Raw genomic sequence first — 230,686 nt, 5'->3', positions numbered from 1 at the left:
AACTGGGCGGTTTCGATCGGTCTTTATGAGAATCGGCGGCCCGCGTTCGGTGCCATTTTCGCTCCAGTCCGGGATCTGATGCTTGTTGGAGGCAAATCGGTCGAACCGCTCCTTAATGGTAAACCGATCAAGCCGCTGCCGGCCCTCGACATGTCGCGAGCATCAACCGGATTTAGCTTCCATCCTTCGGTACCAACCGCCGACCGGCTGGAAGTGATCCGCTTTATTTCGGACGAGCTGCAGATCAGCTTCCGGTTCTGCGGATCCGCCACCCTCTCGCTCATAGAGGTGATGATGGGGGAGACTGATGGCTATGTGTCAGTGGGAGATTCAACCTGGGACGTCATGGCGGCTCTGCCTATCCTGGCAGGTCTTGGTGCTTCTCACACAATTGACTGGGATCGGATCGAACTGTCTCAAAAGCTCCGCTTCGTATGTGGCAGCAAAGAATTCCTGACCAGAGCCAGACCATTGCTGCAGAACCTTTCAGCCGCCGCTTAACCGCATAGTTGGCTGAAGGACCAATGCACAAATCTGCGCGCTTTTCAGCCAGTACAACAAACCCAAAGGCGTCGCGCACTTTCGCGGCGCCGCATCCAACCCGTATCCGATGGCGTGGTTCTATCGCGCTATGTGTTTTTGGAACACCAATTTGAAAGCCTTTGATACACCGCCCGGCCCAATTCTTTACCTAACGGGTTTCTGTGACACCCGTGTGAAAGCCAGGGGGGTCTGATGTCGAGTAAAGCGCCTAAGCCCGGACCTTTCGCACCCCTCCCGTTCGTTACGGATCTCGCGAAGGATGAGGTTAAAACTCAATGTGCCGCGATCTGCTACAGGCGGATTTTTAAAGGTAGCGACGAGATCGAAGTCCTCTTGATCACGAGCCGCGACAGCGGGCGTTGGGTAATCCCGAAGGGTTGGCCGATGCGAAAAAAGAAACTGCATCAGGTTGCCCGGCAAGAAGCCTGGGAAGAAGCGGGCGTGCGCGGCCATGTACAGAAGACGCCGTTCGGGCACTTCAGCTACCTGAAGAAGGTTTCGAAAGATGAAATCTTCCCGTGTCTGGTTCAAGCCCACCTCCTGACCGTATCCAAACTTGAGGAAGATTTCCCTGAGAGAGGACAACGTCAAATCAAGTGGTTTTCACCTGCCGAGGCAGCGCTGGCTGTACAAGAGCCTGGGTTGCGACGACTTTTCAACAACCTGCAGCACCACACCGAACCTGAACCGACGTCGTCCTGACCAACGTTGGTTTGGGAACAGTTGCCGTGCGTGACAAACTACAGAGGGCAATATGGATATCAATCTGCTTAGGAAAACCCCTGATCTAAGAGGCGTCGCGGACATACGACTTGCGACGCTGGACGATGGCCCCGGTCGCGGGCAACGCATTCTGATTGCCCGCAACGCGACTGGGGTGGCGTTCGAAGTGGCGGTCGATCGTGGTTTCGACGTTGCCAGTCTTTCTTTTAGAGGCATCAATATCGGGTGGCATTCGCCCACGCAGATGCGATTTCCCACAGTCGATCCCGGCTCGGAAGAGGGATGGGGCTTCATGCGCAACTTCGATGGCTTCATGGTGACCTGCGGCCTTGATCACATTAGTCGACCTCGCGAAATAGATATCTCCCACTACAATCATCCGCACCTGAAATCGAAGAAAGTGCCGCAGCACGGCCGGATATCGACTGAGAAGGCGCGATTGGTTGGTTATGGTGTCGAGCCGGAATCGGGCGAGATCTTCTGCGAAGGGATCGTTCGGCAAGCGAGTGTCTTCGGTGAAACGCTCGAATTGCGCCGGCGGATCACTCTTGGCGCGTTCGACTCCGAGCTTACTATCGACGATACGGTGACCAATCGAGGCTTCGTCCCGTCGCATCACGCCGTCATCTACCATCTGAACTACGGGTATCCCTTTCTTGACGAGAACACGGAATTCACAGGATTGCCTGAGCTTCTATCGACCAAAATGCTGGTGGACCCGCCTGTACCAAATGACAAATACGGCGAGCGGGTGGACTCTGTTGATAGTCGTGAGATCCCGGAAGCGGGCTCGATCATGCTTAGCAATCCCGCGCTCGACATATCCGTTGGTCTGACATTTAGCCGTACGCACTTAACCAAGCTCGCTATCTGGCGCGCATACCAGTCAGGCGTGTACGCGCTGGGGGTGGAGCCGAGGACCGAACTCGCCCAAGAGCGACCTCTGCTTCAGCCCGGGGAAAGCTGCGCGCATTCTCTGCAACTCGTGCTCGGCAATCACAAAGGCCAGTAAAGCCAGCGCGACGCGCCACATAATTGCAGCCATCGGTCAACTGCTGCGCAGGATAAGGAGCCAAGGCAATGTTCGGCATAACTATTCGCACTGAATCCGAAGCGCAGCCATTTTGGCAACTGGTTAAAAGGGCCTCCGTCTTTGAACGCAATTCGTCGATCGAAGCGTTAGGATACGCGCCACATATCACACTGGCGCGCTACTCTGACATAGACCCCGCTTTTCTACTCGAAGCGGCAAGAAGACTGCAGGAAGTAAAGGCCTTCTCGCTAACGTTCGATCGCATCGCATTTTTTGACACTGAACCAATTGTCTTGTGGCTGTCGCCACGTTCCAATCAGCGCCTTTTCGAACTGCAAGATGAAATCCATAGAACTATCGACCCGCGACTCTGCGACCCGCACTATCGACCGCTTCAGTGGACGCCGCATCTGACAATCGCAATGGCGATTGACATTACCCAACGTGACGGAGTGTTGGAATTTGCCAACCAGCCTCTTGATCCCGTGACCTTGAGCTTCGATGCTGTCGATTGCGTTTCCTGGCCACCGGTTCGCATCTTGAACACATTGTCGTTGCAGCCGCCGGAGTTCCGCTTGTGACTACGGTTCGCCCTTTTAGACCTGGCGATCAAGTAGGTATGAGCATCGCCCACGAGCGTGCCATTAAGGAAAACTGCCATCGAGACTACACATCTCAACAAGTAGCTGCTTCGACGGCGGCGCCCATGGCCTATTCAAACCTCGCTTGGCAAGGTCGCTGCTATGCTGCTGCTCGGAAAAGCAAGTTGAGATGGTTGCGTGCCCCCGCAACCAATCCCTACGCTACACTATCCCACAATGGCCGAGAACTACGATCCTGTACGCTAAACAGCTATGATCGTCGGCGCTAAATCCCCGACATATAACGCATAATTACAGAATCGACAGGTGCAAAGCGGGGCTGGCCGCAGGCGATGACAATGCCGCTTGTCCGATGGATGAGCTACTAGGCAGCCTCTCTCCGGTCTCGATTGTTGGCGGGAACTCAGACTCAGGTCAGAAGGCTTGATGTCCTCACAGCCAAAGCACTGTGTTGTTGCGAAAAGCTGGGGATAGAAAATCTCGGTTCAGGAAATAGCCGGTGTCTTGTTGGGCTGCATGAAGGCAGCTGGCCGCTGGTGTCGGCCATGCCGACCATATCGTGCGTGCCCGCGCTGCCTGCGATAAGGCCTAGGGTCAAAGCGGGCCTGCCCCCGTGCTTATCTAGCTTCCGGTTCCGAGCATAGCGCTTTCGTCCGCTTCTAGCGCGTCAGGGGTCTTTGGTGGTGACTGATGCGGCAAGCAAACGAGAACAGCAGGGCCCCACGAAGTTCCAGATCGCGTCCGTCACCTCGTCAAGCGCCAGTCCTGCAACTTGGATCGACCGGGTATAGTTTCGCCACTGGCTCTGCTTGCCGGTATCCTCGAAGAAGACACTGGTCAGACCCGGTGGTCGCGAAGAGGGGATCGCGGTTCGTCTGCGCTCGAACGTCGCACTGATCGCGGCATCAAGCTCGTCATCCGGAATGCTGACGACCTGGGGAATTGCCCAGAGGTCGAAGTAGTCCTTCATCCGCCCGTTGATTATGCCGAGCGCCACGATCGCTTGAAGTTTCTCGGCAATTACGACCGCTGGAGGGTAGCTGCGAATGCGTGGGGATTCCATGCCGAGGAGGGAAGGGTAGGAGGTCATCTCGGCTCCCGCAAGAGCATCGCCGAACCCGATGTCGATGGTAACCGGTATTCGTGTACGCTCCAGAAGAGCCACCGTGCGAAGCCGCACACCGTTGTATTCCATCTCCTCGCGGATGACCTCCGCCTGTAGTCCGTCGACATCGAAGACGAGCCCGTCATCGTATTGAACTGCCATGATGCCTGCGAAGATCGATTTCAGGGTATCTCCGTCCGCCTGACCGTATCCAAGGAAATCAACGTCGCGGGTTTCGCGGTTGTCTCCGTCCAGCCAGAGCGTGACGAGCATTCCGCCCTTGAGTATGAAGCGATCGGCCTTGTCGGATGCTGACAGCCGAAAGAGCAGTCGCTCGAGGGCATATCGGACCATGACAATTTCGAAAACCCGCCTTTCACGACGGGCAAGGTTGCTGAGCTGCTGCTTTATGGAAGCCGCCCTGTTTCTGATCTCCCTAGCCATTCGAGGTCAGAGCCTCCAGATAGGGTTTCATCTTCCTCCAAGCGCCGTTCACCATGGCGGTTTCGGTTATTGCCGCCGGACTCGCCTTTCGCTGCTGGAGTGTCGCCCGAAGTGCTTCTATCGCGACCGATCGGTCGACTACCTTGCTTCTGAAGACGTCTGCAATCGTCTTGGTCACCGAGAATATGGGGACCGATACACCGGAAATCCGGTGATGTTCGATGCCGTTGGTCATATAGGTGTCTCGGAATTCAATGATCCTGATAAGTGAATCGGCAGGAGCGACAGCCCAGTCCCTTTGACTTACGGCCACCCATATCTCGCGGGGGATCTGGTCTGTCAGTCCATGAAACGCCAATGCCGATACCAGTGCAACCACACCTCTGGGCGCAAGCTTGGCGGCTTCCGCCAAGGCCTGGGACGAGTCCATGTCACCAAGTACATGCTGATACAGGCCCCGGGATATCCGGACCAGTTCCCCGGATTCCACGGCTCTCGATATCGTCGACGGGGTTATTCCAGCAGCGCGCAATTCGTATGCGCGGGCAATGGGGTGTGAGGCAAGGAAGGTGAGCAGACGCTCCTGCTGAGATGTCTCCGGGGCCATTGTTGGTACATATCCTGGGTATAACTTCACTTTCTACCCAGGTTTTGTACCACATGTCACGGTACATATCCTGGGTAAAATTTCATTTTGTACCCAGGATATGTACCAGATTCTCCTGATTCATAGAGCGTGGCCGCACTAGAGTACTCTCAAAATTTTCCGTTCCTTCCCTGATCCAGCAGGTGACCTCTTCCAGCGTCAGCGCGAGCCATGGGGAGCGCAGGCCGCATTCCCAGACAGTGCCCACCCGCCAGCCGGATGAGTTCAAGGCATTGCGAACTTCCTGGTCCCGGGCGATGTTGCGTGCGAACTTTGCGGCCCAGAACTCGGGATTCGATGCTGGTGTGGTGCACCAGTGGCAGCCCTCGTGGCGGTGCCAGAAGCAGCCGTGGACAAACACGGCTGCCCGTCTCGACTTGAACACAAGGTCAGGCCGACCGGTTACATCCGGATCGTGGAGACGAAATCGAAGGCCGGCCGCGTGAAGATGACGTCGAAGTGTCAGCTCCGGCTTGGTATTCTTGCCGCGGATGCCAGACATCATCTGCGATCGTTTTTCCGGACTCACTACGTCGACCATGACGTTTTGCCTGTCATTTCCACACGAAGATGATATTCATTGCAAATACTGTCTACAACTCCGAAGTGCGTGATTCTTGCCATCATATTCTGTCGTCGACATCTTTGCAGGGCCGGGGGGGCTCGCGGAAGGCTTTTCGAGCGTTCCCGGCATTGGGGATGAGCATGCCTATCACATCGCCCTTTCTATCGAGAAGGAAAGAGCCGCGCATTCCACTCTGCGTCTAAGAAGCTTCCTGCGCCAGTTCAATGGCGCGCTGCCGGACCAGTACTACGACTTCCTGGCGCGGGGCGGTGATGAGCCGGACTGGGCGACGGAATATCCGCGGGAATGGGCGAAGGCGGGGGATGACGCCTGGCAGCTGGAACTGGGAGAGGAAGATCCCGAGAAGCGTCTCAACGGACGCATCGACGAGATCCGCGAGCAAAGCGGCGGCAACTCCATCCTGATCGGTGGTCCGCCGTGCCAGGCCTATTCGCTTGTCGGCAGAGCCCGCAATCAGGGGAAGAAGAACTACGTCGCCAGCGCGGACGAGAAACACTTCCTCTACAAGGAGTACATCCGGATCCTCGATCGTCTGCAGCCGGCCGCCTTCGTCATGGAGAACGTCAAGGGTATGCTGTCGTCATCCGTGGATGGCGAGAACCGGATCTTCGATCAGGTCCTTCGCGACCTTCGTGGAGAAAGGCCGGGGGCCACCGAATACCGGCTCGTCGCGCTTGACCCGAGATCCCGCCGCCAGCTGGATTTGTCGGCCTTCGAGCCACGCGCTGCCGATTTCATCGTGCGCGCCGAAGACTTCGGCGTTCCGCAGGCCCGTCATCGGGTCATCGTTGTAGGACTGCGCGCCGATGTCGCGAAAGGTCTGCCGACGGCGGCCCTGGCTGATCTCATGGTGCGGCATACTCTCAAGGCGACTGTTCAGCATGTCCTCGACGGCATGCCGAAGCTGAGAAGCGGGCTGAGCCGTGGTATCGACGGCGATGACGAATGGCGTGCCGTGGTTGAAGATGCCATGGCCCTCGTGGCAGATCTGGACATCGGTCTGACTGAGGACCTGCGGCTGTCCTTCACTGTCCAGGCACGAAAATGCCTCGCCGCCCTGAGGGGAATGAGTCGGCTTCCGGGCCGCGAAGCATGGGGAAACGGGATTTCCGCCGAATGCCCCGCCGAACTGCGGAACTGGCTTGTTGACGAAAGACTTTCCAACCTTCCGAACCACGCGACGCGAAGCCATATGCCGAGCGACCTTGCACGGTATTTCTTTGCGGCGGTATTTGCCCGGGTGGTCGGTCGATCACCCAAGGCAACCGATTTTCCCGAAGAGCTTTCCCCGAATCATGAGAACTGGAAGACTGGCAAGTTTGCAGATCGCTTTCGTGTTCAGATTTCCGGCGGGCCCTCGACGACGGTGACGAGCCATATCTCGAAGGACGGGCACTATTTCATCCATCCGGATCCGCTTCAGTGCCGCAGCCTTTCGGTACGAGAAGCAGCCAGACTTCAGACCTTCCCCGACAACTATTTCTTCAAGGGAAATCGGACGGAGCAGTACATCCAGGTCGGCAACGCGGTCCCCCCCTTGCTCGCCCGCTGGATCGGCGAGGCGCTGTTTTCCATCCTCACAGCGCATGCCGACGCTGCAGACGAACAAATCGGAAGGGCCAGACTGTCGAATGTCGCCTGATCAAGACGTTGCCAGTCCGGGAGCAGGGGAACTCTTCGAGTGCCCGCGAGCCCTGCTTCCAGACTCGGACCGAGCTGGAAAACACAATATGATACGATCGGGGCAGGCGGCGGCGTCGTGAAGAAAAAGGCGAGGACCTTTCCGGCTGCACCCATTGCTGCAACCCTCATCGAGAGTTTGCGGGACATTGGCTACTCTCTCGAAACAGCCCTCGCAGACATCATCGACAATTCGCTCGCAAGCGGCGCCAGTCTGATTGACATTCTCGCGGACACCGCTGGCGATGATCCGAAGATTGCCATTCTGGACAATGGGAGTGGCATGTCCCCGGACGAGCTGATCGCAGCGATGCGTCCAGGAAGCAGGAATCCTCTCGAAGAACGTACCGGCACGGATCTCGGAAGGTTTGGTCTGGGACTGAAGACCGCATCGTTTTCGCAATGCAGGCGTCTAACCGTGATCACTGCTAGGGACGGCGTGAGATCTGCAGCGATCTGGGACCTTGATTTCGTGGCGGAGCAGAATGAATGGCTCCTGCAGCTACCTGACCCGAGCGAAGCCCAGCCGTGGGGCGATCAGCTTGGGAGCCAGGGAACCCTGGTGATCTGGGAAGCTCTTGATCGGCTTGCCCCGAAGGGTGAGCGTGGGGATCTGGTCCGGTCACTCGACCTGGCACGCGAACACCTCGAGCTGGTATTCCATCGATACATTTCGGGAGAGCGCGGCCACGCCCGTGTGCGAATGCGGCTCAACAATCGCGAACTCAAAGGCTTTGATCCGTTCGATCAGAGCAATCCAGCGACAATAGTCGGCCCTACGGAGGAATTCCGCTCCGGCCGACACATTGTCACCATCCAGAGCTTCACGCTTCCCCACCACAAGAAGCTTCCTGCGGCGGACTGGGAGCGCAATGCAGGTCGCGCCGGCTACCTCAAGAACCAGGGCTTCTACGTCTACCGGGCACGTCGCCTCATCATTCACGGGACATGGTTCGGCCTCGCGCGGCAGACGGAGCTGACCAAGCTGGCTCGGGTGAAGATCGATATTCCCACGGGCCTGGACGCCGAGTGGAAAATCGACGTCAAGAAGGCATCGGCCCAGCCTCCGTTCAATGTTCGCGAAAGGCTTCGTCGCATCATTGAAACGATCGGCGCGACTTCGAAGCGAATATATACCGCACGCGGCAGGAAGCTGGTGTCTGATGCCCGCCTTCCCGTGTGGAACCGGCACCAGGACAAGAACGAGATTTTCTACAGGCTAAATCCGGAGCATCCGCTGATCTCGGGTTTTGTCGACACTCTCAGCGAGGAGCAGAAGGCAGCATTTGACCGCCTTACAGTCCTCATCGAATCGGCGATCCCGATGGAGAGCCTCTATGCAGACATGGGCAGTGAGCCGGAGAACGTGCGAAACACGGGCATCCCGGACGATACCCTGCGCAGGATCGTTGAATTCACAGCAGAGAATCTGGTCAATTCAGGCACGTCCGCCGAAGAGGTGAGGCTGATGATGCAGGTGACCGAGCCGTTCCGATCGCACTGGGCTGCAACGGAAGACATACTGAACGAAAGATTTGGGGGCAGGGGAGATGACTGAAAACTACGAGAATCTGCGGATGGCGGTCGAGCCGTTCATCGCGAAGGCGGTGCTGCCAACTCCGGAAACAATAAGATCCTGGATCACACAGTTCAGGCTGGTGCCGGACTGCCAGGTCGATGACGCAGACGCGGAAAGGCTGGCTCGCGAACTCGAAGCCCAGCACGGCGTATCGATGAAGATTGGCTCGGTGCTGGTCGACCGGGAATGGGCGCCGTGGCTCGAGAGCGAAAAGCCGACAATGGACCGCTACTACTGGATGAGATATCGGCGGCTCCTCGTCGAGAAGCGATTTTCAGGGCAGGTCCTGGCGACACTTGACGCGGTGACCGATCGTATCCTCGGCCTGATGGAGAATCCTCGGAAGGAAGGTGAATGGGATCGGCGGGGCATGGTAGTGGGCCACGTCCAGTCCGGGAAGACCGCCAACTACACGGGTCTCATCTGCAAGGCAGCCGATGCAGGTTACAAGCTTATCATTGTCATCGCTGGTATACACAATAACCTGCGCAACCAGACGCAGCTGCGAATTGACGAAGGTTTCGTCGGCAGGGACAGCGCCCGACTCGGGTCAACCAAGGGTGACCGCATCATCGGGGTCGGGCGCTATGACAGTTCACGCCATCCCTGGACATTCACCACATCCGTTCGCGACTTCAACTCGACTGGCGCCGGCCAGGGTGGTGGCAACCTGGACTCGCTTTCAGTACCTGCCGTGTTCGTCATCAAGAAGAACAGCAGTACGCTTGGTATTCTTCTCGAATGGCTGGGAAACTACAATCGCAAGCGTGGCGCCAAGACAATCTCGGCTCCCATGCTCGTCATCGACGACGAAGCCGATAATGCGTCCATCAACATCAAGCATGGGAAAGGCGCTGTCTCCAATATCAACGGGCAGATCCGTTCGCTTCTCAAGCTTTTTGACCGCAGCTGCTATATCGGCTATACCGCAACGCCATTTGCGAACATCTTCATCGATCCGGATACTGCCGACGAGATGAGGGGCGCGGACCTGTTCCCGAGAAACTTCATCGTCAGTCTTGATCCGCCCTCCAACTATTTCGGTGCGAACAGGGTGTTCCTCGACCAGCCCAGGCAGATCATCCGCCACATCGAGGATCACGACGAAATCCTTCCCCTCAAGCATCCCAGGGACACGGCGATCACCGCGCTGCCCGACAGTCTTCTCAAGGCGATAAGAACATTCATCGTCGCGAGGGCAATACGGCTCGTCCGGGGCCAGCAGTCGGCGCACAACTCGATGCTCGTGAATGCATCGCGCTTCACGGACGTTCAGCAGCAGCTTCGGAATGAGATCCACGACACTCTTGAGGCCATCAAGGCAAGTATCAGCGTGAACGGGGCCCAGTCCGAGCGGGACGCCTTGCGAGATCCGGAAATCCGCGCGCTTCACGAGGTCTGGCAGGAGGAGTATTCAATCACGTCGGAGACAGAGTGGAGCGAAGTGCAGGCGGCTCTTCATTCGTCCGCCGCGCCGATCAGTGTCGTCGAGGTCAACAGTCGTTCCGCGGGCAATCTCGCCTATGCCGATCATGAGAGCTCCGGCCTGAATGTCATCGCTGTCGGCGGGTTTTCCCTTTCGCGCGGGCTCACCCTCGAAGGCCTGATCGTCAGCTACTTCCTGCGCAATTCCATGATGTACGACACGCTCATGCAGATGGGCAGGTGGTTCGGCTATCGACCGGGTTATGATGATCTCTGCCGAGTCTGGATGCCTGAAGAGGCGGAAGGATGGTATGCCCATGTCGCGGAGTCAATCGACGAACTCAGAGACGAGCTGCGGCGAATGGAGGCGGCGAACGCTACCCCCGAACAGTTCGGTCTCAAGGTGCGCAGCCACCCCGACACATTGCTCGTCACGGCCAAGAACAAGATGGGCTCTGGAGAACGGCTGGTTGTATCGATCGGTCTTGCCAACAGCTTCGTCGAGACCGCAATTCTCCATCGGACGGCCGACAAGCTGAAACTCAACCTCAAGGCCGCGAAGAATCTCGCAGCGAGCCTCAAGGAACACGGCTATCCGTTGACAGGAGCCGCGACCGTCACAGGCGGTCGGCTGGTGACCGGAGCACCGGTTGCTCCCGTTCTTCAGTTTTTGAAGGAGTTCCAGAACCACGAAGGGGCATTGCTGACAGATGGAGATCCTCTCCAGCGCTATATCCTTGCTCGCGCTGATGACGAGCTCAAGAGCTGGGATATTCTGTTTGCAGGCGTCGAGCGCGGCAACGAGGACACGGTCGACGACAATCTCGGTATCACGCTGAACCGTCAACGCCGAACCGCCGGGAAGCAGAGCACTTCCAAGACTCTGCATATCACCAACAAGCAGCGTGTCGCCTCGAGAGGGGTCGAAGCGACAGGACTTGAGGCAGACGAAATTGCGTCGGCGCGCAGTGATTATCTCGCCACGCTTGAGCAGGACGGAAAGCTGCCCGCAGAGGGCGAGCCGGTAAACTTCCCGGACAAGATCTATCGCGCTGTTCGGCGACGCCCCCTCCTGATCGTTCATCTCCTGAGGATAGATCCGGAATCCGACAAGGTTGCCGACGATCCGCAGCCTGTGGTCGCATACAGCATCAGCTTCCCGAGGACGGCAAGGGAGGAGGACACGGTGGAGTACATCGTCAACACCACCTGGATCAGGGAGCACTTCCGTAACGAGGGCGACGAGGAGGAGATGGCCGGCGATGAGCAGTGATCCATGGAGGACCCTGAGCGTCCCCGTTGGTGCAGAAACAGCCAGCGCCCGGCGCGTCGATGCCGGGGGTCGATGGGATTTCTTCTGGGCGAAGGATGTGGCGGGGAGGTATCTGCTTCTCCTGGAGTATCAAAGCTCGCTTGAGGCTGTCCCGTCGCTACCTCGACTGCATGGGATCGAGGTGGCAATCCAGTCGCACGAGGAAGGGATTGGGGGGCGTCTCCTGATCCGCCTGCTCGACAACTCCCTCAGAGACATATTCCTCGAACTGTGCAACAGCATTCTCGCGTCCACGTCCCAGGCGACCAGCGAGACCGACGCCATCGGTCGGGCGGTGGCGAGAACATGGCGCTGGCATCACCTGCTCCGTGGAGGTTCGTCCGTACTTCTGTCTCCCGAGGAGCAGAAAGGTCTCATTGGCGAACTGATAACACTGGGCAGGCATTTTCTTCCCGTAATGAGCGCGAGCGACGCGCTGCTGGCCTGGATCGGTCCTACGGATGCACCGAAGGATTTCGAGATCGGCCTGACGGCGGTCGAGGTCAAGACGCGACGTGCCGGCGCCGTTTCCACCGTCACTATATCCTCGGAGCACCAGCTGGATGATGCCGGGCTTGAACGGTTGTTTCTTCACGTCGTGCATCTTTCCGAGGCCCAGGCTGCGCATCCGGAAGCCCGAAGCCTGAACGACTACGCCACCGCTATCCGTATCAGGATCGAGAGCCTGGATCAGGGCGCACTGCTTCTGCTCGACGAGCGGCTGCAGGCTGCAGGGTTCCGATGGGAAGACGACTATTCGACATCGCTCTGGGTCGAGGGACAGTTCGAAATCTTTCAGGTTCGTGATGGCTTTCCGCGCCTGACGACAAGTTCCTGTCTTCCGGGGGTTGCGCGCGTGAAATACACGGTAGCGTTGTCGGAATGTCAGGAATATGCTCTACCGGAAGAGTCGATAAGATCAGGTCTCAGCGGGGGGTGAGGGTGTCCGAGGAGCTGGCAGAGTTCAACCACGAGTTTTTCCAGGAAGTGCTAGCATCTGCCGATGCCGAGGGCCAGTTTACGGAAGATGCATTCTTCGACCTCTTCTGCAAGCAGCTGGTCGATGCGGGTGAACTCGACACTGCAGATCGCGCACTCTATCAGTCGTCGCGCGGCATACGTGTCGATGGCTACGCAGGCGATCCGAATTCGAATGAAGGCGAGCTCACGCTCATCATCGTGGACTTTTCTCAGGCTTCGGAGATCAGATCACTTTCGCGCGCGGAGATGGACGCGGCGTTCAAGAGACTGACGAACTTCATTTCCAAGGCGCTCGACCCGACGTTCAGGCAGGGTCTGGAAGAAACCTCGCCAGGCTTCGGTGTGGCCGACATGATCGCGAAGCGCTGGGATACCATTGAGAAGATCAAGCTTGTCCTCATTACCAATCGGCAGCTCAGTAGCAGGGTGGAAGGCAGGGAATCGAACGAACTTCGGGGCATTCCCGTCGCATACTCGGTGTGGGACATCGCACGACTGCACCGTTTCGTTTCTTCCGGACATGGGCGGGAAGAGATCGAGATCGACCTTCGCGAAGACTTCGGTGGCGCAATCCCAGCGCTGCCGGCGCACCTGTCGGAGGCAGGCTACGAGGCCTATCTCCTTGTCATTCCGGGGACGACCCTTGCTGCCATCTACGAGCGCTGGGGCGCCCAGCTTCTCGAGCAGAATGTCCGGGTATTCCTTCAAGCCAGAGGCAGTGTGAACAAGGGAATCAGGACGACAATCGAACGCGACCCGGAAATGTTCTTTGCCTTCAACAACGGGATAACGGCCACCGCCGAGAGCGTGAAGGTCACCCAGGGGGGCGGGACCCTGGCGATTGCCTCCATCAGCAACCTTCAGATCGTCAACGGCGGACAGACCACCGCGTCGATCCATGCTGCGAGCAGAAAGAAGGAGCCGGGCCTCGACAAGGTGTTCGTTCAGATGAAGCTGTCGATTGTCGAGCAGTCGATGGCATCCGACGTGGTCCCGAAAATATCAGAGTTTGCCAACAGTCAGAACAAGGTGAATGCGGCCGACTTCTTCGCAAATCACGCCTTTCATATCCGGTTCCAGGAGTTCTCGCGGCGCATCTTCGCGCCGTCACCGGACGGGACGTTCAGGGAATCGAAATGGTTCTACGAACGGGCCCGGGGCCAGTATCAGGACGCGAGGAACCTGCCGAAGACGGCGCAGAAACGAAAGTTCGATGTCGAGTTTCCGAAGAGCCAGATGATCGACAAGACGGATCTTGCAAAGTTCCTGAACCCCTGGCGAGGCTTTCCCGAAATCGTCAGCAGGGGCTCGCAGAAGAACTTCGTGCATTTTGCTGACAGCATCGGCAAGGAATGGGAAAAGAACTCGGACGCGTTCAACGAGGATTTTTTCCGCCACTCGATAGCCAAGGCGATTATATTCCGTGAAGCAGAGCGACTTGTGACGAAGCAGTCCTGGTATCAGGGCGGGGGCATAAGATCCCGCGTCGTGCCCTATGCCATCGCAAAACTGCAGTTCGATGCTGCCAGGATCGAGGGTGTTGTTGACCTCGACAAGGTCTGGCGACGACAGGGACTATCCGATGTTCTCGAGCGCACCCTCTGCAGCGGGCTGGAAGCCGTACATGGGGTGATCACCGGAGGCCCGGGAGAAATCGCCAACCCGCTTGAGTGGGCCAAGCAGCAGGCGTGCTGGGCGAGGGTCAAGACCCTGCAGGTCTCATGGCCGGAAGACTGGGAGGATACGCTCGTCGGGCGGGACGAACATCGTGCAAATAGACGGAGCGCAGTGCGCGACCAGCGAATGCTGAACGGCATCGAGGCGCAGACCGAGGTTCTCAGGCGTGGCGGCGGTTTCTGGTCCGAGGTCAAGGCGTGGGGTACCCGCCGGAAGGCCTTGTCGCCCGATGAAGCTTCGATCCTCGCTGTTGCCGCAGGAATACCAGGACGGCTTCCGACAGAGCGACAGTGTGCCCGGCTTCTGCAGATACTCCAGCGCCTCGAGGCCGACGGATTTCAAACGTCTGCGCATGCATGAGCGTTGACATGGCTGCAGCATGCCTTCGAATCGTGTCGATATGGACGGTCTGGGCAAGGCAGGAGCTCTCGAGCGGCCTCGCAGAATTCATCGCAACACCCGATGTTCACGCACGTCCTGACGACGTGGGTAAAGGAGACGCGGCCCTCCAGCCGTGGCAGCGGTCGCGTTCCTTCAGCCTGGGAAAATTGGCTGCGAGTGGAAAACCACCCGGCCGCAAGTAGGCGATGCACGGAGAGAAGATCATTGCCGAAGCGCGATCGCTTAGGTTCGGAGGATCAGGCATAGTTGATAGCGCTAGTGCGTCAGCCCGGCTCGTACAGAAATAAGGATGAACAAGATGGAGATCGGTGCCGAGGACAGTGCCAGAACGCTTGAGGTCGATTTCGGCGAAGAATTCGAAATGAATATTCGGACGCTTGATGCAAATGCCTACGACCGGATTGTCGTCTACGTCCCGCTCCCTTCGTTCGGGTCAACCCAGTCCTATCGCGACATCTGCGGAGACCTCCTCGATGCGTCGTGGGCCATCGAGCGCATGGCCACATATGCGAAATTCGTCAAAACAGAAGTCCCACCCGGAGATCACCGTTGCATCCGAACAGTTCTCACGGGGCCAGGGCCGGGGATATTCGAAGCCATCGCCGACTGCGCGCTTTTGATCAGCGATTTCGATGAAGATTTCACAGACGATACAAAGCTAGAGGAACTACAGAACCTTCGCGGTCAGGTGCATGACTACGAGGACAACCTGGAATCCTATATTCACCGAGCGCCGGATATCATCGACTGGTATTTCGTGAACCTCCACGTAGCGAACGAGGAGCTGCGATCCGAAGCACCGGAAGCATGGAGCAATCAGATGGCGCGTTTCCCAGAGCGTCGCCTTGGCTTGCATCGCAGCGGCTTCAGCGGTGCAATAGGCGGAAACTGCTATGCTTCGCGGGCTGGGTGGCTTGTCCCTCTCGCGGTAGGCCCTGACCAATTCTTTCTGGCGACGGATCAGAAATATCGTCTGAACGACTTCCTGCCTGCCGGTTTCCTAATCATTGACGGCGAGGCGTTCGTGCATCATGAGGGCCTCCTGATCCGCTTTCCATCAGATTGCTATTTCAAATCTCAGGTCTGCGCAGGGCTCGTGACTCAGGACGACGAGTATGTCGAACGCTGGTCGTCAGACCCATTTAGAGCACTTCGTTCACCGGCGGCTACAACAACCGCGCCCATAGGCATCTCGACTTCGGACGCTGTAGAGGGCGTTCCAGCGCTAGCAGAAGGCTGTTATCTACACCAGACTGGCACACTTGTTTTCGTCAATGATGGCCACTTCCTCCACTTTCTCTACGACATCCGGCCGGCGCAGTTGCAGACGGCAAAGGCGCTTCGCGAGGCTTCGGCCCAGGTGACAGAGGAGCTCTCCACCGCTACCGGCGCCGCGCCGTCTTTTTATTGTGATTGGAAGAGCTTGGACGACGAGGCCTTTGAAGAGCTTTCCTACCAGCTCATCTTCGACAACCCGAAGTTTAATTCCGACACAATCCGGAAGCTTGGTAAATCGCGGTCAAGGGATGGTGGCCGCGACATTGTCGTGCACGAGGCTACAGTAGGCCCTTGGGTGGAGCCGAGGAAGTGGATTTTTCAGTGCAAGCTTGTCACCAACGGTTCATCCCTTGGATCCACGCGACTCACGGATGTCGGCGACATGCTTGAGCAGTACGGCGCTCAGGGATTCGGCGTGATCACATCAGCCCAGATGGACGCCACACTCTACGACAAGCTCGACGCGATCTGCGGGAAGCGCCGGGTCGAGCAGTACCACCTGTCAGTCTTGGAACTTGAACGGGCGCTGGGGCGTAATCGCCGCGTCAGACAGAAGTTCTTCCCCGGTTCATAGAAGGCAGGCCCACGCGTCGGGGGCTGTCGGTCCCGGTTTCCGGCTTTTTGCCGGCACTATGTTAAACCTCTTGCGGCAACCCTCTTAACCGGTCTTGTGGGAGGCGAACGGCTTTTGCGGTTCCCGCTACAGCTGGTATGCCCGTTTTCTTTAAGGATAATTCGTCACAGACATTCCAAAGCCTATCACCGCATGAAACTGCGGAATTTTGATCACTGCTGGCGAGTTCGCTGCAATCGTACCGACAGGTTGATCTGCATAGGATGCCGTGTTTTGATTTGGGCAGATTGGTGAGAGAGCCAAAGGCCGTCATCTATAAAATTCGTGCACCCGCGCGCTTGGAGTCGAATGGATAATTCGAGGTTAATTGCGGAACAGAAGCTGTCCGCATTGCTTGCCAAAATCGAAGCAAGCGAAATGGCTCTTATGGAGCAAATTGCTGGGACTGAACGGCCGGTTCTGCTGGACGTCATCCGAGCTATTGATTCCATTGGCTATTTGAGAGCTTTCGCGCCGAACCATAGAGTGTCTGATCTCCCGGGCTACCTCGACATCTGCTGGCTGGGTGCCAATCGGGCGCTTTCGCTATTTCTCCCTGGCGGAATGGTCGGTCCAGGTGCGGCTTGGGCACCTACAAGTAACGACCGGTCGCGGTGGGCGAGTTCTTTGCTTTATCGTTCAGGTCTCGTTTCTCACCTAAAACGATTGGTCGATTTTCTGCGATATGGCTTGGCCAGGCTCGAACTTAGTAAAAGTGGGGCCATACGTTTTGTGATCACAGCAGCTGATTTTGAAGCTATCGATCGCAATGCCATCATCTGGTTTACTCAACACATCAAGAAAGCGGACCGTCCATTTCTGAACGCATTAGAGGCGGATCAAGGAGAATGGGTCACTAGGGAACTGGAAGCTCGCGTGCAGAGGGACGCCACCTTCGGCATCCGGTACTCCTCGTCTAGGGAACTCGAGGAATATTTCGAAACTTACGCCGAGCTCCGCGCTCGCGGCCTGCCGGGCAACGACAGCCTGCCCGATGATTGCAGGATTGGCCCCCTTTCATTCGGCCAATATCGCACTGCGATCGTGACAGGAATGGCGCGTTGTCTGAAACATACCGCATTTGTCGATACGCTTCTGGTGCGACATAATCCGCCCGCAGCTAGGGATATCCTTACAATCTTTGCGTTTGATCACGAACTGAGGGAGCAATGGGGCGGATTGCTTAACTTGAAAGACGACGAGGCAGATATCATGCTTGAAGTGCTGGGCATCTCACCGTCCGATTCCACCCACCTGAAATTGATCCCCGATTGTCCGCAAGCATTGCTAATCAGGGGAGGCGACCAATGCTGGCACAAACCGGTATTCGGCGGCCTCAATAATCCCTTCCCATGGGTGAATCGCAAACTTCAGAGGATGTTTCGCTCCGACTGGGACAGAGCCGTCAATCTGCGGGAGGCGGTGTTCCGTGACGATCTGCGGGCGCTTTTTCCGGAACCTCGCTTCTTTATGCCTTCAAAGCCGCGTCGCTTGCGGGAGGGAGGGCGTGTCTTGACCGATATTGACGCAGCGATCTTTGATCGGCAGACAGGAACTCTGGCTGTTTTTCAGATAAAATGGCAGGATTCGTTCGAGAACTCATTGACCGAACGGGCAAGCCGCCAGAGCAACCTGGTCAAGGAAGGCAATGCTTGGATTGAGGTCGTTTCCAACTATTGCGCGGGACTTGGCGGCGACGAACGCGCCCTGCAACTCGGTTTACCGAAAGATATGGCTGCGAGCGCGAAGGCGATGTGCCTCTTCGTGCTCACCCGCAATGGCGCAAAGTTTTCGGGCGGTGAACCTCAAGACAGTCGCGCAGCGTGGTTTTCTTGGTTTGATCTTCTCAAGCGCTGCCACAGCTTGAGCCCAGGCAAAGACCCGCTACTGGAGCTTTGGAAAAGCGGACGAAAGACCCGCCCTCCGCGCGGACGTCGGGAAGTTCAGCGTTTCGAACTAGACGGTGTGAGGATCGAGTCGGTTGTTGTGAATTAAGACGGGTGGCGCGCTGCTGATCCAGTTCGTGTTGTAGAACACGACCGCCATCTACAAGGACGGCTCGTCTAGGTGACATAGGAATTGCCCGGACCTGACCGGATCAATTTTGTCCGCTTCTCCGAGAGCCCATTGCTCCCAAGCTGCCAGCCTTGCCTCGCCAATCTCAGCGGAGCCTTTCGTGATTGCCACACGCACACTCTCGACGAGGGCGCGGATATCTTGTGCTCGACGCAGCAGGTCGCCGGATATCTTTAGATTATCTAGTCGTTGCTGGTTCAACTTTTGGAGCTGCTCTTGCCGCTGCCTCTCTTTTTCCTGACGAGCCAGTTCTGCCTTCTGTTCAGCTTCTTTCAGGCTTTCTCTAAATTTTGCTTCTCCCGCCACGATGAGTTCCGCCGCGATGATTGGGATCTTGTCCTCAAGTCGACCTTCGTCATCATCCTGCCAGCTTTTCGAAACTCGGCCATCAAAATCTGGGGCGAGGCTTAGCGCTAAGGTTGTCGACGCCGGCAGATCAGGGGACGGTCTTTCATACCCATTTCGGCGTATTTTCTTGTACTTCCCGACGATAGCCAGATTCAGACCAAGATAGGTGTCCCCGATGATTGCTCGGGCATGGAGTTCCTGGTTATTTTCTTGTGCGTCACCATCATGACCACGCTTGCTGAGCGCGAGAAACAGACCATTCAATATCCGAAGGCACCGTTTCGAGAGCGGTGAATCAAATATTGGCCGATCCCAGTCCCAGTTGCTTTTCGAAAACTTTTCTTGTCTGCGGGCTTCCTGCCTCAGAATATGTGCGATTCCTCTGTGGGGAACGCCAATGGTTTTCGGCGCCACAACGCGGCCGATAGCCTTCACTTCTTGGGCTAAGAGGTCATCCAGATTTTCAGGAACGGTAGCCGAGGCAAATGGACCCGCAGACGCCATAGCTTGGGCAATGGAGACAACCTTAGCATAGCGGGAGTCCACCTTCACACGTCCCATTTCGCCAGGGCGCCTGGGACGGGGACTTGGGCGAGGGGGGAGCGGTTTTCCGGCATGCACTTTGTTCCAGTAGCCTTGTGGTGGCACAGGAACACCATAGTTGGCCAGCTGCTTCCGCAGCCCAACATCCGAAATATCAAGCTTTCCGGCGAGATCGCGCATTGGGGCCGACCATGCAAATGCAATCAACTCTTCTGGCAGAACGAGAATATCGTTCCAGTTACCGTATCGCGTAGACATCCATAATCTCACTTCTTGAAATGTAGATGATCTCTCATGTTAGTGTAGCTCGCTGCGTGGCCTCAATGCGACTTGGACCTCAACCGTTGGCACGTCGAGCAGCGGGCGAGGCAGCGAACCAGGCGCCCCTCTCGCTCGTTTGACAAGCTCCGCATAGGGATCGCCAACGCGGAGTGCGAGCGCGTCGTAGGTAAGCCAATCTGCAAGTGAGCGGGAGGCTACGGCAACCACATCTCGAGAGAGTGTTGTCCCCGATCCTCTGTGTTCGGACAGATCGGCAACCAAATGGGTGGGGATCACCGGAACACCGCGACCGCCAGCCGGTGGCCCATGGAAGAAATACACGCTTGCGGGCGTCTGCTCTTGCAGGTGAACCCGCTGGTCGCGGTCAATCTTGAACGAGTCAGACCAAGCCGGCTGCTTACGGGCCTTCTTGTTTCGGTAGAGGCGTTTGGCTTGAACAAGCGTCACGCGCCGTCCGAGTGACGTGCCATCGATCATCGGGTCCACGATCAGGCACAAATCTGCTGAGAAGCTTTTCACCTTCCTGATGCCTTTTGCACCTTCTTCGGCACGATCAACGTTGCGGTACTCCATGGTAACCGAGGCGCGATGCGGTGCGGCGGCAGCGCGAGCCAAAGCCTCAAGTGCCTGATCAAGATCGGAGAAGCGGAGTGCAAGCTCTCGGAATAGCGAGGAAAGTAGTCGATCCTCACCCTCGTCGCCGTGGTTTGCATATTCCTCAGCATATTTTGCCTCCACGCGTGCGATCGTCTGCTCAATCAGACGTTCCACCGCGCGGTCGCCGAGCCAGGTGCGCGCAGGCTCGGCGGCAGATGCGACGCCGCTGTCAAGCGTGACCAGAGCTTGCAGGAGACTCCCGCCGGCCGGAAGGGCTCCCGTCCCAAGTTGCTCGCCAAATTTTGCCGCTCTTACCGCACGGGTCGCGTGCTGGACGACGCGGACAGGATGTCGTTCGAGTTCGAGAAGAGCGGAGCGATCTTCGGGCTGGGCAAGAGCGACAGCGGCAAACTGGGCAAGATCGGCTGCTCGACCGTCCGCGGACCATAGTAACGCCTCGATGACCGCCTGCCGCAGTTGCGGATTGTGCCCAATCGCCGCCCGCAGATTGTCGACGAATGCGGCTCGGGTTTCTGCTGGACGATTAAGCAGACCGCGGTCGTGCCATCCTACGCCTTGACCAAAAAGTTCAAGCAATAAACTGGCTACATCGCGCACTTTGGCCATCGCCTCGATTGCCTGCGCCATCTCTAGGCGATGGTGGATAGTCTCCTGAGAGTATTTCGAACGATCGCCCTCTCGCTCAAACGTCGCATGTGGACCAGCATAGTCCGGCCGCACATGCAGGATCGCTTGTAACGAAACCCAAGCGGTCCAACCCATACCGCGACCAAGCGCACAGAACAAAGATGTTGCCAGAGCGAGGTCGTCCCTGTCGCGGTTACCGCGTTCGACAAGTGCCGCAACTAGTGCTCGTGCCACCGAAATCGCGTTTGGTGCGAGTTCGTCTAGGACTCTCTCGAGTTGAAATGCGTAGTGTTGTCGCGTCGCAATGGAAGCCGCGAGCCGGTTGAAAAGGGCAGCTTCGGACCGGAGTTTGGGAAACGCGCTGAAAACAGATGAGGATTGATAACTCTCTAACGCCCAATCGACAAGCGACTCGACGAAATATGGCCAACGTCGCTCGACATGGGCCGTTACCCGGGTGCGGATAGTGTCGATATGCATTCCATTTCGGCAGAATGCCTCGATAAGATCGAGCAATTTCATGACGACCGTGGCATCCACGTGAGGATCGGCCGCCGAATTTGCTAATGCAGCCGTTGCCGCAATAACCTCGTCCACGCTCGGTCCTTGATCCTCATCGATTTCGATAGGTCGACGTGGCGTTGGACCCCCACGTTCAGGGACGAGGCGCGCGATCACTGCTCGAAGCATGTCGAGTTCTATGGATATGCTTTGGGCGTCATTACTCCTATCTGCAATCATATTTGGCCATCGTTCTCATAGGAATACTCGCGGAACTACAGGCGAAGGCTTGGCAACCGGTAACACGTTGGCCTTCATTTCTTTGTTCCTTCAGGATTGCACAATCCTCGCGAGCGAAACAGGTCCATCGCGCCCATCAGGACAATATTGGCATTGGTGAAGTTGCCAAGCTGGTCCTTCACGCGATAGCTCCATTTCTCGCCATGCAGGAGATTGTTGCGCAAGCGATAGATAATGATCAGGAGGGCAGCAAGTGCTTCAGCGTTTCCTGCGTCCGTTCCGCACAATACGTTCTCGACGTCGATACGGCCGCTATTCTTGCCTTGAAAACGCAGGCCATCGAAGTAATGGGTCGCCTTGCCATCCGCGAAGTAGCGGGCCTTGAAGTATTCGAGCGCGCCGTTGAACGGTTGCAATTCCAAGATCGATATGGTTGCCGCCTCGGCGACTTTCGCTTTAATCTCGCCCACGCTGGCGTTGTTTTCGAGGACCCATTCCTCGAAGAAGCTCCATAGCAGGCAAAACTCATTGATTGCCGCTACTTCTGGTAGCGTGAGATCAGAGTATCCGTGGGCGTTGGCCTTCAGCCATTGCTGGGCAACTGACATGTTCTCTACTCCAAACGCAATTCAAGGTCGCCTAGCACCTGCAGTATCTCAGGGAAGAACAGAACCCGTCAATGATGATCACATTACGCTGAAGATCAAGGCACGGAATTTTCAGTGAATTCCCATGAGCTGGCAGGAGACGACGGTTCGATATGGTTCAAGAGCAGTATTTATTTCATAGGCTGCGGATGGTCGATTGGCGGTGTCAGAGCGTGGACGTTGAGGCATCGGCCCCTTTCGCGTGGTGCAGTTAGTGCATCTTCTTCCTGCTTTCCTCTGGATAATATGACTCGCAGCTTCTCTCTCGCCTTGGTTGCTGGCAAGGGGCGTTCCCCTTTTGAAATGCCAGGAATGCCAATGCCGAACGTTGCCCTCTATGCCCGATACTCCTCCGATCTTCAGAGTCCGCAGTCGATTGACGATCAATTCAACCTTTGCCGCCAGTTCGCAGAACGTCAGGGTTGGAAGGTCGCCGGGTACTATCGCGACGATGCCATCTCGGGCGCCAGTATCCGCGGCCGGGAGGGAATTACCCGATTGCTGGATGATGCGCGGGCAGGGCGGTTCGACACCTTGTGTGCCGAGGCACTCGACCGAATTTCTCGTGATCAGGAGGACATGGCTCATATATACAAGGCGCTTCAATTTCGGGGAATTGCGCTGCATACGGTGGCCGAAGGACTAACCGACGAGATGCATATCGGCCTTAAGGGCACGATGAATGCGCTGTTCCTCAGGGATCTGGCCGAGAAGACCAGACGAGGCCAACGCGGACGGATCGAGAAAGGCCGTTCAGGCGGAGGTCTCGCCTACGGCTATGACGTATCCAGTGATGGTGAAGACGGTGCCGGAGGCCGCTGCATAAACGAGCGGCAGGCGATTATCATCCGTCGCATCTTTGCAGCTTTTGCCAGGGGAGAGACGCCCAATGCCATTGCGACGGCGCTGAACCGGGAGACTATTCAGGGGCCGGGCGGGCATTCCTGGGGCGCCACCACCATTCGTGGGCACCGGGCGAGGGGTACCGGTATCCTCAACAATGCCCTTTATCGCGGGGAGCTCGTCTGGAATCGCCAGCGTTTCATCAAGGATCCAATCACTGGAAAGCGTCAGGTACGCCTAAATCCGGAGACGGAATGGGTCATAAAGGATGTTCCCCATCTGCGGATTATCGACGAAGTCTTATGGCAGGCAGTCAAGGACCGGCAACAGGAGGCGGAACGACGTCATGGGGGTGTTCGTGACGGTGTCCGGAAATCGAGAGAGGCTCGGGTTCTTGGTCTCAGACCAGCTCCCTCGAACCTCTATCGTCTCCTGACCTGTGCGCAATGTAGTGGCGAGTTCTGTAACGTCGGGAGGGATCGTTACGGCTGTGCGGAGCATTACCGGCGAAAAAACTGTGGCAATGGCAAGACGGTCCAGTGAAGAGTAATGGAGGCAGCGGTCAGAGATATTCTTGCCGAGGCTGCCATGTTGATCACCCATCACGCGGACGCGTTGACCAACGACGAGCAGGTGAACGCCGATGAACAGAGCCGCCAGATGCAAAAGGATCGGTTCCAGCTTGAGAAGATAGATCGGCGGCTTCAAGGTCTCATATCCGCCATCGAGGATGGGCTATATACGCCAGCCTTGAAGACGCGCTTCCAGCAACTTGAAGACCAGGCTCAAAGCCTGCGAGCGAGATTACAGCTCAGCGCAAGGATGTTGGTGCCTGCAAAACGGGAAGCAGGACGGAAGTGGAACGAGCTGCAAACTTTGATTGCCAGATTGCAAGCAAGTGACACCGACTACGACGTTCTGCAGTTCAAGCGAATGGTCGGAACGATCAACGTCATTACCGGAACGGCTCGCAGCACTTCCAGGTTCTCGCCGGCGTGGCAGCCATTGAATAAAACCATGAAATAATAATAGCTGTCCGCCAACTTTTGTTTCGCAACTCAATTGTTTCCAGCATCTATTTCAATTTTCCCAGCTGCTCGTTCGTTCTCGTTAGTGAAACATACCGCCCATAGCCTGCGGCGTCGTGCGCATAGGGCCGCGACATTTCAGGAGAACGATCATGACGCAACAGCAATCAATACCGCTGGCCGGGGGCATTCGTACATGGCTTAACGACGGTTCTGCGATGCCGCCTTGGGTTTGCGATCGAATAACGGAAGACAAGTCACCCAACGGATCTTTCCTGATCCCGACACCTCTCGGCACAACTCGCGTTCACGCTGGCCATGTTGTTATCGAACATGGTGGCAAGTTGTGGTGCCGTGAACCGGAGGAAGTTCCTGAACTTCTGGCGGGTTTCACTGCCGAAGTCGTTCCGGAAATCACGGCTATCGGCCCAGGGAAATCCGCTCAGTTTGGCACGAAAAGTAAAACCGGTTCTGGGGGGAAGCGCGGAAGCGAACGGAAGATAGCCTTTGGTACGCCGCGTGACACCATGCCAAGTATCGAGTGGGTGCATGTTACCGAACTGACGGTCGACAGCTCTTATCAGCGATCTATCGACAACAACGGATCGCGCCGCCTTATCGCGAGCATCGCCGCAAACTTCGATTGGCGGCTTTGTGCGCCTCTGGTGGTATCGCGGCGGCCTGACGGTTCAAGGGTAATCATCGACGGACAGCATCGTTGGGCTGCAGCCGTGCGCCGGGGAGATTTGCTGCAGTTGCCTTGCTGCCTTTTCACCTATGGCAGTCCAGAAGGCGAGGCACGCATGTTCATTGTTGCGAACAGGGCGCGTAAGGCGATGAACCGTATGGATGACTTCCACGCGGCCCTTGCTGCCGGTGATGAGGATGCTCTGGATATTCGACGGCTGGTGTCTGAGGCAGGATTGGCTATCGCCCGAAGCACTTCGTCAACTGCATGGAAGCCAGGAGATGTCACTTTTACGTCTTCGATTGCCACCGCGCTTCGCAGACATGGTGACGCAGTCGTTTCGGCTGCTCTGACCTGCATGGCTGAAGCATATAACGGTGAAACACTTACACACGGTGCTTCGATCTTCGGTGCGCTCGTGCGTATCTATGCCAATCCCCCCGAGGGCTTTGATCCCGACGAATTCGTACCAACACTGAGGCGGTTCCCCATGGCGGAACTAGGCGAGATGGTCCGGGATCAAAAGGGAGGTGATGCCCGTGCGTTCGCATTGTCAAAAGCCATCCTCAAAGCATTGAACAGGGCAGATGCATGACCGTTTGATAATCATCTGCCGCGCTCAATGGGGAGCGCGGCAGACTGCACTTCAGGTATTCAGGTGATTGTGCTTTCTAGAAATCAGAATGGTAGTCAGGCCTTTCTGTCGTGCTGTAGAAGGGCGAACGTCATAATCGCAATCGGGTACATCGTGTGGAAGAGTCAAAAGACATTATAACGATACGGCTCTCGGAAGCGGACGCCGCAGTGGTTAAGCGTGCAGCCGACCAATGCGGTCAGTCGCCGGTGGAATTTGCGCATACCTCCATTTTAAGATTAGCAGCCGACGTGATAAATGGGCGCTTGATTGTCATGACCCCCGAAGGGTTTTTGGATTTTTGCTTGGGCTTGTCTGAACCGGCTGCCCCGGTTCCGGAAATGGTCGAACTGATAAATCGGCCAGCGCCTTGGGAACGAGGACAGACTGCCGATAAGTGATTGGACTTCACTGGTTGCTCGCCCCCTGGTTTGAAGGCGAGGTCGCTATGCCCATGTTGCAAAAAGTTCGCCTTGCGGGATGATGATATCCCTGGAGGCCATTGTTAAATAATCTGAAATTGCGCGATTTAAACCTGCAGCCATCTTTACTTGCTTGGAGCGCAAGTAAAGATGAAAGCTCGCCCCCGCAACCAAAGTTTACCGGAATATCAAGACTTTGTCGGCCTCCCAACGGGAGGCCGAAGTCGTTTCTACCCCTAGCACAAACCTAGCACAAAACCCCGGGGGTGATTTGACGCGCCCTTGAGTGCGTGATTCCTTGTTCTCATATCGAAACCAGAAAATGAACAGGGGGCGGGTATGGCGAGTCATGAAATCCTTGATGGAAAGGTCAATTTGAATAGCCCCTAGATTTGTAGATGCTTTCTTTCCTAATTTTGAGGCAAGAAGAAGCATCATGAGCAGATCGAATTTCAGCGATGAGTTTAAGCGTGACGCGGCGCGTCAGACCATCGAACGAGGCTCTTGGCTTTCCTTGGAAAGAAGCCGGGGCTTTGGTGATCGCTGAAGCTCGCGAAGATGAGTTCCGTCGCCAGATCCATGTCGGCGGAATTGATACCCATGGCTTCCGTTTTGCCGTGATAGCATCAGCGGATTCTATCGCTGGCGAACGCTCCATCCCCACCAGGTATAGTCATCGATTGCGCCGCTCCTCCAAATTTCGGTAGCGCCCGTCGAGGTGAGGAGACTGACGGAGCAAGGCGTGCGGTTCACGAATGCACAATCATCGCGATTTGAAGGGGCAGGAGAGCGGGCAGCGATGTCTGCCGCCAGCAAGGGATATCCGAGGTTGAACTTGGAGCGAAGAATGCGGAGGGTTTTATTGCGTTTAAAGCCATCTATTCCCGCCGTCTCCGGATACCTCACATGGTCCCGCAGTGCCTGGCGAGTGATACGATGTACGAGGAACTCATGCGGCGCGGCTTCTTCGTCGTGCGACTTGTGCTGTCAGGCTTGCGCGCCAGTCGGCAACAGAAGCTATTTTCTTTCCAGAGCCGCGGCGATCTCGCGCCGCATTGCTTCAAGGCTTGGGGCGCCGGTAATTTTCTTGCCGTTGATGAAGAATGTCGGTGTGCCCTCCACCTTGAAGTCGTTCTGCGCCTGATTGGTAAGCGCCTTGAGGTTGTTTAATACAGACTGGTCCGCCACCGCCCCGTTAAAAGCGTCGCGATCGATTCCCACAGAGGCTGCGATTTCGCGTAACGTCTGTTCCAGATTACCGGAGTTCGCGATGTCGTCCTGACGGGCGTAGAACCTGTCGAGAACGGGCTTTGGTTGCGGCTGCGTCTCTGCCAGCATGAAGATAACAAGGTCCACATTATTGCGAACCAAAGGCCGGAACAGAATTCTAATCTGCCCGCTTTCAACAAATTCCTCCTCGATCTTCGGCGCCGTCTCGTTTCTGTATGTCGCACAGTGAGAACAGGTGGGAGATGAGTATTCGATCACCGTGACCGGAGCGGTCGCGGAGCCCACCGGGCGGTCCGCGCGGCCGAGCGGCTGCAGGAGATCGGTCGCGCCGGCGGCAATGGGTAGAATGAGCACGATACCGAGCAGTATCGCGGCGCGGTGGATCGGTTTGAATAGCGGTGTCATCATTTTCAGCCCGTCAAAAATTCAATGTCCCAATATCTGACCGAGGAATGCCCGCGAGCGTTCGGATTGCGGAGCGCTGAAGAAGGCCTTCGGTTCGTTTTGCTCGACGATCTGACCCTGGTCCATGAAGATCACCCGGTCGGCCACAGCCTGCGCAAATCCCATCTCGTGGGTCACGCAAAGCATGGTCATACCGTCTTCGGCAAGCGCGATCATCGTATCGAGTACCTCCTTTATCATCTCCGGATCAAGTGCGGAGGTGGGCTCATCGAAGAGCATGATTTTCGGCTTCATGCACAATGATCGCGCGATCGCCACGCGCTGCTGCTGGCCGCCTGATAATTGGCCAGGATATTTGTGCGCCTGATCCGGTATCCTGACCTTCTCCAGAAAGTGCATGGCAAGCTCGCGGGCTTCTTTTTCCGGCAACTTGCGGACCCAGACAGGGGCAAGAATGCAGTTTTGAAGGATGGTCAGGTGCGGAAAGAGATTGAAGTGCTGGAATACCATGCCGACTTCACGACGGACTTCTTCGATTTTCTTCAGGTCGCTGGAGAGTTCGATGCCATCAACGGCGATTTTGCCGGACTGGTGCTCCTCGAGCCTGTTGATGCAGCGGATCATGGTCGATTTTCCAGAGCCGGACGGTCCGCAGATGACGATCCGTTCTCCCCGCCGCACCGTCAGATCGATATCGCGCAGGACATGGAAGTCGCCATACCACTTGTTCATGGACGTGATTTCGACGGCAATACCTGCAAATCCGACCCGGTCGTCGGGCAAAAGCGCGCGTTGCGTGGTTGTATTGATCATCCATATTCTCCTAATGATGATCCGTTTTCAGCCGGCGCTCGAGATACATCGAGTAGCGCGACATGCTGAAACAGAAGACAAAGAACACGGCACCGATGAAGATGTAGAGTTCCCAATATATGCCTTGCCAACTGGTGTTGGCGCGAATGGCGGCGGCGAGGGCGATGGGGTCGAGAAGGCCGATGAACATGACGAGCGTCGTGTCCTTGAAGAGCCCTATGAACGAGTTGACGATGCCGGGTATCGAGATTTTCAGCGCTTGCGGGAGAATGACCAGGCGTTGCGCTTTCCAATAGTCCAGTCCCAGCGCTTCGGCGGCCTCGTACTGACCGCGCGGCAGCGCCGCCAGCCCACCGCGAACGACCTCGGCCATATAGGCGCTGGCAAAGAGGGTCACCATGATCACGACACGCAGGATGAGGTCGAAATTTGTGCCCGGCGGCAGGAAATAATTGAGAAGGAGCGAGGCCGTGAATAGCAGCGTGATCAGTGGAACGCCGCGGATGAATTCGATGAAAACGACACTCAAAGCCCGAATGAGGGGCATGCCGGAACGCCTGCCGAGTGCGAGCAGGATGCCGAGCGGCAGCGACATCGCGATACCGGTGACACCGATAATCATCGACAGCAGAAACCCGCCGATTTGTCTCGATGCCACGCTTTCAAGTGAGACCGGGGCTGCTTTTTCGAGGAATGTCGCGAGTGGGCCGGCGAGATAGACCCACCAGAGCACGGTCGTGAAGATTGCCGTTGCGGTTGCCACCGCCGCGTTTTTCCGCGTCAGCAGGGCGATGGTGACCGCGCCAGCGGCGAAGGCAAGATAAAGCGTGACGGGAAACCAGAACGAGCCACCCCAGATCAGCCAGTAGACCAATCCCGGATAAACGGCGCTGAACCAGAGCATCTTTCGGGGCAGGGCTGCAAAAAGGGCAGGTGCCAATGCAGGCAGGAGGAGCACGAAGGCCGCGACCGGCCGCCAATAGGATTGCGGCGGATAAAAACCGAAAAAAAGCTGCGTCCATCGATCCCGAATGACACCCCAGCAGGCGCCGGATGCCCCGTCGAGAATCTGCCGGCACTCGGCAAGGGAATTGGCTTTCCAGATGGAATTGCCGAGCCATGGGGCGATAGCCGATACGAGCCAGAGAACCGCCGCCACCGAGGCGATGCTCAGAAGTGTGCTCGTCCAGCCGTTAAACAGGTTCTTCTTCATCCATTGGACGATACCGGTCTGGCCTGCCGGCCGCTCATAGGGGGGCAACATGTTTTCTCGGACCCAGGAGACACTATGGACGTTCATCTCAGCGCTCCTTCAGCATGATACGATTATTGTAGACATTCATGATGGCGGAGATGATCAGGCTGATGGAGACATAGATCAGCATCATCAGCAGCATTCCCTCGAGTTCACGGCCCGTCTGGTTGATGGTGATGCCGCCAAGCGTTGAGCGCAGATCCATATAACCCACGGCAAGGCCAAGCGATGTGTTCTTGGTGATATTCAGATATTGTGAGATGAGCGGCGGAACGATGATGCGCAGGGCCTGCGGAAGGACCACCAGACGCATCGTTTGTCCCGGCCGCAGGCCGAGCGCATGGGCCGCTTCCGTTTGTCCCCGCGAAACCGCAAGAATACCCGAGCGGACGATCTCGGCGATAAACGCCCCGGTATAGATGCTGAGCCCGATCCAAAGCGCGATCAGGGAATTTCGAAGCTGCAAGCCACCGGTGAAATTTAGTCCCTTCAATTCAGGACATTGCAGGTGGAAGCCGAGCGCGCACAGCAATGCCAGAACAGGTATTGCGAAAACGGCGATGCTTTTCCACCAGATATGGGGACGCTTGCCGGTGCGGCTTTGCTGCCGTTGCGCATTGTCGAGGAGGCGGCGGTGCATGGCGAACGAGCCGGCAAGCACGGCAATCATTGCCAGCAGATCGAGACTGATGGCCCCAAAGGGGAGGTCGAATTCTCCGAGACTGCTCGAAAAGCCTGGCAAAGGGACGTAGATTCCCCGGTTCGTTACCGCGACGCTGTTCCATAAAAACATAGAGGCGCGAGCGTTATCGCCGCGGAAATCGGTGGGTGCAGGCATTGCCTCGGACATGATGGCGGCGATGACGATAATCCACAGAAGTGCCGGCACATTGCGGAAGCTCTCCACGTAGAGCGTCATCAGGCGCCCAACGATCCAGTTGTTGGAAAGCCGCAGGACGCCTGCGAATATGCCCACCACAGTTGCGGTGATGCATGCCATAACGGCAACGATCAGGGTATTGAGCAATCCGACCAATGCGGCGCTGGCATGATTACTCGCGCTTGAGTAGTCGATCGGCCGTTGCGATATGTCATAGCCGGCGGTGCGCCACAGGAATTCAAAGGAGAAATCCTTGCCGAGCGCGGCGAGGTTCCGCACCGTGTTGTCGACAAGCCAGAAAAGACTGATTGCCAGAAGGGCGAAGGTTATGACCTGGATCGTTCCATTGCGATAACGGGTGTCGCGAAGGAGCATGCCGAGGCGAAACGGCCCGTTTCGAGCGGCGTTTCTCGTAGCCATGAGTTCTCACCATGTAGCGTGGAGGTTACCTTGGTTCGCGCTGGTCGCGCGAGGTTCTGTTCGTAAAATGCGATGCGGTGCGGGCTTGCCCGCACCGCGAAGACATCAACGAAACGGCAGCGCGTACATCAGGCCGCCCTGTTCCCACAATGCATTCTGCCCACGGGGCAATTTGATCGATGTGCGTTCGCCGAGGTTTTTGGCGAAGAGTTCGCCATAGTTTCCCCCGGCCGCGATCGCGCGTTCAGCCCAAGCGGCATCAAGACCAAGCTGTTTGCCGAAATCGCCTTCTTTCCCCAGAAGGCGCTTGATTTCCGGGTTGTCGGAACCGGCCGCGAGTTGTTTCACATTCTCAGCGGTGATGCCAAGCTCCTCAGCGGAGATGAGGGCGTTCAGCGTCCAGCGTGTCATGTCGGCCCATTGATCGTCTCCCTGGCGGACCAGCGGCCCGAGCGGTTCCTTTGACATGATATCGGCGAGGATGACGTGGTCATCGGGGTTTGCGAAACTGGAGCGGATCGAGGCCAGATCGGAACCGTCACTCGTCATGACGTCACATGCGCCGGCCAGATATTTCTGCTGGTTTTCAGCGCCGTTTTCGACGGGGACCGGCTCATAGGTGAGGTTGTTCTTTTTAAAGTATTCGGCGAGATTGAGTTCTGTCGTCGTTCCGCTGGTGATGCAGACAGTTGCGCCGTTGAGATCCTTTGCGGAACTTATCCCCAGAGACCGGGGAACCATGAATGTCTGTCCGTCATAAAACGACACGCCCGCGAATGTGAATTTCAGATCGACATCGCGTGAAAAGGTCCAGGTCGTCGTGCGGGACAGAATGTCGATTTCACCCGAAGCCAAGGCTGAAAACCGGGTCTGCGCCGTCGTCGGAACGAAATTTACCGCCTTGGGGTCTTTGAGGACGGCCGCCGCAACGGCGCGACAATAGGAGATGTCCAGGCCCTGCCAGGTGCCGGAGGCATCTGGCGCGGAGAAACCGGGCTGGCCGGTGGTCACGCCGCAATTCAGTTTGCCACGCGCCTGAACATCGGCCATGGTGCCGGCTGAAACGATACCGGCCGTCAGTGTCGCCGCCGCAAGCGTGGCAAGAGCAGTCGTCATTTTCATTGCTATTCTCCCAGTTGTGATCCGGCGGCGGGTGGCTTTTACCGATTTCTCCGCGGCCCGGTCGGTTGCGTTTCCCTGTTTCATTCGGTCCTGTTTGATCCCGCGTTCGGCGAGACGGTGTTCGATAGGCTATGATATAGGCTCCGCCCTCACAGCCCGGCGACGGCGGCGGTTATGCGCTCGATCGCTTCATCGACCGTGGAGCGTGGGCAGCCGAGATTGACGCGCATGAAGCCATGGCCTTCAATCCCGAATTTCTGGCCCTTATCGAGCCAGACCCGCGCCCTGGTCAGCATGAATTTATTGAGCGCTTCGGCATCCAGCCCAAGACCGCGGCAATCCATCCACGCCAGATAAAGGGAGTCGGTTGGGAGGACTTTCAGGCGCGGGTCCGCTGCGTTGATCGATGTGGCGAAATGTGCGTGATTTGCGCGCAGATAGGTCAGCATCTCCTCAAGCCACGGTTCGCCGTGGGCATAAGCCGCTTCTGCTGCGACCATTCCCATGATGTTCACCAGTTCGAAGACGTTGCGCTCATACTGACGGCGCAATTCTTCCCGCAGCCTTCTGTTCGGGACAAAGACATTGGCGCTTTGCAGGCCGGGCAGATTGAACGTCTTGCTTGGGGCGGTGCAGGTGATGCTATTCTGCGCGAATTTCTCGCCGAGCGAGGCGAAAGGAATGTGTTTCCTGTCCGGATTGAGGATGAGGTCCTCATGGATTTCGTCGGAAATGACCAGCACGCCATGGCGGGCGCAGATTTCGCCCATTGCGCGCAATTCGTCTTCCGACCAGACATTTCCGGTGGGATTATGGGGGTGACTCAGGATGAAAATTTTCGTGTTGCCGCGGATCGCCGCCTCGAAGCTCTTTTCATTGAACCGGTAGCCGTCGCCGGTGAAGTCGAGCGGCGCAAATGCCAGATGACGGCCGTTCAACAGAACGTCGTTATGGAAATGCGCGTAGACTGGCGGTTGGATCAGAACGGTGTCACCCGGGGCCGAAAAAGCCTGCACGGCCGTCTTCAGCGTGGTGATGATGCCGGAGGTCTGGAGCACCCATTCCCTCGGCACATCCCAGCCGAAACGTCGCTGCTGCCAACTGACCACGGCGTCCACATAGGATGACGTAGCGCCGCCGGGATAACCGAACACCCCGTGTTCGACAGCTTCATGGAGTGCGTCAATGACGGCTTGAGGTGCTTTGAAATCGGTATCGGCGACCCACATCGGCAGGGGATCGGCCGCAGCTTCGTCCGGTGTCAGCAGCTTGCCCGCATAGGCCCATTTCATCGAGTTGCTGTTCCTGCGATCAATGACCTCGTCGAAGATCGACGGAGAAAATCCATTGCTCATCGCGTGCTGGGCCGCAGTCGCCGGTTTTGTCACTGCTATGTCCTTTCGTCCATTAAGGCTGGGTCCACCTGTTGACGAAAAGGTTAGCCTCAATACATTATGAGCGGAAATGGTATTATTTCATTTAGCAATGAGGATAGTTCATAATGCTCGACCGGCAGCATTTAGCGATTTTGCGGGAAGTCAGCCGCCGTGGCAGTGTCACCGCGGCTGCCGAGAGGCTGAACGTCACGCAGTCGGCGCTCAGCCATACGGTCGCCAAGTTCGAGGAACGCCAAGGCATCAAGGTCTGGACAAAGACAGGCCGCGGATTGCGATTGACCCAAGCTGGAGAATATCTGTTGAGCGTCGCCGAACGGATATTGCCGCAGATGGAGCATGCGGAACGGGTCCTGACAGACTTTGCGTTGGGGCGAAGAGGAGCGTTGCGCGTTGGTATGGAATGTCATCCATGTCAGCGCTGGTTGTCGCGTATCGCCACTCCCTATCTCACACGCTGGCCCGATGTCGATTTCGATGTTCGCACGGCTTTTCGCTTTGATGGCGTCGAAGCGCTTCTCGGCTTCGAAGTCGATCTGCTCATTACCCCGGATCCGGTAGAGACGCCGGACCTGCTATTCACACCCGTTTTCGACTACGAACTCGTCCTGATGGTGCATGAGACACATCCGCTTGCCGCGCAGACCTTTGCGCGGCCCCAGGATCTGATCGATCAGGAGCTGATCACCGTGCCGGTAACCCTGGAACGACTGGACATATATACCCAGTTTCTGGTTCCTGCCCATTGTCGGCCCCGCCGGCACCGTACCGCCGAAACCATCGATTTGATGCTGCAACTCGTTTGCGCAGGCAGGGGAGTGACCGTGCTGCCGGATTGGCTCTTGCAGGAAGACGCGGCGGGATTGCCGATCCGGGCGCTCAGCCTTGGCGAAGCGGGTATCCGCAAGAGCATCAATCTCGGTGTGCGCCGTGGCGAGGAGACGACGTCCTATATCGAAGGTTTCCTCGAACTCGCACGGGAGATGGGGCGCTCACCTTTGCCATGATGCTGAATGTCAATCACGACGAGCGGCCGGGCTAGCGCCGGGATGTGAGCCGGCGCCCCTTTGCCTCGGCACACTAAGCCTGAACTTGCAGTTCCGTCATCATGCCGGTTTCCAGATGCCCCATGTGGTGGCAATGGAGCATCCACGGAGCGGCTTCGCCCGCATCGAATGCGATGGTTACCCTGTTCATCGGCGGAACATGGACAGTATCGCGCAACGCGCCTGCGATACGCCGTGTGCCGACACCGACGACCTGAAAGACATGGCCGTGCAGGTGCATGGGATGGGCCATCATCGACATGTTGTGGAAGGTTATTTCCACCCGCTCGCCGCTGCGGGCGGGGATAGGGGCGTGATCGCCCCAGCCTCGGCCGTTGATTGTCCACCGATAGGGCATCATCGAACCATCCAGCATGACATTATGGCGTCGGATAACCTCGCGCTGCATCAACGGCGTCATGGCCCGCAATGCCGTCTCCTGGTCGAGATTGCGAGAGAAGGCGGGATGTTGCGCGTCTGCCGTGCCGGCTATCCGGGCAATGGACGCGCGCGCGGGCGCGAGGATGATGCCTGTCCGCTGCGGCGCGCCTTCGCGAAGGCAGAGCACGGGCAACGCCGATCCGTCGGCCGGCATGTCGATCTCAATGTCCAGCCGCTGGCCAGGCGCAAAGCCGAAACGGGTTGCCTCGTGCGGAACACAGGCTTCGCCATCGGTGGCCACGAGCCGCCCACGCACGGCCCCGATATCTATCCAGAAGGCCGTCATCGACGAGGCATTCACCGCCCGCAGGAGAATCCGTCCGCCCCGTTCGACGCGCACCACGTCCGGGTCATCGAGCGTGCGATCATTCGCCAGATAGGCGTCAAACTCGAAATCGTTCAGATCCATCTTCATGGATGCCATGTCCGTCATACCCGACATTTCCGGCATCGCTTTCGGGTCCGCTGCACCGCCATGGCCCATCGCGGCGTGATCCATGCCCGTTCCGCCTGCCACTTCGCGGAGCACGGCCTCAGGCGGCTTGAAGGAGAAGTCGTGCAGAAACAGCACCACCTCCTGCCGGTCAGCGGCAAGATCGGCTTCAGAACGCACGATCAGCGGTGCGGCGAGAAGGCCGACCTCCTGTGCCGGAATGTGGCTATGCATCCAGAAGGTGCCTGGTCTCGCGGCATAATCGTAAGAACGCGTTTCGCCCGGGCGCAGCATCGGGCTGGTGTTGGGCACGCCGTCCTGGGCATTGGGCGGAATCTGGCCGTGCCAGTGGATGATTGTGTCTCCGTCGAGCCCATTGGTCAGATCCACGCGGAAGCGTTGTCCGGGATCAAGGGTAAGTCCGGGTTCCCCTTTCGCATTGACAAGTCCCATGACGGTGGCGGCGCGTCCTGCCACCTCGATCGTGCGTGTCGTGGCAGTGAGTGTGGTTGCACTGGGGGCGGCCCAGACGCGGGCGGGCAAGAGGAATGCTGCCGATGCCGCTGCGGAAGCCGCAAGAAAGCCGCGGCGTGAGATAGGATGTGTCATGTTCAATCTCGCAATTTTCATTGAAACGGACCGTCAATGAGTTCAGGTCCGGCGGTGGAGGAGGACCAAGGCTACGAAACGGGTAGCCAGCGACTGTCAGTCGGGCTTTGCCGGGGACCGGGTAAGCGCGGTGATCAACAAAACGGTCAGGGTGACAAAGCCGCCGAAGGTGAGGAGCATGGCGAGCGGTCCGAACAGCATCATCCAGCCCATTCCATTCCTCATTTCGGTCATGGGTGACATTCCGTTAAAGCTCGCCGGTGTCGGGAAGGGCGGAACCGGGCCGAAACCGTGATACAGGATCATTGTTGTCACGCCGGTGAGCAGCGAGAGGATGGAAATCGTGGCGAGTGTCGTTCTGCGGTTCATGGTTTTCTCCAGATGATTTTAGCCGTTTAGTGGCCACCATCTGGCGCGGTAAACGTCACCCAAGTTTTTCAGGACGCTGCGTTTTTGTGACAAGTTGTTACAGAGAGGCTTTCAGGCAAAACTTGTTTCATCTTTTCCCGGCAGTCTCTTCACGATTGGGATAAGTGGAAAGTCATGCAAAACAGTCCTCATATACTCATCGTCGACGATCACCGCGAAATCCGCGAACTGGTCTCGCGTGCGCTCGTCAAGGAGGGTTTTCGCACCAGTGTCGCCGCCGACGGGCGGGCGATGCGAAAGGTGATGGCGGATGCTCACATTGACCTCATCATTCTCGACCTGATGTTGCCGGGGGAGGATGGCCTCTCGCTCTGTCGCGGGTTGCGCGCGCAATCGACGGTCCCGATCATCATGCTGACGGCCAAGGGAGACGAGATAGACCGTGTTGTCGGCCTTGAACTCGGCGCTGACGACTATGTCTCGAAGCCTTTCGGCAGCCGTGAATTGGTCGCCCGGATAAGGGCGGTGCTGCGCCGGAGCGAGAATGACGGGGTGGCAGATCCGACCCGGCGCGCCAGGCAATATTGTTTCGACCGCTGGCGCCTCGACACCGGTGCAAGAGAACTCCAGCGTGACGACGGGATTACGGTGCCGCTCAGCACCGGCGAGTTCGATCTTCTGCTTGTTTTGATAGAAAGGCCGGGACGGGTGCTGAGCCGCGATCAACTGCTGGATCTGGCCCGAGGACGGGCCGCCGGCTCGTTCGACCGCAGCATCGACACGCAGGTGAGCCGGCTGCGTAAAAAACTCGAGGTCGATCCCACCACGCCGAAAATTATCAAGACCGTCTGGGGCGGCGGTTATGTGTTTGCGCCAGAGGTAACGTCCGAATGAGGCGCCTGCTTCCACAGAGCCTGTTCGGCCAGACCCTGCTCGTGCTCCTGGCCGGTCTTCTGGCCTCTCATCTGATCGGCACATGGATATACAGCGCCGACCGCGGGCAGATCGTGCGCGCGGTCGGCGGTTTGGCGATAGCGCAACGGATCACCAATCTGACGCGGCTCGTGCGTGATGCGCCCACCGAATGGCGGGTCCGTATCGCGAAGGATTCCAGCGATGAGACATTTCAAGTCGCGCTTTCGGCGGAGCCGCCCCGGCCAGCCTTAACCGACAACGACACGCCGGCGGCAGAGGCACTGAAACAGCTGCTTGTCGAGCAGCTTGCTCTCAGCGGTGCCTCCGAGCCGTTGGTCTCTGCCTCCCGGCCGCGTGGCATGATGGTGGACATGGCGGAGCGAATGATGTCGCAGCACGGCATGGGCGAGAGCCCGATGATGTCCGGCTTCGGTAGTTTGGGTCCGTTCGCGGGATTTCGCGAATTGCAGGTTGCCATTCCGGTTGAGCAAGGACAGTGGCTGACCTTTAAAACGGTCCTGCCGGAAAGCGGCACGGCCTTTTCCCTGCGCTTCCTTGTGTCGATGGGTATCATGGCGGCGATCACGGTGCTGGTGTCGATCTGGGTCGTCCGCCGGGTCTCGGCGCCGCTGACAGCGCTTTCAAAGGCGGCCCTGAGGCTGGGGGAAGACCTGAACGCGCCGCCGATGCCGGAGGTCGGAACGGTCGAGACCCGGCAGGCCGCACGCGCCTTCAATGCCATGCAGGCGCGCTTGCGTGGCATGATCAATGATCGCACCAGGATGCTGGCCGCCATCTCTCACGATTTCCGTACGCCGCTGACGCTATTGCGGCTCAGGGTCGAGAATGTCGAAGATGCGGCCGAGCGCGAGAAAATGCTCTCGACCATAGCCGACCTCAATAAAATGGTCACAACGACACTGGAATTCGCAAGCGGCGCGACACAACAGCCGGTCCGTCGTCCGACGGACCTTGCGGCCCTGCTCGAGAGCATGGCGGATGATCTTTCCGATGCCGGCCTGCCGGTGGTGTGTATGGATGCCGCTCAGCCGATCATTTACGCCTGCGACCCGGCAACGCTGAAACGCGCATTGACCAATCTGATCGACAATGCCGTGAAATATGGCGGCCGCGCCGAGCTTGCAATCCATGAGACGCCGCAGACGATTGAAATCACGATCGACGACGCAGGCCCCGGTATTCCCGAAGAGGAACTCACGCATGTTTTCGAGCCGCTTTACAGGCTGGAAAGCTCACGCAGCCGGGAAACAGGCGGGATGGGGTTGGGGCTTGCGATCGCCCTGTCCATCATTCGCGCCCATGGAGGGCAGCTCACACTGTCAAACCGGGCGGAAGGGGGGCTTCGGGCGTTGATCTGTTTTCCGCGAACCGAAGCAAGTTAGCCAGTTGAACCCGGACGCTCGTTTTCGCAACCGGGACGTTCAGTTGCCGAGTGCCGTCCGGAGTCCCCACATGAAACCCGGCCTTACGGCGCTGATATGGTCCGTGCCCTCTATGACCTTCGAGGACATATTCAATCCGCCGTAACCGCGTGAGCGGAGACGGGACTGGAACTTCTGCATGCCGGCGACCATGTCGTTCGTCTTTCCCTTCCGCGCAGGATCGTGGCGAGACGTCTCAAGACCCCCGACATAGAAGAGTACATGCGCGTTCAGTTGGTGGCGCCTTTTGGCGTAGTCGTCTTCGAGCCTGTAGATTGCTTCGTCGGCGAACCAAAAGGATGGGCTGCCGAGGATGTAGGTCTGGAAAAGCGAAGGTTCGGTCAGAAGGATATGGGCACCGAGCAACCCTCCATAGGAATGTCCCCAGAAAATGCGGCGACCGGATGCGAGCCGGTAGCGATCCTCGACATAATGCAGGACGACGTCGCGCAGGTAGTTTTGATAGGCGGCCGCGCCGCCATAAATCCTGCCGCTTCCCGGGAGCGTTACAGGCGTGTAGTCGCGACGGCGGCTGTCCTCAAGCGCCTCGCCGAGCGCATAGGAAAGGCCGACGACAACGGCCTCCTCGACTTGACTGTTTTCTGCAAGCAGGCGGGCGTCGCAGCTCAACTTTGGAAAGGCGCGGCCGCCATCGGCGATGACTAAGAGGGGATAGTTTCTTTCTGGACGCTCCGAATAGTCTGCGGGCAGACTGATATAGATTTCGTAGCGGCGGCCCGACGCGGGATCCGGTAGTTGCACGGTCAGGGCTTCACTTTTCGAACAGAGCGACTTCGCTTCGGATGGCGAGAAGAATGCGGGTGCTGCTGTCGTGACGAATGTCGCCATGAAAACCAACGCCAATCTCCAGATCGATATGGATGTCATCTCTCGTCGCTCTGTTTATCGGCTCTTCTTCAATCGGGCGGCCTGCCAGACCAAAGGTACAAGAATGATCGCAACGGCGGGCAGGACGAGCCTGTTGATGCTGCCCCATCCCGAATTATAGAGAAGCGAGCCGGCGAAGAACGAAGCGCAGGCAACCGTTCCGAAGACCAGAAAATCGTTTGCGCCCTGTGCCTTACCGCGCTCCGCCGGCGTATGGCAATCCGCGACCATGGCCGTGGCGCCGATGAAGCCGAAATTCCAGCCGATACCCAGCAGGATCAGCGAACCCCAGAAATGCGCGATGTCGAGACCGCCGAGCGCGATCAGGGCGGATATGCCGATCAATAGAAGGCCGACGGCCGCAACCCGCTCCTTGCCGAAACGGGCCATCAGACGACCGGTGAAGAAACTGGGCCCGAACATTGCCAGGACATGCCATTGGATGCCGAGGGCAGCGGAATCGACGGAATGACCATGGCCCACCATCGCCATCGGGGCGGCGGTCATGACAAAGGTCATGAGCCCGTAAGACACGACACCTGTGGCCACGGCCAGCATATAGCGCGGCGAAAGCAGGATAGCGGAGAGCGGGCGGACGCCTGTCGTATCGGCTCGTATCAATCCCGAAAGGGGCGGGCGGCGGAGGTATAGCAGGACTGGTATGGCAAGGCCGGCCAGCACCGCCTGACTGAGAAAACTGCCCGCGAAAGAATGACCCGGAAAGGCCTCGCGCGTCCAGATCACCAGTTGCGGTCCGATCACGGCCGCGATCAGGCCGCCGATCATCACACGGGAGATCGCCCTGTCGCGATCGGCACCCGTGAGGCCGTCCGTAGCCGCGAAGCGGTAGCTCTGCACGTAGGAACTATAAAAGCCGGCCAGGAAGGTGCCGATGCAAAAGAGCGCAAAACTGGACTGGATGATACCGGCCGTCGCCACCAGACCGGCTGCGATGCCAAGGATTGCTCCAAGGAGATAACCCGCCCTGCGGCCGAAGCGGAGCATCATGGCTGCCGCCGGAAGCGTTCCGACAGCAAGCCCGAGATTGAGCAGACTGACCGGCAGGGTGGCGGCAGCCGGGTTTGAGGCCAGTTGCTGACCGACCAGCCCTCCCAGTGAAATGACGATGGGAGAGTTGGCCCCGCCAAGGGATTGCGCCGCCGTCAATATCCAGACGTTTCCTGAGGCAATGGTTTTGTATTCCGATGAACCCGCGTCCTCGCAGAGTGTCGGTTTGACGATGTTCATTCGTCATATTCCTTCAGATCGAGCTATTCATATGTGGCGGCAGTCGATGCGCCTACTCCGGCATGCGCAACACGTCAGGATGCAGGAGAGGGCCTTGCTTCAGCCATATCCGCACGCCATCGGCACCGGTGGTGACGTCCATATCCGCTCCGGCCGGCAATCGCCCCCAGCATTCGCAGGACAGTATTTCTCCGTCCCGGATCATGCTCCCCGAAATGACGAGAAATTCCAGCCCGGAAGGGTTTTCGACGCGGACCTGTGTGTTCCGGCGCCATTGTTCGATGCAGACGCGCTCGTGACCGTCATCGAACAGTATCCGAGAGGATATGCCTTCGCTGCGCGCGGTGCCTTGAACACCATCTCCCGCTTGTTTGACGATCTGCACGTCATCGCCTTCACGAAATTGCCAGAGACGAACGAAAATCGTGCAGCCGTTGATGGATGCCGGCACATGGGACGTGCCCGGCGGGTTGCGGAAATAGGTGCCGGCCGGGTAATCGCCGTGCTCATCCTGAAAGACGCCTTCGAGAACCAGTATTTCCTCGCCGCCGGCGTGGACATGGCGCGGAAATGCGCTGCCCGGCGCATAACGTACAATCGACGTTGCTCGCGCCACCTCCGCTCCGACGCGATATAACATCCGTCGATCAACGCCGGCTGCCGGGCTCGAGGTCCAGTCGAGCCTCGATGCGTGGACGATGACGGGGACGCTCAGGTCTTCATTGATCAGCATCGGCCCGATCTCCCATGGTCAACACCATCCGGAACTGGACATCGCCGGATCTCATGCGTTCCACCGCCTCGGAGGCGCGCTCCAGCGGCATGGTTTCGATCATCGGCCGAATTCCGGTCAGGACGCTGAAATCCAGCGTCTTTTCGTTTTCGAAGGGAGAGCCGGTGATCGAGCCGATCACTCCGCGCTCGCCGCCGACGAGGAAGCCCGTGGAAACGGGAAGCGAGTCCTTGCCGATACCGAGCACGACAAGGCGCCCGCCGGGAGCCACCGAGAGCATGAGATCGGCGACCGCTGTAACATTGCCGATCGTTGTCAGGATCGCCTTTGCGCCGCCCATCCCGCGGAGGATGTCGACCGCGCTTTCGGCATTTGCATCGATGTATCGGTGGGCGCCAAGGCTGAGCGCGACCTCGGCTATATCCGCACCGCGGCCAATGGCGACGACACGAAATCCCATCTTCCGGGCATATTGCAACGCCATATGACCGAGGCCGCCAATGCCGAGGACGACCACCGTATCGCCTGCTTCCGCGCCGCTTTTCTTGAGCGCATTGAAGGTGGCGATGCCGGCGCAAAGGATGGGGGCCGCTTCCTCCGACGAAAGATCGTCGGGGATCGATACAAGCCCGGTTGCTCTGGCCGTCATCATTTCCGCATAGCCGCCATCCCTTGACGATCCCAATACGGGCTGGTTGCGGCAGAGATTGAAGCGGCCGCGCCGGCATTGGTCGCATTCGTTGCAATGGCCGCCGAGACGGCCGACACCCACGCGCTGGCCGATTTTCCAGATCGCCGGCGTATCGGCGCCGAGAGCGACGATCCGTCCGACGACTTCATGACCCGGCACCCGGGGCGGCTGAAGTGCCGGGTCGGCGCGATCGATGTCGCCGGCATCGGCGCCGCAGATGCCGCAGGCTTCCACGGCGATCAACACTTCGCCCGCCGGCGGTGAGGGCGTCGGCCGTTCGACGATTTCCAATTTTCCGGGGCTGGATATCTGCACGGCCTTATAGGTGGATTTCATGCGCTATTGCCCTTTCGGTGAGGCAGGTTCAATGACATCTGAATTGCAGCGAATAAGGTCTGCCGCGGCCCGCTCGCCTGCTTCAATGGCTCCCGCCAGATAGCCGGGCGAATTAGCTGCGGTTTCACTGCCGGAGAGGGTAATCCACCCGCTCCAGTCCGCATCGACCCAGTCATGTTGGCCGCCGGCGGGATGTCCTGCGGCCGTCAGGTCAAGCTCCGTCGCGGTCAGGGTGTCGATGGCCCAGTCCTTGTAAAGCGTGGCAACCGGATGGAGGGCTTCCGCACCGAATATCTGGCCGAGCTGGGCCACGGACGCGGCAAGCAGGGCATTTTCATTGAGTTGCATCCGGCTTCGGGCGGGAATGCCGACAAATCCGAAAAGCGCAGCCTTGCCGGACGCTGTCGTCGCATCGTGGATTTCAACCAATGGTCCGGCCATGCTTTGCGCAGCACCTGAGAAGCCGGCTTCGCGCCAGAACGGCCGCTCGTAAACGGCGAAAAACTTTGCATGCGGGGCCATCCAGGTCGGTGTGGCTCGCCACAGGGCGCGTGTCGCGTTCCGGGGCGGTGGCGAGAATTCCACCGTGGCCTCAAGGAGACGCGGCGGCAATGCGAAGACGACATGCGTGGCTTCGATTGTTTCGACACCTGATGCCGTCGAAACTGTCACGGCAAGGCCGGCCTGTGTGCGGGCGATATCGGTAACCCGGGATTCGAGGTGCAGGCAATCCTGCGGGAGACGGGCGGCCAGCGCCGAGACCATGGCGCCGGTGCCGCCCGCCAGCCGCATCGATGAAGGTTGATGGCGAAATGAAGGATAGCGCTCCGGCATTCCGCCTTGCAAGCGCTGGAAAAGCATCAAGCCATCGGTGTGTTGCGGAATGAATGTCAGCCCGAGTTCATCGACAAGAGGCAAAATCTCCGGCGTCATATCCGGCCAAAACCAGGACGGTCCAAGATCGAGGCCGTCATTCGACGGGCGGTTGTCCTCGCCCGCCGACAGGATGCGGCCGCCGAGACGGCTGCGGGCTTCTATCAGGCAAACGGGCAGGCCCGCCTGATGCAGCCTGTAGGCTGTCACCAGGCCGGAAAGTCCACCGCCGACAATGAGTATGCGTCTGGTGCCGATAGGGATCATCTGATTGCTGGAACCTGAAGTCAGCACTCCGCCGGCCCTCAGGCAACCTCGTAGATGCGGATTTCAGGTGCCGCCACAAGCAGGGGCTTCAATCCGGTCACGACATCGTCGTTGAACATTGCGCTTTCGAGATAGGCTTTCGCATGGTCGCTCGTGTCAAAGCCGTGCAGGACCTGAACGTCATCCGGACGGATCAACAACTCCTTGGATGTGGCTCCAGCGATCTCGGACAGGAACGATTGCTTGTATTTCTGATAGATGTTCGCCGCAGCGGCGCGGTCGCTTTCCTTGATTTGAAGCGTAATTTCGAGGTAGGCCATGATTTCCCTTTCGGTTCACGCACGGCCATCGGCCGTCAGCAGTTTGCATGCGCAAACTTCAACGGAAGTCGCCTCTTGGACAAATGAGACTTTCTTCGTCGCGGGAAAGAAAAACTATCTCACGACAGGAAGCGTGCCTGCGCTTCATCGAATAGCCAATCGCGGAAGGCTTTCAGTTTAGGCAGCGCGGCATATTCTGTTCGGTAGACAACATAATAGGCCAGTTTCGAGGCCACCCGGACATCGGGAAAAAGCCTTTTGAGCCGGCCGGCGGCGAGATCGTCATGGGCGAGAATGCTTCTCGCCAGGGCGATACCTCGTCCCTCTATCGCGGCCTGCAGTACAGCGGCCGAGTTGTTGATCCTCATACCCCGTTGTGGCGGTGGCCCGGTGACGTCCGCAGCCTCCAGCCAGGCCGGCCAGCCAATGAAACCCACCGAAGGGTCAACGGACAGATCGTGAATGAGAGGCGCGTTCTGGAGGTCCTGCGGTGACACCAGATGATGTGCGGTGTGAAAACCGGGCGAGCAGACGGGAAAGACATCCTCGTCCATCAGTTTCTCGGCGATAAGCTCCGGCCATGTCCCATCGCCGTAGCGCACGCCGATATCGAGGCCCTGTGCCTTGAAATCGGCAAGTTTCAGGCTCGTCTCGATCCGGATATCCGTGTCCGGGCATCTAGCCTGAAAATGGTCGATCCGAGGCATCAGCCATTTGGCCGCAAAGGCGGGACTGACGGTGACATTGAGGATGCCGCTCGTCGTCGATTCGTGCAGGCGCTGCAGCCCGATGCCCAGCCTGTCGAGACCGGCGCGAATATCCGGAAGCGCATTTTCCGCCGGCTCCGTCAGCTTCAATCGGGTTTTGCCCGAGGTGCTGCGATGGAAGAGCGGCATGCCGAGCCACTCTTCCAGTCCGCGCACAAGTTGGCCGACCGCCGCCGCGGTGACGTTGAGTTCCTCTGCCGCCGCGGAAAAACTGCCGTGCCGGGCGCTTGCCTCGAAGGCGCGCAGTGCATTGAGATAGACCGGCGCTTTCTTCTGCATGGCGGACTTTCCTCCCTGGCCGGCCATGCTCTCATACGAGGGCAGCGCTGCCATTCTCGAATATTGACGGGTTCTCCAGAACGTTTGCGATCAGCATCGCGCCTTCCAGCGTCGCAAGCGCATGAAACGCCTTGTCCCTGCCGAGGCCGGCGGCCTCCAGTTTTTCGATGCCCAGCAGGAAGAAACGTTTCACTTCCATCCGCACCTCTTCCGGCAGGTCGTGTGCGGTCGCCGCCAGCGTGCCGCACAGGCACATGCGCCCGTCACGTCGCAAAGCGGTGAAAAAGGTCCGTTTCCAGGCTTCGATGGCGCCCGTTCCCCGATCGATCTCGGCGTCCACGGCAGCCATGAAACGGTCCGTGTAACGTTTGGCCACAGCCGCGGCGAGCTTCTCCTTCGCCGGAAAATGGTAATGGACGGAAGAGGCTTTCACGCCGACATCTGCGGCCACGTCCCTGAAGCTGAAACCGCTGTAGCCGCCGCTTCGAATTCGTCTCTCCGCAGCATCCAGAATTGCAGCTGTCGTGTCGGTCATTTTCAGAATCCTCTCTATCTAGTGTTAGATAGGGCTTGCATCCGCGAAACGCAATCCATAAGTAGATTGCCTATCTAACGTTAGATAGACAACAAGGAGACAGAGAATGCGTTTTGAAAACAAGGTAATTGCGATCACCGGTGGCGGCTCAGGCATTGGCAAGGAAGCTGCGGCCCGATTCCTGGCGGAGGGCGCAAAGGTCGCCATCAATGGCCGCGATCTGGCAAAACTGGAGGCTGCCGCGAAGGAGATCGATCCGAGCGGGCAGAATGTCGTCGTGTCTGCAGGTGACATCGCAAAGCCGGAGACTGGTGCCGCGCTCGTTGATACCGCGGTTTCGACGTTCGGCAAGCTCGATATTCTGGTGAACAATGCGGGGGTCTTTAATCCGAAACCGTTCCTTGAACTGACCGAGACGGATTATGACTGGTATCTGGACACGATCCTGAAGGGCAAGTTCTTCACGGCACAGGCCGCCGCGAAGGCGATGAAGGACAAGGGTGGAGCGATCGTCCAGACCGGTTCCCTATGGGCGATCCAGGCTATCGGTGCGACGCCGTCGGCAGCCTATTCCGCAGCCAATGCCGGCGTCCACGCCATGGTTCGCAACCTTGCTATAGAGCTTGCGCCCTATAATATCCGCATCAATGCCGTCGCTCCGGCCGTTGTCGAAACGCCGGTCTACAACACCTTCCTGTCGGACGATCAGGTCAAACAGGTTCTGCCAACCTTTAATGCCTTCCATCCGCTCGGTCGTAATGGCCAGCCGCGCGACGTGGCCGAAGCGATCCTTTTCCTGGCGTCCGAACAGGCATCATGGATCACCGGCACGATCCTCCCCGTAGACGGCGGTGTCACCGCCGGCCGCCAGTAGGAGGCTTTCATGAGCAACATGCAGGACTGGAATTCATACCGCGACGCCCTGATCGGCCGCGTCGGCGATTTCGCAAAGCTCAGCCCCGATGTTCTTCGCGGGTTGAACATCATGGAAGCCAGCGGCAACAAGACCGGTAAGCTTGAGCCGAAGATGCACGAGATCATTGCTCTGGCTGTTGCGGTCACGACCCGCTGCGACGGATGCATTGCGGTTCATACGAAAAAGGCGATTGAGCTTGGCGCGACCGAGGAGGAAATCGCCGAAGCGCTCGGCGTCGCAATTGCCCTCAATGCCGGCGCCGCATTGACCTATTCGGCTCGCGTCTTCGACGCGATCAAAAACCTGCCGGGCAAGTGATGTAAGTCCCGATCAGCGCGAGACATGCGCTCGCGCTGATCGGGCATGTAGCTGGGATTATTTCTCGAATTCCCAATTGTTTCGGACCCGGGACCATTTCAAGTACTGAAGCCTGCGGCATGCCCGCAACGGTTTCTGAAAATGATTGCGGGCGTGCCTCCGAAACCAGACGCCGTCATGAGGTTCGCACCTTCGATGGCCATGATGCTGTCGTCGCCAGAAATGCTGCCTCACCTCGCTGGATCCCGACATCTGGATGATCATGAGGAACCTACAGACGACAGTCGCAACAGGGATGGCCGGCACACCTATTTATCCTGTCCACGGCACGAACAATCCAATCCTGGTCGGCAACACTGTCCCGACCGGCTACAGCCTTTTTTGGGATCAGGATATCAGTTGCCCACGGGTGATTTCGGTCGCTGCCTACGGAAGCCCTGGTTCCCGTGTTAGCCCACTTTTCCCATCGGCAGTCGCAGGTTCATACCGATCATGATCATCCTGACAGCATCCTCCGCTGCGCGGGCCAGAAGCTTGGGTGCCAGTGATATTGCATCCTCAAGGGAGCATGGTCGGGTCAATATCGAGGCGAAAGCATCGATCCCGCACTCGAAATTGAGCCTCACTCCCTTGCCGATCGTACCTGCGAGGGCAACGACGGGAACGCCGGCTTCCTTGGCCCGACGGGCGATTTCGGCAGGAACCTTGCCGAAGGGGGTCTGGCCATCAAGGCTTCCTTCTGCGGTGATCACGAGGTCGGCGTTGCGCAGATAGTCGTCGACATCGAGATATTGCATGACGATATCGTAGCGGGGATGAAGCTTGCCGCAGAGCAGGCCGAGGACCGCCGCACCCAGACCACCGGATGCGCCGGCACCTGGTGCAGAGCCGACATCAATATCTGTGGCGTCCTTGATGCGGGCGGCATAGATTTCCATCGCCGCAGCGAGCTCTTCCACCTGTTCCGGCGTCGCGCCTTTCTGCGGGCCAAAAATGCGGGCGACACCACGTTCTCCGAGAAGCTGGTTGTGCCAGTTCACAGCGGCATCAATGCGCACCCCGGACAGGCGCGGATCGCGGTTGCCGAGATCGATGCGGTCCAGTCTTGTCAATGCCGCGCCGCCGCGATCAAGATCGCGGCCGGCGGCGTCGAGCAGTCGAACGCCCAGCGCCTGGGCCATGCCGGCACCACCGTCATTGATGCCGCTGTCGCCGCAGCCGAGCAATATTCGTCTTGCGCCACGGTCGAGCGCGGCGCGCACGAGTTCGCCGACCCCATAGCTGGTGGTCAGGCAGGGATTGCGGCGATCGCGCGGAACAAGGCTGAGGCCGGCGGCCGCGGCCATTTCGATGACCGCCGTCGGCTCGGCGCATCCGCCGAGAAACCCGACAAAGGCCGGGACGGGTTGCCCAAGCGGGCCGGTCACCGTCACCGGGTGGATGGTGCCATTGGTGGCGCCGATCAATGCCCGGGTAAAACCTTCGCCGCCGTCGGCCATGGGCGCCTTGACCACAACAGAGCCGGGGAATGCGCGCAGAACACCTTTTTCAATGCAGTCGGCGGCCTGTTCGGCTGACAGGCTTTCCTTGAAACCAGAGGGGGCAACTACAACGCGGAAGGGCATGGGACGATCCTTTCATGACAGTTATGTGACGTTGGGGAAACGTGCTGGCCCGATGCTTATTCCGGCGATTGAAAAATTTAGTCGGATAAATAATAGAAGGCCGCATGTCGCGGCCTTCTATTTGTTGTAAATCGCTGTTTATGTTAGTTTTTCTGAAAAAATCCCTGCATCGGCCAAAGAAACGTGGCCGAGAGGATGAGTAGTAATATGAAGGGTGGCAGGAGGAAGTAACCAAGCTTGCGCAGGTCGGCTTGCGTGAATGCCGCGGGCTCCAGGCCACCGAACAGGACCACCGGTTTTGCCGATACCATTGTCATCTGGCAAAAGCCGCTTGCCAGTGTCACCGCCATCACAAGTACGGCCGGTTCCACGCCAAGGCCGGACAAGGGCAGCGCAAAGGCGGGAATGAGAACCGTCACCCGTGCTGTGCGCGAGGTGATCACCAGATGGGAAATGGCGGCGACAATCACGGCAAACGAGATGATGATGACCGGTGCGGTGATCATGCTCTGGCGGAAAACGGCCACCAGCCGGTCGGCCAGCATCTGCGCCGTTCCCGTCTCGATCAGCGCTTCGCCGATGACGAGGGTGCCCGCCATGAAAAGAAGCAGGTTCCACTCGACGGTTTTCAAGGCCGCCTTCAACGTCATGCCGGAGACGTTCGGTGTGCAGAGCACAAGGGCTGCCACCATGCCGGTCAGTGCCATCCCGATACCGTGAATGGATTGGGTGGAAAACATCAGGACGGTAAGGCAGACCACCCCCGCGACGACGACCTGTTCTCTGGAGAAGGGGAGGGTACGTGTCAGCCCCGCTTTGCTGTCCGGCGCCATGTCGCGTTCCTCTCTGGTGAGAAACACATGCAGCAGGATGGCGCAGGCGAACAGGCAGGTGATGAGCGAAAACGGGCCGGCCAGCATCAGCCAGGCAATGAAATCCGGTTGAGTTCCGGTGAGGCGGAACAAAAAACCGGCTGCGATCAGATGCGCTCCGGCCCCGATCAGGGATGCGCCGGCCGACAGGAGGATAATCGTTGGAAAGAGCAGGCCGAGGGCGCGCGAGATCCGGCTGTTGCCGATTGCGCTCGAGAGCCCGAGATAGACCGGCATGAGGATCGCGGCCCGGGCTGAGGTGGAGGGAATGACGAAGGCAGTCGCGAAGGTCAGAAATGTCAGCATCCAGAACATGGAGCGTATGCTGCGCATTTTCGGCATCAGACGCGCCGTCACCTGCTCGATGAGACCCACATTCCTCAATACGCCGGCAATCACGAATGCAGACAGAAGAAGCCAGATGATGTCATTGCCCAGCGACTGGTAAACCAAATCTTCCGGTATGGCGCCGACGACGGCAAGGGCGGTGGCTCCGGTCAGGGCAACCGGCGTTTCGGGCAGTTCCAGCACCGTCCATGCGGTGATGGCCGAGAAGAAGATGAACAGCGTTGCCCGCATCGGCATTGTCAGGCCGTCGATTGCAAGGAAGATCAGCACGGCAGCGAAGACAGTCAGCAGCGCTGCGACGATCTGCCTGAGGCGCCGGATGGAAACGGTTGTCTCGGTTATGGCGACTGTCGCCAGTTCTTTCTTTGGATTTGCCGTGGGCAAGGACATGAGGTGCGCCACCACTCGGCCTCCTTTGAATTGCGCCGTCATCTGAGGGCGGTTTCGGATCGGGAGGCCGCCAGGCGGCTCAAAACTCCCCGTGTGGGAATATGAACGTTCGATGACGGTGGTTATTCCCAGCCAAAGTGAGTTTTTAAATGCAGGGTGGTCCGGGGAAATTGTCATTCCACGGAATAAAGCCGCGGCAGTCGCGTTCATCGGCAGGTATCGACACCAGACATGGAAGGAGAAAAGTCATGAGTTCGATTTTTGCCGCAGGCGCGGCGGCGCTACTTGCCACGGTAACCCTCACAGTTGCGGCATCTCCGGCGCATACCACGCCGATGCCGCCGCAGCTTACCGTGCGCTCACACATCGTCCTGGTGGATGATGACAATGATGACGACGATGATCGTCGTTACAGTCGCCGCTATCGTGGTGACAATGATGGATGGCGGGGGGTCCGTGATGGTTCCTCCGATGACGACGATGATGACGATGATGACGATGACGACGACGACGATTGATATCCCGCATCAAAATCTAATGTTCATGCCCGGCCTTGTGCCGGGCATTTTCATTGCGGGCGCGTATGAACGAGGTCAGACGATAAACGACACCGGCGAACTCAGCTTTGGCACAAGGATCGTGCGTTCAGCAGGCCCCAGCCGAAAATCGCGTCCTTGCCCGGTGCACCCATGTCGCTTGCCGAGCGTGCCAGCGCATCCGCCAGATCGTTCGGCCGCATGTCCGGATTTGCGCCCAGCAGCAGCGAGGCCGCGGCCGTCACGAAAGGCGCGGCGAAAGATGTGCCACTCTTCTGTCTGCCGCCGGAGATGGAGGCGGCGGTCCACACGCCGACGCCAGGCGCGGCAATGTCGACATATTCACCGCGAACGGCGCGCCGATAGGGCTTCATGCTTCTGTCCACGGCCGTCACGGCGATGACATCCGCATAGGCTGCGGGATAGACCGGCTTGGCGTTCGGACCTTCATTGCCGGCTGCGGCGATCAGGATCGTGCCTTTGTCGATTGTCGCGCGCACCGCCTTTTCGAGCAGCGCGTTCGCCGGTCCGCTCAGGCTGAGGTTGACGATCCGGATTTTTCTCTCGGCCAGCACGTCAATTGCCCGGATGAGATCGTATGTTTCGGCAATATCGGCCGTTCTGCGATATCGCTGGAAGGCATCTATCGCCACAAGGCGGCCGGACGGGAGGAGGCCGGGCGCGCGGCTGCCCGCAGCCCCGACCAGAAGGGCGGCAACCGCGGTTCCATGCTGCTCGCCCGAGGGCGATCTTGCATCATCGCCCAGTTGCACGACCTCGATCGTGGCCTCGGCAAGCGATGTGTGCCCGGCGTTTATGGCGGTGTCGATGAGGCCGATCGGCAATGGTGCGGCACAGCTCGGCGTTTGATCCTGACTGCCATCGAGAGGCCAGCCGACCATATGCCTGACGAGCCTGCAGCCATCACCCGAACAGGAGGAGGCTTCCTTCTGTTCCGGCCGATAGAAATGATTGAAATCCACGGATGCGGCGGGAGCCGCGGCGATGACGGCCTGTCGTGCGGTCTCCAGCGTCATGCCCCGTGGTATCGTCAGCTTGACCAACTCGCTGCCGGTTAGCGCAACGTTTATTCGCTCATCGGCGGCAAACCCTTGCTGCGCCAGATTTGCAATCGATGTCTCGTCGAGACCGAGTGCCAGGATTTCGCTGGGCGCATGATCCGGAACGGTCACGGCCCTTCGGGGCGGCGGCCTGCGCTCCGCCCGCTGGAATGGCCAGCCGAAAAGCGAGCGCAGATCGCCGCGCGGACGCCGGTCGTCACTGCCGCGGTTTCCTCCGCCGGAAGAGCCGCCATACCCGCTACCACCACCATCGTCGTCATCGCTGCCGCCATCGTCATCATCGTCGGCGAGTGCTGCCGCAATACCAGGGGCCACGCCCGCCGATTGCAGCAGCGGTAGCCCGGTCACTGAACCGGCGGCGATGAGGATAATGGTGCAAAACCCGAAACGAAACGGTGCAATCTTCGACAAAAGACTATCTCCGGTAGAAAATACGCTCGAAAGATTCCGAACATGTATGGGAATGTTACCTCAGGTAGACGTTTGTCTCGACAGATTATTCCGTTCCGTGCCAAACAAATCGCATGACGAATGAAATGCCCACAGTGCCGCAGAGGCTGGTCGAGTTCCTGCCCAATCTGCGTCGATTTGCGATTTCGCTCTGCCATTCACGCGAATTGGCCGATGATCTCGTGCAGGCCGCTTGCGAGCGGGCAATCGTTGCTGCCGACAGTTTTGTGCCCGATACCCGTTTCGATGCCTGGATGTTTCGTATCCTGCGCAATCTCTGGATCGATCATCTTCGCCGCGCCCGGACCGCTGGTCCGCAGGAGGAGATCGAGAAGGCCTATGATGTATCGGTGCCTTCGGGAGAGGCGGCGGCGCATGCCCGCATGGAGCTGATGGAGGTGGCAACGGCCTTGCAGAAACTGCCGGAAGAACAGCGCGAAGTGCTGGTTCTCGTCTGTATCGAGGAGCTGAGTTACCGCGATACGGCCGATGTTCTCGCCATTCCCATCGGCACGGTCATGAGCCGGCTGGCGCGGGCGCGCAAACATCTGGCGGAACTGACAGGAATAAGTCTCGGGGAGAAACGTTCGTCCGATACGAAAGGCGGCGTGGCATGATTATGGAACATTTTGACGACGAGACATTGATGGCATTTGCCGATGGCGAACTCGACGAGGCCACCAGCCTGCGTCTGGAAAAGGCGCTCGAAAGCGATGAAGCGCTCGCCGAACGCCTCGCCGTTTTTCTCGACACGCGGACGGCGCTTGCCGCCACCATGAAACCGCTGATCGACGAACCGGTGCCGGACGCGCTTGCCGCATCGGTGCGCCGCATGGTCGAAAAGGCCGAAGTCGACGCTTCCCGTACGGAAGACGACAACGTCATCGCTTTCCATAAACGGGAAAAGCCGGAGATACCTCGTCGGGGACAGCGCTGGTTGATGCCTGTTGCGGCATCCATACTTGCTGTCATTACCGGCATCGGCGGCTTCATGGCGGGGCGTGGAAGTATCGAGCCCGGCCTGTCTCTCGAGCACACATTATCTGCCGCACTCGATCGCCAGCCGTCCGGCAGTGATACCGCACTCGGCCAGTCCGAAGCGCTCCGCATTGTCTCAAGCTTTGTCGATGGCCGGGGCGAACTCTGCCGGGAATACGAATTGAAACGGCAGCAAGACAGCACGACGGCCATTGCATGCAGATCGGGCAACATGTGGATAACGCGTCTCGCACTGTCATCCCCCCGGGCCGACGGTTATGTTCCGGCGTCCTCCCAGGAAACGATCGACGCCTATCTGGCATCGATTGAAGCCGGCGGGCCACTTTCGGCTGCGGAAGAACAACGCCTGCTCGCGCGCAAGGCCGAATGACTTTTGCCTCATGGCGGATCGGTTTCGATCCGTGTCATGATTTTCGGCGAGCAGCCGTTGCCGTTTCGATACCTGGAGCGAGGTGGCTGTCGAACCAGGTGATCATGTCGCGAACTTTGCCTTCGGCAGGCCTGATGTTACCCGCGTTCACCAGTTCAGCCGCCGCTTGGGACATCGCCAGCAGAATCCGTGCGGTTTCCGGTACATATGGCAGGTCAGCCCCTGCTTCGTGGCGTTCGCGTATAATCTGATAACGAAGGCTCTCGGGATAGGTCCATGCGCTCACGAGCATATCATGAACGCTAACCTGCTGGCCGCCGATATCGATCGTGGCATCGCGGTCGGTTTCAACATACCCTGATGCCTCAATGCGCTCGCAGGCATTGAGTGCTGCATTCATCATATTCCTGATTACATCCCAGTCCGTTTTCATGTCACTCTCCCTCGCGACTGCGCCGACTGTACGACAATATGTTGATGGTCCACCCAAACGCCACGGATGACGCTCGAAAAATGCGAGGCGATGCCGCAACCTTTGGTGATGGACCGCGCCAGGCGCGATCCATCGTCGCAATTATGCTTCACCGTTCCCGATAGAAGATCATCCCGCCATGGTGCAGGACATCGTCTATGAACTCTCCATCCGCGGTAAAGCCGGTGTCGTCCCAGTAGTTGATGTGATTGCCGGTCACAACGTAGCGACCCTGATAGGCACTTTTACGGTTGCCGCGGGCTTCATCATAGCGCCCATTGGCCAAAAGCTCCTGACGGATGTGGCCGTCACCCGTTACCCACATTCCGACATAGGGATGAGCTTGCGGCGAAGCGGAGTCGGCGCGGGTTTCTGTTCCTGTAAGGATGGCCAGGGCGGCGGCCATGGATATCGTCATGTGTTTCATCTGTCTTCTCCTCAGGCGGCAGCTGTCGGGCGAATGACGATTTCGTTCAGATCGACGTCATCCGGCTGTTCGATTGCGAAACGCACCGCGCGACCGATGGCATCGGGCTTCAGCGCGATGGCGCGATAGGTCTTCATGGCTTCCGCGGCTGCGGGATCGGTGATTGTTTCGGCCAGTTCGCTTTCCACCACGCCGGGGTGAATGCAGGTGACACGCAGATCCGGCCGTTCCTGCCGCAAACCCTCCGAAATTGCCCTCACGGCATACTTGGTGGCGCAGTAGACGGCGGCGGTTGGCACCACCGACAACGCGCCGATGGACGCGATATTGATGATGTGGCCGGAGCCGCGCGACGTCATTTCCGGCAGAACGGCGGCGATGCCGTGCAGCACGCCCTTGATGTTGACGTCCACCATGCGGTCCCATTCATCGACCTTCATCGAGGCCATCAGGGAAAGCGGCATCACGCCGGCATTGTTGATCATGACATCGACGCGGCCAAAGACTTCGCGGGCCTTATCGGCAAAGTGCGCCACGTCCGCGCGGTCAGTGACATCGAGCCGGGTGACTGCCACATGGCCGTTGCCCGCTTCCCGGATTTCCTGTGCCAGCTCCTCCAGCCGCTCCGTGCGGCGGGCGCCGAGCATGAGCTTCGCACCCGCCCTGCCGAGTTCGCGCGCAATACCCGCGCCAATGCCGCTGGATGCTCCTGTTATGAGAACAACCTTGTTCATGGGTCTTTCCTTCCTGTTTGAAACCGCTGCTCTATTGCGGTTACTCGAAAGATAGACAGGTGCTATTGTTGAGATAAGATACCTATTGGTTTCCATTATGGTAAGGGTTTCTAACCAATGACGCCTGATCTGAATGCTCTTTCGGTCTTTGCGCTGGTGGCGGAGCTGAAGAGTTTTCGTGCCGCTGCCGACCGCATGGGGGTGTCACGTTCCGCCGTCAGCCAGACAATTCGGCGACTGGAGGAAATGCTCGGCCTGGCGCTGGTGTTACGCACCACCCGCAGTGTCAGTCTCACGGAGGCGGGTGAGGGCCTTTATGCCAATATCGCTCCCGCCATAACCGAGATGCTGGCGGCGGTGGAACAGGCCGGCGAGTTGCGCGAGAGGCCGAACGGGCTGTTGCGGCTCGCCGTTTCCTCCATTGCCGAAGGCTTCCTGTCCGGCCCGCTTCTCGCGGGTTTCACGGCCAACTATCCGGACGTCCATATCGATGTCGTGGTAACCGATGAGGAGTTCGACATTGTTGCCGAAGGATATGACGCAGCAGTGCGGCTGGGCGAGGTGATCGATGAGGACATGATCATCGTGCCCATATCCGGGGATGTGCGGCAGCTGGCCGTCTGTTCGCCCGATTATCTCGGGCGAAACGGCAAGCCTTCCCATCCGAAGGAACTGGCCCGTCATCGCTGCATAGGCTGGCGACCGGCCCCACGCAGCGCACCCTATCGCTGGGAATTTGCGGAAGCAGGGCGCGAATTCAGCGTCGCCGTCGCACCTGAAATCACGACCAATGACATGGCGTTGATGATCCGGTTGTCCGTGGCGGGGGCAGGGATCACCTTCGGCATCGAAGATACATTCCGCAGCTGGATCGATCATGGAGAACTGGTGCCGCTGCTGGAAGATTACTCGCCTTACTTCCCCGGCTTCTATCTCTATTATCCCAGCAGGCGCAATCTGGCGCCCAAACTCCGGGCGCTGATCGACCACGTCAAGACATTCAGGCAATCCGCACGATCATCCTGATCCGGGCACCCTTGGGCCAGATGCGCGGTGTTTGGAGTGCGCCTTTACCGCAGAACCGAGGAAAGAAATTCGCGGGTTCGCTCTTCCTTCGGTTCGCCGAAAATTTCCTCCGGCGTTCCCTGTTCACAGATACGACCTTTGTCGAAAAAGCAGACGCGGTCGGACACCTCCCGGGCAAAGCGCATCTCATGGGTGACGAGGAGCATCGTCAGATCATGTTCGTGCGCCAGACCGCGGATGACGGAGAGCACTTCGCCGACCAGCTGCGGGTCGAGCGCCGAGGTCGGCTCATCGAAAAGCAGCACACGCGGGCGCATGGCAAGCGAGCGGGCAATGGCGACACGCTGCTGCTGGCCGCCGGAAAGCTGCACCGGATAATGATCCTTCTTGTCCGCCAGCCCCACCATTTTCAGCAATTCGATTGCACGCGCCTCAGCCTCTCCCCGGGCGATGCCCAGCACCCGCACCGGCGCTTCCACGATGTTGCGAAGCACGGTCATATGGGGAAAGAGATTGAAGCTCTGGAAAACCATGCCGACATGGTTCCTAATCTGGCGCAGATGTTTTTCAGAGGCTTTGAACGGGCCTTTGGCTCCTTCTTCATGGTAGGACATATCCGCCAGCGTCAATTTTCCCTCCTGGAACGGTTCCAGCGTCATGAGAATGCGCAGAACCGTCGACTTGCCGGAGCCGGAGGGACCGATGAGGGTGACTTTTTCGCCCTTTGAGACGCTGAAATTGAACTGATCGAGCACCGTCAGAATGCCGAAGCGTTTCGTGACATCGGAAAATTCGATCAGCGGCTGGTTGGTATTGTTGGTCATCGCAAGGGTATTCCTGCTTTTGGAAGCGCCCTTTGCAGGCGGCTGAGGCCTGCCGAGCAGATTATGGTCAGAAGGAGGAAGATCAGGCCGACAAGTGTCAGCGGCACCAGATATTCGAAGGTGCGCTCGCCGATCATGTTGGCAAGGCCCATCATTTCCAGAACCGTGACGACGGAAAGCACCGGCGTTTCCTTGATCATGGCGACGAGATAGTTGCCCATGGCCGGAACGATGCGCGGAATGGCCTGCGGGATGATGATATCCCTGTAGGTCTGCATGCGTGTGAGATTAAGCGCGGTCGCCGCTTCCCACTGGCCGTGATGCACCGCCTCGATACCGCCGCGATAGACCTCGGAGGTGTAAGCGGCATATTGCAGGCCGAGCGCCAGCGCGCCGGTGAGAAACGCCGGCAGGACAATGCCAAAATCCGGCAGCACGTAATAGAGAAAGAACAGCTGCACCAGAAGCGGCGTATCGCGCAGGAATTCGACAATCAGCGCGGTCGGCCAGGAGATCATCTTTGCGCGGCTGCGGCGCAGCAGCGCGAAGACGAGCCCCAGAACCAGCGCGATGGCAAAACCGGCGGCGGCGGCCTTCAGCGTTACCGTAAGCCCGATCAAGATGATCGGCAGGATGGAGGTCGTGTAGGTGAGCCAGGTGGTCGTGTCCCATTCGTAACCATACATCATGAGAAGATATCCTTACGAATGGCGGGTGCGCGGGAAGACGTTGCCGCGTCGCACGAAGCGTTCGATCACCCGGATGACGACCATCAGGATCAGCGACATCGCGAAATAACAAAGCAGCGTGACCGAATAGATGCTGGCGCTGTCCAGCGTCAGGTTGCGGATCGACTGCGCCGCGAAGGTGAGGTCGGCAATCGAGATCAGCGACACGAGCGAGGAAAGCTTCAGCGTTTCGATGGCGAGATTGCCGAAGGCCGGCATCATCTCGACAACGGCCTGCGGCAGCGAGATGCGAAACAGCGTCTGCATCCGCGTGAAGTTCAGCGCTCGTGCGGCCTCCAGTTGCTGCACCGAAACGGAAGACAGCGCGCCGCGCACGATCTCGGCGCCATAACCGCCGGCATGGGCGGCGAGCACCAGTACGCCGGTGGTGATCGGATCGAAACTCAGCCCGACCAGCGGCAGCGCGTAATAGAACCAGAAAAGCTGAACCAGCAGCGAGGTGCCGCGAAATACTTCCGTATAACAGAGCGCGACGGCCGACAGGATCGGTCCACCCTCGACGCGCAGAATGCCGAAGAAAAAGGCGAGCACCGTGCCGACGACAAGGGCTGCGAGCGTAATCGTCATGGTGACGACGGCACCTTGCCACAACATCGGCAGGTAAGCGGTCATGTCCATCTGGCGTTTTCCCGAGTTCCCGAGGAACGGCGCCCGGTTATGGCCGGGCGCCGGCTGGCATTATTTGCCGGCGCAGAGATCGGCGACCTTCTTTTCGGCCGCCGCCGCGATACTCTGTTCGGACAGGCCGTATTTTGCGAGGATTTTCTTGTAATCGTCGGTCTTGCGGAATTCGACGAGCGCGGCGTTGAAGGCGTCACGCAGCTCCTTGTCTTCCGGCCGGAAGGCGAAACCGCCGTAGTTGCGCACCGGCGCATCCTTCACGACAGGATCGGTGAAAGGCTCGACCTGCTCGACATTGGCCTGCCCCTTGGCGAGTTCCGAAACCGTCAGTTCCGTGGCGGCGTAGGCGTCGGCGCGGCTCTGGACGGTCGGAATGGCATCGGCGTTGGCGGGGATGAAGACGATCTGTTCTTCCTTGACGCCGACAGCACGCAGGAAGTCGACATTGTTGGCACCCGACACGACGGCCACCTTCAGCGAGGGGTCCTTGGCGATATCGGCATAGGTGGTGAGTTTTTTCGGGTTGCCCTTCTTCACCAGCAGGCCTTCGCCATAGGACGAGTTCGGTTCGGTGAAGGCCACCTGCTTGCAGCGCTCGGGCGAGATGTTCTGTTCGGCGGCCGCAAAATCGAAGCGACGGGCTTTGAGGCCGGGGATCAGCGTGCCGAAGGGCGTCACCGTCCAGTTGACCTCCTCGATGCCCATCGATTTCAGAACCGCATTGGCCACATCGGGGCCGATACCGGCGGAGGTGCCGTCGGGCTGCATGTAGGAATAGGGCACTTCATTGGCCGTGGCGGCGCGGATATAGCCCTGGCTTTTGACTTCCTCGACAGTCAGGGCGCTGGCTGACGTCACACCGATGGCAAGCGCGAGGGCGGAAAGCCCGGCAAGTCTGGTCATACGCATGTTCTTACTCCTCTGGTTGGGTTGCGCGGTCCGTTTTCGGATCTCACGATGATTTTTGGCTAGGTATTCTCCGTGACCGTGGCGATGACGGAAAGGCAGTCGCCGGCCTTGATGAGGCCGGGAACATGGCGCGCGGCAAGCACGCCATTGATGGAGGCGCGGTAATCGACCGGCGCGAGGCCGGTTTTGCCGACGGGATAAACCCGGGCTACAGTTTCACCCGCCGTGACCGCGTCTCCCAGATCGCGGACAAAGGCGACAAGCCCGTCGTCTTCGGCAAAGGTAAAGCAATCGCTGGATGGCATGTCCAGCCAGCGGCTTGGCGCAGGTGCCGGTGCGCCGGCGAGGATGCCGGCATGGCGCAGCAGATTGACGGTGCCTTTCCGGGCAATGTCGATCGATTTGGCGCTCGCCGTGCCGGCCCCGCCGAGTTCGGTGGTGACGAAGACCTTGCCCATCTCCTCGACTGTCGTGTCGAGCATACCGACGGCATCGATTTCCAGCATCTTCATCGAATAGGGGGCAGCAAAAGCCGCCACCGCTTCAAAACACCGGGCTTCCTGCGTCTTGTCGGGCAATTCGTGGGCTGCGGCATAGGGAAGGAAATCAAGCGTCCTGCCGCCGGAATGGAAATCGAGAACGATATCCGCAAGCGGTATCAGATGACGGGTCACGTAGTCGGCGATCTTCTCCGTCACCGTGCCGTCAGGGCGGCCGGGAAAGCTGCGGTTCAGGTTTCCCCGGTCGATGGGCGAGGTGCGTGTTCCCGCTCGAAAGGCCGGATAGTTGAGCGCCGGCACGATGATGACGCGCCCGTTCACGTCTGCCGGATCGAGCGTGTGGGCGAGTTCGAAAAGTGCTGCCGGTCCCTCATATTCGTCGCCATGATTGGCGCCGGTCAAAAGGGCTGTCGGCCCTTCGCCATTGGCGATGACGCAGATCGGGATCATCACCGAACCCCAGGCGCTGTCATCGCGGCTGTATGGCAGCCGCAGATGACCATGCTGCACACCCTTCGCGTCAAAATCGACGGAGGGCGTGATCGGCGAGGGGCGAAGCGCGGTCTTCAACATCGTCTCAGCCTTTCACGAAGAGTTGCCGCGGCACATTGGAGAGGCATTCGACACCGGTTTCTGTGATGGCGATGCTTTCGGTGATTTCGAGGCCCATGTCTTCCAGCCAGAGACCGGTCATGAAATGGAATGTCATGCCGGGCTTCAGCTCCGTGCGGTCGCCGGGGCGAAGGCTCATGGTGCGCTCGCCCCAGTCCGGCGGATAGGATAGGCCGATCGGATAGCCGGTGCGGTTGTCCTTGATGATCCCGTATTTTTTCAACACGGCGAAAAAGGCATTGGCGATGTCCTCGCAGGTGTTGCCCGGCTTCGCTGCGGAAAGACCGGCTTCCATGCCTTCAAGCGTTGCTTTTTCTGCGTCGAGAAATGCCTGTGTCGGCTTGCCGAGAAAGACGGTGCGCGACAGCGGGCAATGATAACGGCGGTAAGCACCGGCGATTTCGAAGAAAGTGCCTTCGCCTGAGCGCATCGGCTTGTCGTCCCATGTCAGATGCGGCGCGGACGCGTCTGCACCCGAAGGAAGCAGCGGCACGATGGCGGGATAGTCGCCGCCGAATTCGGCGGTGCCACGAATGCCGGCATCGTATATTTCGGCCACGAGATCGCATTTGCGCATGCCCGGCTCCACCACATCGACAATACGCTTGTGCATCAGCTCGACGATCTTGCCGGCCTTGCGCATATAGTCGAGTTCGGTCGGGCTTTTCACCGCGCGCTGCCAGTTCACGAGACCGGCGGCATCCTTGAAGCGCGCGTTCGGCAGATGTTTCTGCAGCGATGCGAAGGCGGCGGCCGAGAAATAATAATTATCCATCTCGACGCCGACCGTCAGGCCGGACCAGCCGCGCTCCTCGATGATCTCAGACAACAGATCCATCGGGTGCCGTTCGGTGGATTGAACGTAGTGATCCGGGTAGCCGATGATATTGTCATGGGCGAGATAGGCCGTGCGCCTGGCGCCGTTGGCATCCTGCTTGCGGCCGTACCAGATCGGCTCGCCCTCCGGCGGCACCAGCACGCATTGGTGGACGTAGAAGGACCAGCCGTCATAACCGGTCAGCCAATGCATGTTGGACGGGTCGGTGACGACCAGAAGATCGATCCCGGCCTTTTCCATGGCATTGCGGGTTTTGGACAGGCGCGTGGCATATTCCTCGCGCGTAAAGTTCAGCGTTACGCTCACGCTGCGTCTCCCATTTTTATGCTGTTTTCGATGGTTTGACCGCTCTTGGCTTCCTTTGCGCGGGCAAAGGCGAGATTGGCGATGGCCGTGTCCTGCACGCCGGTGCCGGTCAGATCGGCAAAGGTGATGTCCTTGCTCGACACGCGGCCCTGTACCTTGCCGGCAATGACGTCCCCAAGTTCGGCGAAGTGCTGATCCGACGCGGCGTGGCCTGCGGCGATGGCGTGATGCAACTCACCGAGAATGCGGGTCTGCGAGATGCGGTCCGCGACATAGTGCGCTCTGGCGAATACGGCTGGATCGATCTCGTTCTTGTGTTCGGCATCCGACCCCATGGCTGTCAGATGCTGGCCTTCTTCCAGCCAGTCGGCAAACAGGATCGGCTTTTCGGTGGGTGTCGTTGTCACGATGATATCGGCGCCCCGCGTGGCGGCCTGCGGATCGGCGATGGCGGTGACTTCGATGCCGTGTTCGCTGGCGAAATCGTTCGCAAGTCTTTCAGCCTTCTGGTGGTCCCGCGCCCAGATTCGCGCCGATCTGATCGGGCGCACCAGCATCAAGGCTTCAAGCTGCAAACGCGCCTGCATGCCCGCCCCGAAGATCGCGGCGACGGAAGCGTCCTTGCGGGCCAGTTGCCGCGCCGCGACAGCACCGGCCGCGGCGGTCCGCACATCGGTAAGATAGCCGTTATCGAGGAGAAGGGCCTGCACCTGTCCGGTCTTTGCGCTGAAGAGGATCATCAGGCCATTGAGACTGGGCAGACCGAGTTTCGGATTGTCGAAGAAACCGGGGCTGACCTTGATGGCGAAACCGTCAAAGCCCGGCACATAGGCCGTCTTCACATCCACTTCGCCGCGAAACTCGGGAATATCGAGGCGCATGATCGGCGGCATGGCGACAGCCTCGGTGGCGAGTGCCGCAAAGGCCCGCTCCACGCAATCGACGGCGGAGAGGTCGAGCTTCACGACAGCCCGCAGGTCTTTTTCGGTCAGGATGGTGATGCGGCTCATGCGGCTCCCCCGTCGATGATCGTCCTGTGCACCGCCGGATCGATATTTCCGCCCGACACGATGATGGCGGTCGGGCCGCTGATTGTGATCTTGCCGGAGAGGATTGCGGCGAAGCCAACGGCGCCCGCACCTTCAACCGTCAAGCCGTCCTCACGCGCCGCATGGCGGATGCCGTCTGCGATTTCATCTTCGGACACCAGCACGATCTCATCGAGAAGCGCCTGGCAAAGCGCGAATGTCACGCGGTTCGCCAGTCCAATTCCGCCGCCCAGCGAATCCGCCAGCGTTTCTTCCTCCCGGACCGAGACGGGCCTGCCGGCTTTAATCGACGCATGCATGGCCGCACCCCGCTCCATGGAAATGCCAATGACCCGTGCCCTTGGCTTCAGCGCCTTCACCGCAACGGCGATACCGCCCGCAAGGCCACCGCCCGATAGAGGAACGAGAATTGTTGCCAGTTCAGGCATGTCTTCGGCGACTTCGAGGCCAATGGTGCCCTGGCCGGTCACGACGTCGGCATGATCGAAAGGCGGGATAGCGGTCAGGCCACGGCTTTTGGTCAGGCGTTCCACTTCCTCCTGTGCGTCGTCCTGCGATCTGCCGACGATCCGGATTTCCGCACCGAGCGCACGGATTGCCTCAACCTTGTTTGCCGGCACCAGCGCCGACATGCAGATCGTGGCGGGAATGCCGAGTTTAGTCGCGGCAAAGGCCACGGCCCGGCCATGATTGCCGGTGGAAGCGGTGACGAGGCCACGTCTGCGCACCTCTTCGTCAAGTGACAGTATGGCGTTCATCGCGCCGCGCAGCTTGAAGGCGCCGATGGGCTGAAGGGTTTCAAGTTTGAGATGAACGGGATTGCCACAGCATTCGGAAAGAGCGTTCGAGCGAACCAGCGGGGTGCGTTCCACCTGTCCGGCAAGTCGCAATGCCGCCCGCTCTATCGCGGCCAGCGAGACCGGAAGCGGGTTTTTCTCGGCGGATATGGACAGGTTTTCGCTCTTCATGATTGTCATGTTGAGAGCGAAGTAAAATCATGTCAATTATTATATTGTAATGATTCAATGATTTTCGGCAGATAGCCTCAGCCGATTGAACCGATATCGTAGACCGGCGGCAGTTGCTCGAAGGCCTGCCGCACGGTGGTCAACGCCTTGACGAGACTGGGATGATTGAGGCGCCCGCCGAGGCATATGCGAATGCCGCCGCCATGGCCGGGGCCGGCGACGAAGGGCTCGGACGGGGTGACCGCGACGTTCTGGTTGGTCAGGGAACGGACCAGACCATCCTCCGTCCAGCGTGGCGGAACCTTGAGCCAGGCACAGAAGGAGAGGGGGTGGGTCGAGGCGATATGGTCGCCGAGTATATCAGTCGCAATCCTTTGCCTTGCCCGCGCTTCGGCGCGCTGAACATCCAGCAACCGCCGCGCGGTGCCGTTCTCCACCCAGCGGGTGGCGATTTCGGCCGTCAGATAGGTTCCGCTCCAGCTCGACACGCGCAGGATCGAGGCAGCGCGGATGGAGTAGGCTGGCGGCACGACGAGATAACCGACGCGCAGCCCGGTCAGAACCGTCTTGGTGAAGCTGGTAACGAAAAAGCCCAGATCGGGCAGCATTTCGGTAATGGACGGCAAGCCGTCCTCGATCATCGGGCGATAAACTTCGTCTTCAATCACGAAGACACCGTGCCGCTCCGCAATCGCGGCGATTTCACGCCTGCGCTCCGCGCCCGCGACATGGCCGGTGGGATTGTTGAGAGTGGGTATGAGGACGAGTGCACGCACGCCACCCGCCGCGCAGGCTGCTTCCAGCGCATCGGGCAGAATACCCTCGGCATCGGTGGGCAGCCCCTTGAGGCTGAAGCCCAGAATATTCGAAAGTCCGATGATGCCATGGTCGGTCAGGTTTTCACAGAGAACCACGTCGTTCGAACGGACGATGCAGCTCAGGGCGAGGAAAATGCCGTGCGCCGCGCCGTTGGTGACGAGGATGCGTTCCGCCCCGGCGGTCACGCCCATCATGCCAAGCCAGATGCGGGCGGTCTCGCGATGGCTGTCGAGGCCCGCGACCGGCCGACAGGGGCGCATGAAGCCTGAGTTGTCGCCATCCGCCAATTCGCGCAGGATAGTGCGCGAGGCGGTTTCATGTTCCTCGAGATAAACGCCGCGAATGATGGAGAGATCAAGCACCTCTGTCGGACTGTGATCCAGCATCATGCGGCCCGCGCGGTCTGTCACCCGCGCCTTGACGAAGGTGCCGCGACCGATTTCGCCGCTGAGATAACCCAGCCGTTCCGCCTCCTTGTAGGAGAGACTGACGGTCTGGACGGAAAGGCCGAGCTCGCGCGCCAGATCGCGGTGGGTCGGCATGCGGTCCATCGGCTTCAGGACGCCGGCATCGATATCGGCGATGATGCGCTCCGTGAGCGCGGAATGTTTGGTCTCGCCCTTCTGCTTGGTCAGGGTCGGTCGCCAGGCCACCGGTTTCGATGCGGGAACCGGATCGAGGCTGAGCGGATTGGCTTGACGGCGCATGAAATTGTCTCGTTTTTGGCGACCATAATTTCATGACATTATGCATGGTTCTTCGAAAAGATGAAGCCTTATGCATCACCGGCGACGATTGCACTGTGAATAAGCGCAATCGTCGTATGCATGCCGTTCAAAGAGGCATTGATGGCGGGAGCCGCTGCGGGGCGGATCGTCTCAGATTTTCTCGCCGGCCCGTACCAGATCATCCATGACGCTGCGAACGGCGGCTTCGGCAATGGCGATGATCTCGTCCACCTCCGCCCTCGTTGTGACGAGTGGCGGTGCAAAGCCCAGAATATCGCCATGCGGCATGGCGCGCGCAATAAGGCCGCCGTTGCGTGCCGCCTTTGAAACGCGCGCGCCGACCGTGAGATGGGGGGCAAAACGTGTCTTCTTTTCCCGGTCCGCCACGAACTCGATCGCGCCCATCAGGCCCACGCCGCGTACTTCGCCGACGATTGGAAGCTGCGCGAACTTCGCCTTCAACTGCTCCTGGAAATAGCTGCCGACGGCCCGTGCGTTGCCCGGCAGGCCTTCCTTTTCGACGATGTCGAGCACGGCGTTTGCTGCGGCCGCGCCGATCGGATGGCCGGAATAGGTGTAGCCGTGGGAGAAGGCGCCGACGCGATCGGCGCCTTCCTCCATCACCTTGTAGACTTTCTCACCGACGATGGCGCCGGAGAGCGGGAAATATGCGGATGTAAGGCCCTTGGCGACGGTAATCAGATCCGGCTCGATGCCGTAGTGCTGCGAACCGAACATGGAGCCGGTGCGGCCAAAGCCGGTGATGACCTCGTCGGCGATCAGCAGGACATCGTATTTCCTCAGAACATGCTGTATCGCCGGCCAGTAACCTTCCGGCGGCGGCGTGATGCCGCCGGTGCCGAGCACCGGTTCGGCAATGAAGGCGCCTATCGTGTCGGGACCTTCGCGCAGGATGAGGGCTTCGAGTTCATCGGCACGCCGTTTTGAGAATTCGAGTTCGGTTTCACCGGCTTCCGCGCCCCAATAATGGTGCGGAACGCCGGTGTGCAGCACACCTGCGCGCGGCAGGTCCATATGGTCGTGATAAAAACTCATGCCGGTCATCGAGCCGGAAACCACGCTGCAGCCGTGATATCCCCGCTCGCGGGAAATGATTTTCTTCTTTTGCGGCTTGCCGCGCAGGTTGTTGTAGTACCAGACGAGCTTTGCCTGGGTCTCGTTGGCATCCGAGCCGGACATGCCGTAGAAGACCTTGCTCATCTTGCCCGGCGCCATCTTCACCAGCCGGTCGGAGAGGATGGCCAGTTCGTCCGTCGTGTGGGCGGCGTAGGAGTGGTAATAGGCAAGCCTATAGGCCTGACGGGAAATGGCCTCCGCCACTTCGGTGCGGCCATAACCGACATTGACGCAATAAAGTCCGGCAAAGCCATCGATCAACTGCTTGCCGTGGGCGTCCTCAATGCGAATGCCCTTGCCGGTTTCAACAATGGTCGGTTCACCAAGTTTGCCACTGGCGAAATCCTTCAGCTGCGTGAAGGGATGCAGAACGGCGTTTCGATCCATTTCCGCGATATTTTTGATGTCGATGGTCATAATCGAGTTCCTTTCAGGCAGCCAGATTGCCGAAGCAGACATATTTGGGTTCGAGATATTCCATGAGGCCGTGGCGCGAACCCTCGCGGCCAAGGCCTGATTGTTTCCAGCCGCCGAATGGAATGGGCGCACCGGTGAATTTGGGTGTGTTGACAGCCACCATGCCGTATTCCAGCCGGTCGGTGAGGCGCATCGCCCGGCCGAGATCGTTGGTGTAGACATAGGCCGCGAGCCCCATCTCGGTCGCATTGGCGCGGCGGATCACGTCCTGTTCGTCATCAAAAGGCAGGATGGCGGCCACCGGTCCGAAGGTTTCCTCGCGGGCAATCAGCATGTCGTCGGTCACATCGGCCAGCACAGTCGGCGTTACGAAATTCCCCCCTAGCGGGCTGTCCTGCCCGCCGCAGACAAGATGTGCGCCGGAGGAGAGGGCTTGCGCAATCTGCTGACGGCACTTTTCGGAAACCGACGGGCGCGTCATGGGTCCGATGTCGATGCCGGGCTCGAGGCCGTGGCCAACGGTGAGTTCGGAGGCCGCGTCTGCGAACCGATCGATGAACCGTTCGTAAAGCGCGCGTTGAACGTAGATGCGGTTTGCCGCAAGGCAATCTTGTCCGGATGTGGCGAATTTGGCGCTGAGGCAGCCCTTCACGGCTTGAGATAGATCGGTATCCTCAAACACAATAAAGGGTGCGTGGCCGCCAAGCTCCAGTGATGCCTTTTTGATGGTGGCAGCCGATTGCGTGAGCAGGATTCGTCCGACTTCGGTGGAGCCGGTGAAGGAAAATGCGCGGATATCGGTATGTTCCAGAAGGCGGCGTGCAAGGGGTGCGGCTTCGCCGGGCAAAACCTGCAGGACACCGGCCGGCATACCTGCCTCATCCGCAAGTTTTGCCAGAGCCAGCGCCGAGAGCGGTGTTTCCGGCGCCGGCTTGACGATCATGGTGCAGCCCGCGGCAAGAGCTGCGCCTGCCTTGCGGGTTATCATGGCGGAAGGGAAGTTCCAGGGGGTGATTGCGACGGTCACGCCAATCGGCTGCATTTGTACGGACAGGCTGCCGCCCTTCAAATGGCTCGGAATAGTCTCCCCGTAGGATCGTTCGCCCTCGCTTGCGAACCAGTCGAGAAAATTGGCGCCGTAGGAAATCTCGCCGAGCGATTCAGCGAATGGTTTGCCCTGTTCGGCAGTGATGATCGTGGCGAGATCCTGCGCGTTTTCGCGCATCAGTCTGCTCCAGGCGCGGAGAATATCGCCACGTTCGACGGGCAGCCTCTCCCGCCAGTCGAGAAAGGCTCTGCCGGCGGCACCAATTGCGACGTCAACATCGTCAAGCGGGCAGGATGTTACATCGACGAGATGTTCACCCGTTGCCGGATCGATAACACTCAGCCAATTGTCGTGCGCCACCCATGCCCCGTCCAGAAAGGCACGATGCTCGATCAGATCGGGTCGATGCAGGTTTTTCAGCGCCGCGCTGGCGATACCTTTCATGAGCAGGCTCCCTTTTTATTTGCCAGGAGCTTAGCGGCGCGGCATGATCGATCGGCGGCGTTTATTTTCCTTCCGGTGCAGGATAAATGCTTAATTTTCCCCAATGACGCAGGAATTCCGCATGACCAGCATTGATCGAGCCGACAGGGCGTTGCTTGACGCCGTGCAAAAGAACAACCGCCTGACGTCAGAGGAACTGGCGCAGATCGTCAATCTGTCGCCGACGGCATGTCAGCGCCGCCTGAAGCGGTTGCGTGAGGAAGGGGTCATCGAAGCGGATGTCGCGATCATCTCGCCCAAAGCCGTCGGGCGCGGCATCACAATGATCGTTCTCGTATCGCTGGAACGTGAGCGGGCGGACATCGTCGATCGTTTCAAGGCAGCCATCCGCGCGACGCGGGAAGTCATGATCGGTTATTACGTGACGGGCGACGCCGACTTCATCCTGGTCATCACGGCAAAGGACATGGAGGACTATGAGGCCTTTACCCGCAGGTTCTTTTACGAAAATCACGATATCAAGGGGTTCAAGACGATGGTTGTCATGGATCGCGTGAAGGCCGGCTTCGCCTTTCCCATCGACAATTGACCGGCTGCAGATAAACGGTCGCGCAAGACCGACGCCGCAGCGGTGGATCGCCGCGCCGGCATGTCCTGATTGATCGGGCCGCGCCGGCCGCTCAGCGCAAGGATTTGCGCGGCCTGCCCGGCTTGACCATGGAATGGCGGCGATCTAGTCGACGGAAGGTTCGGAGTATGACCGTGTGCCGGTCATATTCCTGAGCCGTCGAGTTCGCGTTCATCCTCTCCCTCCCAGGGAAAGGGCATTGAGAGGCCATTGTCATTGGCCGAAGGTACCGGCATCCAACACTTCAATTCCGCTTCGGTATATTCAACAATCCGACCAGGAGAGGAATCCGAGGCGCGCCAGCCTTCCGGACCGAATTGATCGCCCTTCGACCAGTATGCAAGGTCCACTTCGGCTGGCCCCTGCTCTGACGAGCGGATGGTTACAAGAATCCGATTGCCGTTTTTAGGCGCACTTGTCATGTGACGCCAGCGGTTTAGTCCGTCCATCATTTTCCTCCCCGTCCGTGGCTGCCTTGCCATTAAAAACGGTCAATCCGGCTTTGTGCAACCTCCTTTATCGACTGCGAAGGCCATTGCGGATCGAAGGGACGTATTTCCCGTGTCTGGAGAACGGGACACGGACTTCCGCCGGAAAACGCCCCGTCTGTCGGACCATTTTCGGCATTTCAATCACGCCCGGCTCACCGCTCATGATCCCTGACCCGAGGTGGTCGCCCGCCCTGATATCTGCGGGTCCGGGGGGGCTGTCAGCGTGCGGTTTGCGATCCGCGACGGCCGATTTGGCGTTGATGCCGCCGCTGCTTGGCAAGGCTGCGGCGGCACGCGATCTCAACCCGTGAAGATGAAACGGGGCCAACCCGATCGCGGGATGTGGCGACAGGGCTGGCTCCGATGGGTATTATTCGGCGGGCTGCGCCACGGATTTTGTGCCGGAAAGTCTCTGCTCTCCAGAAAGGCTGCGTTGGCCGAAACCGATGATGGCTACCGTCGAAAGGCTTGCGGCGACGGACATCCAGAAGCCGTTGGTGGGACCGAAATTGTCGATCACCCAGCCGGAGACGAAGGCACCCAGCGCCATGCCGATACCGATGCCGGTCATCACCCAGGTCACACCTTCCGTCAGCATCGATTCCGGCACACGCCGCTCGATGAGGCCGAAAGCGGTGATGAAGATGGGAGAGATCGCAATGCCGCTGAGGAATACGGCGAAGGCGAGCAGGGCAACCGTTGTGGTGGCAAAGAGGAGCGGCAGAGCGGTAAGGGCAAGGACGCTGACGGCGATCAGCAATTGCCGCTGCAGCGGCATTTTCGGGTTGATTGCGCCCAGAAGCAGGCCGACGACGAAGGAACCGATGGCATAGACACCGATGACGAGGCTGGCGGCCTCCGGCTGACCGAGTTCCTTGGTGATCGCGACGGCGCTGACCTCGGCCGTGGCGAAGGTCGAGCCTACGAAGATCAGGGCGAGCGTGATGATCTGGACCGGCCGCAGCCGGATCGCCGAATGCTGCCGTCGGCCGCTTTCAACCGGGCGTACCTTGGGTTCGGTCGACCGTTGCAGCAGGAAGGCAAAGGTGCCGAGCGCGAGCGAGGCCGTGCTGATCATCATGCCGGCTTCCGGAAAGAGGGAGACCGCGAGGCCGACGGAAAGCGAGGCGCCGGCGATGTAAACAAGCTCGTCCGCAGCGGATTCAAAGGCAAAAGCCGTATTCAGCTCGGGCCGGTCACGGAAGATTTCCGTCCAGCGTGCGCGCATCATGGCGGGAATGCTCGGCATGGCGGCGGCAAGGAAGGCCGAGAGGAACAGGGTCCAGACCGGCCACTTCTGGTTCGTGGCCATGATCAAGACCATAAAGGCGAGGACCGATATGATGGTGGCCGGGATGAGCACCTTGCTCTGGCCCCTGCGGTCCACCAGGCGGGAAATCTGGGGTGCGGCGGCGGCGTTGGTCAGCGCGAAAGTGGCCGAGACGGCACCGGCAAGCCAATATTCGCCATGGGTCTGGGAAAGCATGGCAACGATGCCGATCGGCGCCATCGCAATCGGCAGGCGGGCGAAGAAGCCCGCGGCGGAAAAGCCCTTCGCGCCTGGAGCGCTGAAAATTTCTCTGTATGGATTAGACATCGGGATGCACCTTGTTCAGGGAGTATCCACCACACACATACGTGGCGTATGTGAATGAGATAATTGCATACGTGGCGTATGTCAACTAATATACGCAACGTATGTGGACGACGGAGAAAAAATGCGCAAACCCCGCAGTGAAATGATCGCCGAGACACGGGCGAAGCTTCTGGCCGCCGGCCGCAAGGCATTTGGCAGCATCGGTTATGCCGAAGCGTCGATGGACGATTTTACGGCCGAGGCGGGGCTGACCCGTGGTGCGCTCTATCACCATTTTGGTGATAAAAAGGGCCTGCTGCTGGCGGTCGTGGCCGAAATCGACGCGGAGATGACGAAAAGACTCTGTGAGATTTCCTCAAGGGCCGCAACCCGGTGGGACGGTTTCGTTGATGAAAATGTCGGTTATGTCCGCATGGCCCTCGAGCCGGAAATCCAGCGGATCATGTTCCGCGACGGACCGGCGGTGCTCGGCGATCCCTCCCGCTGGCCGAATGCCAATGGCTGCATCTCGGCCGTTGCGCGAAGCCTTGAGGCGCTCAGGCAGGAAGGCACGATCGCCGATATCGATCCGGAAGCATGCGCCCGTTTCATCAACGCGGCGAGCAGCAGCGCCGCCCAGTGGATCGCGAATTCCGACGACCCCGAGATGACCTCGAAACGGGCCGTCGGGAGTTTCCGCACCTTGCTGGAAGGGTTGCGCATCAAGAAAGGCTGACCCGGTTTCGCTGACGCCGGCATGTTTCGGCCGGTGGGGATCGGCGTCTCGCATGCGCCGTGGCGGGTTCCCGTTGCTGCCCGCTTTCAGGATATGGTCGTCTGCAAGTCATGCAACTGTCATGTGGCGGGTCTAGGAGAGGCTGTGGTTTTCACATGTCTTGCGAGGGGAATATGCGCAAAATTGTTGCTGCTTTGGTCGCTACGACCGTTCTTGCCGGCGCCGCTCAGGCTGCCGAGGTCTATCCGCTTGATCGTGCTACGATCCTGACCGGCTCACCGTTTGATTTCAAGGCTGAATTCGACACTGTCGTAAAGCCGGAAGACGTCAAGATCACCGTCAACGGCCAGGATTACAAGGCTCTGCTCGGCAAGGATGCCGAGTTCGTTGCCGAAGAAAAGAACAAGGACAAGGTTCTTGGCTCGGCCGTCATCCTGCGTGGCGTTTCGCTTGCCGATGCCGGTGACTACAAGGTTGAAGTTTCGGCCGGTTCCGAAACCAGGAGCGTGACCTGGACCGTCTATGGCACGCCTGACCAGGCGAAGGCCAAGAATGTCATCTTCCTGATTGCCGACGGTCTGTCGGTTGCCCATCGCACGGCCGCCCGCATCATGTCCAAGGGCATGACACAGGGCAAGGCCAATGGCCGTCTCAACATGGACGATGTGCCGCCGGTCGCCTTTATCGGCACGTCCGCCACCGATGCCGTCGCCACCGACAGCGCCAACACCATGTCGGCCTACATGACCGGTCACAAGACCGCCGTGAACGCCATCGGCGTTTATGCCGACCGTACCCCGGCCTCGCTGGACGATCCCAAGGTGGAAACGCTTGCCGAAGCCCTGCGCCGTCAGACCAAGAAGTCGATCGGCATCATCTCCACCGCCGAAGTGCAGGATGCGACGCCGGCTGCCGTCGTTGCCCACACCCGCAAGCGTGGCGACAAGGCTGAAATCAATGGCATGCTGTTCGACGTGAAGCCGGATGTGCTTCTCGGCGGCGGTTCCGCTTATTTCCTGCCGCAGGCCACCGCCGGTTCCAAGCGCAAGGACGACAAGGACTATATCGCCCTGTTCAAGGAAGCGGGCTATACGCTGGCGACCAGCAAGGCTGAACTCGCAACGGCTGCCGGCACCAATACCGGCAAGATCCTCGGCCTGTTCCACACCGGCAACATGGACACCACGCTGGACCGCGAGTTCCTGAAGAAGGGCACCACGGGCAAGTTCCCGGATCAGCCGGGTCTCGTCGAAATGACCAAGGTTGCGCTCGACAGCCTGTCGAAGAACCCGGACGGTTTCTTCCTGATGGTCGAAGCGGCCAACGTCGACAAGATGTCCCACCCGCTCGACTGGGACCGCGCCGTGGTCGACACGATCGAATTCGACAAGGCCATCGGTGTTGCCCGCGAATTTGCGGCCAAGAATCCCGATACGCTGATCATCGTCACCGGTGACCATACCCATGGTGTTTCCATCATCGGCACCGTTGATGATGACAAGCCCGGCACGGACATGCGCGAAAAGGTCGGCACCTATGCCGAAGCCGGCTTCCCGAACTATGAAGACAAGGACGGCGATGGCTATCCGGACAGGGTCGATGTCTCGCGTCGCCTGTTCCTGAACGCCAATAACGGCCCGGATCACTACGAAACCTTCCGTCCGAAGCTCGACGGCCCCTTCGCACCGGCCATCCAGAACGAAAAGAAGGAATATATCGCCAACGAACAGTACAAGGATGTTCCCGGTGCCGTTCTCGTCACCGGTATCATTCCGAAGAGCTCGGACAGTGGCGTCCATGCGGTCGATGATGTCGTGCTGCAGGCTGAAGGTCCGGGCGCCGAAGGTTTCCGCGGCTACATGGAACAGAGCGATGTCTATAAGGGTCTCGCAGAAGCCCTCGCGCTCGGCGCAAAGCAGACCAACTAATAACTGAACGGGGCAGGGGCGCACCGTTGCGGTGTGTCCCTGCCGGTTTCCGGCCTCGCATTTCCGGCCATGGCTGACGATGTGAAGCCTTTCAAAAAGGAGAATGGTCATGGGCAAGCCTGATCAGGCGTGGTTCAGCCGTCGCCAGACCCTGGGTCTCATTGCCGGTCTGCCGCTGCTGGCCGCCGGTACGCGCGCGCAGGCGAAAAGCGACCTCACCTTTGATGAACTTTATGGCAAGGTCAGCGTGCTCGGGCTGGAGTTTTCCGAGAAGGTCAAGCAGCTGAACGGCAAGGAGGTCGCCATGCGCGGCTTCATGGCGCCGCCGCTGAAGGCCGAAGCGCAGTTTTTCGTTCTGACCGAAATCCCGATGTCGATCTGCCCGTTCTGCTCCACCGATTCCGACTGGCCGGACAATATCGTCGTTGTCTATCTCGGTGAGAAACAGACCTTTACCCAGCCCAGCCAGACGATTGAAGTGCGCGGCACGCTGGAAACGGGTTCCTGGACAGATCCGGATACCGGCTTCGTCAGCCTGCTGCGCATCCGCCAGGCAGAATACGCGACGGTTTGAGACATGCTGCCTCTGAAGATAGAAAATCTTGCCGTGTCCTTTCCCGGTCTGGCGGCCCCGGTTCTCGTTCTCGACCGCCTGGAAATCGCTGCCGGAAGCCGTGTGGCGCTGACGGGCGGTTCCGGCTCGGGCAAGAGCACCCTCATCAATATTATCGCCGGCCTTGAGCGCGTCGCGGTCGGCCATGTCGTGTGGGGGAGCGAGAATATCGCCGATTTGTCCGAGAGCCGTCGCGATCGCTGGCGTGCCGCCAATATCGGCCTCGTCATGCAGGAGTTTCATCTTTTTCCCGGCCTTTCCGCGCTGGACAATATCCTGCTGCCGGCCCGCCTGTCGCGTGTAGCAAATGCAGACCTCATAAAACGTGCGCAATCCCTGTTTGCAACCGTCGGTCTCAAGCGTCCCGGTCAGCACGTCGAGACCATGTCACGCGGTGAAATGCAGCGGGTTGCCATCGCCCGCGCGCTGCTGCGCAGCCCCGGGGTGATCATTGCCGACGAACCGACCGCGAGCCTTGATCTCGAAAGCGGGGAAGCCGTCGGCGACCTGCTTCTATCCGTCGCCACCGACACCGGCAGCACCCTGATTGTCGCCAGCCATGACCAGCATCTTATCGACCGTCTCGACCGGCGTCTGACCCTGAGTGGCGGCCGTATCGTTGCCGATACCGAGCGGAAGGAGATCGCGGCATGATCGGTTTCATCCTTGCCGACCTGCGTCGCCTGTGGCTGGGCGGGGCCGTCGTGGTTCTGCTGGTTGCGCTGGCCACTGCGCTCGGCGTGGCGGTCACGCTGCAGGAACGGTCGCTGCGTCTTGGCAGCGCCCGCGCTGCCGATAAATTCGATCTCGTTGTCGGTGCGGCCGGCAGTGAAACCCAGCTGGTCCTTTCTTCCATCTTCCTGCAGGCGGCACCCCTGCCGCTCGTGGATGGCGCCGTCCTCACCAGACTTGCCGCTGATCCGCGCGTTGCCTGGGCAGCGCCGGTCGGTTTCGGCGATTCCTTTTCCGGCTATCCCATCGTCGGCACGACGACGAGCCTTGTCGGCAACACGACACCCGGTTTTACCGAGGGCAGGATGTTCGCGCTGGAAGGCGAAGCCGTCCTCGGTGCCGCCGTCAATCTGTCCCTTGGCGCCGAGATCAAGCCGATGCATGGCACCGCCGAAACCGGCGGTCATACCCACACCGAAATAGCCTATACGGTTGTCGGCAGGCTGCAGCCGACCGGCACCCCCTGGGATCGTGCCATTCTCGTGCCGATACAGGCCGTATGGCACGTCCATGGTCTCGGCCAGGACCATGGTCATGATCACGGTGAGGCGGAAGGCGTAAACCATGCGGATGCGGATGGCGGCGGTCATCAGGCGGATGGTCGCGATCACGCCCACGATCATGCCCATGAAGATGGGGAGCATCACGAGGATGGCGACACGCACTCCGAAGGGGAGGCGGGCCACGACCATGCCGTTGTCCAGACCGGGGCGCAGCAAGGACAAAAAGAGGTGCCTGCCTCCAATGCTTCTTCGGGCCATGCCGAGGCCGATCATCATGGCGGCATCGATCCCGATGCGCCGATCGTGGAGACTTTTGGTGAAGGCTTACCCGGTCTGCCGGCCATTCTCGTCAAGCCGAAGACGATTGCCGATGCCTATCGCCTGCGACAGGAATATCGCAGCGGCAATACGCTTGGTGTTTTCCCGGGAGAAGTGCTGACCGGTCTTTATGCCACGCTTGGAGACGCCAAGACGGTGCTGAGCGCGGTCGCGGCCGGCTCGCAAGGGTTGGTGGCGGCGGCGCTGATGCTGGTCACGGTGATCCATATCGGGCAACGGCGTCGGCAGATCGGCGCATTGCGGGCATTCGGGGCGCCCCGTGGCTCGGTTTTCGCGATCGTCTGGCTGGAGCTTTTCTTTCTGGTGGCGCTTGGTGTCGGCATCGGTTTTCTGGTTGGGTTGGGTGCAGCCCATATCGGCGCGCAGCTTTTTACCGCAAGAAGCGGCGTGATCCTGCCCGTCGGCTTCACCGGCGAGGATCTGCGTCTTGCGCTCTTCCTGCTGGGCTTTGCCGCCGTTCTTGCCGCGATACCGGCCCTCCTTGCCTATCGCCAGTCTCCCGCAGCCGCCTTGCGCGCCTGAAGCCGCGATAGGGCACTGTCGCCGCATTGTGGCTGGAATTGGCCTGCCAGCCATGGCGGGTCGGTACCGTCGTGTCTGCGCTTCAGTCGCCATGCGGAAATAGAGGGTCTTTCCGCAGATACTCCCCCCGGATATGCATCGCCGGGGGCGAAGCAAGGGCTGTGCATAAAATATAGTTTTTTTACTGTGGTCGCTTTTTATGGCAGCCTTGTACCGCGGCTCGGGAAAATGTCAGGAGGCCGCATGATACTGGGAGGAGACCGGCATGGCCGAAAAGAAGTCGGATAAAGCTGCAAAAATCGTGGACACCGAGCCGTCCGCCGCGGCACCGAAGCTCCTTTCGGGCGGCAATCCACAGATTGCCAAGGGGTATGGCGATGCCCCCGTGCAGGCCTATATTGCCGCCATGCCGGGCTGGAAAAGCCCAGTCGGCGCGCGGATCGACACGCTGGTTGAAAGCCTGGTGCCCGGTGTGCGCAAGGCGGTGAAGTGGAACTCGCCCCTTTACGGCATGGAGGATGACATCTGGTTCCTCAGTCTCCACTGCTTTACCAGATATATCAAAGTCACCTTCCTTAACGGCGCATCCTTGCTGCCTTTGCCACCCGGTACGTCGAAACATCCGAAGGTTCGCTACCTCGATATCCACGAGGGTATTTTCGATGAAGCGCAGTTTGCCGACTGGGTGAAGCAGGCGAGCCGGCTGCCGGGCGAGAAGCTCTAGCAGGGCTAGGCACGCCGGTCTTGTGGGGACAATAGGGTCCCGGCAATGGCAGACGAATCATGCCCTGTGTCCCTCTGCTGAAAGGCCGTGACCTCGCGCCAGTGATGAGAAATTGAAGGCCCCTCGATACAGTTTTTCCTTCGCAAAGAAAAACCGGCCGATCCGGCGGATTTCTGTTTACTTTTGCCGAAATTGCACGCCATCACGCTTGGAATGGCGGGAGACAAAGCGGAAACGGTCCCGCCGTTCCAAGTTTTTGCTTGAGCATCGGATTTTCTGAAAACCGCAATACACTTTTCGGTCCGATGCCCAGTGAATTCGCTGCCAGGCGTATCGCAAACCATGGAGGATGAGATGAAAGCACTGGTGCTGGAAGAAAAAGGCAAACTCTCGCTCAGGGATTTTGACATTCCCAACGAATTCGGGCCCGGTGAACTCGGACCGAAGGATGTGCGCATCCGCACCCATACGGTCGGCATCTGCGGCTCCGACGTCCATTATTATACCCATGGCAAGATCGGCCATTTTGTCGTCAACGCGCCGATGGTGCTGGGCCATGAGGCATCGGGAACCGTGATCGAAACCGGTGCCGAGGTGAGCCATCTGAAGGCTGGAGACCGCGTCTGCATGGAGCCGGGTATTCCTGACCCCACGTCGCGCGCTTCGAAGCTCGGTATCTATAACGTCGATCCGGCCGTTCGCTTCTGGGCGACGCCGCCGATCCATGGCTGCCTGACGCCGGAGGTCATCCACCCCGCCGCTTTCACCTACAGGCTGCCGGATAATGTGTCCTTCGCCGAAGGCGCCATGGTCGAGCCCTTCGCGATCGGCATGCAGGCGGCACTCAGAGCCCGCATCCAGCCCGGTGATATCGCCGTTGTCACGGGTGCTGGTCCGATCGGCATGATGGTGGCGCTGGCGGCTCTTGCCGGCGGTTGCGCGAAGGTCATCGTTGCCGATCTCGCCCAGCCGAAGCTCGATATTATCGCATCTTATGACGGTATCGAGACCGTCAACATTCGCGAGCGCAATCTTGCCGAGGCCGTGGCAGCCGCCACAGATGGCTGGGGCTGCGATGTCGTCTTCGAATGCTCGGGGGCTGCACCCGCCGTGCTCGGCATGGCGAAGCTGGCGCGGCCCGGCGGCGCGATCGTGCTTGTCGGCATGCCGGTCGATCCGGTTCCGGTCGATATTGTCGGCCTGCAGGCCAAGGAGCTTCGGGTGGAGACGGTTTTCCGTTACGCCAATGTCTATGATCGGGCCGTCGCCCTCATCGCATCCGGCAAGGTCGACCTTAAGCCACTGATTTCCGCGACAATTCCCTTCGAAGACAGCATCGCCGGTTTTGACCGTGCGGTGGAGGCGCGGGAAACGGACGTGAAGCTGCAGATCGTGATGCCGCAATAAGTGGCGGGTAAACCGGCCGCTGATGCATAAGCGACAGATATGCTGCGGAAAAGTATGAGTTCGGCCTGCCGGCACCAGGCAGGCCGAACTCCAAAAAATCATCAGATATTGCCTCTGGCTGAGCATTGTTTGAGCGCATCACGCCAAATTGAGCAAAAAAATCGGCGCAACCGCCGAGTTTATGGTCAGCCATGTTGGGCGACTATTCAATTATCGACAAAAAAGAGTCAAAAAAGTATCGGTAATTTCTCCGGCGTGATGTGGAAGCACAGCTGCCGCACGCCATATGCTCCTCATCAACGCCTTGGACGAGCCATAAAGAGGAATGGCCTTGCTCCGCAAATGCGGCGGACGTGTCGATGGGAGGAACTATGATGCAGCCCGATCTGGAACTGGTGCACATCCGCAAGGGCGAATCCTTCGCTGCCTGGCGGCATGGCTATCCGTTCCGCACCGTGCGCTGGCATTATCATCCCGAATACGAAATCCATCTTGTTGTCGCCACGTCAGGCACGTTCTATGTCGGTGATTTTGTTGGTCGTTTCGGCCCCGGTCAGCTCATCATGACCGGTCCCAATCTCCCCCAGAACTGGATCAGCGAGATCGAGCCGGACGAAATCGTGCCGACACGCTCTCTCGTGATCCAGTTTCCGGAGAGCTTTATCGAAGATGCCTGCACCTCCATGGCCGAGATGGATGTGGTGCGCGCGCTGCTGGATCGCAGCCGCCGCGGCATTCTGTTCGACGACGAGACGAGCGACCGGGTTCGCCCGCTGGTGCTTCGGCTGATCGAGGCGCAGGGGTTGACCCGTCTGGCACTGTTCTGGGAAATTCTCGATCTGCTGGTCAATGCGCCGTCTTCAGAAGTGCTGGCAAGCCTGAGTTATGAGCTTGATCTGACCGGCATTGGTGATAGCGGCATCAACCGCGCTCTGTCGCATCTGCGCCAGCATCTGACGGAGCAGGTCGAGGAAATCGATCTGGCCGACATGGTGGGCCAGAGCCCGAGCGCCTTTTCCCGCGCTTTCAAGCGTCATACGGGAACGACGCTGGTGCGCTATCGCAATCAGTTACGCATTGATCTCGCCTGCCAGATGCTCTTGGCGGATCAGGACGTGAAGGTGGCGGAGGTCTGCTACGATGTGGGCTTTTCCAACCTTTCGAATTTCAACCGGCATTTCCTGAAACTGAAGGGAATGTCGCCGTCGAGGTTCCGAACCATATTCGCAGCCCAGAAGGCAGCGGTCATGGCGGATTAAACCAGCGACACATCGCCGATTTTTACCAATTCGGGCAGAGGGCTGTCCGGAAACGGGCACTTGTTGCCCCAACTTTCCAAACGGGAGGAATAGTGAGATGAAAATGAAATCCAAGTTTCTGATGGCAACAGCCGCAATTGCAATGATGGCCGCTCCGGCGCTGGCGCAGGAAAAGCTGAAGATCGGCATGACCTTCCAGGAGCTGAACAACCCCTATTTCGTATCGATGCAGGAAGCCCTGAAGGAAGCCGCCGCAAGCATTGGCGCGGATGTCGTCGTCACCGATGCCGGCCACGATGTGGCAAAGCAGATTTCCGACGTTGAAGACATGCTTCAGCAGAAGATCGACATCCTGCTTCTGAACCCGACGGATAGCGCCGGCATCGAAGCCGCCGTGCACGCTGCCAAGGCTGCCGGCGTGACTGTCGTTGCGGTGGACGCCAATGCCAATGGCCCGGTCGACACCTTCGTCGGCTCGAAAAACCGTGACGCGGGTTACCAGTCGTGCAAATATCTCGGCGATGCGCTTGGCGGCAAGGGTGAAGTCGCGATCCTCGACGGTATTCCGGTCGTTCCGATCCTGCAGCGTGTAGAAGGCTGCAAGGCGGCTCTTGCCGAATTCCCCGAGATCAAGCTCGTTGACACGCAGAACGGCCGTCAGGACCGCTCCGTCGCTCTCGGCGTCGTTGAAAACATGATCCAGTCGCGTCCGAACCTCGCCGGTATTTTCTCGGTGAATGACGGCGGTGCAATGGGCGCTCTGGCTGCGATCCAGGGTTCCGGCAAGGACATTAAGCTGACCTCGGTGGACGGTGCTCCGGAAGCGGTGAAGGCGATTGCCGATGGTGGTCCTTTCATCGAAACCACCGCGCAGTTCCCGCGTGACCAGGTCCGTGTCGGCCTTGCCATGGCGCTTGCCCAGAAGTGGGGCGCACGCGTCGTGCCGAAGGAAGTCCCGATCGACGTTATGGTCGTCGACAGCAAAAACGCCGGCGAGTTCAGCTGGTAAGAACTCCTCCCAGGCCCCGTCCCCATCTCGTATGGGGGCGGGGTTAAATCCCGACCATTGAGGAGGGTGAAATGCTGGAACTGAATGGAATAAGAAAAAGCTTTGGCAAGATCGAAGTCCTGCGCGGCGTCGACCTTGAGGCGCGCGCCGGCGAGGTGCATGCGCTTCTGGGCGAAAACGGCGCGGGCAAGTCGACTTTGATGAAGATCCTGTGCGGCATTTTGCAGCCATCGGAGGGAACGATCCGCATTGACGGCAAGGATCGCCGCTTCGCCAATTATGACGAGGCGATTGCGGCCGGCGTCGGCATCGTGTTTCAGGAATTCAGCCTGATCCCCTATCTCAATGCCGTTGAAAACATGTTTCTTGCCCGCGAAATCCGCGGGCCGCTGCGCCTTTTGAACAAGGGCGCCATGCGCAAGCGCGCGGCCGAGATCATGAGCCGTCTGGCCGTGGATGTTCCGCTCGACGTGCCGGTGCATCGCCTTTCGGTTGCCCAGCAGCAATTTGTCGAAATTGCCAAGGCACTGTCGCTGGATGCCCGCATTCTCGTTCTCGACGAGCCGACCGCGACGCTCACCCCGTCCGAGACCGAACATCTGTTCAAGGTCATGCGTGAACTGCGGCGTCAGGGCGTGGCGATTATCTTCATTTCGCATCACCTCGAAGAAATATTCGAGATCTGCGACCGCATCACCGTTCTGCGCGATGGTGAGCTTATCGGCTCCTGCCTGACTTCGGAGGTCGATAATGACCGTCTGGTGGAGATGATGGTCGGCCGGCGCATTGAAGCCAGCTTCCCGCCGAAACCGCAGCTCGATCCTTCCGCCGCAAGCGTGATCGAAGTGGAAGAACTGCAATTGAAGAAGGGCGGCCCCGTCTCGCGGTTTGCGCTGCGGAAGGGCGAAATTCTCGGCTTTGCCGGACTTGTCGGCTCGGGCCGTACGGAAACGGTTCTCGCCATGCTGGGCGCGCATTCCGCCTCGCGCCGCAAGATCAAGGTCGATGGCGTGGACACGCGTTTTTCCGGGCCTGATGAAGCGCTGATGCGCGGCATCGGCTTGCTTCCGGAGAGCCGCAAGGAGGAGGGGCTGATCACCAGTTTCTCCATACTGCAGAATATTTCGCTGAATAATTACCGCAAATACCGCAAGGCCCACTGGTTCCTCGATCTCAAAAAGGAACTGGAGCACACGACAAAGGCCATGGCGCAGGTGCAGGTCAAGGCGCAGGGCCCCTATGCCCGCGTCGACACGCTATCGGGCGGCAACCAGCAGAAGATCGTCATTGCCCGCTGGCTGAACCATGACATGCGCGTGCTGATCTTCGACGAGCCGACACGCGGCATCGACGTTGGCGCGAAGGCGGAAATCTACTCGCTGATGCGCGAATTCGCCGCCAAAGGCTATTCGATCATCATGATCTCCTCGGAGCTGCCGGAAGTGATCGGCATGTCCGACAGGGTCTGCGTCTTCCGTTCCGGCGGCATCGTCGCCACGGTCGAGGGCGAAGACATCAATTCAGAAACAATAATGACAAACGCCACCACCGGGAGAGTTGAACATGTCGCTTGATGCAAACACCGGCGTTGCCGCGAAAACGGGCGGTTTCAGTCTCAGCGCCATGCTGCGTTCACCGCTCGCCCTGCCTCTGGCGGGCCTGATTGTCGTATCGATCCTGATGGGGCTTGCGAGCGACAATTTCTTCAGCGTCAACAATATCATGAACGTGCTGCGGCAGGTTTCCGTCGTCGGCATTCTCGCCGTCGGCATGACCTTCGTCATCCTCACCGGCGGCATCGATCTGTCGGTCGGTGCGGTCATGGCGCTTGTCGGCACACTGTCGGCCGGGCTTATGGTGAATACCGGCCTGTCTCCCGCGGTTGCTTTGCCGGCTGGCCTGTTCATCGGTCTCGGCATCGGCATCTTTAACGGCGCGCTCGTCGCCTGGGGTAAGATGCCGGCCATCATCGTCACGCTCGCCACCATGGGCATGGCACGTGGCCTCGGCCTCATCTATTCCGGCGGTTATCCGGTCAGCGGCATTCCGAGCTGGATTTCCTGGTTCGGCGTCGGCCGCGTCGGTGTCGTTCCCGTACCGGTCATCATCATGGTAGTGATTTATGCCATTGCCTGGGTGTTGTTGCAGCGCACGGCTTTTGGTCGCCACGTCTATGCACTCGGTGGCAACGAACTTGCCGCCCGCCTTTCGGGTGTGAAGACCCAGCGTGTCAAACTTGCCGTCTATGGCATTTCGGGTGTCACCGCAGCACTTGCCGCCCTCATTCTCACCGGCCGCCTGATGAGCGGTCAGCCCAATGCCGGCGTCGGCTTCGAACTGGATGCCATCGCAGCGGTCGTTCTCGGCGGCACGGCGATTGCCGGCGGCAGGGGTCTCATCCTCGGCACCCTCATCGGCGCGGTGCTGCTCGGCATTCTCAATAACGGCCTCAACCTGATGGGCATCAACCCCTATCTGCAGGATGTCATCAAGGGCGGCATCATTCTGCTGGCCATCTATATCGGGCGCGAATGGCGCTGAGCCGGCCCGGAAATATCTTCATAAACGCAGGAGAATTAAATGTCTGAATCGCTGCAAGGCAAGATCGCGGTCATCACCGGTGCCGCATCCGGCATCGGGCTTGCCACAACAGAAGCGCTCTTGGAACAGGGCGCAACCGTGGTCATGGTCGACTGGAACGAGAAAGCCTTGAAAGATCTGGCCGCCAAACTTGGTGACCGTGCCATCCCGCAGGTTACCAACCTTTTGGATGCCGACAGCTGCAACGCCATGATCCCGGAAATCCTTGGGAAGGTCGATCATATCGACATCCTCTATTGCAATGCCGGCACCTATATCGGCGGTGAGCTGACCGAAACGACGCCTGAAGCCATCGACAAGATGCTGAACCTCAACGTCAACGCCGTGATGAAGAATGTGCAGGCCGTCGTGCCGCACATGTCGGAGCGCAGGACGGGCGATATCATCGTCACCTGCTCGATCGCCGGTCATTTCCCGACCTATTGGGAGCCGGTCTATTCGGGCTCGAAATGGGCGATTACCAGCTTCGTGCAGGGCATGCGCCGCCAGATGATCCCGCACGGCGTGCGCGTCGCACAGGTCTCTCCCGGCCCGGTCGTCTCAGCACTTCTGGCGGACTGGCCGGAGGAAAACCTCCGCAAGGCCAAGGAATCGGGTAGCCTTATCGATGCGAGCGAAGTGGCCGATGCGGTCATCTACATGCTGACGCGCAAGCGCACCGTCACCATCCGCGACATGCTGGTTCTTCCGACCAACTTCGACCGCGTTTAAAAACTTCTGGAGCGGCTGGGGAAATCGGAACCGGTCCAGCCGCTCCATCTCGTTCAAGCACCGGATGATCCGCTCCGAGGAGTATCGCAAATGGCTTCCTACCTTGTTGGCGTCGATGTCGGGACAGGCTCGGCGCGGGCCGGTGTCTTCGATGTCGCAGGCAAGCTTCTCGCTACCGCCAAGCGCCCGATCAGCATGCACCGCGAGGATGGCGGCATTGCCGAACAGTCGAGCGGTGAGGTGTGGCAGGCGGTTTGCGACAGCGTGCGCGAAAGCGTTTCGCGCGCCGGCATTAATCCAGCCGAAGTTGCCGGCATCGGTTTTGACGCGACCTGCTCGCTCGTTGTTCGCGGGCCCGATGATGAGACCCTGCCGGTTGGCGCTGCCGATCATCCCGAACGCGATATCATCGTCTGGATGGATCACCGCGCCGTCGAACAGGCGGAGCGCATCAATGCTGGAGAGCATGCCGTCCTGAAATATGTCGGCGGCCGCATCTCTCCCGAAATGCAGACGCCGAAGCTTTTGTGGCTTCGTGAAAATCGACCCGATGTCTATGCCCGCGCCGAGCATTTCTTCGACCTGACGGATTTTCTGACATGGAAGGCTTCCGGCGCGCTTGATCGTTCCGCCTGCACGGTAACCTGTAAGTGGACCTATCTTGCTCATGAAAACCGCTGGGATGCGGAATATTTCAACCACATCGGGCTTGGCGATCTCGCCGAACAGGGCTTCCGTCGCATCGGTGAAAGCGTGGTCCATCCTGGCACGGCGCTGGGTAACGGCCTGACCGAAGAGGCGGCAAAAGCCATGGGGCTGGTTGCGGGCACGGCGGTTGCGGCGGGTCTTATCGATGCCCATGCCGGTGGCGTTGGCACGGTGGCTGCGGGCGGTGATGCCTTGCGATGCCTCGGTTATGTCTTCGGCACCTCGTCCTGCACCATGACGACCACCACCGAACCTGCCTTTGTGCCGGGTGTCTGGGGGCCCTATTATTCCGCCATGGTTCCCGGCGCCTGGTTGAATGAGGGCGGCCAGTCTGCCGCCGGTGCGGCCATCGATTATCTGGTGCAGTTGCACCCCGCCTTTGCCGAGGCGAAGGTGCTTGCCGAGAAGGAAGGCAAAGCCTTGCCGGTGTGGCTTGCCGACCGCGCGCTCAGCCTTGCCGCATCCGCTTCCGCCGCAGCTGAGATCGCCGAGGATTTTCATGTGGTGCCGGAGTTTCTCGGCAACCGTGCCCCGTTTGCCGATCCCCATGCCCGCGCGGTCATTGCCGGTTATGGCATGGAGACCGGCGTGGATTCGCTCGTCGCGCTCTACGTCGCGGGGCTTCTCGGCCTCGGTTACGGGCTTCGCCAGATCATCGAAACGCAGGCCCGCAACGGCGCGCCGGTGGAAACCATCAGTGTCAGCGGCGGGGCCGGCGCTCATCCGCTTGCCCGGCAATTGCTGGCCGATGCGACTGGCCTCCCGGTCGAACTCACCGAATGCGAAGAGCCGGTGCTTCTCGGATCTGCGATGCTTGGCGCGGTTGCCGCCGGAACCTATCCGGACCTGATGGCGGCGATGCCCGCCATGTCGCGGATCGCCAGCTGTGCTGCGCCTGATCCTGCTTTTCAGAAGGTTCATCAGTCGCGGTACGACGCGTTTCTGGCGCTCCAGAATGCGGCGCGCGCCATTCGATCCGCCAGCCATTCCTGAGCCGCGTCACAAGTTTAGATCATCCGGCCGTATTGGCCGCAAAATAACGAGGATTCCATGCAGTTTTCCGGAAAATCCGTCATCATCACCGGTGCAGGCAAAGGCATCGGCCGCGCCTGTGCGCAGCTGATGGCCGCACGCGGTGCAGAAGTGGTGGCGATCAGCCGCACGCAGTCCGATCTTGACAGCCTGAAAAGCGAAATCGGCGGCCGTTCAATCCGTGTCGATCTTGCCGATGTCGCCGCCACCCGTGCCGCCATGGCGGAAGCTGGCCCGTGCGATTTCCTGATCAACAGCGCCGGTATCAATGTGCTGGAAAGCGTGCTCGACATGAGCGATGCCGGCTATGAGGCCGTTCTCGGCATCAACCTGCGCGCCGCGCTCGTCACCTGCCAGGAATTCGCCCGCGCGCGCGTCGCCAAGGGTGGCGGTGGCGCCATCGTCAACATCACGTCCATTGCCGGCCATCGCGGTTTTCAGGATCACCTGTGTTACGCAGCGTCGAAGGCCGGGCTGGAAGGCGCAACCCGTGTTCTCGCCAAGGAGCTTGGCGCCCACGGTATCCGCGTTAACGCCGTTGCCCCGACGATCACGCTGACCGAACTGGCGGCGGAAGCCTGGAACGATCCGGTCAAGAGCCAGCCGATGATGGTTCGCCATCCGCTCAACCGTTTTGCCGAAGCTGAAGAGGTGGCGCAGAGCATCGCGCTGCTGCTTTCGGATGACAGCAAGATGATTTCCGGCGCCGTTTTGCCCGTGGATGGCGGTTTCCTTGCCGTTTGACGTTTGGCAGACAGGTTCGGGACTGAGGCATTGAGAGAGTAGGCGGATGCGCAGGTGCCGCCTGCAAGTCGAAAGAACGCCCGGCAAACCGCCGGGCGCTTTTTTGGATCAATGGCGATGTTCGGGCATGTCCTTCAGCTGATCCTTCGTCCATGACGTGACCGCGTGGACATCGCCGTCTTCGTCCCGCATGAAATCGAGGTCGCTGAGCGGCACTGCGACCGGCTTTGCGCCGATGCCGAGAAAACCGCCGACATCGATGATCGCGGTGCTGCCGGCTCCCACGCCATGGACGTGGTCGACCTTGCCAACCTTGTGATCGTCCGCACCATAAACAGTCGCCCCTTCAAGCACCGATGGCGTCAGTTCCGTTTCAACCAGGCGTACGTGATTGGTGTGGTCCATTGTTCTTCCTCCTGTCTTGGTTTGCAGAAATCAAACTCCCGCACTGCAGAACCGTTCCATCCGAATGTCGTGGCTGGCGGAGGCAGGTCATTTCTCATCGGTGCATTGTTGGGGTCGCCAGCGGCATGCCTGTAAAAAGGTTGCGGAATGGTCACACCTTTTCTCTGGAAAACGGGCTTTCTCTGAATTGCAACCGTTAAAGTTGTTGCGGTGACGTATCGTGATGTTATCTCTGCGTCAGGTTGAATCATCAAGGGGATGAGGGATGAAGAAGTTGGGGGCGGTTCTGCTGGTGGCTCTGCTGAGCGCATGTGCAAAACCATCTGACGGGCCGACTGCGGGCAATATCCGGTCTGCGACTTTCCCTCGGACCAACGAGAAAATCCCTGTCATCGAACTGGCGAACGCGCCGGCGGCCACGGTTTCCGCGGGTCCGCAGAGCGCCTCCGGTCCCGGGCTGACCGCACTTCGCAACACCGGCTACAACGCCCAGAGATTGCGGCGCGGCGACGTGATCGACATTACCGTGCTGGACACGGGCGAGGACGGGCTTTTCTCCCCGACGCAAAGCAAGACCCTTAACCTCGGCCGCTTCACCGTGGATCAGAGCGGGTCGGTCAATATTCCTTTCGTCGGCAAGCAGAGAGTGGTGGATTCAACGCCGGAGGGACTGCAATCCCAGGTCGTCGCCGGGCTCAAGGGCTCTGCCGTCAATCCGCAGGCGGTCGTTACCGTCGTCGACAAGCCGACGAGCGCCGTCATGCTCAGCGGTGCGGTCAAGACCCCCGGAAAGATCGTGCTCACCGCCCGTCAGGAGCGGGTGCTCGACGCGCTCAATCAGGCCGGTGGCCCGACGGTTGCCCCGGGTGCGGCCACGGTCACCGTCGTTCGCGGCTCGCAGAGAGCCAGCGCACCGCTTGACCGCGTCATGCGGGAAGATCGTCAGAATATCCGTCTTTCGCCCGATGATCAGGTCATGATCGATGGCGATGCCGCCAGCTACACGGCGCTTGGCGCCTTCAAGAGTGCGGGTGAGTTCCAGTTCGAATCCGGCAAGCTGACATTGGCGCAGGCCGTCGGCCGTGCCGGTGGTCTGCTGGATGATCGCGCCGATGCCCGCAATGTCTATGTCTTCCGCAACGAGATCACTCAGGTTCCGGCGGCGACTGCTTCTGGCGCCAAGGGCCCGGTTGCGACGGCAACGAGCATGCGGCCGGTCATCTATCACGTCAACATGCGGGATGCGTCCAGCATCGCGCTCATGCAGCTCTTCCAGATGCAGAAGGGCGATGTGCTTTATGCCAGCAACGCACCTCTGGTGGATTCGGCAAAGCTGCTGACCGTGTTCCAGAAGAGCGTGCCGACGGCTGCCGCTCCTCAACCCGGCAGTGGCAACTGACAGGCTGCGCTACAAAAGCTGTAGCGCATCCATTGCCGATTGTGGGCGCGAAGCGGGGTCATCAAGGCAACAGGCGCGGGCGAAATGCGAAAGCTTCTCCGTTGCGTGCGCCTCCATTGTTGCGATGAGCCGTAAGGCAAGCCGTCCGACTGAGAAAATATCCTGATTTGGGTTTGCGGCCGCACCCTGCATCTGCTCCGGTGCTGCAAAGCCGGCCGAGGCGGCAAATGCCATGCCCCGTTGCCTGTGCTTCTGGCCAATTTCCAGCGCAATGCCGAAATCGCCGAGCCTGCTGCTCGCGACGCCATCCTCCTGCAGCAGAATATTGGCAGGCGTCACATCGCAATGAACATATCCCTGCATATGCATGGCGTTCAGGCCTTCCAGCACCCGGCGAAGCACAACAACCGCATCCTGTAGGGTGATTGGCCGGGCGATGGTCTGCGACGCCAGCGATAACGGGAGCCATGGCTGCAAAAGCCCCGGTCGCCCATCGGGCAATCGCAACAGGGCGGATGTTTCCACCAGGCACGGGTGGCGCAGGGCAAGCCCGATCTGTGCCTCCTCCCGCAGTCTTTGCAGCAGCGCCGCATCGTCCGCCGATGCCGGCGGCACGGTTTTCAGGGCGTGCAGGGACCCGAGGTCACGGTGCCGCAGTTTCAAAAGCAGCGTCGTGTCGCTCTCATGGGCAATTCCCTCGACGGCAAAGCTGTCGGCAATCCATGTGGGTCTTATCGCGGAAAAATGCGAAACCTTTCGATCCAGCGCATTTCGCAGCTGATCGATCAGGTCGTTCTGTTCTTCGGCGGGCCTTTCCCGCGTGCCGTCATGGCGAATACTCCGCCACAGTTCGGAAAACTTCGCGCTTACCTGCGTAACAGCGGAATTTCGGTCTTGTCGTTCATCCTTGCTCACGCCCGTTTCCAATCACGATGGCGCTGATATTCTCGCGTGCGTTTTCGATCAGCGCTTCCTGTATCAGGGCGCCGGCGCATTCCTTGAGAAGCGTGCCGCTGACGACCTCGGCAATTGTCCGCTCTTTCAGGATCTGCACCAGCGGGGCGCTGCACAGAAGCAGCCTGTCCCGCGGACCCCAGTCCTCATGGAGAATATCCGGCCGGAACTGCTGGGAGAGACCGACGCATTGGGACAGCTGCTTTTTCATGCCGACAATGACGTGGTCGCGGGAAAGCTGATGCATCGTTCCGTTTTTCAGAAGGTAGGCGCGTGCGTCGCCGGACCAGACGATGCTCAGCCTGTCGCCGCTGATGTGGGCGATGACCACACTGGCGGCCGGCCTGTTTTCTGCGGCTGCGGCCTGCCGTGACAAAAGAAGGCTGTTGACGGTGCCGAGCTTTCCCCGAATGTTCTGCGTCATCATCTCCGGATTGTCGGCATCCGGGGTCTCGGACAGAATGTTGGTGACCAGTCGGGCAGCTTCAACGGCGCCGTGTGTATCTCCCTGTCCGTCGGCTATGGCGAAGAGGGCAGGGTCTCTTGAAACGAACAGCGAATCCGCATTCAGGGACAGCCGCGTTCCCGCGTGCGTCGCGTAGCTATAGATGACCGGCGACGGCGGCTCGGCAGAGCGCGCAGGCCGCGTTGGCGGAGGTGCCTGCGCAGGCGCGCTGTCTTGCGTCGGCGCATGGGCGCGGGCGGCACCCGCCCCGCCCTCATCGCTCTTGCCCGCCATTTCGCTGAACAGGCGCATGAAATCGGAAGCCTTCGGCTTGCCGTCGAATTTGAGCCCTCGCGGGCGGCGGCTGAGGGGATCGATATGCCACCAGAGGCTGGTCGGTGGCCGGCCGCGCGCCATTTCCGGTTCGTCGTCGTCGTCCCGGGGTTTGGGCAGCCGCAGTTTCCTGACCGCGGCGTTGAAGCGCGCAATCTCGAAATCGCCGGTCATGGAGGTCTCGGCCAGGGCCTCGGCCGCCATGAACCAGGTGTCGTCCAGATAGAGTGTTCTTGGATGTTTCCGGAAGCTGTTGAGCTGGGCGATGATGGCGAGCGGATATTTCCGCCCCACCCGGTCCGTGCTGGGCAGCAGCACGCCCACATAGGCGCAGTTTCCCCAGATGCCCCTTTCAATGATGAAGCGTATGGGTGGGGACGATGAGAATATGGCTGGCCAGCGGCCGGAGAACATATCCGCGCAGACATGCAGGCCGGATCGCATCCAGTCGTCAAAGATGCTGATCAATTCCCGTTCAAGGCCGTCGGAGATGAAATCGCCGTGGCTGGGTACCTTGCCGAAGAAACCGATGCGGTCGCTTTCCGCTGCGGTTTCCGCGGGTCTCGATGCCTGATTGACCATCAGACGGAAACGACCGCTGAGGTTGTCGTCATCGCTACCATTTTCAATCCCCTCCGTTAAAAATCCATATGCCGCCTGCCGTCAAAACTGCTGGGGGCAGGCAAAGCTCGACATCGCCTCCAGTCTGAATGGATTGAGAACCGACCCGAACTGAATATCGAATTCGGCCGTCTGGCCGCCATTATCAAACCGTACCCGCAAAAGATCACCGGACTGGCTTTCGATATTTGCGCCGTCGAACAGGCGGAATGGTGACCAGTCGCCGTTTTCGGTCTTCGCCTGCTGCCAGCCGCCCGGCTGGAAGGCGATGCGCGACAGGCTCGCCGTATTCTCACGGGAGGGCCAGGTGATCGACTTCGCCTGGATCGGGCCGTGATAATAGACCACCCGCTCACCCTCGATTTCCAGCATCACGGCGCTGGAGGCATTGGTGAGCGAAACGGGTTTGATATTGATCGAAACCGCCGGCGTCTCGCTGCCATTCGGGAAGAAGGCACGCGAAATCTTGTCGGCATTTTCGAACTGGGCGATGGCGCTGCTTGGAATGCCGGCCGCGCCGAAGGTGCCTTTCCAGCTCCAGGGGGTGGTCGTCTTGTCAACGAAAGGTTCCATGCGCTGTTTGAAGAAGCTCTGGAAAACTCCGGTCGGGCCGAACAGACGCGTAAAATCCGCAATGGCGACATCGCGGGAGGAGGACCGGTCGAAAGGATAACGCCCGGTCACGATCGAAGAGCACAGGGAGGCTGAATCGGCCGCCCAGAGGTCTGCAATACGGCTGCGTGCGGATTTGACCGCAAGCGAGCCGACATCGGCCGCCACCCCCGCCACCCAGACGTCGAGCGGCGCCGGCAGTTGGCGTGCCTGCTGCAGCAGATCCTGATTGGCCTTGGTCAGCTGGCTGTCCACATCGAACACCTTGGCGACCTCGTCGGACGTGGTTGCAGAGCGGGCGAGCTGCTCGTTCAGCATCTTGAAATTGGAAAGCAGCTGCTCCGCTGGAGAGCCCGCTGCCTTACCGCCATTGGTTTCCGCGCCTGCCGCCGGGGTGGCTCCCTTGGCCGCCAGCATATCCCGCAATCGCGCATAGGGGTCCGCCGCATTCACGGTGGCGGCAAGAACGGCCGCCGTCGCATCGCCTTCGGCGGCGGAAGCGAGGCTGGCCGGATTTGCGCCCACACTGGGGCGCAGATCGGTCGCTTCGGCGATGGATTTTGCCGCCTCCACCAGAATGTTGCGCTCATTGGCGAGGGCGCGGGTTGTTTCCACCGCGTCGCCCAGCGTCTGGGAGGGCTTGACCCTCAGATCGGCCAGCGTATCGGCCCATTTCTTCTCGAAACGGTCGAAATAGATTTGCAGCGCGGCCTGTGCCACCTGTTCGACCGTCGCGCCGCGGATCGCGTCGTCGGAACCACGCACCCATCCTTCCGAAAGCGCGATACGCGCCGCATGGGCGATCTGCGGAATGACGACGCTGCGATATCCTTGCGCCGTGAAGAGGCCTTCTATGCCCTCCGCCATCGGGGCCTTGCTGCGGCGTTCGAAAGCGCGTTCTCCAAGCGGGCCGAAGGCCGTGGCGGGCGTCCATTCCATCAGCTCCTGCGCCTGCGGAAGGCCGGCGAGAATATCATAGGCACGGGTGCCGATCGCCTGGTCGCGGATGGTTTCGCGGGCGGTGTCGATGAGGCGGGCATCAAGCTCGATCGGGGCGAGTACGCCATCCGCCAGGGCCCTTGCGTGCTGGTCCAGCGCCTCCCGGGCCGCCGCCCTTCCGTCGCCGGGATAAAGGGACGCGAACATCTGATGCGTCTGCATTGTCAGGAAATCCCGGTCCAATGCGCCCATGCCGCCGAGCATTCCATAGAGTTTCAGCGAATTGAACGTGCGGGTGACATCCTTTTCGTCCTTCAGCTGTTTCTGTAGCTGCACGATCATGCGCGGCAGCAGAAGGGCGTTCAGCGCGCGCTGATAGGCATCGCGCTGCCGCCCGGCGATCTTGTCTTCCTGATCGAGGCCGAAACTGACATTCCACACGCGCTCCCGGGCAAAGCCGGAGTTGACGTCACGCAGATTATCGAGTGCTGGAAGGATGCGCAGGAAATCGGCATCGGCGACATCGCGCACGGGAATGCCCTGCACCAGCTGCTCATAGGCGCCGAGCTTGCGGTCGGCTTCCGCCAGCGCCTGCGTATTGGCGAAATAGGTGAAAATCCAGCCCGTGAAAACGACGGCAACCGCGACCGCGCAGGCCGTATAGGCAATGCGCCGGACAAGCAGCTGCCGCCCCGAAAGGCGCTTGTCGCGCATCACCAGCGCGGCCTCGGGGAAGATGACATCCTTGAAGAGCCGCGCAAGGAAATAGCTGCGGCGAGCCCGTGGTGCACTGACAGGCCGTTCCGTTTCCGGCTGCGTTCCCGAAGCGAGGTAGACGCCGCGCAGAAGCGGCGCCTCGATCAGGGGGGAACTTGCGCAAAGCTCGCTCAGAGCTTCGTGAAGCCGGTCTTTCAGCCGCGCCAGTTCCGCCGGGAAACGGAAGATACGTCCGCGTATCTCCGCATTCTGTTCCTGCTGCAGGCGCTCGATCAGCATCGCGTCGACCCGCTGCTGCAGCAGTTCGAACTCTTCCGTCAGCCGTTGCGGCAGGTCCTTGGCGGAATAGCTCTCATCCAGCTTGAAGGTCGTGCCCCAGACCTGCTGGCGATCGGTCTTGTTGAAACCGTCGAAGAATTCCACGAAGCCATGCAGGAGGTCGGCCTTGGTCAGCACGATATAGACCGGCACGCGGGCGTGCAGATATTCATCCAGTTCCGAAAGGCGTTGACGGATGGAGCGCAACTCCTGTCGCTGCTCCTCGGGATCGCGGGTGAGAAGATCGGGGATGGACAATGTCACCAATGCGCCGTTGATCGGCTGCGAACGGCGATATCGTCTCAGAAGGCCGAGGAAACCTTCCCAGCCGGCTTTCGATGAGCCATCGAGATCATCCTGCGTGGTGTAACGCCCTGCCGTGTCGATCAGTATCGCCTCGTCGGCGAACCACCAGTTGCAGTTGCGCGTTCCGCCGATGCCTTTCACCGCGTTTTCGCCGAGCGCATCGCCAAGCGGAAACTGCAGGCCGGAATTGGTCAGCGCCGTCGTCTTGCCGGAGCCCGGTGCGCCGAAGATCACGTACCAGGGCAGATCGTATATATAACCGAACCGCTTTTTCGTGACGCGCCGCAACAGCGCCAGTGCTTCCTTCAGGCGTGTCTGGATTTCGCCGATCTCGGCCTGACGGTTGGCGAGAGCCTCGCGCTCGATGCTGTCGACGAGTTCCTTGTCCTGCTTGCGGCCGCGGTAAATCGTGACGACGATGTAGATCAGCCAGATGGCTAGAATAATGCCGATGGCGATGAGCCGGGCCTGCGTCGTTCCAAGCGGCTTGAAATCGCCGAGCGCAATCAGGTAGCCGTAAAACCAGATAACGACGCAAAGCGCGATCACCCACAGGAGCGACAGGAAGCGGCGTCCGACGAGGGCCGCATAGCTCTCGACATAAGAGCGGATCGTATAAAAATAACTCAATGGATTCATGGCTGCGCCTCTCCCGGCTGCTGTCCTGAACTGTTCTCTATGGTCGGCGAGAGAATGCCGGCGTCGCTCAGTTTTTCATCGGGGTTGGTCAGGACCATGATTTCCGTTCGGCGGTTTATCTCGCGGCCTTCATCCGTCTTGTTGTCGGCGATCGGGTCGCTGTCGGCGCGGCCTTCCGTCAGGATTGCTTCCGGGCCGGCGAATTGCGAAAGAATGTCTCCGACCGCCTTGGCGCGCGCTTCGGAAAGATGCCAGTTGGATGGGAATTCCACGGTCTTGATCGGCACGTTATCGGTATAGCCGATGACGACCGCGCGGAATTTTTCCGCCGCGAGCGCGCCGCCGATACGCTGGATCAGATCGCGGAACTGCGGGCTGACCTCGGCGCTGCCGGTGGCGAAAAGGCCTGAATTATTGATGCGTATGCGCAGTCGTCCGTTGACATCCGCCAGCGTGACCAGCTTCTTTTCGACCTCCGGCTGAAGGAAGGCCATCAGCTTTTCAAGCCGGGAAGGTTGCTTCGGTTCCACGATCTTGGGTGGTTCCACGACCCTGGGAATATCGACTTTGACCGGTGGTTGCGGCGGAGGGCTTGCAATCAGCACGCTCGGCGTCTCGTTTGGAGGCAGATGGGCCAGCCTCTCGAAAGTGACATCGGATGCGCTGTTGAGTGACAGTGTGAAGAAAAGATAGCCAAGCGCGAAGGCGAGCGCCATCAGGGACAGCAACGTCCAGAGCGCGGCCATCGTCCGCAATGGCGTATGCCGGGCCTCGACACCTTTCCAGTGCGGTGAAAGTTCCCGCTCGAAAGCGCCGTACTGGCCGATCAGCGTCTTGTAGAGACTGTCGCGGATGCGCGAAAGCTCCAGCGCGCCCTTCGGTGAAACGCGGGTGCGTCCTTCAAAGGCCAGTGACAGGCACAGATAGATCAGCAGCAGCAGATCCTTGTTGGCGCCGGGCGACTGGTGGAAATGGTCGAGAATGTCGAAAACCCGGTCGCCGCCGGTGACATCATTGTGGAAGGTGGACACAAGGCCGGAGCGCGCCCAGCCTGCCCGCACGCCCCAGGGCTTGCTGAGAATGACATCATCCACCGTTGCGCAGACGACATAATGCGCGGCCCGTGCCCGCTCGGCGCTGATGCGGGCGGAGGCAAGATCGCGCTCATAGCGGGTGATCGCTTCCAGGCAGGCACGGCGCAGATGATCCGGGTCCGGCTGGGCGTCGCTGAAGCGCAACAGATGCGCGAGATTGAGCAGCGGCGCTGCCGATTGTACCAGCGTCGGCACATCCTCGCCACCGAAGCGGAAGCCGGAAAGCAGCTGGTCGACCGGCATGGCGGTCGTGTTGCCTTTCGGCCGGGCGGCCGGCTCGTCGGTCTCGATGATGTCTTCGAGGATCGTCGCCATGTTGCGGGCGTTCTGGTTGCGGCGGCGGCTTTCCTCGGTGATTTCGACCACCGTCGGCAAATCCTGCCAGGAGGAGGGCTTTTCGTTGCTCATTCGCGTAACGCCCACATTTCCATCTCAAGCCCGGGAAATTCGCCCGCCAGATGCAGGGCGATGGCGCCCGATGTCTCGAGCTGTTTCCAAAGCGGTGATGTCGTGTCGATTTCGAAATAGACGGTGCCGGAACGATAGGGCAATTGCCGCGGCAGAACGGGTAGCGAGCGCACGGGAATGCCCGGCAGCGCGACATTGACCAGTTCCGAAATTCGCTCGACCGGCCCGACCTTGATCTGTGCCGGCAACCGGCGGCGAATGTCCTCGGCGGCCATATCAGCACGTACCGCAAGAACGAAACCGGCATCGCGCAGCAGGGTACGGTCGTGGATGGTGCCGACACGCACGCCATGGCGGCGCTCCACCAGTTCGATGGCAACGGCCGCCTGTTCCAGAACCGCCGAAAGCGACGTGCGCAGATCATCAAAAACCGCGCCGAAGGTGGCCTTCAGATCATCATGACGATAGGGCGGGAAATTCGTCGCCCGTTTTTTGTCCGTCGTGAAGGTGGCGAGTTCGCCGGCAAGCTGGATGCAGTCCTCGTAAAAACGGATGGGGTGAAAACGCGTGGCGTTGGCGCCGCGATGCGAAAGCAGCGGATCGGCCCGGTTGAGGATCTGCAGCAGGAAGTAATCGCCCACTTCCGCTGTTCCGCGGATCGTCGGATCGCCGATGCGCTCGGCGATCGCCTGGGCGCGGTGGCGCACGATCCCCAGAAGCTCCGTCAGCAACTCGTTGAGACGCGGTGCCGCGGCGCAGGTGAGACTGGGCGGAATGAAATCCGGATCGAGGATGACCGCACGGTCGGAGCGAACCTCGATCACCCGCGCCAGCCCGATAAGATCGTAGCCGGAAAGGTCGTCGCCGGTCTTGAGGAATTTCAGGCTGAGACGGCCGACATCGATGGGGGCGACAAAATCCGTCTCGATATTGGTGTCGGAGACCTCATAGCTGGAGGCGGTGAAGCGCACATTGTTGGTGTCGTTGCGGCCCGATGCGGACATGTCCGCCTTGCCGGGCTGGCGGGCGGGCAAGGCGAGATAGATGATGGCGTCCTTGACGCTGTCATCGAGATCGAGCGGCGGCGGCAGGTCGGAATCCTCCGGCGCCTCGAAAGGGGTGCCATCGGGAAGAACGCCGCGCAGGTTCGACAGGGCAAATTGCCCGATCGACAGCGCGCTGCGGTCCATGCCGATCTCGGCAATGCCCCAGGGATAGGGAGAAAGATTGCGCGTCGTGTTGCGCACGAGGCGCTCCGTCCAGCGGTCGGATTGCTGGAAATGCTGGACGCGAAGAAACATGCCTTCGCTCCAGGCAACACGGTTTTCATGTCTCATCGTGGTTGTTTACCCCCTTGGCATCGTTCGTCATCGCGTCAGGCTCTGCACTGGGCGCGGCGTCACCGCGCGCTGCCCGTTGCAGAAACTGCCTGACCGGCAATTGACGGCCGTTTTCTTCAAACTGCTTTTTGTAGGCGGACCAGTAATCGGTCCTGGTGATCAGCGACTGCCAGTCCCTGCGCTCGATTTTCGCGCGAATATCGTTTCCGGCATCGACCGAGGCTTCGAGAAGCCGCGGCTCGAGTTTCTGCGTGCATGTGTGCATGAGCGTTTCAAGAGAGGCGGTAAGCCGACGCTGCTGATGAATAAGGGTTTCCAGGCGTTCGCTTAGTGACGCATGTGGCGCGGCAGCGGCGTGATCGCTTTCGATGTCGAGAACGGCCATGCACTCGGCATTTTCCCTTTCGAGCGCGGTCAGAAGATCGCCGATCCCTGCCTCTGCGCCGGAGGTTTCTGCTGGCCATGTTGCTTCTGCGGCCGGGTCTTCGTTTTCATCCGGAAAGACGCTGTCGAAATCCTCGCCCTGCGACGGTGATGCCGGGCGTGCGATCATGACCGGCGTGTTCAGCGCGTCCGTGTGCTCGTGCCTGCTGCTTGCGGCCGGCTCTTCATCCCAGTCTTCCGGCAGTACCGCACCCATGCCGCCGGCCTTGGGCGGGGCGCTCCAGCCGATCTCGACATTGCGTGAAATGGATTTGGGTTTCGGGCCGGCGGCATTGCCGCCCGTTTCCATCCAGTCATCCTGCGGCAGCGTGCCGCCCAGCACCCCGCCGGCGGAGCGCCCGTTCGGGGCGATATCGGCAAGGATTGCGGAGATGGTCAGGGGTTCGTCGCTCATCCGCAGGGAGGCATCGGGATCGGAAAAATCCAGTTCGGCATCGCCGCTGATGACCACTTGGAAAATCTGGCCGCCGATGTTGATCTGCGAGCCATCCTGCAGCCGTGCGCTCTCCCCTTCGAGCAGCAGCCGGCCATCGACCAGCGTGCCGTTCGCACTCTGGTCCACGATCGTAAAACCTTCACCATCGCGGCTGAGCGTGCAATGCAGCTTGGAAACGCGCCGTTCATCGTCGTCGATCTGCCAGTCGCAATCCCGCGACCGGCCGATGACGCGGCGGCCGCGCTCGAAGCTCCATTGGCCGGGTTTTGCGGCCCCGATATTCTGTGTGTGCCTGAGCGCCAGTTTCATGTCATGCCTCACCCGGAGATTGCCGAGCCTTCCCGCTCGGTCACGATGGCGTCGGTGCTGTCTTTTTGTGCCGGTGCCACGCGGGCCCAGCTGTTCCAGCCAAGACGGGCGGGAGCATTGGGCTGGCCCAGCTGGCAGAAGGGAATATCCTCCTTTTTCAGGATCACCTGCACATCGAAATCGAGCGCGCTTCCGACGAAGAGCCGTGTCAGCGAGAATATCTCGGCGAGCCGTTTGGATCCGGGCGTCAGTGCCAGATAATCCGCATAGGCGACCGGGCCGATGACGACGCGGAAGCCGCCGCTCATATCCTCCACGGCGCTACCCGCCGTGGTATTCTGCCCCAGCCGCAGCCCTGATGCCTGCCCGAGCTGGCTCTGTTCGTGAAGCGGCAAGGGTACCCATCGCCGGCGGAACTGTTCGACGACGACCGGAAGCCCGGTAAATTCGCAAAGGGCCGAGGTGAGCGCCGAGACATTGCGGTTGCGGCTGGCGAAAAGCCCGCTGAAACGCAGAAGCGTATCTTCGCTCACCCCGGCTTTCTCGGTCAGGCCGGCCGTGCGGAAGCCGGTAAGCGCAAGCAGCGTCTTGCGGAAACCGTTGTTTTTTCCCTGATCGGACCAGCGTAGTCCCCTGGCGAGGCGATATTTTTCCGAAGCGGTTACAAACAGCTCGCTGAATCTGGCTGCGAACAGATTGAAGAAGCTCGCCAGTGCGCCGGAGCGGCTGCGCTCTTCCCGTTGCAGCAATTCGCCATAGGCTGGCGGCAGCGAACCGAGTGGTCCGACAATCGGGGCGAAGGCCGATTTCAGCTGGGAAACACCGTGTTTGCGGCCGAACCCGCTGATCGCCAGCGCCGTGGGCTGCACGCCACCATGCGCCGCAATCGTCAGCCCGTCATCCGAAACGTGCTGGGCAACGCGAAAGGCGGTGGCCGGATCAAAACGGCCGGGATCGGCGCTGAGAAGAGCGGCCTGCTGATCTTTCAGTGTCGGTATCTGCTGTTCCATCCCGGTCTCCTAGAGCAAAGGCCGGTCCGCCGCGCGGGCTGGCCAGCGGGCAATCGGTTTGGAATGGCCGCGCATCGTCGCCGTCAGCCGGGTGAAGCTGTTGATCGAGGTATAGAGGCCGAAGAAGTGGTTGAGCACACTGGCGAAAATGAAGGCGGCGGGGCGTGCGATGAGTGCCGGATCGAATTCCACGATGATGTCGGTTCCCGGCACCATCGCCGAGCCGATGCGGGCGTGGGAATTCTGGGCCTCGACATTGCTGATCGATTCAACCAGCTGCCGGGTTTCCGGGCTGTCTCTGAAGGAATAGAGCGACAGAATATCTTTGAGCGGAGCGCCGCCATTGTCTGAAAGCGAGAGATGATTGAGCAGCAGATGCGAGATGAGCCGCCATTCGCGCGCCGAGCGTTCGTTGACGCGAATGGCCGCCGTCGGCGGCATCAGGGCATGGATGGACTTCACGGCTTCGTTGCCGGCTGAAAGCTGGAGGAAGGGGTGTCCACCGCCAAAGGGAAGCTGGCTCGGCAATTCGCGGTTGATGCAGAGCGTATCGACACTCGCCACCATGTCGAGCGGCCCGAGCGGCCCGCGCTTTTGATCCACGAAGGCGATATCGGTATCGGAAGAGCCGTCGTCGTCAAAGCGGCGCTGGATCTGCCAGAACACATTCGAGCCGTTGTTGCGCTGGGTGCGCCCGAAAAACGGAGAAGTCTTTTCCGTCTGCCCGGAGCGGCTGGTCAGCTCGACATTTTCGACGGCGTAGATTTCACGGGTCCGCTGCCGCCTCGCGTCAGGCAGAAGACGATATTCCGTGCGTGTTCCATCCAGGCTCAGCGGTTCGCAGTTCTGCTTGAACAGGTTGATGACCGGTGAGGCGTTCAGCACGAAATCCTTGACGGAGACCATGCGCTCCAGCCGCGTATCCGCCGCATCCAGATAGATATAAAGCTCACAATTGCCGCCGCTCCACCTGTGCAGACCGTCAATATCGAGAAAGAGGAATTTCTGCGGCAGCGCGAAGAATTCGGTGAGAAGCCGGTATCCGTCAAAACTGTTGGCGGGATAGGGCAGCATGGCCTGATCGCGCGTATAACCGGATGGCTTCAGATTGGCGGCGGGCAGGAAAACTGCCTCCTTGTCCTCGGAGTGACGGGCTAGCGCCATGCCCACGCAGTGGTTGGTCAAGAGCTCGTAAAGCGCCGTCGCCTGCTGCCAGGCGGCAGACAGGAATATCTGCAGTTTCGTCAGCCCCATTTCCGGGAAGGTACTGCCGCGTGGCGCGGTGCTACGCAGGGAAAGTCGCAGGCAGCTTGCCGCACCGGCGAAGGACGCTGAAAAAGGCGCATCGATCGGCTGGCCGGAAAGCGTCGCCGCGGCGATCTGCAGCGGAACGATCTCCACCTCCTGCGTCGTGCGGAAACGGCAGCTCTCGCCGCCCACCGGTTCGGCGAGAATTTCGCTGTGACGCGGAAGCGGCTGCACGGTTGCCAGCGCGGGGCTCGGTGCAAACTGAACGACGCTCATCGAAGGGATCGGTGCAAGATAATGCGGATAGAGCGTTTCCAGCAGGCTGTCCGACAGTTCGGGGAACTCGTCGTCCAGCTTCTGGCGCACACGGGCGGCGGAATAGGCGAAGCTCTGGATCAGCCGCTCGACATGCGGATCGTCGGCGACATCCCCCGTCATGCGCAGCCTGCCGGCAATCTTGGGAAACGCCGCCGCGAAACGCGATGCGCGTTTTCGCAGCGCGAAGAGTTCGTCATTGTATTTTTCGAGGAAGCCGTCAGCCATTCGTCGCCTCCACCAGAAAACGCTGGGTGGACGGATCGATCCGGGATTCAAAACTGATCGGCGGCATGCCTTCCTGAAGGCGGAAGCTCGCCTGTATGCGCATGCGAAGCGCCCGGTCGCCATCCGTGCGGTTTTTCAGGATCGTCACATGCACATCGGCCAGACGGGTTTCGAACAGGGAAATCCGCCGTTCGATGCTGCGTGCGAGCCGTGCCTTGGAGGCGTCCGTCACCAGATTGGCCGAGAGAATGCCGTCCACGCCATAGTTCACCAGCGCGTCGGACAGTTCCTTCAGTGCTGCCGGCGGGCCGGCGGGGTTGCGACGGGTATTGAGCAATGCCTCCAGATCGCGGCGGATCACCTCGCGCATCTCGCGCGCCTGATCCTTCAGGCTGACGAGCGCGTCCGTTTCCGCATCCGGCGCATCATCGAGCAGCCGGTCCAGAACGGAGCGCGACAGCGTTCTCTGCCGCGCGCGATATTGCTCCAGCGGATCAACCACGGGCGATCTGCCTTTCATCGTCGGTGGCGGCGGAAAGGGAGCCGATTTCGTGGAACGGCACCACATCGTCGCCGATCAGCAGGCAGCGCTGCCCTTGCCCGGTCGCCAGCGGCTGGCCCTCATCGCTCCAGCGTGTTTCCCGGCCAAGCAGAAGGCCGATATCGTCCTTCGCGCCGTGATAGATGGCCGGAAGCAGCACGGATGCGACCGCGCCGTCGCGCAGGGTCAGCTCAGCCCCGCGGAAAGCAAGGTCGCGCGGGCGGCTCATGGGGTCGATGGTGAGGCTCTCGATGCGGCCGTAATCGATCCACAGGTAGCGGCCACCATTGGTCAGCACTTCCAGCGCATGCGGAATCCGGTCGTCCAGATCGCGAATATCGCTAGCGCTTTTGCCATTATGGCCGATCGGCACATTGCCGCGTTTTTCATCGAGTTCAGCAAGCGCGGCTCTGGCGGCATCCGCGTCACCGCTGCGTGCGGCGATATTCGCCCGGATGGCCAGCTGGTCGAGTTCGGATGGACCGCCGGGAAAATCCGGCACCGCGCCGTTCTCGAACCACGCATTGCGCGCGGCCATGGCGCGCAGTTGATGACGAAAGAGGGAAAAGCCGACACTGTCCTGCGGCGAGAATGTTGCGGCCAGATTGCATTGCGCATCGGCCTTCTCATAGTCGCCGGCAAGGACCAGCAGGTCGATATAGAAATGCCGGCCGTCCTTGTCGGTGGGCTTCGTCTTGACGTGTTCGCGCGCAAGCCCGATCGCGTCCTGCAGCCGGTCGTCATCGAGAAGGCGGGAAATGTCGTCGCGCAGCGTCATGCGGGTATCCTTTGTGGCTCGGCCGAAGGCCGGGATGCGGCGGCGGGCTGCACCATGGTTTCGGCAATGAGGTGAAAGCTCGTGGAGACGTCATCGAGCTGGAAATGCGGCTGGAGGCGCACGGTACAGGAGAATGTGCCGGGCTTGCCGGGAACTTCGAAGACGTTGATCCCGGCGGAGCGCAGCGGGTAGCGCGTGCGCAGCGCCGCTTCCGCATCGTCATTGCCGAGCGTGTAGGAGGAAAGCCAGCCTTCCAGCTTGCGCTCGATCGTCGAGGCGTCGCTCAGCTGGCCGATATCGTCGCGCATGATGACCTTGAGGTAATGCGAAAACCGGGAGGCGCACAGCACATATTGCAGCATGGCGGCAAGACGCGCGTTCTGTCTCGCCGCTTCGCTGGAATAATGGCCGGGCGCATGCAGGGACTGGTTGGCGTTGAAGATCGCCATGCCGGAGAGATAGGTGGTGGAGACGGGCACGATGCCGAGATCGGAAAATTGCTGTTCCTGCCCGGTCGTCAGCTGCACCTCGACGGGCGGCTGGGCGGAAAGGCCGTTGCTTTCGATACCGAGATCGAGCGGCGGCAATTGCCGGGAAGAGAGCATGCCGCCATCCACGGCATCCTGCGTCACACCGCGCAGATCCGCAAACCAGCCGGAATCGACGAAGTTGCGCACCACCACCGTTGCGAAGGCAAAGGCGGCATTGCCCCACAGCAGGGTTTCGCCGCTTTCCGCCACATGCTCGCGGAACGGAAATCCGTCATCGCGGCCGCGCGCATAGGGCTTGTAGGGAGAGCGCAGCAAAACGCGCGGTGCGACAAGGCCAACGAAGCGGGAATCGTCGCGTGCGCGCAGCGCATTCCACCGCAACCGCGATTTATCCTGCTTCAGCGAGGAAAAGTCGTGAACCCGGCTGAGTTCGGCGAAGTCCTGCAGACCGACGGCGGAAGGCGCTGCCGCCGCCACGAAGGGGCAGAAGGCCGCCGCAGCCACCATGCCGATTTGCGACAGCGTGGTGATGGAATCGGCACCCTGTAGATCGTCAGGGGAAAAGGCGTAGTCACCGATCAAGAGGCCGACCGGTTCGCCGCCCGGCATACCGAATTCGCGGTTATAGACGACCTCGAAAAGATGGCTCTGGTCGAAGTCGGTGGCGCGTTCCGTGTTGCGGGCAAGGTCACGCCAGCTGGCGTTCAGCAGCTTCACCTTGACATCGGTGCTCCGGCCCGCCTCACGAACGACCATGGCAAGCCCGCGCCATCTCGCTTCCATCGCCTGAAAATCAGGGTGGTGGAGAATGGCGTTCACCTGGCCGGTCAGCGCATCGTCGATGAGAGCGATGAGCTGGTCGGCGAAAATACGGGCGTCCGGAAAGGACTGATGCGCCATGAGCGGACTCCGGATGATGAACGGGGCCGGGGTGGCGGACCACCCCGGTCCGGGCTCAGTTCTTGGACGGAATACGGGCGACCATGCGCAGCGAGGTCGTCAGTTCTTCCATCTGCAACCAGGGCCGCATCCATGCGACCGCATTGTAGGCGCCGGGTTTGCCCGGCACTTCCTGCACGGTCACCTTGGCGTCGCGCAGCGGATATTTCGCGCGGCTTTCCTCACCCGCTTCGTCATTGGCGTTGACGTAGTTGGCGATCCAGCGATTGAGCCAGACTTCGCAGTCCGACGCTTCCATGAAGGAGCCGATCTTGTCGCGGCCCATCACCTTGAGATAATGCGCGAAGCGCGACGTGGCCATGATATAGGGCAGGCGGGCCGAAACGGCGGCGTTGGCAGTCGCCTCCGGCTTGTCGTAAAGCTTCGGCTTGTGCGCCGTCTGGGCGCCGAAGAACACCGCGTAATCCGTGTTCTTGTAGTGGCAGAGCGGCAGGAAGCCGAGCTTGCCGAGTTCGGCGTCGCGGCGGTCGGTGATGCCCACTTCCGTCGGGCATTTCAGGTCGAGATCGCCGTCATCGCTGGAGAAGACGTGCATGGGCAGATTTTCCACCCGGCCGCCATTTTCCGCACCACGGATCGCCGTGCACCAGCCGCTTTTCGCAAAAGCGTCGGTCAGCTTCGTTCCCATGACGTAGGCAGCGTTCATCCAGCAATATTCGTCATGCTGCAGATCGCCATTCACCGCACCCTTGGTTTCGTCATAGGCGAAATCGTCGATCGGGTTGGTTTTCGGGCCATAGGGCATACGCGCCAGCACTCGCGGCAAAGCGAGCGTCACGAAACGGGAATCGTCGCTTTCGCGGAAGCTGCGCCACTTGGCATATTCGACCGTGTCGAAGATCTTTTCCAGATCGCGCGGACGGGCGAGATCGCGATAGTCCTCGAAACCGAACATGCGCGGGCTGGCCGCGGAAATGAACGGTGCGAAGGCTGCCGCTGCGATCGACGAGACACCCTGAAGCAGCTGCACATCATCGAACGAATTGTCGAATTCGTAATCGCCGATGATGGCGCCGAGCGGTTCGCCGCCGGGGGTGCCGAATTCGTCTTCGTAGATCGCCTTGAAAAGCCGGGACTGGTCGAACTCGACGGCCTTTTCCAGATCCCTTGCGAGTTCCCGCTTGCCGGCGTTCATGACGCGGATCTTGAGGTTGACGCTCGTCTCGGAATTCTTGACGAGATAGTTCAGCCCGCGCCAGGTGCCTTCCAGCTTGGCGAATTCCGGCGCCTGCATGATAGCGGCGAGCTGCTCGGAAATCGTCCGGTCCAGTTCGGCGATCGCGTGGTTGAGGGTGACGGTGAGGTTGCGGTCGTATTTGACCGTTCCCTTCAGGGCCTGATCGGTCAGCGTGCGCAGCAGATTTTGCGCGCGGTCCGGTTCGGTCTGGCGGGTTGCGGCGACCACCTTGGACAGGAGTCCCTGGTCTTCGGCGGTCGTTGCCTGTGCTTCGTTTTTCAGCAGGCTTTCAGCGCTCATGTTTCAGTCCTTCCACATGCGGCTTTAAAATGCCGCTTGAACAGGTGAAGCCCCCTTTGCGGGGGCCGTTCGGGGAGGTTTTCCTCCGCACAGGCGATTATTCGCTTGCGCCGTTCTTTTCCTTCAGTTCGGAAACGAGCGTCGCGAGGTCCGTCTTGTTCTGGAGAATATCCTCGAGCATCCGCTCCAGATCTTCCGAGCGATCGGCCTTGGAAAGCAGGTCACGCAGCTCGTTGCGGGCATCCAGAAGCGCCTTGAGCGCCGGGACCTGCTGCACGACCGCGCCGGGTTCGAAATCGTCCATGCTTTCGAACTTCAGGTTGACCTGCATGTCCGTCCCGTCTTTCTGCAGCGTATTGGCAACGGAAATATTGAGGCCCGGCGTCATGCGGCGCATCACTTCGTCGAAATTGTCACGGTCGATCTGAACGAATTTGCGCTCACCGAACGGCTTCAGGGGCTGGGTCGGATTGCCGGAAAAATCACCCAGCACGCCAACGACGAAAGGCAGTTCCTTGACCACCATCGCGCCTTCTGTCTCGACTTCGTATTTGATGTGGACGCGGGGCTTGCGAACCCGCTCCAGCTTTTCATGTACACTTGCCATTTCAACCTCCTTGATGCCCCGTGGCATAGATGACTGTTATGGGGCGTCGTCTCGCCCCGAGTTTGTTATTTTCCGTTGTTTTCTCCGCCGGGTTTGATTCCGGCGGCCGTCAGAACGGCGTTGCGGACCTGCGCTTCAGGCAGAAGCTCCGCCAGCAGTTCCGAGAAATCCATGCGTCCCCTGCGAACCAGCGTTTCGATGGAGAGCGAGATCGGTGAATGCGGCTCGGTACGGCGAAAGTAACGCGCAACCGAAAGAAGAGTTTCAAATGCCTCGTCGCGTGAGGATATGCCCTCCGGCGAGACCACGGCGGCGCGTATGACGGGTTGCCCGCTTTCATCGGTGCCCGCAATCGCGGCCGGCGCCTGTTCGACCGGTGCCGGCTCCAGGTCCCGCCCGCCCAGCGTGCGAATGGCGGCAGCCGCCTCGATAAGCGTGTTGCGTATGTTGGAACTCGGCGGAGCGGACTGGCCGCAGCGCTCTGTCAGAACTGCCATGATTGCGTCAAACGAGGAGAGACAGGCATTCACCTCCGACAGATGCGAGGACATGGCGGCAACGCCCGCCTCGGAGGCTGCCCGATACAGTTCCTCGCGACGTTTGCCCTCGTTCGGCCGCTGCGCCAGCTGGAAATCCCAGAGACTGTGCTCGGCGAATTTCCCTCCCGGGATCAGGGGCGCGAGGCGAAGCGGCTGAACAAGCGTGCCTTCGCTGCCAATGCCGTTCAATCCCGCAAAAGGTGCAAATTTTTCTTCGTCATTATCGTCACTGATTGACCGCAATGAGTCCCAGTGGTTGTAAAAAAGATCGCTGCAAAGATCATAGATTTCACGTAGGCCGTGAAATCCACGCAGCCTCAGGCTTGCTTCCGCAAGCCATGCCAATATTTCGATATCCTTGCTTTCGGAATATATAATCTGCAATCCAAGATTGCTGACACTGTCCCAGCTACTGGAGATCTTCAAGTTATCTTGTGGGGATGCAGCGCGCTCTTCTGTCCGTGCCTGGTTTCTTTCATCCTTAATTCTATAGTATATTTCACGCGTTCTTGCGTCGATGCGGATATTTTCTCCGCAATCTCCCAAAAATTCTATATCTCTTTTAACATGCGGCGCGTTCAAGAGCAGTCTATCTCCAGAAAATAGTAATTGATTTTTTGTAGTTACTTCCCTTACGTGAGGCTATTCCTCAGACAGACTTATTCAAAATGTGTCTAAATTGTGGCGTCTACTGCCTAATCTCACCTGATAAAAAATAAACTTCGGGGTGGACAACGCGGTTTCATCGTCATAGTTATTCCACGTCACGTTGTGGAATGGACCGGGGCAGGAGGCTCATTGCATGTCGCATATCGATCTCAATCGCCTCATTGAAGCGCTTGAGCCTGACCTGCGCGTTACCCTTGAAGCCGCGGCTTCTATTGCGGTGCGCATGGGTCACAGGTACGTGGATATCCCGCATTGGCTGCTGGCGGTTGTAGATGCCGGTATGTATGCGGAAACATTCGAGGAATTAAAGATTCCACTTCCGGTATTGCAGGCTGAAATCGGCCGCAGTCTGGGGGAGGCTATTATTGGAGACGGCGAAGCGTTGTCGCTCTCCCAGAACGTCCTGACCGCCGGTCGGGAGGCATGGGTTCTTGCTTCCCTGGAGGCTGGACGCAACCGGGTAACGCTTTGCGACCTGCTGCTGGCGATGGATGAGGAAACCTCACTTCGCTCCTTCGTCCGCTCTGCATTTCCGTCGCTGAAGGCAATGGATCGGGCCGCGCTCGAGCGCCTTCGCAGTTCGGTTGAAGAGGGCGCAGGCGCGGATGTTTCTTCCGTGCCCGCGAGTTCCGGACCGGTCGCCGGCCAGAACGATTTTCTGCGCCTTTATACCCAGGATATGACCGCGGATGCCCGCAGCGGCAAGGTCGATCCGGTTATCGGCCGCGATGAAGAGCTGCGCCAACTCGTTGATATTCTGACGCGCCGCCGACAGAACAATCCCATTCTGGTGGGCGAGGCGGGCGTCGGCAAAACGGCGGTTGCGGAAGCGCTGGCGCTGGAGATCGCCTCTGGAAACGTTCCGGAAAAACTACGTAACGTTCGCCTGCTGAACCTCGATATTTCGCTGCTTCAGGCCGGTGCCGGCGTGAAGGGCGAGTTCGAGCGACGCCTTCATGGCGTGATCGATGCGGTAAAGCGCTCTGCCGAACCTGTCATCCTGTTCATTGACGAGGCGCATGGACTTGTCGGTGCGGGTGGCGCAGCCGGTCAGGGTGATGCGGCCAATATTCTTAAACCCGCGCTCGCAAGAGGCGAGGTGCGGACCGTCGCGGCGACGACGTGGAGCGAATACAAGAAATACTTCGAAAAGGATGCCGCGCTGACGCGTCGTTTCCAGCCCGTGCATGTGCGCGAGCCGGACGAGGCGACCGCGATACGGATGTTGCGCGGGGTGGCCGACACCTTCGTCAGCCATCATAACGTCACCGTTCGTGACGAGGCGATCGTGGCGGCGGTGCAGCTATCCGCGCGTTACATGCCCGCAAGGCAATTGCCCGACAAGGCCGTCAGCCTGCTCGACACGGCCGCCGCTGCCGTATCGCTGGCGCGGCAGACGCTGCCGGAACGGTTGCGCGCCATGGAAAGCGAACGGCGTCTTCTGTCCGATGAGTTGAACTGGCTTCTGCGTGAACCGCAGGACGAAGACATGCAGGGTCGCATCCAGTCGATACGCGACGAGCTTGAGAGGCTTGAAGGCGGGATCGATGATCTGCGTGGTCGTTACGATGCGGAAATGGCCGAACTGGCGGCGCTGGGCGAAGAGCAGCCGGCGCAGCAAACCGGCGCATCGAATGTCTCGCTTCTCCGGCCTGCCGGAGAGGCGCAGCCGACAAATACCGAAAAAAGAGAGGCGCAGCCGACAAACACCGAAAGACTTGTGCCGACGGTGGTCGACCGGGATGCAATCGCATCCGTGGTATCCCGATGGACGGGTATTCCGCTTGGCAAACTCCTGGCGGACCAGATCGAGAGCGCGCGTACGCTGGATGATCGCATGCGTCAGCGTGTCGTGGGACAGGATGCGGCGATTGCCCGGATTGCCGATGCCATGCGCACCGCCCGCGCCGGCTTGTCCGATCCGCGTCGCCCGCCCGCCGTGTTTTTCCTCGTCGGCATGTCCGGAACGGGCAAGACCGAAACCGCGCTGTCGCTGGCGGATCTGCTTTATGGCGGCAACAGCCATCTGACGACGATCAACATGTCGGAGTTCAAGGAGGAGCACAAGGTTTCGCTGCTTCTCGGCTCGCCACCCGGCTATGTCGGTTTCGGTGAGGGTGGTGTGCTGACCGAGGCGGTGCGCCGCAGGCCGTTCGGCGTTCTGCTCCTGGATGAAATCGACAAGGCCCATCCCGGCGTCCAGGATATTTTCTATCAGGTGTTCGACAAGGGTGTGCTTCGCGATGGCGAGGGCCGCGATGTCGATTTCAAGAACACCACGATCTTCATGACGGCCAATACCGGCTCGGAACTGCTTTCGGCGCTTTCCGCCGATCCCGAGACCATGCCGGAAGGTGAGGCGCTGGAAGCGCTTCTGATGCCGGAGCTGACGAAACAGTTCAAGCCCGCTTTCCTCGGGCGCACGATCATCCTGCCCTTCATGCCGCTGGGCACGGAGGAGCTGTCGAGGATCGTGGATATGCAGATTGGCAAGATCAGGGACCGCGTCCTGGCAACATATGGCGCCGACCTGACCTTGTCCGATGCGGCGCGTGATGCGCTGGTGGCGCGCGCCGGTGCGAGCGACATCGGCGCACGCGCCATTGAAATCATGATCGGCAAGGATCTCCTGCCGCCTCTTTCCAGCTTTTTCCTTGAAAAGGTCGTTGCCGGGGAGCGGGTCGGAGAGGTCACTGTCGATTTTGACGGAAACAGGTTCGGCATTCGTGCCGAAGCGGCTGGGGAAACGAATGAATTCGTCGCAACCGAACGGGTTGGGATGGATGAAGTTGCCGCGTCGGAAGGGTCTACCCGACGCATGCGGCATTAGACGAAGGGTAACTCGGCCTCGAAGCAAGAGGTCATTTCAGCTACAGGAGCTTACAGCATGCCAATTTATCTGCAGATTGACGGTATCCAGGGCGACGCCACGCACGAAGAACACCGCAAGTGGATGGACATTGAAGCCATTCACTGGAACGTGGCCCGCAACATGAACACCTCTGCTGGTTCTGCTGCAAACCGCGAAGCTTCCGAACCGACGATTTCGGAAGTCATTCTGACCAAGGTTAGCGATTCTTCTTCCACCAAGCTTTTCCAGGAAGCTTGCGCAGGCCGTACCGGCAAGCTCGCAACGATCCATCTGGTGACCACGGGCAACCCGGGCAACACCTATATCGAGTACCTGCTGACGAATACGCTTATCGCCAGCTACTCGGTGGATTCCAGCGGCGACCGCCCGGTTGAGACCATCAAGCTCAACTTCACCAAACTGGAAGTGAAGTACACGCCGTTCGACGACAACAACTCGCCGCAGTCTCCGATGATCGCCTCCTACGATCTGGCGACGACCAAGGCCGCCTGATAACGACGCGACCCGGTGTCGGCATTGGCCGGCACCGGGTCGTTTTCATCACAGTTTTGCAGCTCACGTCGTGATGTTTCTCATCCACGTTGGACGAGGCGGTTTTTCATGCGCTCCCAATTCGCGTTTCTTGTTTCCGTACCATTTGTCTTGGCCCTGTCCGGGTTTTCATCAGCCGGTGCGGCGGAACGGACCTGGATATACTCCGGTACCGAACTCAAGCAGGCAATCGAGGGAAAGCTTGCGCCGGAAGTGTCCGATCCGGAAATGCGCCGGCTGGTTTCCGTCGCGAAATCCAGCGCCTATATCGCCGGCGTCGCCGATCTGACAAGCGGATCGGACTGGTGCGGTGCCGGCACCGTGACGCCCCATGAGCTTACCGACCGGATCTACACCTATCTCGGCGATATCCCTGCGGAAAAACTGGATGAACAGGCAGCCATTCTCGTGCGGGAGGCGCTTGCGTCCTCCTTTCCCTGTGAGCCGAAAAGTAACTAGTGGGACAAGCCATGCGCGTTAACTTTGACACTCTGTACGCCAATTATCCGAGCAGCGAGCCGTCACATTCCAACTATATCAGCCAGCGTGATCTTTTCACGGAAATCGGCTGGGAAGATTATATCGGCAATCCGAACTATCATAATACCTGCGCGATCCGCGTCAGCATCGCCCTGGTGAAATCGGGCATCAACATCGTGCCTTCCTCTCACCGCATCCAGAAGGGCCCCTATGCCGGGAAAGGCATCGAGGTCAATATGCGTCGCCTTGCCACTCTTCTGAAAAGGACGAGCTATCTCGGCGAACCCGAACCCTTTACGCCCGCAACGGCCCGCAACGGCATCGGCGCGCGCAACGGCGTCGTGGCATTCAACAATATTCCGGGCTATAGCGGCGGCGGTCATATCGATCTCGTGCGCGGTGGTGCAGAAGCTGCCCAGTGCGCATCGGCCTGCTATTATAATTCGGAAACGATCTGGTTCTGGCCGCTTCAAGCCAGCCGCGTATCCTGATCCAGCCGCCCCCTGAAACGGAGCTGCTGTCGCGCGCTTCGTTCAGCCGGCCGCGTTCTTAAAAACCGTCTTCGCCACCCGGCGAGGACCGGTATCCGCCGGATCATATCCGGCTTTTCTGCGCGATGAAGGCACTCTTTCGATCGGAATTGGTCTACGGCACGGCGCGCCTGATGCGCCCTTCCGAGAGAAACTCATCGACATCCTGCTCCTGCAGCGGCGGCGCATAAATATAACCCTGCACCAGCGTGGCGCCGAGGCTTTCGAGGGCTGCGAGTTCCTGTCGCGTCTCGACGCCTTCCACAACGCATTCCAGTCCCATATCCCTGCTGAGGGTGAGAAGGGATTTCACGATCTTGTAGCTCGCTGGTTTTTCATGCAGATCCGTAACGAAGCTGCGGTCGATCTTGATCTTGGTGAGGGGAAGGGCGTGAAGCCGCGTCAGGCTGGAATAGCCGGTGCCGAAATCGTCCAGTGAAATGCCGCAGCCGAGCCGTCGCAACATTTCGACCGACTGCCTGACCTGCTCGAAATCATGTGCAAAGGCCGTCTCGGTGATTTCCAGATCCAGACGCCGCGCGTCGAAGCCGCTGTTTTCGATGATGCCGATCAATGACAGCACGCCTTCGCGGGAATTGAGGTCGTGGGCGGAGAGATTGAACGACAGCCTGAGGGGTGGGGCCCACCGCGATGCAGAAGCGAGAGCGTTTCTGAGAAGAGGCCGGGTCAGGGAGCTGACGATGCCGGCCCGCTCGGCAATGGAGAAAAATTGCGCAGGTGGAACCTGGCCGAGGACCGGGCTATGCCAGCGCGCCAGCGCCTCAAAACCGGCGGTCTTTCCATCGCGTATATCGACGATCGGCTGGAACACGACTGCCAGTTCGTTTTCCATGTCGCGCTGCTTGAGCAGATGTTCGATGCGGGCTTCGATATTGATCTGTTTTTCGTGTTCCGCGTCAAACAGGACAGCATCTCCGCGCCGGGTCTTCTTGGCGTGGTAGAGGGCATAATCCGCCCGGTCGAAAAGCTGTTCAAGCGTGGAGGCAAGATTTGGAAAGACGGCTATCCCCATCGAGGCGGACACATGTACCGTGCCTTCGGGCATGTGGTAGGGTGCCCGCAGCTGTTCCGAGATAGCATTTGCATTGGCAACGAGCTGTGCATCGTCGAGTATGACGGGTGCGACAATGGCAAATTCGTCGCCACCCAGCCGGAACGCCCTGCTGGCTTTCAAGGTGGCGGTAAGACGTTTGCTGACATTGACCAGCAGCCTGTCTCCCACGGAATGTCCATAGAGATCGTTGACCGGCTTGAAGCCGTCGAGATCAATGACACCAAGCGCCAGCCGGGTTCCGGTCGCCCTGGCTTTTTCCAGTTCGGTTTCCAGATGGGTGAAAAAGGCGCGGCGATTGGGCAGTTCCGTCAGGCTGTCCATATTGGCAAGCAGAAGATTCTCGTTGCTGAGTGCTTCCGTGCGCTGTTGCGAAACCACCATGCGCTCGAAATTGCGGTAATTGGTCAGGAGGATGGACATCATGCCGGCGCAGACCAGCAGCACATTGATGGCAATGGCGATGAATGTCGGCTGTCGTGACGCCAGAAAGAAGATGATGAACGCACCGTTGACGATGACGGTGACTATGAAGGCGGCGGAGCGCACATACATCAGACAGAAAATACAGGAAATAACGGTAATCGCCATGTAGAAGGCGACGTGCGATTGCGTATAGGCATCCCCATAGGGCACCAGCAGAAAAGACCAGAGCGTGAATACCATGGCTATGCCGACCGCCAGGCGGTTTGTGCGCTGCAGTGCCGCATGGGCAACCTTCGGCTGGGGATCGATGCCGCGGGTCCTCCACCAGAACGCGACCCTGAGCATGCAGCCAAGTGTGAAAAGGGCGGGAACTCCGATGGTCAGCCAAAACGGCGCCAGTCGCATATGTGTGATGGCGAGCGCCCATGTGCTTGAAAGCAATATGAAATACATCATCGGCATCTGCCGGGTAAAGGCGCGATATTGTGCTTTCAGCAGGTCCGGATTGTCAGACCGGACGGACATGAAATGCTGCAATTTCTGTTTGGCAGTTAGTATTTTCATCCACGGCTCATCAAGTACAGAGGAGCGTTTTTAGCATAATCCCAGTTACGTCATTGGAAATACACAGGGTTAACCGGGAGACAACTGGATCAACCCCAAGATGTACCTTGCCGCCTTGCGCAACATGTATCCATTTGTGTCCGCAAATGCGGGTTTACGTCTTTCTTGAGTAGCCCGGACCAGGCGCCTGGCCTCGTGCGATCAATTGCGATTGAGGTTCTGAACTGGCATGATCGGCCGTCTGGCCCGACTCGATAAATTCCCTTTAAAATCACGCTTGAAAATAATGAACACGTGTGCAATATGAACGCGCGTTCACTCTTGAGGAGATGGTTGTTGCGCATGGACTCGATGTCTTATCCGGATACATTGGCGGCTCGCGCCGAACTCTGCCGCAGCGTTATTCTTTCCGCCGGGGAACTGGTGCTGAAAGGTTTTCAGGGCGAAGCGACGCGCAGCTTCTCGATGAAGGGGCCGCAGGATTTCCTGACGGTGATGGATGCTGCCTCCGAGGCGCATATTCGCGGCGCGATCGCAGCCGGTTTTCCCGATGACAGTTTTTTCGGAGAAGAAGGCGGGGGAGAGATCGGCGACCGCGTCTGGGTGGTTGATCCCATCGACGGCACCGCGAATTTCGCCCGCGGCATTCCGCATTTCTGCATCTCCATCGCTTATGTCGAAAACGGACAAACCGAGATCGGCGCGATCTATAACCCCGCGCTCGATGAACTTTATTTTGCCCGTCGCGGCGAGGGCGCAACGCGCAACGGGCTGCCGATCCGGGTATCGGAGACGCAGCGCTTCGATGCGGCGTCGATCGAAATGGGCTGGTCGACCCGCGTGGCAAATGCCACCTATCTCGATGTCGTCAGGAACCTGCTCGACATGGGCACGAATGTCCGCCGTGCCGGCTCCGGCGCCATGGCGCTCGCCTATGTGGCGGATGGCCGTTCCGATGCCTATCTCGAATTGCATATGAATTCATGGGATTGTCTTGCGGGGCTGCTACTCGTCAGCGAAGCTGGCGGCGATGTCTGCCCTTTCCTGGAAATTGGCAGTATGAGGGAGGGCGGACCGGTGCTGGCCGCAGCCGGCGGTGTTGCCAGGGGCGTCAGCGAGGCGTCGAAGATACCTTTGGCCGAGCGGCAGCCGTCGGATCGGCAGCGGGCGGCGTCGGCCTGATTTCTTGACGGGCGCCCGTCCGTCAAGGGCCTGGCAAGGGTGCTTCGTGCATATGGAGGAATGAAATGGATGGACCCGTTTATGCCCGGCCTGCAATCAGCCTGATTGCGGAAGGGCTCGGCCCGCATAATGCTGCGCTTTATATCGGCGGCAGCGATGGTGCGAGTGATCTCGGGCTCCTGCGCCGGCACGGCATTACCACTGTCGTCAATTGCGCCGTCAATCTCGACATCAATCTCGTGCAGGCGGCGGCGGAAGAGGGCGACAGGCGCCCCGTGGGTTATGGCGATATCCGCTATTACAAGCTTGGCCTGATCGACGGGGAGGGCAGCCCCGACACGATGATGCTGGGGGCCTATTACATTCTTGACGGCGCGCTGCGTCAGACCATGCCGAAACGCGAAACCTATCCTTTTGCCGATGGTGGCAATGTGCTCGTCAACTGCCGCAGCGGTCGCAGCCGGTCCGTCTCGCTGGTGGCGCTTTTCCTGCACAAGCAGCAGCCGCACCTTTACCCCACCCTTGACGACGCGCTGGCCGTGATCCGCACCAGACGGGAATTGCGGCCTGATGAATGGTTCGAGACGCCGAAACCCATGCTTTATGCCGCCGCCCGCCGTGCTTCCGACTGGATCGACATGGTTGACGGCAGAAAGACCGCCCCATCATGCTGACACGTGCGCTTCCTTCCGTCGCCGTCATTGCCGATGCGCATTTCCACGACACCGCCGCTGATTTCGGGTTTCCGGGCATGGAGATCGATGGTGAGCGCATCACCATGCGCAGCTGGTCGGACACACGCGAATCCACCCGGGTTTTCAACGAGAGCGCCGATGCGCTACATGCCGCGCTCGATGAGGTGCGGCAGCGCGGCATTCGCCATGTGGTGCTGCTTGGCGATTATACCGATGACGGCCAGCGGGCGACCACCGAAACGCTGAAGGGCATTCTGGAGCGTCATCGCGATGCCCATGGCACCGCCTTTTATGCATTGCCCGGAAATCACGATATTTTCGGCCCGCGCGGCCGGCACCATACCAAGGAATTCCTGACGGAAAATGGCCGATGCCTTTCCGTTTCGAGCGATGCACGGCGGGCCGGGGAGCGGGTTGTCGTCAGCGACCGGATGTATTGCGAGGGTTACCCTGTGGGGCTTGGCCCCATGGCAGACTTCGGTTACTTCCGCCAACCGGATTATCTGCATTGGGAAACGCCTTTCGGGACATCTGATGCGTCGGAAGACCGTCTCTACGAGGTACGCTCGCCCGATGGGCGCAATGTCTACCAGCTGATGGATGCGTCCTATCTCGTCGAGCCGGAGCCGGGGCTCTGGCTCATGATGATCGACGCCAATATTTTCGAGCCGCTCGATGGCACCTTCGAGGCGGGCGAGGAAGCGGCCTTCACTGACAGCACTTCCGGCGGCTGGAACGCGCTTTTGCGCTGCAAGCCCTTCATCATCGACTGGATTGCCGATGTGCGTCATAGGGCAGAGGCGCTCGGCAAGACATTGCTCGGTTTCTCCCATTATCCGGCGCTTGATCCCTTTGATGGTGCAAGTGGCGCCGAAGGCGCGTTGTTCGGCGAAACCAATGTCGTGCGCCGTACGCCGCGCAAGGCGGTGGAGGATGCGTTGCGTCAGGCCGGGCTTGCCGTTCATTTCAGCGGGCACCTGCATGTGGAAGGCGTGACGAGACGTGGCGATGAGGAGAATTCTCTCACCAATATCGCCGTACCATCGCTGGTCGCCTTTCCGCCCGCCTTCAAGGTCATCCACCCCTCGCGGCAGGAGATCGCCGTCGAAACGGTGGAAATGGGCGCTCTTCCGGTCAACAGCCGTATTTGCCGGGGCTACGCGCAGGAAACTGCGCTGGCAGGCGAGGGTGAGGACAGGGCGTTTACGGCGGCCAGCTATGTTGATTTTCTGCTGGCCCACAAGCGGGCGCTGATCAGACATCGCTATTTCATCAAGGAATGGCCGACTGAGGTGGTCGCGGCCATTGCGGATAAAACTGCGCGCGAGGTTGTTGGCCTGCTCGGGCAAGAGGGGAACCTCTCGTTTGATGATATCGCAGCGTGTTCCGAACTGCCGATGTTCGAGCTGATTGCCGACTGGTATTGCCTGCGTCAGGGCGCGGGTCTGGCACTGCCGCACATCCAGCCGCAGAGACTTTCCCTCTATCGGGTGCTGGCGGCGCGTTTCGGTCGTGAGGCCGATCATCATGATGGGTCCGTCGAAAGCTTTATCGAAATCTTCTTCGGTGCGCTCGGCTTGTTTCTGGGTCGTGCTGAAGGCGGCTCAGGCGATTTCACGCTTCGCCTCGCGCCACGGCAAGAGCGTGTAGCGGTGTGATCTGAAGGTTTTGCAACGGGCGGAGCTGCGTCGCGGGCCTGTGCAGAACCGGCGACGGGAACGACAGGCGAGGTGATCCGATGGAATCGGTCGTTGTCAGCATCAATCTGTTCGGCGCGGTGGCGTTGCTGCTTTTCGGCCTCGCGCAGATCAGGGACGGAATGTCGCGCGCCTTCGGTGCCAGACTCCGCACCGGTCTTGCCGCAGGCACGCGGGGCGGATTTCGCTCCTTCATTGCCGGTCTCGTGGCGACGATCGCCCTGCAGAGCTCGACCGCGACCGCGCTGATGGTCGCCTCCTTCGTTGAAAAAGACCTTATCGCGCCGGCGATGGCGCAGATCGTGCTGCTCGGCGCCAATGTCGGCACCGCGATGACAGCGTGGATTGTCGCGCTCGGGCTTGGCTGGCTGTCGCCGATGCTCATCCTCGCGGGCGTCATCCTGCTGCGGGGAAAATCGGCGCAGCGGCAGGGAGCGGGTGCGGCTCTTGCCGGGGTCGGCCTGATGCTGCTTTCCCTGCATCTTCTGTCGGCCGCGACCGATCCCATCAGGCAATCACCGGCGCTCAGCCTCTTCATTACCATGCTTGGCGACGCCTGGCCGGTGGCGCTGGTTTTCTCCGCCATACTGGCGGTGCTGGCATCCTCCAGCCTTGCCATCGTGGTTCTCATCCTGTCGCTTGCCGCCAGCGGCGGCATCGAAACGAGTCTTGTCATCGTTTTGGTGCTGGGCGCCAATCTCGGTGGTGCGGTGCCGCCGGTGCTTGCGACCCTGAAAGCACCCGTGGCGGCGCGCCGGGTTGCGGTTGGTAATCTCATCGTCCGGGCAGTCGGCTGTCTTCTGGCGCTGCCCCTTGCCGGATATGGCGCGGCCTTTCTGGATATGTCACCCTTCTCGCACGCCAATCTTGCGGTCGATGCCCATCTTTTCTTCAATCTGGCTGTTGCCGCCATCGCATGGCCGCTCTCGCCGCTGCTTTTGCGGGTAACGAAGGCAATGTTGCCGGAAAAAGAGGGAAGCGAAAGCAGCCGCAGCTATCTCGACAGTCACGATCTCGATCAGCCGGTTGCAGCACTTGCCGGCGCGAGCCGCGAGGTGCTGCTGGTTGGCGACCTGATCGAGCGCATGCTGCGGCAGGCGAGTGAGGCGATGCGCGACAGCGATGTCGCGAAGCTCAACGACATCAGCACACTCGAAGGCCGGGTCGACCGTATTCAGCATGACATCAAGGTCTATGTCTCGAAGGTCGGGCAGGATGGGCTGTGCCGCAAAGACCAGCGCCGCGCGATGGATATCGTTGAATATGCTATCAATCTCGAACATATCGGCGATATCATCGAGAAGGGCATTCGGCCGGAAATCGCCAAGAAGATCGATCTCGGCCTCAGGTTTTCCGACGACGGCAAGAGTGAGCTGGAGCGTCTTTTCGCCGTCACGCTCGACAATATCCGCATGGCCCAATCCGTCTTCGCCACCCGCAATGCCGGTCTTGCCCGGCGGCTGGTGGAGGTGAAGGAAGATGTGCGCCGCCTCGAAAAGCAGTCATCGGAGCGCCATCTGCAACGCCTGCGCGACGGCCGGGCCGACAGCATCCAGACCAGCTCCGTGCATCTCGACATGCTGCGTGATCTGAAACGCATCAACGCCCATATTGCCGCCGTCGCTCATCCTATCCTCGATGAAAGCGGTCTCCTGATCGAAAGCCGTATCAGGCAGGCGGTTTAGCGCGCCGTGATGCGCTCCACCATGGAAACGGGCACGACCTGAAGCCGCGTTTCCGGCTCGTCACTGTTGAGCGCGGTCAGGACCTTCTCGGTCAGGGCATCAAAGGATTGGGCAACGGTCGTCAACTGATAACTCTTCCAGCCGGCCTGCGGAATATCATCGAAACCGACAATCGAGAGATCTTCCGGTACCCGGCGGCCCATTTCCAGCCGCGCGGCGTCCATGAAACCGAGCGCCAGCAGATCGGTCACGCAGAAAGCGCCATCGATCGACTTGTCCACCAGCAATTCACAACCGGCCTGATAACCGCTGTCATAGCTGGTCGGCCCGCCGGACCAGGGAACGACCTCGATCCCCTCGACCGTCATGCGCTGGGTGAAGGCGCCGGCGCGGCGCAGTTGCGCCGGGGTCTGGCTGCCACTGGAAATGACCGCGACCTTGCGGCATTTGGCCGCCACGAGCCGCATGGCCGCAAGGTCGGCGCCGTGGGAATCGTCGCTCAGCACCATATTGGTGTCGGTGCGGTCGAGACGCTGGTTGATGAGGATGAGGCGCACGCCGTTGGCGATGCATTCGTCGACGATCGAGGCCGGCGGTTCGCCGGAAAGAACGACAATCGCCTGGGCGCGGAACTCGAAAAGAAGCTCGATCAGCGGCGCGATGTCCTTGCGGGCATCCGCCGCATTCAGCAACAGGCATTGCAGGCCACGACGCAGGAGGCCGATGCTGAGCAGATCGAGCTGCTTTGAAATGAAGGGCGAACTCAGATTGGCGCCGACGACCCCGATGAGGTTGGAGCGATCATTATTGAGGCCCTGTGCCAGACGGTTGACGCGATAACCAAGTTCCTGCGCGGCTTTCAGCACCTTGCGCCGGACTGCTTTTGAAACGCTGCCGCCGGGAGTGAAGGTGCGTGAAACGGCGGAGCGTGAAACCCCGGCTTTTTTCGCCACCTCTTCGGCCGTCACGAACCCTCTCGCCATTCAACTCCCCCGTTGCGAAATCCTATGCCTGATACCACAGGCCATATGGCATCGGCTATTCCAATCGAAATTTTTCGGTTGCACGCCGTTCGCTCCCGGAGCGCCGATCGTACCTGTTCTGCGAAAACGTCTCATCCGTTCCATTCTCTTCGTGTGAGGTAAAACATTCCTCTCGACCGCCGTGTTTAAAAGTTACAGTTTTGTGACAAAAAAGCATTTTAAAACAAATAAATAAGTTAGTGATCACGTGTGCATTTTTTCGTTGACAAAACGCCTTTTAAGACTGATCATGCATTCCAAGGTCAAGCAGGATATGGAATTTTTATTCCACATCCGTTTTGCCGGCGATGTTTTCGGGAGGAGCTGGGATCATCGTTATTGGCGGGTTCGGCACCCGCTTCAGAAGCATTGATGCATTGCTGAAGGTCAACGCACGCGCCGCCTGTTTCGCAGGCTGCGCGAAGGCAGATGCTTGCCGGCGTGTCGGGGCAATGGCGTGGCCATACGGGGAGAGATAATGGCTCTTTTAAGTGAATCAACGAAGACGGAGGCACTGGGGAGACCCCCGGCGACCGCGCCTTCGGCATGGCAGGCATGGCGATATCGCCTCAAGGTCGCGCTCCGGGAGCCGACAACGCTGATTGGCGTTTTGACGGCTTTGCTTTTTACCTATCTGATCGTCGTTCCGATCATTTCGATTATTCTTGACGCCGTCCGCGTCCAGTTCGGCCACGAACGGCGTCTCGGCAAGGATGTCGGTGATCTCACGCTTTATTATCTCGACAGGGCGTTTTTCTCGCCTGTCGCGACGGATCTTTTCTGGCGGCCGCTCTTCAACACGCTGACAGTGGCTTTCGGGGCGATTGCGCTTTCGCTGGTCATCGGCACCGTGCTCGCCTGGCTTATCAGCCGGACGGACATGTTCGGCCGCCGCTGGTTCGCCACCGCGCTGATCGTGCCCTATATGTTGCCGGCCTGGACCTTTGCGCTGGCCTGGACGACCCTGTTCAAGAACCGCACCGTTGGTGGCCAGCCCGGCTGGTTCGAGGCTATCGGCCTCACACCACCGGACTGGGTTGCCTATGGGCGTTTCCCGATCACCATCATCCTTGCCCTGCATTATACGCCTTTCGTCATCCTGCTGTTCGGCTCGGCACTTCGCCGGTTCGATTCGCAGCTTGAAGATTCCGCGCGTATTCTCGGCGCTCATCGTTATCAGGTGGCCTTGCAGGTCATCATGCCGCTGATGCGCCCGGCGCTGCTGTCTTCCATGGTGCTGATCTTTGCGAAGTGCCTTGGTGAATTCGGCGTACCCTATGTTCTCGGGCTGCCCGTGAAATTCGAAGTCCTGTCGACCTCGCTGTTTCGCAGCATCGCCTCGCGCCAGACCGGTGTTGCCGGTGTCGTTGCGGCCTCGATCATGCTCATCGGCATCATCACGCTGATGATCGATGCCCGCCTCGTTCGCGAAGCGCGCCGGTTCGTGACCATCGGTTCGAAAGGGTCGATGAACCGGCAAAACCGCCTCGGCAGGATGCGGCTCCCGGCAACCGGCTTTGCGGCTGCCATCTTCATTCTCAGTGTCGGTCTGCCGCTTCTGACGCTGGCGCTCTCGACCATCATGAAAATGCCGGCCAAATTCACGCTCGACAACTTCACGCTCGATTACTGGATTGGCACCAACCTCAACACCGTGGCTTTGCAGACCGGCGTGCTCCTGAGCCCCGATCTCTGGGCGGCGGCGAAAAACACGATGATGATCGTCGGGCTTGCCTCGCTGACATCAGGCGTTCTCGGTCTCCTGGTCGGTTATGTCGTCATCCGCACGCCGGTGCGCGCCCTGTCGGTCTATCTGCGACAGGTAACGTTTCTGCCCTATCTCGTGCCCGGCATCGCTTTTGCCGCCGCCTATCTGTCGCTGTTTGCCGTTCCGCGCGGGCCGATGCCGGCGCTCTATGGCACGGTGACGATCCTCATACTGGCGCTGATTGCCGACCAGATGCCCTATGCCTCACGCGCCGGCATCTCGGCCATGACGCAGCTTGGAAAGGACCCGGAAGAGGCGGCGCAGATTGCAGGGGCCGGCTGGTTCCGCCGCATGATCTCCATCGTCATCCCGATCCAGAAGGGATCGCTGGTGACGGGGGTTCTCCTGCCCTTCATCTCGGGCATCAAGGGCTTGAGCCTCTTTGTCATCCTCGCCGTGCCGAGCACAGACGTGCTGACCACCTATTCGCTGCGGCTGGTCGATTACCACTACACGCAGGCCGCCAACGCCGTGGTGCTGATCATCGCCGGCATCGCCTATTTCGGCACGCTGTTGGCCCAGAAACTGACCCGCACAAATCTTGCAGAAGGACTTGGAAGCTGATGCCTACCATCAACCTGCGCGGTGCGCAGAAAAACTACGGTGTGAATTCCGCAAATGCGGTTTCCGATCTCGATCTTGAAATCCGTGACGGCGAATTCATGTGCCTGCTCGGCCCTTCCGGCTGCGGCAAGACCACGACGCTGCGGATGATCGCCGGCCTTGAAAACCTCTCCGGCGGGGAAATCCGCGTCGGCGACCGGGTGATCGATTCCGTTACCGATGGCATCTTCGTGCCGCCGGAAAAGCGTGAAATGGGCCTGGTCTTCCAGAGCTATGCGCTGTGGCCGCATTTGACGATCGAGCGCAACACGGATTTCGGCCTGCGCCTGCGCAAGCTGCCGAAGGCCGAACGTGAAGCCCGTGTCGAACGCGTCATGCAGACGCTCGACATTGCCAAATATCGCGACCGTTACCCGTCGCAGCTTTCCGGTGGCCAGCAGCAGCGCGTGGCGCTTGCCCGCATGCTTGCCGTCAATCCCGGCGTTCTGCTTCTGGACGAACCACTCTCCAATCTGGATGCCCGGCTGCGGCTGGAAATGCGCGCCGAACTGAAGCGGCTGCACAAGGAGTTCAAGACCACCATCGTCTTCGTGACGCACGACCAGTGGGAAGCCATGACGCTTGCCACCACCATCGCCGTCATGAACGAGGGCACGCTGCAGCAGATGGGCACGCCGAACGACATCTATGATCGTCCGGCCAACCGCTTCGTCGCCGAATTCGTCGGCAGCCCGCCGATCAATATCCTGACCTTCGGCCAGCCCGGCGTCTCTGATGTTGCCGACAAGGCGGAAGCTTATTTTGCAGCACGTTATCCGCAGCTGCGCGGCATTGCCTCTATCGGCATGCGGCCGGAGGCGATGGGTTATGCGATGAAGCCTGAGGATGTGCCGCAGGGCAGCTTCTCCGGCGAGATGACGGTAACGGGCGTATTGCCAACCGGCGGCAGCTGGATTCTCGAACTCAGAAGCGAAAACCACACGCTGTTCCTGACCACCCATTCCCTGCCGCGTATCGACAGTGGCGAACGCGTGTTCTTCCACGTGCCGCCCGAGGCCCTGCACGCCTTTGACGCCAAGGGGCAGCGGATCACCGAGGCGGACGCCGTTCTACGCAACAGCACCTACAACTGAAAACGCCGATACAGACGGCTGAAGGAGAAACAGTATGAAGCGGACAATGACGGGTTTGAGCCGGCTGTTATGTGCAACGGCAATTGTTGCGACGTTTGGCGGCGCGGTGAAGGCGGAAGAGCCGTTCGACCTCAATGCCCTGATCGAGGCGGCAAAAAAGGAAAAGCCGATCACCGTTTATGACAGCACCGGCAAGATCGTCGAAATGGCGAAGAACTTTGCCGCGAAATATGGTGTCGGTGCCGAGGGCGCGAAGGTCAAGGCCTCGGCTCAGCTGGAGATGATCATCCGCGAGGCGCGCGCCAACAATATTCAGGGCGATGTCTCGATCATCAGCGATGCGCCGGCGGCGATGGCGCAGCTTATTCCGATGGGTTTTGTCGAAAGCTGGCTGCCGCCGGATATGGCCGGCAACATTCCGCCGGAATATCAGGATCCGCTCACCGTCGTCACCAGCGCCAATGTCTGGGCCTATAATAGCGAGCTTTTCGACAAATGCCCCGTTTCCAATATCTGGGAACTGACCGACCCGAAGTGGAAGGGCAAGGTGGCGATGCAGGATCCGCTCGGCAAGGCCTCCTATGTCGACTGGTTCAACCAGATGGCCAGCCATGGCGACGGTGAAGTGAAGGCGGCCTATAAGGCGCTTTACGGCAAGGACCTCGAAACCGGGGAAAAGAGCGCAACCGCGGCATGGGTGAAGGCGCTTGCCGCCAACGCTCCGTTGCTGACCGATGCCGATGCGGCCGCCGCCGAAGCCGTTGGCGCTCCCGGCCAGAAGGAGCCCTTCATGGGCCTCATCAGCTCGGCGAAGTTCCGCGACAATGCCGAGAAGGGCATGAAACTTGGCCTCTGCAAGGAGCTGAAACCGTGGGTCGGCTGGCTCTATCCGGGTGTCGGCCTGATTACCAAGGGCACGAACAGCCCGAATGCGGCAAAGCTCTTCATCCATTACGTCATGACCGCCGAAGGCATCGCGCCGCAGGCAATCGACGGCAAGATGTCGACCAACAAGGAAGTGAGCCTGCCGGCCGACGAGCCTTCGGGTATCGGCGCCGTTCTCGATGACATTCTGCCCTACAGCATGGCGACCAGCCTCGACGACTGGGACGCGCGTGAAACCTGGCAGGACTTCTGGCGTGTGAACTACAAAAAATAACGGGGGACCAACTGGTGACGATCACTACTCAGAACAGGAACGGCAATGAGCGCAGGCGGCGGGGGGCCGTCTCCGCGCTTTGCCTCGGCTTTTCGCTGGCAGTCAGCGGGGCCGCCCATGCGCAGGATGCCTTTAATCTCGATGCGCTTATCGATGCCGCGAAGAAGGAAAAGCCGATCACCGTTTATGCGGTGACCGGCAAGATCGTTGATACCGCGCAGGCCTTCACCGCCAAATATGGCGTGCAGGCGAGCGGCAAGAAGGTGAACGAGGCGACGCAGGTTGAGCTGATGATCCGCGAGCATCGGGCAGGTAACGTTGTCGGCGATGTCAGCGTCGCAACCGATGTCGCCTCCGCCATGGGCGAGCTTCTGCCGGAGGGCATCGTCACCAGTTGGGCGCCGCCGGATATGGAAGGCGATATTCCGCAAAAGCTGCGCGATCCGCTGGTCGTCGTCTCGGACCCGCATGTCTGGACCTACAATACCGAGAAATACGACACATGCCCGGTCACCAATATCTGGCAGCTGACGGAGCCGAAGTGGAAGGGCAAGCTTGCCATGCTCGACCTCTTCGACAAGCCGCTTTATGCCGATTGGTTCAACCAGATCGAAACCCACCACGATGCCGATGTCGCCAGGGCTTATGAGGATCTTTATGGCAAGAAGCTGGAAACGGGCGAAAAAAGCGCAACGGCGGCCTGGGTGAAAGCCTTTGCCGAAAATGCGCCGCTGCTGACGGATTCGAGTTCGGTTGCGGATGCGGCCGGTGCGCCGGGGCAGGCCGATCCTTTCTTCGTCATCACTTCGGTGGCGAAATATCGCGACAATGAGGCCAAGGGGCTGAAGCTCGGTCTTTGCAGCGGTGTAAAGCCCTTTTCCGGCTTTCTCTACCCCGGTTTCGGCCTGATTGCCGGGCAGACGAAAAGCCCGAATGCGGCAAAGCTTTTCCTGCATTACCTGATGACGGAAGAGGGCATCGCACCCCAGACCGCCGACGGCAAACTCTCCGGCAATACGAAAATCGCCCTGCCGGCGGATGAACCCTCGAAGGTTGCCGATCATCTCGATGAGCTGATGGCGTTCGATGCCGCAACGGCGGCCGACGACCTCGACAAGCGTGAAGGCTGGCAGGATTTCTGGCGGGTAAATTACAAAAAATAAACGGAAGGCGGGCGCCAAGCCCGCCTGTCTTTTCCTTGGGAGGGGAAACGATGAAAAGAACAAATTTGAGAGCGGTGTCAGCCATTGCTGCGGCAATGATCGGATTGTCTGCCATGGCTGCTGCGGCCGAAGAGGCCTTCGATCTGGATAAGATCCTGGCGGCGGCAAAGCAGGAAAAGCCGATCAATATCTATGACAGCACCGGCAAGATCGTCGAGATGGCCGATAAGTTCAGCGCGAAATACGGGCTGAAGGCAACGGGTGTGAAGGTCTCGGCCAATAGCCAGCTGGAGATGATCATCCGTGAAAGCCAGTCCGGCAACGTGCAGGGCGATGTGGTGCTGATCACCGACGCGCCATCGGCGCTCGCCCAGCTTCTGCCGGCGGGTTTTGTCGAGAATTACCTGCCGGGCGACATGGCCTCGAAAATCCCGGCGCAGTTTCAGAACCCGCTGGCAATTTCCACCAACGCCAATGTCTGGGCCTATAATACCGAAGCCCATGACAAATGCCCGGTGACGAATATCTGGGAACTGACCGAGCCGAAGTGGAAAGGCAAGGTCGCCATGGTCGATCCGCTCAGCAAGAGCACCTATACGGACTGGTTCAATCAGCTCGAAGCCCACGGCAATAAAAAGGTGGCGGCAGCCTACAAGGCCCATTCCGGCAAGGAGATGGAGGAGAAGGGCGCGGCAGCCGCCTGGATCAGGGCGATGGCTGCAAACGGCCCGCTTGCCACCGAAGGTGACGACCCGGTGGCGGAGGCGGTCGGCGCTCCCGGCCAGAAACAGCCCTTCTTCGGCCTGCTCAGTTCGGCCAAGTTCCGCGACAATGCCGATAAGGGCTACAAGCTCGGCCTCTGCACCGATCTCGATCCCTGGGTCGGCTGGACCTATATCAAGCTCGGCCTGATGGCTTCCAAGACCAGAAGCCCGAACACGGCCAAGCTCTTCATTCACTACGTCCTGACGGAAGAGGGCATCGCCCCGCAGATGAAGGACGGCAAGCTGCCGACCAATACCGACATCCAGATGCCGGCTGACGAGCCTTCGGGGCTGATGAAGGTCGCCGACAGGCTGATGGGTTACGATTCCTCCACCGGTCTCGATGATTTCGACCGGCGCGAGGAGTGGCAGGATTTCTGGCGCGTCAATTACAGGAAATAATCCCGGCTGGCGCGGCATGAATCGCGCCGCCGCCTCTTTCTCATGGGAATGAACAGACTGGATATGCCGATGCAGACATCACGCTCCACCGAACGGAAATCTGAAAATGAGAAGGCGCTTGCCCACTCCGTGCGGCTGATGGAAATCGCCGAGACTGCCGCGCGTGCGGTGCGTGATCCGCTGCTGGCCGCGTTTCGCTCCGATATGGCCGTAGATTACAAGGTCGATCTCCACGATATCGTCACCATTCATGACAAACGGGCCGAAGCCGCCATCCGCGCCGTCATTCTCGAAAGGGAACCCAATTCGGCGATCATGGGTGAAGAAGGCGGACAGATCGGCAGCGGCGCGGTGCAATGGTATGTCGACCCCATTGACGGTACGGCGAATTTCGCCCGCGGCCTTGCCTTTTGGTGTGTCTCCATCGCCGCTGTCATCGACGGGAAAACCGTTGCCGGGGTGGTTTATGATCCCGTGACAGACCAGATGTTTTCCGCCGACCTCAAGGCTTCCTATCTGAACGGCGAAAGGCTGCAGTCCCGCAGCGTCGCAGATGAGACGCGCGCGACGCTGATCACCGGCTACCCCGTTTCGCGTGATTTCCGGCTGGATGGGCGGGAAGCGGCGCTCGCCAATTTCGGCGCTCTTGTCGAGACCTTCTCGACATTGCGCCGGCCTGGCAGCGCCGCGCTCAGCATCGCCCATGTTGCGGCGGGCTGGACGGATGCGGCCGCCGGTTTCGGCGTTAATGCATGGGATGTGGCCGCAGCCATCCTCATTCTCAAAAATGCCGGCGGAACCTATGAGCCGCTGACCCTCGGAAAAGTGGCGGAGGGTTCCGCCGATTTCCTCTGCCCCGGCTATATCGCCACGGGCGAGGGGGCGAGCTATCCAACATTGAACCGGGTGGCACGATCCATATCCGAAGGCCGCATCGCCAATGCCGCGATACGGCTGAACCAAACGACCGCGAAGTTCTGAAGACGTTATAAATGACGGCGGCCAAATAGGCGCCGATGGAGACATGACATGCCGCAACCGCAACAGACCCCAGCCCGAGAGCCGGAAAGCGGCGAATTGCCGAAGCTCAGCCGCATCTATGAGCGGCATCCGCTTTATGGCGTCGATCTGTTCATTTCGGGCAAGGAGGGCGCGAGCGACCTTAATCTCCTGCGCCAGAACGGCATCACCACCGTCGTCAATTGCGCCGTCAATCTGGACTTCAATTTCGTGGAGCAGTCACAGGTCGTTTCCGATCATGAAGGCAGTGTCTATGGGCCGGGCGAAATCCGCTATTACAAGATCGGCCTGATCGATGGCGCCGGAAACCCCGATACACAGATGGTGGCGGCCCACTATATCCTGCGCGCGGCGCTGGAGCAGATATTGCCCGACAAGCCGTCCTATCCTCGTCGGGAACGCGGCAACGTGCTCATCAATTGCCGGGGTGGCCGTTCGCGCTCCGTCGCCGTTGTCGCGCTTTTTCTGCATCTGACGCTGCCGGTGGAGTTTCCGACATTCGATGATGCCATCGGATTTGTGCGGGTGAAGCGCGAACTGCCGGAAAACGAATGGTTCAAGGCACCGAAGCCCGTGCTTGCGGATGCCGCCCGCCGTGCCGCCGGCTGGATCGCGATGATCGACGCCGCGCACTGAAGAGAGGTTACCGCGGCGTCACCTGATTTGGGGGATGCGGCGGACCTGCGGTGTGAGACCGCCAGATAGGCCGAGAGGTTGCCAGTCAGCATCCTCCCGGCTTTTCGGTCTTAGGCTTCGCTCACCGCGTTGTTCCATGCCCGGACCTTCTCGATGTTCCGTTCCGAGCGGGATACGATCTCGAAAGCGAAGCCGTCGCCGGAAACACGCTCGCCGACTTCGGGAAGGCGATTGAGACGCCACAGGATGTAGCCTGCCACGGTGGAGTAGCGGTCGGCCTCATCCACCAGATCGATGTCGAGAAGGTAGGATGCCCTTCTGACATCGACGGCGCCGTCGATAAGCCAGGAACCGTCTTCGGCCTTTTCCGAAATCAGCAGCTCCTCGCCCTCATCAGGGAATTCGCCGGCGATCGCCTCGAGAATATCCGTCGGCGTGGCGATACCCTGCAGCGTTCCGTATTCATCGATGATGACGGCCATCTGCAACGGAGACTTGCGCAGCTGTTCCATGACCTGCAGGGCGGTGGCGCTCTCATGCACCACAAGCGGCTGCCGCAGCGAGCTTTCGAGGTCCAGGCTGCCGTCACGCAGAAGATCGCGCAGCAGGTCCTTCGTGGCGGCAACGCCGACAAAGGAGTCCAGCTTGCCTTGCGCCAGCATCAACCGGGAATGATCGAGCTCCAGCAGGCGGTGGCGCAGCGTCTCCGGGTCGGCGTCGATATCCAGCCAGTCGATCTCGGTGCGTGGCGTCATGATCGAGACGACGGGGCGCTCGGCAAGTGTCAGCACGCCGCGGATCATGTCCTTTTCTTCGGATTTGAACAGGTCGCTGAGGGTGGCCTGTTCGGCGATAAGATCGGCCGTCTCGCCAAGCGGCTGCTCACCGACCCTGCCGCCGAGAAGCCGCAGGATGGCGTCGGAGGTGCGTTCACGCATATCACCGGCGGTGATGCGCTTTTCGCGGTTGCGCCTGCCAAGCTGGTTCGCCGCCTCAATGAGCACGGAAAAGCCGATGGCCGCATAGAGGTAACCCTTCGGAAGATGGAAACCGAAACCTTCGACGATCAGGCTGAAGCCGATCATCAACAGGAAGCCAAGGCACAGAATGACCACGGTCGGATGTTTCGACACGAATGTCATCAGCGGCCTGGAGGCCGCCATCATCACCGCCATGGCCACGCAGACGGCAGTGATCATCACCCAGAGATTATTGACCATGCCGACGGCGGTGATGACGCTGTCGAGCGAGAACACGGCATCGAGCACGACGATCTGCACGATGACCTGCCAGAAGACGGCATGGACCACCTTGCCTTCTTTCGGCTTATGCCCGCCCTCCAGCCGCTCGTGCAGTTCCAGGGTTCCCTTGGCAAGCAGGAACGCACCGCCGAGGATGAGGATGAGGTCGCGCCCCGAGAAGGAGAAGTCCGCGATGGTGAACAGCGGCCGCGTCAGGGTGACGATCCACGAGATCGAGAACAGCAGCAGGATGCGCATGACAAGCGCGAGCGACAGACCGATGATGCGCGCCCTGTGGCGTTGGTGTGGTGGCAGCTTGTCGGCAAGGATCGCGATGAAGACGAGATTGTCGATGCCGAGGACGACTTCGAGAACGATAAGGGTGACGAGGCCGATCCAGATGTTCGGATCTGCGAGGAATTCCATGTTCAGGAGCCTTTATGGGAATGGGTGCGAACGCGCAAAGCCCCGGATCGAACATCCGAGGCTGAAAGCTGTCGCGTTGAGGGAAACAAGAAAATCCGAGGCTGGCTTCGCGTCACGCGAGCCAGCCTCGTTCGGTGTCGACTACTGTCGGTACTGTCGCCTTCGTCAGGCATGGGGTGAATTTATCCCGCTATCCGTGAATTCTTGTGCTGGCCGAATTAGCAGATTTTCATCGGACAGAAAAGCGTTTTCATTCATCCCGACCGGATGCGGGCCGTCGATGCCGGATGTGGAATGTTTGCGAAGCGGCGGAATTTGCCTGCCTGGTAACATCACCGCGCGCGGCTTGGCCTCTTTCTGGCGGGGGTCATGCGTCGCGTGATCCAGGCGCCGGCGAAGGCGATCAGAATGGCGATTGCCGTCGCCAGAACCGCAAGGCCCAGCCAGTGGACCTCTGTGAGTTCGCCAAACTGTTCCGCGCCCTTTGCCGCGAGCCAGCCCGGGGCAAGCAGCACAGGCACCCAGAGAATGGCGGAGGTAATGTTCGCGGCCTGGAAGCGGCGCTGATCCATCCCGATCATGCCCGCGACCAGAGGAACCGTGCAGCGCAAAGGTCCGAAAAAACGGCCGAAGAACACGGCAAAGAAGCCGTATTTCCGGAAAAAGAGCCGCACCCGCGCGACCCGTTCGCGATAGTGCCGCAATGGCCATCGATGAACCACGCTCGGCCCCAGCCATTTGCCCATCATGTAGGATACGATATCGCCGAGTACCGCGCCGATGATTGCTCCTGTGACCACGGGAAAGGGGTCGATGACGCCGCTGCCGACCAGCCCGCCGATCAGGAGCATCAGCGCCGTGGCCGGAATTATGAGCCCGAGAATGACGATCGACTCCCCGAAGGCAATGAAGCCGACAATCGCGCCCGCCCATGCCTGATGCGTGCGAATGAAGGTTTCCGTTGCTTCGAGAAGACTGTCCAAATCGAACTCCGCAGATATTCACGATGACGAAATTGTTACCGCTGCCCGAACCGCCGCCAGTGGCACGGCCGGATCAGTCAATGCTTGACGAGACGGCGGTAAGACTTGCTGCTATCGCGTTTTCCCGCCAATGTCCGATGTCGTTCGCTGGTCTACGGCCTTGCCATCGAGAATGCTTTTGAGGACATCGAGGCGGTCGTTGATGAGCCATCCATAATAGTTTTCGACCGGCAGGCGGGTTTTTGCGCCCGCATCCACCGCCGCCCGCAGGCGTTCGGCGCGCCGCCTCGGCTGGCCGACATTGTAAAGCGTGGCGGTAATGCCGGGATTGCCCGAGATGTCGAAGCCTTTTTCCCTGTAGGCGTCGATGGAATCCCTGATGATGGCGGCGATGTAGATGATGCTGCGGTCGGGGTCCATGACGTCGCGGTAGATTTCCTTCGGCCTGTCCGCCGAAAGTTTCGGCAGGCCGCTCGTTCTGTTCACGAGGTCGGTGACCTGCAGGGCTGTCAGCGGGCTGATCTGGCCAAGCCCGAAGGTCTGTCCCGCATAGAAGGGCTGGAAGAAGGCACGCTGGAACGAGATGGCCTCGTAGCTGGCGCCATCCACCACCTTGCCGCGGAAATCCTCGTCCCAGACGGTATCGCGGCAGCTCCATTGTTCGGAGGTGGTGGCAAGCGGCTCGCAGGACCGGAATTCCGGCCGCTGGAGGAATGTTTTCAGGGAAACGCCATTATAGCTGAATTTGATATCGAGTTCGGCGTAGGAAATGGCCTTGACGTAATAGGTCTGCAGGCGATCCACGGCCGAGACGTTGAAGGTGTGCTCGCCGACGATGGCGCCGACAATGTGGATCGGGTCGATGCCATAGGCTGCCGCCGCCTTCTTGATCTTGCCGACGAGGGCGGGCTCGCTGTTCAGGAGATCGATCGTCTTGCGGAATTTTTCCTCGTAGGTCGTATAGAAAGCCTTGGTCCGGATCGCCGAGGCTCTCGGTATTTCCGGCTGCTCCGCCGAGCGGTTTCCGGGGGGAACGACAGTCATCTGCTGCGCCACCGCGTAATTGGGAAGGCAGGCCAATGTCAGAATGACGGTGGCTGCGCGGGTGATCTTCGCAAACAGGCTCATGCAGCGTTCTCTGTAATGTGGATTTATTGCGGTGACGGCTCCTTCATAGGCAGGCCCACCATGCATGGCAAGTTGCCGCCGCTCACATTACCGTTGCCGGCGCCACGAAGGGCGTGGACGGTGCGAGGGGAGGAAAACGCCGCTATTATCGGTATCGTTAAAAGTCGAGCGATTTGTTTCAAGTGAAGTCAAGCCGGTAGCGGTAGGTCATGTCATCAGGAGATGGACATGACCTATTTCAAAAAAATACTGCAAGCATGTTTTCTGCTGACCGCTGCGGGCCTGCTTTCGCCGGCAGAGGCTTCGCCCTCGATGTCGACGGGTGCGATCACCTCGCAGCCGGTGGGGCATTATGAATTCTGCCAGCGGCATTCGGCGGAGTGTCAGCCCGTGAAGGCCATGCCGCCGCTTCATCTCACGCCCGATAACTGGAAAACCATCGTTTCCGTCAACAGCACCGTCAATGTCGAAATCGACCAGCGTTCCGATATGGAGGTATGGGGTTACGAGGACTATTGGGAATATCCCTACAAGGGTGCCGGGGATTGCGATGACATCGTGCTGGAAAAGCGCAAGCGCCTGATGGATATCGGCCTGCCGGCCTCCAACCTGCTGATCACCGTTGTCCGTGACGAGCGGGGAGATGGTCATGCCGTCCTCACGGTAAGGACGGATCGCGGCGATTTCATTCTCGACAATATGAAGCCGAAAATCCTCCGCTGGGACGAGACGCCCTATAGCTATCTCAAGCGTCAATCCACCAACCATGCCGGTCGCTGGGTGGATATTGATGGCTCCGGTTCGCCGGCCATCGCCGCGCGGGAGGTCGATCGCGGCACCGCCGTGCCCGCAACCACCGCGCGCCGCAACATCATCGATCTGTTCAGAAACCGCTGAACCAGCGGTTTCCGGGAACCTGCTGCTATACCTAGTCCTGGTGTTTCAGGGCGTCGACTGCGGCTTCGGCGCGCGCGGCAGCCTCCCTTGCTTCACGCGCAGCGCTGGAGGCTGCTTCAGGGTCGGTGGAGGAACCATCATAGCCGCCCATGGCGCGCTCCCCTATGCCGATGTGAAAATCCTTCAGCTGGAAAGCCGCAAATGCCAGAAGGGCGGCAATGCCAATAAGAAACCATGTCTTCCTGTTCAGCTTCATTCGCGTTTCCCCGATCATCAGTCGGTGATGTGCAATTCGATCGCCTGTGACGAGAAGCAACCGATGAAGCAGGATATCGGGTCGCCGTCCGTCGTCTGGTCTATCGCGGTATAGGCGAGGACCGGCAGGGATTTCGACGATTTGAGGAAATGATGTTCGTGCGGAGCGGGCAGCCTTGCGACGACGATTGTTTTTGCACGGTGATAGTCATTCACGCCGAACCGTTTCAGCGTTTCGCTGATCGATCCAAGGTCCTCGAAAATCTCCGGAAAGCCGGAAAACCGTGTCGCGCAACAAAAGCGCGTGCCGATGCCGATGGGGTGGCCGTTGGCGTAGGCGCCGATTTCCAGGGCGATCAGCGGCGCTTTTGCGCCAAGACCAAGAGCCGCCGCGACGTCTTCCGTCGCCGGTTCAAGCCACCAGCGCAGCAGTTTGCGTTCCGGCCGCGCATTCACGGCTTCAAGATTGCGGTCGAAATGGACGCGGCGGCCAACGACGTAAGGGATCGGCGCTTCGCTGACAAAAGTGCCGCTGCCGTGCAGAATGCGCAGCAGGCCTTCTTCTTCCAGTGATGCCAGCGCGCGGCGCGCGGTCATCCGGTTGACGCTGAATTCCCGGGCGATGTCCTGGCTGGAGGGAATTTTTTCGCCGGGCTTCAACTGCCCCTGTTCGATCCGCCCGCGCAATGCGGTGGCGACCTGCCGCCAGAGCGATTGTGTTTCTGATGTTCCGTTGTCCATGTGCGGCGTCCGATTGTCTTGCAGATGTCACATGAATGAGTTTAAAGGTATATACCTCTTGAATTAGGTTTATTCCATTTATAACTCATCCGCCTCGGTTGTCCGCATGAATACCAGTATTTCGCCTGACCGCTACATTGTTTGGGATTTTGAGGGCACCCTTGCCGTTCGCAGGGGACGTTATACCGGCGCGCTGGAGGCCGCAGCGGGAATGGCCGATCCCGCCTTCCTCGGCATGGCTGACAATATCCGTCCGTTTTTGTCCGGCGCGTTTCCCTGGCATCGGGCGGAACTCGCACATGCCTTTGCGGGAGATGCGGAAGGGTGGTGGCGTGCCATTCTCACGGCAGCCGAAGCGGCGCTCGTGGCACTGGGCATGGACCGAGGCATGGTGGTGGAGGTCGCAGAACGTTCGCGGGATATCTATCTCGATCCCGTCGGCTGGGAAATCGATCCGCAGGCGATGCCCGTGCTGGCAAAATTATCTGCGGCCGGCTGGCGTCATGTGATCCTGTCCAATTTTGCGCCGGAACTGCCGTTACTGGTGAAAAGCATCGGGCTCTCCGGTTACATGGATCATGTTTTTTCCTCCGGGCAGATCGGCCTTGAGAAGCCCTCGGTCGCGCTTTTTCGTCATGTGGCCGGGGTTCTGGCACCGCATCGTGCTTGCTGGATGATTGGCGATAATCCCCATGCCGACATTGCCGGCGGCCGGGCCGCCGGTCTCTCGACCATCTTGCTGCGACCTGAAGGCCCGGGGCCCGGACTTTCGGTCACTGAGCTTTCCGCCATTCCCGCCATCATTTTAGAGGAGAACCGACCATGACATGTTCCGAGGCCATCGCCCTGTCGATGAAAGACAGGCTGCGCCAAATCCCGTCGCTGAAAGCGCCGCTTCCGGAGTGCGATCCGCTTGCGCTGCCCGATACGCCGCAGGACGCTTTCGCCCTGTGGCTGGACGATGCCCTCGATGCCGGTATCCGCGAGCCGCACGCCATGACCTTGTCCACGGTGGACGAGAATGGCTGGCCGGATGCTCGCATGCTGATCCTGAAAAACCTCGATGAGCGCGGCTGGCATTTTGCCGTTAAGGCCGAGAGCCCCAAGGGGCGGCAGATCGAAAACAGGTCGCATGTCGCTTTGACCTTCTACTGGTCTGCGCTCGGACGACAGGTCCGCCTGCGTGGCCCCGCAATCATGCTTTCCGATGGCGAATGTGCGGAAGATTTTCTCGACCGACCCGCCAGCTCGCGGGCCAGCGCCATCGCCTCGCGGCAAAGCGAAATTCTGGAAGCGGGCGAGGGCCTCGAAAGCCGTATGGCCGAGGCGCAGGCGCTCATCGCGGCCAATCCGGATTACGTTTCCCCGGGATGGCGTGTCTATGCCGTTGCGCCTGTTGTCGCGGAGTTCTGGCAGGGGGCATCCGACCGCAATCACAAGCGGCTGCGATATGTTCTCTCTGGGGACGGCACGACCTGGGACAGGTCTCTTCTCTGGCCGTGAAGCCGACCCGGACCGTTGGAAACCGCTTTGGTTTGCCGACGGTCCGGTGTCTTGCTTGTCTTCGGCTTATCGGCTTGTGAGACCGACGCCCGTTTCTTCATCGAAGAGATGCATATCCGACGGGTTGATATCGAGGCCTATGACCTCGCCGGCTTTGACTTCGCTGCGTCCCTGCACCGCGATGATCAGTTCTGTGGATGTGCCCGTTGTGAGGAATGTGGCCGAGCCGGTGGTTTCCACGGCGGAAACGGGCAGCGTCAATGCCGCGCCATTTGCCGCTGTGGGCCTTATGTGCTCCGGCCTGATGCCGACGATCACTTGTTGGCCCGGCGGCAAGGCGGCCGGATTGCTGATCGGCTGCTGCGGCTCGCCTTCACCGAACCGCAACAGAAGCGAAGCGCCATCCGCGCTGACGGTAGCCGGAATGAAATTCATCGCCGGCGAGCCGATGAAACCCGCCACGAAACGATTGACCGGGCGGTCGTATAATTCCAGCGGCGTGCCCTGCTGTTCGATGATGCCATCGCGCATGACGACGACATGATCGGCCATGGTCATCGCCTCGATCTGGTCATGGGTGACATAGACAGAGGTTGCGTGCAAGCGGTCGTGCAGCGCGCGGATTTCCTTGCGCATATGGACGCGCAGCGCCGCATCGAGATTGGAAAGTGGCTCGTCGAACAGGAAGGCCTGCGGATTGCGGATGATCGCCCGGCTCATGGCCACACGCTGGCGCTGGCCGCCGGAAAGTTCACGCGGATAACGCTTCATCAGCTTTGAAAGACCCGTGGTGGCCGCAACCTCTTCCGCCGCCTTGCGGGCCTCGGCCTTGGCCACGCCACGCATACGCAGCGAATAGGTGAGGTTTTCCTCCACCGTCATATGCGGGTAGAGCGCATAGGACTGGAACACCATGGCCACATCGCGCTTGCGCGGCGGCACGCCATTCATGAGCGTTCCGGCAATGCGCATGTCGCCGGTCGATATGGTTTCCAGCCCGGCGAGTGAACGCAAAAGGGTGGATTTGCCGCAGCCAGAGGGGCCGACAAGTGCGACGAAGGTGCCCTTCCTGATGGAAAGGTTGATGTTCTTCAGCGCATGGAAGGCGCCGTAATATTTGTTGACGCCGGAAAGTTCGATCTGAAGGGTCATTTGAGCGCTCCTGAGGTCAGGCCGGAAACGATGCGGCGCTGCAAGAGAATGAAGAGGGCGAGAATGGGCGTCACATACATGGTCGCATAGGCCATGATGTTGTTCCATTCGCTGGTGTTGGGGCCCATGAAGGAATTGAGGCCGACGCTGGCCGGCTGCAATTCGGCCGCCTGTATCATCGATTTCGAATAGACGAATTCGCCGAAGGCCTGCATGAAGATGAGGATGGCGCTGACGAGGATGCCGTTTCTGGCAAGCGGCAGCACGATATTGAAAAATGCGCCGACCCGGGAGTTGCCATCCACCAGCGCCGCCTCTTCCAGCTCCTGCGGCACGGCCATGAAGGTGGCGCGCACGAGCACGACGAAGAAGGGCATGCTTTTCGCCGCAATCGCGAGGATGACCGAAAGGCGCGGATAATCCAGAAGCCCGAATTGCGAGAAGCCGACGAAGATCGGTGTGATCATCAGCGATGCCGGCAGAACCTGCAGCATGAGGATGAGGAACAGGCCGATATCCACCCAGACATTGCGATAGCGCGCCAGCACATAAGCGCAACCGACACCGAGAATCGTAATCAACAGCACGGCGCCGGAGGCGATCAACACTGAGTTCCACAGATATCGGCCCATGTTGCGGCTTTGCCAGACATAGGCATAGGTTTGCCATTGCGGGTCTGTCGGCCAGAAACCGGGCGGGTTGGCGAACATCTCCGAGCCGCTTTTAAGCGATGTCAGATACATCCAGTAAAGCGGGAAGAGGTAGATGATGGCGAGCACGATGGCGATTGCCAGCATCAGGCGATTGCGGTTGGTGGTGCTCATCCGCGCACCTCATGCCGTGTGGAACGCACATAAACGATGGAAGCCAGCATGACGAAGACGATCATGATGACGGAGATCGTTGCGCCCTTGCCGAAATCATATTGCCGGAACGACAGGTCCCAGGCCCAATATTGCGCCACGTTGGAGCTGTTGTTCGGTCCGCCATCGGTAATGGCGGCGAAAAGATCGAATTGCTGCAACGTGAAGATCAACCCGAGCGAGACGATCGCGCCGATGGTGGAGCGCATCATCGGCAGGGTAATGGTGTAGAAGCGTTGCCAGGCGTTCGCCCCGTCCAGTTCCGCCGCCTCGTAAAGATCGCCGGGGATTGAGGCGAGGCCGACGGAAAGCAGGATCATGTTGAAGGAGGTGCCGAGCCAGACATTGGCGATGACGACGGCCCACAGCGAAAAATTCGCATCCGAACGCCAGAAGATATTGCCCGATATCAGGCCGCTTTCCCGCAGGAAGAAATTCAGCACACCGAAATCGCCGGACAGGATCCAGTTCCAGATGGCGCCGACGACGAGGCCGGGCATGACCCAGGACACGAGGAACAGGCCGCGCAGCCAGGTGGCGCCGGGAAAATTCACCCAGAAGAACAGCGCCAGTCCGAAGCCGATGGCGAACTGTCCGGCAATCGAGGCGACCACGAAGGTGACGGTGTTCATCAGGATCGGCAGGGTTTCCGGCTGCCGGAACAGATCGACGTAATTCTTGAAACCGACAAAAGGGCGCACGAAGGTGCCCAGGCTGAACATGTCAACTTCCTGAAAGCTCATGACAATGTTGTAGATGAGCGGCAGACCCGCCATGACGAACAGGAAACTTAAGGGCAGGGCGACAAGGACGATGTCGAAACCGCGACCGTCACTGACGCTGGAAAACAGTTTTTTCATGAAACATCCTCGCAAGCTCCGCTTGGGGCCGCCGCCGCATTTTGCGACAGGCGACCCCACCGGGAGGAACCCTGCGGATGGGCGCCGGACATTCCGCTCGCCCGTCCATCCAATCAGCCTTCGACCAGCTTTATCTTTTCAGCGGCCTGATCGAGCGCGGCTTTCGGCGTCATCTGTCCCGACAGGGCGCCCTGGATGGCGTCCTGAATGGCCTTGGAAATCTTCGGCCATTCGGGCGAGGGGCCGCGTGGTTGCGCATATTTCAGCTGCTCGACAAAGGTCTTCAGCGCCTCATCCTTTAGCGCATTGCCGGTTGGCGGTACGGGAACATCCGAGCGCGCCGGCAATTGACCGAAGTTCTTGAACATGTCCTTGTCTTGAGACGCGAAGAATTCGATGGCCTTGAAGGCCTCTTCCGGGTGCTTGGTCTTGGAGAAGATCGCCCAGTTATAATCGCCCATGGCCGAAGATCGGGGGGCGTCCGGTGTAGGCACCGGCAGCAGGGCAACACCCCAGTCGAACTTGGCGTCCTTCAGCATGCGGTCGATTTCCCATGGGCCGGAAATGACCATGGCGGCATTGCCGGCGTTGAAGGTGGCGGTGGAATCCCACTGGCTGCGCGTCAGCGTGTCCGGTGATGCCAGCTTTTCATCCAGCATCAGTTTCCACGTTTCGAGCGCTTTGACGGCCCCCTCGGTATTGATGTTCTTGTAGGTCGCGCCCGCCATCTGCGCCCAGGGCAGGAACTGGAAGGTGCCTTCCTCATTGGCCTTGGCGCTGAAGCTGATGCCATAGATGTTCTTTGAAGGGTTGGTCAGCTTGCGGGCCGCTTCCACCAGCTCGTCCCAGGTCTGCGGCGGTTTTGCCGCATCGAGCCCGGCGGCCTTGAACAGGTCCTTGTTGTAATAAAGCGCAATCGTATTCGTCGCCTTCGGCACGCCGAAATATTTGCCGTCCCACATCACCGATTTCAGCGGCCCGGGAAAATAGTTTTCCGTCTTGATGATATCCGACTTGGCGATCATGTCGGTCACGTCAAGAAAGGCGCCGCGGGCGGCGAACATGGCGTGGTTGGGGTTGTCGATGGCGATGATGTCCGGCGCATTGCCGGTCGAATAGGCGCGCATCGCTTCGCTCACCACATCATCGAACTGCAATTGCCGATATTCGATCTTGATGCCGTTATTGAGCTTGTTGAATTCATTTATGAGGTTCGGTGCCGGCTGGATATCACGATCCAGCGACCACAAGGTCAATGTCACGTCCTCCGCGTGGGCGGCAATCGCGCCGGCGGATACGCCCGCCAGCACAAATGCGCCGGCCATCATGCATTTCGCGATACCCATAATCTCCTCCTTTTGGTTATCGTCGCTGCAGTTTTCGCAAACCTTCTCCCCAAAGGTTTGCGTTATGTCGGATCGACGACGAAATCGCCGCCGCGGCATTTTTTCAGATAGTTCAGGCCATGCACCTGGCCCGTCATTTCCAGCGCATCGCGATAGACGGGGTCATGCCAGCCTTCGATGTCGATGGAGCCGGACCAGCCGGCAAGACGCAGTTCGGAAATAATGTCCGTCCAGTTGCTGTCGCCAAAGCCCGGCGTGCGCATGAAGACGAACTTCTCCTTGCCGAAAATGCCGTGCTCGCGGATGACGTCCCAGCGAATGGTCGCGTCCTTGCCATGCACGTGGAAAATCTTGTCCGCCCATTTGCGGATCTGCGGCAGCGGATCGATGAGGTAAACCATCTGGTGGCAGGGTTCCCATTCGATGCCGATGTTGTCCTCAGGCGTTTCGTTGAACATCAGTTCCCAGGCATCAGGATTATGGGCAATGTTCCAGTCGCCGGTCTGCCAGTTGCCGTCCATGGCGCAGTTTTCGAAGGCGATCTTCACGCCCTTGTCGGCGGCGCGTTTTGCAAGCTCGCTCCAGATTTGCCTGTATCGTGGCAGGCTCTCGGGTAGGGGCTTGCCACGCAACCGGCCGGTGAAACCCGCAACGCAGGTGGCACCGAAATGATGGGCATTGTCGATGCAGTCTTTCCAGCCCTGCAATGTCTGCAGGTCGATCTCGGTTTCTTCCAGCGGATTGCCGAACATGCCGAGCGTGCTGATGGTGATGTCGCGTTCGCCGATCGCCTCGCGGCAGCGCTTGCCGAGTTCAGCGATGTTCTGACCGTTGGTCGTCTGCCAGAAGAACGGCTCGAAGCTTTCAAAGCCGAGATCGGCTATCTGGCCGATGCGCTCAGCCGCCTGTCCTTTGCTGGCGCTGACCATGGTGCCGATACGGATGGATTTTGCCGGATTGCTCACGTCTTTCAGTCCTTATGCTGCAATGGAAACACGCTGACCAAGGCGGGCGCTTTCAATCGCGCCGATCACCATGGCAAGGCTGTTGATATTGTCGAAAGAGGCCGTCTCCGGCATTCGGCCGGTGCGGATGGATTCCAGGAACGAGAGAATGACGCTGGCGTGGCCGCGTGTATCCCGTTCAGAAACGCTATCGGAAACGTTTACGGTCGTGAAGCCTCGCAAGAGGCCCTGTTCATCACCCGCCACGGAGGCGGAGAAACCGTCTTCACCATCCCAGAGGATCATTCCCTTCGAGCCGATCAGCCGCCAGCGGGCTTCCCAGCTGGTTCTTTCACCTTCGGCGCACCATGAGCCACGATAGGTGAAGACCACATCGTTGGAGAACTCAAAAATGGCATTGGCGCTTGCCCCGTGGGCATACCAGGAACCGGCCGGGTTCTTTTCCACGCAAAAGACGGAGAGGGGCTTTTCATTGGCGACAAAACGGGCTGCGTCAAAGGTATGGATCGCCATGTCGAGAAGCAGGACGTTCTTCATCTCTTCACGGAAGCCGCCGAAATGAGGACCAAGGAAAAAATCACAATGAATGGCCGTCAGATCGCCAATGATGCCGTCTTCCACGGCGCGTCGTAGCCGCCGGATACCCGCCACGAACCGCCGATTTTGCACCACCGCGTGGACTTTTCCGGCGTTTTTGGCCAGTTCCACCAGGCTCGCCGCCTCTTCCATCGATGCCGCAAGCGGCTTTTCGCTGAGCACATGGCATCCGGCCTCAAGGCCTGCCGCGACCACGGCAAAGCGTGCCTGCGGAATGACGACGTCAAATAATATGTCTGCTTTTGTTTGCGCCAGCACCTCACGAAGATCGGTGCCGATGACCGCGTCCACCAGCCCGAATTCTTCGGCAAGTGCGCGGGCCGTGCCCTCGTTCAGATCAACCAGCCCGGCGATCCTGATCGCGCCGGCGATTTCCGGCGTGGATTGAATGGCGCGCAGCCAGCCTTTGGCCATGGCTCCGCACCCGCATAAAACGGCGTTGAATGTCATCTCATCTCCCCGGACTCTTTCGCAAACTCCTCTTTGCGCAAAGCGTCGTAAACGTTTACGAGACTATGACGATGATGTTAGATATGTCAAGACCGTAAAGGGGCGCGTTGATTGCGCATCCGGTTTGGGAGGGGAATGCATGAAAGGAATCCGTCAGCTTGCCGATTATCTGGAGATATCGATAGGCACCGTTTCCCGTGCCCTGAACGGCAAGCCCGATGTGAACGAGGAAACGCGCCGTCGCGTTCTGGAAGCGGCGGAAAAGCTTGGTTATGTCGCCAATCAATCGGGGCGCAGCCTGCGGCAAGGCACCACCAATGTCATCGGCCTGATGACCGGCAGCGACGCGCAGACGGTGGAGAATTCCGACAACTTCTTCATGGGTGTGACGGATGGCCTGCAAAGCGTGTTTTCCGGCCACAATCTCGATCTGATCGTTCTTCCCTGTCCGGGGGAGGAAGATCCGGACGAATATCTGAAGCGCATGGTGGCGCGCCGCATGGTTGACGCGATGATCATTTCCTCGACCCGTCGGATCGACAAGCGTGTTGATTTCCTGAAACAGACCCGTCTGCCTTTTGTGGCGCTCGGCCGCACCTCGTCCAGCACGGACCATACCTGGATCGATCTCGATTTCGAAGGCGTGGCGAAAAGCGCCGTCAACCGGCTGGTGGCCGCAGGTCATCGTACCATTGCGGTGGCGGCCGCCGATAACGACATCAATCTCGGTTATGTCTTTCTGGAAGCCTATAAACGCGCCCTCGAGGAAAACGGCATAACATACGATCCGTCTCTGGTTATCCGCACAAAATCGAGCGAGCAGGGCGGATATCATGCCGCCAGCGAGTGGCTGCAGATGCGCCCGCGACCGACGGCCATCGTGCTGATCTATGAGCTGATGGCGGTCGGTCTTTACCGGCGGCTTGCCGAAGTCGGTCTCAAACCGGGGCGCGATCTCGCCGTCATCGGTTTTCGCGACGGCCCACGCGGCCAGTTTCTCGAACCGCGCCTGACCAGTTTTCGCATGTCGCTGCATGATCTTGGCGTGACGGTCGCCCAGACGCTTTTATCGACCATGCCGGCCTTTGCGCCTTTCTATCCCGATCAGGCCCGCCGTTGCATCTGGCCGATGCAGCTTGTGGCGGGAGAGAGTGATCTTGCGCCTTAGGCGCTTGCGCCCGCGCGTCAGGGCGATAGCATCGGTAGCGGTGGCTCGCCTATGTCAGAGTTTGTAGTCTTGAATGCTCACGACGCCGAACGGATTGAATTTATAACTATCGTCCTCATACCGCATGTCATTGGACAGGGTGGCATGATGAGCCGTTACTGTCGTTTCCACACCATCGCGCGCCATTTGATCAGCAATATCGTCCATCAGCGCGGCGATCTTCAATTGTTCCGGATTGGTTGACGGCAGGTTTTCGTCTTTCCGGATGAAGCTTACTTCAACATCAGGCAGCCCGACCAGATGGAATCCGACGCTTGCCATGCCGTTGGCATCGTCGCCGATCGGTCGGCGTGCGAAAGCGAGACGGCAGGTTCTGGCAAGCGCTAGCAGATCACCTGACGCGGCGTTGCTGCGCGACTGCTCGAAAAGCTCTTTCCAGCGCCGTGCTCCATGCGCAACGCCTGCGCTTTCGCCTTTGACGGCGATGGCGCCGTGGTCAATCATATGTTGCACGAACTGCAAGGCCGTGGCGGATATCATGACCGCATTTTCCGCGTCCATCGACGGGCCAAGCACATAAAGAACCGAGCCGTGTCCAGCGACAGCCTCTTCGTCAACCTCCTGATAGGTGTCCGGGTCAACACGGTCCCAGCAGACATTGAAGGATCGCTCCATCCGGTCGTCCGGTTCATCCTGCGAATATTCCTCATCGATACTGAAATCGGCAGCAAATGTGTCGACTGCGGTGCGAGCGCTTTGTTGGAGCGCTGTCAGACCTTTTTCTGTTCCGAGGAAACACAGAACATGCCGGGGTTTGTATTCGGACCGGGATTCGGCAAAGGCCGATGATTTGCTTGCTGCTTTACCGAGGGATGGCGCGCCCAGAACAAGGCTGCCCAAAAAAGCGAGAACACCGCGACGCCCCGAATTCATCCGCTACCCCCAAATGGCTTCGTCAACAGGATGGGGGAGTTTTATATCGGTATATTCATGCAAGCCATATGACAGGCGTCTTTTTATGGTCTCGGGTATCGTGGATAAAACCGTGCGAGATGTTGTCACCCTGTTTGGAGGAAAAGGCCGTCTCCTGTTGGATGATGCCGCGCGGTCTTCCAGATTGCCGATGTGTGAACTGATTGTCGACTGGTACTCGGCTGATCCAGGCTCAATCCCTGTATTGGCTCTTGTATCGGCGAATGACGGCGGCGCATTCTTCTGTCAGCTCTTTTTCGCGTGCAGCAAGGCATTGGAGGATGCGGCCGCCGCCCGGCGCAATTGCGCTGCACAGCCTGTGGTAATCGGCTTCGCAGGTCTTGCGTAGGTCCGGGTTTGACTGTGCCAGTGCGGGTTGTGCCGGAAGGGACATATAGACCATCAGAAAGCCGGTCGCGGCCATGCGGACAGCTGCTGGAAGGATGGAGCCTGTCATATGGTTTCTCTCTGTGTGGATTGCGCAAACACGCGTTGTTGCTCTGGATGCCGGTCCAGTTTCCCATTTTGTCTGAATCCCGGTTCGGCGCGGAAAAGCCGTGTCACGGCCGCACGATCTTTCCGTGCCGGATGGTGGTGCCGTCGTGATTGTGGCGGACGCTGCCATAACGGCACGCATTCGGGCCGCATGCGACGACGCCTGCCCCGTGTGCATGCCGGGGGGAGCCGTGATAGTTGTCCCAGTGGCCGTACCAGTGCCTGCCGGCATAATGCGCCTGCCAATAGCTGTAATTGAAGCTGACGACGGTGATGTTGAGCTGGGATGTGGTCGACGGCGTGATGACGATCGTATTGCCGTTATACTCCACCCGGATATAGCTGGCGGCCACCCAGCCGCGGTTGCCCGCCCAGCCAATGTCGCACCAGCTCAGATTTGCCATGCAGCCGTGAAGCGTGACGGCCGAACCGGCGAACAGGGTGGTGACGACCGGATAGGCCGTGCCCGGGCCGGCCCTTAGATTGACGTTGGCGACGGCAAAAGCCGCGCTCGCGGCGTTTGCCGCGGATGGGACAGTGATGGCCAGCATCAGAGCCAGAGTTGTAAGATTTCGATTCATTTCATCACCTTTCTTGAATTCGGCGCAACGTTCCGACGAAGGGCCAGCTGCCGCCAGCGGGGTTGCATTGGCGAATTTTATGAGCAAAGCTCGGTTTTGATACTCGCATTCCAGAACGTCGGGAGCATCATGGCGGCGGATAATCAGGGTCTTGTTTCTGTTCGGAAAAAGCCGTCTCAGGCGCGCGCGCGGCACACGGTCGGCATCATCCTCGAAGCCTCCGCTCAGATTTTGCGGAAGGAGGGTGAGACGGCACTGACCACCAATCGCATCGCGGAAAAAGCCGGGTTTTCGATCGGCACGCTCTATCAATATTTCCCGAACCGGGACGCCATTCTGCAAAACCTGGTGGAGCGCGAGCGGGAGAGCAGCGAAATGCGGATTCGTGCGGCGCTCGGCAGGGTCGCGCCCGGCGCGCCTGCGGAAACGGTGCGGCAGGTGGTGCGTATACTGATCGAATCCTTTACCCGCCACAGCCGGATGCGCAAGAGCTTCACGCTGATAATCATGCGCCTTGCAACCGCGCGCGGGGTCCCAACCCGTCTCGATTCCGTTGCGGGCCTGATTGTGGAGACGTGGCGCAATTCGGGCGACAACGATGCCGTGCTTACGGAAACCGAGGTTTTTATCCTGACGCGGGCCGTGCTGGGCGCTTTGCGCGCCGCCATTCTGGAGGAGACGAATCTGCTCGGGACCGCCGCGTTCGAAGATGCCCTCGTCCGGCTGATCATGGGTTTTCTGGGCAACGGTGGGGCATCGCGCCGCGATGGTGTCCATGCGGGCTGAAACAACACCGGGGCGACAGACGGTTTAGGTCTGTCGCCCCGGTCATGACAGGTGAGCGGGTGACAGAATATCTGCGCCTCGCGTCACCTCGTCCGCCGCATCTTATTTCGTGGTGTAACCGCCATTGACCAGAATGGTCTGCCCCGTCATCCACCAGCCGTCGGTAACGAGGAAGCGGATATAGGGAACGATGTCCTCGATATCGGTAAGGCCAGTCTTCGAGAAGCCGGAGAGGGCCGCTGCGCTCTTGTGATAGGCCTGTGCTTCTGGCGTCTCCTGCCCGTAGAAAAACGGCGTGTCCATTGGTCCGGGGCCGATCGCCGTCACCGAGATGCCACGTTCGCCGAATTCCTTGGCGGCGGCGCGGGTGAAGTGTTCCACCGGCGCCTTGGTGCCGGCATAGCTGGCGTAAAACGGTGTGAATGCTCCAAGAAGGGAGGTAACGAGGGTGCAGATCTTGCCATTGTCATTGACGTGGCGGCCGGCCTGCTGGAGGAAAAAGAAGGCGGACTTGGCGTTGACGGCGGTCATCTCGTCATATTCGGCTTCCGATGTTTCGAGGATCGGTTTCTTCAGCACCTTGCCGACCGTGTTGATGGCGATATCCGGCCGGCCGATGGCGGCGACGGTATCGGCAAACAGTTTTTCGACCGCACCTGCCGTCGTGAGATCGGCCTGGAGGGCAACGGCCTCCGCGCCGGCTGCCTTCACGGCCGCCACGGTTGCGTCGGCATCGGCCTTTGTGGCGGGGCTGTTATAGTGGATGGCGATTGCGCCTGCGCCCTGGCTGGCAAAATCGCGTGCGATCAGCCCGCCGAGGTTTTTCGCGCCGCCGGCGATGATGACTGTTTTACCTTTGATGGAATGATCGGTCATGGGGTTGGCCTCCTTTGCCGATGCGCAGCGACGTTTGCCGCGCTTTCATGTCGCAAGGATATCGTCTAGAATTGCGCGATAAAGACCGCCATTCTGACATGACTTGTCAGAAAATCCGCACAGTGAAGGATGTCCGTTGGATCGCATCGACCTGTTCCGTATCTTCGCGCGCGTCGTAGACTGCGCGAGTTTCACGCGGGCCGCCGATACGCTTGGCATTCCGCGCTCCTCGGTTTCGGCGGCGGTGCAGGAGCTGGAGGCACGCGTCGGCGCCCGCCTGCTCAACCGCACCACGCGCAAGGTCTCTCCGACCGAGGATGGATCGGCTTTTTACGAGCGGTGCCAGCGGCTGATCGCCGATGTCGAAGATGCGGAAAACCTGTTCCGGCAGAGCGCGGCGCAACCCTCGGGGCGGCTGCGGATCGATGTGCCGGGCCGGATCGGCCGCCTTGTCATCGCACCCGCCCTGCCGGAATTCCTCGATCTTTACCGGCAGATCGACATCAGCCTCGGCGTGACGGACCGGGCCGTCGATCTGGTGGAGGACAATATCGATTGTGTGCTGCGCGTTGGTCCGCTCAGCGATTCCGGTCTCATCGCAAGGCCGATCGGCAAGCTGCCGCTGATCAATGTCGCCAGCCCCGCCTATCTGGAGCGTCACGGCACGCCGCAGCTTCCCCATGATCTTTCCCGCCACTGGGCCGTCAATTATGCGTCGCCCTCCAGCGGGCGCCTGGAAAACTGGGAATGGCTCGAAGGCGAGGCGCTGCATTCGGTTTCCATGCGCGGCCGCGTCACCGTCAACAGTGCCGAGGCCTATATCGCCTGCTGTCTGGCTGGTCTCGGTTTGATCCAGATACCCGCTTATGATGTCAGGCCGCATATCGAGAGCGGTGAACTGGTCGAGGTCATGCCCGCCTATCGGGCTGAACCGATGCCGATGACGCTGCTTTATGCGCATCGCCGGCATCTGTCGCGGCGATTGCAGGTCTTTGCCGACTGGCTGGAAGCTCTGTTGCGGCGGCAGCTGCTCTAACCTGTCGGCGCATGTTGTTCGAGCCAGATTGCGCTGGAATGGTTGATTGATTTCCATCAGGAAGACGATAGTCGTTGTAGCCGTGCGGGCGAAAGTATTGAACGTACGGGCAGGCGATGCGGAGGAGCTTGGGGATGGCGTCGAAACGGCAGGGCAGGCGTGTCACGATCACGGATGTTGCCGAACGGGCAGGGGTCGGCACGGCAAGCGTCGACCGGGTCCTCAATGATCGCGGCAATGTCAGCGAGGCGGTCAGCAAACGGGTCTTGCAGGCGGCAAAGGAACTTGGCCTGCGCCGCATGTTGCCGCAGGCGCATCGCAGGCTGATCCGGATCGATGTCATCCTTGCCCGGCCGGAACTGCCGCTCATCGCCCGCATGGGTTTCGAGTTCCGGCGGATCGCAACCTCACTCGACAGGTCGATCGTCATTCACCGGACGGTGCTGGAGGATGAGCGGCCGGAAACCCTGGCAAAGGCGCTGGCGAAGACCGGCTGCGATGCGGTCGTCTCCTATATGCAGGATCATCCGCTCGTCCATGCAGCGGTGGAGGAGCTGAGCGCCCGGGGCATTCCCGTCGTCACCGTCATCTCCGATGTTCCCGGCTCGGCGCGGATCGGTTATGCTGGCACGGATCACTATCGCGCCGGCCGCTCGGCCGGTTATTTCATCAGCAGGATGGCGCGCAAACCGGGGCCAGTCATCCTGCTGTGCAATCATCTCGGTTTCCAGTCACATGCCGACCGTGTGCGTGGAGTCACGCAGTTTCTGGCGGAAAAGGCGCCGGGCTGGCATGTGGCGCGCATCGTGGAAGGAGGCGACGACCGCACCCGTTCGGAGCTTCAGCTGCGCGAGGCCTTTCATGCTGAGCCCGATACCGTTGCCGTCTACAATGTGGGAGCGGCCAATATCGGTGTGGCGCGTGCCATCCGCGCCGATATTTTACCGGATCGCCCCCTCTTTGTCGGGCATGAACTGACGCGCAACACCGCTGCGTTTCTGCGGGAAGGACTGATGTCGCTCACCATCGACCAGAGCCCGGAACTGCAGGTGCGGCTGGCGGTGAACATCCTGCTTCGCCATTTCGAATTCTTCGATGCCGGGCAGGGGTCCTTTCCACCTGAAACGGAGGTGCCCATCGTCCTTTACGGGCCGGAAAACCTCCCGAACCCGCTGCCTTTCTGAGAAGCCGAACGGCTGATGGTTTTCCATCAGTGTGGCATTTGCCGGGCGCGATGCGCCGGGGCATGTTTGCCGCGTCCGAGGGCGTTCTTGGCCGGTCAAAGGCGGGCGTCTCTCCAGGGAGGAAACATCATGAACGACATCATCGCCCCCGTCCGGTGGGGCATACTCGGCGCCGCGCGCATCGCGGACGGTGCCATCATTCCTGGCCTCGTCAAAAGCGCCGTCTGCGAGCCGCTCGCCATCGGTGCGCGCAGCGCGGAACGGGCGAGAATCATGGCCGACCGGCACGGCATTCAGCGCGCCTATGGCAGCTATGAAGAGGTGCTTGCAGATCCGGATGTCGAGGCGGTCTATATCGCCCTGCCGAACCATCTGCATGTGGAGTGGACCCGCAAGGCGGCGAAGGCCGGCAAACATGTCCTGTGCGAAAAACCGGCAGCCATGACGGCGGCGGAACTCGATCAACTCGGGGATATCGATCCGGCGTTGAAGATTTCCGAGGCCTTCATGGTTCGCCAGCAGCCGCGCTGGATCAGGCTGCGGCAAATCCTTCAGGCGGAAGACTATGGCCGGCCGCTTTCCTTCTCCTCGCTCCTGTCCTTCATGATGACCAATGAAGCGGATTTCCGCCAGAAGCCGGAATTCGGCGGTGGCGCCTATTATGATCTCGGCTGCTATACCGCCATGGCGGCGCGTTATGTTTTTGGTTCCGAACCGAAGCGCGCTTTCGCAGCCGCCGCCCATAATGCCGGCGGCATCGACATGTTCACCTCGGTCATCCTCGATTTCGGCGACGGCAGACACGCGACCTTCATGGTTTCGATGGCGCAGGCCTCCTCGCAATCGATCCAGATCGTCTGCGAAAGGGCCTTCATCTCGCTGCCGCAGGCCTATGTGCCCTCGCGCGTCAGCCCCAACATCATCGCCATCGACACCTCGGCCGACCACGCGAATTCGGACATCCATACGCTCGAATTTCCGCCGCTCGACCAATACGAGGAAGAGGTGACGAATTTCTCCCGGGCGGTCCGCGGCGAGGCGGTGCCCTATTTCGACATGCGGGACGCGCGGGCCAATGCGGCCGTGGCTGACGCGGTTTTCGCCTCGGCAAAAAGCGGCGCTTGGGTTGATGTGAAAGGATATTGAAATGACGATCAAACTTGCCCTCATCGGCGCAGGACGTATCGCAAAGGTACATGCCCGGGCGATTGCCGGCAGTGACGATGCCGAACTTGTGGCCGTTACGGACGCCCTGCCGGCCGCAGCGGAAGCTCTGGCGCAGGCCTCGGGAGCGAGGGCGGCGGATGTGGATGTCATCGCGGCGGATCAATCCATTGACGCGGTGCTGATCTGCACGCCGACCGATACCCATGCCGTCCTCATCGAAAAATTCGCGAGAGCCGGCAAGCACGTCTTCTGCGAAAAGCCTGTCGATCTCGATCTTGCCCGGGCCGAAGAGGTGGTCTCGATTGCCAGGGCGGCGGGCGTGACGCTGATGCTCGGTTTCAACCGCCGTTACGACCCGAATTTTGCCGGCGTGCGCGCCGCGATCGATGCCGGGCGCATTGGCGATGTCGAAATGGTGACGATCACTTCGCGCGATCCGGGGGCGCCGGACTTGTCCTATGCCGCGCGTTCGGGCGGCATTTTCCGTGACATGACGATCCATGATCTCGATATGGCGCGTTTCCTGCTCGGGGAAGAGCCGGTTGTGGTGTCTGCCCATGCTTCGGTTCTCGTCAAACCGGAGCTGAAGGACATAGGCGATTTCGACAGTGCCACCGTCATTCTCGAAACGGCGTCGGGGCGGCAGGCGGTCATCACCAATTCACGCCGCGCCACCTATGGTTATGACCAGCGGGTGGAAGTGCATGGTTCGCTCGGCGTCGCCCGTGCGGAAAACCACCATGAGAACACGGTCGTCATCGGCAATGCGGACGGTTATCGCAGCGCGCCGCTGCAGAACTTCTTCATGACGCGTTACACCGCGTCTTATGCCTGCGAGATCGCTGAGTTCATTGCTGCCCTCAAGGGAGGCAGGCAACCGGCTACCACCGGTGAGGACGGCGTGGTGGCCCTCAAACTTGCCAATGCCTGCGTGCAATCGGTGGAAACCGGAAAGCGCGTCGCGGTTTAAGACAAACCGCAGCAATTGCGTGGCGCGTCACAATCTGGCGCGCCGTGCTTCATATTTGCAAGCCGGAGGAGCGCCTGACAATCAGTTCCGGCGCGATCACGAGGTTGCGGATCGGTGCCGACGGTTCGTTAAGCCGCGTTGTCAGCGTTTCAACGGCGGCGGCAACCATGTCCGGCACCTTCTGGCGGATGGTGGTGAGCGAAATCGGTTCGGAAGCCGCCATGGGTATGTCGTCGAAGCCGACGACCGCCACCTCATCCGGCACCCGGAAGCCATGCCCGGCAAGCCGGCTGATGACGCCGAGCGCAATGAGGTCGTTGGCCGCGAAGATTGCGGTCGGGCGGTCCTTGCGGGCCATTAGCGCATCGGTTGCCGCGCTACCGGCGTCGACGTCGTACCGGCCTTCGGCGATGATGGGTTTCAGGCCATGCCGCTGCATCGTGTCGCGATAGGCGTTTGCGCGGCTGTTGGCGCCGGCGCCGGTGCCGCCGGTAATATGGGCGATGGCGCGATGGCCGAGCCCCAGCAGAAACTCCGTTGCCAGCCGGGCGCCGAGCGCATCATCCGAGCTTACGCTTTCCACCATCTCCTCCGCCAGGTTGCGGCCGATATAAACCGTCGGCAGCAGCTTGGAAACGGCGGCGATCTCTTCCCGCTCTCCCGGTGCGCCGATGAGGACGAGGCCGGCAATGCGCTGGTCGATGAAGGCGCGCAGCGTTGCGGCCGTGCCGGAGACGGCCAGCATGGCGAAATAACCGGCATCCCGCAGAGCTTTATCGCATTCGCGCGCCAGCATTGCTTCGTAAGGGTTGAGCACGTCACCGACAACAAGGCCTATCGAACGGCTCTGGCGGCTGGCCAGTGTCTGGGCGGCAAGGTTTGGCGTATAATTGAGGCTGGCGGCAGTAGTGAGGATATGGGCCTTCGTGTCGCTACGAACTCCGGGGTCGTTTCGCAGTGCGCGCGACGCCTGCGAGCGCGAAACACCGGCCGCCTTGGCGACATCTTCAAGCGTTACTCCGGGGCGGGCGGGAAAGTTGCTCATGCTTTCCTATAAAGAAGGCTGGTGGAAACTGGCAAGCGCCGGCGCTTTAATTTCGCGGCGCGGCCCCGGCAGGTGTCATTTGACGCCTGCGGACTGTTCGATGCAGAAGCGCAGGGTGGTTGCCGATGTGGCGACGGCTTCTAGCGGCGGCATGGAATAGTCCTCGTTCTCGATGCTGATGACGTCGTCATAACCGGCCTTGCGCAACGCCCTGATAATATCGAGCCAGCCATGCACGGCGGTGCCGTGGCCGAGCGAGACGAAATTCCAGGACCGGCCTTCGACCGGCATCACATGTTTGGTGTCGAGCAGGCCGTCGATCCGGGCGCGCAGTTCGATGCGCGAATCCTTGCCGTGGACGTGGTAGATGCACTCACCCAGCGCCTCGATGGCGGAAATCGGATCGCCGCCCATCCAGATCAGGTGGCTGGGGTCGAAATTGACGCCGACCGTTGGCCCGACCGCGTCGCGCAGGCGGAAGAAACTCTCGCTATTATAGACGCACTGGCGGCCGTGCTGCTCGACGCAGATCTTCAGGCCCTTTTGCCCGGCTGCTGCTGCGTATTTTCTCCAGAAGGGCAGAAGCCTTTCGCTCCATTGCCATTCCAGCATCTCCATGGCCTCGAGCGGCCAGGAGGAGGTGATCCAGTTCGGGTTCCGGTCCTCCGGCCCGCCGGCGGGAAGGCCGGACATCATGACGATCCGTTCGACGCCGAGCAGGACGGCAAGTTCCAGCGTGTCATAGGCAAGTTTGCTGTCGTCTACCCCGATCTTTCCCGGATGCAGCGGATTGCCCGAGCAATTGAGCGCCGATATTTCGAGGTTTCGCTCCTTCAGCATGCCCTTCAGGCGATCACGCGAAGCCGTATGGGCAAGCAGATCGGCGATATCCACATGCGGTGCGCTCGACCAGCCGCCAAGTCCGAATTCGACATGGGTGAGGCCAAGTTCTGCGATCTGGTCGAGGCAGGCGGGAAGCGGCAGCGCGCCGAAGCCGTCGGTATTGAGACCAATTTTCATCATTTGCTCCTTTGGCATCAGGCGGCGGCGTGCCTGACCTTTACGGGCCGGTTAGTATCTGCGCTCTGCTGGATCGCATCGAGGATTTCGCTCGCGCGCAGGCCGTCGAGGATGGAGCCGTTCGTCATCGGCCCGCCCCTGGCGATGGCGTCGAGGAATTCATGGATCATGAAACCGAAGACCTCGGCATAACCGATGGCGACGCCGTCATGCGGCACCGGCAGCAGCGCGGCGAAAGGCAGAGCCGGATGGTTGGCGACGATGGTGAAGGGCGACTGGCCAGAACCGTCGAAACGGGCGATCTCGTAATGCGCCGGCGTGCGGGAACTGTAGCGAACCGTGCCTTTCGTGCCGGTGATCGCAACTGTCAGGCTGTTGCCCATGCCCACGGCAACGCGGCTGGCAAGGAAGGTGCCCTGGCAACCATTTTCGAAACGCAGCAGGGCGGACATGACATCGTCATTGTCGACCGGCCGGCTTTCCGTGCTCAGCGCCACGTGATTATGACCGATACTGGCGCCGGCTGGGAGGAAGCGTTGCTTGATGGAAATGGTCGCTATTGCACCGGCGATCTCCTCGACTTCACCGCACAGGAAGCGGGCTATATCGACGGCATGGGTGCCGATATCGAGTAGCGCGCCCGGTCCGGCCCGGTCCCGTTCATAACGCCAGCTATGGGGCAGCTGCGTGTCGGCGGCATATTCGCTTTCATACTGGACAAGCGCATTGACCGGTTCGCCGATCTCGCCGTTCTGGATCAATTGCCGGATTGCCGCGATGGCGGGGATGCGGCGGTAGTTGAAGACGGTTGCGGAAACGGTGGAAGTCGTTTTCGACGCCTCATAGATACGGGCTGCCGTTTCCGCATCAAGCGCCAGCGGCTTTTCGCAGATGACGTGTTTGCCGGCCGCGAGTGCGGCCAGCGTGACCTCCGCATGCAGGAAATTCGGCAGGCAGATGCTGACGATGCCGATTTCCGGATCCGCAAGTGCGTCCTTCCAGTCTGAAGCGATGGTTTCGAAACCCCAGCTTGTCGCCATCTCGGCGGCAAGCTCGCCATTGGCGTCACAGATGGTCTTCAGGCGCAGGCCGGGGAGCCGGTCAGAGAGCCGGTCGATATTGACCCTGTAGCCGAAGGCGTGCGCAGCGCCGATCATGCCGGCGCCAATGACCGCAATTGCCGATCCTGTCATATGTTCCTCCCAGAGACGGATATGTGATCTGTCATTTTGATATGAGAGCGCTCCCATATTGTCAATATCGCTATGGTCTCCATCGGGGATGGGCTGGTTGTCGTTGGATTTCCCGTATTTTGCAGGGTTTTGTCTTTCTGCGCCAAGGCTAACGGCTTGGCCAGAAATTCTGGCGCGTGGGAAATAATTGTGATGGGATTCAATCAAGCCCTGCGGTGCGGACCCTTCATCACCATTATCGAGGTTGACAGATTGAGAGCGCTCCCATTATTGGTGACAACAAGGGTTGAGGAGCCCTTGGTCAACGTGGCGCCGCACGCCGGCGTATTGAGGAGGAAACGATGAAATCCCTACTGTCCGCACTGCTTTTGTCGTCCGCGCTTTTTACGACGGCGAATGCCACCAATATCGGCGTCGCAATGTCGAGTTTCGATGACAACTTCCTGACGATCCTGCGGCTTGCGATGCAGAGTTCGGCCGAGGGCAAGCCGGATGTTCAGCTGCAATTCGAGGATGCCCAGACCGATATCGGCAGGCAGCTCGATCAGGTCAATAATTTCGTCGCCCAGGGACTGGATGCGATCATCGTCAACCCGGTGGATGCCTCGGCGACCCAGCCGATCACGGCTGCCGCCGCTGCCGCCGGCATTCCGCTGATCTATGTGAACCGTCAACCGGTCGAAAAACTGCCGGAGAGCGGTGTCAGCTTCGTCGGCAGCGATGAATATCAGGCCGGCACCCTGCAGATGACCGAAGTGTGCCGCCTGCTCGGTGGCAAGGGCAAGGTCAATATCATCATGGGCGATCTTGCCTATGAGGCTGCCCGTGTCCGCACCAAGGCGGCCGAGGATGTGCTGAAGAAACCGGAATGCGCCGGTATCACGGTTGCCGACAAGCAGGCCGGCAAGTGGACCCGCATTTCAGGCGCCGACCTCGTTACCAACTGGCTGAGCGCCGGCCTCGACGTCAACGCGATCATCGCCAATAATGACGAGATGGCGCTTGGCGCGATACAGGCGCTGAAGGGTGTGAAAAAGCCGCTTGGCGCCGGCGAAGGCAAGATCGTGGTTGGCGGCATAGATGCAACGCAGGATGCGATGAAGGCCATGAAGGCGGATGAGCTCGCCGTCACCGTGTTTCAGGATGCGGCAGGGCAGGGCAAGGGTGCATTGGAAACCGCGCTCAAGATGATTGCCAGGGAGCCGGTCGAACAGAATGTCTGGATTCCGTTCGAACTGGTAACCCCCGCAAACCTGGCCACCTATGACAGCCGCAACTGATGCTCTAGGAGAATAGATGCATGGCGGCGGGGGCGCCGCCATGCAATGCCGCTTTGGTCAGATGTAGTGCAGCTGACGCTCGGCGACGGTGAGGGTGACGTGCTGGCCGGGCGGCGGGTAAAGCGCGTCCTGGGCGCTTGCATGTTCGACCTTGAGCGCCACGCCGGCCGCATCCAGCTGGTAACGGACCGTGGGGCCGACGATGCTGATGTCTTTCACCTCGGCGGTGAAGGCCACGCCAGTTCCGTCCGGCGCGTTGCCGATCGTGAAGGCGTGTGGCGGGATGATGCAGGTCCGCTCGAAGCGGTTGCCGGTGATGCGTGACATGTCTTCGGCGGTGATGATGTTGGCGTCACCAATGAAACCGGCGACGAATAGGTCGGCCGGCCGGTAATACAGCTCTTGCGGCGACGCGGTCTGGGCGATGCGGCCGGCATTCATCACCGATATGCGGTCGCCCAACGACAGGGCCTCGTCCTGATCATGGGTGACGAGGATGCTGGTGAGGCCGCTTTCACGCTGAATGCGTTTCAACTCGTCACGCAGGCGCTTGCGAATCTGGGCATCGAGTGCGGAAAGCGGTTCGTCCAGCAGAAGCAGCTTGGGTTCGAGCACCAGCGCACGGGCAAGCGCCACGCGCTGTTTCTGGCCGCCGGAAAGTTGATGCGGCCGCCGCTCGGCGCGATCGCTGAGGGAAACGGTTTCGAGCACGGCGCAGACCTTGTCGTCGATGGTCTTTTTTGCCAGCCGGCGCTGTTCCAGACCGAAAGCGAGGTTCTGCCGCACCGTCATATTGGGAAAAAGCGCATAGTGCTGGAACACCATGCCGATGCCGCGATCCTTCGGCGGCAGGGTATCGATGCGCCGGCCGTCCAGCGTGATCGATCCGGACGAGGGCGAAACGAGGCCGGCGATGGAGCGCAGCAATGTCGTCTTGCCGCAGCCGGACGGCCCCAGCAGCACATGCATTTCACCCGTGTCGATGCCAAGCTCGATAGCGTCGAGAACGGTAGCGTTGCCATAAATGGCGCTGATATTATGGATCGCGAGATGGGTCATGATGCACGCTCCGTTTCCCGGACCATCCGAAAGGCGATCAGGGTAAAGGCAAGGATGAGCAGGAAATAGAGAATGACAATGACGCTGGTGATGCGGCCGCTGAGGCTGCGCTGGGCGAACATGTACATTTGCAGCGTTTCGAAATTGCCGCCGACCAGCATCTTGGCGTAGACGAATTCGCTGAACAGCGTCGCGAAATTCAGCACGATGGCGACCGCGATGGACGGCAGGATGCTGGGCAGGACGACGCGTCGCAGAATGGCGAGGTCGCTCGCGCCGATCAGCCGGCCGGCATCCAGAAGCTCGTTGATGTCGAGGTTGCGCAGGCCGTTCTTCACGGCGATGTAAAACATCGAAAAGCAGAGCGGCACATAGGTCAGCACCAGCACCAGCGGTGAGCCGCCGATCTGCAGCGGCGGGGCGGAAAATATCCTGAGATAACCGACCACCAGAATGATGCCGGGTGCGGCATAGGGCAAGATCACCAGCCGGGCGAACCAGCGGTCAAGTGCGGGCCAGTAGATATGGGCGGAAACGACCGCCGGGACGATGATCAGGGTCGCGATCGTCAGGGCGGCTGCGGCAACCAGCGTGGAGCGCAGCAAAGCCGCATGGAAACGCGGGTCCGAGAGGATGGTGACGAAATTATCCGCCGTCAGCCCGGCCGGCAGCAGGGTTCCGGACCAGTCGGTCGCCACCGCATTCATCATCGTCGCCAGCAGTGGCGATATCATGATGAGCGCCATCAGCCACAGAAACAGGCTTGCGCCTTTGAAACCCTGCTGCGTCATCGGCGCTTTTCTCCCGCCAATATCTGGCTTGCGGTGATGGGCACGAGAAGCACGACCAGAAGGCATATGGCGATGGCATTGGCGAGATTGGGATCGGAGAAAATATCGCCGGATACCAGTTCGCTGATGCGGATGGTGACGACATTGATGCTCGTGCCGGTCAGAGCGAAGGTCGTCGCGAAAGTGCCCATGGCATTGGCAAAGAGCAGAATGGCGATTGCCAGCAACTGCCGTGCGACGGTGGGCAGGCCAACCCTCAGCCAGAACCGCAGCTTGCCGACGCCGATCAGCGCCGCCGCCTCTTCGATATCCTGACCCACGGCGGCGAGCGCCGGCGTGATCAGCAGTGTGGCCAGCGCCACCTGAAAATAACAATAGGCGATGATGAGCCCGGTAAAGGAATAGACGTTAAAATCGTCGATCAGCCCAAACTCCTTCAGCAAAAGCGTGAACATGCCGTTCAGCCCGAAGAGGAAAATCAGCGCCATGGCGAGCGGTACGCCGGCGAAGTTGGCGCCAATATTGGCGAAGGCCATGACGATGCGGCGGGTGCCGCCAGACCTTGCCCGCAGTGCCACCGCCACCAGAAAACCGAGAACGAGACCCGTTCCCGTGCTGATGAGCGAAATGATCGTCGTGGTCGCGAATGACTGAAGATAAAAGGCATCCGTGAGAATGGTGCGGTAATTGGCAAGTGACAGCGCACCGCCGGCGAAAAAGCTGTCAGTGATGACACTCGCCAGCGGCCAGAGGACAAGAATGGCGATAACGCCGAGAAACGGCGCTGCCAGCAGCCGCATTTTGCGGTTCTGCACGCTCATGCGGATAACAGCCCCTGCGGTACGGGCAGGCCATGATCGGCAATGGCGAGAAGCGTGCAGAGCAGTCCGGCAATATCCGTCTGTGCAAGCTTCGCATCCGCAGCCGGCGTAAAGGCCTCGCCGAATGTATAGAATGGCACCAGAGCCTCGGTCTCATGCGGCCCGCCGTGATTGCCGTCATCGCTCATGCCGTGATCGCTGGTGACGATGATGTTGTAACCCGCAGCGCGCCAGGCTGGCAGATACCGCGCCAGGAGATCGCCGGCGTTACGGGCGGCGTTGCGATATTCCCGCGAGCTGCCGCCGTGTTTGTGGCCTTCATTGTCGATATTCATCGGGTGGATCAGCAGGAAATCCGGGCCATGCCGGCGCAGCAGAACATCCGCATCGGCAAAGACATGGTCGTCCGGATAATGATCGGCCCAATAAAACGAGCCGTGATGAATGCCGCCATCGAAATTCTCGATATGGCGGAATTCCGGGGAGAAAGGCGCCTGATTATAAAGTTCGAAATACCAGTGATAGGCGGAGGCGGCGGTGGTGCGGCCGGCCGCACTTGCCAGCGAGAAGACATTGGGAAAGCGGGAGCGGCGAACCACGCCGTTGCTGGTGACACCATGAGCCACCGGCGGCAGTCCGGTCATCAGCGTTTCGTAAAGCGGCCGCGAAATCGACGGCAATTCGCTGCGTACGGCGTGGATACCGGCCTTTCCGGCCGTTACCAGACCTTCCATATATCCGAGGCAATCCCTTGCCGTCGCATATCTGAGGCCATCCAGCAGAATGAAGATCGTCTTGTGCATCGCTTTCGTCTCGCCTGTTTGTGGTTCGGTTTGCCCGAGCACTTTTTAGCACGTTCCGCGGACTCGTTGCCCGCGGAACAGTCGTTCGGTTTTCAGGCCGGTTGCCTGATTACATCTTCGGGGCGACGCTGGCGCGCCAGAGATTGACCAGCTTGCCGGCGGCCTGGGTCCAGACGGCGGCATTGATCGGGCGGGCCTTGGCATATTGTTCCGAAGGCAGCAGGCGTTCCTTCGCCTCGGCCGGCAGGGTGATGCGGTCGACGCGGATCGGACGGGCATAACCATTGGCCAGGTTGATCTGGCCGGCATCGCTGAGGATATATTCGCGCGCCAGCTTGGCGGCATTGGGCTGCTTGGAGAATTTGTTGATGATGGTGGCGTAACCGCTGGTGACCGAACCGTCAGAGGGGATGACGACCTTGAACTTCTCGCGGCCGACCACATCGCGGTAGTTGAGGGCGTTGAAGTCCCACATCGGCGCGACCTGGATTTCGCCCTTTTCCATCGTGGCGGGGTTTGCGCCATTGGCCAGCAGGCGGCCTTTTTCCGCAAGCTTGGCGAAGAGGTCGACGCCCGGCTGGAGGTTTTCCTCACCGCCGCCCATGGCGATGGCGGCAGCCAGCACGGCGGCATTGTCCTGTGCAGCGGAACCGACATTGCCGAGCGAGACCTTGTAGTCGCCCTTCAGCAGATCAGCCCAGGAAGCGGGCGGGTTCTTGACATCGGCGGAGATCAGGAAGGCGATGGTGCCGGTGTAACCGATGACCCAATGGCCGTCCTTGTCCTTGGCCCAGTCGGGGATCTGGTCCCAGGTCGTGGTCTTGTAGGGCTGGGTGACGCCGCGGGCGACAGCGATCGGGCCGAATTCGAGACCGACATCGCCGATATCAGCCGTCGCATTGGCGCCTTCATTGGCGAACTTGGCGATCTCCTCGCCGCTGCTCATGTCCGTATCGGCGTGTTTCAGGCCGTATTTTTCGGTCAGCTGGTTCCAGGTGTCCTTCCAGTTCGCCCACCCGTCCGGCATGCCGACGCTGTAGATGGCGCCTTCTTTGCGGGCGGCCGCTTCAAGGGCAGGAACGTCCTGTGCCTGGGCGGTGAGGGGAAGGGAAAAAACGGTGAGAAGGGAAAGGGAGAGGATGGAATTTTTCACGGGGCTTGCTCCTTGGTCTAGACCAGTTGCATGCTCATTATCGGTTCGCTATGACAGGCCAATGACGTTTTCGGCGCGGACATGACGCGCCCGTTATTTTTTAACGGCGATGGAATGAGGGCGGCGATGCCAGCCAGAGAAACGACAGGCGGCAACCGCGATATCGAAGCCGGCCGGCGCGGCGGGCTGGAACAGCAATTGCGCCGGGCCATTGCCGCAGGCGAGGTGGTGAAGCATGGCCGGCTTCTCTCCGAGAGACAATTGATCGCGAAATATGCCACCACGCGCATCACCCTGCGCGAGGCGCTTTTCCACCTCGAGATCGACGGCCTGATCTTTCGCGAAAGCCGGCGTGGCTGGTTCGTTTCCGGACCGCGCCTTATTTACAGCCCGCTGCACCGTTCCCACTTCCATCGCATGGCCGCGGAGCAGGGGCGCTCCGCCGAAACCCTGCTGGTGGAGGCCGAGGCCGCAGCGCTGCCCGAGGAGCTTGCGCCCCTCATGCGCTGTGCGCCGGGAACACCGTTCTGGCGCATCCGCAGAAAGCGCAGCATCGACGGCCGGCTGGTGCTTTTCGTCGAACACTATCTTTCGATGGAGATTTTCCCTGACATCGTGCAGCACGACCTCACCCGGTCACTCACGACGATCTATCAGGATACTTATGCCGTCACCTATGGTCCGGCCTATTTCGAAATCAATCCGGTGGCGTTGCAGGGATATCCGGCTCATCATCTTGGTTGTAGCGAAGGGGCTTACGGCCTGAAAATCACACGCGTCAATCAGGACCAGCATGGCCGCATCATCGATTGCGATCTCGAATATTGGCGCCATGACGCCATTTCGGTGCGAGTCGAAACCGGCCAGCCGGAGCAGCCGGCCGGCTGAAGCTCGAATATCTTCAGGATTGCGGCAGGAGCACGCCGACGGCGAATTCCTCGTCCGTCGCGACGTGGCCGATCTGCGTCTTGCGATATTCGCTGGGGCTGAAACCCCGCTCGGCCCGCAAGGTGCGCGAAAGATGCGGCGCGTCGCAAAAACCGGTGGCAAGCGCGATCTGGGTGATCGTGTCTTCCGTTTTGCGTAACAGGGAAAGCGCACGGTCCAGCCGCAGTTCGAGATAGACTTTCGATGGCGTCGCCTTCAGGTCACCGAGAAAACGCCTTTCGAGACTGCGACGGCCAAGACCGAGGTCGCGGGCAAGTTCGAGCACGGTTCTCGGCACTTCGATATTCTGCTGCATGCGCAGGATAGCCTTTTTGACCAGCGGGTCCGTGGCTCTGCGCGCGCTCTGCTGGCCGGGTTGGGGTTTTTCGCCGCTCAATGCGCTGTCGATCATCATGATGTTGAGGCTTTTGATGGCGGCGGACTGGCCGACATGGCGCTCCACCAGGAAGGCCGCCAGATGCGCGGAGCCGTGGCCGCCCGAACATGTCAGCCGGTCGCGATCGATAACGAAAATCTGGTCGGAGACCATCTGCACCGTGTCGAAACGGTCGAGAAAATCCTGATGGTGGAACCAGCTCACGCAGCAGCGATAACCATCGAGCAGGCCCGCTTCGTGCAGAATGAAAACGCCGGTGCAGAGCCCGATAATGGGAGTGCCGGCCGCCGCACGCTGTTTGAGGAACCGCAGCGCCTCCGGCGGCAGGGCGCTGTGATCGCTGATCAAGCCGCCGGCAACGACGATATAGTCGTAATGCCCGGCGTCGATCAGCCGCGTGTCGGGTTGCACCTTCACACCACAGCTCGATTGAACGCTGCCCATGGTTGCCGACAGCACCGACCATTCGCAGAGAATTGGGCGCGAGCGGTCGGCCTCGTCGGCGGCAAGGCGCAGCACATCGACGAAATTTGCGAAGGCCGACAATGTGAAACGGTCGGCAAGCAGAAAAGCGACGCTGAGGCGTTTCTTGGCACGGTGAGAGGTCATGGCGCAAATATTCATGCAAAGAGACGCGATTGTCCAGCCGCCGCAACGCAAATCTTCATAGCTTTTGCGACACGAGTTTTTTAACCATCGGGTCCGCTCATGACGCGTTTTAATGCTTTCAATCTTTTGAAGAACGCCCTGACCGGCCACAAGAACTGGGACGAGCAATGGCCCGACAGCCAGCCGAAGACAGAATATGACGTGGTCATCGTCGGCGCTGGCGGCCATGGTCTGGGTGCCGCCTATTATCTCGCCAGCCAGCACGGCATCACCAATGTCGCCGTCATCGACAAGGGCTGGCTCGGCGGCGGCAATACCGGCCGCAACACGACGATCATCCGCTCCAACTATCTCTATGACGAAAGCGCCCGGCTCTACGATCACGCTGTCGATCTGTGGGAGAATTTGAGCCAGGAGCTGAACTACAACGTCATGTATTCAAAGCGCGGCGTGCTGATGCTCGCCCATAACGTGCACGACGTGCAGAGCTTCAAGCGCCACATTCATTCCAACCGCTTGAACGGCGTCGACAATCGCTGGCTCACGACTGAGGAATGCAAGGAATATTGCCCGCCGCTCAGCATTTCCCCCAACGCCCGTTATCCGATCATGGGCGGCGCGTTGCAGGAGCGGGCCGGCACGGCGCGCCATGATGCGGTCGCCTGGGGTTATGCGCGCGGTGCCGCCGCCCGCGGTGTCGATATCATCCAGAACTGCCCCGTTACCGCCATTCGCCGCAATGCCGATGGCTCCGTCGCCGGTGTCGAAACGGCGCGTGGCTTCATCAAGGCAAAGAAGGTGGCAGTTTCCGCTGCCGGCCATACATCCGTCGTGATGGACACAGCCGGCGTGCGCCTGCCACTCGAAAGCTATCCGCTGCAGGCGCTGGTGTCGGAACCGATCAAGCCGATTTTCCCTTGCGTGGTCATGTCCAACGCGGTTCATGCCTATATCAGCCAGTCAGACAAGGGCGAGCTGGTGATTGGTTCGGGTACGGACCAGTATACCTCCTATTCGCAGCGCGGCGGCCTGCCGCTGATCGAGCATACGATTGCGGCCATCGTCGAAATCTTCCCGATCTTCAACCGCATGCGCATGCTGCGCAAATGGGGCGGCATTGTCGATGTGACACCGGATCGTTCGGCCATTCTCGGCAAGACCCCCGTGGCCGGTCTTTACGTCAATTGCGGTTGGGGCACGGGCGGTTTCAAGGCCACACCGGGCGCGGCGCACACCTTCGCCTGGACTATCGCCAAAAATGAACCGCACCCGATCAACGCGCCGTTCACGCTGGAACGTTTCCGTTCCGGCCGCCTGATCGACGAGGCCGCCGCCGCCGCCGTGGCGCATTAATTCACGCATTTTCCGGACGTAAAACCGCTTCGCACTTTTACTGGAAATGCTCTGAGGATACGACGATGCTTTTGATCCGCTGCCCCTATTGCAACGAAACATTGCCCGAAGCCGAATTCACCTATGCCGGGCAGGCCCATGTCGTCCGCGCCGCTGATCCGTCGTCGCAGAGTGATGAACAGTGGGAAGAATTCCTGTTCATCCGCGAAAACGTCAAAGGTCCGCATTTTGAGCGCTGGCGGCATCTGCATGGCTGCGGCCGCTTCTTTAATGCCGTGCGCGATACGGTGAGCGACCGGTTCCTTACGACCTATCGCGCGGGTGAGCCGCGTCCGGAGCTTTCTTCCCTGACCCGCGTGACCGCAAGTTCGGAGGTGTCGAAATGAATTCCTATCGCGTTTCCGGCCGTGGCCGTGTGGATGCCGCCCGCTCGGTAAGCTTTACCTTCGACGGCAAGACCTATCGCGGCGTGACGGGCGATACCGTCGCCTCGGCACTGTTGGCCAATGGCGTGCATCTTATGGGCCGCTCGTTCAAATACCACCGCCCGCGCGGCCCGGTTGCGGCGGGTTCCGAAGAGCCGAATGCGCTGATCGGCACCCGCCGTGGCGCCGGTCAGTTCGAGCCGAACACCCGCGCCACGGTGCAGGAAATATGGAACGGGCTGGAAACCACCTCGCAGAACAAATATCCGAGCCTGAAATTCGATATCGGCGCGGTCAACGACATGGCCTACATGCTGTTTTCGGCGGGCTTCTATTATAAGACCTTCATGTGGCCGAAGAGCTTTTGGAACAAGGTCTATGAACCCTTCATCCGTGCGGCGGCTGGTCTTGGCGTTTCGCCGACGGAGGAAGACCCCGACACCTATGCCTCGCGCAACCTGCATTGCGATGTACTGATCGTCGGCGCTGGTCCTGCCGGCCTTGCTGCGGCGCGTGCGGCGGCGGTCGATGGTCTGAAGGTCGTGCTGGTCGATGAAAATGCCGAGGCCGGCGGCACGCTGCTGTCCGAGCCGCAGGCGAAGATCGATGGCAAGCCCGCGTGGACCTGGCTTGCGGATGAGTTGAAGGCGCTGAAGGAGCGCGGCGTCAGGGTCATGACCCGCACGACGGCCATTGCCTATTACCACCAGAACATGATCGGCCTCTGCGAAAAGCTGACCGACCATCTGGAAACCGTACCGAAGGACATGCCCCGCGAACGCCTGTGGCGGGTCAGGGCACGTCAGGTGGTGCTGGCGCAGGGCGCGTTGGAAAAGCCGCTGGTCTTCCACGGCAACGACCGTCCGGGCGTGATGCTGGCAGGTGCTGCCCAGACCTATCTCAACCGCTATGGCGTGAAGGTCGGCAACAGCCCGGTGGTGGTGACGAGCCATGACAGCGCCTGGTACGCGGCTTTCGATCTTCACGGCGCGGGTGCACGCGTTCAGGCGATTATCGATACGCGCGCGACGGTGCGGGAAGAGCTGGTCAACGAGGCGCGTGCGCTCGGCATTCCGGTCAAGCTGTCGCATACGGTGACGGCGACCTCCGGGCGGCTGCGGGTCAAGTCGGTCCGCGTCAACCCGGTCAAGGGGGCAACGGTCGGCGCGGGACAGGAGATTGCCTGCGACGCGGTGCTGATGTCCGGCGGCTGGACGCCGTCGCTGCATCTCTTTTCCCATACGCAGGGCAAGCTCGCCTGGGATGACGAACGGACGACCTTCCTGCCTGCCCTCACCAATGAGGATTGCGTGATTGCCGGGGCCGGACGCGGGCTGTGGGGCATCGAGGCAGCGCTGAAGGACGGCGCGGAGCGCGGGCGTGAAGTCGCCACAGCACTCGGCAAGGCGGCCATTGCCGCCGGCCATGCGGTGGAACATGACCGCACCGGCAGCGGTGTGTCGCACACCGAACTGCCGAGCGACCGCGATGCCGGCAAGGCCAAGGCTTTCGTCGACTACCAGAACGATGTGACCGCCAAGGATTTGCGGCTTGCGGTGCGCGAGGGCATGCGCTCCATCGAGCACGTCAAGCGTTATACGACCAACGGCATGGCCACCGATCAGGGCAAGATGTCCAACATCAACGGCCTCAACATCGCGGCGGAAGCACTTGGCAAACCTCAGCCGCAGGTGGGCCTCACCACCTTCCGCCCGCCCTATACGCCGACGACCTTCGGAGCCTTCGCCGGTTATCATCGCGGCGCGCATTTCGAAGTGACACGCAAGACGCAGATCGATGGCTGGGCTGAGGAACATGGCGCGGTCTATGAACCTGTCGGCCAATGGCGTCGCGCCTGGTATTTCCCGAAGCCGGGCGAAGATATGGACGCAGCGGTCGGCCGTGAATGCCGGGCGGTGCGCCAGAGCGTGGGCATTTTCGATGCCTCGACGCTCGGCAAGATCGAGGTCGTCGGGCCGGATGCGGTCGAATTCATGAACCGCATGTATACCAATCCCTGGTCGAAGCTCGCGCCCGGCCGTTGCCGTTATGGCCTGCTGCTCGGCGATGACGGCTTCATCCGCGACGACGGCGTCATCGGCCGCATGACCGAAGACCGCTTCCACGTCACCACCACGACAGGCGGCGCGGCGAGGGTGCTGAACATGATGGAGGATTACCTCCAGACCGAATGGCCCGATCTCAATGTCTGGCTCACCTCCACCACCGAACAATGGTCCACAATCGCGCTGAACGGCCCGAATGCGGCCAAGCTGCTTGCGCCGCTGGTGGAAGGTGTGGAACTCACGGAAGAGGTCTTCCCGCATATGTCCTGCGTGGAATGCACCGTTGCCGGCATGCCGGCGCGCCTGTTCCGCGTGAGCTTCACCGGCGAGATCGGTTTCGAGGTCAATGTGCCGGCGCCGCTCGGCCGCAAGCTCTGGGAAATCCTGTGGGAGGCCGGCCAGCAATATGGCATCACCCCCTATGGCACCGAAACTATGCATGTTCTGCGCGCCGAAAAGGGTTACATCATCGTCGGGCAGGATACCGACGGCACGGTGACGCCCTATGATGCGGCGATGGGCTGGGCCGTGGGCAAGGCGAAGCCTGATTTCGTCGGCAAGCGCGGTCTTGCCCGCCCCGATCTCATCGCCAAGGGCCGCCGCCATCTCGTTGGCCTTCTGACGGAAGACCGCTCGAAGCTGGAGGAGGGGGCGCAGATCGTCTTTGATCCGAAACAGCCGATCCCGATGAAGATGGTGGGGCATGTGACCTCATCCTACCATTCGGATGCGGTCGGCCAGCCGATTGCGCTGGCGCTGGTCGAGGGTGGGCATGAGCGGATGGGCGAGACCGTCTATATCCCGATGCTGGACCGTACCATTGCTGCGAAAATCACCGGGATGGTGTTTGTCGATCCCGAAAACACCCGCCTGAAAATCTGATCCGGAGATGACAATGAACATGCGTGTTTCCTCCCCCATTTCCGGCACCTTGGCTGAAAGCAAGGCGGCGCGGGTCAGCATCCTGCCGGCGCAGGCGCGGCTGTCGCTGCGCGCCCGCGGTGATGTCGCGCCACTCGGCGCGGCACTTGGCCTGACCCTGCCCGAGCGGATAGGTGCCCGCGCCTCCGCTGGCGAAAGGCAGGCCGTGCGCCTTGGTCCCGATGAATGGACGATCATTGCCCCTGCCGGTGAAGTCGGCGAATTGATCGCGGCCTGCGCCGGCGTTTATGCCGGCCATCCGCACAGCCTCGTCGATATTTCCGGACGGGAAGTGACGTTGCTGATCGAGGGGCCGCGAGCCGCTGAACTTCTGACGCTTGGCTGCGCCCGCGATATCGACACAATTGCGGTGGGCGAGGCCCGCCGGACGATTTTCGACGGCGTGACCGTGGTGCTCTGGCGCGATGCGGAAGACCGTTTCCGAATGGATATATGGAACAGTTTCCTGCCGCATCTAGGCCATTTGCTTGAAACCGGCTGCAGGGAACTTGCCGCTGAAATCGCCTGAACTCGCCACGGTTTCAAAACTGTCCGAGTGCTGATCCATCAAGGGGGAGCAGGATTTTGACCATCTATGTCATGAAAGTCTCGTGCCCGGCGCGCAGCGGCATCGTTGCCGCCGTATCCGGATATCTCGCGCGGTCCGGCTGCAACATCAACGACAGTTCGCAATTCACCGATCAGGAGACCGGCCGTTTTTTCATGCGGCTAAGCTTCGTTTCGGAACAGGGGCTGGAGCGCGACGCCCTCTTTGAAGGCTTCGCACCGGTCGCCGCGGATTTCGACATGGATTACGATTTCCATGATCTCTCCCGCAAAACCAAGGTGGTGATCATGGTGTCGCGCTTTGGCCATTGCCTCAACGATCTGCTGTATCGCTCCCGCATTGGCGCCCTGCCGGTAAAGATCGTTGCGGTGATCTCCAACCATCTCGATTACCAGAAGCAGGTGGTGAACGAGGATATTCCCTTCCACCACATCCGTGTCACGCCACAGACGAAACCGGAGGCCGAAGCGGAAATCCTGCAGGTGGTGCAGGATACCGGTGCGGAACTCGTGGTTCTGGCGCGTTACATGCAGGTTCTGTCGGACCGGCTCTGTCAGGAAATGTCGGGGCGCATCATCAATATCCATCATTCCTTCCTGCCATCGTTCAAGGGCGCCAACCCTTACAAGCAGGCCTATGAGCGCGGAGTGCGGCTGATCGGCGCGACTGCCCATTACGTCACTGCCGATCTCGATGAGGGGCCGATCATCGAGCAGGATACAATCCGCGTGACCCATGCTCAGAGCGGCCTCGATTACGTCTCGCTTGGCCGCGATGTTGAAAGCCAGGTGCTTGCCCGCGCCATCCACGCCCATATTCACCACCGGGTCTTCCTCAACGGCAACAGAACCGTGGTGTTTCCCGCTTCGCCGGGGGAATATGTGTCCGAGCGCATGGGATAAGTGCAGCAGTGCGCGAGAGCGGGAGCTTTACTCTTCGGGCGGCGGCTCCATGTCGCCGCCCTGCTCCTCCTCCAGGCGCTTCGCGGACCGCGCGGCGGGATAGGCGCCTGTCATGCTGGCGAACTGAATGTCGTTTTCAGCAAATGCATCCTTCAACATCGAATAGGCCTTGCGCCGCACCACTGAGGATTGTCCGCCGGCGCGCAGCATCATGCCGAAGCCGAGCGTCATGCCATATTCGCCGAAGTGCTCGACACCCTTCAGCTTGACGGTCTCGATGAGGAACGGCCCGAATTCCGGATCCTCCTTCAGTGCCTTGCCGATCTCCTTGGTGATGGCTTTGACCTTGGCGATATCGGTATCGAAGGCAACGGTGACCATGAATTTGTCGATCGACCAGTCGCGGCTCATGTTTTCGACCGCGCCGAGCGACCCGAACGGCACGGTGAAGATCGGGCCGCGATGATGGCGCAGTTTGACCGAGCGGATGCTGAAGGATTCCACGGTGCCGCGATAGGAACCGCTCTGAATATATTCGCCGACACGGAAAGCGTCATCGATCATGTAAAACACGCCGCTGATGATATCTTTCACCAGCGTCTGTGAGCCGAAACCGATGGCGATGCCGAAAATGCCGGCGCTCGCCAGCAGCGGACCGATATTGACGCCGAGTTCCGAAAGCGCCGTCATGACGGCGACTGCGGCGATGATGATGCCGAGCATGTTGCGCAGGATCGGCAGAATGGTCAAAAGCCGGTCGTCCTGCGGCTGGCCGCCGGAGTGGCCGCTGATTGCGTCGCCGGCAGGGGCGCTCAATTCCAGCCGGCGGGCGATCATCGACTTGATGGCGATCCATATGAGATCGGCAAGCAGCAGGATGAGTGCGCCGTGCAGGACGCCGACGACGATGGAGGTGAGCAGGGCACCATCAGGCAGGGAATCCGGATGGGCGCGGACGAGGAAGATCAGCCAGACGATGGCCGTTCCGACGATGGCGAGCCGCATGCCGCGCTCGGCCAGAACGGGGCGAAGGTCGCTCTCACTGTAACCGCCAATATCGGTTGCGAGTTTCCGCGCGGCGATGCCGAGCGTCGAGGCAAGGCCCGGCAGGACAAGCGCATAAAGCCCGATCCAGAACAGCACGCCTGCGCCGGCAAGGCGCAATCCGAAGAGGATGATGAGGCAGAAGATCAGCGCGACATCGATCGCCCGCGTCCGTTCAGAACCCGGATCGCCGCCGGGCCGCCGCCATATCCAGAGGCCGGCGAGCAGAAACAGGAGGCCGACCAAGCCGGTGGACAACAGACCGAGCGTATCGCGCGGAACGCCGAGATTTTCGAGCGTCCTGAGCAACGCCCAGCAAAACCCGGCAAGCGTTGCAAGCCACGTCCAGCGGACGATCCAGAAATCACGCCGCGGGCTGGCTTCGCGGCCAACCACCTGCCGCAACAGGCCGGAAACGGCAAAAAGCACCGGCAGGAGAATACTCATCACAAGCCAGGGCAGCAGAACCGCGCTCAAAAGGGGCGGCCACTGGATGCTGAGGAACATGGCGGTTGCGACAAGGCCGTATCCGAAAAGGGGCAGGAGCCGCCTCGACACGACGGCCGAGGCATATTTGCCGATATCCCCGCTGTTTTTGCGGGATGCGTGCATGACGATGATGCGGTTGGTGATAACGCCGCCGGCAAGGCCCGCGCCGAACAGGACAAGCACATGCAGCAGGAAAATAACGGGACCATAGGCGCGGATCGCGTCGCCAAGCCTTCCTGATGCGGAGGCTATCTGCGAGGACATCGTCGGCAGGTCGGCCATGATGCGGGCAAGATGCTCGCGCCGCTTGCTCGCCCACTGGTCGAGATCGCTCAGCTGACTTGGTGATGCCGTTTGCGGAGGCGGCTCCGCGCCGGTTGTCGCAAGTTTCTGTGCCAGCAGGGCGCGAACGTCGTCCTGACCGAGAAGTTGCAGCAACTGGTCAACCTTTTCTTCCGTCGTCTGCCCGGGCGAGGCCGCCTTCACCGGTGGCTGTTCCTGCGCGGAAAGGCCGGTCGCTCCGAGCGCGACGAGCGCGATGGCGATAGCTGCAATCCGTCTGAAAAGGCAGTGAAGGGTGGTCATCCGGCTCTCCCGCACCAGCCGGGAAGATGCCGTGCTTCGTGCGAGCGCGCCAGTTCCACGGCTTTTTCTATCGTCTCTTCAAAGGAATGGCGCAGGTCTTTGCCGCTCACCCGGCGGCGGAAAAAATCCGCCCAGAGAAATTCGGTGAAAGGCGCTTCGATCTTGGCGAAACCGCCGGCATCGCGAACCGCGCCGGCCAGCGAGCGGAAAGGGTCGTCCTCGAGATCGACGATCCGTTTTGGCAACTCATCGATGGGACAACGCTTGCCGTCCGCGTTGAAGGGGTAAACAAGACTGCGATGATCCATCACCGACCAGAACTCCTGCCGGCCGAGATGGGAGAGATCGGCAACGATGCTGGTCAGGACATGTTTCACGCCCTCGTCATGCAAAGCCAGCGCAAGATGATGATGGTCGACCAGATAGAGGCGCTGCTTGTAGCCGATGACGACGGGCACCATGTGGTGGCCGAGAAAATCCGGTCCTTTTTCATCGCGGATGGCGGCCCATTGTTTGCGCTTGTTTTCCACCTCACGCAGGCCGACCGTCATCTGGGTCGGTCTGAGCGCGGTGATTTCAATCGGTCTGAGGTGGGGTTCAAGAGGCTGTGGCATGGCTGTTCTCCCGGCCCATGGCCGTGGTTACGGCATCATCGACGCTGAAACTGCTGTGCGCCACCAGATTGTCTCCGCCACCGGCGAGCAGCAGGTCCCGGACATGGTCGTGCATGCGGGCATAATAGACCGTGGTGCCGCCACGCTGCATCGCCGTATCGAATTCCAGCAGCGCATCGAGCGCGGTGGAATCCAGTTCGAAACTTTCCTCGAGACTGATGATCGCGACATGCAGTTCCGGCCTTGCGGCGATACGTTTGGTGACGGCGGCAAGGATCGGCTCGGCATTGCCGAAAAACAGCGGCTGCGCCGGGCGCAAAATGATCATGCCGGATATGTCCTTCGCATCCGGGTGGCGTTCCATGTCAACGAAATCGTGGCTGTCGCCCAGCCTTCCGAGATGCATCACGTGTGGCAGGGAAAGCCGGCGGACAAAGACCGCGAAGGACAGCGCCACGGCAACGAGCATGCCGTTCAGAACGCCGAATGCCAGCACGCTGGCGGCGGCGGCAAGCGCCAGCCAGGCGTCGTTGCCAAGCCGCCACAGGCGGATGATCGGCGTCGGATCGAGCGCGTGCAGAAGGGCTACGGCGATGACGGCTGCCAGCACCGCCTGTGGAATGTAGGCGAACCAGCCGGAGGCGAGCAGGCTGAAGATTGCAAGGCCGATTGCGGCGATGGCCGAGGCGAACCGGCTCTGCGGCCCGACCGCCTCGCTTGCCGCACCGGCGGAAAAACCGGCGCCGACCGGCATGCCCTGCACGGCGGCGCTGGCGATATTGGCAAACCCGAAGGCCCGCAATTCGCGATTGGAATCGACGCTCTCGCCATGGCGCAGCGAGAAGCTGCGGATCGTGCCCCAGGATTCCGCAAAGAGAATGAGGACCAACGGCGGCGCGAAGCGCGCGACATGCGCGACGTCATCGAGCGACACCGAAAGCGGGCCGGCCCATATTCCGGCGAGATCGATGGGGCCGACAATGGCGACGCCGCGGCTTTGAAGATCGAGCAAGATAGAGGCGGCAATACCTGCCACGATGACGACAAGGCTGCCGGGGATGGCCGGGCGCCTGCGCAGGAATAGGAGCAGCGCAAGCGCGGTAAGGCCGACGGCGATGCTTTCGGGGCTCCAGTCCCGCGGATGGGACAGGATCTGCAAAAGGATCGCCAGAGGTTCCCCGGTCGCTTCCTTTATTCCAAAAAGGCTCGGTAATTGCTTGATCGTGATCAGGATGGCAAGGCCGAACGCAAAACCCCGCAATACCGGGCGTGAGATTACGCTCGACAGCGCGCCGAGCCGCGTGGCGGCCGCCAGGAGAAACAGGATGCCCACCAGCGCGACAGAAATGGCAACAAGCAGCATCTTCTGCGCGGGGGTGACGGAGAGCGTGGCCAGCATGGCCGCCAGGATCGCGGCGGAGGACGATGTGGGTGACACCACCGCAAACCGGCTCTGGCCAAAAACGGCATAGACGACGCAGCCCATGATGGCCGCGAGAATGGCGTGCTGGGCCGGAACGCCGGCAATTCCCGAATAGGCGATGGCTTCCGGCAGCATCAGGCCGGCGATCGACAATCCAGCAATTACATCACGCCGGCTCAATGTCACGGACATGGGGTTTCGACCGCATCGGCGCCACTGGAGGCGATAGAAGTTTCACCCGGCAAGATCACGATTCTCCACCCTGTTACCGCGCTGGCATGAAGGTTTCACCCATTGCGGATACAAGTCAAAGTTTAAATTGCGTGACCGGAATATTTCAGTCGTTCCGCGTCCCGCCGTCGTTGGAGCATCCGCTTTCCGGCGAGCAAGGAAGCGGCCGGAAGGCCAATCTCAGCCGCCATATTGCTCGTCGGTAACATGTTCCAGCCAGTCCACCACCTTGCCGTCCTTGACCTCCTGAAGCGCGATATGGGTCATGGCGACATTGGGTGCCGCGCCATGCCAGTGTCTTTCGCCGGGTGCGAACCACACGACGTCTCCGGGGCGGATTTCCTCCACCGGGCCACCCTCGCGCTGCACGCGGCCGAAGCCGGAGACGACGATCAGTGTCTGGCCGAGCGGGTGGGTATGCCAGGCGGTGCGGGCGCCGGGCTCGAAGGTGACCTGGGCGCCCTGCACCCGCTCCGCATCAAAGGGGTTGAAGAGCGGGTCGATGCGGACTGTTCCCGTGAACCATGCCTCGGGGCCTTTGGCGGACGCTCGGGTTCCTGCGCGCAATATTTCCATGGTCATTCTCCTGTCTGATATCGTGTCACGATTGGATGTGGGAATTTGTCTGTTGTCCACCGGGGGGCGTAAAAATCTGATCGAGTGGCAGGCTCCGAAGCATTTTCCAAATGCCCGGCATTTTTCCTGTTTCTCTAGGTTATCTCATTCTTTTGCGAGCATTTTTCGACACTGAAGACATTTGTTCCACGGCCTTTCAGACGTGATGACAAAAATTATTCTCGGGATTGACTCATTTATGAAACCGGTTACATTCGCGGATGTAAACGGTTTCATCGTTGAAAACCGTGCTTGGAGGAGCAAATTTTCATGTTTAGACATTTGATGGCTGCTGCTGCGATGGTGCTGGCGGCCGGCACGTCCGTGCACGCGCAGGAACAGAGCTTCAAGATCGGTCTCTCCAATTCATTCGTTGGTAGCGAATGGCGCACGCAGATGATCGAAGAGGCTCAGGCTGCCGCGAAGGCTTGGGGCGAAAAGGGCGTCAAGGTCGAGGTTGTTGTCCAGAGCGGCAATGTTGATGTGCAGGGGCAGATTGGCCATATCCGCAATTTCATGAACCAGGGCGTTGATGCGATCCTTATCAACCCCGGCAGCCCGACGGCTTTCGATCCGATCTTCGCGCAGGCAAAGGCGCGCAACATTCTCGTTATCGCGACTGACGCCGAAGTGTCCTCGAAGGATGCGATCTATGTCGGCATCGACCAGAAGGCATGGGCGGCACAGTCCGCGCAGTGGCTTGCGGATGCGCTGAAGGGCAAGGGAAGTGTCGTCGCCATCAACGGCATCGCCGGCAACCCCGCCAATGAGGCCCGCGTCGCCGGTTACCGCGAAGTGTTCAAGAAATACCCCGATATCAAGGTGCTGAACGAAGCCAATGCAAGCTGGGATCAGGCGCAGGGCCAGCAGGCCATGCAGAACCTGCTTGCCACCTATCCCGACATCAGCGGCGTCTGGGTGCAGGACGGCATGGCGGACGGCGCATGGCGCGCCATCGAAGCCGCCGGCAAGACCAAGGACATTGCCGCGACCGGTGAAATCCGCAAGGACTTCATGACCCGCTGGGAAAAGGAAAAGTTCAATTCCGGCGCTTCGGTCAATCCTCCCGGTGTCATGGCCAGCGCGCTCAACGTTGCTGTCCTGAAGCTGCAGGGCAAGGAATTCAAGGACGGCGTCTTCGGTGGCACCTATGGCAACGCCATCTATATTCCGATCCCCTTCGTCAGCAACGACAACCTTGCCGACAATATCAAGGCCGCCGATGGCAAGCCGGGCTACTGGTCCGTCACGGCAACCGTGACGCCGGAGCAGGCTGGCGAGTTCTTCAAGTAAGACCGCTCTCGGGCTGGCGGCGAACGCCGGCCCGAACCACAATTTCGAGTGCGGAAAGGGCCTTGGCCATCCGCCTGTGACAAGCAATATTCGGGGACATGCGATGGCGAACGCTTTGGAAGCGGCCGGCATAACGAAGAATTTTGGCGCCGTGCGCGCGCTTTCCGCCGGCAGGCTGACCGTCGGTCGCGGTGAAATTCACGCGCTGCTGGGCGCCAATGGCTGCGGCAAGAGCACGCTTTGCAAGATCGTTGCGGGCGCGGTCGCGCCGACCAGCGGCACGATCCGGTTCAACGGTGCGGAAGTACGCTTCAAAAGCCCGCGGGACGCCGAAAATGCCGGTATTGCGCTGTTTTATCAGGAACTCAGCCTCGTTCCGCAGCTTTCGGTCGCCGATAATATCTTTCTCGGCCGCGAGCCGAAGCGCGGCATCTTCATTGATGGCAAGGCGCTGAAGGCCGAAGCAGCCAGACTGATTGCGCTGTTTGACGGCGTGGCAGGGGAAGGGCTGGAGCCGGACGCAATCGTTGGCAATCTGCCGCCGGATCAGCGCCAGCTCGTCGAAATCCTCAAGGTCTTCGCCCAGAATGCCAGCCTGATGATCATGGACGAGGCGACGGCGGCGCTCGATGGCCGCCAGTCCCAGCGCTTTTTCGAGATACTCCGGGCCAAGAAGGCCGACGGTATCTCGACCATCATGATTTCCCACCGTCTCGACGAGGTTTTTGCCGTCTGCGACCGCATCACCGTGATGCGTAACGGCGCGACGATTTCCGAACTCGATACGGCGGCCACCACCCGTGAAGCCGTCGTGCACGACATGGTCGGCGATGTCCGCGCAGCACCCGCCCGCCAGCAGGGACGCGCTGCTGCCGCACCCAGCCTTAAGGTGACTGGTGTTGCGGGTGATGGTGTTCGTGGCGTTACCCTGGAAGCCTATCCGGGTGAAATCGTCGGTCTGGCTGGTTTGCAGGGGCAGGGCCAATCGGCCTTGCTGAAGGGCCTTTTTGGTGCAACGCCCTTTGCGACAGGCCAAGTCCGCTTCGAGGGCCGTGAAATCACCATCGGCAAGCCTTCGCAGGCGGTTCACAACGGTTTTGCCTATGTCTCGGGCGATCGCGGCCGGGACGCCTCGCTTCAGGGCCGGTCGATCTTCGAAAATCTCGTCGCCGCGCTGATGGTGCGCGAAAAGATGCGGCTGGTTCGGCCCGCAACTTTGAAGCCGCGGGTACAAAAGGTCGCTGATGATATGAAGACGAAGTTCGCCGGCATGGACATGGCCATCGGTACGCTTTCCGGCGGCAACCAGCAGAAGATCTTCATTTCCCGCTGGCTCGCCACATCGCCGAAACTGCTTCTGCTTGATGATCCGACCAAGGGTATCGATCTCGGCGCCAAGGCCGATCTCTTCGCGCTGATGCGGCAACAGGCCGACGCCGGCGCGACCATTCTTCTCTATTCCTCGGAAGATGCGGAAATCCTCGAATATGCCGACCGCATTCTCGTCTTCAACGGCGGACGCATCTCTGCGGAACTGACCGGAGCCGACATGACATCCGTCAACATGACCCGCGCCGCCTATGGAGACGCCGCATGAATTCCCAAGGCTTTCTGCGCAGGCAACCCTGGATCATCACCCTCGTCGTTCTGGCCGTTCTCGTTGCCGTGAACACGTTTCTGCAGCCATCCTTCGTTCAGCCCTCCGTGCTGCAATCGAACCTGACGACGTTTCTGCCGCTGATCCTGGTCGCCATCGGCCAGACCTACGTCATTCTGGCCGGAGATATCGATCTTTCAGTCGGCAGCATCGTGGCGCTCGCCAATGTCGTCACCGTCAGCGTCATCGCCGCACTCGGCGGCACGACGGGTGCTGTCTTCGCCGGCATGGCGGCGGGTGCGGCTGTCGGGCTGCTCTGTGGACTGGTCAATGGTTTCTTCATTTCCGGCCTGCGCTTCCAGCCTATCGTCACCACTTTCGCGACCGGCATTATCTTCGCCGGTCTGGCGATCTGGGTCTTGCCGCAGGCAGGTCTTCCGGTGCCGGAAGCCTATTGGCAGACCTATTCCGGCAGCTTTATCGGCCTGCCATTCGTGCTGTGGGTACTGCTGGCGGGCATCGCTTTCACGCTGATCGTGTCGCGCATTCCTTTCCACACGCATCTGCTTGCCGTCGGCGGCAATCGCACCGGCGCCTTCCAGACGGGCCTGCGCCTTTCCGGCATCCGCATCGGCGCATATATGATCTCCGGCCTGTTCTCGGCGCTGGCAGCGCTCTGCCTGACGGGCGAAACCGCCTCGGGCGACCCGCTGCTTGGCGCAAGTCTGGCGTTGTCTTCCATCTCGGCCGTGGTTTTGGGCGGCACCGCACTTTCGGGCGGTTTCGGCAGCTCGACCGGGTCGATTGCCGGCGCGCTGGTGCTGGGCATGATCGGCAATGTGATTTTCTTTGCGGGCCTGCCTTTCGAGTACCAGACACTGGTGCAGGGTTTGATCGTACTGACGGCGCTGGCCGGCGGTGTTCTGGTGACGAGGCGTTGATATGACCAATCCCGGCTTACAAATCAAAACCCTCCTTACCGATCCCCTGACCATCGCCATTGGTGCATCGGCCTTCCTGCTGCTGGTCGGCGAATTGCTGTCGCCCGGCTTCGCCCAGGGCTCGCAGATCGTGCGGCTGCTGACGATTGCCGCCATTCTCGGCATCGTCGCGGCGGGCCAGAACCTCGTCATCCTCGGCGGCCGTGAAGGCATCGACCTTTCCGTCGGCGCGATGATCTCGCTTGGCGCCGTCCTTGCCGGCAATATGATGAACGGCCAGAATGTCGGCATTCCGCTTGCCATTCTCGTTGCCGGCGGCATTCCCTTCCTGATCGGCCTCATCAACGGCCTCGGCATCACCTTCGTGCGCATTCCGCCGCTGGTCATGACGCTTGGCATGACGGCCGTCATTCAGGGCGGGCTGGTCGTCTATTCGCAGGGCGTTCCATCAGGTGCGGCAGCGCCACTGCTGGCGGGCTTCATCAACCGTCCGCTCATTTTCGGTATTCCCGGCGTACTCTTCGTCTGGCTGGGCATCGCCGCAATCATGCTCTTCGTGCTGCGCCGTACCGCCTTTGGTTTCGCCATATATGCTATCGGTTCCAACGAGCGGGCGGCGACGCTTACCGGATTGCCCGTCTCTTTGATCCGCACGCTGCTTTATGGCCTTTCCGGCCTGTTTGCCGGGCTGACCGGGGTGTGCGTCATCGGTTACACCGGCACGTCCTTCATCTCCGTCGGCGACCAATATGTGCTTCCGTCGATCATCGCTGTTGTCATCGGCGGCACCTCGCTTGCCGGCGGTGCGGGCGGATATGTTGGAACCATGGCCGGGGCAGTTGCGCTCACCATTCTGCAAAGCGTACTGATAACGCTCAACCTCGATGTATGGGCACGGCAGATCATATTCGGTGTCACGTTGCTAGCGCTGATGCTGCTTTATGGCCGCCAAAAGCAGTTGCGTGTGTGACAGATGAGCAAAGACCAAGGTTCGAATATCAGGGAAGTTGCAGCTCTCGCGGGCGTTTCCATCGCGACCGTATCGCGGGCGCTGCAGCAACCCGACAAGGTTCGCCCGGAAACCAGGAAGAAGGTTTTCGACGCCGTGCGGCAGGCGAACTTCGTTCCCAATGCGCAGGCGGCCAGTTTCCGCCGCCAATCCAACAACACCGTCATCCTTCTCGTTCGCGATATCGGCAACCCGTTTTATCTCGAAATCTACAAGGGCGTTGAGGAAGCGGCGGGCGAAGCGGGCTTCAAGGTGCTGATGGGCGATGCCCGCAACGACGAGAACCGCGTGGCGACCCATATCGACATGGTGCGCCAGAAACATGCCGACGGGCTTATCCTGATGACCGGCCAGTTTCCCTCCGAGCTTCTCGATCAGGGCGACGCACTGCCGCCGATTGTCATCGCGTCGGAAACGGTGCCCGGCCTCGCGCTGCCGACCGTCAAGGTGGACAACCGTGCCGCCTCCATGAATGCCATGCGGCACCTCATCGAGGCGGGGCATAAAGAGATCGTGCATCTGGCCGGTCCCGTTCCGGAAAGTCTGGCGCAGGAGCGTTTCGATGGTTACCGCGCAGCACTTGCCGAGGCTGGCATAACCTACACCGACGAACTGGTGGTGACGGGCGACTACAGCATCGAGGCCGGCCGTCAGGCGATAACCGGCCTTCTCGAAGGCGGCATCACCTTTACCGCGATCTTCGCATCTAGCGACCAGATGGCGATTGGCGCGATCAGCGAGTTGCGGGCGCGTGGGGTTTCGGTTCCGGCCGACGTCTCCGTCATCGGCTTCGACGACATCATCTTCGCCAATGCGTTTGAGCCGCCGCTGACGACGGTGCGCCAGCCCCGCCAGGAAATGGGCCGCAGGGCCATGGCGCTGATGGTGGACAGATTGAACGGAAAACGCACGGCTGAAACCATCGTGCTGGATACGGAACTGGTGGTGCGCGGCTCGGTCGCGCCCTGCCGCCCGCCGCATCGGTAGCGGCCAGACTGTGAATGCAAGGAGTGTAAGGACATGAAGACGATCAGAGGCCCGGCAATTTTCCTCGCGCAATTTGCCGGAGACGAGGCCCCTTTCGACACGCTCGACAATCTCGGCCAATGGGCGGCTTCGCTCGGTTACAAGGGCATTCAGGTGCCGACCGATCCCAAACTCTTCGATCTGGAAAAGGCCGCCGCCTCCAGGACCTATTGCGACGATATCAAGGGCCGTCTGGCCGAGATCGGCGTCGAGATCACCGAGCTTTCGACGCATATTCAGGGCCAGCTTGTCGCCGTTCATCCCGTCTATGATGAAATGTTCGATGGTTTCGCGCCGCCTGAACTGCGCGGCAAACCGCAGGCGCGGCAGGAATGGGCCGTCAATCAGCTGAAGTATGCGGCGAAGGCGTCGCAGCACCTTGGCCTCAAGAGCCATGCGACTTTCTCCGGCGCGCTTGCCTGGCCGTTCGTTTACCCATGGCCGCAGCGTCCGGCCGGGCTTGTCGAAATGGCCTTTGCCGAACTCGGCAAGCGCTGGACACCCATTCTCGATGTCTTCGAAGAGAATGGCATCGATCTCTGCTACGAGCTGCATCCGGGTGAGGATTTGCATGATGGCGTTACCTTCGAGCGTTTCCTTGACGCCACCGGTAATCACCCGCGTGCCAACCTGCTCTACGATCCCTCGCATTTCGTCCTGCAGGCGATGGATTATCTCGGTTTCATCGACATTTACCACGAGCGTATCCGTGCCTTTCACGTCAAGGATGCCGAGTTCAATCCGACTGGCCGTTCCGGCGTTTATGGCGGTTATCAGAGCTGGGTCGACCGGCCTGGGCGGTTCCGTTCGCTGGGCGACGGGCATGTCGATTTCGGCGCGGTGTTTTCCAAGCTCACCCAATATGACTTCGAGGGCTGGGCGGTGCTGGAGTGGGAATGCGCGCTGAAACACCCGGAAGACGGCGCGCGTGAAGGCGCAAGCTTCATTGAAAATCACATCATCCGCGTGACGGAGCGGGCTTTCGACGATTTCGCCAAAAGCGGCATCGATGATGCCGCCAATCGTCGCCTTCTTGGACTTTGAAAGGGATAGCCATGTCCTCCGCTACAAAGAAATTCGATAGCCGCCGTATCCGCCTCGGCATGGTCGGTGGTGGTCAGGGTGCCTTTATCGGTGCCGTGCACCGCATCGCGGCCCGGCTGGATGACCGTTACGAGCTGGTGGCCGGCGCGCTTTCCTCCGATCCCGCGCGTGCTGGCGCTTCTGCAACCCTGCTCGGCATTGCGCCGGAGCGCTCCTATGCCTCGTTCGAGGAAATGGCGGCATTCGAGGCTGGTCGGGAAGATGGCATCGAGGCGGTCGCCATCGTCACCCCCAACCATCTGCATTTTGCTCCGTCCAAGGCATTTCTCGACGCCGGCATCCACGTCATCTGCGACAAGCCGGTGACCGCGACGCTGGAAGAGGCGAAGGAGCTTGCCGGGGTTGTCCGGGCATCCGACAGGTTGTTCATCCTGACGCATAACTACACCGGCTACGCGATGCTGCGGCAGATGCGCGAGATGATCGCCGATGGAGCCATCGGCAAGCTGCGCCATGTTCAGGCCGAATATGCGCAGGACTGGCTGACGGAAGCCGTTGAAAAGACGGGTGCGAAGGGTGCGGAATGGCGCACCGACCCCAGCCGCTCCGGCGCGGGCGGGGCAATCGGCGACATCGGCACCCATGCCTTCAACGCCGCTGCCTTCGTCACGGGCGAAATCCCGACAAGCCTTTATGCCGATCTGACGTCGTTCGTTCCGGGCCGGCAGCTGGATGACAGCGCCAATATTCTGCTGCGTTATGAAAGCGGCGCCAAGGGGATGCTCTGGGCGAGCCAGATCGCGGTCGGCAATGAAAATGCGCTGTCGCTGCGGGTCTATGGCGATAAAGGCGGGCTTGAATGGCACCACCGGGTGCCGGACGAGCTGTGGTTCACGCCTTATGGCGAACCTAAGCGGCTTATCACCCGCAACGGGGCAGGCGCAGGTGCTGCCGCCAACCGTGTCAGCCGCGTGCCGTCAGGGCACCCGGAGGGTTATCTCGAGGGTTTTGCGACGATTTACCGCGAAGCCGCAGATGCAATCATCGCAAAGAGGGAGGGAAAGACAGCCGCCGGGGAGGTGATTTACCCCGGCATAGAGGACGGCCTTGCGGGTCTCGCATTCATCGATGCGGCCGTGCGGTCCAGTCGGACCTCGTCCTGGGTAGGGATCGACATCTAGATCATCGCTTATCGAGGACGGACGACGCAGGGCACAGGAGGTGGTGCCCGGCATAACCTGGCTAGGAGGCCGGGAAAGGCGTGGGCACACGTGTCGTCACATTGATCAAACGGAAAGGGAGTTACGCGTTTGAAAACGTTCAAGTCAAAATTCGTGAAGATGGCAGCCGTCGTCGCATTGGCGGCCGGCATCACGAACCCGGTTCTGGCCGAAGACAGCAAGACGCTGCCGATCGCCGCGCAGATGTACACATTGCGCAATGCGGGGACGCTTGAGGAGCAGCTTGCCATTCTCAACCGCGCTGGTGTTTCGGCAGTTGAAACGGTGGATATGCAGAAGGTCAGCGCCAGCGAGCTGAACGCGCTCCTGGAAAAGCACAAGATCAAGGTCATTTCCTCGCATGTGCCGATCGATAAGCTGCGCGGCAACCTCGATGAGGTCATCACCGAGCAGAAGGCCGTCGGCAATCCTGTTGTCACCGTGCCTTTCCTGAAGCCGGAAGACCGCCCGAAGGACGCCGCAGGCTGGACCGCCTTCGGCAAGGAGCTTGGTGGTTACGCGGACAAGCTGTCTGCGGCGGGCCTCTCGATGGCCTACCACAATCATGACTTTGAAATGGTCAAGTTCGATGACAAGACGGCGCTTGAGCTGTTGCTGGATGCTGCCGGCCCGAAACTGCAGAGCGAGCTCGATGTCGCCTGGGTGGCGCGCAGCGGCAATGATCCGGCCGCGTTCCTCGGCACCTTGAAGGGCCGGGTATTTGCCATCCATGCCAAGGACAACGCGCCTGCGGGCACGGCGGAAAACGAGCGCGGCTTTGCCACACTCGGCACCGGCGTTCTTGACTGGAAGGCAATTCTGCCGGCGGCCAAGCAGGCCGGCGTCAAGTGGTTCATCCTTGAGCACGACCTTCCGCTCGATGCCGAAGCTGTCGTGACCAAGGGCAATGCGTTCCTCAATGAACGCCTGCCGACCCTTCAGTAATCACTGCCAGTAAAACCAGAACCGCTCCCCGGCGGCCGGTTTCGCCGGGGCGCATGAGGTTCGACAGACGCATGACCAGTTTCCGCCGCACCGCGACGGGAAGCGCTTCGTCTTGTCGTTTTTTCCACGTCACATCGGAGGAGTTATCATGGCAAACAATCATTATGATGCGATTGTTGTCGGCTCGGGCATCAGTGGAGGCTGGGCCGCGAAGGAACTCACGCAGAAGGGCCTGAAGGTTCTGATGCTGGAGCGCGGCCGGAACATCGAGCACATCACCGACTATCAGAATGCGGACAAGGAGGCCTGGGATTATCCCCACCGCAACCGCGCCACGCAGGAGATGAAGGCGAAATATCCCGTCCTCAGCCGCGATTACCTGCTGGAAGAGGCAACGCTCGGCATGTGGGCCGATGAGCAGGAAACGCCCTATGTCGAGGAAAAGCGCTTCGACTGGTTCCGCGGCTATCATGTCGGCGGCCGCTCGCTGCTCTGGGGCCGCCAGACCTATCGCTGGTCGCAGACGGATTTCGAAGCCAATGCAAAGGAAGGCATCGCCGTCGACTGGCCGATCCGCTATGAAGACGTCTCTCCATGGTATGATTATGTCGAGCGTTTTGCCGGCATTTCCGGCAGCCGCGAGGGGCTGGATATTCTCCCTGATGGCGAATTCCTGCCGCCCATTCCGCTCAATTTCGTCGAGCAGGATGTGGCGAGCCGGCTGAAGAAAGCCTTCAGGGGCACGCGCCATCTCATCAATTCGCGCTGCGCCAACATCACCCAGGAACTTCCCGATCAGGAGCGCACGCGCTGTCAGTTCCGCAACAAGTGTCGGCTGGGCTGTCCCTTCGGCGGCTATTTCAGCACGCAGGCATCGACCCTGCCTGCGGCGGTCGCCACCGGCAATCTGACGCTCAGGCCTTTCTCCATCGTCAAGGAAATCTTGTACGACAAGGACAAGAAGAAGGCGCGTGGCGTCGAGATCATCGATGCAGAAACCAACCTCACCTATGAATATACCGCCGACATCATCTTCCTGAATGCCTCGACGCTGAACTCGACATGGGTGCTGATGAACTCGGCCACAGACGTCTGGGAAGGCGGACTTGGAAGCAGCTCGGGCGAACTCGGCCATAACGTGATGGACCACCATTTCCGCATGGGCGCCACCGGCCAGGTGGAAGGTTTCGAGGACTTCTACTTCAAGGGCCGCCGCCCGGCGGGCTTCTACATTCCGCGCTTCCGCAATACCGGCGACGACAAGCGCAAATATCTGCGCGGTTTCGGGTATCAGGGTTCGGCCAGCCGTTCGCGCTGGGAGCGGGAAATCGCCGAACTCAATATCGGTGCCGATTACAAGGAGGCGCTGACAGAGCCCGGCGGCTGGACCATCGGCATGACCGCCTTCGGCGAAATGCTGCCCTATCATGAGAACCGCGTGAAACTGGATCATGAGAAGAAGGACAAATGGGGCCTGCCGGTCCTGTCAATGAATGTCGAGATGAAGCAGAACGAACTCGATATGCGCGAAGACATGGTCAATGACGCCGTCGAGATGTTCGAGGCGGTCGGCATCAAGAACGTCAAGCCGTCGCGGGGCAGTTACGCCCCCGGCATGGGTATTCATGAAATGGGAACGGCCCGCATGGGACGCGACCCGAAAACCTCCGTCCTCAACGGCAACAACCAGGTCTGGGATGCGCCCAATGTCTTCGTGACTGACGGTGCCTGCATGACTTCGGCCTCCTGCGTCAACCCGTCCCTGACCTATATGGCGCTGACGGCGCGTGCGGCCGATTTTGCCGTTTCCGAACGCAAGAAGGGGAACCTGTGATGAACAGACGCGAACTGCTGAAACTGATAGCCATTGCCACCGGCCTTCCATTGATCGGCGCGGATGTTCTGACGGCCGCCGAAAACGCTGCCAAGCCCGCCGGCGCTGCCCATGTCTTTACCCCGGAGGAAATCCGCTTTCTGGATGAGGTGGCGGAAACCATCATTCCCCGCACCTCCACGCCGGGGGCGAAGGATGCCGAAGTGGGTGCATTCATGGCCGTCTATGCGGCCGACTGCTACACCGACGAGCAACGTGCTCTCTTCCTCTCGGCAATTTCCGACATCGAGAAGCGCAGTCAGGCCGAACACAAGAAGGGCTTTCTGGATTTGACGGCAGAGCAACGGCAAGCGTTGCTTTCGGCGCTGGACAAGCAGGCCAAGGCGGAACAGACACCGGCAAAGCCGCATGCCTTCACGCTCGTCAAGCAATTGACGCTACTCGGCTTCTTCACCTCGAAGATCGGCGCCACGGAAGTGCTCGTCTACGACGAGATTCCCGGTGGTTTCGAAGACCGCGTTCCCTATAAGAAGGGCACGCCCGCCTGGGGCACGACCTGAGGAGAATTGTCGGCCCGTCCGCATTTGCGGGCGGGCCGCATTCATGCGGCAAGATAAGGATGACACGATGCGCAAGACAATAATCATCGCGGCGGCAATGCTGACCGCAAGCGCCATTCCCGCTCTCTCGGAGGGCGATGTTGCCAAGGGGGAGGCGGTCTTCAAGCGCTGTTCCGCCTGCCACGCCATCGGCGAGGGCGCGAAAAACCGGGTCGGCCCGCAGCTTAACGGCATCATCGGCCGTGCAGCGGGCGGCGCGCCTGACTATACTTACTCGGCTGCGATGAAAAAAGCGGGTGAGGACGGTCTTGTCTGGACACCCGAAGAATTGCGGGATTTCATCAGCGCGCCCAAAAAGAAAATACCCGGAAACAAGATGGCGCTGGCCGGCATCAGCAAGCCGGAAGATCTGGACAATCTCATCGCCTATATCGAAAGCGCGGCTTCCAAGCCCGCTGAATGAGAGCGGCGGGACAGACGGGTCGAGGCGCGGCCCTTGGCGAAGGCCGGCGGTATGGCGACAGGCACCTGCGCGCTACACCTGGCTTGCTTCGCCTTCCGCCAGCTGGGCAAGGCCCGGCAGGTTGCAGACCAGAAGCTTTTGTCGCCCACCCTGCACCAGTCCCTTGGACTCCCAGCTGGAAAGGATGCGCGAGACCGTGTGCAGCGTCGTGCCGGTCATCTCGGCAATATCCTGCCGCGAGATCGGGAAGTCGATACGGATGCCGTCTTCCTCCTTGCGGCCCGCCTGCTGCGAAAGGCGCAGCACGGCATGGGCCACCCGGCGCTCCACTTCCTGTGTCGACATCTCGCGGATGCGCGTATGGGCTTCCTCCAGACGCTGGCCGATCGTCTGCATGGCGGAAACGGCAAGATGCGGGTTCTGTTCGACGAATTGCGGCCAGAGGTCCGTCTGCCACGACAGGATGACGCTTTCGGCCGCCGTCGTGGCGGTGCCGGGATAATCGGACCGTTGCAGCGCTCTTGCGAAACCGAAGAGATCACCGGGATGCACCACGCGCACGATGATCTGCTGGCCGTCATGCGTCACCTGCGTCACCTTCAGGCGGCCATGGATAAGCAGGAAGAAATGCGTTGCCGACTGGCCCTGCTCGAAAATGGCTTCGCCCGGCGGCACCAGCCGGGATGTGGCGTGGGTCAGCAGTCCGTCCAGCTCATCGTCGGCCATCTTGGCAAACAAGGCCAGCGACCGGATGACGCTTCGGTCAATCTTCACTTGCACCCTCTCCGGTGATCGGACGATCCTCAAGGTGATTGCAGCGGCAATCGAGGACCGGCCTTTTCTGTATTGTCAGCATACAGCACTATCACCGGCGGCAGAAGATCAAATGATATGAATCAAGCACTTGTTTTAATTGACGATTGTCAAGAAAACAGGGTGGTGGCACGAAGCTTTTCGAGAAGCGGCGCGTACCAGCGCGTGTCTCTCACGAGCCTGAACCCGAGATTATCAGGCGGTACACCAACGGCGCAGCCGCCGCTTTTCGGGTTTTTGACGAAGGCGCTCATCGCCGCCCGGTGTTTTCCCGAAGCGACCGGAATACCGCAGGAGGCGACGCTATCGATTGCCTCACCATCCTTGCCGAGCGTCACGCGGTGGCTGCAGCTCGAGGTCCATTCCCAGACATTGCCGCCGAAATCGGCAAGGCCATATTCGTTTTCGCCGAAGCTGCCATAGGATTGCGGCACGGGGTTGCCCGAGGCCTTGCGGCTGGTCTGTCGCTCGTAATCCGCCAGCCAGCGCAAAGCCGGGTTTTCACTGTCCGCAGCGACACCGAGCGTCTCATCCGGAAAAAGCGAGCCGGCGGCGAAAGCCAGTTCAGCGTCGCTCGGCAGGCGCCAGACCTCGCCTGTCCGCTCGCTCAGCCACTTTGCATAGGCGCGGGCGTCGTCCTGGCTGATACCGGTTGCCGGTATCTCGCCGCCGACCGGAGCGGCAAAGCCGGGTTCCGGCTGCTGGCAACCGCCTTCCGCCACGCAGCGCGCATAATCCGCGCTCGATACCTGATATTTCATGATCGTCAGATTTTGTCGCATCGCCACGTCGACCATTGGACCATCGACGGCATAACCATTGCGGAAATATTCGCCCTCCGCCCGATAGGTGAAATGTCCGGCGGGCACTGTAACGACCTGTGGAGCCATCATGGCCGCGCGGTCATCAATACCGCTGCGGATGATCCCGGACTGGAAACCGATGGCCGTTGCCAGCAGCGTTGCAATCGAGAGCGGGAGAAGAAGCGAGACGGCATTTGGGAGGTGGCTGTTGCCGGGAATACCCATGGGAACCTGCCTGCGTCGAGAAGACGCCAAAGTTCGGGCCTGCTTTCAGGCCGCATAGCAGAAGGGGGAGCGCGCCGCGACCGCTGGCGGCAGCGCGCTCCCGTTTGTGTCAGATGCTCGATGGGGCGAGCACCGCCTGCATCAGGCTGTTGTTCCACTCACCCGTCACCTTGAAGTGGGCGGCTGCACCCAGCTCGAAAGCTTCGATGAGGTTGTGGTTGACATAAGCGTAGATGCCGGGCTGCTCGAAGGTATAGAAGGCTGCGCCCGCCGTGCCGCCGGGAATGAACCAGGTTTCCTGGTCGAGATCCGGCGGGTTGCGGAACTTGCCCGTCGCCCAGACATAATCGCCATGGCCGCCGATGAGGTGCGGACGGGTATCACGGTTAGCCTGCGAATGGACGATCAGCACCTTCTCGCCAACGGCGGCCTGAAGGGCATGTTCGCCGGTCAGGGCGCCGACAGCGCCGTTGAAGACGATGTGGCTCGGCGTCAGCTTGCGCATCACCTCCAGCGTGTCGGCCATGGCATCGCCGGCGCTTTCATATTTCTTGAAATTGCCGTTCTCGTCGCGCGGGATGTAGAAGTCCTGCTCGCCGACATAATAGATCTTGTCGTAAACAAGCTCCTTGCCGTGGCCGTCCGTCAGGCCCTCGCGCGGCAGCACCATGATCGCGCCATTCATGCCCGAGGTGACGTGCCATGGCACCATGCCGGGAGGTGCGCAGTGATAGACGAAGACGCCGGCCTTGGTGGCCTTGAAGCGCAGGATCGCCTTTTCACCGGGGTTGACGATGGTGAGCCCGCCGCCGCCGAGCGCGCCGGTGGCCGAGTGGAAATCGATATTGTGCTGCAGCTCATTCGTATCGGGGTTGATGAGGGTCAGTTCGACATAGTCGTCCTGGTGCACCACCATCAGAGGCCCGGGAACCGAACCGTTGAAGGTCATGGCGTGGACCTCGGTGCCCTTGTCGTCGAGGATCATCTTCTGCTCTTTGATCGTGAGCGTGAACTCGACGATCTTCGGTCCGCCTTCGGCTTTCTGCGTGTGGGCGTGCACGAAGGGCGGTTTGACGAGATCAACTTTTACGCGAGGCAGCGCTGCAATCTCAGCGCTCGTCAATGGCTTGGCTGCGGCTTTCTTTTCCTCTGCCGCGCTCGCTGCCGATGGGATGATCATGGGGGCTACAGCCCCTGCAAATGCTGCGCCTGCGAGAATATTACGCCGTGTGATGTGGAAGGTTTCCGTCATCATTCTTCTCCTATCCCTCTTGGGGCAGAGCATGTTTCGCTCTGTCACAGCGTTTGTAGCGGAGGGGCGGAAATACAATTTGAGATGGAGCAAACTTCGCTTTCGGCACCCTGCGACATTTTGGCAGGCGGCTGAAGGCCGGTGTGGAAGCGTCGCACCGCCTCTTTGCCTGTTCGCAAAGAAGCCGGACGGGCTTGCGTCTAGACATATGTCAAGACCAAGCAAGGAGCATCATAATGAGTGGCAGCGAAACCGTTCTCACCGAAGGGCGCAGCCGGCCAAAGGGCGGCATTCCAAGAGGGCTGGCGCGCACCGGCCCGGTTATCTTTTCTTACGGCTTCCGGCCGTTTTTCCTCGGCGGTGCCCTGTGGGCCATCGTGGCGATGGTGTTGTGGATCGCAGCCCTTTCGGGCTTCATCGACCTCGGCGGGGATTACGGCGCACCGAACTGGCATGCCCATGAGATGCTGTTCGGTTTCGCTTCGGCTGTGCTGGCGGGCTTTCTTTTGACGGCCGTGCCGAACTGGACGGGGCGGCTGCCGGTATCGGGCAAACCCTTGGTGTGGCTGTTTGCGCTCTGGTGCGCCGGCCGGCTTTTCCTGCTTGTGTCGGACCAGGTGGGCGTGGTCACCGCCGCAGCCGTCGATGGGCTTTTCCTGCCGGCACTTCTGGCGATCTGCGCGCGCGAGGTCATTGCCGGGCGCAAATGGAAGGACCTGAAGGTGCTGGGCGGGCTGCTGGCGCTTTCCGTCGCCAACATCATATTCCACGTTGCGGCGATTGGGGGCGATCATAGCCAGATCGCGACCCGCCTTGCGGTCTCGGCCTATACGGTTCTTGTCATCATCGTCGGCGGCCGCATCGTGCCGAGTTTCACCCGCAACTGGCTGAACCGTTTTGGCCGCACGGATTTCCCGGTTCCCTATAACGGCTTCGACACCGCCGCCATCCTCACCGGCATCGCGGCGCTGGCCGTCTGGACGATTGAACCCGAAAGCATCGTGGCGGTGCCAGCGGCGTTTCTGGCGGCTTTCATGCACGCCGTGCGTCTGATCCGCTGGCGCGGCTGGACGACATGGCCGGAGCAGGTGCTGGTGGTGCTGCATGTGGCCTATGCCTTCATTCCCGTCGGTTTCATCACCATAGCGCTTGCGGCTCTTGATGTCATGGATACACGCTCCGTCCTGCATGTCTTCACCGTCGGCGTTATCGGCTGCATGATGCTTGCGGTGATGACGAGAGCGAGCCTTGGCCATACCGGGCGCAAGCTTGCGGCCAGCGGGGTCACCATTGCCGCTTATGTGGCGCTGATCGCCTGCGCGCTGCTGAGACCGGCAGCCGAGTTCTTCCCCGGTGCGATGATGCATCTCTACGCTTGCTCGGCGCTCTTCTGGATCGTGGGTTTCGGTCTCTTCTGCATTGAATATGGGCCGATCCTGATGCGTGAGCGCAAACCGCTGAAAGCCTAGATTGCTTGCGACGCCGCCAAAACGAAACGCCCCGGAAGCAATTTCCGGGGCGTTTCGTTTTCTGGGATTTGATATCCGGCTTAATGCGCGCCGACGCCGGCGCGGATGAAGATGCGGAACGCCGTGCGCGCCTCGTCGAAATTGCCGGCCCATTGATGGCCCCGTGCCAGAAGTTCCGGGTAAAGGAAAGTCGGCTCCTGCGGCATCAGCACGAAGATCACGGCACCCGGCGGAAGACGGTCAAGTGCGGCAAGCGTGCGGCTCGCCTGGCCTTCGGCCGTCTCATCGCTCAGATCGAGATAGATGACCGGGTCCGGCCATATCTGCGGCTCCTCGGCATTGCCAGCAAGCGCCGGTGACACGGAAATCTGTTCGGTCTCAGTGGATTGCGGCGTAAACAGCACTTCCCAGTCGCCGCCGCCGATTTCCCTCACCTGATGGTCGAAACCGCGCTCCGCCATCACCTTGAACAGCGGAACGGGCCGGAAGGTGGCGTATAATCGCAGCGCCTCGCCGGGAGCAAGCCCGGCCACGGCTTCCATGATGGCCGGAAAGGGCTCGCCACCGCTCAGCAAAAGCGGCCGGACATCGAGTTCCCTGATCATTTCCGTCATTGCATCACCTCATCTGTCGGCTGGCGGCGGCAAGGGCCATCCGCCAGAGGTCTTTTCACCACACCGCCGGGGCAGGGGTCAATGTTCGGATCCGCAGCAGCATTCGCAGCCGGACATATCGTCCTCGGAACCTTCGGCCTGTTCTTCCAGCCGGCCGATATCGAGGCGCCAGACGTCCGGGCCCTGTTCGAGATATTCCCAGCCGAACTGGCCGGGGAAATTGGTGGCCAGCTGGTAAAGCAGTGGACGGGGATCGTGATCGCTGGTGATCTGCAAAGATTGCCCCTCATTCAACGCGCCAAGCGCACCGAAAATGCGCGGATGGCGTTCGCGATGCGGAATGATGCGCACGTCGATATTGGTTGCGGTTTGGGCTTCGGACATAGGCTGGCTCCACGGCCGCGGATGGAATGATGTCCGGCGGTGCGGCCGGCCGACGGACTGGAAAAACCTATCCGCCGGGCGGTCGGGAGACATTGTCGCCGCGCAAACAAACCTGAGATTCGTCAGGTTCGTTGCGTGCCATGCTTCAGCCGGCAAGGCTGCGATAGATTGCCGGCAGCGCCGATGGCAGCTTGGCGATCCTGCTGACGATGGCATAGCCGTTCTGGCCAAACATGGCCGGAATATAGGATTGCGCTTTGCTGTCGACAGTCACGCCGAAGACGCTGACGCCCGAGCGTCTGGCTTCGGAAACCGCGCGGCGGCTGTCTTCAATGGCGAAGCGGCCTTCGTAGTGATCGACATCGTTAGGCTTGCCGTCTGTCAGCAGCAGAAGGAGCTTTCGGCGCTCCGGCCTTTCACGCAGCTTGGCGCTGGCGTGGCGGATGGCTGGGCCGATGCGGGTGTAGAAGCCGGGCTTCAGCGCCGCGATGCGACGCTCGATAGTGTGGCCCATCGGCTCATCGAAATCCTTCACCGTTTCCACCCGCACCCAGGAACGGCGGCGGGAGGTGAAGGTCAGGATGGAGTGACTGTCGCCGCAGGCGGAAAGCCCGTGGGCAAGCACCAGCAGGGCTTCCTTCTCCACATCGAGCACCCGGCGATTGTCGAACCACGCATCGGTCGATAGCGACACGTCGACAAGAATAGTCACGGCAAGATCGTGCGCCTGCGGGCGGCTTGCCATATGAATGCGGTCGCTGCCCTGTCCGCCGGCGGCAATATCGCTTCTGGCGCGAACCACGGCGTCAAGATCGAGATCATTGCCGTCAAGCTGGGCGCGCAGCATCTCGTGGCGTGGCCGCAGCACCTCGAATTGCCGCCTGACCCGGCGGATGAGGCTTTTGGTGTCCGGGTCGGGTTCCGGTGCCGTCTCGGCGTCTTTCGCCGGACCGGCGATCACCCGGCAATGGTCGGCGAGATAGGCACCGCTGCGATAATCCCATTCGGGATAGGTCAGCTCCGCCGTCAGCGGGGTATGGTTCAGTGCTTCGGGCGGCAGGTCGAGATCGAAGCGGAAGCGGGCGGAAGGCCGCCCCTTTCTTTCACCCAGCGTCATATCGTCAAGCTCCTCCGCCGCGCTGCCGTCTGCATCGTCGCTATCGTCACCCGGACGGTCGACATTGACCATCTCGGCCATGGCGAGGATTTTTTCGAAACGGTTGAGGATGAAGGGGCTGCGTTCGGTCTGGCGGTTCTCGGCCTTTTCGCGCACGGCGATATGGCGGGCGGCCTCCGCCCCCTGCGGCGCGGCGCCCGCTGCCGGCTGGTCCTCGCTTTGCCGGACCTCGGATGTTTCGCGCAGCAACGTGTCCGGCCATAGCGGCACCGGCAGCATCGGCAGGTAGCGCGGCGGCGCCTTGGCCGGAAAGCCGGCGGGTGGCGCATGGCCCTCGGTCCCTGCCGCATCGGCCAGCATGGAAAGCACCCGTTGTTCCACCTGCTGCTCCGTCTGGGGCAGCGGCCGTTTCTGGCGCACCGCGAGCATGGCGGCGCAAAGCCGGCGATAACGGGTCTTCATTCCGGGGAAAGCATGGATGACGGCTTTTGCCAGTTCTGCGGCGCGGTCGAGCCGGGCAAGGTCGTTGCGAAGCGGGTCGGCCGCCGCCACCGGTTCAAGCGGCATCATCGCCATGGCGGCGGCGAGCCAGAGATAGAGATCGCGGTTGAGGCAACGGTCGGGAAATAGATCGAGCACCGGCGGCAGCATCAGCGTGGCATGATCGCGTCCTGGCTGGGCGAGCTTCTCTTCGCCAAGACCCATGCGCTGGCGCAGCCTCAGCCGGTGGCTGGAAGTGCGGGCGCGGGCCGGCGCGATCTGCACCGCATGTTCACCGCCAAAACCGCGGAAACATATGGCCAGTACGGCCTGCATATCCTCCAGCTTCACGGCATGATCCGGGAAGCGCAGCCATGTGCCGGTTTCGCCGATCAGCCTGTGCCAGGCGCGGCCGACGGTTTCTTCCAGTTCCAGAAAGTCCAGCATGGTTTATCCTCATGGCATCGGACCGGAACGCGCGGGGCCGCGCAATCCGGCGTGGATATCAAAGCGCCTATCGAATGATCGCATCCGCGACTTCATGCAGCGCGGCCTTCACATCCGGCTCGTCGGTCAGCGGTTCGATCATGGTCGCGCGCACGGCCTGACGGGCGGGAAGGCCGGTATCGATGAGGCTGGCGCAATAAACGAGCAGGCGGGTGGAGACGCCTTCTTCCAGATCGTGGCCTTTCAGGCCGCGCAGTCGGTGGGCAAGATCGACGAGCGGCTCGACATCGCGCGCATCCAGCCCGCTTTCGTGCGAGACGACGGCGATTTCCTGCTCCTTGGGCAGAAAATCGAATTCAATGGCGACGAAACGCTGGCGGGTGCTGGGTTTCAGGCTCTTTAAAAGGTTCTGGTATCCGGGATTATAGGAAACGACGAGCATGAAGCCCGAGGGTGCTTCCAGCACTTCGCCGGTGCGTTCCAGCGGCAGGATGCGGCGATCATCGGTGAGGGGATGCAATACGACAGCCACATCCTTGCGCGCCTCAACGATCTCGTCGAGGTAACATATGCCGCCCTGGCGCACGGACCTCGTCAGCGGGCCGTCCATCCACACGGTTTCGCCGCCTTTCAGCAGGTAACGGCCGGTCAGATCAGCGGCAGCAAGATCGTCGTGGCACGAAACGGTGGAAAGCGGCAGGCCGAGTTTCGCTGCCATATGGCTGACGAAACGGGTCTTGCCGCAACCGGTCGGGCCTTTCAGCAGCAGCGGCAATTGCCGCACCCAGGCGCTTTCGAACAGCGTGCATTCATTGCCGAGCGGTGCGTAGAACGGCGCATCCGGCAAAGGCTGCGGGGCGGGGCGAAATATCGTGTTCATGGTAATCTCCATGTTTGTTGATAAGGGACCGGCTCTCCGGGGGAAAAGGAGAGCCGGTCCGTTTCTCATTCGGCGGGCTGCACGAGGCGGGCAACGTCGCCCTGTTTCTGCTTGCCCGGCACCAGGATTGCCCAGATGAACATGACCGCCGAAATGAGAACCGCGAAACCAGAACCGAGACGGATCCAGTAGAAGATCGCCAGCTGGTCCTGCACATCCATGAAGCTTTCGCCCATGACCCGCTGAAGCTGGATCTGCACCACGCCGGCAAATGTCAGCGCGAAGGTCATCACCGACATGGCCGTGCACATGACCCAGAAGCTCGTCATCGAAAGCCACTGATTATAGGGCGCACGTTTCTTCATTTCGGGGATGGCGTAGGCCATCATCGCAAGGTTCAGCATCACATAGGCGCCGAAGAAGGCGAGGTGCCCGTGGGCGGCGGTAAGCTGCGTGCCGTGGGTGTAATAGTTCACCGAAGACAGCGTGTGCAGGAAGCCCCAGACGCCGGCGCCGAAGAAGGCCATGACCGAGCAGCCGATCGACCAGAGGAGGGCTGCGCGGTTCTCATGCTTGCGGCCAGCCTTCCAGGTCATCACGAAGGTGAAGATGACCATGGTGAAGAAAGGGGCCACTTCCAGCGTCGAGAACAGCGAGCCGATCCACTGCCAATAACCTGGTGCGCCGATCCAGTAATAATGGTGGCCGGTGCCGAGGATGCCCGAGAAGAGGGCAAGACCGACGATGACATAGAGCCATTTTTCCACCACTTCGCGGTCGATGCCGTTGAGCTTGATCATCAGGAAGGCGAGGATCGAGGCCATGATCAGTTCCCACACGCCTTCCACCCACAGATGGATGACGTACCACCAGTACATCTTGTCGAGCGCCAGGTTCATGGGGTTGTAAAAGGCGAAGAGGAAGAAGATCGCCAGACCCCAGAGGCCGAAGAGCAGGATGTTGATGACGGTGGTCTTGCGGCCCTTCAGCGCCGTCATGGTGATGTTGAACAGGAACATCAAAACGACAAGCACGATGCCGACCTTGATGGCGAAGGGCTGTTCGAGGAATTCGCGGCCTTCATGGATGCGGAACATATAACCGACCACGGCGACGGCGGCGGCCACCAGGAAGATCCAGAACTGCGCGATGGCGAGCTTGGGGCTGTAAAGCTCCGTTTCCGTTTCTTCCGGCAGAAGATAGAAGGTCGAGCCCATGAAACCCATCAGCAGCCACACGACCAGCGCATTGGTGTGGATCATGCGCACGATGTTGAAGGGCAGAAGCTCGGAAAGCGTGTTGGGCAGTACGTAGATCGTCGCGGCGATGACGCCGAACAGGATCTGCGCCACGAACAGCCCGATTGCGCCGTAAAAATACAGCATGGCGACTTTTTGCGTCTGGTATTTCATCTCGTCATCTCCTTGCCGTCAACCTCAACCCGCATCGTTCGGCGGCCAGTTCTGCGTCTTGATCCGGCTCGTCCATTCGAGGAAGTCGACGAGATCATCGAGCTCCTGTTCGGTGAGATTGAACTGCGGCATCTGGCGCCGGCCCTCGATGCCGGTGGGCTGGGCAGCCATCCAGGCCTTGATGGAATCGCGCGCCGTCTCCTTGTCTTCCACGCCGCCATAGCGCTTCCAGACATTGCCGAGTTCGGGCGCGAAATAGGCGCCTTCGCCGAGCAGCGTGTGACAGTTGATGCAGGAATTTTTCTCCCACACGTGTTTGCCGCGCGCGACGCTTTCCGTCAGCGTGCTTTCATCCGTCGAGGTGGTGCGCATGTAATAATGGCTATGGGCGGTCAGCCCGACGAATATGGCGAAGAAGAAGATGGAGCCGCCGTAAAAGACGTTTCGCGCTCCTGTTTTGGTCAGGCGTTCTGCCATGCCAATGGTCCTTTCCATCCGGAAGACCGCTTATGCGGACTGGCTTGATCGAACCCTCTTGCCGGAATTTGCCGGCAGGCTTCGGGTCTCGCACCTTTCTAGCTGCTGGCTGCCGGCGTTCTTTGCCATTTGGCAAACAAGTGGAGAGGTGGTGTGGTCCGCCTTTTCAGAGCGACAAAATGCCCTGCAGGAACGCTCGCAACAGGGCTGCGGCGGCAAAGATAGCCGGCCATGCCAGAAGTGCCGTGCGCAGCAGGCCACGCTCTTCGCGAAAGCCGAGAAAGTCGTCGATGACGCGTCTGGATTTCAGGAGCGCGAAAAGCAGCATCAGGCAGGCGGCGGCGACCGGCGGCAGAAGCGCTGCCTTCCACGATGTCACGACGGCCGTACCGGCAAGAACGAGAATGGCGAGTGCTGCAAAACTTCTTGCAAGCTGCCGGGAGGTGCGGTGGATCATGATTGTCAAACCAGATAGACGATGGGAAAAATGACGATCCAGACCAGATCGATGACATGCCACAGCGTCGTCACCAGCGTGACGTTCTCGTTTTTTGGGAAGACCGCGACGAGAAACAGCAGCACGGCCACGAAGACGACATGCAGCAGGTGGAAGCCGGTGAGCAGGAAATAAAGCTCGAAGAACGCGCCATAGGCGGGATCGGACGCGAAGGCGATTTCGGTGGAATATTCATGGAGCTTCACACCGACGAAAGCGAAACCCAGCAGGCCGGCAAGAACAAGCGCCCGCCTTTTGCCCGCCAGCGCCGTGTGGCGGCTGGCCGCGACGGCCGCCTGCCAGCCGCTTGCCAGCAAAATCAGTGTGTTGAGGCCGGCAAGTTGTGGCTGCAGATGCTGGCGCGCGGCGGCGAATGCATCGGGATTGAGAGCGAAGGCAATGATGAAGGCACCGGTCAGCGCGCCGAAAGCGGCAAGTTCGCTCCAGACCAGAATCCACAAAAGCAGGTTTCCGCTTTCCTCTTCCGTATTGATCGCCATGGCCTCGCCCGTAATTGTAAAACAGCAAGCCACGCTTAGGCGTCCTCAAACCCCGCTTCTTTGCGGTCGGTCAAAGAAGGGAGCGCACAAAGCCCTATTGTCATGACAAAGCGCAACTCTGGAAAATGGAGCTTCCCATGAACGACGCGCAGGTCGGGCTGATTGTCGCAACCCCTATTATCGTTGGCTTTGCCGTGCTGTTGTACCGTATGGGTGTGTTGCAGCGCATGGGCGCGGTTTCCGCCGTACTTGCCTCCGTGGCCATTGCTTCAGTGCTGTTCCTGAACCAGTGAGAAGACAGTCGCATGCTTGAACTTGTCGCCGCTCTTTCGCTTTTTGTGGCGCTGCATTCCATTCCCGCCGTACCTGCCGTGCGTGGCCGGTTGATTGCGGCCATTGGCCGGCCCGCCTATTTCGGGGCTTATTCCGTCGTCTCGCTTCTGGCGCTGGGCTGGGTGTTTTATGCCGCGCTGTCGGTGGACTATATTCCGCTCTGGGATGTCGCGCCCTGGCAGGCGCATGTCACCTTTCTGGCAGCGCCGATTGGTCTGTTTTTCGTGCTGGCCGGTCTTCTCAGCGTCAATCCGCTTTCCATTTCCGTGCGGCAGGGAGATAAACCGGGGGCAATCGTGCGCATCACGCGGCATCCGGTGCTTGTCGGTTTCCTGTTTTGGTCGCTCGGCCATGTCGTGCCGAATGGCGACCTGCGTTCCGTCATTCTCTTCGGCGGTTTTGCGCTGTTTTCGCTTGGCGGGATGGCGATGACCGAAAAACGCGCGCGGAAAAGACTGGGTAATGCGTGGAGCGCGGCGGCTGCTAAAACCGCAACGATCCCTTTCGCAGCAATCCTTTCCGGCAAAACGCGCCTCGCCGTGGACGGGCCGATGTTGCTAGCCGCGGTACTGACAGGCTTGACGGTCTGGTGGCTGCTGGCCGGCGGCCATGCCGCGCTCTTTGGCGCGGACCCCATGGCCTATTTCTGATCGCTCACGACGTCTTCACCACATGCGGCTGCCATATCGGCGCCTGCGGTGCGGAGCTGATGCCGAGTTGATCGACAGCGCGGGCGGCGAGCTGGTCGACAATATCGAAGACGCTTTGCGGCCTGTTATAAAAGGCCGGCACCGGCGGCATGACGATCGCACCGGCCTCCGTGACAGTGCACATATTGCGCAGATGGATGAGATGCAGCGGCGTCTCGCGGGTCATCAAAACCAGCTTCCGGCGTTCCTTCAAATGCACATCGGCGGCGCGAGTGACGAGATTGTCCGAAAACCCGGTTGCAATGGCCGCGAGCGTCCGCATGGAGCAGGGGGCGACGATCATGCCTGTTGTCGGGAAGGAGCCGCTGGCAATGGCCGCGCCGATATCGTCGACGGCATGATTGACACTGGCGAGCGACAACATCCGCCCCATTGCTTGCGCACCGTCCTCCTGCAGCACGGTGCGTCTGGCGGATTGCGACAGGACGAGATGGATTTCGACGCATTTCATCGCGGCGAGACGCTCGATGATGCGCAGCGTAATGCCGGCGCCCGAGGCACCGGTGACGCCGACCACGACGCGGCACGGGTTCATGGCCGTTCTCCAAGGCCAAGATCACGCCACATCAGATCCACCTTTGCGATGATGTCAGGTGTCATGGAGAGCACGCGGCCCCATTCGCGCTCCGTCTCCGGCGGCAGCTTGCGGGTGGCGTCCAGCCCCATCTTGCCGCCGAGGCCGGCTTTCGGCGAGGCGAAGTCGAGATAATCGATCGGCGTATCGTTGATGATCGTTGTATCGCGCGAGGCGTCGAAACGGGTGGAAAGCGCCCAGACGACATCCGCCCAGCTGCGGACATCAATATCGGGATCGACCAGAATGATGAGCTTCACATAGCTGAACTGCGGCAGCATCGACCACAGACCCATCATCACCCGCTTCGCCTGGCCGGGATAACGCTTGTCGATGGAGGCGACCATGACGCGGTAGGAACAAGCCTCCGGCGGCATCCACAGATCGACGATTTCCGCAAACTGCCTTTTGACGAGCGGCAGGAAAATCTCGAGCATGGCTTCGCCGAGAACCGAGGGTTCATCCGGCGGCCGGCCGGTATAGGTGGAAAGATAGATCGGGTCGCGGCGCATGGTGATGGCCGACAGCGTCATGATCGGAAAGGCTTCGACGGAATTATAATAGCCGGTGTGGTCGCCATAGGGGCCTTCGAGTGCCGTTTCCGTTGCTGAGGCGGTGCCTTCCAGCACGATCTCGGCATTGGCGGGCACCGGCATCGGCACCGTCAATGCCTTCGCGATGCGGCTTTTCGAGCCGCGCAGCAGGCCGGAAAAACCAAGCTCGCTGATATGTTCGGGAAGCGGCATGACGGCGGAAAGAATGGTGGCGGGATCAGTGCCGATGGCGACGGTTACGGGCATATCCAGCCCGCGCGCCTGCCACAGCCGGTGGTGCTGCGCGCCGCCGCGATGCGCCAGCCAGCGCATGATCACCCTGTCTGGCCCCAGCACCTGCATGCGATAGATGCCGACATTGATATCGTCGGGATCATCAGGCGAACGGGTGATGACCAGCGGCCAGGTGATAAGCGGGGCCGGTTCGCCCGGCCAGCACCATTGCACCGGCAGGCGGGCAAGATCGATGGCATCGCCCGTCAGTACCTTTTCCTGTACCGGCGCGCGCGCGACGTTGCGTGGCCGCATGGACAGTGCGGCCTTCAGCAAAGGCAGCTTACCCCATGCCTCGGCCATGGATTTCGGCGGCCGTGGCTCGCGCAATTCGGCGAGCTTTTGTCCAAGTGCTGGCAGGCCGCCCGTTTCCAGCCCCAGCCCCCATTCGATGCGCTGCCGCGTGCCGAAGAGATTGGCAAGCAGCGGCATGTCCCGCACCTTGCCCTCATGGTCGACGGGTTGTTCGAACAGCAGCGCCGGCCCGCCATCGGCGAGCACGCGGCGGTGGATTTCGGTGATCTCGTGCAACAGCGAAACCGGTTGGCGGATTCGCCGCAGCTGCCCGCGTTCTTCCAGCAGCCGGATGAAACCGCGCAGATCGGCTGCGTGGGCGGGTTTCGCTTCTGTCTCTTTATCTGTCGGTTCGTCTCTCATGCCGCCTGTTTGCAGGCGGCAAAGCGGCATGTCCTTGCGCTGCCGCAAATGCGGCTTCAGTGCGAGCGAAGATAGTCGGCGAGAACGAGGGCGTGGTTGTGTTCGGTATCATGGGCGGCATAAAGCAGCGTGACGCGGCCTTCCGCCATCAGCGCCTTCATGCGCGCCACGGCATCGGAATTGGCCGCCAGTTCTTCGTCATAATGCCGGGTGAATTCGGCAAAACGTGACGGCATATGGGAAAAGCTCTTGCGCAATTCATTGCTGGGCGCGATCTCCTTCAGCCACAGGGAAAGCTTTGCGTCTTCCTTGCGCATGCCGCGTGGCCACAGCCGGTCCACCAGAACGCGTGTGCCGTCGTCGTCGCTGGCGGGTTCGTAGATCCGTTTGATCCTTATATCGGGCATGGCGGCCTCCATTATTCTGCAAGCGAATGATTTATAGCGCCTTTTGCGAATTCGCGCGCGAAAATCACCCTGTCTTTGCGTTCGCTCAAACCGCCACCCGTGCGCCGCGGCTAGGTTGCCGCCCGCAACTGAGCCGACAGGACCCTTCATGAGACCTTTTCCCGCCGCCATCGCCCGCCCACTGAATTTTCTGCCCCTTGCCGTGGTGCAGCGAGCGACGGCGGCGATGCTGGCGCAGATCATGAAACGGCACCCGGATATGTTCGGTCGGCTCGGTGAGCATAACGGCAAGCGCTATGCCTTCCTGCCCGTCGATCTGCCCTTCGCCTTCACGGTTGAACCGGCGCGTCCGGCCATCACCGTCAGCCGAAAGGGTCGCCTGCCGAAGGTGGATGCGGCGGTGGAAGGGCCGCTTTTCATGCTGCTGGCGCTGATGGAGGGGCGGCAGGATGCCGATGCGCTGTTCTTTTCGCGGGATCTCAGCGTGACCGGCGACATGGAGGCGATGCTGGCGCTGCGCAATGCGCTTGATGACAGCGGCATTGATCTGCCGCGCGATCTCGGTGCATTTGCCGGGCCTTTCGCGCCTGTCGTAACGGGCCTTGCGAACCGCCTGCGCGGCCATGTTCTGTCCGAAACACGGGGAGGTGAGGCATGGAACTGATCTGTCCCGCGGGAACGCCCGCCGCCTTCCGCGAGGCCGTGGATGCCGGAGCGGATGCCGTTTATTGCGGCTTTCGCGATGAGACCAATGCCCGCAATTTTCCCGGCCTCAATTTTTCCCGCGAAGAGCTTGCCGAGGCCATTGCCTACGCGAAGAAACGCGGTGTGCAGACCTTCGTGGCGCTCAACACCTTCATGCGCGCTGGCAATGAGGATATCTGGTATCGCGGTGCGGCCGATGCCGTGAAGGCGGGGGCGGATGCGCTGATCCTCGCCGATTTCGGTCTGATGGCGCATGTGGCGGAACATCATCCGCAGCAGCGCATCCACGTTTCCGTGCAGGCCTCCGCCTCCAATGCGGACGCGGTGAATTTCCTCGTCGATGCCTTCGGCGCGAAACGTGTGGTGCTGCCGCGCACGCTGACGATTTCCGACATCGCCCGGCTGGCGCGGCAAATCCGCTGCGAGATCGAAATCTTTGTGTTCGGCGGTCTCTGCGTCATGGCGGAGGGGCGCTGCTCGCTGTCCTCCTACGCCACAGGCAAATCACCCAACATGAACGGCGTCTGCTCGCCGGCAAGCCATGTGCGTTATCGGCAGGATGGGCGGGAGCTGGTATCGGAACTCGGCGATTACACCATCAACCGCTTTCCGGAAGGAGAGGCGGCGGGTTACCCCACGCTGTGCAAGGGCCGTTTCGAGATTGCCGATGACAAGTCCTATGCCTTCGAGGACCCGGTATCGCTTGACGTGATGGACCAGATCGATGCCTTGCGCGAAGCGGGGGTCAGCGCGCTGAAGATCGAGGGCCGCCAGCGCGGCAAGGCCTATGTGGCGGAAGTGGTGTCCACCCTGCACCGGGCGCTGGCCGCCAGCGCCGAAGAGCGGGGACGGCTGCTCTCACGCCTGCGGCTTTTAAGCGAAGGCCAGCGCACCACCGTCGGTGCTTATGAGAAACGCTGGAGATGATGGCGATGGCACACACAGCAAAGGCCACATTGGCGCTTGGCCCGGTCCTCTATCTCTGGCAGGGCGAGAAATGGCGCGATTTCTATGTCCGCATCGCCGATGAGGCGCCAGTCAGCCATGTCTATCTTGGCGAAACCGTCTGCTCAAAACGGTTTCATTTTACCGAACCGCATCTGGCCGAGGTGATCGAGCGGCTGGAGAGTGCCGGAAAACAGGTGATCCTCTCGACGCTTTCGCTGGTGACGCTGGAGCGGGAAAGCCGCCAGCTGCGCGGCCTGATCACCGACAGCCCCTATCCCGTCGAGGCGAACGATCTTTCCGCGCTCGGCATGTTGCATGGCACGCCGCATGTCGTCGGGCCGATGGTGAATGTCTACAATGCCGCCACCGCGCGGCTGCTCGCCTCGCGTGGGGCAAGCGCCATCTGCCTGCCGCCGGAACTGCCGGTAACCTCGGTGGAGCGTATCGTGGCGGAGACACCGGATGTGGACTTCGAAGTCTTCTCCTTCGGCCGCCTGCCGCTCGCCATTTCCGCGCGCTGCGCCCACGCCCGCGCCAAGGGCAATATCAAGGATAATTGCCAGTTCGTCTGCGGTGACGACCCGGATGGATTGCCGGTGCGCACGCTTGACCGGCAGTCCTTTCTGGCGCTGAACGGCGTGCAGACGGTGTCGCACACCTGCCAGTCGCTGCTTGGCGAATTGCAGGATCTGGCCGCCACCGGCATCGCCCGCTTCCGGCTGTCGCCGCAGGACTGCGACATGGTGGCGGTGGCCAAGATCCATGACGATGTTCTGGCTGGTAGGCGGGATGCGGCAGATGGCCTTGCACGTCTCGGGCAAATCTATCCGGACGTGCCTTTTTCCAATGGTTTCCACCACGGGCAGGAAGGGGCGGCCTGGGTCGCCCGTGCCCGCAACACGGCGCATGGGGTGAATGCATGACGATGAACGGGCAAAGTGAGCAAATGCTGTCCGCGGTGGCACCGGGCGGAGCGGATATCGCGGCGGCAATCCATCTGGTGCGCGACATTGTCTTGCAGAGTGCGCTTGATTGCGGCTGCCGCGACAGGGTGCATGAGGCGCTGCGTGAACTCGAGGATTTCGAGCGCCAGCGCAATATCGTCAAGCTTCTGGCCGCCGCCCGCGAGGAGCGGCGCAAGATCGCGCTTTTGACTGAGATGCTCTGCGATTTCGCCGAAGACGACACGGTGGATGAAGGTGTGGTCGAAACCGCAAGCCTGATGTTTCTCGACATCGCCGCCGCCGCTCAGGAGGGCTCGCGCATCCTGCGCGAAGCCCTGTCGCTTAAGACAGGCGAATAGGCGTGGTTTCCGGCGCTGTTTGATCCTGCGCAAAGATCGGGCGCTTGCAAAATGTCATTTCCAGATGGGTGACGTGCCTGTGGCCGGAAGGTGGGCTTTCAGCGGGCGTCACGCGCATCATGGCGCTTCCGGCGCGAACAAGGATCAGGACCATGGCTCATCTCACCCGTCGTCAGGCGCTTTCGGCCCTTTCGGGATTGACGGTCGCGACACTTGCCGCACCGCATATTCTGAAGGCGGAAGCGCCGCTCACCCTTTATGGTCCTCCTGCCGCGCCGTCGGCCGTGCTGGCCCATGCGGTCAAGGGCGGGTTCCTGAAGGATGTCGCGCCGGAGGCCGTCTTCAAGGCCTGGAAAACGCCGGATGAAATGCGCGCCGCCGTCGCCTCCGGTTCCATGGGAGCGGTGGTGATGCCGAGCTACGGCGCCGCCAATCTGCATAATCGCGGCCTCGGTCTCGGGCTGTTGAACGTGTTGACAACGGGCCTGCTTTATATCGTGTCGAAAGACGAGGCGCTGAACTCCCTGCAAGGCCTTTCCGGCAAGACGCTCGCTTTGCCGTTCAAGAACGACATGCCCGATTTCGTGATGCGCCGGCTTGTTACCGAAAACGGCCTGAAGCCCGGCGACATCAAGCTGGAATATGCCGCCTCGCCGCCGGAAGCCGTGCAATTGCTGCTGACGGGCCGGGTGGACGCGGCGCTGCTCAGCGAACCGGCCGCGACCGCCGTGCTCATCAAGGCGAAGTCGTTTTTCATGACCGTTCACCGCACCATCGATATCCAGCAGGAATGGGCAAAGGTGGCGGGCAAGGCCGAAATCCCGCAGGCGGGTCTCGCCCTGACCTCGCAGGTTCAGGAAAAGCTCGGCAAGGCGGGCATTGAAGCTTTGCAGACAGGCATGGAAGCCGCGCTCGCAAGTGCCGTGGCCGATCCGCAGGCTGCGGCGGCGGCCGTTGCCGACGCGCTGGGTTTCCCGTCTGAGATCATTGCCGCTTCCTTCCCGACGAGCCATCTGTGCGCGCTGAAGGCGAGCGCTGCGCGCAGCGATCTCGAGGCTTTTTATGACGAACTCGCCAAGGCCGAGCCGGCCATCATCGGCGGGCGGCGGCCGGATGACGGATTTTATCTGGTGTAGCAGGCATGAACCGCATTCTCGAAAGCCTTGGCTGGACGGGCCGTTACCTCTGGGCGGGCTGGGCCGGGCTTTCCGGCATCTTCTGTTTTCTCGCCGCCTGGCAGGCCGGGCATGAGATTTACGGCTCCTTCATCCTGCCTTCGCCGGGGGAGACCTTTGCTGCGATCGGGATGCTTGCCAGGCGACCGGATTTCCTTGTCATCCTGTCGCAGAGCGCCGTCAGGGCCCTTGCCGGTTTTGCCATTGCCGCCGGCATCGGCACCGTTGCGGGCCTTCTGGCGGGCTATTCCTTTGCGGCCATGCGGCTGATGAAGCCTGTTGTCACCGTTCTGCTCGGCGTGCCGCCCATCGGCTGGATCGTGCTGGCGCTGATCTGGTTCGGCTCGTCGGGCGGCACGGCCGTCATGACCGTGGTTATCGCCTCGGCGCCGGTCTCCTTCGCCGGCGCGCTGGAAGGTGTCGCCAAGCGGGACCGTCAGCTGGAGGTGATGGCGCAGGCTTTCGGCGCTCGATGGTTTTACCGTCTGCGCACCGTCACCATGCCGCATGTTCTCTCCTACCTCTTCCCGGCCTGGACGACGACGGCCGGAAGCGCGTGGAAAGTGACCGTCATGGCCGAGCTTCTTTCGAATTCCGGCGGCATTGGCGGCGAACTGGCCACCGCACGTGCTCTGTTCGACATCGCGCAGGTCAGCGCCTGGCTTACCATCACGGTCGGCCTTGCGCTGCTGACCGATTACGGCCTGCTGCATCTGCTGCGCGAGGCGCTGGAACGCTGGCGTGCGGCCGGGCTGCCATGGGGTGTCAAACGATGAGCGACCATTCCGCCCTCCGTTTCGAGCAGGTCGGCCACGCCTTTCTCGGCCGCAGCCTGTTCGAGAATTTCGATCTCAGCATCGCGCCGGGGGAAACCGTGGCGTTGCTTGGCCCTTCCGGCAGCGGCAAGACGACGATTTTGCAGATCGCGGCCGGTATCATCGATCCCGTTCGCGGCCGGGTGCATCGCCGATATCGCCGGCAGGGTCTGGTGTTTCAGGAGCCGCGGCTGCTGCCATGGATGACATTGATCGACAATATCGCCTATGGCCTTGCGGCGGCCGGCATGCCGAAACGGCAACGGCGTGAGACTGCGGCACGCTTCGCCTTGGAAGTGGGCCTGGAAGAGACGGATTTCCGCAAATATCCGGTCGAACTTTCCGGCGGCATGCGCCAGCGCGCCGGGGTGGCGCGGGCGCTGGCGGTGGAGCCGGACATGCTGTTTCTGGATGAGCCCTTCAGCGCCGTCGATGTCGGCCTGCGCAGGCATCTGCAGGAGCTTCTGGTGGCCGCCGCCGGAAGGCGCGGTTTTTCCACGCTCCTTGTCACCCATGATCTTCACGAAGCGCTGCTGGTGGCCGACAGGCTGATCGTCTTGTCGGGCGTCGGCGGCCGGGTCATTGCTGCGCATAGGCCCGCCGGTTCGCCGGGCCATCGCATGGCGCGGGCGGTGTTCGATGAAGCGGAACGTCTGGCCGAAACTGCGGCTTTTGCCGAACTGTTTTCGGCAAAGGAGCGGGGCAGATGAAACCGCCGCCGATCCTCTCCGAAGCCCTGCGCCTGTTTTTCCCCCTTGCCGCCCTGCACGGTGCGGTCTGGCCGTTCCTGTGGATCGTCGTTGGTGGTTATGCCCTGCCTTTCACCGATGCCGTTCCGCCGTCGCAATGGCACGCCCATGAGATGATTTTCGGCACCTATGGCATGGCGCTCGCCGGGTTTCTCGGCTCGGCCGTGCCGGAATGGACAGATACCAAGCCGGCGCAGGGAAGAACGTTGCTATATCTGGCCGGCCTCTGGCTGCCGGGCCGCCTGATCGGTTTCGTGGGGGCCGATGCGTGGAGCCTGCCTGCCGGCTTTTTCGATGTGGCGTTTCTGCTCGCGCTTTCGCTCCTCATCGGCAGGGCCATGCTGGTGCGGCGCACCGGGAAGCATCTGGCATTCCTCGTCTGGCTTTTATTGTTTACGGCCTCGGAAGCGGGTGTGCGTTATGCATGGTGGGCTGGTGATCCGGAACTCGCCGCCCGCTGTCTGGAGGCGGCGTTGTGCATATTCACCGTGCTGTTTTCGCTTTCGGCGGCGCGCATCAATGTGGTCGTCATCAACCTGGCACTCGATCCGAGCGGTGAGACCACACCCTATCGGCCGCATCCCGGCCGCCAGCATATGGCCGGGGCCATGGTGACGCTTTACATGGCGGTCAGGCTTGTTCTTCCGGAAAGTGATATTTCCGCCTGGCTGGCGCTTGCGGCCGGTGCCGCGTTTTTCGACCGGCTGGCCGAATGGTTCATCGGCCGCGCCGCCTTCAGGACCGAGGTGCTGCTGCTCGGCGTCGGCAATGCCTTTGCCGGTGCGGGGTTTCTGGCGCTCGGGGCGACGCGGCTCGGTTTTTCCGTCACGCCCGCCGCAGGCCTGCACCTCTTGTCGGTGGGCGCGCTCGGCTGCGCCATCATGGCCGTATTCATCATCGCCGGTCTCAGGCATACGGGGCGTGATCTGACGCACCTGCCCTGGCAGGCGCACATCGCCGCCGCCCTGATGGTGACGGCCGGGCTGACCCGTATCCTGCCCGAATTCGATGTCGCCGCGATCCTGTCGCCCTATCATCACGGTCTCAGTGCAATAGTGTGGGCAGCGAGTTTTGGTGTCTGGCTGCAGGGCTTTCTGCCCTTCCTGCGGGCGCCGGGCACCGACGAGGCGGGAGCCTGCGGATGAGCACACAGTTTCCCGCAGCCGTGACGGCAGCGACCTTCGCCCGTTTTTACCCTGTTTGTTTATTTTTTCGGCAAAAGCCCAATAAGAAATCAGTGACTTAGGCTGGCGATATTGATGAATGTTAGTTCTGATAAATAATCAATAAAATCAAGTGGTTGAATATTTCTGCCTTTTGGCTGATGATGTCTCGAACCGAACAGGAAACGCGAATATGCCTAAAATAGTCGCGCCTCAACAAGTGGATGACAAGCCAAGCCGGACGAGGGAGCTCGTGACGTTTGCCGTTCTGGCCTTCGGCATATGGCCCGTTCTGGCGGTTGGATTTGTCGGGGCCTATGGCTTCATCGTCTGGATGTTCCAGATCATTTACGGGCCGCCGGGACCGCCCGGTCATTGAGGGTGAAATGACGATGGAAGTCTCTCTCAGCCGGCGCGATTTCCTGCGCGGCGGGCACAAACGGGAAACGCGTATCTGTCCCCCCGGGGTCGTGTTGAGCGACCTCGCCGCCTGCAGCGGTTGCGCAAAATGCGTGGAGGCCTGTCCGACCGGCATCATCGCCATGGCGGATGGTTTGCCTTCGGTGGATTTCTCCGCCGGTGAATGCACCTTTTGCGGCAAATGTGCGCAAGTCTGTCCAGAGCCGGTTTTTGCGACCCCTGCGGCGCAGCGCTTCGATCATGTCATGGCGATCGGTAAAGGGTGTCTCGCTTTCGGCAATATCGATTGTCAGGCGTGCCGCGATGCCTGCCCGACCGAGGCCATCCGGTTTCGGCCCCGCCGCGGCGGCCCCTTCGTGCCTCAGCTTGTCGAAGATGCCTGCACCGGCTGCGGGGCCTGTATATCCGTCTGCCCGGCCGGCGTGATCGAGATCAAGGCAATAGCCATGGAGATGCAATATGCCTGAAAATACAGGCCGATATCATGTCTCAAGCGCCGTGGTGGCGGTGATGCCGCAGATGCGGGACGCCGTTTTCGCGGCACTTTCAACGCTCGACAATGTCGAGGTTCATGGCGAGGGCAACGGCAAGATCGTCATCGTCATCGACGGCACGAGCACCGGCATGCTGGGCGATACGCTCACTTATATTTCGACACTCGACGGTGTGATTGCCGCCAACATGGTTTTCGAACACGTCGACACAGAGGAGACGAGCGGCGATGAGCAGCGAACTGACGCGGCGTGATCTATTGAAAGCCCATGCCGCCGGCATTGCGGCGGCAACGGCGGGCATTGCGCTGCCGGCCGCCGCCCAGCCGGTACCGGGTGGTGTTTCCGCCCTGCAGATCAAATGGTCCAAGGCACCCTGTCGTTTCTGCGGCACGGGCTGCGGCGTCATGGTCGGCGTCAAGGAAGGCAAGGTGGTTGCCACCCATGGTGACATGCAGGCGGAGGTCAACCGTGGCCTCAACTGCATCAAGGGCTATTTCCTGTCCAAGATCATGTATGGCAAGGACCGCCTGCAAACCCCGCTGCTGCGCAAGAAAAACGGCGTCTACGCCAAGGATGGCGAATTCGAGCCGGTAAGCTGGGACGAGGCCTTCGACGTGATGGCCGCGCAGTGCAAGCGGGTGCTGAAAGAAAAGGGGCCGACCGCCGTCGGCATGTTCGGCTCCGGGCAATGGACGATCTTCGAGGGCTACGCCGCGACCAAGCTGATGCGCGCCGGCTTCCGCTCCAACAATCTCGATCCCAATGCCCGCCACTGCATGGCGTCCGCCGCTTACGCCTTCATGCGCACCTTCGGCATGGATGAGCCGATGGGGTGCTATGACGATTTCGAACATGCCGATGCCTTCGTGCTCTGGGGCTCGAACATGGCGGAAATGCACCCCATCCTTTGGACCCGCATCGCCGACCGGCGTCTGGGTTTCGACCATGTGAAGGTGGCGGTGCTTTCGACCTTTACCCATCGCAGCATGGATCTTGCCGATATCCCGATGGTTTTCAAACCGGGCACGGATCTCGCGATCCTCAACTATATCGCCAACCACATCATCAAGACCGGGCGCGTCAACGAAGACTTCGTGAAGAACCATACGAAATTCGTGCGCGGCGTCACCGATATCGGTTATGGCCTGCGTCCCGACAATCCGGCGGAGGTGAATGCCGCCAACTCCGCCGATCCGACCAAGACCGAAGCGATCGATTTTGAGACCTTCAAGGCTTTCGTATCGGACTATACACTGGAAAAGACCGCCGCCATGACCGGCGTGGAGGCCGGCTTCCTTGAGGAACTGGCCGAGCTTTATGCCGACCCGAAACGCAAGGTCATGTCGCTGTGGACCATGGGGTTCAACCAGCATGTTCGCGGCGTCTGGGCCAACCAGATGGTCTACAATATCCACCTTCTGACCGGAAAGATTTCCGAGCCGGGCAACAGCCCGTTCTCGCTCACCGGCCAGCCTTCGGCCTGCGGCACGGCGCGCGAGGTGGGCACCTTCGCCCATCGCCTGCCGGCGGATATGACGGTGACAAACCCGGAACACCGCAAACATGCCGAGGAAATCTGGCGCATTCCGCACGGCATCATCCCGGAAAAGCCGGGTTACCACGCCGTGCAGCAGGACCGCATGCTGCATGACGGCAAGCTGAATTTCTATTGGGTGCAGGTCAACAACAACGTTCAGGCCGGTCCCAACACCAAGAACGAGACCTATCAGGGCTATCGCAACCCGGAAAACTTCATCGTTGTTTCGGACGCCTATCCGACCATCACGGCCATGAGCGCCGACCTCATCCTGCCCGCCGCCATGTGGGTGGAGAAGGAGGGAGCCTATGGCAATGCCGAGCGGCGTACCCATGTCTGGCACCAGCTGGTCGAGGCTTCGGGCGAGGCGCGCTCCGATCTCTGGCAGCTCGTGGAGTTCTCCAAGCGTTTCACCACCGACGAGGTATGGCCGGCGGAGATACTCGACGCCAACCCCGCCTATCGCGGCAAGACGCTTTACGAGGTGCTCTACAAGGACAGCGATGTCGGAAAGTTCCCGCTGAGCGAGATCAACGCGGATTACCAGAACCAGGAATCCAGGGATTTCGGTTTCTATCTGCAGAAGGGTCTGTTCGAGGAATATGCCGCCTTCGGGCGCGGCCACGGCCACGATCTGGCGCCTTACGATGCCTATCACGAGGTGCGTGGCATGCGCTGGCCGGTGGTGGACGGCAAGGAAACGCTGTGGCGTTACCGCGAGGGTTACGACCCCTACGTCAAGCCGGGTGAAGGCGTGAAGTTCTACGGCAACAAGGACGGCAAGGCGGTCATCATCGCCGTGCCTTACGAGCCGCCGGCGGAATCCCCGGATGCGGAATTCGATACATGGCTGGTGACAGGCCGCGTGCTGGAGCACTGGCATTCCGGCTCCATGACCATGCGTGTGCCGGAACTCTACAAGGCCTTTCCCGGCGCCCGCTGTTTCATGAATGCCGACGATGCGCGCAAGCGCGGGCTCAACCAGGGTGCGGAAATCCGCATCGTCTCGCGTCGTGGCGAAATCCGCTCCCGCGTGGAAACGCGCGGCCGTAACCGCATGCCGCCCGGCGTCATCTTCGTTCCCTGGTTCGACGCCAGCCAGCTCATCAACAAAGTCACGCTCGACGCAACCGATCCCATCTCCAAGCAGACGGATTTCAAGAAATGCGCAGTCAAGATAGAGCCAGTCGCATGATCAGGAAACACGGATGGATCGCCGCCACTCTTCTGGTCGTGGCTCTGGCGACGGGGGCCGTTGCACAGATGGTGCCGGAATTGTCAGGCCCGCGTGGCGACGCCATGCAGACCGAGCCGGCGAAACCCCTGCCGAAATGGGTGGTCGACGATTTCAGGCGCATGCGCGCCTATCCGGAGCAGCCGCCGGTCATCCCGCATTCGATCGACGGCTACCAGCTGTCGGTCAATACCAACCGCTGTCTGTCCTGTCACAAGCGCGAATTCACGCAGGATTCCGGCGCACCGATGATCAGCGTCACCCATTATATGACGCGGGAAGGCCAGATGCTGGCGGATGTTTCGCCGCGCCGTTATTTCTGCACCGCCTGCCATGTGCCGCAGGCCGATACGCGGCCGCTCGTGCCCAACACGTTTGAGGACATGAGCACGATGGGCGTGAAACCGGCGGGTAGCGAATGATGATCGCCCGTGTGAAAAAACTTCTCGCCTGGCTCTGGGCGGTCCTGACGACACCGGCGGGCACGCTCAGCCTCGCTTTCCTGACGCTTGGCGGTTTTGTCGGCGGGGTCATGTTCTGGGGCGCCTTCAACACCGCGCTTGAAATGACCAACAAGGAAGCCTTCTGCATTTCCTGCCACGAGATGCGGGCCAATGTTTATGAGGAACTGACCCGGACGGTGCATTTCTCCAACCGTTCCGGCGTGCGCGCCTCCTGTCCGGACTGCCATGTGCCGCATGAATGGACGGACAAGATTGCCCGCAAGATGCAGGCTTCCAAGGAGGTCTGGGGCAAGATTTTCGGCACCATCGACACCCGCAAGAAGTTCCTCGACAAGCGGCTGGAACTTGCCCAGCACGAATGGTCGCGCCTGAAGGCCAATGACAGCCTGGAATGCCGCAACTGCCATTCCTCCGCCGCCATGGACTTTACCAAACAGACGCAGCGCGCCGCCGATATCCACTCGAAATACCTGCTGACGGGCAAGGCCACCTGTATCGATTGCCACAAGGGCATCGCCCATGAACTGCCCAATATGGAAGGCATAGACCCGGGCTGGAAAATGCCGCCGGCGCTGGACGACCGGCCGGGGCAGACGGCGTCCGCTGTCGACGATCTGCGTCGCGCGATGACGGATGTGCACCGGAACGTGTTCTGAGTATCAGCCGCGGGTTGACCGTGGGAGGCAGGGTTCAGGCTCGCCCGGCCTCCTCGATGAACCTGCGCAAGAGCGGCAGATGCCGCCTTTCGGCGAGACAGACGGCATATTCGTCGATCAGTTCGCGGGCGTCGTCCAGAGGAATGAAGGAAAGGCGCGCATCATGGCCGAATTCCAGATCGGCCACCACACCGCATCCCACGCCATTGGCGATGGCTTCCCGAACGCCTTCTCTGGACGAGATTTCGATCACTGGCTGGATGGTTATGCCGTGATCGGCAAGGTTCTTCTCGAAAATTTCACGCGTGCGCGAGCCGCGCTCCCGCATAACGAAGGACAGCCCCTCCAGTTCGGCCATCAAAACGTTCTGACGCGCAGCCAGTGGATGCGACACGGGCACACATAGCCCAAGTCGCATGCTGAGGAACTTGACGCCGTAAAGGCGGGGGTCATCGGGCGCGCGGGCGGTGATGGCGACATCGGCCCGGTAGTCGATGATCTGCTCCACCACCCGCGCCGAATTGTCGACCGAAAGGGAAAAGGTCAGCTGCGGCCGTTCTGCCTTCAGCCGCGAAAGAATGGGAAGCGGCAGGATGGGGCCATCGGCTGCGACCCGCAGATGCCCGCCCGCGGTGCTCTTGCCGCCGCGCAGGAAGGCCTTGGCCTCGTTTTCCGCCTGGAACAGGCGGGCGGTGATCTCGAACAGGCGTTCTCCCTGCGGGCTGAGGCTCACCCCTCGGGGTTTTCTTTCCAGAAGGTTCACGCCGCTGATCGCTTCCAGTTCCCGCACATGGGCTGAAAGCGTGGACTGGCTTATCGCCATGTCCCGTGCGGCCTGGGAAAAACCGCCCGATTGCGCGACGATATGAAAGGCCTTCAGCTGCTTGGTCGACATGGGGTCCTGTTCTGCCGCCGGCCGACACGACTGGCGCCGGTGCAGGAGGATTATCGGCGAAAACGCTGACAACTCCATGACGCCCGCCGGATGACTTCATTAACCTCGCGGCGAAACCGATGGCAGGCATGGGAAATCGCTATGGCGCATTTACGATTTGTTAGGAATTCGTCATCGGCGCGTTAGTCCCGGCCTCTAATCGTCCCGGCATGGCCAAAGGGCCAACCCGTTTCACGCAAAAAGGCCAAAGAGATGACGACCTCCCAGAATTCGATCGCCAATCCCATTGAATCCTCTTCCGACTGGCTGCTGACCATTCCGGCTCTTGCACAACAGCAGGGCATTCTTGTTTCGCCTGGTGGCGCCGGCATGGCGACCTCCTACAGCCTTGTTTATGATGTTTATTTTCCCGCAAGTGGCTCAAGCGGCTGGATGCCGTTCCTGCAGACAGACTTCAACAACGGCAATGACGGCGATATTTTCGGCAAGGTGGGCGTTGGAAGCTACGGTGTCGGCATCAGCGGCGGTTATCACGGTTCGGCAAAGCTGGATGCCTGGAACCGCATCGGCCTGACCATTGAAACGGACGCGGCAGGCGCCGTTTCCATGAAGAAATACGTCAACGGCGAATTCGTCGCCGACCAGAAGATCAACGGCGGTGCCAGCCGTTTTGCGATCGATCTGTCCAAGGGTTTCCTGATCTTCTCTGACGAAGACGGCGAAACGTCGCCGGGTTATCTCAGCAATTTCCTCTTCCTCAAGGCGGTGCTTACGAAGGATGAAATGTCCTATCTCGGAGCGGCGAAAGCTGCCGGCATCCTGCCGGATGCCATGAAGTCAACGGCTGAACAAACCGTCGTTCTGGAAAGCCGTTTTTCCGGTGGGTCGGCCGCGCCGGTTATGGGGACAGGTACGATCACCGGCAAAGGTGTCCCGCTTGAATTCACGACGCCTGCCCAGGCGAAAATCCCGGGCATTGGCGAACAGCCCGCCGTCGATCCGGCAAGCGTCATCAGAACCGCGCTCATCAAGGACATGATGGTGACGCCCGATGCCGCGAACGTGACGATCGACCTTTCGCAGCACTTCTCCGGCGAAGACCTCGAATTTACCGTCCAGAACAGCAGAAACGAGACCGTGAAGGCCGTGCTGACGGACGGCAACAAGCTGACGCTCGATTTTTCCGCCCTTGGCCATTCCGATATCCGCGTCACGGCCACCGACAGCGCCGGAAAGAGCGCGACGGACGATTTCCGCGTGCGTGTGGCCGGTCCGAACGCCTACACCATCGCCGTGGTGCCGGACACACAGGACTATGTGTTCCCCGGCATGGGGCAGGCCACGCTGAATGGCATGTTCGACTGGCTTGCCGAGAATTCGAAATCCATGAACATCCGTTTCGTCACCCATGTCGGAGACGTCACGCAGGACAATACGCCGGACGAATGGGCGATCGCCAAGGAAGCCATCACCAGGCTGAATGGCAAGGTGCCTTACGCCATGGTGCCGGGCAACCATGATCAGGGCGGTGGCTCCAGAGACTATTCGTCCTTGCAGTCCACCTATTTCTCTCCGGAATACATGCGTGAACACTCCACGCTGGGCGGTGTCTACGATCAGGAAACGGGCGATTCCAAAAATGCCTGGTATCGTTTCACCGGTGCGGACGGCACGGAATGGATTGCTCTTTCGCTGGAATTCGGTGCCCGCGATGATGTGTTGCGCTGGGCGGGCGAGGTGCTGGCGGCAAATCAGGACCACCGCGCGATCATCACCACGCACAGCTACACCAACATGGGAACGCGTGCCGACAACTATTCCGGTCCGGTCTTCGCTGAAGGCACGGGCAAGGATTACGGGATCGGCAACAGCGCGCAAAACGCCAATGATGGCGAAGACATGTGGCAGAAGCTCGTCTCCAAGCATCCGAATGTCAGCTTCGTCTTTTCCGGCCATGTTTTCGGCGACGGTGCGGAAACCATCGTCAGCTATAACGACGCCGGCTTGCCGGTCTTCCAGATGCTCGTCAATTACCAGAACGGTGTGTCGACGGAAGTGACCGGCAACGGCGACGCGGGACGGGGCGGCAATGGTGGCAACGGCGCCATCCGTCTCCTCATCATCGACCCCGACAACAAGACGGTGCAGACGGAGACCTATCTTTCGGCCCGCGACGAATATCTGGTCGGCGCGCGCGGTGATGCGGAACCCTCGCGCGACGGCAAGGGCAGCACCACGGGCGCCAACGCCTCCCAGATTCAGCCGGTTGTTTTCGGACGGGAAACGATCGATGGCGGCGATACCGGCATCATCACCGCACCGCAGTTCAATCCTTCCAACGGATTGAAGGTCACCCCCGGTTTTTCACCTGCCGGCGGCGGCGATACATTCGAAAACTATACGCTGGTCTACGATGTGAAGCTGCCCGGCACGCCCGGCCGCCTTGCTTCCATATTCCAGAGCGACCTCAACAACATCACCGATGGCGACCTCTGGCTGAACTATCGTGACGGTTACGCGCTGATCGGTACCGATGGCCGCGATGACGGCCGGCTGCCGCTCGATCAGTGGACGCGTATCGTCATAACGCTGGAGCGCAGCGGCGCCGGTTATACGATGAAGAAATATGCCGATGGCGCTCTCCAGGGAACGCAGACCGTGCAGGGGGTCTACAATATCGGCAAGGCCGGTTTCCTGATCTTTGCCGATGACAGCACGGAAACGCCGGAATTCTCGCTCTCATCCTTCGCATTCCTCGAAAAGACGCTGAGCGAAGCGGAAGTCGCGGGGCTTGGCTCCGTTACCTCGACCGGACCTTACCAGACTGCGCTGCCGGGCGTGAACATGGTGCAGTTCGATTTCACCGACGGCACGTTCAGGCCCTCCCTCGGCAACGGTTCCCTGTCGCAGACCATCGGCAGCGGTGACAATCGCCTGCAATTGACCGGCGCGTTCCGTGAGCATCAGGAAACGATCAGCAATGTCGATCTCGGCACGCCTGTTGTTCAGTTCGTGGCGAAAGCCGGAAATGACCGTACGGTGAAAGCGGATGCAAGCGGCAAGGCGAAAGTGGATCTCGACGCCGGCCAGAGCGTGGACAAGCTCGGTCAGGTCGTGGTGACGCAATGGCTGAATGAGGATGGCGAGGTGATTGCCAAGGGCCGCGAGACCTCGGTGGATCTCGACGCCGGCGTTCATCGCCTCACACTTCGTCTTGTCGATGCACGCGGAGTGGAGAGCGTCGATCAGGTGAAGATCGCAGTTACCGACCGGAATACGCTGCTTCACGAGACCTTCGATGACGGCAATGCGGATGGCTGGTCTGCGCCCGGCGCCCGCTGGCAGGTCGCCGGTTCCGTCGCCTCACGCAATGACAACAGCCGGACGGCGGCGGCCCCCGAGGGCGCTCTGCGCGCCTATGATGGGGCGTCGGGCATCATGCGCTGGACGGGTGATGGCAGTGCTGCCTGGTCGAACTATACCGTTTCGGCCACGCTGCTAGCCGAGGACCAGCATGGTCTCGGGCTCGTCGCCTATTATCGGGATGAGAAGAACCACTACCGTCTGTCCTTCGATATTGCCGCGAATGAGCGCCAACTGGTGAAAGTGCGCGACGGCGTTGAAACGGTGCTGGCCCGTGAAGTTGCGACCACGCCGTTCGATCGGGATTTCACGGTCGAATTCGCCGTTACCGGCAACCGGCTTTTCGCCTCGCTCGATGGCAGGGCGCTGTTTGGTGGCGCGGTGACGGATGCGGCGAGCCCGCTTGCGGGCGGCACCGTCGGGGTCTGGTCCGAAGGACAGCGTCAGGTGTTTTTCGATGATATCATGGTGCGCAAGGGCGCGTTCCATGCGGATGCGGGTCGTTCCCTGCGGGTGATCGATGTCGATGGCGATGGTCGCGTCGAGGTCGAGCTTTCCGCCCTTGAGAGTTTTGGCAGCTCTTCTTCGTCCGGCTTTGTCTGGAGCGAGGAAGGCACCCGGCTCGCCAGCGGCGCTCAGGCCAGGGTTCAGCTCGAGGCCGGGACACACCTCGTTCGCCTCGATATGGCCGATGGCGCCCAGCGGTCGAGCGATACGGTGACGATCGAGGTCGTTGCGGCAAATGATGTGCTGATGCAGGAGGATTTCTCCGACGGCATCGCGCAGAACTTCCGCTTCGTCGATGAGGGCGAGCTTGGCGCGGCTGCGGCCTGGGCCGTCGCGAATGGCGGACTTGCGCAGACAGCCAACCGCTACAGCCGCGAACTCGGCGGTACGGGTCTGACTGCGCCGACCTCGCAATGGAGCCTCAACTGGAGCCCGCTCGGCGACGGCATCTATGCGCTTCGCAAGGGAACCTACGCGCTTTACGAGGCTCCCGGCTCGGACGAATGGATGGATTACAGCGTCGAAACGCGTTTCACCTCGGCCTCGCGCGGCGCGGTGGGGTTGCTGCTGCACTATCAGGACGAAAACAACTACATCAAGTTTGAACTCGACAACACGACCGGCTTCCCGCAGCTCTTCAGCCTCACGGACGGTATCGAGCAGACACTCTGGCAGGGGCCGATCCGCTACGATGCCGCCGGTTCCAACCTGCTGCGCGCCGACATTGAAGGCGGCAGGCTTCAGGTCTGGCTGAACGGCACGGCGCTGTTCTCGAAGCCCATCGCAGTTCACGGCGCGGAAAAGGGCACCTTCGGCCTCTATAACTGGCGTGCCGGTGAAGGGGTCAGCTACGACGATGTGCGTGTGGTGCGACTGGATGCTGCGAAGCAGGGCCAGACGCTCGAAGGCGGTGCCGGCAACGATGTCCTGCAGGCGGCAACTGCCGATGTGACAATCCTCGGCCATGACGGCAACGATACGCTCCTCGGCTCTACGGGCGATGATCGTCTCGACGGCGGCAATGGCGATGACGGGCTGATCGGTGGAGCGGGCCGCGATGCGCTCTCCGGCGGTGCCGGCAATGACAAGCTCTGGGGCGATGCCGGCGACGACCTGATTTCAGGTGGCGTGGGCGACGATTTCATCGAAGGCGGCCGTGGCGACGACCTGCTGATCGGCGGGGAAGGGTCGGATCTCTATCGTTACGGGCGCGGCGACGGTTCCGATGTCATCATCGAGCCTGCTGCTCCATCGAGCGCGACGGACATCCTGTACCTCCACGATATCGCCAGAAACGAGGCCGTTCTGCGCAAATATGGTCAATCCGTCGAGGTTGAACTGTCAGGCGGCGAAAAACTGTCGCTGCGCAATCAGCTGGCGGATGGCGGTATTGAAATGCTGCGTTTTGCCGATGGCACCAATCTCAGCCGCGAGGCCATCGCCAAGGGGCTCGTGAACCGTGGCCCGGTCGCTGTGGCCGACACACTTGCGGCGATCAATGAGGATGCGGCATCCTTCCTCATTCCCTTCAGCGCCCTGTTTGCAAATGACATGGACGCCGATCTGGACGTATTGACGGTGACCAGCGTTTTCCGTGTCGTTGGCGGAACGGCGGTCCTGGAAGAAACGGGCATCCGCTTTACTGCGGCCGCCGATTTCAACGGCAAGGCATCCTTCAGCTACAAGATCGCCGACGGTCGCGGCGGTTCCAGCGAAGCGGCCGCCGCCTTCACCGTCAAGCCGGTCAATGATGCGCCGGTCGCCGCCTCCATCGCCGTAAAGACCGACGAGGATGTCGCCCTTAAAGGCAGGGTCGCGGCCTCCGACATCGATGGTGACGCGCTTTCCTATGCCATCAAGGCGGATGCCGGTGCCTCGAAGGGCAACGCCAAGGTCGATGCCGCAACGGGTGAGTGGGTCTATACGCCGAACGCAGATGTCAACGGAACCGACAGCTTCACGGTTGTCGTTTCGGATGGCCGGGGCGGCAGCGTCGAGAGCCTGGTGACTGTGACGATCGCTCCCGTCAACGATGCGCCTGTTGCCGTTACGGACCGGATTGCGCTGGCGGAAAGGGATAGAACGTCCTTCGATCTCGTTGCCAATGACACGGATGTGGAAGGCGACCGTCTTGCACTCGTCAGCATCGCCGTGACGGCTGTTGCTGGCCTTGCCATAACCAGTCAGCAGGCGGCTGCCGCCTTCTCGGTGGTGGACGGCAAGCTGGTTGTCGATCCTTCCTCCGCCTTTGCGGCGCTGGAGGACGGGCAGCAGGCGACGGTGACGCTCGACTACACGGTTCGTGATGCAAATGGCGGCGAAGCCAAGGGCACCACCACCGTCACCGTGGACGGTTATACCGAATACAACATCGTTGAAGGCGGTAGTGGCGACGACATGCTGATCGGGACCAGCCGCAAGGACATGTTCGAAGCCGGCGAGGGTGATGACACCGTCGTTGCCGGCGAAGGCGACGACATGGTGGATGCCGGAGCCGGCAACGACCGCGTTCTGGCCGGAGACGGCAAAGATGTGGTCGATGGCGGTGCCGGCAATGACGTGCTGATGGGCGGATCGGGCAACGATGTCCTGAGCGGCGGAGCCGGAAACGACACGCTGAATGGCGGCGCAGGTGATGACACGCTGAGCGGTGGCACAGGCAATGACACCCTGACCGGCAGCAGCGGTGCTGACACCTTCGTCTTTGCCGCGGGCGATGGTCGCGACGTCGTGACCGACTTCGAGGCCGGTGCCGAGGGCAAGGATGTCGTTCAGCTTTCGAAGGATGTCTTCGCCGACTATCAGGCGCTTATTTCCTCCGGCGCCTTCACCAATGGCGAGAACGGCGCCGAGATTGCCTTCAACGACGGTTCTTCCATCACCTTCGTTGATGTCAAGACGGAACAGTTCGTCATCGACGACTTCCGCTTCGCCTGAACCGTGAAAGGCGCATCCGGCCGGATGCGCCTTTTTCCCGCGCGGGCGGCTGTCAACGGCACGTTACCGTCTGCCGCTATCGCCGCTGCGACCTCAACGGATAGTAAAAATGCGTTTTCACACTGCCAATAATAATGCTCGTCAGATCAAGGGTGTGTTTGCCGGCTGCGCCGGCGCTTTCATCGGCATCGGCCTGATGAGCGCTCTGGTCAATATTCTTTATCTCACCGGCTCGCTGTTCATGATGGAGGTCTATGACCGGGTGCTGCCGAGCCGCAGCCTGCCGACGCTTGTGGCCCTGTTTGCCATCGTCGCGGTGCTTTATGCATTTCAGGGCCTGTTCGATGCCTTGCGCGGCCGTCTGCTGGTGCGGCTTTCCGATCGCCTCGATCAGGCGCTTTCTTCCAGGATCTACGACGCGGTGATCGGCCTTCAGCTGCGCCTGCCCGTCAGCGGCCGTCAGGCACAGCCGCTCCGCGATCTCGATACGATCCGCTCCTTCCTGTCGGGAAGCGGGCCGATCGCGCTGTTCGATCTGCCCTGGCTGCCCTTTTACATCGCTATTTGTTTCGCGTTCCATTTCTGGCTTGGCGTCACCGCGCTGGCCGGCGCCTTCATTCTCACCGTCATCACGCTGATGACGGAACTTGTGTCGCGGCATCCGGTGGAGGCGGCGGCGGGTCATTCCGCCAAACGTAATCGACTGGCCGAAACCAGCCGCCGCAATGCCGATATTATCTCCGTCATGGGGATGGCGTCGCCGCTGCGCGCCCGCTGGCAGGCGGACAACCGCGCCTATGTGCGCGAGCAGAGGTCGGCAAGCGACATCGCTTCCGGTTTCGGCGTGGCCAGCAAGGTGCTGCGTATGCTGCTGCAATCCGGCATTCTGGCGGTTGGAGCCTGGCTTGTCATCAATGAGCAGGCAACGCCGGGCATCATCATTGCCGGTTCCATCCTGTCGGCAAGGGCACTCGCCCCGGTCGACCTCGCCATTGCCAACTGGAAGGGCTTCATCGCCGCGCGGCAAAGCCGCCGTCGCCTTGAAAAAACACTGGCGCTGTTGCCGGACGGAGCCGCGCGTATGGATTTGCCTGCGCCGCACGCCCTTCTGTCGGTTGAGCGGGTGGGCGCCATACCGCCCGAAGCGGCTGAGCCGGTTCTGCAGGAAATCGCCTTCACGCTCGCGGCCGGCAGTGCCCTCGGTGTGATCGGGGCGAGCGGCTCCGGCAAGAGTTCGCTGGCACGGCTTCTCGTCGGCCTCTGGCGGCCGCTCAAGGGCTCCATTCGACTGGACGGTGCGACGCTCGACCAATGGCCGGCCGAGGCGCTTGCCCGCCATATCGGCTATATGCCGCAATCGGTCGAACTTCTGGACGGCACGATTGCCGAGAATATCGCCTCCTTCGATCCGCAAGCGCGTTCCGAAGAAATCATCGCGGCGGCGCGTGCGGCCCGCATTCACGATCTGGTCGTCAGCCTGCCGGACGGTTACTTCACCGAGGTCGGCGAAACCGGGCGGCAATTGTCGGCGGGGCAGAAACAGCGGATCGCCCTTGCCAGAGCGCTTTATGGCGACCCGTTTCTGGTCGTGCTCGACGAGCCGAATTCCAATCTCGATTCAGAAGGCGAGGATGCGCTGACGGCCGCCATTCTCGGCATTCGCGAACGCGGCGGCGTGGCTGTCATCATCGCCCATCGTCCAAGCGCTCTTCTGGCGGTGGACAAGGTGCTGATGCTTGCCGATGGCCGCCAGCAGGCTTTTGGCCCCAAGGAGGAGGTGCTGGCCAAGGTGCTGCGCCCGGTTGGCGGTGCGGCAGGCGCCCTCAAGGTCGTGCAGGCTGCGGAAACAGGAAAGGCATGACGATGGATGAATGGCAGATACTTAAACGCTCGATCCGCAATCACCTTGTTGTCGGAGGTCTCGGGTTCCTGACACTCGTGGGCCTGCTCGGCGGTTGGGCGGTTGGCAAGGAGATTGTCGGCGCAGTGATCGCTCAGGGATCGCTGGTGGTGGAAACCAGCCTCAAGAAAGTCCAGCATCCGGCAGGTGGCGTCGTCAGTGAGTTGATGGTGCGTGATGGCGACCGGGTGAAGGCCGGTGACGTGGTCATGCGTATCGATGCGACAATGACGAGAGCCAATCTGGCCATCGTCGTCAAAAGCCTCGATCAATTCACCGCTCGCAAGGCGCGGCTTGAAAGCGAGCGAGACCGGGCCGCCAGCGTGGCTTTTCCGCAGGCGCTGCTTGGCCGGGCTGATGACGCCGAAATCGTCGCGATGATGAACGCGGAACAGCGTCTTTATGAGACCCGCAAGGCCGTCCGCGAGAGCAAAAAAAGCCAGCTCGAACAACGTGTGCGGCAGCTTCGCGATGAGATAATCGGCATGGAGGCCGAGCGGGCGGCGAATTTTCGCGAGCAGGAAATGGTCGGCAAGGAGTTGAGCCGTTTTCGTTCCCTGCATGAAAGGGGCCTGATGGAAAGAAGCCGGCTCAGCACATTGGAGCGTCAGGCGACGGATATCGAAGGGGACATCGGTCGGCTGATGGCCGGCATTGCCGGTGTCGAGGCAAAGATCAGCGAAACGGCACTGCAAATCCTTCAGATCGATGAGCAATGGTCGGAAGAGGTCGGTTCCGATCTGCGTGAGATGGACGCCCGGATTGGTGAATATGTCGAGCGTCGCGTGGCGGCCGAAGACCAGCTGAAGCGTGTCGATATTCTCGCGCCGCAGGATGGCGTGGTGCATCAGCTGTCGGTTCACACCGTCGGCGGTGTCGTGGCGCCCGGTGAACCGATCATGATGATTGTGCCGGAGGTCGACAAACTCGTGGTCGAGGCCAAGGTTGCGCCACAGGATATCGATCAGATTTATTACGGCCAGCCGACGAACCTGCGCTTCTCCGCCTTCAACCAGAAGACCACGCCGGAAATTATCGGAACGGTGGAACGTATTTCGGCGGACGTGACGGTGGATCAGCGAACCGGTGCCAGCCATTATCTGGTGCGCGTCGCCACATCCCCGGAGCAGATAAAGCGGCTGGGTGAATTCAGCCTGATGCCGGGCATGCCGGTGGAAGCTTTTATCACCACCGGGGAGAGAAGCGTTTTGTCCTATTTTCTCAAACCCTTGCTTGATCAGGCCAACCGCACCTTCCGCGAGGTATGAGAGGCCGCGGTGCCGAACCAGAAATGGAGACCGCCTGTAAAGGCCGCGTGTCCTTTGCATATGCGGTGCCGAATCGCCGACGAAGCCCCGGTAAAGCCGGGGCTTCAGGCTGATCCGTAATATCCGCATGCACCTCCGTCACCGCAAACCGGGTAAGGCGGCAGCGTGGTCAAGTCTTCGGTTGCAGGAGAAAATCGTCTCGTGGCGCAGGCGCGTCGCAGCTGGAGCCGGTTGGAGGCCGGGACGACGACCGGACTGTTCGGACTTTGCCATCAATTTCACGCCGTGCGCCCATCAGGCACACGGCGTCTTTAATTGCGGAACCGGATCGCGATCTTATCGTAGTCCGGTTCCGTTCATGCCGAAACGTCAGCCGATCTGGGCGTTGTCGTCACGCTTGATGGCGATGAGGGCCGAGCGCGGCAGTTTGCCTTCGCCATCCGGGAAGGGGGCGTCGGGGTGCTGGATGCCAACGAAGTGGGTGCGCTTGTCGCCGGACCAGGTCTGGCCGGTGACTTCGGAACCCTTCGGTGCGGTCAGGAAGCGTTCGATACGGCCGGTGGCCGGGTCGCCCGCCAGCATCTGGTTGTTGCCCTGGCCGGCGAAGTTGCCTTCGTTGCTGTCCTCACCGTCGGTCTGGATCCAGAGCAGGCCGGTGGAATCGAACATCATGCCGTCAGGCGAGTTGAACATGTTGCCTTCGTTGATGTTCGAGGAGCCGGCGAACGCGTCCTTGTGAACGGCGGGGTTGCCGGCCATGCAGAACAGGTCCCATTTGAACTTGCCGTCGGCATGGTCGTCATTTTCCGGATACCAGCGCACGATCTGGCCGTATTCGTTCTTCTCGCGCGGGTTGGCGGCATTGATGGCCATGGCGTCGCCGCCGGCATTGGAACGCAGCTTGCCGTCCTTCATTTCGCCGCGGCGGCTGTTGTTGGTCAGCGCGCAATAGGCTTCGATGGCGACCGGGTTGATGGCGACCCATTCCGGGCGATCCATCGTCGTCGCGCCCACCTTGGAGGCGGCCTGACGGGTGAAGACGCAGATTTCGTCGATCTTCATGCCGGTGCTTTCAGGCGTCAGAGCCACCCACTCGCCGGCGCCGTCATCGGCGAACTTGGCGACATAAAGCGTGCCTTCGTCGAGCAGCTTGGAGGTGTCGCCACCCGGCACGTAAATGCCGTTGGAGACGAATTTGTAGAGGAATTCGCCACGCTCGTCGTCACCCATGTAAACGACGACACGGCCGTCGCGGGCAATCACCACGGCGGCGTTTTCGTGCTTGATGCGGCCGAGCGCGGTGCGCTTGATCGGAGTGGAGGAGGCGTCCGAAGGATCGATCTCGACCACGTAGCCAGCGCGGCGCGGCTCGTTCGGGTTCTTGGCAACGTCGAAACGCTCGTCGAATTTTTCATAGGCGTAGCGGGTTTCGGCCACGATGCCATAACGCTTGTAGTCATCAGGCAGCTTGAAGGCGGCATCAGTGGTGCCGAAATAGCCGTTGAAGTTCTCTTCACAGGTAAGGTAGGTGCCCCATGGCGTGCGGCCGGCGCCGCAATTGTTGAATGTGCCGAGACAGTCGATACCGTCAGGATCGGCGGCGGTCTTGACGAGCTCGGAGCCTGCGGCCGGGCCGGAGAGCTTCATCGGCGTGTTGTGGTGGATACGGCGGTTGAACGGGCTGTCGAGAACGATTTCCCAGCCTTCGTTGCCTTCCGCGACTTCCATGACGGTGACGCCCTGCATGTTCTGCAGGATCTTCACGTCGTCGGCCGTCTTCGGGTTGCCCTTGTCAGTGTGCGGCAGGTTGATTTCAGGGTTCACATATTCATGGTTGACGGCGATCAGCTGATGGGCGCCGACCATGAAGAGTTCCATGCCGTCGGTATTTTCGCCGAAGACCTTGTCGGAATTCTCAACGCTGACGCCCTTGGCGGGGTCGAGATCGGGAACGTTGGAAAACAGCGGCTGGCCCCATTTGGCGACCGGCTTCCAGCTGTAGCCTTCCGGCACGTGGATGGTGTGGTCGGTTGCGGCGGCCACCGGCTTGAAGGGGAAACGGCCGGCGCCGGCTTCCTGCGCTTGCGCCGAAGTGCTGCTCATCAGGTTGCCGAGCGTGCCCATGGCGGCCGCAGCCGAACCGAAGGCAAGCACGCCGCCGAGAAAGCCACGGCGGGAAATCGCGCGTTCGACCACGCGGTCGAAATCGGTTTCGGCCGGCGGCGGGTTTTGCAGTTCATCCCATTCGTCCCAGGACAGCTTGCTCGTATCGATGTCGGTCATGTCGTATCTCCACCGTTGCATGTTTGGAATCATTCCAACAGGCTGCGTAGCGTCCCAGTGTTTCACACGGATGACGGGAAGGAGTGCTTTAAACATGAGATTCTAGCGGCAGATTTTACCTTTTTTCCCTCAATGCGGGAGAAGGATACGGGTGAGCAGGAAACCTTCGAAGTGGCCGAAGCGGAAGGCAATCTCCCTGCCGGCACACCATTCGCCGCCCATGTCGGCCGTCAGCCGCAGCGATGCGAAGCCGCTGGCATTAAAGCCGGACAATTCGGCTGCCTCGAAAAAGAAAAGCCGTTTGACCGTTGGATAAAGTGCCTTGAACAGGCTTTCCTTGGCCGAAAAAATCAGCCCGGTCATGAAGGGATCGATATCGTTGCCGAGGTTGTGGCGCTCATCCGCCGTCAGTGCCTGCGAAGCGATATCGCGGGCTTCCTCTTCGCTCAAAAGCTTCTCGATATCGATGCCGATGCCACAGAACCTGCTGCCGGGGCCGGCCAGCGCAATTGCCCGGTCACCGCTGTGGGAAATCGCGCCGACCACGCCTTCAGGCCAGGTCGGCGCGCGATCGTCTCCCATTCCGGGAAATATCGCCTGCCCGGTAAGACGGCGTATGGCTTCCGCAGCACATCTGCGTCCCGCCAGAAACTCCGCCTTACGTCTCGGCACCGCCCGCTGGAGCCGCGCCGGCAGGGCAGGGGCCATGCCGGTGCCGGTTTCGTCGTTCGGGCTATAACGAAGGGTGAGACAATGGCAATCGCCTCTGTCGTCCGGCCAGGGCCAAACGGCCTCCGGTGAAACACCGGAAGCGATTTCGCGATGAAATGCCGGCTCGGTCGCCATATGCTTTTCCCATTTCGCCGACCGGGTCAGGCCGCGAGCGTCGCGCCGCCGTCCACTACGATCTGCTGCATCGTCACATGGCCGGCCTGATCGGAGGCGAGAAACAGCACCGTATCGGCTATATCGTCCGGTCTCGCAATCTTGCCAAGCGGAATGCCGAGCTTGAACTGCTCCGGCAGGCCGGCGACGAGCCGTTCCTTGCCGGTGGGATCGTTCAGCATGCCGGCCAGCATGGGCGTATCGGTGGAGCCGGGTGAGACCACGTTGCAGCGCACGCCATAGGGCGCAAGCTCAAGGGCGGCGCAATGGCTGAGGCTGACCAGCGCCGCCTTGGAAGCGCAATAGGCCATCATGCCGATGCGCGGCACCACGGCGGCATTGGAGCCGACATTGACGATCGCGCCGCGCCGCTGCCGTTTAAAGATACCACTCCATTGCCGCAGCAGATGGAACGGGCCTGCGGCATTGACATCCATGCAGGCTTTCCAGTCTTCCGGCGTCAGGCTTTCGCTGTCGCCAAGCCGCAAAATGCCTGCGGCGTTGACGAGGATATCAAGACCGCCCCAGTCGCTTTCGATCGCCTTGCACACCCGCTCCACCGCGTCCGCGTCGGTGATATCGAGGGCAATCTGGCGAAACGGAGCCTCCGCTGTGCCGGCCAGAAGGTCGAGGCCGATGACCTCGGCCCCTTCCTCGATGAAACGTTCCGCGATGCGGCGGCCAATGCCCTGGGCCGTGCCTGTCACCAGTACACGCCGCCCGGTAAATCTCTGTTGCGTCATCTTGTCCGTCCGTTCAGGCCGCGAGCCGCTTTTCGTCGATCAGCGTCCACCAGGCGGAAAGTGTGGGCACACGCGCAAGTTCATCGAAGCCGACGGTGACGCCGCGTTCCTTCAGTTCGCCGGCGAGTTTCATGACCTGCAGCGAGTCCAGCCCGTAGAAGATCAGGTTCTCGTCGGGGTCGATATCGCTTTCGTCTTCCACAAGCTGCAGGACACGGGCTTTCAGCCATTCGCGGGTGTCGGCAGTTTCTCCGGCGCCGACAAGGCTTGCGGTGTCGATAACCACGCCGCAGCGCGTCGCCACATATTGCAGCGCCATGCGATGTTCGGCTTCCGAAAAATCGGCAACCCCGTCGCCGATCATGAAGGGCTGGATATCCTTCATGAAAGCTTCCACCGCCGTCATCATGCAGCCGATATGGGCGTAAACGCCGCCGACGATGATCTGGTCGCGGCCCCAGCCCTTCATGCGTTCGGCAAGATCGGACCGCTGGAAGGCGCTGTAGCGCCATTTGGTCAGCACCACGTCATCAGGTGTCGGGGCGAGCTTATCCACCACCTTCTGCAGTTCCGGATCGACGACGGTGAGGCCCGGTCCCCACATGTCGTTCAGGAGCGCCCGGTCGCCCGGCGGCTGGTCATGCGGCTGGGCGGTATAGATAACGGGGACGCCGTTCTGAACGGCCCATGCCTTCACCTTCGCGAGATTGTCGATGAGGGTCGTCATCAGCTTGCCGTCGGCTTCGTAGAACCGCAGGAAATAACGCTGCATGTCGTGGATGAGGAGCACGGCGCGTTTCGCGTCGGGCTGCCACTTTGTCTTGTTGGCCGGAAAGCTGGTAGCGACCGGCATCGGATAGTCGGAAATGCTGGGGATCGTCATGATGACCTCGGTGGTTTGCTGCGCCAGAGGGCGCTTGATCTCGGATTTCGGGACGCCCTTTCGAGCGTCCCCTTTCGCTCTGTGCTGTGCGTCAGGCGCTGATGGCGACGGGCGTTACCAGCAGGTCGCGCAGGCGCTTCTTGTCGATCTTGCCGACGGCGGTGAGCGGCATGGCATCGATGAAGCGCACACGATCCGGCAGCTTGTAATCCGCGACGCCGAGACCGGCGAGATGCTGGCGGATGGCGGGCGCCTTGAGTGCGGGATTGCGGGAAACGACGAAGACGCAGCTCTTTTCCCCGAGCAGCTCGTCCTGCATCGCCACCAGCGCGGCATGCGTGATATCGGGGTGCCGCAGGATCAGGTTCTCCACCTCCTCCGACGCCACTTTTTCACCGCCGCGATTGATCTGGTCCTTCACCCGGCCAACGACCCGGAGATAACCTTCGGGCGTGCGCTGCACGACGTCGCCGGAATAATAAAAGCCCTGTTTGTCGAAGACCCGGGCGCTGTGTTCGGGCGCGCGGTAATAGCCCCGGAACGTATAGGGGCCACGGGTCGCAAGCATGCCGGCTTCGCCCTCGGGCACATCGTTGCCATCCTCGTCGACAATGCGGATTTCGTCATCCGGGCTGATCGGCCGCCCTTGCGTGGTGAAGACGAGATGGTCGGGGTCACCGGCGCGGGTATAGTTCACCAGCCCTTCCGCCATGCCGAACACCTGCTGCAGGTCGCAGCCCAGCACTTCCGGCACCTGGCGGGCCAAGGCTTCGGCGAAGCTGGCGCCACCGACCTGCAGGAGCTTGAGCGACTTCAGCCGGTCGCGGTGGGCGGGCGCGGCCTGCAGCCACAGCGCCACGGCCGGTGGTACCAGCGGCACGATGTCGACGCCGTGTTTCTCGATGAGGTCGAAGCAGGCGAGCGGCTCCGGATTGGCGGCCATGACCACGGCGCCGCCGGCGTGGAACACGCCCAGCGCCCCGGGTGAACTCATCGGGTAATTATGCGCCACCGGAATGGCGCAGAGGAAACGTGTGCGTGGCGAGAGTTCGCAAATCTCCGCGCTGGCCCGGGCGCTATAGTCATAGTCGTTATGCGTCCGGGGGATCAGTTTCGGCGTGCCGGTGCTGCCGCCGGAAAGCTGGAACAGCGCCACCTCGTCTGCTGCCGAAGGGGCGTAAGCCGGCGGATTTTCGGCGGGTGTTGCCAGCAGCCGTTCGAGGCTGCGCCGCTGATCCTTGTCTCCCAGCAGCAGGGTAACGGCGAGCCGGGGAGAGGCGGTCTTCAATTCCTCCAGAAACGCGTCGTCGGCGAAAAGTTCGTGGCTGCGAGAGGCTATCACCAGTTTCGGCGCGATCTGTTCCGCATAGGAGGTCATTTCCAGTCGGCGATGGCTGAAAAGCGCGTTGATGGGTGCCGCGCCGATTTTGATCAGCGCGAAAAAGACGAGGTAGAACTCGGCGATGTTGGGCAATTGCACCAGCGCCGTGTCGCCCGTGCCGACGCCTGCGGCGGAGAGGTGGCCGGCGAGATTGGAGGATTGCCGGTCGAGATCGGCATAGGTGAAGCGGCGGTCGCCGCAGATCAGCGCCGTCGCATCCGGCTGGCGCTGTACCTGTTGCGCAAGCATGTGGCTCAACGGCCTGTCGATCCAATAGCCGCGTTCGCGGTATCGGCGCGCCAGATCGTCGGGCCAGCGTTCAAATTCGATTGTCATGGTGTGTCCCCGGGAAATTCGGTCGGGCTCAGGCGGAAACGCCGCAGGCGTTCAGCATGGTCTTGAGTTTGGTTTGCACTTCGGCCCATTCGGATTCGGGCTCCGAAGCCTCAACGATGCCGGCGCCCGCGAAAAGCCGCACGGTCTGGCGCTGCACGGTGCCGCAACGGATCGTCACCACCCATTCGCCATTGCCCTGCGCATCCGTCCAGCCCACCATGCCGGTGAACAGGCCACGCTCGAAGGGTTCGACGAAGCGGATGAGGCGATGGGCGCGCTCGGTGGGGAAACCGCAAACCGCCGGCGTCGGGTGCAGCAGGCACGCAAGCTGCAGCGCATTGGTCTCGGGATCGGCGAGGCGGCCTTCGATGCGTGTCGAAAGGTGCCAGAGCGCGGCCGTGTTGATGAGGGAGGGTTTTTCCGGAACGTCGAGTTCCGCGCAGCACGGCGAAAGCAGCGAACGGATATCCTCGATGACCAGACTATGCTCGTAATGGTCTTTCTCCGAGGCCGAAAGCCGTTCGGCATTGGCCTTGTCCGCCGCCGGGTCGGTCATGCGTTTCGCAGATCCGGCCAGGGGGTTGGAGATGATCTTCTCACCCTGCTTGCGGATGAGCAGTTCCGGGCTGACGCCGATCAGGTCACCGCCGTCAGGCAGGGGAATGCGGAACTGGTAACCCTCGCGATTCTGCTTTGCGAGGCTGGCCAGCAATCTCTCGACATTGACCTCGGAGGCGAAGGTCAGTTCACGCATGACGGAAAGCACCGCCTTGCGGACGTCGGAATGGCGAAAATTGAGAATGGCATGCTCGACCGCACGCTTGAAACCCGCCTCGTCCGGCAGGCTGTTCTGTCCGACAAGCGCCGGCATGGCCGAATCAGTGGCGGTCGGAATGGTGCCGCGTGGACTCCACTCATAGTTGTCTGGTATATAAAGGCATGAAGGTTCGCTGACATCGAAGGGGATAGCGCCAATCGCGATCGGATTATCCTGTCCGGCCCTGCGTGCCCGTTCAAAAGCGCCTTTTATCGCCTGCTGCAAAGGGCTTGCAACATCTTCACCACCTCTGGCGGGAAGCGTGATGCTTTCGCGAATACCTTTGGCCCGTAATTGTCCGGAACCGGAAGTAAACAAAAATTCTCTATTAAAATCAGTAATTTCGTCGGATTCGACGTCATTCGTCCTGAGTGCTCCCGTTTTCATGGGATGCCTCCTGTTCGAGTGGTTGACGATGGCTTATACTTGATTATGATAATCATGTTTTGTCAATCGGTG

210 protein-coding genes (1 of these 210 running past the window's edge) are annotated in these 230,686 nt (G+C 60.3%); 102 read left to right on the top strand and 108 right to left on the bottom strand.

The genetic code is table 11. The features are described from left to right. The 4 genes from JZX88_RS19875 to JZX88_RS19860 form a co-directional block, all read left to right on the top strand. A protein-coding gene (locus JZX88_RS19875) for an inositol monophosphatase family protein (protein ID WP_161974321.1) crosses the window boundary here: on the top strand, nt 1-501 show its 3' portion. It extends 318 nt beyond the left edge of the window; only the last 501 of its 819 coding nucleotides appear in the window; its start codon lies beyond the left edge, outside the window; the stop codon is at nt 499-501. A 234-nt stretch (nt 502-735) separates the two neighbouring features. Next, nucleotides 736-1,245, top strand: coding sequence for an NUDIX hydrolase (locus tag JZX88_RS19870; RefSeq protein ID WP_128287346.1), 510 nt, complete (start codon nt 736-738; stop codon nt 1,243-1,245). Nucleotides 1,246-1,297: 52 nt separating this feature from the next. Continuing rightward, complete coding sequence (locus JZX88_RS19865) at nt 1,298-2,278, top strand: aldose 1-epimerase family protein (RefSeq protein WP_128287347.1); 981 nt, start codon at nt 1,298-1,300, stop codon at nt 2,276-2,278. A gap of 68 nt (nt 2,279-2,346) precedes the next feature. After that, complete coding sequence (locus tag JZX88_RS19860; protein ID WP_128287348.1) at nt 2,347-2,880, top strand: 2'-5' RNA ligase family protein; 534 nt, start codon at nt 2,347-2,349, stop codon at nt 2,878-2,880. Between the two features lie 688 nt (nt 2,881-3,568). On the opposite strand, the gene JZX88_RS19855 is transcribed toward JZX88_RS19860, so the two are convergent. From JZX88_RS19855 to JZX88_RS19845, 3 genes are all read right to left on the bottom strand, one after another. Further along, complete coding sequence (locus JZX88_RS19855) at nt 3,569-4,450, bottom strand: nucleotidyl transferase AbiEii/AbiGii toxin family protein (protein WP_206914542.1); 882 nt, start codon at nt 4,448-4,450, stop codon at nt 3,569-3,571. Further along, nucleotides 4,443-5,057, bottom strand: coding sequence for a type IV toxin-antitoxin system AbiEi family antitoxin domain-containing protein (locus JZX88_RS19850; protein ID WP_007878164.1), 615 nt, complete (start codon nt 5,055-5,057; stop codon nt 4,443-4,445). Before JZX88_RS19850 ends, JZX88_RS19855 begins: the two co-directional genes overlap by 8 nt. An 82-nt stretch (nt 5,058-5,139) precedes the next feature. Continuing rightward, a complete protein-coding gene (locus JZX88_RS19845; RefSeq protein ID WP_039860526.1) occupies nt 5,140-5,637 on the bottom strand; it encodes a very short patch repair endonuclease in 498 nt (165 codons plus the stop codon). A 76-nt stretch (nt 5,638-5,713) separates the two neighbouring features. Between JZX88_RS19845 and JZX88_RS19840 the strand changes: the two genes are divergently transcribed. From JZX88_RS19840 to JZX88_RS19810, 7 genes are all read left to right on the top strand, one after another. Next, on the top strand, nt 5,714-7,324 hold the full coding sequence (locus JZX88_RS19840; RefSeq protein ID WP_206914541.1) for a DNA cytosine methyltransferase: 1,611 nt from the start codon (nt 5,714-5,716) through the stop codon (nt 7,322-7,324). Between the two features lie 117 nt (nt 7,325-7,441). Then, entirely contained in the window at nt 7,442-8,920 is a 1,479-nt protein-coding gene (locus JZX88_RS19835) for an ATP-binding protein (RefSeq protein WP_206914540.1), read from the top strand. Further along, complete coding sequence (locus JZX88_RS19830) at nt 8,913-11,639, top strand: Z1 domain-containing protein (RefSeq protein WP_007878180.1); 2,727 nt, start codon at nt 8,913-8,915, stop codon at nt 11,637-11,639. The genes JZX88_RS19835 and JZX88_RS19830 overlap by 8 nt, the downstream gene beginning before the upstream one ends. Beyond that, the gene (locus JZX88_RS19825) at nt 11,629-12,618 is read left to right on the top strand and encodes a PD-(D/E)XK motif protein (RefSeq protein ID WP_007878181.1); all 990 of its coding nucleotides are present in this window, start codon (nt 11,629-11,631) and stop codon (nt 12,616-12,618) included. Before JZX88_RS19830 ends, JZX88_RS19825 begins: the two co-directional genes overlap by 11 nt. Before the next feature lie 2 nt (nt 12,619-12,620). Continuing rightward, nucleotides 12,621-14,696: an AIPR family protein gene (locus tag JZX88_RS19820; protein WP_206914539.1), complete on the top strand. Its 2,076-nt coding sequence runs from the start codon at nt 12,621-12,623 to the stop codon at nt 14,694-14,696. Between the two features lie 331 nt (nt 14,697-15,027). Next, complete coding sequence (locus tag JZX88_RS19815; RefSeq protein WP_206914538.1) at nt 15,028-16,590, top strand: restriction endonuclease; 1,563 nt, start codon at nt 15,028-15,030, stop codon at nt 16,588-16,590. Between the two features lie 348 nt (nt 16,591-16,938). Further along, a complete protein-coding gene (locus JZX88_RS19810; protein ID WP_206914537.1) occupies nt 16,939-18,624 on the top strand; it encodes a hypothetical protein in 1,686 nt (561 codons plus the stop codon). 51 nt (nt 18,625-18,675) lie between these two features. Here JZX88_RS19810 and JZX88_RS19805 read toward each other — a convergent pair whose 3' ends face one another. The 3 genes from JZX88_RS19805 to JZX88_RS19795 all read right to left on the bottom strand — a co-directional run bounded on the left by JZX88_RS19805 (nt 18,676) and on the right by JZX88_RS19795 (nt 22,472). Then, on the bottom strand, nt 18,676-19,854 hold the full coding sequence (locus JZX88_RS19805) for a hypothetical protein (RefSeq protein WP_206914536.1): 1,179 nt from the start codon (nt 19,852-19,854) through the stop codon (nt 18,676-18,678). 39 nt (nt 19,855-19,893) lie between these two features. Continuing rightward, on the bottom strand, nt 19,894-21,720 hold the full coding sequence (locus JZX88_RS19800; RefSeq protein WP_206914535.1) for a hypothetical protein: 1,827 nt from the start codon (nt 21,718-21,720) through the stop codon (nt 19,894-19,896). Nucleotides 21,721-21,938: 218 nt separating this feature from the next. Beyond that, the gene (locus JZX88_RS19795; RefSeq protein ID WP_007878195.1) at nt 21,939-22,472 is read right to left on the bottom strand and encodes a hypothetical protein; all 534 of its coding nucleotides are present in this window, start codon (nt 22,470-22,472) and stop codon (nt 21,939-21,941) included. Nucleotides 22,473-22,829: 357 nt separating this feature from the next. Here JZX88_RS19795 and JZX88_RS19790 point away from each other — a divergent pair, with 357 nt between their 5' ends. The 4 genes from JZX88_RS19790 to JZX88_RS19775 all read left to right on the top strand — a co-directional run bounded on the left by JZX88_RS19790 (nt 22,830) and on the right by JZX88_RS19775 (nt 26,105). Beyond that, nucleotides 22,830-23,897, top strand: a complete 1,068-nt coding sequence (locus JZX88_RS19790; protein ID WP_206914534.1) for a recombinase family protein — start codon at nt 22,830-22,832, stop codon at nt 23,895-23,897. A gap of 6 nt (nt 23,898-23,903) precedes the next feature. After that, nucleotides 23,904-24,380, top strand: a complete 477-nt coding sequence (locus tag JZX88_RS19785; protein WP_206914533.1) for a hypothetical protein — start codon at nt 23,904-23,906, stop codon at nt 24,378-24,380. A gap of 154 nt (nt 24,381-24,534) precedes the next feature. After that, nucleotides 24,535-25,665 (top strand): DUF6551 family protein, encoded by a 1,131-nt coding sequence (locus JZX88_RS19780; protein ID WP_206914532.1) that lies wholly within the window; start codon nt 24,535-24,537, stop codon nt 25,663-25,665. Between the two features lie 155 nt (nt 25,666-25,820). Further along, nucleotides 25,821-26,105, top strand: coding sequence for a DUF1778 domain-containing protein (locus JZX88_RS19775; RefSeq protein ID WP_206914531.1), 285 nt, complete (start codon nt 25,821-25,823; stop codon nt 26,103-26,105). Between the two features lie 1,038 nt (nt 26,106-27,143). On the opposite strand, the gene JZX88_RS19770 is transcribed toward JZX88_RS19775, so the two are convergent. From JZX88_RS19770 to JZX88_RS19745, 6 genes are all read right to left on the bottom strand, one after another. After that, on the bottom strand, nt 27,144-27,764 hold the full coding sequence (locus JZX88_RS19770; protein ID WP_206914530.1) for a thioredoxin domain-containing protein: 621 nt from the start codon (nt 27,762-27,764) through the stop codon (nt 27,144-27,146). Nucleotides 27,765-27,782: 18 nt separating this feature from the next. Beyond that, nucleotides 27,783-28,493, bottom strand: coding sequence for an amino acid ABC transporter ATP-binding protein (locus tag JZX88_RS19765; protein WP_174064156.1), 711 nt, complete (start codon nt 28,491-28,493; stop codon nt 27,783-27,785). 91 nt (nt 28,494-28,584) lie between these two features. Then, a complete protein-coding gene (locus JZX88_RS19760) occupies nt 28,585-29,874 on the bottom strand; it encodes an amino acid ABC transporter permease (RefSeq protein ID WP_206914529.1) in 1,290 nt (429 codons plus the stop codon). Between the two features lies 1 nt (nt 29,875). Continuing rightward, a complete protein-coding gene (locus JZX88_RS19755; RefSeq protein WP_206914528.1) occupies nt 29,876-31,129 on the bottom strand; it encodes an amino acid ABC transporter permease in 1,254 nt (417 codons plus the stop codon). A gap of 105 nt (nt 31,130-31,234) precedes the next feature. Next, on the bottom strand, nt 31,235-32,251 hold the full coding sequence (locus tag JZX88_RS19750) for an amino acid ABC transporter substrate-binding protein (protein ID WP_206914527.1): 1,017 nt from the start codon (nt 32,249-32,251) through the stop codon (nt 31,235-31,237). Nucleotides 32,252-32,400: 149 nt separating this feature from the next. After that, nucleotides 32,401-33,639, bottom strand: a complete 1,239-nt coding sequence (locus JZX88_RS19745; protein ID WP_371741204.1) for a MalY/PatB family protein — start codon at nt 33,637-33,639, stop codon at nt 32,401-32,403. A gap of 113 nt (nt 33,640-33,752) precedes the next feature. On the opposite strand from JZX88_RS19745, the gene JZX88_RS19740 reads away from it, so the two are divergent. Continuing rightward, a complete protein-coding gene (locus JZX88_RS19740) occupies nt 33,753-34,652 on the top strand; it encodes a LysR family transcriptional regulator (protein WP_174032940.1) in 900 nt (299 codons plus the stop codon). Between the two features lie 73 nt (nt 34,653-34,725). Here the strand turns inward: JZX88_RS19740 and JZX88_RS19735 are convergent, their stop codons facing one another. Further along, nucleotides 34,726-36,174, bottom strand: coding sequence for a multicopper oxidase family protein (locus JZX88_RS19735; protein ID WP_206914526.1), 1,449 nt, complete (start codon nt 36,172-36,174; stop codon nt 34,726-34,728). Nucleotides 36,175-36,270: 96 nt separating this feature from the next. Beyond that, entirely contained in the window at nt 36,271-36,543 is a 273-nt protein-coding gene (locus JZX88_RS19730) for a hypothetical protein (RefSeq protein WP_206914525.1), read from the bottom strand. A gap of 174 nt (nt 36,544-36,717) precedes the next feature. On the opposite strand from JZX88_RS19730, the gene JZX88_RS19725 reads away from it, so the two are divergent. After that, a complete protein-coding gene (locus JZX88_RS19725; RefSeq protein ID WP_206914524.1) occupies nt 36,718-37,437 on the top strand; it encodes a response regulator in 720 nt (239 codons plus the stop codon). After that, nucleotides 37,434-38,861 carry an ATP-binding protein gene (locus tag JZX88_RS19720; RefSeq protein ID WP_206914523.1) on the top strand — a complete coding sequence of 476 codons (1,428 nt, stop codon included), beginning with the start codon at nt 37,434-37,436 and terminating at the stop codon, nt 38,859-38,861. The genes JZX88_RS19725 and JZX88_RS19720 overlap by 4 nt, the downstream gene beginning before the upstream one ends. Before the next feature lie 39 nt (nt 38,862-38,900). On the opposite strand, the gene JZX88_RS19715 is transcribed toward JZX88_RS19720, so the two are convergent. The 8 genes from JZX88_RS19715 to JZX88_RS19680 all read right to left on the bottom strand — a co-directional run bounded on the left by JZX88_RS19715 (nt 38,901) and on the right by JZX88_RS19680 (nt 45,837). Continuing rightward, on the bottom strand, nt 38,901-39,749 hold the full coding sequence (locus JZX88_RS19715) for an alpha/beta hydrolase (RefSeq protein WP_206914522.1): 849 nt from the start codon (nt 39,747-39,749) through the stop codon (nt 38,901-38,903). Between the two features lie 54 nt (nt 39,750-39,803). Further along, nucleotides 39,804-41,036: an MFS transporter gene (locus tag JZX88_RS19710; protein WP_206914521.1), complete on the bottom strand. Its 1,233-nt coding sequence runs from the start codon at nt 41,034-41,036 to the stop codon at nt 39,804-39,806. 52 nt (nt 41,037-41,088) lie between these two features. Continuing rightward, entirely contained in the window at nt 41,089-41,769 is a 681-nt protein-coding gene (locus tag JZX88_RS19705) for a cupin domain-containing protein (RefSeq protein WP_206914520.1), read from the bottom strand. After that, a complete protein-coding gene (locus JZX88_RS19700) occupies nt 41,756-42,796 on the bottom strand; it encodes an alcohol dehydrogenase (protein ID WP_206914519.1) in 1,041 nt (346 codons plus the stop codon). The genes JZX88_RS19705 and JZX88_RS19700 overlap by 14 nt, the downstream gene beginning before the upstream one ends. 3 nt (nt 42,797-42,799) lie before the next feature. Beyond that, nucleotides 42,800-43,936, bottom strand: a complete 1,137-nt coding sequence (locus JZX88_RS19695) for an FAD-dependent oxidoreductase (RefSeq protein WP_206914518.1) — start codon at nt 43,934-43,936, stop codon at nt 42,800-42,802. Between the two features lie 38 nt (nt 43,937-43,974). Then, nucleotides 43,975-44,256 (bottom strand): hypothetical protein, encoded by a 282-nt coding sequence (locus JZX88_RS19690; RefSeq protein WP_110758829.1) that lies wholly within the window; start codon nt 44,254-44,256, stop codon nt 43,975-43,977. Nucleotides 44,257-44,375: 119 nt separating this feature from the next. Then, entirely contained in the window at nt 44,376-45,302 is a 927-nt protein-coding gene (gcvA, locus tag JZX88_RS19685) for a transcriptional regulator GcvA (protein ID WP_206914517.1), read from the bottom strand. 31 nt (nt 45,303-45,333) lie between these two features. Beyond that, nucleotides 45,334-45,837, bottom strand: a complete 504-nt coding sequence (locus JZX88_RS19680; protein ID WP_065117895.1) for a TetR/AcrR family transcriptional regulator — start codon at nt 45,835-45,837, stop codon at nt 45,334-45,336. 106 nt (nt 45,838-45,943) lie between these two features. Between JZX88_RS19680 and JZX88_RS19675 the strand changes: the two genes are divergently transcribed. Continuing rightward, nucleotides 45,944-46,711, top strand: coding sequence for an SDR family NAD(P)-dependent oxidoreductase (locus JZX88_RS19675; protein ID WP_174032088.1), 768 nt, complete (start codon nt 45,944-45,946; stop codon nt 46,709-46,711). An 18-nt stretch (nt 46,712-46,729) separates the two neighbouring features. Further along, a complete protein-coding gene (locus tag JZX88_RS19670) occupies nt 46,730-47,071 on the top strand; it encodes a carboxymuconolactone decarboxylase family protein (RefSeq protein ID WP_206914553.1) in 342 nt (113 codons plus the stop codon). A gap of 449 nt (nt 47,072-47,520) precedes the next feature. On the opposite strand, the gene JZX88_RS19665 is transcribed toward JZX88_RS19670, so the two are convergent. Both JZX88_RS19665 and JZX88_RS19660 read right to left on the bottom strand, forming a co-directional pair. Next, on the bottom strand, nt 47,521-48,696 hold the full coding sequence (locus JZX88_RS19665; RefSeq protein ID WP_206914516.1) for a glycerate kinase: 1,176 nt from the start codon (nt 48,694-48,696) through the stop codon (nt 47,521-47,523). Nucleotides 48,697-48,839: 143 nt separating this feature from the next. Next, nucleotides 48,840-50,306, bottom strand: a complete 1,467-nt coding sequence (locus tag JZX88_RS19660; protein ID WP_206914515.1) for an SLC13 family permease — start codon at nt 50,304-50,306, stop codon at nt 48,840-48,842. Between the two features lie 248 nt (nt 50,307-50,554). Between JZX88_RS19660 and JZX88_RS19655 the strand changes: the two genes are divergently transcribed. Beyond that, nucleotides 50,555-50,824: a hypothetical protein gene (locus JZX88_RS19655; RefSeq protein WP_206914514.1), complete on the top strand. Its 270-nt coding sequence runs from the start codon at nt 50,555-50,557 to the stop codon at nt 50,822-50,824. Between the two features lie 101 nt (nt 50,825-50,925). On the opposite strand, the gene JZX88_RS19650 is transcribed toward JZX88_RS19655, so the two are convergent. Continuing rightward, nucleotides 50,926-52,335, bottom strand: coding sequence for a S8 family serine peptidase (locus JZX88_RS19650; protein ID WP_246753505.1), 1,410 nt, complete (start codon nt 52,333-52,335; stop codon nt 50,926-50,928). A gap of 113 nt (nt 52,336-52,448) precedes the next feature. Here JZX88_RS19650 and JZX88_RS19645 point away from each other — a divergent pair, with 113 nt between their 5' ends. Next, nucleotides 52,449-52,991 (top strand): RNA polymerase sigma factor, encoded by a 543-nt coding sequence (locus JZX88_RS19645; RefSeq protein WP_065117890.1) that lies wholly within the window; start codon nt 52,449-52,451, stop codon nt 52,989-52,991. Then, a complete protein-coding gene (locus JZX88_RS19640) occupies nt 52,988-53,743 on the top strand; it encodes an anti-sigma factor (RefSeq protein ID WP_206914513.1) in 756 nt (251 codons plus the stop codon). The genes JZX88_RS19645 and JZX88_RS19640 overlap by 4 nt, the downstream gene beginning before the upstream one ends. Nucleotides 53,744-53,777: 34 nt before the next feature. Here the strand turns inward: JZX88_RS19640 and JZX88_RS19635 are convergent, their stop codons facing one another. The 3 genes from JZX88_RS19635 to JZX88_RS19625 form a co-directional block, all read right to left on the bottom strand. Beyond that, nucleotides 53,778-54,176, bottom strand: a complete 399-nt coding sequence (locus JZX88_RS19635) for a hypothetical protein (protein ID WP_065117888.1) — start codon at nt 54,174-54,176, stop codon at nt 53,778-53,780. Nucleotides 54,177-54,324: 148 nt separating this feature from the next. Next, nucleotides 54,325-54,621, bottom strand: coding sequence for an Atu4866 domain-containing protein (locus tag JZX88_RS19630; RefSeq protein ID WP_262518323.1), 297 nt, complete (start codon nt 54,619-54,621; stop codon nt 54,325-54,327). 32 nt (nt 54,622-54,653) lie between these two features. Then, a complete protein-coding gene (locus JZX88_RS19625) occupies nt 54,654-55,376 on the bottom strand; it encodes an SDR family oxidoreductase (RefSeq protein WP_206914511.1) in 723 nt (240 codons plus the stop codon). Between the two features lie 117 nt (nt 55,377-55,493). Here JZX88_RS19625 and JZX88_RS19620 point away from each other — a divergent pair, with 117 nt between their 5' ends. Beyond that, nucleotides 55,494-56,402: a LysR family transcriptional regulator gene (locus JZX88_RS19620; protein ID WP_142858816.1), complete on the top strand. Its 909-nt coding sequence runs from the start codon at nt 55,494-55,496 to the stop codon at nt 56,400-56,402. Nucleotides 56,403-56,446: 44 nt separating this feature from the next. On the opposite strand, the gene ehuA is transcribed toward JZX88_RS19620, so the two are convergent. From ehuA to JZX88_RS19565, 11 genes are all read right to left on the bottom strand, one after another. Continuing rightward, nucleotides 56,447-57,226, bottom strand: coding sequence for an ectoine/hydroxyectoine ABC transporter ATP-binding protein EhuA (gene ehuA, locus JZX88_RS19615; RefSeq protein ID WP_110758816.1), 780 nt, complete (start codon nt 57,224-57,226; stop codon nt 56,447-56,449). Beyond that, nucleotides 57,223-57,915 carry an ectoine/hydroxyectoine ABC transporter permease subunit EhuD gene (gene ehuD / locus JZX88_RS19610; protein WP_110758815.1) on the bottom strand — a complete coding sequence of 231 codons (693 nt, stop codon included), beginning with the start codon at nt 57,913-57,915 and terminating at the stop codon, nt 57,223-57,225. The genes ehuA and ehuD overlap by 4 nt, the downstream gene beginning before the upstream one ends. A 12-nt stretch (nt 57,916-57,927) precedes the next feature. Next, nucleotides 57,928-58,593 carry an ectoine/hydroxyectoine ABC transporter permease subunit EhuC gene (ehuC, locus tag JZX88_RS19605; RefSeq protein WP_206914510.1) on the bottom strand — a complete coding sequence of 222 codons (666 nt, stop codon included), beginning with the start codon at nt 58,591-58,593 and terminating at the stop codon, nt 57,928-57,930. Nucleotides 58,594-58,653: 60 nt separating this feature from the next. Continuing rightward, entirely contained in the window at nt 58,654-59,505 is an 852-nt protein-coding gene (gene ehuB, locus JZX88_RS19600; protein WP_110758812.1) for an ectoine/hydroxyectoine ABC transporter substrate-binding protein EhuB, read from the bottom strand. Nucleotides 59,506-59,564: 59 nt separating this feature from the next. Beyond that, on the bottom strand, nt 59,565-60,578 hold the full coding sequence (gene doeB, locus JZX88_RS19595; protein WP_206914509.1) for a N(2)-acetyl-L-2,4-diaminobutanoate deacetylase DoeB: 1,014 nt from the start codon (nt 60,576-60,578) through the stop codon (nt 59,565-59,567). Between the two features lie 4 nt (nt 60,579-60,582). Then, nucleotides 60,583-61,761: an ectoine hydrolase DoeA gene (gene doeA / locus JZX88_RS19590; protein ID WP_206914508.1), complete on the bottom strand. Its 1,179-nt coding sequence runs from the start codon at nt 61,759-61,761 to the stop codon at nt 60,583-60,585. After that, nucleotides 61,758-62,771: an ectoine utilization protein EutC gene (eutC, locus tag JZX88_RS19585; RefSeq protein ID WP_206914507.1), complete on the bottom strand. Its 1,014-nt coding sequence runs from the start codon at nt 62,769-62,771 to the stop codon at nt 61,758-61,760. Before eutC ends, doeA begins: the two co-directional genes overlap by 4 nt. After that, entirely contained in the window at nt 62,768-63,787 is a 1,020-nt protein-coding gene (gene eutB, locus JZX88_RS19580; RefSeq protein ID WP_206914506.1) for a hydroxyectoine utilization dehydratase EutB, read from the bottom strand. Before eutB ends, eutC begins: the two co-directional genes overlap by 4 nt. 68 nt (nt 63,788-63,855) lie before the next feature. Further along, a complete protein-coding gene (locus tag JZX88_RS19575; RefSeq protein WP_110758805.1) occupies nt 63,856-65,304 on the bottom strand; it encodes a PLP-dependent aminotransferase family protein in 1,449 nt (482 codons plus the stop codon). A 171-nt stretch (nt 65,305-65,475) separates the two neighbouring features. Then, a complete protein-coding gene (locus JZX88_RS19570; protein WP_206914505.1) occupies nt 65,476-66,879 on the bottom strand; it encodes an aspartate aminotransferase family protein in 1,404 nt (467 codons plus the stop codon). Nucleotides 66,880-66,892: 13 nt separating this feature from the next. Next, nucleotides 66,893-68,371, bottom strand: a complete 1,479-nt coding sequence (locus JZX88_RS19565; protein ID WP_206914504.1) for an NAD-dependent succinate-semialdehyde dehydrogenase — start codon at nt 68,369-68,371, stop codon at nt 66,893-66,895. 121 nt (nt 68,372-68,492) lie between these two features. Between JZX88_RS19565 and JZX88_RS19560 the strand changes: the two genes are divergently transcribed. Beyond that, the gene (locus JZX88_RS19560; RefSeq protein ID WP_065117950.1) at nt 68,493-68,960 is read left to right on the top strand and encodes an Lrp/AsnC family transcriptional regulator; all 468 of its coding nucleotides are present in this window, start codon (nt 68,493-68,495) and stop codon (nt 68,958-68,960) included. 182 nt (nt 68,961-69,142) lie between these two features. Here JZX88_RS19560 and JZX88_RS19555 read toward each other — a convergent pair whose 3' ends face one another. After that, complete coding sequence (locus JZX88_RS19555; RefSeq protein WP_110758921.1) at nt 69,143-69,448, bottom strand: hypothetical protein; 306 nt, start codon at nt 69,446-69,448, stop codon at nt 69,143-69,145. A 412-nt stretch (nt 69,449-69,860) separates the two neighbouring features. After that, nucleotides 69,861-71,087 carry an MFS transporter gene (locus JZX88_RS19550; RefSeq protein WP_206914503.1) on the bottom strand — a complete coding sequence of 409 codons (1,227 nt, stop codon included), beginning with the start codon at nt 71,085-71,087 and terminating at the stop codon, nt 69,861-69,863. Between the two features lie 121 nt (nt 71,088-71,208). Here JZX88_RS19550 and JZX88_RS19545 point away from each other — a divergent pair, with 121 nt between their 5' ends. The 14 genes from JZX88_RS19545 (at nt 71,209) to JZX88_RS19480 (ending at nt 86,634) form a co-directional block, all read left to right on the top strand. Continuing rightward, a complete protein-coding gene (locus JZX88_RS19545; RefSeq protein WP_161991810.1) occupies nt 71,209-71,802 on the top strand; it encodes a TetR/AcrR family transcriptional regulator in 594 nt (197 codons plus the stop codon). A gap of 173 nt (nt 71,803-71,975) precedes the next feature. Further along, nucleotides 71,976-73,730, top strand: a complete 1,755-nt coding sequence (locus JZX88_RS19540; RefSeq protein WP_206914502.1) for an alkaline phosphatase — start codon at nt 71,976-71,978, stop codon at nt 73,728-73,730. A gap of 109 nt (nt 73,731-73,839) precedes the next feature. Continuing rightward, on the top strand, nt 73,840-74,304 hold the full coding sequence (locus JZX88_RS19535; protein ID WP_142858837.1) for a hypothetical protein: 465 nt from the start codon (nt 73,840-73,842) through the stop codon (nt 74,302-74,304). A 3-nt stretch (nt 74,305-74,307) separates the two neighbouring features. Further along, nucleotides 74,308-74,997, top strand: coding sequence for an ABC transporter ATP-binding protein (locus tag JZX88_RS19530; protein WP_206914501.1), 690 nt, complete (start codon nt 74,308-74,310; stop codon nt 74,995-74,997). After that, nucleotides 74,994-76,439, top strand: a complete 1,446-nt coding sequence (locus JZX88_RS19525) for an FtsX-like permease family protein (protein ID WP_206914500.1) — start codon at nt 74,994-74,996, stop codon at nt 76,437-76,439. Before JZX88_RS19530 ends, JZX88_RS19525 begins: the two co-directional genes overlap by 4 nt. A gap of 265 nt (nt 76,440-76,704) precedes the next feature. Then, the gene (locus JZX88_RS19520) at nt 76,705-77,163 is read left to right on the top strand and encodes a DUF1801 domain-containing protein (RefSeq protein WP_206914499.1); all 459 of its coding nucleotides are present in this window, start codon (nt 76,705-76,707) and stop codon (nt 77,161-77,163) included. 354 nt (nt 77,164-77,517) lie between these two features. After that, nucleotides 77,518-78,570: an NAD(P)-dependent alcohol dehydrogenase gene (locus JZX88_RS19515; RefSeq protein WP_174032137.1), complete on the top strand. Its 1,053-nt coding sequence runs from the start codon at nt 77,518-77,520 to the stop codon at nt 78,568-78,570. 374 nt (nt 78,571-78,944) lie between these two features. Continuing rightward, a complete protein-coding gene (locus JZX88_RS19510) occupies nt 78,945-79,829 on the top strand; it encodes an AraC family transcriptional regulator (protein ID WP_206914551.1) in 885 nt (294 codons plus the stop codon). Between the two features lie 97 nt (nt 79,830-79,926). Continuing rightward, complete coding sequence (locus JZX88_RS19505) at nt 79,927-80,838, top strand: ABC transporter substrate-binding protein (RefSeq protein ID WP_110758795.1); 912 nt, start codon at nt 79,927-79,929, stop codon at nt 80,836-80,838. Between the two features lie 71 nt (nt 80,839-80,909). Then, nucleotides 80,910-82,412, top strand: a complete 1,503-nt coding sequence (locus JZX88_RS19500) for a sugar ABC transporter ATP-binding protein (protein WP_206914498.1) — start codon at nt 80,910-80,912, stop codon at nt 82,410-82,412. Next, nucleotides 82,402-83,379 carry an ABC transporter permease gene (locus tag JZX88_RS19495; RefSeq protein WP_065117864.1) on the top strand — a complete coding sequence of 326 codons (978 nt, stop codon included), beginning with the start codon at nt 82,402-82,404 and terminating at the stop codon, nt 83,377-83,379. Before JZX88_RS19500 ends, JZX88_RS19495 begins: the two co-directional genes overlap by 11 nt. Nucleotides 83,380-83,418: 39 nt before the next feature. Further along, on the top strand, nt 83,419-84,150 hold the full coding sequence (locus JZX88_RS19490) for an SDR family oxidoreductase (RefSeq protein ID WP_206914497.1): 732 nt from the start codon (nt 83,419-83,421) through the stop codon (nt 84,148-84,150). A 90-nt stretch (nt 84,151-84,240) separates the two neighbouring features. Continuing rightward, on the top strand, nt 84,241-85,851 hold the full coding sequence (locus JZX88_RS19485) for an FGGY-family carbohydrate kinase (RefSeq protein ID WP_206914496.1): 1,611 nt from the start codon (nt 84,241-84,243) through the stop codon (nt 85,849-85,851). 57 nt (nt 85,852-85,908) lie between these two features. Next, nucleotides 85,909-86,634: an SDR family oxidoreductase gene (locus JZX88_RS19480; protein ID WP_065117861.1), complete on the top strand. Its 726-nt coding sequence runs from the start codon at nt 85,909-85,911 to the stop codon at nt 86,632-86,634. 108 nt (nt 86,635-86,742) lie between these two features. On the opposite strand, the gene JZX88_RS19475 is transcribed toward JZX88_RS19480, so the two are convergent. Then, on the bottom strand, nt 86,743-87,039 hold the full coding sequence (locus tag JZX88_RS19475) for a PRC-barrel domain-containing protein (protein WP_003522015.1): 297 nt from the start codon (nt 87,037-87,039) through the stop codon (nt 86,743-86,745). Between the two features lie 265 nt (nt 87,040-87,304). On the opposite strand from JZX88_RS19475, the gene JZX88_RS19470 reads away from it, so the two are divergent. Beyond that, nucleotides 87,305-88,438, top strand: a complete 1,134-nt coding sequence (locus JZX88_RS19470; protein WP_065117860.1) for a polysaccharide biosynthesis/export family protein — start codon at nt 87,305-87,307, stop codon at nt 88,436-88,438. A gap of 9 nt (nt 88,439-88,447) precedes the next feature. Here JZX88_RS19470 and JZX88_RS19465 read toward each other — a convergent pair whose 3' ends face one another. From JZX88_RS19465 to tssA, 14 genes are all read right to left on the bottom strand, one after another. After that, nucleotides 88,448-89,353 carry a protein kinase gene (locus JZX88_RS19465; protein WP_371741197.1) on the bottom strand — a complete coding sequence of 302 codons (906 nt, stop codon included), beginning with the start codon at nt 89,351-89,353 and terminating at the stop codon, nt 88,448-88,450. Further along, complete coding sequence (gene tagF / locus JZX88_RS19460; RefSeq protein ID WP_206914494.1) at nt 89,340-90,752, bottom strand: type VI secretion system-associated protein TagF; 1,413 nt, start codon at nt 90,750-90,752, stop codon at nt 89,340-89,342. Before tagF ends, JZX88_RS19465 begins: the two co-directional genes overlap by 14 nt. A gap of 81 nt (nt 90,753-90,833) precedes the next feature. Beyond that, complete coding sequence (gene tssM, locus JZX88_RS19455; protein WP_206914493.1) at nt 90,834-94,322, bottom strand: type VI secretion system membrane subunit TssM; 3,489 nt, start codon at nt 94,320-94,322, stop codon at nt 90,834-90,836. Continuing rightward, on the bottom strand, nt 94,319-95,824 hold the full coding sequence (gene tssL / locus JZX88_RS19450) for a type VI secretion system protein TssL, long form (RefSeq protein ID WP_065117856.1): 1,506 nt from the start codon (nt 95,822-95,824) through the stop codon (nt 94,319-94,321). Before tssL ends, tssM begins: the two co-directional genes overlap by 4 nt. Continuing rightward, the gene (tssK, locus tag JZX88_RS19445; protein ID WP_065117855.1) at nt 95,821-97,161 is read right to left on the bottom strand and encodes a type VI secretion system baseplate subunit TssK; all 1,341 of its coding nucleotides are present in this window, start codon (nt 97,159-97,161) and stop codon (nt 95,821-95,823) included. The genes tssL and tssK overlap by 4 nt, the downstream gene beginning before the upstream one ends. Next, nucleotides 97,151-98,353, bottom strand: a complete 1,203-nt coding sequence (locus JZX88_RS19440; RefSeq protein WP_206914492.1) for a type VI secretion system-associated FHA domain protein — start codon at nt 98,351-98,353, stop codon at nt 97,151-97,153. Before JZX88_RS19440 ends, tssK begins: the two co-directional genes overlap by 11 nt. A gap of 8 nt (nt 98,354-98,361) precedes the next feature. Beyond that, nucleotides 98,362-99,363: a type VI secretion system baseplate subunit TssG gene (gene tssG, locus JZX88_RS19435; protein WP_206914491.1), complete on the bottom strand. Its 1,002-nt coding sequence runs from the start codon at nt 99,361-99,363 to the stop codon at nt 98,362-98,364. A gap of 9 nt (nt 99,364-99,372) precedes the next feature. Then, nucleotides 99,373-101,154, bottom strand: a complete 1,782-nt coding sequence (tssF, locus tag JZX88_RS19430; RefSeq protein WP_206914490.1) for a type VI secretion system baseplate subunit TssF — start codon at nt 101,152-101,154, stop codon at nt 99,373-99,375. After that, nucleotides 101,147-101,656, bottom strand: coding sequence for a type VI secretion system baseplate subunit TssE (gene tssE, locus JZX88_RS19425; RefSeq protein ID WP_206914489.1), 510 nt, complete (start codon nt 101,654-101,656; stop codon nt 101,147-101,149). The genes tssF and tssE overlap by 8 nt, the downstream gene beginning before the upstream one ends. Continuing rightward, the gene (locus JZX88_RS19420) at nt 101,649-102,473 is read right to left on the bottom strand and encodes a type VI secretion system accessory protein TagJ (protein WP_206914488.1); all 825 of its coding nucleotides are present in this window, start codon (nt 102,471-102,473) and stop codon (nt 101,649-101,651) included. Before JZX88_RS19420 ends, tssE begins: the two co-directional genes overlap by 8 nt. Further along, the gene (gene tssC, locus JZX88_RS19415) at nt 102,470-103,864 is read right to left on the bottom strand and encodes a type VI secretion system contractile sheath large subunit (RefSeq protein ID WP_142858867.1); all 1,395 of its coding nucleotides are present in this window, start codon (nt 103,862-103,864) and stop codon (nt 102,470-102,472) included. The genes JZX88_RS19420 and tssC (JZX88_RS19415) overlap by 4 nt, the downstream gene beginning before the upstream one ends. Before the next feature lie 55 nt (nt 103,865-103,919). Continuing rightward, nucleotides 103,920-105,401, bottom strand: a complete 1,482-nt coding sequence (gene tssC, locus JZX88_RS19410) for a type VI secretion system contractile sheath large subunit (RefSeq protein ID WP_110758770.1) — start codon at nt 105,399-105,401, stop codon at nt 103,920-103,922. Between the two features lie 97 nt (nt 105,402-105,498). Next, a complete protein-coding gene (gene tssB, locus JZX88_RS19405; RefSeq protein WP_010973761.1) occupies nt 105,499-106,008 on the bottom strand; it encodes a type VI secretion system contractile sheath small subunit in 510 nt (169 codons plus the stop codon). A gap of 65 nt (nt 106,009-106,073) precedes the next feature. Next, on the bottom strand, nt 106,074-107,129 hold the full coding sequence (tssA, locus tag JZX88_RS19400) for a type VI secretion system protein TssA (protein WP_110758768.1): 1,056 nt from the start codon (nt 107,127-107,129) through the stop codon (nt 106,074-106,076). 220 nt (nt 107,130-107,349) lie between these two features. Between tssA and tssH the strand changes: the two genes are divergently transcribed. The 4 genes from tssH (at nt 107,350) to JZX88_RS19380 (ending at nt 111,590) form a co-directional block, all read left to right on the top strand. Continuing rightward, complete coding sequence (gene tssH, locus JZX88_RS19395; RefSeq protein WP_206914487.1) at nt 107,350-110,046, top strand: type VI secretion system ATPase TssH; 2,697 nt, start codon at nt 107,350-107,352, stop codon at nt 110,044-110,046. Nucleotides 110,047-110,103: 57 nt separating this feature from the next. Then, nucleotides 110,104-110,580: an Hcp family type VI secretion system effector gene (locus JZX88_RS19390; RefSeq protein WP_065117846.1), complete on the top strand. Its 477-nt coding sequence runs from the start codon at nt 110,104-110,106 to the stop codon at nt 110,578-110,580. Between the two features lie 108 nt (nt 110,581-110,688). After that, nucleotides 110,689-111,078, top strand: coding sequence for a Rap1a/Tai family immunity protein (locus JZX88_RS19385; RefSeq protein ID WP_206914486.1), 390 nt, complete (start codon nt 110,689-110,691; stop codon nt 111,076-111,078). An 11-nt stretch (nt 111,079-111,089) separates the two neighbouring features. Continuing rightward, on the top strand, nt 111,090-111,590 hold the full coding sequence (locus JZX88_RS19380; protein ID WP_065117844.1) for a type VI secretion system amidase effector protein Tae4: 501 nt from the start codon (nt 111,090-111,092) through the stop codon (nt 111,588-111,590). Between the two features lie 154 nt (nt 111,591-111,744). Here JZX88_RS19380 and JZX88_RS19375 read toward each other — a convergent pair whose 3' ends face one another. After that, entirely contained in the window at nt 111,745-113,691 is a 1,947-nt protein-coding gene (locus tag JZX88_RS19375; RefSeq protein WP_065117843.1) for a bifunctional diguanylate cyclase/phosphodiesterase, read from the bottom strand. A 342-nt stretch (nt 113,692-114,033) separates the two neighbouring features. On the opposite strand from JZX88_RS19375, the gene JZX88_RS19370 reads away from it, so the two are divergent. The 4 genes from JZX88_RS19370 to JZX88_RS19355 all read left to right on the top strand — a co-directional run bounded on the left by JZX88_RS19370 (nt 114,034) and on the right by JZX88_RS19355 (nt 118,950). Next, nucleotides 114,034-114,873: an inositol monophosphatase family protein gene (locus tag JZX88_RS19370; protein ID WP_206914485.1), complete on the top strand. Its 840-nt coding sequence runs from the start codon at nt 114,034-114,036 to the stop codon at nt 114,871-114,873. Between the two features lie 65 nt (nt 114,874-114,938). After that, the gene (locus JZX88_RS19365; RefSeq protein WP_110758764.1) at nt 114,939-115,547 is read left to right on the top strand and encodes a dual specificity protein phosphatase; all 609 of its coding nucleotides are present in this window, start codon (nt 114,939-114,941) and stop codon (nt 115,545-115,547) included. Next, nucleotides 115,541-117,226 (top strand): metallophosphoesterase, encoded by a 1,686-nt coding sequence (locus tag JZX88_RS19360; RefSeq protein WP_206914484.1) that lies wholly within the window; start codon nt 115,541-115,543, stop codon nt 117,224-117,226. Before JZX88_RS19365 ends, JZX88_RS19360 begins: the two co-directional genes overlap by 7 nt. 80 nt (nt 117,227-117,306) lie before the next feature. Then, a complete protein-coding gene (locus JZX88_RS19355) occupies nt 117,307-118,950 on the top strand; it encodes a Na/Pi cotransporter family protein (protein ID WP_065117839.1) in 1,644 nt (547 codons plus the stop codon). On the opposite strand, the gene JZX88_RS19350 is transcribed toward JZX88_RS19355, so the two are convergent. Beyond that, nucleotides 118,947-119,933 carry a LacI family DNA-binding transcriptional regulator gene (locus tag JZX88_RS19350; RefSeq protein ID WP_065117838.1) on the bottom strand — a complete coding sequence of 329 codons (987 nt, stop codon included), beginning with the start codon at nt 119,931-119,933 and terminating at the stop codon, nt 118,947-118,949. The genes JZX88_RS19355 and JZX88_RS19350 overlap by 4 nt on opposite strands. A gap of 517 nt (nt 119,934-120,450) precedes the next feature. Here JZX88_RS19350 and JZX88_RS19345 point away from each other — a divergent pair. The 7 genes from JZX88_RS19345 to JZX88_RS19315 all read left to right on the top strand — a co-directional run bounded on the left by JZX88_RS19345 (nt 120,451) and on the right by JZX88_RS19315 (nt 128,581). Continuing rightward, nucleotides 120,451-122,304, top strand: a complete 1,854-nt coding sequence (locus tag JZX88_RS19345; RefSeq protein ID WP_206914483.1) for an iron ABC transporter permease — start codon at nt 120,451-120,453, stop codon at nt 122,302-122,304. Continuing rightward, nucleotides 122,304-123,437 (top strand): ABC transporter ATP-binding protein, encoded by a 1,134-nt coding sequence (locus JZX88_RS19340; RefSeq protein WP_206914482.1) that lies wholly within the window; start codon nt 122,304-122,306, stop codon nt 123,435-123,437. The genes JZX88_RS19345 and JZX88_RS19340 overlap by 1 nt, the downstream gene beginning before the upstream one ends. Before the next feature lie 34 nt (nt 123,438-123,471). Further along, complete coding sequence (locus JZX88_RS19335) at nt 123,472-124,596, top strand: ABC transporter substrate-binding protein (RefSeq protein ID WP_206914481.1); 1,125 nt, start codon at nt 123,472-123,474, stop codon at nt 124,594-124,596. Between the two features lie 14 nt (nt 124,597-124,610). After that, entirely contained in the window at nt 124,611-125,759 is a 1,149-nt protein-coding gene (locus JZX88_RS19330; RefSeq protein ID WP_206914480.1) for a substrate-binding domain-containing protein, read from the top strand. Between the two features lie 95 nt (nt 125,760-125,854). Continuing rightward, nucleotides 125,855-126,925 carry an ABC transporter substrate-binding protein gene (locus JZX88_RS19325; RefSeq protein WP_371741207.1) on the top strand — a complete coding sequence of 357 codons (1,071 nt, stop codon included), beginning with the start codon at nt 125,855-125,857 and terminating at the stop codon, nt 126,923-126,925. Nucleotides 126,926-126,988: 63 nt separating this feature from the next. Then, complete coding sequence (locus JZX88_RS19320; protein WP_206914478.1) at nt 126,989-127,906, top strand: inositol monophosphatase; 918 nt, start codon at nt 126,989-126,991, stop codon at nt 127,904-127,906. Between the two features lie 48 nt (nt 127,907-127,954). Next, nucleotides 127,955-128,581, top strand: coding sequence for a dual specificity protein phosphatase (locus tag JZX88_RS19315; protein WP_206914477.1), 627 nt, complete (start codon nt 127,955-127,957; stop codon nt 128,579-128,581). Between the two features lie 110 nt (nt 128,582-128,691). Here the strand turns inward: JZX88_RS19315 and JZX88_RS19310 are convergent, their stop codons facing one another. From JZX88_RS19310 to JZX88_RS19300, 3 genes are all read right to left on the bottom strand, one after another. After that, nucleotides 128,692-130,248, bottom strand: a complete 1,557-nt coding sequence (locus JZX88_RS19310) for a TerC family protein (protein ID WP_206914476.1) — start codon at nt 130,246-130,248, stop codon at nt 128,692-128,694. A gap of 332 nt (nt 130,249-130,580) precedes the next feature. Continuing rightward, nucleotides 130,581-131,231, bottom strand: coding sequence for a DedA family protein (locus tag JZX88_RS19305; protein ID WP_174033065.1), 651 nt, complete (start codon nt 131,229-131,231; stop codon nt 130,581-130,583). Between the two features lie 111 nt (nt 131,232-131,342). Continuing rightward, complete coding sequence (locus JZX88_RS19300) at nt 131,343-132,359, bottom strand: DUF1402 family protein (protein ID WP_110758747.1); 1,017 nt, start codon at nt 132,357-132,359, stop codon at nt 131,343-131,345. Nucleotides 132,360-132,587: 228 nt separating this feature from the next. Between JZX88_RS19300 and JZX88_RS19295 the strand changes: the two genes are divergently transcribed. Further along, the gene (locus JZX88_RS19295; RefSeq protein ID WP_174033069.1) at nt 132,588-133,256 is read left to right on the top strand and encodes a transglutaminase-like cysteine peptidase; all 669 of its coding nucleotides are present in this window, start codon (nt 132,588-132,590) and stop codon (nt 133,254-133,256) included. A gap of 31 nt (nt 133,257-133,287) precedes the next feature. Here JZX88_RS19295 and JZX88_RS19290 read toward each other — a convergent pair whose 3' ends face one another. Together JZX88_RS19290 and phnF are read right to left on the bottom strand one after the other, a co-directional pair. After that, nucleotides 133,288-133,512 (bottom strand): hypothetical protein, encoded by a 225-nt coding sequence (locus JZX88_RS19290; protein WP_206914475.1) that lies wholly within the window; start codon nt 133,510-133,512, stop codon nt 133,288-133,290. Between the two features lie 17 nt (nt 133,513-133,529). Continuing rightward, complete coding sequence (gene phnF / locus JZX88_RS19285) at nt 133,530-134,252, bottom strand: phosphonate metabolism transcriptional regulator PhnF (RefSeq protein ID WP_206914474.1); 723 nt, start codon at nt 134,250-134,252, stop codon at nt 133,530-133,532. A 106-nt stretch (nt 134,253-134,358) separates the two neighbouring features. Between phnF and JZX88_RS19280 the strand changes: the two genes are divergently transcribed. Further along, complete coding sequence (locus tag JZX88_RS19280; RefSeq protein WP_206914473.1) at nt 134,359-135,078, top strand: HAD family hydrolase; 720 nt, start codon at nt 134,359-134,361, stop codon at nt 135,076-135,078. Beyond that, nucleotides 135,075-135,755 (top strand): pyridoxal 5'-phosphate synthase, encoded by a 681-nt coding sequence (locus tag JZX88_RS19275; protein WP_246753504.1) that lies wholly within the window; start codon nt 135,075-135,077, stop codon nt 135,753-135,755. Before JZX88_RS19280 ends, JZX88_RS19275 begins: the two co-directional genes overlap by 4 nt. Before the next feature lie 66 nt (nt 135,756-135,821). Here JZX88_RS19275 and JZX88_RS19270 read toward each other — a convergent pair whose 3' ends face one another. The 6 genes from JZX88_RS19270 to JZX88_RS19245 all read right to left on the bottom strand — a co-directional run bounded on the left by JZX88_RS19270 (nt 135,822) and on the right by JZX88_RS19245 (nt 141,988). Continuing rightward, entirely contained in the window at nt 135,822-136,907 is a 1,086-nt protein-coding gene (locus JZX88_RS19270; RefSeq protein WP_206914472.1) for an ABC transporter ATP-binding protein, read from the bottom strand. Further along, nucleotides 136,904-137,731 (bottom strand): carbohydrate ABC transporter permease, encoded by an 828-nt coding sequence (locus JZX88_RS19265; RefSeq protein ID WP_046801001.1) that lies wholly within the window; start codon nt 137,729-137,731, stop codon nt 136,904-136,906. Before JZX88_RS19265 ends, JZX88_RS19270 begins: the two co-directional genes overlap by 4 nt. Beyond that, entirely contained in the window at nt 137,728-138,630 is a 903-nt protein-coding gene (locus JZX88_RS19260; protein ID WP_142858903.1) for a carbohydrate ABC transporter permease, read from the bottom strand. The genes JZX88_RS19265 and JZX88_RS19260 overlap by 4 nt, the downstream gene beginning before the upstream one ends. A 113-nt stretch (nt 138,631-138,743) precedes the next feature. Continuing rightward, the gene (locus JZX88_RS19255; RefSeq protein ID WP_206914471.1) at nt 138,744-139,976 is read right to left on the bottom strand and encodes a sugar ABC transporter substrate-binding protein; all 1,233 of its coding nucleotides are present in this window, start codon (nt 139,974-139,976) and stop codon (nt 138,744-138,746) included. Nucleotides 139,977-140,038: 62 nt separating this feature from the next. Further along, nucleotides 140,039-140,941, bottom strand: coding sequence for a TIM barrel protein (locus JZX88_RS19250; RefSeq protein WP_206914470.1), 903 nt, complete (start codon nt 140,939-140,941; stop codon nt 140,039-140,041). A gap of 12 nt (nt 140,942-140,953) precedes the next feature. Next, a complete protein-coding gene (locus JZX88_RS19245) occupies nt 140,954-141,988 on the bottom strand; it encodes a Gfo/Idh/MocA family protein (protein WP_206914469.1) in 1,035 nt (344 codons plus the stop codon). A 139-nt stretch (nt 141,989-142,127) separates the two neighbouring features. Here JZX88_RS19245 and JZX88_RS19240 point away from each other — a divergent pair, with 139 nt between their 5' ends. Further along, nucleotides 142,128-143,156: a LacI family DNA-binding transcriptional regulator gene (locus tag JZX88_RS19240; protein WP_206914468.1), complete on the top strand. Its 1,029-nt coding sequence runs from the start codon at nt 142,128-142,130 to the stop codon at nt 143,154-143,156. A 54-nt stretch (nt 143,157-143,210) separates the two neighbouring features. Here JZX88_RS19240 and JZX88_RS19235 read toward each other — a convergent pair whose 3' ends face one another. From JZX88_RS19235 to JZX88_RS19225, 3 genes are all read right to left on the bottom strand, one after another. Beyond that, nucleotides 143,211-144,089 (bottom strand): hypothetical protein, encoded by an 879-nt coding sequence (locus JZX88_RS19235; protein ID WP_206914467.1) that lies wholly within the window; start codon nt 144,087-144,089, stop codon nt 143,211-143,213. 232 nt (nt 144,090-144,321) lie between these two features. Then, entirely contained in the window at nt 144,322-144,552 is a 231-nt protein-coding gene (locus JZX88_RS19230) for a cysteine rich repeat-containing protein (RefSeq protein ID WP_174032293.1), read from the bottom strand. 136 nt (nt 144,553-144,688) lie between these two features. Beyond that, nucleotides 144,689-145,204: an SH3 domain-containing protein gene (locus JZX88_RS19225; protein ID WP_153045049.1), complete on the bottom strand. Its 516-nt coding sequence runs from the start codon at nt 145,202-145,204 to the stop codon at nt 144,689-144,691. A gap of 129 nt (nt 145,205-145,333) precedes the next feature. Here JZX88_RS19225 and JZX88_RS19220 point away from each other — a divergent pair, with 129 nt between their 5' ends. Then, nucleotides 145,334-145,990: a TetR/AcrR family transcriptional regulator gene (locus JZX88_RS19220; RefSeq protein ID WP_206914466.1), complete on the top strand. Its 657-nt coding sequence runs from the start codon at nt 145,334-145,336 to the stop codon at nt 145,988-145,990. Nucleotides 145,991-146,092: 102 nt separating this feature from the next. Here the strand turns inward: JZX88_RS19220 and JZX88_RS19215 are convergent, their stop codons facing one another. Beyond that, entirely contained in the window at nt 146,093-146,866 is a 774-nt protein-coding gene (locus tag JZX88_RS19215; RefSeq protein ID WP_206914465.1) for an SDR family oxidoreductase, read from the bottom strand. Nucleotides 146,867-147,002: 136 nt separating this feature from the next. Between JZX88_RS19215 and JZX88_RS19210 the strand changes: the two genes are divergently transcribed. The 4 genes from JZX88_RS19210 (at nt 147,003) to iolG (ending at nt 151,223) form a co-directional block, all read left to right on the top strand. Next, nucleotides 147,003-147,902: a LysR family transcriptional regulator gene (locus JZX88_RS19210; protein WP_206914464.1), complete on the top strand. Its 900-nt coding sequence runs from the start codon at nt 147,003-147,005 to the stop codon at nt 147,900-147,902. Between the two features lie 134 nt (nt 147,903-148,036). Next, nucleotides 148,037-149,086: a LacI family DNA-binding transcriptional regulator gene (locus tag JZX88_RS19205; RefSeq protein ID WP_206914463.1), complete on the top strand. Its 1,050-nt coding sequence runs from the start codon at nt 148,037-148,039 to the stop codon at nt 149,084-149,086. A gap of 129 nt (nt 149,087-149,215) precedes the next feature. Then, nucleotides 149,216-150,232 carry a Gfo/Idh/MocA family protein gene (locus JZX88_RS19200; RefSeq protein WP_206914462.1) on the top strand — a complete coding sequence of 339 codons (1,017 nt, stop codon included), beginning with the start codon at nt 149,216-149,218 and terminating at the stop codon, nt 150,230-150,232. Nucleotide 150,233: 1 nt separating this feature from the next. Then, the gene (gene iolG, locus JZX88_RS19195; protein ID WP_206914461.1) at nt 150,234-151,223 is read left to right on the top strand and encodes an inositol 2-dehydrogenase; all 990 of its coding nucleotides are present in this window, start codon (nt 150,234-150,236) and stop codon (nt 151,221-151,223) included. A 49-nt stretch (nt 151,224-151,272) separates the two neighbouring features. Here iolG and JZX88_RS19190 read toward each other — a convergent pair whose 3' ends face one another. The 3 genes from JZX88_RS19190 to JZX88_RS19180 form a co-directional block, all read right to left on the bottom strand. Then, nucleotides 151,273-152,268 carry a LacI family DNA-binding transcriptional regulator gene (locus JZX88_RS19190; RefSeq protein WP_110758725.1) on the bottom strand — a complete coding sequence of 332 codons (996 nt, stop codon included), beginning with the start codon at nt 152,266-152,268 and terminating at the stop codon, nt 151,273-151,275. A gap of 75 nt (nt 152,269-152,343) precedes the next feature. Then, nucleotides 152,344-153,288: a sugar phosphate isomerase/epimerase gene (locus JZX88_RS19185; protein WP_206914460.1), complete on the bottom strand. Its 945-nt coding sequence runs from the start codon at nt 153,286-153,288 to the stop codon at nt 152,344-152,346. Nucleotides 153,289-153,305: 17 nt separating this feature from the next. Continuing rightward, nucleotides 153,306-154,481, bottom strand: a complete 1,176-nt coding sequence (locus JZX88_RS19180) for a Gfo/Idh/MocA family protein (RefSeq protein WP_206914459.1) — start codon at nt 154,479-154,481, stop codon at nt 153,306-153,308. Nucleotides 154,482-154,822: 341 nt separating this feature from the next. Here JZX88_RS19180 and JZX88_RS19175 point away from each other — a divergent pair, with 341 nt between their 5' ends. After that, entirely contained in the window at nt 154,823-155,761 is a 939-nt protein-coding gene (locus JZX88_RS19175; protein WP_206914458.1) for a sugar ABC transporter substrate-binding protein, read from the top strand. 57 nt (nt 155,762-155,818) lie between these two features. Here JZX88_RS19175 and JZX88_RS19170 read toward each other — a convergent pair whose 3' ends face one another. The 5 genes from JZX88_RS19170 to JZX88_RS19150 all read right to left on the bottom strand — a co-directional run bounded on the left by JZX88_RS19170 (nt 155,819) and on the right by JZX88_RS19150 (nt 160,388). Then, nucleotides 155,819-156,820, bottom strand: coding sequence for an ABC transporter ATP-binding protein (locus tag JZX88_RS19170; protein ID WP_206914457.1), 1,002 nt, complete (start codon nt 156,818-156,820; stop codon nt 155,819-155,821). Beyond that, the gene (locus JZX88_RS19165; RefSeq protein WP_142858940.1) at nt 156,817-157,611 is read right to left on the bottom strand and encodes an ABC transporter permease; all 795 of its coding nucleotides are present in this window, start codon (nt 157,609-157,611) and stop codon (nt 156,817-156,819) included. The genes JZX88_RS19170 and JZX88_RS19165 overlap by 4 nt, the downstream gene beginning before the upstream one ends. Further along, a complete protein-coding gene (locus JZX88_RS19160) occupies nt 157,608-158,432 on the bottom strand; it encodes an ABC transporter permease subunit (protein ID WP_206914456.1) in 825 nt (274 codons plus the stop codon). The genes JZX88_RS19165 and JZX88_RS19160 overlap by 4 nt, the downstream gene beginning before the upstream one ends. Continuing rightward, nucleotides 158,429-159,235: an alkaline phosphatase family protein gene (locus tag JZX88_RS19155; protein ID WP_206914455.1), complete on the bottom strand. Its 807-nt coding sequence runs from the start codon at nt 159,233-159,235 to the stop codon at nt 158,429-158,431. The genes JZX88_RS19160 and JZX88_RS19155 overlap by 4 nt, the downstream gene beginning before the upstream one ends. Before the next feature lie 109 nt (nt 159,236-159,344). After that, nucleotides 159,345-160,388: an ABC transporter substrate-binding protein gene (locus tag JZX88_RS19150; RefSeq protein ID WP_065117798.1), complete on the bottom strand. Its 1,044-nt coding sequence runs from the start codon at nt 160,386-160,388 to the stop codon at nt 159,345-159,347. 126 nt (nt 160,389-160,514) lie between these two features. On the opposite strand from JZX88_RS19150, the gene JZX88_RS19145 reads away from it, so the two are divergent. Further along, nucleotides 160,515-161,276, top strand: a complete 762-nt coding sequence (locus JZX88_RS19145; protein WP_116979302.1) for a UTRA domain-containing protein — start codon at nt 160,515-160,517, stop codon at nt 161,274-161,276. 13 nt (nt 161,277-161,289) lie between these two features. On the opposite strand, the gene JZX88_RS19140 is transcribed toward JZX88_RS19145, so the two are convergent. Next, entirely contained in the window at nt 161,290-162,336 is a 1,047-nt protein-coding gene (locus tag JZX88_RS19140; RefSeq protein ID WP_065117797.1) for a GlxA family transcriptional regulator, read from the bottom strand. Between the two features lie 84 nt (nt 162,337-162,420). Here JZX88_RS19140 and JZX88_RS19135 point away from each other — a divergent pair, with 84 nt between their 5' ends. The 5 genes from JZX88_RS19135 (at nt 162,421) to purU (ending at nt 168,556) form a co-directional block, all read left to right on the top strand. Then, nucleotides 162,421-163,674: a sarcosine oxidase subunit beta family protein gene (locus tag JZX88_RS19135; RefSeq protein ID WP_206914454.1), complete on the top strand. Its 1,254-nt coding sequence runs from the start codon at nt 162,421-162,423 to the stop codon at nt 163,672-163,674. A 65-nt stretch (nt 163,675-163,739) separates the two neighbouring features. Further along, a complete protein-coding gene (locus JZX88_RS19130) occupies nt 163,740-164,060 on the top strand; it encodes a sarcosine oxidase subunit delta (RefSeq protein ID WP_110758709.1) in 321 nt (106 codons plus the stop codon). Continuing rightward, a complete protein-coding gene (locus tag JZX88_RS19125) occupies nt 164,057-167,047 on the top strand; it encodes a sarcosine oxidase subunit alpha (protein ID WP_206914453.1) in 2,991 nt (996 codons plus the stop codon). The genes JZX88_RS19130 and JZX88_RS19125 overlap by 4 nt, the downstream gene beginning before the upstream one ends. Before the next feature lie 13 nt (nt 167,048-167,060). Beyond that, complete coding sequence (gene soxG, locus JZX88_RS19120) at nt 167,061-167,615, top strand: sarcosine oxidase subunit gamma family protein (RefSeq protein WP_206914452.1); 555 nt, start codon at nt 167,061-167,063, stop codon at nt 167,613-167,615. A 56-nt stretch (nt 167,616-167,671) separates the two neighbouring features. Further along, nucleotides 167,672-168,556 carry a formyltetrahydrofolate deformylase gene (purU, locus tag JZX88_RS19115; RefSeq protein ID WP_116979301.1) on the top strand — a complete coding sequence of 295 codons (885 nt, stop codon included), beginning with the start codon at nt 167,672-167,674 and terminating at the stop codon, nt 168,554-168,556. Between the two features lie 27 nt (nt 168,557-168,583). On the opposite strand, the gene JZX88_RS19110 is transcribed toward purU, so the two are convergent. The 4 genes from JZX88_RS19110 to JZX88_RS19095 all read right to left on the bottom strand — a co-directional run bounded on the left by JZX88_RS19110 (nt 168,584) and on the right by JZX88_RS19095 (nt 173,518). Then, the gene (locus JZX88_RS19110) at nt 168,584-170,674 is read right to left on the bottom strand and encodes a mechanosensitive ion channel domain-containing protein (protein ID WP_206914451.1); all 2,091 of its coding nucleotides are present in this window, start codon (nt 170,672-170,674) and stop codon (nt 168,584-168,586) included. Beyond that, entirely contained in the window at nt 170,671-171,288 is a 618-nt protein-coding gene (locus tag JZX88_RS19105; protein WP_206914450.1) for a ParB-like protein, read from the bottom strand. The genes JZX88_RS19110 and JZX88_RS19105 overlap by 4 nt, the downstream gene beginning before the upstream one ends. Continuing rightward, a complete protein-coding gene (locus JZX88_RS19100; protein ID WP_206914449.1) occupies nt 171,272-172,903 on the bottom strand; it encodes a SulP family inorganic anion transporter in 1,632 nt (543 codons plus the stop codon). The genes JZX88_RS19105 and JZX88_RS19100 overlap by 17 nt, the downstream gene beginning before the upstream one ends. Nucleotides 172,904-173,122: 219 nt before the next feature. Continuing rightward, nucleotides 173,123-173,518: a cupin domain-containing protein gene (locus JZX88_RS19095; protein WP_206914448.1), complete on the bottom strand. Its 396-nt coding sequence runs from the start codon at nt 173,516-173,518 to the stop codon at nt 173,123-173,125. A 309-nt stretch (nt 173,519-173,827) separates the two neighbouring features. Here JZX88_RS19095 and JZX88_RS19090 point away from each other — a divergent pair, with 309 nt between their 5' ends. From JZX88_RS19090 to JZX88_RS19040, 11 genes are all read left to right on the top strand, one after another. After that, a complete protein-coding gene (locus tag JZX88_RS19090) occupies nt 173,828-174,850 on the top strand; it encodes a substrate-binding domain-containing protein (protein ID WP_065117945.1) in 1,023 nt (340 codons plus the stop codon). Nucleotides 174,851-174,953: 103 nt separating this feature from the next. After that, complete coding sequence (locus tag JZX88_RS19085) at nt 174,954-176,447, top strand: sugar ABC transporter ATP-binding protein (protein WP_206914447.1); 1,494 nt, start codon at nt 174,954-174,956, stop codon at nt 176,445-176,447. Next, the gene (locus JZX88_RS19080; RefSeq protein ID WP_206914446.1) at nt 176,444-177,388 is read left to right on the top strand and encodes an ABC transporter permease; all 945 of its coding nucleotides are present in this window, start codon (nt 176,444-176,446) and stop codon (nt 177,386-177,388) included. Before JZX88_RS19085 ends, JZX88_RS19080 begins: the two co-directional genes overlap by 4 nt. Nucleotide 177,389: 1 nt before the next feature. Then, on the top strand, nt 177,390-178,358 hold the full coding sequence (locus JZX88_RS19075) for an ABC transporter permease (protein WP_206914445.1): 969 nt from the start codon (nt 177,390-177,392) through the stop codon (nt 178,356-178,358). A gap of 3 nt (nt 178,359-178,361) precedes the next feature. Continuing rightward, complete coding sequence (locus JZX88_RS19070) at nt 178,362-179,384, top strand: LacI family DNA-binding transcriptional regulator (protein ID WP_174032376.1); 1,023 nt, start codon at nt 178,362-178,364, stop codon at nt 179,382-179,384. A 33-nt stretch (nt 179,385-179,417) separates the two neighbouring features. Next, on the top strand, nt 179,418-180,467 hold the full coding sequence (locus JZX88_RS19065) for a sugar phosphate isomerase/epimerase (protein ID WP_206914444.1): 1,050 nt from the start codon (nt 179,418-179,420) through the stop codon (nt 180,465-180,467). 11 nt (nt 180,468-180,478) lie between these two features. Then, on the top strand, nt 180,479-181,648 hold the full coding sequence (locus JZX88_RS19060; protein ID WP_206914443.1) for a Gfo/Idh/MocA family protein: 1,170 nt from the start codon (nt 180,479-180,481) through the stop codon (nt 181,646-181,648). A gap of 129 nt (nt 181,649-181,777) precedes the next feature. After that, the gene (locus JZX88_RS19055) at nt 181,778-182,632 is read left to right on the top strand and encodes a sugar phosphate isomerase/epimerase (protein WP_206914442.1); all 855 of its coding nucleotides are present in this window, start codon (nt 181,778-181,780) and stop codon (nt 182,630-182,632) included. A 148-nt stretch (nt 182,633-182,780) separates the two neighbouring features. Beyond that, nucleotides 182,781-184,466, top strand: coding sequence for a GMC oxidoreductase (locus JZX88_RS19050; protein ID WP_206914441.1), 1,686 nt, complete (start codon nt 182,781-182,783; stop codon nt 184,464-184,466). Next, nucleotides 184,466-185,026 (top strand): gluconate 2-dehydrogenase subunit 3 family protein, encoded by a 561-nt coding sequence (locus JZX88_RS19045; RefSeq protein WP_206914440.1) that lies wholly within the window; start codon nt 184,466-184,468, stop codon nt 185,024-185,026. Before JZX88_RS19050 ends, JZX88_RS19045 begins: the two co-directional genes overlap by 1 nt. A gap of 67 nt (nt 185,027-185,093) precedes the next feature. Next, nucleotides 185,094-185,489 carry a cytochrome c family protein gene (locus JZX88_RS19040; protein WP_206914439.1) on the top strand — a complete coding sequence of 132 codons (396 nt, stop codon included), beginning with the start codon at nt 185,094-185,096 and terminating at the stop codon, nt 185,487-185,489. A 72-nt stretch (nt 185,490-185,561) separates the two neighbouring features. On the opposite strand, the gene JZX88_RS19035 is transcribed toward JZX88_RS19040, so the two are convergent. From JZX88_RS19035 to nirK, 3 genes are all read right to left on the bottom strand, one after another. Continuing rightward, nucleotides 185,562-186,263 carry a Crp/Fnr family transcriptional regulator gene (locus tag JZX88_RS19035; protein WP_065117779.1) on the bottom strand — a complete coding sequence of 234 codons (702 nt, stop codon included), beginning with the start codon at nt 186,261-186,263 and terminating at the stop codon, nt 185,562-185,564. Between the two features lie 149 nt (nt 186,264-186,412). Continuing rightward, nucleotides 186,413-187,330, bottom strand: a complete 918-nt coding sequence (locus JZX88_RS19030; protein WP_206914438.1) for an SUMF1/EgtB/PvdO family nonheme iron enzyme — start codon at nt 187,328-187,330, stop codon at nt 186,413-186,415. A 109-nt stretch (nt 187,331-187,439) separates the two neighbouring features. Beyond that, nucleotides 187,440-188,582 carry a copper-containing nitrite reductase gene (gene nirK / locus JZX88_RS19025; RefSeq protein WP_206914437.1) on the bottom strand — a complete coding sequence of 381 codons (1,143 nt, stop codon included), beginning with the start codon at nt 188,580-188,582 and terminating at the stop codon, nt 187,440-187,442. Nucleotides 188,583-188,818: 236 nt separating this feature from the next. Here nirK and JZX88_RS19020 point away from each other — a divergent pair, with 236 nt between their 5' ends. Next, entirely contained in the window at nt 188,819-190,051 is a 1,233-nt protein-coding gene (locus JZX88_RS19020) for an NnrS family protein (protein WP_206914436.1), read from the top strand. An 80-nt stretch (nt 190,052-190,131) separates the two neighbouring features. Here JZX88_RS19020 and JZX88_RS19015 read toward each other — a convergent pair whose 3' ends face one another. The 8 genes from JZX88_RS19015 to JZX88_RS18980 form a co-directional block, all read right to left on the bottom strand. Then, nucleotides 190,132-190,665 (bottom strand): DUF2249 domain-containing protein, encoded by a 534-nt coding sequence (locus JZX88_RS19015; RefSeq protein ID WP_206914435.1) that lies wholly within the window; start codon nt 190,663-190,665, stop codon nt 190,132-190,134. A gap of 78 nt (nt 190,666-190,743) precedes the next feature. Further along, the gene (locus JZX88_RS19010) at nt 190,744-191,049 is read right to left on the bottom strand and encodes a DUF2249 domain-containing protein (RefSeq protein ID WP_206914434.1); all 306 of its coding nucleotides are present in this window, start codon (nt 191,047-191,049) and stop codon (nt 190,744-190,746) included. 145 nt (nt 191,050-191,194) lie between these two features. Beyond that, on the bottom strand, nt 191,195-193,093 hold the full coding sequence (locus JZX88_RS19005) for a nitric oxide reductase activation protein NorD (RefSeq protein ID WP_206914433.1): 1,899 nt from the start codon (nt 193,091-193,093) through the stop codon (nt 191,195-191,197). Between the two features lie 67 nt (nt 193,094-193,160). Further along, nucleotides 193,161-193,973, bottom strand: coding sequence for a MoxR family ATPase (locus JZX88_RS19000; protein ID WP_174032398.1), 813 nt, complete (start codon nt 193,971-193,973; stop codon nt 193,161-193,163). 65 nt (nt 193,974-194,038) lie between these two features. Further along, a complete protein-coding gene (locus tag JZX88_RS18995; RefSeq protein ID WP_065117772.1) occupies nt 194,039-195,385 on the bottom strand; it encodes a nitric-oxide reductase large subunit in 1,347 nt (448 codons plus the stop codon). 24 nt (nt 195,386-195,409) lie between these two features. Then, nucleotides 195,410-195,862, bottom strand: coding sequence for a cytochrome c (locus JZX88_RS18990; protein WP_046800955.1), 453 nt, complete (start codon nt 195,860-195,862; stop codon nt 195,410-195,412). A gap of 166 nt (nt 195,863-196,028) precedes the next feature. Next, nucleotides 196,029-196,319, bottom strand: a complete 291-nt coding sequence (locus tag JZX88_RS18985) for a hypothetical protein (RefSeq protein ID WP_142781279.1) — start codon at nt 196,317-196,319, stop codon at nt 196,029-196,031. A gap of 5 nt (nt 196,320-196,324) precedes the next feature. Next, nucleotides 196,325-196,858: a cytochrome c oxidase subunit 3 gene (locus JZX88_RS18980; RefSeq protein ID WP_174032403.1), complete on the bottom strand. Its 534-nt coding sequence runs from the start codon at nt 196,856-196,858 to the stop codon at nt 196,325-196,327. A 137-nt stretch (nt 196,859-196,995) separates the two neighbouring features. On the opposite strand from JZX88_RS18980, the gene JZX88_RS18975 reads away from it, so the two are divergent. Further along, nucleotides 196,996-197,151: a hypothetical protein gene (locus JZX88_RS18975; protein WP_022557550.1), complete on the top strand. Its 156-nt coding sequence runs from the start codon at nt 196,996-196,998 to the stop codon at nt 197,149-197,151. Nucleotides 197,152-197,163: 12 nt separating this feature from the next. Next, nucleotides 197,164-197,841 (top strand): NnrU family protein, encoded by a 678-nt coding sequence (locus JZX88_RS18970; protein WP_206914432.1) that lies wholly within the window; start codon nt 197,164-197,166, stop codon nt 197,839-197,841. A 4-nt stretch (nt 197,842-197,845) separates the two neighbouring features. Here the strand turns inward: JZX88_RS18970 and JZX88_RS18965 are convergent, their stop codons facing one another. The 3 genes from JZX88_RS18965 to JZX88_RS18955 are packed head-to-tail and all read right to left on the bottom strand — an operon-like array spanning nt 197,846 to nt 200,366. Continuing rightward, entirely contained in the window at nt 197,846-198,436 is a 591-nt protein-coding gene (locus JZX88_RS18965; protein ID WP_206914431.1) for a UbiX family flavin prenyltransferase, read from the bottom strand. Then, nucleotides 198,433-199,959 carry a UbiD family decarboxylase gene (locus JZX88_RS18960; RefSeq protein ID WP_206914430.1) on the bottom strand — a complete coding sequence of 509 codons (1,527 nt, stop codon included), beginning with the start codon at nt 199,957-199,959 and terminating at the stop codon, nt 198,433-198,435. The genes JZX88_RS18965 and JZX88_RS18960 overlap by 4 nt, the downstream gene beginning before the upstream one ends. Before the next feature lie 56 nt (nt 199,960-200,015). Beyond that, nucleotides 200,016-200,366: a DUF488 domain-containing protein gene (locus JZX88_RS18955; protein WP_065117941.1), complete on the bottom strand. Its 351-nt coding sequence runs from the start codon at nt 200,364-200,366 to the stop codon at nt 200,016-200,018. Between the two features lie 148 nt (nt 200,367-200,514). Here JZX88_RS18955 and JZX88_RS18950 point away from each other — a divergent pair, with 148 nt between their 5' ends. From JZX88_RS18950 to JZX88_RS18935, 4 genes are read left to right on the top strand one after another with little or no spacing between them, the layout of a single operon-like run. Beyond that, on the top strand, nt 200,515-201,030 hold the full coding sequence (locus tag JZX88_RS18950; protein WP_206914429.1) for an SCP2 domain-containing protein: 516 nt from the start codon (nt 200,515-200,517) through the stop codon (nt 201,028-201,030). Next, nucleotides 201,021-201,998: a peptidase U32 family protein gene (locus JZX88_RS18945; protein WP_174032420.1), complete on the top strand. Its 978-nt coding sequence runs from the start codon at nt 201,021-201,023 to the stop codon at nt 201,996-201,998. The genes JZX88_RS18950 and JZX88_RS18945 overlap by 10 nt, the downstream gene beginning before the upstream one ends. A gap of 5 nt (nt 201,999-202,003) precedes the next feature. Further along, a complete protein-coding gene (locus JZX88_RS18940; RefSeq protein WP_206914428.1) occupies nt 202,004-202,942 on the top strand; it encodes a U32 family peptidase in 939 nt (312 codons plus the stop codon). A 23-nt stretch (nt 202,943-202,965) separates the two neighbouring features. Next, nucleotides 202,966-203,322 (top strand): hypothetical protein, encoded by a 357-nt coding sequence (locus tag JZX88_RS18935; RefSeq protein WP_246753503.1) that lies wholly within the window; start codon nt 202,966-202,968, stop codon nt 203,320-203,322. On the opposite strand, the gene JZX88_RS18930 is transcribed toward JZX88_RS18935, so the two are convergent. Next, entirely contained in the window at nt 203,306-203,476 is a 171-nt protein-coding gene (locus JZX88_RS18930) for a hypothetical protein (protein ID WP_174052585.1), read from the bottom strand. The genes JZX88_RS18935 and JZX88_RS18930 overlap by 17 nt on opposite strands. On the opposite strand from JZX88_RS18930, the gene JZX88_RS18925 reads away from it, so the two are divergent. From JZX88_RS18925 to JZX88_RS18880, 10 genes are all read left to right on the top strand, one after another. After that, on the top strand, nt 203,475-204,458 hold the full coding sequence (locus JZX88_RS18925) for an ABC transporter substrate-binding protein (RefSeq protein ID WP_174032430.1): 984 nt from the start codon (nt 203,475-203,477) through the stop codon (nt 204,456-204,458). The two genes, JZX88_RS18930 and JZX88_RS18925, sit on opposite strands and share 2 nt — an antisense overlap. A gap of 5 nt (nt 204,459-204,463) precedes the next feature. Then, nucleotides 204,464-205,273 carry an ABC transporter permease gene (locus JZX88_RS18920; RefSeq protein ID WP_206914426.1) on the top strand — a complete coding sequence of 270 codons (810 nt, stop codon included), beginning with the start codon at nt 204,464-204,466 and terminating at the stop codon, nt 205,271-205,273. After that, entirely contained in the window at nt 205,270-206,022 is a 753-nt protein-coding gene (locus tag JZX88_RS18915) for an ATP-binding cassette domain-containing protein (protein ID WP_110758465.1), read from the top strand. Before JZX88_RS18920 ends, JZX88_RS18915 begins: the two co-directional genes overlap by 4 nt. Further along, nucleotides 206,019-207,206, top strand: coding sequence for an NnrS family protein (locus JZX88_RS18910; RefSeq protein ID WP_206914425.1), 1,188 nt, complete (start codon nt 206,019-206,021; stop codon nt 207,204-207,206). Before JZX88_RS18915 ends, JZX88_RS18910 begins: the two co-directional genes overlap by 4 nt. Before the next feature lie 211 nt (nt 207,207-207,417). Further along, nucleotides 207,418-207,603: a periplasmic nitrate reductase, NapE protein gene (gene napE / locus JZX88_RS18905; RefSeq protein WP_110758461.1), complete on the top strand. Its 186-nt coding sequence runs from the start codon at nt 207,418-207,420 to the stop codon at nt 207,601-207,603. Between the two features lie 7 nt (nt 207,604-207,610). Next, complete coding sequence (locus tag JZX88_RS18900; protein ID WP_206914424.1) at nt 207,611-208,111, top strand: ferredoxin-type protein NapF; 501 nt, start codon at nt 207,611-207,613, stop codon at nt 208,109-208,111. Further along, nucleotides 208,104-208,391, top strand: a complete 288-nt coding sequence (locus JZX88_RS18895; RefSeq protein WP_065117759.1) for a chaperone NapD — start codon at nt 208,104-208,106, stop codon at nt 208,389-208,391. Before JZX88_RS18900 ends, JZX88_RS18895 begins: the two co-directional genes overlap by 8 nt. Next, complete coding sequence (gene napA / locus JZX88_RS18890; RefSeq protein WP_142859005.1) at nt 208,366-210,870, top strand: periplasmic nitrate reductase subunit alpha; 2,505 nt, start codon at nt 208,366-208,368, stop codon at nt 210,868-210,870. The genes JZX88_RS18895 and napA overlap by 26 nt, the downstream gene beginning before the upstream one ends. Further along, entirely contained in the window at nt 210,840-211,331 is a 492-nt protein-coding gene (locus tag JZX88_RS18885) for a nitrate reductase cytochrome c-type subunit (RefSeq protein WP_110758456.1), read from the top strand. The genes napA and JZX88_RS18885 overlap by 31 nt, the downstream gene beginning before the upstream one ends. A 2-nt stretch (nt 211,332-211,333) precedes the next feature. Next, nucleotides 211,334-212,029 carry a cytochrome c3 family protein gene (locus JZX88_RS18880; protein WP_272869321.1) on the top strand — a complete coding sequence of 232 codons (696 nt, stop codon included), beginning with the start codon at nt 211,334-211,336 and terminating at the stop codon, nt 212,027-212,029. Between the two features lie 34 nt (nt 212,030-212,063). On the opposite strand, the gene JZX88_RS18875 is transcribed toward JZX88_RS18880, so the two are convergent. Then, the gene (locus tag JZX88_RS18875; RefSeq protein WP_206914423.1) at nt 212,064-212,924 is read right to left on the bottom strand and encodes a LysR substrate-binding domain-containing protein; all 861 of its coding nucleotides are present in this window, start codon (nt 212,922-212,924) and stop codon (nt 212,064-212,066) included. A gap of 252 nt (nt 212,925-213,176) precedes the next feature. Between JZX88_RS18875 and JZX88_RS26380 the strand changes: the two genes are divergently transcribed. The 3 genes from JZX88_RS26380 to JZX88_RS18860 all read left to right on the top strand — a co-directional run bounded on the left by JZX88_RS26380 (nt 213,177) and on the right by JZX88_RS18860 (nt 222,899). Then, complete coding sequence (locus JZX88_RS26380) at nt 213,177-219,731, top strand: Ig-like domain-containing protein (RefSeq protein WP_206914422.1); 6,555 nt, start codon at nt 213,177-213,179, stop codon at nt 219,729-219,731. A gap of 109 nt (nt 219,732-219,840) precedes the next feature. Continuing rightward, the gene (locus tag JZX88_RS18865) at nt 219,841-221,592 is read left to right on the top strand and encodes a type I secretion system permease/ATPase (protein WP_206914421.1); all 1,752 of its coding nucleotides are present in this window, start codon (nt 219,841-219,843) and stop codon (nt 221,590-221,592) included. Nucleotides 221,593-221,594: 2 nt separating this feature from the next. Beyond that, complete coding sequence (locus JZX88_RS18860) at nt 221,595-222,899, top strand: HlyD family type I secretion periplasmic adaptor subunit (RefSeq protein WP_206914549.1); 1,305 nt, start codon at nt 221,595-221,597, stop codon at nt 222,897-222,899. Nucleotides 222,900-223,268: 369 nt separating this feature from the next. On the opposite strand, the gene JZX88_RS18855 is transcribed toward JZX88_RS18860, so the two are convergent. The 6 genes from JZX88_RS18855 to JZX88_RS18830 all read right to left on the bottom strand — a co-directional run bounded on the left by JZX88_RS18855 (nt 223,269) and on the right by JZX88_RS18830 (nt 230,614). Further along, on the bottom strand, nt 223,269-225,182 hold the full coding sequence (locus tag JZX88_RS18855) for a PhoX family phosphatase (protein ID WP_206914420.1): 1,914 nt from the start codon (nt 225,180-225,182) through the stop codon (nt 223,269-223,271). A 129-nt stretch (nt 225,183-225,311) separates the two neighbouring features. Continuing rightward, a complete protein-coding gene (locus tag JZX88_RS18850) occupies nt 225,312-226,028 on the bottom strand; it encodes a 4'-phosphopantetheinyl transferase (protein WP_206914419.1) in 717 nt (238 codons plus the stop codon). A gap of 26 nt (nt 226,029-226,054) precedes the next feature. Then, nucleotides 226,055-226,810, bottom strand: a complete 756-nt coding sequence (dhbA, locus tag JZX88_RS18845) for a 2,3-dihydro-2,3-dihydroxybenzoate dehydrogenase (RefSeq protein ID WP_065117750.1) — start codon at nt 226,808-226,810, stop codon at nt 226,055-226,057. 13 nt (nt 226,811-226,823) lie between these two features. Further along, nucleotides 226,824-227,693, bottom strand: coding sequence for an isochorismatase (locus JZX88_RS18840; RefSeq protein ID WP_065117749.1), 870 nt, complete (start codon nt 227,691-227,693; stop codon nt 226,824-226,826). A 91-nt stretch (nt 227,694-227,784) separates the two neighbouring features. Then, entirely contained in the window at nt 227,785-229,410 is a 1,626-nt protein-coding gene (locus JZX88_RS18835; RefSeq protein ID WP_206914418.1) for a (2,3-dihydroxybenzoyl)adenylate synthase, read from the bottom strand. A 28-nt stretch (nt 229,411-229,438) separates the two neighbouring features. Then, nucleotides 229,439-230,614 carry an isochorismate synthase MenF gene (locus tag JZX88_RS18830; protein ID WP_206914417.1) on the bottom strand — a complete coding sequence of 392 codons (1,176 nt, stop codon included), beginning with the start codon at nt 230,612-230,614 and terminating at the stop codon, nt 229,439-229,441. Between the last annotated feature and the right edge of the window lie 72 nt (nt 230,615-230,686).

This window comes from Agrobacterium sp. OT33, from assembly GCF_017313365.1.
Lineage (GTDB): Bacteria > Pseudomonadota > Alphaproteobacteria > Rhizobiales > Rhizobiaceae > Agrobacterium > Agrobacterium rhizogenes_A.
The sequence above is the reverse complement of the archived record's forward strand: the minus strand, read 5'-3'. Positions and strand labels throughout refer to the sequence as shown.

Coding starts and splice junctions, on each gene's coding strand:
- JZX88_RS19365 (WP_110758764.1), top strand. CDS start 114,939: ATGGATGGACCCGTTTATGCCCGGCCTGCAATCAGCCTGATTGCGGAA.
- JZX88_RS19530 (WP_206914501.1), top strand. CDS start 74,308: ATGCTGCCTCTGAAGATAGAAAATCTTGCCGTGTCCTTTCCCGGTCTG.
- JZX88_RS18925 (WP_174032430.1), top strand. CDS start 203,475: ATGGCTCATCTCACCCGTCGTCAGGCGCTTTCGGCCCTTTCGGGATTG.
- JZX88_RS19535 (WP_142858837.1), top strand. CDS start 73,840: ATGGGCAAGCCTGATCAGGCGTGGTTCAGCCGTCGCCAGACCCTGGGT.
- JZX88_RS19790 (WP_206914534.1), top strand. CDS start 22,830: ATGCCGAACGTTGCCCTCTATGCCCGATACTCCTCCGATCTTCAGAGT.
- tssC (WP_142858867.1), bottom strand. CDS start 103,864: ATGGCGCATCAGTCCTTTCCGGACGCCCGTATTTTCGCCGACCAGCTC.
- JZX88_RS19230 (WP_174032293.1), bottom strand. CDS start 144,552: ATGGCCGCGACCGGCTTTCTGATGGTCTATATGTCCCTTCCGGCACAA.
- soxG (WP_206914452.1), top strand. CDS start 167,061: ATGAACATGCGTGTTTCCTCCCCCATTTCCGGCACCTTGGCTGAAAGC.
- JZX88_RS19170 (WP_206914457.1), bottom strand. CDS start 156,820: ATGACCCATCTCGCGATCCATAATATCAGCGCCATTTATGGCAACGCT.
- JZX88_RS19070 (WP_174032376.1), top strand. CDS start 178,362: ATGAGCAAAGACCAAGGTTCGAATATCAGGGAAGTTGCAGCTCTCGCG.
- JZX88_RS19245 (WP_206914469.1), bottom strand. CDS start 141,988: ATGACATTCAACGCCGTTTTATGCGGGTGCGGAGCCATGGCCAAAGGC.
- JZX88_RS19020 (WP_206914436.1), top strand. CDS start 188,819: ATGAGTGGCAGCGAAACCGTTCTCACCGAAGGGCGCAGCCGGCCAAAG.
- JZX88_RS19830 (WP_007878180.1), top strand. CDS start 8,913: ATGACTGAAAACTACGAGAATCTGCGGATGGCGGTCGAGCCGTTCATC.
- JZX88_RS19130 (WP_110758709.1), top strand. CDS start 163,740: ATGCTTTTGATCCGCTGCCCCTATTGCAACGAAACATTGCCCGAAGCC.
- JZX88_RS18885 (WP_110758456.1), top strand. CDS start 210,840: ATGCGCAGTCAAGATAGAGCCAGTCGCATGATCAGGAAACACGGATGG.
- JZX88_RS19225 (WP_153045049.1), bottom strand. CDS start 145,204: ATGAATCGAAATCTTACAACTCTGGCTCTGATGCTGGCCATCACTGTC.
- JZX88_RS19005 (WP_206914433.1), bottom strand. CDS start 193,093: ATGCTGGACTTTCTGGAACTGGAAGAAACCGTCGGCCGCGCCTGGCAC.
- JZX88_RS19300 (WP_110758747.1), bottom strand. CDS start 132,359: ATGAGCCTGTTTGCGAAGATCACCCGCGCAGCCACCGTCATTCTGACA.
- eutC (WP_206914507.1), bottom strand. CDS start 62,771: ATGAGCCGCATCACCATCCTGACCGAAAAAGACCTGCGGGCTGTCGTG.
- JZX88_RS19085 (WP_206914447.1), top strand. CDS start 174,954: ATGGCGAACGCTTTGGAAGCGGCCGGCATAACGAAGAATTTTGGCGCC.
- JZX88_RS18955 (WP_065117941.1), bottom strand. CDS start 200,366: ATGCCCGATATAAGGATCAAACGGATCTACGAACCCGCCAGCGACGAC.
- doeB (WP_206914509.1), bottom strand. CDS start 60,578: ATGTTGAAGACCGCGCTTCGCCCCTCGCCGATCACGCCCTCCGTCGAT.
- JZX88_RS19485 (WP_206914496.1), top strand. CDS start 84,241: ATGGCTTCCTACCTTGTTGGCGTCGATGTCGGGACAGGCTCGGCGCGG.
- JZX88_RS19500 (WP_206914498.1), top strand. CDS start 80,910: ATGCTGGAACTGAATGGAATAAGAAAAAGCTTTGGCAAGATCGAAGTC.
- JZX88_RS19805 (WP_206914536.1), bottom strand. CDS start 19,854: ATGTCTACGCGATACGGTAACTGGAACGATATTCTCGTTCTGCCAGAA.
- JZX88_RS19490 (WP_206914497.1), top strand. CDS start 83,419: ATGTCTGAATCGCTGCAAGGCAAGATCGCGGTCATCACCGGTGCCGCA.
- JZX88_RS18990 (WP_046800955.1), bottom strand. CDS start 195,862: ATGGCAGAACGCCTGACCAAAACAGGAGCGCGAAACGTCTTTTACGGC.
- tssK (WP_065117855.1), bottom strand. CDS start 97,161: ATGAGACATGAAAACCGTGTTGCCTGGAGCGAAGGCATGTTTCTTCGC.
- JZX88_RS19040 (WP_206914439.1), top strand. CDS start 185,094: ATGCGCAAGACAATAATCATCGCGGCGGCAATGCTGACCGCAAGCGCC.
- JZX88_RS18920 (WP_206914426.1), top strand. CDS start 204,464: ATGAACCGCATTCTCGAAAGCCTTGGCTGGACGGGCCGTTACCTCTGG.
- tssF (WP_206914490.1), bottom strand. CDS start 101,154: ATGGCTGACGGCTTCCTCGAAAAATACAATGACGAACTCTTCGCGCTG.
- JZX88_RS19670 (WP_206914553.1), top strand. CDS start 46,730: ATGCAGGACTGGAATTCATACCGCGACGCCCTGATCGGCCGCGTCGGC.
- JZX88_RS19760 (WP_206914529.1), bottom strand. CDS start 29,874: ATGAACGTCCATAGTGTCTCCTGGGTCCGAGAAAACATGTTGCCCCCC.
- JZX88_RS19620 (WP_142858816.1), top strand. CDS start 55,494: ATGACGCCTGATCTGAATGCTCTTTCGGTCTTTGCGCTGGTGGCGGAG.
- tssB (WP_010973761.1), bottom strand. CDS start 106,008: ATGGCAAGTGTACATGAAAAGCTGGAGCGGGTTCGCAAGCCCCGCGTC.
- JZX88_RS19090 (WP_065117945.1), top strand. CDS start 173,828: ATGTTTAGACATTTGATGGCTGCTGCTGCGATGGTGCTGGCGGCCGGC.
- JZX88_RS19765 (WP_174064156.1), bottom strand. CDS start 28,493: ATGAACAAGTGGTATGGCGACTTCCATGTCCTGCGCGATATCGATCTG.
- JZX88_RS19440 (WP_206914492.1), bottom strand. CDS start 98,353: ATGAAACTGGCGCTCAGGCACACACAGAATATCGGGGCCGCAAAACCC.
- JZX88_RS19345 (WP_206914483.1), top strand. CDS start 120,451: ATGGCTCTTTTAAGTGAATCAACGAAGACGGAGGCACTGGGGAGACCC.
- JZX88_RS19205 (WP_206914463.1), top strand. CDS start 148,037: ATGGCGTCGAAACGGCAGGGCAGGCGTGTCACGATCACGGATGTTGCC.
- JZX88_RS19320 (WP_206914478.1), top strand. CDS start 126,989: ATGCCGATGCAGACATCACGCTCCACCGAACGGAAATCTGAAAATGAG.
- JZX88_RS19795 (WP_007878195.1), bottom strand. CDS start 22,472: ATGTCAGTTGCCCAGCAATGGCTGAAGGCCAACGCCCACGGATACTCT.
- JZX88_RS18970 (WP_206914432.1), top strand. CDS start 197,164: ATGCTTGAACTTGTCGCCGCTCTTTCGCTTTTTGTGGCGCTGCATTCC.
- JZX88_RS18900 (WP_206914424.1), top strand. CDS start 207,611: ATGACGATGGAAGTCTCTCTCAGCCGGCGCGATTTCCTGCGCGGCGGG.
- JZX88_RS19355 (WP_065117839.1), top strand. CDS start 117,307: ATGGAATCGGTCGTTGTCAGCATCAATCTGTTCGGCGCGGTGGCGTTG.
- JZX88_RS18945 (WP_174032420.1), top strand. CDS start 201,021: ATGGAACTGATCTGTCCCGCGGGAACGCCCGCCGCCTTCCGCGAGGCC.
- JZX88_RS19095 (WP_206914448.1), bottom strand. CDS start 173,518: ATGGAAATATTGCGCGCAGGAACCCGAGCGTCCGCCAAAGGCCCCGAG.
- JZX88_RS19360 (WP_206914484.1), top strand. CDS start 115,541: ATGCTGACACGTGCGCTTCCTTCCGTCGCCGTCATTGCCGATGCGCAT.
- JZX88_RS19515 (WP_174032137.1), top strand. CDS start 77,518: ATGAAAGCACTGGTGCTGGAAGAAAAAGGCAAACTCTCGCTCAGGGAT.
- JZX88_RS19165 (WP_142858940.1), bottom strand. CDS start 157,611: ATGACGCAGCAGGGTTTCAAAGGCGCAAGCCTGTTTCTGTGGCTGATG.
- ehuA (WP_110758816.1), bottom strand. CDS start 57,226: ATGACCAACAATACCAACCAGCCGCTGATCGAATTTTCCGATGTCACG.
- JZX88_RS19525 (WP_206914500.1), top strand. CDS start 74,994: ATGATCGGTTTCATCCTTGCCGACCTGCGTCGCCTGTGGCTGGGCGGG.
- JZX88_RS18935 (WP_246753503.1), top strand. CDS start 202,966: ATGCTGTCCGCGGTGGCACCGGGCGGAGCGGATATCGCGGCGGCAATC.
- JZX88_RS19350 (WP_065117838.1), bottom strand. CDS start 119,933: ATGGCGAGAGGGTTCGTGACGGCCGAAGAGGTGGCGAAAAAAGCCGGG.
- JZX88_RS18840 (WP_065117749.1), bottom strand. CDS start 227,693: ATGACGATCCCCAGCATTTCCGACTATCCGATGCCGGTCGCTACCAGC.
- JZX88_RS19755 (WP_206914528.1), bottom strand. CDS start 31,129: ATGGCTACGAGAAACGCCGCTCGAAACGGGCCGTTTCGCCTCGGCATG.
- napA (WP_142859005.1), top strand. CDS start 208,366: ATGAGCAGCGAACTGACGCGGCGTGATCTATTGAAAGCCCATGCCGCC.
- JZX88_RS19240 (WP_206914468.1), top strand. CDS start 142,128: ATGAAAGGAATCCGTCAGCTTGCCGATTATCTGGAGATATCGATAGGC.
- JZX88_RS19175 (WP_206914458.1), top strand. CDS start 154,823: ATGAAATCCCTACTGTCCGCACTGCTTTTGTCGTCCGCGCTTTTTACG.
- JZX88_RS19865 (WP_128287347.1), top strand. CDS start 1,298: ATGGATATCAATCTGCTTAGGAAAACCCCTGATCTAAGAGGCGTCGCG.
- JZX88_RS19235 (WP_206914467.1), bottom strand. CDS start 144,089: ATGAATTCGGGGCGTCGCGGTGTTCTCGCTTTTTTGGGCAGCCTTGTT.
- JZX88_RS19105 (WP_206914450.1), bottom strand. CDS start 171,288: ATGCCACAGCCTCTTGAACCCCACCTCAGACCGATTGAAATCACCGCG.
- JZX88_RS19075 (WP_206914445.1), top strand. CDS start 177,390: ATGACCAATCCCGGCTTACAAATCAAAACCCTCCTTACCGATCCCCTG.
- phnF (WP_206914474.1), bottom strand. CDS start 134,252: ATGGACAACGGAACATCAGAAACACAATCGCTCTGGCGGCAGGTCGCC.
- JZX88_RS19295 (WP_174033069.1), top strand. CDS start 132,588: ATGACCTATTTCAAAAAAATACTGCAAGCATGTTTTCTGCTGACCGCT.
- JZX88_RS19200 (WP_206914462.1), top strand. CDS start 149,216: ATGAACGACATCATCGCCCCCGTCCGGTGGGGCATACTCGGCGCCGCG.
- JZX88_RS19110 (WP_206914451.1), bottom strand. CDS start 170,674: ATGACCACCCTTCACTGCCTTTTCAGACGGATTGCAGCTATCGCCATC.
- ehuB (WP_110758812.1), bottom strand. CDS start 59,505: ATGCGTATGACCAGACTTGCCGGGCTTTCCGCCCTCGCGCTTGCCATC.
- JZX88_RS18830 (WP_206914417.1), bottom strand. CDS start 230,614: ATGAAAACGGGAGCACTCAGGACGAATGACGTCGAATCCGACGAAATT.
- JZX88_RS19480 (WP_065117861.1), top strand. CDS start 85,909: ATGCAGTTTTCCGGAAAATCCGTCATCATCACCGGTGCAGGCAAAGGC.
- JZX88_RS19255 (WP_206914471.1), bottom strand. CDS start 139,976: ATGGGTATCGCGAAATGCATGATGGCCGGCGCATTTGTGCTGGCGGGC.
- JZX88_RS19545 (WP_161991810.1), top strand. CDS start 71,209: ATGCGCAAACCCCGCAGTGAAATGATCGCCGAGACACGGGCGAAGCTT.
- JZX88_RS18850 (WP_206914419.1), bottom strand. CDS start 226,028: ATGGCGACCGAGCCGGCATTTCATCGCGAAATCGCTTCCGGTGTTTCA.
- JZX88_RS19325 (WP_371741207.1), top strand. CDS start 125,855: ATGATCGGATTGTCTGCCATGGCTGCTGCGGCCGAAGAGGCCTTCGAT.
- JZX88_RS19730 (WP_206914525.1), bottom strand. CDS start 36,543: ATGAACCGCAGAACGACACTCGCCACGATTTCCATCCTCTCGCTGCTC.
- JZX88_RS19560 (WP_065117950.1), top strand. CDS start 68,493: ATGACCAGCATTGATCGAGCCGACAGGGCGTTGCTTGACGCCGTGCAA.
- JZX88_RS19635 (WP_065117888.1), bottom strand. CDS start 54,176: ATGAAAACGGACTGGGATGTAATCAGGAATATGATGAATGCAGCACTC.
- JZX88_RS19015 (WP_206914435.1), bottom strand. CDS start 190,665: ATGACGGAAATGATCAGGGAACTCGATGTCCGGCCGCTTTTGCTGAGC.
- JZX88_RS19855 (WP_206914542.1), bottom strand. CDS start 4,450: ATGGCTAGGGAGATCAGAAACAGGGCGGCTTCCATAAAGCAGCAGCTC.
- JZX88_RS19680 (WP_065117895.1), bottom strand. CDS start 45,837: ATGACCGACACGACAGCTGCAATTCTGGATGCTGCGGAGAGACGAATT.
- JZX88_RS19190 (WP_110758725.1), bottom strand. CDS start 152,268: ATGAGCAACTTTCCCGCCCGCCCCGGAGTAACGCTTGAAGATGTCGCC.
- tssL (WP_065117856.1), bottom strand. CDS start 95,824: ATGAGCAACGAAAAGCCCTCCTCCTGGCAGGATTTGCCGACGGTGGTC.
- tssG (WP_206914491.1), bottom strand. CDS start 99,363: ATGGAACAGCAGATACCGACACTGAAAGATCAGCAGGCCGCTCTTCTC.
- eutB (WP_206914506.1), bottom strand. CDS start 63,787: ATGACAATCATGAAGAGCGAAAACCTGTCCATATCCGCCGAGAAAAAC.
- JZX88_RS19160 (WP_206914456.1), bottom strand. CDS start 158,432: ATGAGCGTGCAGAACCGCAAAATGCGGCTGCTGGCAGCGCCGTTTCTC.
- JZX88_RS19180 (WP_206914459.1), bottom strand. CDS start 154,481: ATGACAGGATCGGCAATTGCGGTCATTGGCGCCGGCATGATCGGCGCT.
- JZX88_RS19280 (WP_206914473.1), top strand. CDS start 134,359: ATGAATACCAGTATTTCGCCTGACCGCTACATTGTTTGGGATTTTGAG.
- JZX88_RS18980 (WP_174032403.1), bottom strand. CDS start 196,858: ATGGCGATCAATACGGAAGAGGAAAGCGGAAACCTGCTTTTGTGGATT.
- tagF (WP_206914494.1), bottom strand. CDS start 90,752: ATGGTCAATCAGGCATCGAGACCCGCGGAAACCGCAGCGGAAAGCGAC.
- JZX88_RS19380 (WP_065117844.1), top strand. CDS start 111,090: ATGCGCGTTAACTTTGACACTCTGTACGCCAATTATCCGAGCAGCGAG.
- JZX88_RS19510 (WP_206914551.1), top strand. CDS start 78,945: ATGCAGCCCGATCTGGAACTGGTGCACATCCGCAAGGGCGAATCCTTC.
- JZX88_RS19715 (WP_206914522.1), bottom strand. CDS start 39,749: ATGGCGACATTCGTCACGACAGCAGCACCCGCATTCTTCTCGCCATCC.
- JZX88_RS19060 (WP_206914443.1), top strand. CDS start 180,479: ATGTCCTCCGCTACAAAGAAATTCGATAGCCGCCGTATCCGCCTCGGC.
- JZX88_RS19695 (WP_206914518.1), bottom strand. CDS start 43,936: ATGATCCCTATCGGCACCAGACGCATACTCATTGTCGGCGGTGGACTT.
- JZX88_RS19375 (WP_065117843.1), bottom strand. CDS start 113,691: ATGAAAATACTAACTGCCAAACAGAAATTGCAGCATTTCATGTCCGTC.
- JZX88_RS19065 (WP_206914444.1), top strand. CDS start 179,418: ATGAAGACGATCAGAGGCCCGGCAATTTTCCTCGCGCAATTTGCCGGA.
- gcvA (WP_206914517.1), bottom strand. CDS start 45,302: ATGCAGAAGAAAGCGCCGGTCTATCTCAATGCACTGCGCGCCTTCGAG.
- JZX88_RS19780 (WP_206914532.1), top strand. CDS start 24,535: ATGACGCAACAGCAATCAATACCGCTGGCCGGGGGCATTCGTACATGG.
- JZX88_RS19705 (WP_206914520.1), bottom strand. CDS start 41,769: ATGCTGATCAATGAAGACCTGAGCGTCCCCGTCATCGTCCACGCATCG.
- JZX88_RS19675 (WP_174032088.1), top strand. CDS start 45,944: ATGCGTTTTGAAAACAAGGTAATTGCGATCACCGGTGGCGGCTCAGGC.
- JZX88_RS19080 (WP_206914446.1), top strand. CDS start 176,444: ATGAATTCCCAAGGCTTTCTGCGCAGGCAACCCTGGATCATCACCCTC.
- JZX88_RS19815 (WP_206914538.1), top strand. CDS start 15,028: ATGAACAAGATGGAGATCGGTGCCGAGGACAGTGCCAGAACGCTTGAG.
- JZX88_RS19735 (WP_206914526.1), bottom strand. CDS start 36,174: ATGACACATCCTATCTCACGCCGCGGCTTTCTTGCGGCTTCCGCAGCG.
- JZX88_RS19125 (WP_206914453.1), top strand. CDS start 164,057: ATGAATTCCTATCGCGTTTCCGGCCGTGGCCGTGTGGATGCCGCCCGC.
- JZX88_RS19335 (WP_206914481.1), top strand. CDS start 123,472: ATGAAGCGGACAATGACGGGTTTGAGCCGGCTGTTATGTGCAACGGCA.
- JZX88_RS19700 (WP_206914519.1), bottom strand. CDS start 42,796: ATGAAATCCACCTATAAGGCCGTGCAGATATCCAGCCCCGGAAAATTG.
- JZX88_RS19140 (WP_065117797.1), bottom strand. CDS start 162,336: ATGAATATTTGCGCCATGACCTCTCACCGTGCCAAGAAACGCCTCAGC.
- JZX88_RS19290 (WP_206914475.1), bottom strand. CDS start 133,512: ATGAAGCTGAACAGGAAGACATGGTTTCTTATTGGCATTGCCGCCCTT.
- JZX88_RS18940 (WP_206914428.1), top strand. CDS start 202,004: ATGGCACACACAGCAAAGGCCACATTGGCGCTTGGCCCGGTCCTCTAT.
- JZX88_RS19100 (WP_206914449.1), bottom strand. CDS start 172,903: ATGTCCGTGACATTGAGCCGGCGTGATGTAATTGCTGGATTGTCGATC.
- JZX88_RS19270 (WP_206914472.1), bottom strand. CDS start 136,907: ATGACCCTTCAGATCGAACTTTCCGGCGTCAACAAATATTACGGCGCC.
- JZX88_RS19000 (WP_174032398.1), bottom strand. CDS start 193,973: ATGAACACGATATTTCGCCCCGCCCCGCAGCCTTTGCCGGATGCGCCG.
- JZX88_RS18985 (WP_142781279.1), bottom strand. CDS start 196,319: ATGATCCACCGCACCTCCCGGCAGCTTGCAAGAAGTTTTGCAGCACTC.
- JZX88_RS19010 (WP_206914434.1), bottom strand. CDS start 191,049: ATGTCCGAAGCCCAAACCGCAACCAATATCGACGTGCGCATCATTCCG.
- JZX88_RS26380 (WP_206914422.1), top strand. CDS start 213,177: ATGACGACCTCCCAGAATTCGATCGCCAATCCCATTGAATCCTCTTCC.
- JZX88_RS19420 (WP_206914488.1), bottom strand. CDS start 102,473: ATGACGCTGCGCGACGACATTTCCCGCCTTCTCGATGACGACCGGCTG.
- JZX88_RS19690 (WP_110758829.1), bottom strand. CDS start 44,256: ATGGCCTACCTCGAAATTACGCTTCAAATCAAGGAAAGCGACCGCGCC.
- JZX88_RS18930 (WP_174052585.1), bottom strand. CDS start 203,476: ATGGTCCTGATCCTTGTTCGCGCCGGAAGCGCCATGATGCGCGTGACG.
- ehuC (WP_206914510.1), bottom strand. CDS start 58,593: ATGGACATGACCGCTTACCTGCCGATGTTGTGGCAAGGTGCCGTCGTC.
- JZX88_RS19870 (WP_128287346.1), top strand. CDS start 736: ATGTCGAGTAAAGCGCCTAAGCCCGGACCTTTCGCACCCCTCCCGTTC.
- JZX88_RS19825 (WP_007878181.1), top strand. CDS start 11,629: ATGAGCAGTGATCCATGGAGGACCCTGAGCGTCCCCGTTGGTGCAGAA.
- tssM (WP_206914493.1), bottom strand. CDS start 94,322: ATGAATCCATTGAGTTATTTTTATACGATCCGCTCTTATGTCGAGAGC.
- JZX88_RS18855 (WP_206914420.1), bottom strand. CDS start 225,182: ATGACCGACATCGATACGAGCAAGCTGTCCTGGGACGAATGGGATGAA.
- ehuD (WP_110758815.1), bottom strand. CDS start 57,915: ATGATGTATGGTTACGAATGGGACACGACCACCTGGCTCACCTACACG.
- JZX88_RS19555 (WP_110758921.1), bottom strand. CDS start 69,448: ATGGACGGACTAAACCGCTGGCGTCACATGACAAGTGCGCCTAAAAAC.
- JZX88_RS19550 (WP_206914503.1), bottom strand. CDS start 71,087: ATGTCTAATCCATACAGAGAAATTTTCAGCGCTCCAGGCGCGAAGGGC.
- JZX88_RS19470 (WP_065117860.1), top strand. CDS start 87,305: ATGAAGAAGTTGGGGGCGGTTCTGCTGGTGGCTCTGCTGAGCGCATGT.
- JZX88_RS19340 (WP_206914482.1), top strand. CDS start 122,304: ATGCCTACCATCAACCTGCGCGGTGCGCAGAAAAACTACGGTGTGAAT.
- iolG (WP_206914461.1), top strand. CDS start 150,234: ATGACGATCAAACTTGCCCTCATCGGCGCAGGACGTATCGCAAAGGTA.
- JZX88_RS18865 (WP_206914421.1), top strand. CDS start 219,841: ATGCGTTTTCACACTGCCAATAATAATGCTCGTCAGATCAAGGGTGTG.
- JZX88_RS19155 (WP_206914455.1), bottom strand. CDS start 159,235: ATGCACAAGACGATCTTCATTCTGCTGGATGGCCTCAGATATGCGACG.
- JZX88_RS18875 (WP_206914423.1), bottom strand. CDS start 212,924: ATGTCGACCAAGCAGCTGAAGGCCTTTCATATCGTCGCGCAATCGGGC.
- JZX88_RS19710 (WP_206914521.1), bottom strand. CDS start 41,036: ATGAACATCGTCAAACCGACACTCTGCGAGGACGCGGGTTCATCGGAA.
- JZX88_RS19850 (WP_007878164.1), bottom strand. CDS start 5,057: ATGGCCCCGGAGACATCTCAGCAGGAGCGTCTGCTCACCTTCCTTGCC.
- JZX88_RS19315 (WP_206914477.1), top strand. CDS start 127,955: ATGCCGCAACCGCAACAGACCCCAGCCCGAGAGCCGGAAAGCGGCGAA.
- JZX88_RS19370 (WP_206914485.1), top strand. CDS start 114,034: ATGGACTCGATGTCTTATCCGGATACATTGGCGGCTCGCGCCGAACTC.
- JZX88_RS19725 (WP_206914524.1), top strand. CDS start 36,718: ATGCAAAACAGTCCTCATATACTCATCGTCGACGATCACCGCGAAATC.
- napE (WP_110758461.1), top strand. CDS start 207,418: ATGCCTAAAATAGTCGCGCCTCAACAAGTGGATGACAAGCCAAGCCGG.
- JZX88_RS19720 (WP_206914523.1), top strand. CDS start 37,434: ATGAGGCGCCTGCTTCCACAGAGCCTGTTCGGCCAGACCCTGCTCGTG.
- JZX88_RS19390 (WP_065117846.1), top strand. CDS start 110,104: ATGCCAATTTATCTGCAGATTGACGGTATCCAGGGCGACGCCACGCAC.
- JZX88_RS19265 (WP_046801001.1), bottom strand. CDS start 137,731: ATGAGCACCACCAACCGCAATCGCCTGATGCTGGCAATCGCCATCGTG.
- JZX88_RS18915 (WP_110758465.1), top strand. CDS start 205,270: ATGAGCGACCATTCCGCCCTCCGTTTCGAGCAGGTCGGCCACGCCTTT.
- JZX88_RS19570 (WP_206914505.1), bottom strand. CDS start 66,879: ATGACCATCGACATCAAAAATATCGCGGAAATGGATCGAAACGCCGTT.
- JZX88_RS18835 (WP_206914418.1), bottom strand. CDS start 229,410: ATGACAATCGAATTTGAACGCTGGCCCGACGATCTGGCGCGCCGATAC.
- JZX88_RS19860 (WP_128287348.1), top strand. CDS start 2,347: ATGTTCGGCATAACTATTCGCACTGAATCCGAAGCGCAGCCATTTTGG.
- JZX88_RS19310 (WP_206914476.1), bottom strand. CDS start 130,248: ATGGAATTCCTCGCAGATCCGAACATCTGGATCGGCCTCGTCACCCTT.
- JZX88_RS19645 (WP_065117890.1), top strand. CDS start 52,449: ATGACGAATGAAATGCCCACAGTGCCGCAGAGGCTGGTCGAGTTCCTG.
- JZX88_RS19505 (WP_110758795.1), top strand. CDS start 79,927: ATGAAAATGAAATCCAAGTTTCTGATGGCAACAGCCGCAATTGCAATG.
- JZX88_RS19475 (WP_003522015.1), bottom strand. CDS start 87,039: ATGGACCACACCAATCACGTACGCCTGGTTGAAACGGAACTGACGCCA.
- dhbA (WP_065117750.1), bottom strand. CDS start 226,810: ATGACGCAACAGAGATTTACCGGGCGGCGTGTACTGGTGACAGGCACG.
- JZX88_RS19810 (WP_206914537.1), top strand. CDS start 16,939: ATGGATAATTCGAGGTTAATTGCGGAACAGAAGCTGTCCGCATTGCTT.
- JZX88_RS19145 (WP_116979302.1), top strand. CDS start 160,515: ATGCCAGCCAGAGAAACGACAGGCGGCAACCGCGATATCGAAGCCGGC.
- JZX88_RS18995 (WP_065117772.1), bottom strand. CDS start 195,385: ATGAAATACCAGACGCAAAAAGTCGCCATGCTGTATTTTTACGGCGCA.
- JZX88_RS19625 (WP_206914511.1), bottom strand. CDS start 55,376: ATGAACAAGGTTGTTCTCATAACAGGAGCATCCAGCGGCATTGGCGCG.
- JZX88_RS19740 (WP_174032940.1), top strand. CDS start 33,753: ATGCTCGACCGGCAGCATTTAGCGATTTTGCGGGAAGTCAGCCGCCGT.
- JZX88_RS18975 (WP_022557550.1), top strand. CDS start 196,996: ATGAACGACGCGCAGGTCGGGCTGATTGTCGCAACCCCTATTATCGTT.
- JZX88_RS18910 (WP_206914425.1), top strand. CDS start 206,019: ATGAAACCGCCGCCGATCCTCTCCGAAGCCCTGCGCCTGTTTTTCCCC.
- JZX88_RS19275 (WP_246753504.1), top strand. CDS start 135,075: ATGACATGTTCCGAGGCCATCGCCCTGTCGATGAAAGACAGGCTGCGC.
- JZX88_RS19575 (WP_110758805.1), bottom strand. CDS start 65,304: ATGCGCCGTCAAGCCAATCCGCTCAGCCTCGATCCGGTTCCCGCATCG.
- nirK (WP_206914437.1), bottom strand. CDS start 188,582: ATGACGGAAACCTTCCACATCACACGGCGTAATATTCTCGCAGGCGCA.
- JZX88_RS19750 (WP_206914527.1), bottom strand. CDS start 32,251: ATGAAAATGACGACTGCTCTTGCCACGCTTGCGGCGGCGACACTGACG.
- JZX88_RS19045 (WP_206914440.1), top strand. CDS start 184,466: ATGAACAGACGCGAACTGCTGAAACTGATAGCCATTGCCACCGGCCTT.
- JZX88_RS19260 (WP_142858903.1), bottom strand. CDS start 138,630: ATGAAAAAACTGTTTTCCAGCGTCAGTGACGGTCGCGGTTTCGACATC.
- JZX88_RS19655 (WP_206914514.1), top strand. CDS start 50,555: ATGAGTTCGATTTTTGCCGCAGGCGCGGCGGCGCTACTTGCCACGGTA.
- JZX88_RS19785 (WP_206914533.1), top strand. CDS start 23,904: ATGGAGGCAGCGGTCAGAGATATTCTTGCCGAGGCTGCCATGTTGATC.
- JZX88_RS19665 (WP_206914516.1), bottom strand. CDS start 48,696: ATGCCCTTCCGCGTTGTAGTTGCCCCCTCTGGTTTCAAGGAAAGCCTG.
- JZX88_RS19050 (WP_206914441.1), top strand. CDS start 182,781: ATGGCAAACAATCATTATGATGCGATTGTTGTCGGCTCGGGCATCAGT.
- JZX88_RS19385 (WP_206914486.1), top strand. CDS start 110,689: ATGCGCTCCCAATTCGCGTTTCTTGTTTCCGTACCATTTGTCTTGGCC.
- tssC (WP_110758770.1), bottom strand. CDS start 105,401: ATGAGCGCTGAAAGCCTGCTGAAAAACGAAGCACAGGCAACGACCGCC.
- JZX88_RS19565 (WP_206914504.1), bottom strand. CDS start 68,371: ATGAAAGGTATCGCCAGCGCGGCGCTGAAAAACCTGCATCGACCCGAT.
- JZX88_RS19215 (WP_206914465.1), bottom strand. CDS start 146,866: ATGACCGATCATTCCATCAAAGGTAAAACAGTCATCATCGCCGGCGGC.
- JZX88_RS19185 (WP_206914460.1), bottom strand. CDS start 153,288: ATGAAAATTGGTCTCAATACCGACGGCTTCGGCGCGCTGCCGCTTCCC.
- JZX88_RS19520 (WP_206914499.1), top strand. CDS start 76,705: ATGGCCGAAAAGAAGTCGGATAAAGCTGCAAAAATCGTGGACACCGAG.
- JZX88_RS19770 (WP_206914530.1), bottom strand. CDS start 27,764: ATGATGACACCGCTATTCAAACCGATCCACCGCGCCGCGATACTGCTC.
- JZX88_RS19540 (WP_206914502.1), top strand. CDS start 71,976: ATGCGCAAAATTGTTGCTGCTTTGGTCGCTACGACCGTTCTTGCCGGC.
- JZX88_RS19630 (WP_262518323.1), bottom strand. CDS start 54,621: ATGGCCGCCGCCCTGGCCATCCTTACAGGAACAGAAACCCGCGCCGAC.
- JZX88_RS19030 (WP_206914438.1), bottom strand. CDS start 187,330: ATGGGTATTCCCGGCAACAGCCACCTCCCAAATGCCGTCTCGCTTCTT.
- JZX88_RS18860 (WP_206914549.1), top strand. CDS start 221,595: ATGGATGAATGGCAGATACTTAAACGCTCGATCCGCAATCACCTTGTT.
- JZX88_RS19220 (WP_206914466.1), top strand. CDS start 145,334: ATGGCGGCGGATAATCAGGGTCTTGTTTCTGTTCGGAAAAAGCCGTCT.
- JZX88_RS19660 (WP_206914515.1), bottom strand. CDS start 50,306: ATGTCCTTGCCCACGGCAAATCCAAAGAAAGAACTGGCGACAGTCGCC.
- JZX88_RS18965 (WP_206914431.1), bottom strand. CDS start 198,436: ATGAACCCGTGCCGCGTCGTGGTCGGCGTCACCGGTGCCTCGGGCGCC.
- JZX88_RS19135 (WP_206914454.1), top strand. CDS start 162,421: ATGACGCGTTTTAATGCTTTCAATCTTTTGAAGAACGCCCTGACCGGC.
- JZX88_RS18960 (WP_206914430.1), bottom strand. CDS start 199,959: ATGAGAGACGAACCGACAGATAAAGAGACAGAAGCGAAACCCGCCCAC.
- JZX88_RS18895 (WP_065117759.1), top strand. CDS start 208,104: ATGCCTGAAAATACAGGCCGATATCATGTCTCAAGCGCCGTGGTGGCG.
- JZX88_RS19640 (WP_206914513.1), top strand. CDS start 52,988: ATGATTATGGAACATTTTGACGACGAGACATTGATGGCATTTGCCGAT.
- JZX88_RS18950 (WP_206914429.1), top strand. CDS start 200,515: ATGAGACCTTTTCCCGCCGCCATCGCCCGCCCACTGAATTTTCTGCCC.
- tssH (WP_206914487.1), top strand. CDS start 107,350: ATGTCGCATATCGATCTCAATCGCCTCATTGAAGCGCTTGAGCCTGAC.
- JZX88_RS19495 (WP_065117864.1), top strand. CDS start 82,402: ATGTCGCTTGATGCAAACACCGGCGTTGCCGCGAAAACGGGCGGTTTC.
- JZX88_RS19845 (WP_039860526.1), bottom strand. CDS start 5,637: ATGGTCGACGTAGTGAGTCCGGAAAAACGATCGCAGATGATGTCTGGC.